Source organism: Polynucleobacter sp. UK-Mo-2m-Kol15 (assembly GCF_018881505.1).
GTDB lineage: Bacteria > Pseudomonadota > Gammaproteobacteria > Burkholderiales > Burkholderiaceae > Polynucleobacter.
This window is the reverse complement of record NZ_JACVQC010000001.1, coordinates 599598-830283: the sequence shown is the minus strand read 5'-3', so window position 1 is coordinate 830283 and position 230686 is coordinate 599598. Positions and strand designations below refer to the sequence as shown.

The window sequence follows — 230686 nt, the reverse complement described above, 5'->3', positions numbered from 1 at the left end:
ATATTTCGGTATAGACTGTTTGCGGGCAGGCATAGCCACAGAACAAGCGACCCGCAATAGCGGTAAATAAGAATAGTGCAAGCGCCGAAAGAATCAGCAAAAGCGTAAGATAAATCACATCCTGCGGCCAGAGCACCAAACCAAAGATATAAAACTTACGCTGGATTAAATCAAATAGAACTGCCTGACGATCATTCCAGCTAACCCATGGTAAACCGTAAAAGAGAACTTGTGTTGCAACAACTAGAATTATTCTCCATCGAGCAAATAACCCACTGACTGATCGCGGATAAATCTTTCGCCGAACCTCATATAGCGATTCCTCGATGATATCTATAGGAATAGGTTTCCCTATTGGCGATTTATCTGACACTGTTTATTTTGCTGTAGCAGTCTTGTTATTAGATAAACCCCAAACATATGCAGTCAAGAGATGAATCTTCTCTGGACTCAATACTTTGTCTTGAGAGGGCATCATTGCCATACGACCTTTCGTTAGAGTCTCAACGATAGTCGCCTCTGATCCGCCGTATAGCCAAGTTTTATCGGTCAAGTTAGGTGCCCCCAAAGCAATATTGCCCTTACCATCGCCACCATGGCAAGCAACGCAGTTGGAGTTAAATAATTCTGCACCACGTGTAACTTTTGCATCATCAGCAGGTAGGCCAGACAAACTGCGCACATAGTTAGCCAAATCTACAATCTGCGCACTTTCCAGATGTCCATACGCAGGCATTACTCCATTACGTCCGTTAATAAGCGTTGTCTTAATATTCTCAGGGGATCCGCTGTAGAGCCAGTCACCATCAGTTAGATTTGGAAAGCCTTTGGAGCCACCGGCATCCGAACCGTGACACTGAGCGCAAGAGTTTAAGAACAAGCGCTGACCCATTTCTCGGGCTTTTGGATCGGCTGCAACTTGTTCAATATCCATCTTCACGTACTTAGCGTATACGGGCTTTAATTCATCATTAGCTTCTGTCATTGAACTCATCAGAGCGCCTTCAGTTGTATAGCCAGCAATACCTGGAAATGATCCTAAACCAGGAAACAGTACTAAGTAAGCTAGAGCAAAGAGGCAAGAAAACAGGAACATCCAAGCCCACCAGCGTGGCAATGGATTATTAAGCTCACGCAAATCACCATCCCAAACATGCCCAGTATCAGCTACTGCGCCATCGGCTGTGTGAATGACCTTAGCCTTACGCTGAGAAAACAAGAGCCAGATACACCAAACAATACCGACTAATGAAACAAGCGCGATGTAATTACTCCAACCGCTACTAAAAAAATCACTCATGATTTGTCCTTACTAAATTCATCCGGAAGATCGAATGGAAGTTCAGCCGATTCTTCATTAGCCTTCTTCCTGCCTGGAGACCAAGCCCACCAAACAATCCCAATAAAAAAGGCGAGTCCGATGACCGATGAAAATGCGGAGAGATAGGGTGCAATCTGTTCCATTTGATTTATATTTTTTAAAATTAATAAGCCTGATGATTATTTCGCTACAACCTCATCCACGATGATGTAGCGACGGTTGACACCTAAACCTTGCAGGTAAGCAATTAATGCGTCCTCTTCCGTTTTTCCTTCCAGCTCTTTAGGGGCCTCGGCAATCATTTCATCCGTGTAAGGAACACCCAAACGACGCATAGCAACCATGTGAGACTGAATTGATGAGGCATCAGCAGCGCTCTTTTGCAACCAAGGATATCCAGGCATATTCGACTCAGGCACTACGTCACGCGGATTGCGAAGGTGAATACGATGCCAATCATCAGAATAGCGAGCACCTACACGAGCCAAATCAGGGCCTGTACGTTTACTACCCCAGAGAAATGGGCGATCAAATACTGACTCACCAGCCAAAGAATAAGGGCCGTAGCGCTCAACCTCTGATCGCAATGTTCGGATCTGCTGAGAATGACAACCAACACACCCTTCGCGCTGGTATACATCCCGGCCAGCTAAACGCAAGGCTGTGTATGGCGCTACACCGGGACTTGGTTCAGTTGTCGTGTGTTGAAAGAATAGCGGAACAATTTGCACTAAACCAGCAATCGAAACCACAATAATGGTTGCAATAATTAACCAGCCAACGTTTTTCTCAAGTGTTCCGTGGGAAAAGAATTTATTTTCATTAGACACTGTTCTTCTCCTTAGTGAGCACTTACTGATGATTGTGGAATTGGGGCATTCACGAACGTTTTACCAATTACTGTCTTGTAAACGTTATATGCCATCAAGAACATGCCGCCCAAGTAACAGAGGCCGCCCAATAAACGAATCACATAGAATGGATAAGTTGCTTTTACAGACTCAACAAAGCTGTAAGTCAATGTGCCATCTGGTTCAAATGCTCTCCACATCAAACCTTGCATTACACCGGCAATCCACATTGCAGCGATATATAAAACAACGCCGATCGTAGCAATCCAGAAATGCACTTCGATTAATCGAGTGCTGTACATGTCTTTTTGACCAACTAAACGTGGGATGAGATAGTACAAAGAACCAATCGTAATCATGGCAACCCAACCGAGAGCGCCCGAGTGAACGTGGCCAATAGTCCAGTCGGTGTAATGCGACAAGCTATTTACCGTCTTGATAGACATCATTGAGCCCTCGAATGTAGACATGCCGTAGAAAGACAATGCTACTACCAAGAACTTCAAGATTGGGTCGGTACGTAACTTATACCAAGCACCAGACAAAGTCATGATGCCGTTGATCATCCCACCCCATGATGGTGCTAACAAAATAATTGAGAATACAGTCCCCAGTGACTGAGTCCAGTCTGGTAAGGAGGTATGTTGTAAATGGTGCGGTCCTGCCCACATATAGGTAAAGTTCAAAGCCCAAAAGTGGACGATAGATAAACGATATGAGTAGATTGGACGCTCGGCTTGCTTAGGAATGAAGTAGTACATCATGCCCAAGAAGCTGGTTGTTAAAAAGAAACCAACCGCATTGTGGCCATACCACCACTGCACCATAGCGTCTTGGACACCAGCGTATGCAGAATAAGATTTCCACAGACTTGCTGGCATCTCTAAATTATTGAAAATGTGCAGAATAGCAATAGTTAGGATATACGCGCCGAAGAACCAATTGGAAACATAAATATGCTTTGTTTTGCGCTTCATGATGGTGCCGAAAAACACCACTGCGTATGCAACCCAAACTACAGTAATCAGGATATCTATGGGCCATTCAAGCTCAGCATATTCCTTAGAAGTAGAGATGCCTAAAGGCAAGGTCACCGCTGCCAATACGATCACTAATTGCCATCCCCAGAAGGTAAAGGCCGCCAGCTTGTCACAAAAAAGTCGCGCCTGACAGGTGCGCTGGACAATGTAATAAGACGTTGCAAACAATGCTGATCCACCAAAGGCAAAAATAACCGCATTGGTATGCAATGGCCGTAAGCGCCCATAGCTGAGCCATGGAATATTAAAAGTGATGTCTGGCCAAATAAGTTGCGCAGCGAGGATGACTCCTACGAGCATGCCCACAATTCCCCAAAGCACTGTAACGATGGCAAATTGGCTGACAACCTTGTAATTGAAGGTATCTTGATTGCTCCCCACGGTAAGTCCCATGGTTTCTCCTTTTTTGTGACCAAACAGCGACATAATCCAAATAGACTGAAGTCATTATCAAATTAAGCCTAAGGGGGAGTTTTGATCTATATCAAAAAGGAGGTGTGCATTTATGCTTTTTATGAGTCCATGTATTTTGATGAATTAGCTAAACGCTTAAAAAACATAACTATTTTTGATGGTGATCACTAATATTTTTGGGCTTAGGCGTGTCATCATCCATCAAAATTGCCTCGCCAGGACCCTCCAAATCATCAAACTGGCCTGCTTTCACAGACCAGTAAAAAATCCAAGCTAAAAAGCCAATTAGTAGCAGGGAAATGGGAATCAAGAGAAAAAGGCTTTCCATCCCTCTAGTCTAGGCCTTTCTAAGACGCCAGGCATTTAAAGTGACTACTAGAGAGGATAAGGACATGCCAATGCCAGCTACCCAGGGATTGACCCACCCCATCATTGCCGCTGGAATTGCCAGTAGGTTGTAGACCAGAGCCCAAATTAAGTTTTCTTTAATGATCCGCTGAGTTTTATCTGCTAACAATAAAGATTGGGCTAGAGGAGCTAGGGAGCTTGCTGTCAAAATCGCATCCGCACCCGCAGTAGCTAGGGGTGCACCTGCTCCAACCGCAATCGAGACATCTGCCCTTGCCAATAAAGGAGCATCATTAATGCCGTCGCCAATTGCCCAAACAAAGTGGCCCTCTTTCTGTAAATTCTCAATATAGTGATACTTATCTTCTGGCGAGCAAGCGCCTTTATAGCGTTTGATACCGACTTGATGAGCCCACCATGCTACCGTTTTTGGATCATCCCCAGAGACCAAATGTACAGTGATCTTTCGAGATTTTGCAGCAGTCAATAACTTTTCCAAACCCGCTCGCGGAGTATCTAAGAACAAAAAGCCCGCAATCAATCCTTTATCATCGGCCAAATGGACTTGCCCATATTGACCCTCTTGCACAATCTGTTGAGTATCTACCCATACAGAGCTTCCTAGTCGATACACACCTGAGCTCAGACCTTTGCCCAATTGATTGGTGACGGGCTCAGCTAAGTTTTTCAGTAGGCAATTTTCAGCTTCAGCAGCACGCAATAGGGAAAGTGCTAGAGGATGTTTTTGACCAAGCTCCATTGATGCGGCAATACTGAGTACATCCGCCCTAGAAAACTCTGGGCGGGCAATGTAGACTTCTTTTAACTCAGGTTGGCCCATTGTGAGCGTACCAGTTTTATCCAGGACCAAGTCAGTGGCTTTGACTAAACCCTCCAGAACATGGCCACGAATAATCAACAAACCCAGTTTTGTTACAGCACCTTGGGCTGCAGCCATCGCAGTTGGAACGGCTAAAGATAGAGCGCAAGGACAACTAGCAACTAGTACTGAAACTAAAACTGTCCAAGCTCTGCTGGGATCCACATACCACCAAATTGCTGAAGATAAAAATGCTACGACCAACAAAAAACCGACAAAATATCCGGCCCACTTTTCTGCAAGACTCAGCATTAAGGGTTTCGCTTGCAATGCCTGATCAAGCAATGAGGCAATACCAGCAATGCGAGTAGATTGGCCCACGGCATCAATTCTCATCAACATAGGATTGAGAATATTGTGCGTACCTGCATATACCCGATCACCAATCTTCTTATCAATCGGCTTGGATTCCCCAGTGAGTAGAGACTCATCTAAAGAGCTCTCACACTCAATCAAAATACCGTCGGCTGGCACAATATCACCCGGAGGAATAAGAAGAACTTCGCCGGGATTGCAATTAATCACTGGCACGATCTCTACCTGCCTAGATACAGGATAGTGCAACATTCTCTCGCAAGTAGCGGGCAACTGTTTTGCTAAAGCCTCAGCCCCACCCTGTGCATCTTGGCGCGCCAATAACTCAATATATCGTGCTGCCAAAATGAAAGCCACAAACATCGTGATGGAATCAAAGTAGCCTTGCCCTGATCCGGTGACAAGATTAACAGTACCTGCGGAGAAAGCTAAAGCTAAAGCTAAAGCAATTGGTACGTCCATTCCCAATATATGGGTCTGGCGAAATGACGCAACACTACGCCATGCTGCCTTGAAGATTGGGCCGGCCGAATAAATTATGACGGGAACAGTGAGAGCCCAACTAGTCCAGCCCAATAGCAAGTCATACTCTAGGGTGATATCGCTATCACCAACATAACTTGGCCATGCATACATCATGACTTGCATCATGCCAAGCAATGCAACACCAAGCCTTGTAAGTAGTTGACGACGTTCTATTTTTGACCTGTCTAGCGATAGCGAAGGCTCAAATGGCCAAGCCTCATATCCAATGCGCTCTATCTCAAATAACAAACGAGCTAAGCTAGTTTTCTCAGGTGAAAACGCTACCTTGACCTTTTGACTGACATAATTGATCTGAACATCATTGATACCAGGAATTCGCTGCAAATGTTGCTCGCATAACCATACACAAGCAGCACAGCGAATTTTTTCAAGTCGTAAAGTTGTTTCTAGATTTCCATCTTCACCAATAGGTCGAGTGTATCGACTGATTAAAGAAGGGTCGTCATAAGGAGCAAGACTATCTGGAATTTCATTAAAAGCGAGGTAAGCTGCCGGCTTATCACTTGACTGAACGCGGCGTGCATAAAATACCTCCAAACCTTCACCATGAATAGTTTGGGCAATCGCCAGACAACCAGCGCAACAAAATTTTCTGTTGATGCCACTTAACTCAAGCTCATAGGAGTGACCAGGAAGAATAAAGCTACCACAGTGATAGCAACTATTACCTGTGGCGTCAGAATGCATGGTTAGTTATTTATTGGATGGGAGAGTTTGATTAACCCAACCATTACGGCGCTCGTAAATCACAAATAGCACACCCCACATGACAATGGCTGTGTATGCCCAGACCCAAGAAATTTGCGAGCTTCTTGAGCCAGTTAAGTCCAGTACAAAACCAAAAATAGCTGGGCCTAGTAATCCGCCTCCAAAACCCATTAGAGAGTGCAAACCCATGGCGGCACCCTTAATATCTTCTTTTGCACTGATCACTAAGCCAGCAGTCAAAGTAGCTGAATCAGCCATGATAAAAATTGCATGCCCAACCGCTAAAGCAACGATTAGCCACCAGGATTGCCCTGTTGAAAAAGCGAGCGCTACCCCAAATACTGCACTTAAGGACATGGCAAGAAAAATCCATTTTTGACGTCCTATTCTAAGAGCGATCTCATTTCCGAGAATTGATGAGGGGACGCCAAAGAAATTAATTACACCTGCAAGAGCGGTAGCAGTTAGCAGAAAAGATTCGCCCGTAAGAATTGAACAGAAACCAAAAAAGGCTACTATCCAACTACGAGAAGCAAATAATTCAATCGAATGAGCGGTATAACCAAATATAAAACCTGAAGCTGTTTTATCTTGTAAGACTAAGCGCCATTTATCAACTGGAAAAATATCATGCAAGCGAATACGTATTGGGCCATGCCACTTTTCATGATCAAGCGCAGGTATCAATAAGAGAACTATTAGTAATGCAGTTAATGGGCCTAAAGCAATAATCCCAAAAACATAGCGCCAGCCCAATGCAGCCAAAATCCAACCAGAGCAAAGATATGAGAATCCGGTCCCGATACCAAAAAAGGCAGTATAGAAAGCAATGTGACGAGTGAGCTCCCCAGTTTTAATGCGATCTGACAGAATTTTTAAGCCAGGCATATAGGTTCCAGCTAAGCCCGCGCCATTTAGCATCATGAATATCAAGGCTGTCCAAAAGTTGTGAGCAAAAATACTCATGCCCAACAAACCGCAGGTAGCTAAGAACCCACCTACAAGGTAGACTTTTTTAGCATCAACCCGATCCGTTAGCGCAGTTGCTAATGGAACCATGAGCATATAACCAAAGAAAAAGGCGCTCGCAATCAAGCCTGACTCTAAATTACTAAGACGCCATTCATCTTGCAGAGTTGTTAGCACTACAGCATAGCAGGCGAACCCCAACAATGCGCAGGTTTGCGCCATCAGCATAAGGGGTGTACAGCCAGTAGTTTTAAAACGCATAAAAGCTTACCAAAATTGATCCCCTATTTTACTCGCCCTATAAAACCGCTACACTAGCAAAAAGTAAAGGGGAGCCACATGGATCATTTGCGTAATTTAATCAAACTCTTCACATTTTCAACAATTGCACTTGCTAGCTCTTTAGCTATTGCCAATACCTATCCCAATAAACCGATTAAAGCCATTGTTCCTTTTGCGCCAGGCAGTGCTACTGATCAAATTGGGCGAGCATTTGCGGCAAAAATGTCTGATGCGCTAGGTCAACCCGTGGTAGTCGAAAATCGCCCAGGCGCAAATGGCATGATTGGAGCGGATATTGTTGCAAAAGCACCCGCAGATGGCTATACCCTCTTATTTGGCACTAATAGTACAAATGCTGCATTAAAAAGCTTAGTAAAGACCCTTCCCTATAATCAGGACACTGCATTTACGCCTATTGGCTATTTTGGCTCAGTACCACTGATCGTTGCCATCAATAATGATGTGCCAGCCAAATCTCTCAATGGTTTAGTCTCCCTAGCTAGGGCTGAACCAGGAAAGATCACCTTTGCGTACGCAAGCACTTCACAGCGTGTTTCCTCAGAAATGCTTGCAAGTATGGAGGGCATCAAAATGACTGGGGTCTCCTATAAAAGCGGGCCCAATGCAATGACTGATCTCATTGGAGGTCAAGTCAATATGTTTACTGCAGACTTTGCAGTAACCTTACCGCAAGTACAAGCAGGAAAGATTCGAGGCTTAGCAGTCACCTCACTGAAGCGCTCGCCAGCTATTCCTGAATTACCCACCGTCAACGAAGCACTTGGTATCAAAAACTATGAGCTCATTGCCTTCTTTGCTGCATTTGGTCCAACTGGAATGCCAAAAGATATTATTTTGAAGTTAAACAAAGCTATCAATGAGGCGGCAAAATCTAAAGAGTTAACTGATCGCTTTTCCGCAATGGGATTTGAAAGTCAGCCGGGAAGCCCCGAAATGTTAGATAAAAAAATTAAGCTAGAAACAATGAAGTGGGCAAAAGCAATTAAGGAGGCCGGAATGCAGCCGGATTAGAAAAAACTATCTGCCGCTCACATTGGTCTCAATAAGATTTATTGTTGACTACGACTAGGGGAATCCTGGAAACCATTAGAGCGGAAGGTGATAACTAAAGTATCTCGATAGCCATGTGCTCCCAATGGCTGTATTGGAGTAGATTCATGAATCATACGTTCATCATTCATCAGCAATAAAGACCAGGGCTCAGTAAGCGTAAACCTCAAGCCAGCAGAACCACCCGCTTCAAAAATACGGGTCTCACCGCCCTTAATATTCACTCGATTCAGCAAAAAAACGGCAACGAAATCTACACCATCACGATGCGCACCCTCAGGAGTTGGGCGCCCAATCCCATCGGTTGTATCAATCCGAAATTGGTGGGCTTCAATAAACCAAGTAGTTACCGGCTTGAGGCCATTTAGCACTCGCACCAAACCTAGTAAGAGGGATTGCCAAGCAGGACTGGCAGTAAGCTGAACCTGCGAAGGCTCAAACCAACGCTCTATTCCACCATGTAGAGCGTTGTAATTTACAGACTGCCAATGGGCGCGATGCGGCACCATCGACAAAGACTCGCCCTTAACCTCAAAACTTGAATGACGGCGAAAACGATAGCGACCACCGTCCTTGAGGTATGGATCTCGTGGCAATGCCTCCCAAAACTGATTAAGATCCATTAATTGATTCAGCGGTACCCCAGCGATGTGCGCAACATCATTAGGAGCCAACACAGCGAACCCATCATTGCGAAGAGATCCCGCCAATTCCTTAATTGGTGTCAGTGGGGGTGATAGATTCGTAGTCGACATAGTTTTAGTAATGCTGAAATTGCATAGAGGCTAATCTAGCTGCGCACCTGATGCCTTCACAATTTTTGCCCATTTAACGATCTCCTCTTTAAGAAGGGTACTGAGTCTTGCTGGAGGCACGGGGCTAAGATCTAATCCTTGCGCAATCAACTTCTCCCGAACATCAGAACGAGAAAGCACCTTTCCCATTGCGGCTTGGATTTTTTTCGTAGCCTCAGAGTTAACATCACTAGGAGCAAAAAGGGCTACCCAAACCTCACCAATACAGTCTGGATAGGTTTCAGCAATCGTTGGAATTTCTGGGGCAGCACTTGCACGTTTTGCAGAACTAATTGCAATTGCCTGTAATTTTCCAGCTTTGATGTAATTCAATGCAGATGGTAGGCTTGCAAATGCAAAAGGAACCTGACCGCCGAGCACATCATTAATTGCTGGTGCAACACCTTTGTATGGAATATGCTGCATCTCAATGCCGGCACTAGTATTTAGCATTGCACCAAGCAAATGACTAATTGTTCCATTACCGGCAGATGCATAAGATAACTCACCCGGGCGCTTCTTTGCAGCAGATACAACATCCGCTAATGTTTTATAGGGTGATCCTGGGGGGGAGACCAACACATAAGGTGTCGCACCAATGTAATACAGCGGTATGAAATCATTTACCGGATCAAACCCGGGGTTTTTATATAAAGATGGATTAATAGCTTGGGCACTATTAATGGTTAACAACAGTGTATAACCATCTTTCGCAGAACGTGCAACACTTTGCGTTCCAATATTACCTCCAGCACCGGGTCTATTTTCAACTACGATAGATGCTCCAAGGGCTTCACTAAGGGCTGGAGCAATTAAACGAGCAACAATATCATTCGTCCCTCCTGCGGCCTGGGGAACAACCATAGTAACGGGTTTTGAAGGATAGGATTGCGCAAGTACTCCTGTGGATAAAAACCATGTACTTAATAATGCGCCAATTACAGCAATGCTTTTATGTTTCATCATTTCTCCTTAGATAGAGAGCTCAGTCTTCCACGAACCTCTCCGACATGCCCCTTCAAATCATACAACTCTTTCGCATCTAGTATCGAGACCTTGATGTTACCTACCCTCCGCTCAATATCTACTAAGTTCTCATAGTTCTTAACTCTTAATGCTGGATTTAAGGCATTTCTTTCTATCACCTTAAGCTCCTCATACACCTGAGATAACTTGAGTCGTAATAGCAGATTCTTAGCTGCAGGAATATAGGTGAATAAGGGAATGAAAATAACTAGCAGAGGAATCACAATTTTTGCAAAGCGTCCAATCCAAACAGCAGTCCAGAAAGGTAGGTGGCGATGCAGGAAGGAAGGACCATCTTTTAAATAGATTTCCGCATCAACATGCACAGGAAAATCAAGGCCAACGCCCGATGGAAATTCTCCGGGCTTTTGTAAATAGGAATAGTCCCTCAAAATATCATAGGTATCACCAAGTAATAGCGTTACTAGGGCAGGACTAACATCCTCCCTGCCTACCAAGGTGGCAGTTGCTGCCAATACCTGAATATCTTGACGTGGCAAGTCATAAGCAATACTGATAACGCCTCGAGGGACGCTTACTTTTGAGAGAAATGGAAATAAATGAGCATAGGCATCGGCCTGCTCAAAACTCATCAAGCGAATACCAGGGGTTTCATAAAAACTTTTCACCAAAGGCGCATCAGGGGCGCTCACCAAAAATACAGCATCTAATTCACCTTTTTTAAACTTAGCTAATGCATCAAGTGGCTTGAGTTTTTCAGGGCGAATATCGCTCATACTCATTCCACTTGCCTCTAGTAGCTTGGGGGCTAAGGACAGCGTGCCACTACCTTCATTGCCAATGGATATACGCTTACCTTTTAGCTGACTTAATAAACCTAAGCGTCCAGACTCGTTTGGGAAGCTAGACTCGCGATACCAAACCCATACTGGCTCATAAAATAATCCCGCAATAGAAACTAAATTAGGATGCTTGGATAAGTCCGCCACACCACCCTGCACAATTGCAAAATCAATACCTGAATTCGGATCGCCCAATAAGGCCAAGTTATCGCTTGTTCCGCCTGTAGTGCGCAACTTCAGAGAAACCCCCTCCTCAGCAAGCTCACTTTGGAGTTTTTCACCAAACTGCTGATAAAGGCCGGCTGGAAAACCCGTTGCCATCTCAATGGACCTCGGTGGAGGCGGAACCAATACCCATAGAGTAATAAAAAGTAAGGCGACTAGAATTAAAAAGGTGATGCCAACCGCAATGGGGTTATAGATATTTTTGCGTATGAAGTCCATAAGAATTCTTTCCGTTTGTGCCATTATGCCCCGACCTCAAGGATCGAGAGCGGAATGAATTCATTGGATTTATTTCAGGATAAGATGGAGGTTTTCAATTAACTATTAGGACAATAATGAACTCAGCCCCCAATAAGGTGGCCCTTGTCACGGGAGCGGGAACAGGCATCGGTAAAGCAGCCGCAAAAGCACTGCTGCAGGGTGGCTTTCGTGTTGTCCTCACTGGCAGGAGTCTTGAGAAACTCAATAAAGCTATTAGTGATATTGGCGGGAATAGACAAAACTGTCTCGCAATTACTTGCGATATTGGAAAACCAGAGCAAGTAAAAATCTTATTTTCAGAGATTCAAAAACAGTTTGGCCGCATTGATGTGCTCTTCAACAATGCCGGCATGGGGGCTCCATCAATCCCGATGGAAGAACTGAGTTACGAACAATGGATGAATGTTGTTAACACTAACCTCTGTGGAGCTTTCTTATGCTCCCAAGAGGCTATTCGCATGATGAAGGCGCAATCCCCACAAGGAGGAAGAATAATTAACAATGGGTCCATCTCTGCGCATGCCCCCCGCCCAATGTCTGCACCATATACAGCCACTAAACATGCCATCACTGGACTAACAAAATCCATTGCATTAGATGGTCGGGCATTTCATATTGCCTGCGGTCAGATTGATATTGGCAATGCGGGTACTGAAATGACGATACCTATGGCTGCCGGAATTTTGCAGCCAGATGGATCAAAAAAAGTTGAGCCACTAATGGATGTAGATCATATTGGTCAAGCTGTCCTACATATGGCTCAACTGCCCTTAGAAAGCAATATTCTGTCAATGACTATCATGGCAACAAATATGCCATTTGTAGGTAGAGGCTAATTAAGGCCTCACTTGATTAATCATCAGGCGGATGTTGTTTGTGCCTACCTTGATAGTTTTAGGAGTGGATATCAAGTCTCCAGATTCTGGCATTGCCATCCCCGTTTTGGAGATACGCACTTCAACTGATACCTCCGGTAATTGAGAAATCAATGCATTTGGGCTCATTGCCGATGCATCATTTAGAACAAAGTTCATTGGAAATGCAGTAACCGCAGTTCTGAGCACTGCAACTGGCATTCGCTCTCCTGGCTTACGGGCAATCACCATTAAGGTATCGCCTGCTTGAACTTTAGATTGCAGATCAGAAGATATCCCAACCTGCCCACTTATGCCTTGAGTGCTCATCGCCGACGTAACAGCTGATGGAAGACCACCCTTGCTACGTGCCTCAGCAATAGACGCCGCAATTGCACGAGCCTCATCAGTGTCGGGAGGTAATTGCTTTGCTAGCTTTTCCCAAGTCTGCACTGCAGCTCTATAGTTTTGCGCATTAAATGCTGCGGTACCAGAGAGCCAGAGAGCTAGTAAGTTATTGGGGTCTAATATCAATGCTTTATTAATTAACTCTTGAGGCTTACCCGCAAAACTACCATTTGCATTTGACGCCAACACATCAGCATAGTCTGCTAGTAATTGTGGATCACCATCGACAAAAGAGCCTGCACGAGCATAGGCATTAGCAGCATCAGTATTGCGACCCAAAATCCGATAGGAGCGCGCTAACATAGCCCAACCCTTGAGATTATCAGGATCTTTTTCCATCTTGGCGGCAAACTCAGCAACCATCTTCTCAACGGACTCTTGAGTCATGGACTGCTCTGCACTCTTATCGGAAATCCGATTGGCTTCGCCGAGATAATAATAAATTCCTGCTGAGAGTAATGCTACAAAAAGACAAATTCCAATGATGGTTTTCTTTGGGGAGCCCAACACTGCAAGATCATCTGCCTCATCCGTATCTTGAAAAAGTCGCTGACGCATTTCTGCATGCGTCTGATCATAATTAGCACTATCCACCCTCCCCGCCAAACGATCAGCCTCGAGCTTATCAAGCTCTTCTCGATAGATCGCCGCATTCATTTGACGACGCGAAGTTGCCGATTCTTTCGCAGGAAAAAATAAAGGGCGCAATAGTAGCACCAAGACTAAGATCAACAAAAGGACCGCAGGTATTAAAAAACTAGTCATATGTATTTTCTATTGAACTGGATTTTGCATCCTTAAGTAACGCATCAATTCGACGGTTATCTGCTTCAGATAGTCTTGTACTCGGTACATTCTGATTTCTGCGACGCAGATAAACTATTAAGCCAATAATTCCTGCAAGCAAAATTACAAAGGGGCCTATCCATAAGAACCAAGTAATCGGCTTGACCGGCGGTCGATAGAGAACAAAGTCTCCGTAACGCTCCACCATAAAACTTCGAATTTGATCGTCCGTCTTACCTTCTTTAATCAGATTGCGAATCTCTCGACGCAGGTCATTAGCCAAATCAGAGCGTGAGCCTGCAAGAGACTCATTCTGACAAACAAGGCAGCGCATTTCCTCAGAGATCACAATCAGGCGCTGCTCAATTAAAGGGTCATCGGCCAAGGGCACCGCGTCTTTAGCCAACACCATACTCCCCGAGCAAATCAAACCCAAAACAAGAACAAGAGATTGCAAAATCTGCCAGAACATTATTTGAGCTCACCTAATAAAGGAATAATCTTCTTATTAAGCAATTCCATTGTGATGGGGCCAATATGTTTAAACCGAATGACTCCAGCCTTATCAATGATGTACGTCTCCGGAACACCATACACGCCATAATCAATTCCAACGCGACCATTGGCATCAAACGCAGATAACAGATATGGATTGCCTTGGCGGGCGAGCATAGTCAAAGCATCATCACGCTTATCTTTGTAGTCCAAGCCAATAATTGGCGCTACATCTTGCTTGCCTAATTCAACCAGAACCGGGTGCTCTTCCCGACAGGCAACGCACCAGGAAGCCCATACATTCAAAATCCAGGGTTTACCTTTCATACTTTCCGGTGAAAAAGTTTTTTGAGGGTCTCCCAAATGAGGTAATTCAAAAGCAGGGGCTTGCTTACCAATCAGTGGAGACGGTATTTCCTGTGGATCACGGCTTAAACCTACAGCCAAAAATCCAACCAAAATTACAAACAAAATTAATGGAATTAAAAACTTGGCTTTCATGATGCAGATTTCTTCAGCTTCATGCGGTAACGCTTATCCGACATTGCCAATACGCCACCCAAAGCCATCAATAAGCAACCACCCCAAATCCAATCGACAAATGGCTTGTAATAGACTCGTACTGCCCATGCCTTATCTTCCAACTCTTCACCCAATGAAACGTAAATATCTCTTGTGAGGCCGGCATCTATCGCCGCCTCAGTCATTGGCATAGTTGAAGAAAAGTAGCTGCGCTTTTCTGGGTACATAGTAGCCTCCAGCTTCCCATTCCGGGTTAACAAGAAGGTGCCCTGCATGGCTCTGTAGTTAGGGCCAGGCACCGCAGCAACACCTTGTAGTTGGATTTGATATCCACCAACACTAACACTCTCACCAGCAAGCATGCGCACATCTTTTTCCTCTTGATATGCACCCACCATGGTGACCCCAATCACAAATACTGCTATCCCCAAGTGCGCAACTTGCATACCAATAAATGAACGTGTTGGCTTGCCTACTTTTGCCTGACGAATGATCTGCAAAATGCCAGAGGTAATGACCCAGAAAGCCAATAAGAAACCAAGGCTACTGAGCCAAGTAAATTCACCCATGGAAAACGGAATCAAAGCTGCAGCAATAATTGCAACCAATGCTGCAGTCCATAAGCGTTTGATCACATCCAATAGATTGGAGTTTTTCCAGCCAGTCCAAGGTCCAATACCCATTAAAACTAATAGTGGAATCATGATAGGTACAAAGACGCTATTGAAGTATGGGGGACCTACCGAGATCTTTCCCAAATGCAGGGCATCAATTAGCAAGGGGTAGAGAGTACCTAGTAGCACAGATGCGGCAGACACCACTAAGAAAACATTACCGAGCAAGATAAAAGTTTCGCGCGAAGTTAAGCTGAACTTACCGCCAAGCGTACTTTTAGGAGCGCGCCATGCGTAGAGAGCTAATGAAGAACCGACTACCAATACCAAGAAAATTAGAATAAATACGCCACGCGTAGGGTCGGTTGCAAATGCATGCACTGAAGTCAGCACTCCAGAACGCACTAAGAATGTCCCCAGCAGCGAAAGCGAGAAAGCAGTAATTGCCAACAATACTGTCCAACTCTTAAATCCACCACGCTTCTCAGTCACCGCAAGGGAATGAAGTAAAGCGGTACCCACCAGCCAAGGAATAAATGAAGCATTTTCTACAGGATCCCAGAACCACCAGCCGCCCCAACCCAATTCGTAATATGCCCACCAAGAACCTAGTGCAATACCGAGAGTTAAAAATACCCAAGCAGCAGTTGTCCAAGGACGCGACCAACGCGCCCAAGCAGCATCGAGTCGACCTGATAGTAAAGAGGCAATTGCAAATGCAAATGCCACTGAGAAACCAACGTAACCCATATACAACATTGGCGGATGAAACACCAAGCCCGGATCCTGCAAAAGCGGATTTAAGGAGCGTCCATCTTGCGCAGCTGGTAATAGTCGCTCAAAAGGATTGGAGGTAGCAATTACAAACAACAGTAGGCCAGTAGTCACCAAGCCCAGCACTCCGATTACGCGTGCCACCATAAACTCATCAAGCGATTTCGAGAGTTGAGCCACCAAAAAGGTCCAGGTAGAGAGCAAGAAGACCCATAGTAATAAAGATCCTTCATGACCACCCCATACCGCGCCCAAGCGATAGATGACGGGCATTTGCGAGTTTGAATGCTCCGCCACATAGAGGACGGAAAAATCATTCGAGTAAAAACTCCAAGCCAAAATCAAAAATGCAATACCAAGCAATAGGAAAGCAGTTTGCGCAGCAGGCCTTGCTAATAATATCCATTCACGGCGACCTTGGTGGGCGCCAACTAATGGAAGGATCCCTTGAATAATCGCAACGCATAGGGCCAGTATTAATGCGTAATGCCCAAACTCAGGAATCATTATTTACTTCCATTTTTTTGAGCTTGCTCTAAAGCATGCTTTGCCTCAGGAGGCATATAGTTTTCGTCATGCTTAGCCAACACCTCGCTTGCGATAAATTGCCCATCTGGATTAAGGCGCCCCTGAATGACGGCACCCTTACCTTCTTTAAATAAATCTGGAAGAATGCCGGTATACGCAACAGGGATATCTTTCGCCATATCGGTAATCACAAAGTTCACTGTTAAACCATCTCTCTTAACCGATCCCTCCTTCACCATACCGCCAATTCGAAAAACCTGGCCAGCTGGAGACTTGCCAGCAGCAACTTCACTTGGGGTGACATACAAAGCAATGTTGCTGTTTAGCGCGTTCAAAATCAATACTACTGCGATAGAAATTGCAATGAGTGCACCGACAATAATCGCGGCCCGTTTGTGTCTTGGTTTCACTTACCATCCTTTTTATCAAACTGTTCAGCCATCACTTCACGTTGAAGTCTGCGAACAATCGACTGATGACGAGCGCGAACGGCGATAGGTTCTAACAAGAGTACCAAAGCGCAAATACCAAAGCTACACCATACATAGAGAGCGTAACCCCCCATAGCAAAAAATTCAGCTGAACTATTCCACATTAACGCTTTACCTCGTTTAATTGCTTAACCCAATCAGTATGGGCCTCACGCTCCAAAATGATGGCGCGCACACGCATTAACCCTACTGCGATTGAGTACATCCAAAAGCATAAAGCCATTAACAACATACCCCAAAGCATTGTCTGAGCCATCGCCGGAGCCTTAGTTAATGAGACGGAAGCGCCTTGATGCAAAGTGTTCCACCACTTCACTGAAAAATAAATAATGGGCACATTCACAACGCCGACAAGAGCTAATATTGCCCCCGCTTTATCGGCTCGGCGGGTATTATCAATCGATGCTTTCAATGCGATAAATCCGAGATATAAAAAGAGTAGAATTAATTCAGATGTTAAGCGGGCATCCCACACCCACCAGGCGCCCCACATAGGCTTACCCCAAAAAGCACCCGTCCATAAAGATAGAAAAGCCATCCAAGCTCCGATTGGAGCCAATGCCTGAGCCATCATGGCAGATAGACGAGAATTAAAAATCAATCCCATTCCCGCCCAAGCCGCCATCACTAAATAGATGAACATCGACATCCAAGATGCAGGTACATGAACAAAAATAATACGGTAACCCTGACCCTGAACTGCATCTACTGGCGCTACAAAAAAACTGATCCACAAACCAGCTAGGCCAAAAATAATGGTCAGCGCCCAAAACCAGGGAATCATTTTTCCAGCAAGTGGATAAAAGGTGCTCGGGCTCGAGAATTTGAACCAGTTCATGACACGACTAGAGGATGGATTATTTACATTACTCATTCGATAGCAATCTTTACTGCATTGGCACTAACCCAAGGTATAAATGCTAATGCCAAAACCAATAACGCGCCCAATAATGAAAAATGCCCCCCAATATCAAGCCCTACACTACTGGCATACACGGCCCCAGCACCAAAAATCAATACGGGAATGTAAAGCGGCAAAATCAGAAGACTTACTAGGACGCTACCACCCCTAACCCCCAAGGTTAAAGCCGCCCCAATTGAACCCAACAAAGATAAAACAGGGGTTCCCATTAACAAGGCTACCATCAGAACCTTCAAAGACTGAACATCCAAATCAAATTGAATACCAATCATAGGTGCCAATAAGACCAAAGGTAGTCCGCAAACCAACCAATGAGCAACAATCTTTCCAAATACCAATACCGTAAATGAATTCGGGGATAAGACTAATTGCTCTAAGGTTCCATCTACATAATCAGCTGCGAACATCCGTTGTAAACCAAGCAAAGTAGAAAGTAAGGCGGCAACCCAAATGACGCCAGGCGCAATCTTTCGCAGCAGAGCAGTGTCCGCACCAATTCCCAAGGGAAAGAGACTAGTCACAATCACAAAGAAAAATAATGCAGTCAAAACCTCACTCTTGCGACGCATCACCAATAGTAAATCACGATGAACGATAGTAATAAAGGCGTTCATAGATCCAACACTCGCAAACCAGGAATAACTAGAGGCTGATGGCTTGTAAGAACTACCAAGCCATTGTGCTGGAGATGTTCTGCAATTAAGCCTTGCAACTCCTTTATCGCATGGGTATCCAAGGCATTGAAAGGCTCATCCAAAATCCAAATTTGTGCACGCCGCGTCAGCATACGCGCCATTAAGACACGTTTTTTTTGACCAGCCGATAAACAATTCACAGGCAGATCCTCGCGACCCTTTAGACCAAATCGCCACAAGGAATCGAAAGCATCTTGTTCAGAAAGCGTAATGCCGTCGATTGCTGCATACATACGCAAATTTTCAATCGCACTCAGATCTTCTTTCAGCGCATCGCGATGCCCTAAAAATAATAGCTGGCTATGATATTCCTGCACATCTTTTTTAATGGAATGGCCACTCCATAGGACCTCTCCAGACTCTGGAGAAGCTAGCCCAGTGAGTAATCGTAATAGACTCGTTTTTCCGACACCATTCTCACCGCGAATATGTAGGCACTGCCCGGGAAGTACCTCAAAATCGACCCCGGAGAAGAGCTCTCGCTCACCTCGCACGCAAGTGATGCTCCGTACCTCAAGAGCTGTGGTTGGAGATGCCGGGAAGGAGAAATTAATAACTGTCATCGGAAGAAATGGCTTGAATCAAACCACCTCAGGCATTGTCCAAGACCCACCCAGGACTGTCAAACTGCCCAAAACAGTATTTATAGAATAAATCTCTTTTAATTCAATTGCTTAGAGGATTATAGAGGGTCGTCAACTTACCCATCAAAAACAACCCGATTCTAAGAATCTAGTTCTAGGGCGTAATGACAATCGCGCCTGACACTTTCCTTCCTTCGGCCGCCTTATGTGCCTCAGCAGCCTGCTCAAGCGAGAACTTGGCAGCAATTTTCACCTTCACTCGACCTTGAGTGATTGCATCAAATACTGCGCGGGCGTTTTCTTGAAGCAGCTCAGGAGTGGCGTTATGCGGGAATACCGATGGTCTAGTTAAAAACAGGCAACCCTTTTTATTAAGAATCTCAGGCTGTATCTCTGGAGCTGGGCCCGAGGCGGCACCAAACAAGGCCACAGTCGCAAATGGTGCAGCACAATCGAGCGACCCCAAGAATGTGGTTTTAGCAACAGAGTCATAGACCACATTCGCCTTACGCCCGCCCGTTGCTTTGAGAAACTCCTCAACCCAGCCAGGCTTTGAGTAATCCACCACAGCGTCACATCCCGCTTCCTTTGCAACAGAAAACTTCGCTTCAGACCCTACGCTGCCTACAACAAAAGCGCCCAGAGACTTTGCCCAGCCGGCTAAGATTTGACCAACACCACCAGCAGCGGCATGAACTAAGACGACGTCACCAGACTTCACTTTATACGTTTTCTGGATCAGGTATTGCGCAGTCATTGCTTTGAAGAACACGGCGGCGGCAACCTCATCTGACACATTATCTGGCACTGACACCAACTTATCTACCGCAACATTACGAGCACTGGCATAAGCACCGATACCGGCATTCATATACATTACGCGATCTCCAATCTTAAATCGCGTAACGCCCTCACCAAGCGCTTCAACCACACCAACTGCTTCGTGACCTAAGCCTGTTGGCAAATCTAATGGGTAGACACCTGAGCGCTGGTATACATCAATAAAATTAAAGCCAATCGCAGTTTGGCACAGTTGAACTTCACCCTTGCCTGGGGCAGGCAGCTCTTTATTAATTAATTGGATTACATCGGCGTCACCGAGTTCTGAAAGACTAACAATTCGAGCAGTTGTCACAAGTCACCTTATTATTTTTTTATAGAAAAATTATCTTACTGCAAGGGCTGATGAACTAGGCTCTTCATCCTCAACAACAGCCCAAGTGCTATCTCCAAGCTTTTTGACTGCCATGGAATAGGTCCATGCATCAGGGATTCCACAACTCCACTGATCAGGGCCATTCTGAATCAACACATTCATACCGATGCGACTATCAAAATACAGGTGATAGGTTTTGCCATGGAGAGGGTTAAAACTAAATTTAGCACTGTGAACCATTTCTGTGGCGTCTAATCGCGCCTGAAGAGAACGTGCCTGCTTCATTAACACCTCTGCCTGCTCCATGATGCGATCATATTCGAGCTTTGCATTTTGGCGAGCAACGTTCACTGCCTTGTCTTTTTCCTCCAAAACCTTGATCGGAGCAAAGACGGGTGCACCCACTTCCATGGGATATTCAATGCCCGCATGCCGTGCTGGATCGGTATCTTCAATTCTCATGACTTTTTAACCTACTGATTTATTTAGCGAAAGTGTGACACAAATCCACAAAATGCGTTGTTCCCGCATACAAACTGGGGGACATATTACAAGGAGTTCAAATCCCCAAGTAGCCCCTTGGCATGAGTCTGAATTGCCTGCTGGTCAGCCTCACTAATTCGGGACAAATTAGCAGTCATCAGGCGGGTACGTGGGCTCGCCTCGAATTGGGTGCGGTGTTTAATTAAGAAGTTCCAATAGAGGGTGGTCATCGGGCAGGCGCCCTCACCGAACCGAATATCAGGCTTATATTGACAAGAACCACAATAGTTACTCATTCGCTTAATGTATGCGCCACTCGCAATATAAGGCTTACTAGTGAAGCGGCCGCCACTCGCAAATAAGGCCATTCCAGCCGTATTGGGTAACTCCACCCACTCAATGGCATCAACATAAATTGCCAGATACCAATCACAAACCTCTTTGGGCAATACTTCTGCAAGCAATGCAAAGTTACCAGTAACCATCAACCGCTGAATGTGATGAGCATAGCCATACTGCAACGTTTGCCCGATCGCCTCTTGCATGCATTTCATCTTTGTTTCACCAGTCCAATACCAAGCAGGTAATGCATTCTGATGATCATAAAAATTATCGAGCGCCATTTGTGGCATATCGAGGTAGTACATTCCTCGTACGAATTCTCGCCAACCCAAGATCTGACGAATGAATCCTTCTACAGTTGCTAGCTCCAAGTCATGCTTTTTCCATGCGACTAAAACGGCATCAATGACCTCTCGAGGATTAAGCAACTTCAGGTTCAATGAGCTCGATAGCAATGAGTGCCAACCAAAAGGGGTATCGGTCCACATCGCATCTTCATAGATTCCGAAAGTCGCTAAGCGGTACTCGATAAATCCTTCAAGAGCTAGAAGTGCTTGCTGGCGAGTTACTGGCCACTGAAAATGCTCCAACGATCCAGGATGATCTGAGTAATGCTCTTGCACCTCGGCTAATACCGCCTTAGTAAGCAGATCCGGTTCAAATAATTCAGGAGGAGGAATTAAACCAGGACCCTTCTTTGGAAAGGGCTTGCGATTATCTCGATCGAAGTTCCATTGCCCACCTTCAGGGTTGCCGTCCTGGTCAACCAGGATCCCGTGAGTTTTACGCATGAGCCTATAGAAGTACTCTAATCGCAGCTCTTTTTTATTGGCAACCCATCCTTTAAATTCTTCATGATTGCAATAAAAATGCTGATCCTGCAGTACCTCCAAAGTAATATTGAGCTCTAGAGCGAGAGCCTCAATCGATTGCTTCAGGCGCCACTCTCCTGGCTCTACACAAACCAGGTGAGCAAATTTTCCGCTAATGATTTTGCTTCTCAGTTCCTCAACAATCGTGAAAGGAGATCGTTCAATATAAGTTAAGGAGAATCCCTGACTCTTGAGATATTCCGCAAAGTGACGCATTGCTGATAAAAATAAAGCAATCCGAGCCTTGTGAGACCAAACATGTTTTGCCTCATTGACAGACTCCACCATCAAAACTTCATCCGTCTTAGGATTGATACCTCTTAAAGCGACACTATCCACATCCAGCTGATCACCTAAAATCAGTATGAGCTTTTTCAAACCATTCAACCCTGTTGATCAATGAATAGAGGCAAACGATGTATCAACCATTAGCGCTTATAAAAACTTAAGGTTACCTCGCCCAAGTCAATCCCAAACTTGCTCATCTTGGCTTTATTGAGCATGACTTTAGAGGTAACCAAATACATCCAATCATTAAATTGCACATGATAGATCGTGCCATCTACAGGCAAGGCCAAGGTATAAGCCCAATTAAGGGCATTGCCCGCTGATTCACCTAGCGCATCACCCACAACATCATCTGCCCTGCCAATATATTTACCAGGGGCAGTTTCTGTCAAAGTCCAAATACGCTTTTGCTTAGTACCATCAGAATATTCAAAACTTTCATCAAGAGTTCCCACTTTTTTACCGTCAACAACTTTCCACTGCGCAACCAACAGTACAGTAAATCGTTTTTTAACCTCGCCACTTCGGTCAGTAAAGATTCCGTAAGCATCTATCGTGCCATTGAAGTATTCGCTGAGATCTAGATTGGGTTTTTCATTGGCGTACTGCGTTACCAATGGTGATGAGCAAGCAAATAGACTTGCGACTACTAAACCTAAGACGATGTACTTTGCAGTGATATAAGCTCTACGCATTTAACATGCTCCTGAAATAAGCGGTGGCGGACAGTCTTGTCCCAATAGTTCTGCTCTGAGTTTGGGCGCACTCGTTTTTGAATCTAACCAAATACCAAAAAAGGCTTTTGCAAAATCAGCGCCCTGAATTTGGGATATTTTTTTGCCTTCGAAAAAGAAACTGGTTCCCTGCCTGGGAATATAGACAGCAGCAATAGTCTGACCAGGCTCAACATTGGGGAGGATGCTTGCAAGCTCTTTACCCCAAAATGCTGCTTGTGGATCAGCTACCCCTAAATTTTTCATTTCTTGAGCAGTGCGGCTAGCAATTGCTTCACCAGAGAATGATCGCTGATATTTCAACTCAAGGGCAAACTCTTGAGAATCTTTAGCGCTTCCACGGTAAAGACTGGCATCGTATACATGGAATCCCCAAAAATTTAATCTACCCAAGCCTTGCAGTTGGACTTGACCCATCATGCTTTTGATATGAGGAGGCTCCTTAGCCAAACCAATTGGAGTAATCGAACTCAGAATGAGAGTGATTGCAAGTGAGTAAATCAGCTTCATTTCTTCACGCTCTTTTATTCACTAGTCGCAGAGCCAAGGGGCCTAATAGCGCTGAAATAGTATGGCGATGCTTTGCAAAAAATCGATAGCCTACACTCCAAAGAGGCATCAGTGCCGGCCTAGAAAAAAGCCATGCGAGCTTAGGAAGATTTGCGCGACTATAGGCGGCCGAAAACACCTCAACTCCCTGAATCAGCTTGCCATCATCATATTGTGCATACATAGATGCAAGAGCTTGATTGCAGGATACACCCACACGATCAGGAAGATAATGATCTGAATTAATATCGATAAAACTCAATAGTCCCGCTTGATTACGCCCAGATAGAAATTGAATTTCTGCCTGACACAGAGGACAAAGGCCATCATAGAACATAGTTAGCTTTTTCATGGCGCTTATTTTTGCTTGTATTGAGTTGCGCAGTATGCGCGAGTCACCAACTTACTTCGTAGGGCAAGATGTTTGGTTGCTCTGCCCGTTACTCGTTTACGCCACAACTCAAAAGAGTTACGTTTGAGATTTTTTCTCATTAATGCTTTTACCTGGGGCTCGGAGTAGCCAAAGCTAGCTTCAATGGCATCAAAAGGAGTGCGATCCTCCCAAGCCATCTCAATTAACCTCGAGAGATCAGCTTCTGATAGTAATTGGGGTAAGCGCGTTGTCATCAAGCAAGTTTAAGACTTATTCAATAAACTGGCTGAGACCCCATTCATTTCCCCCCTTATTCATGCCATTAATCCCTCAACCATTTCGCGCACTTGTGATTGGCTCCTCAGGAACCATCGGCTCCGCCCTGGTGGAGCTGCTTAAAAGTAATCCAGCATGCTCAGCAGTAATAGGCATTCATCGTAACTCTATTAAGCCAATTGACTATCAAGATCTCAGCACGATTGAGGATGCAGCCAAGGCCTTTGTCGGGGAGGAGCCATTTCAGCTCATTATTAACACCATCGGGATCTTGCATTCTGCCCAGTGGATGCCCGAGAAAAAACTGGACGACCTGAACCCAGAACAACTGCAAACACTTATGCAGGTCAATGCAATAGGTCCCGGACTCACTATCAAGCATTTTTCTAAACTACTAGATCCAGCAGGTTCTGTCATGGCGACACTCTCTGCCAAAGTAGGAAGTATTGAGGATAATCGTTTAGGAGGTTGGTATAGCTACCGCGCTTCTAAAGCGGCACTCAATATGCTAATTAAGACGGCCGCTATTGAACTGACGCGGACTAAACCCCGTGTTGCGCTAATCGCACTGCATCCTGGAACCGTCAACTCTCGGCTCTCACAACCCTTTAAAGGACAACAAATTGGTCGACCTCCCCTCGATGCTGCTCAAGATATGCTTAATGTCCTTCTCTCGCTCAGCAAAGAAGATTCAGGAACCTTTATTAGCTATTCAGGAGAGCGCTTACCTTGGTAAGCCGCGCACATTATGAAACTACGCCTATCCTTTTTGATCATCATCTGCTCGCTACTTTTCACCCAGAGTAAATTTGCAACAGCCCAGAGTGACCTGGCCAGCAAATTAAAGGACGGCAATCATGTTCTATTGATGAGGCATGCCGATGCCCCCGGCTATGGCGATCCTCAGAACTATCAAATCAGTCAGTGCTCGACCCAGCGCAATCTTGGAGACCTTGGACGCAAGCAAGCCAAGAACACTGGTGACTGGCTATCTATTCAAGGAATTGAGCAGGCAAAAGTCTATAGCAGTCCCTGGTGTCGATGCATCGATACCGCCTCCCTACTGAATAAAGGGACAGTAAAAAAAGAGGCCGCCTTAGGCTCATTCTTTGATGATATGAGCCAGGCAAAAAGACAGACGGATGAGCTCGTAAAACTGATTGCGGTTGAAAGGAAGCAAAATCCAAATATGCCTATCATCATGGTGACCCACCATGTCAATATTCAATCCTATATGGGTATGGTGGTGAATTCAGGTGATATGGTCTTGGTTAAAGTGGATTCAACTGGAAAACCAATATCGTTCAAGCTATACCCTAGCCCTTAACCATTCTATTTTTTCTTTGAGAGTACAGAATTATCATGCAAGATGCCATCACCTTAAATGTATTGGGTCAACCTTTGGTCCCTTGCTCATTTGATCCTTTGACGGGATTCTTTCGAGATGGTTGCTGCAAAACCAATAAAGAGGATGCAGGCAGTCACCTAGTCTGCGCCATCGTTACAAATGACTTTCTTCAGTTCAGCCTAAAAAGAGGGAATGATCTCATCACGCCACGACCGGAATATCAATTTCCAGGCCTCATAGCAGGCGACCAATGGTGTCTTTGCATCAACCGTTGGATTGAAGCCTTAGAGGCTAACTGTGCCCCGACGATTCAATTGGAAAGCACCCACGCTAAGGCGCTAGAAAAAGTATCCATGGAAGTGCTATTGCAATACTCTCAAAGCCAAAGTCTTTGATAATCGCCTCGGGGGTCGTGATCTTGAGCCTGTTTGGCGACATTAAAATGCCTACCTCCCCTTGGATCAGTTCCCCGACCAGCCAGATATAGCCAATTACCTTGATTGCTATAGACGTCGTAGTCAATTAGTTGAGATTCAAACCAAGCTGCGCCAGAACGCCAATCTCCCTTTAAATCGTAGATCAGATAACTCGCAACGATTTGACGCATTCGGTTAGATAAATAACCGGTTTTGACTAACTCTCGCATTCCAGCATCCACAAAGGGTTCGCCAGTTTTTCCAGCGCACCAACGCTCAAATTGCACAGGATCACTTTTTACCAGCGGGGCATCACTTAAACCCTTTGCTCGATAAAGCTGTCTACCGTACTTAAAATGTAGGAAACGAAAATAATCGCGCCACAACAACTCAAACCAAAGCCAGTACGTACCCTCATTAGCACCATGACATTCCTCATATGCAGCTATATCAGCAGCAATTGTCCTTGCAGAGATGCAACCTAAAGCCAGCCAAGGAGAAAACTTGCTAGAGAAGTCTTTACCAATCAGCTGATTGCGGGTTTCTTTATAAGAATCTGGCAGCCGCCTTAACAAGTATTGTTTGAGGTGAGCGAGTGCACTTCTCTCGCCGCCCGTAAAGCGATCAGCTTGCACGACTGTTTGACCATCGAACTCTCTCGGCAGATTCGCCAAGCAAGTAGGCAGGGCGGGAATATTGGATGACATGGCTAATGGAGTTGTAAACCTTAAACCACTGCGCTCAATTTCCTTTCGAAACTGGGTAAATATATTAGGCATGTCTTGAGAGGGAAAGGGCAAACTCTCTACCGAGCACATACTGGACTGCCAGAACTCTTTGAGCAGAATGCCCTGCTCCTGGATTTGTTGACTCTGCTGCATTTCTTCTGGAGCTTCAATACGCTCGCAATAAATGGCATCAGCGCCAATAGTGCGAGCCAAGGTCGCCAGTACGTCTGCAGGCTCACCCTCATACTCCAATAAATCAGATCCTAATCCACGCAATTGTGCCTTCAAATCGTCTAGCGACTCTCTTACAAAAGTCTGGCGATAATGCCCTTCTCTCGGGAAGCCTAAGAAGTGATGAGTCTTTGATTGCGGAGGAAATATGTATACCGGAAGTAAGTGGTCAGCATGAAGACATGCCTCTACTAGAGCGGGATTGTCAGTCAATCTGAGGTCATTTCTGAACCAGTAAATCAGAGTAGTCACTATTTCACCTTGGGCGTGACTAGAGGCGACTGATTGCGTCGGCAGGCATCTGAACAGTACTTAACAGACTCCCAGTTTTTAGCCCAGGATTTGCGCCAAGTCATCTCTCTGCCGCAAGTCGCGCATAACTTGCTTGGCAAAAAGGATTTATTTCCCTTAAATCCGGATTTTTCTGACTTACTCATACCCACCCATTTAAAAACGAATAGACTGATCAACATACTCAAAAAATGAGATTTCATTGAAAGCCTTTTACGCAGATCATTATGTTTTACCACTTCCAATCGGACATCGCTTTCCGATGGAAAAGTATGGAAAATTACGCGACCTAGTTTCGCAGCTAGATGGTATTCAGCTTATGAATGCACCCACCGTCACTGACACTCAAATACTTTACGCACATGATCCTAGCTACCTTATCAAGGTGCTACAAGGTACCCTCACCCCAAAAGAGCAGCAAGAGATTGGATTTCCTTGGAGCATGCAAATGCTCGAGCGCTCCCGAAGATCTGCAGGAGCCACTCTAGCAGCCGCAAAGTTTGCACTCACAGAGGGGCTCGCTGCAAATCTAGCTGGAGGCACCCATCATGCCTATCGTAATAAAGGCAGTGGATTTTGCGTCTTCAATGATTCTGCAATTGCAGCTAGGGCCATCCAGAGAGAGCTTGATTCCCGATTGAAGATTGCCATCATTGACCTTGATGTTCACCAAGGCAATGGAACCGCCTCCATCTTAGAAAATGACCAATCTATATTTACGCTATCAATCCATGGGGAAAATAACTTTCCTTTTAGTAAAGAGGTTAGCGATCTAGATATTGGACTACCGGATGAAACAGGAGATGAGCTTTACCTAGCCGCCCTTTATCAAGCATTAGAAATCTTAGACACACGCTTTAAACCTGACTTGATTATTTATTTAGCTGGAGCAGATCCACATGAGGAAGATCGCCTAGGGAAACTTAGCATAAGCAAAGTGGGAATGCGCAAGCGAGATGAATGTGTTTTCCAGTATGGTTATGACCGTCAAATTCCAATCGCATTGAGTATGGCGGGCGGGTATGGCAAAGAAATTCAGTCAACAGTAGACATTCATTTTCAAACGATTAAAACCGCACTTGAATACCAAAAACAATTTTTTTAGATCAATTTTTCTATGCTGGCAAAGAGCATTTAAGATTTTCGTGTCATTAAGCTACCCATTGACCAAATGCGAAGTTCTACCATGGCCAGCCAGCATAACTTAGCCTTCTTAAATTACTTATTCTGGTTAGTCTTGGATAAACTCCAATATTTCTGCATCTCAATAAATAAGAATGAAGCAGACCAAGTAATGAGAATAAAACCGGTCAGAGCCTCTACCCCAGTTAAATATCTTAAGTAGCCCTGAGCCACAATCTCACCATAGCCTAAAGTAGTAAAGGTTACGAAAGACAAATAAGCGCAGTCCAGCAAAAAACCGTGGCCTGAAATATTGCCAACGAGACCCCCCATTGCCGGAAATTGCAAGGTAAAAAAGTAGCCTAATGCAAAAAGCCAAATCTCAAAAACATGTGCCACAAAGATTGCGCCAACCCCAATCAGAACTCTGAAGCGAGGCGCAATGTGTGCCACTTTGGGTAGAAATCTATCCAACTGGAAAAGTGCCTCATAGTGCAGCAATATAGCCACTACGGCGAGTGACCCGTTAATGACAAAGGCGGCAATCAGTAGCATGTAAAAATCATCCCCCCCCATTTTCAGGAGGATCTATCATCAACCAGTAATAACGGTATCGCCTTTAAGGGCATCAACTCTGGCAAAGTATTTTTTAGCATAAGCTAACAATTGCCCGTCAGTAGGGTGATCCACAGTTTCAATACCTACTATTTTTTCAGCAATCAAATGATCATCTTTTACAGCATGCTTCATGAGATCTAATTTTGCAGAGCCTGGCCCAACAATCAAAATCTCTTTAGATTCTTTTACGGCTTGAATTACTGCATGCAAATAATGCTGATCTGGAGCAGCTTGTGCACCACTAACGGAACCACTTTTGTGATGAATATTTTTATGGGTAGACCTTGTCTTGATCACTTCGCTCTCAATGGCGGTGGGATTGAAATAAATGACATGCGCTTCTTGATGATCAATCCAAATGACTGAGTGATTAAATGACATATTTTCTCTTTCTAATTAAAAACAGGCTGCTTAAAACAATAAGAATAGTTAATCCAAAATAAGGTCATGACTAAACAAGTGCACAGCACCGTCTACAGCATGACCATTCAGGATTTTTTGCTCAGCTATCGAGAGTAGCTTTAATTGATGATTTTTAAACAATTGCATGGCATTAGTCTCAATGCCGTCTGGATCAAGATCCTGTAGGGCCTCAAAACTAAAACTACACTTTAGGAGGCTGCCATCTAATAATGCTGGATAGGAAATATCACCATTTTCTAAAACAGCTGCAGGGCCAACAAATTCAAGCTTCATATTAGCTCACTTACCTTGGGAAGTTCAATAACCCTCCAAGTGTGCTCCGATTTAGCCCTAAAGACTTGATACACATCAAAATATAAGCACTTACCTTAATAATCTTGTTGGACAATTAAAGAAATGGGACTCTAAGAGTCAAGGTGAATTAATCTACGCTTACATTAGCACTTTTTACAAGCTGAACCCAAAACTTTTCGTCTTGAGCTAAAAAAGCTCCAAACTGTGCAGGTGAGCTAGATAATGCAACCTCGGTACCTTCCCGTGCCAGCGCTGCCTTCACAGTTGCCTGCTGCAGTGCAGTTTGTGTAGCTTCAAATATTTTTTGAATAATTGGAGCCGGGGTTCCAGTTGGTACAAAGAAGCCATACCAAAAATCAATTACAAATTCAGGCAATCCAGCCTCCCGCATCCCAGGTAAACCTGGCGCTAAAGATGAGCGCTCTTTGCTAGAAATACCCAAACCAGTGAGTCGACCAGCTTGAATCATTGGCAATGTCGAAGGAGGCGTACCAAAAGTTAACTGGGTATCGCCGGCAATTACGGACTGAATAGCAAGTGAGCCACCACGAAATGGAATATGGGTCATCTTGACATCGGCTACTTGCGAGAATAATGCCGCCCCCAAATGGGGTGCAGAGCCATTACCAGAAGTTGCATAATTCAGTGTGCCAGGACTCTTTTTCGCTCTAGCAATCAACTCTTTCACACTAGTAATGCCGAGATTTGGGTTAACCGCAATCACCAATGGCGAACTCGTTAACTGACTTACCGGCTGTAAATCGCTGGCTTTGTATCCGAGCTTTTGATTTAGGGCTGGATTCACCGAGATACTACTGGGGCTAGCAATTAATATCGTATAGCCATCAGGTGCAGACTTGGCAACCTGCTCAGCCGCAATACTAGATCCTGCGCCAGGTTTATTTTCAATCACGATTGACTGACCCAAGGCTTGGCCAAGGGCAACCCCAACATTACGGGCTACATAATCTGCTGCACCACCAGGGGCAAAGCCCACAATTAATTTGATTGGCTTATTTGGATAAGATGTAGTTTGCGCTGAAGCCGCTTGAATATTTAAAGCCAACAGAATGGCTGTTACAAAAATTTTGAGTAATGTCATGATCATCTCTTTAATGGTTGGTTATGGAGTCCCAGCTAAAACGATTTTTCCTAAATGCTGATTGCACTCCATAGCTGCTCTTGCCTCATCTAACTTCTCAAAAGGAAATACTTGATCCACCAATGGAATAATGGATCCATTTGCAATCAATGGCAAAATTTTCTCTCTGAATGCAGGTACTGATTCAGAGCGCTGCAGGGGGCTACGCAATTTGTTGGATACACCAAACAATGTAAGCCGCTTTGCGTGCAGGGCTGCAAGATCTATTTCGGCACTCAGGACACCATCAACATAGCCAACCATTGCAAGGCGTGCTTGGAAGGCCATTGCTCGAATACACTCCGCAAATACAGATCCGCCCACTGTGTTGATGACTAAATCAGCACCTCTTCCATCTGTTGCCTGCATTACCTGATCGTGAAAATGAGAGCTATGGGTACAAATTCCCAGATCTAAGCCCAAATCTACAAGGCGATCTAACTTTTCTTGCGAGCGGGACGTTCCAATCACTTTTGCTCCTAGAGCCTTAGCCATTAACATCGCAGAAACCCCAACGCCTGAGCTAACGCCAGGAATAAATACATACTCCCCAGCCTTCAACTGGCCCTGAGTCACCACCATATCAAACACAACATGAAAAGTTAGGGGTATGGCTGCCGCCTGTTCTGGAGTCAGCGATGCCGGCATCAACATCGCCTCCCGCTGATCCATGAGTGCAAACTCCGAAAAAGCACCAGAACATCTGCCAAAGATTCTATCCCCAACTTTTAAACCCTTAATTGCCGCACCACAAGCTACGATCTCTCCAGCAGCATCCATACCAATTTGCTTTGCATCGCCCGCCTTATGCAGACCATGTCCTAGAATAAATTCACCACGATTAAGTCCGGAGGCTCTCACACGAATGAGCACATGGTTTTCGCCAGGTTTTGGTTGATCAATCTCACGCAAATCAATTTCAGCGCTTTTACCATCACTCTTCATCCAATACGATTTCATATTCATTTCCCTAAATTAGCTACCGCAGAAGACTGGTTTGCGCTTTTCCATAAATGCTTTCCTGCTTACTTTTCTAAAAACGAAAAAATAAGTGTCTTCTATCTTAATTAAAGCGTCAACACTTTTAGATCAAAATTGCTATCCCAATACAAGGCGAAGTGTTACCATAAGCTCATCTGGAGCACATATGGTAAATATTGCTAAGTCATGGAATTTAATAAAGAAAATCGGGATAAAGGCCTATCTCCAGCCATTGCTGAAGAGTTAAAGCGACTGATTTATAGCGGGGAAATTACTCCGGGAGAGCGCCTAAATGAAGTGAATTTAGCCTCTCGTATGGGCACTAGTCGTGGCCCTATCCGTGAAGCAATACGGATACTAACTGGGCTTGGCCTAGTCACTGCAGTACCTAATCGAGGAGTGTTTGTACGCCAAACCTCAGTTCGAGACATGTTGGAAAACTATGAACTACGTACCCTATTATTTGGGTATGCCGCTGATCAAGCATGCGAACATATTGATGGGGAGTGGCAAGTAAAACTGAAGGCGCTTCTTGAAAAAATGGATATAGCCTGCGAAAGTGTGGATAGTACAAGCTATTACGAGCTGAATCTTCACTTTCATTCATTGATTCTGCAGCTCTCCGGAAATCAACGCCTACATCAAACTTATGACGAACTTGTAAAAGAGATGCACGTATTTAGAAGAAGTTTTTTTAATTCACCCAGTCATATGCGTCGCTCAAATGAAGAGCATCGGGCAATTTTTGAAGCTATTATTAAGGGTGATACACGTCGTGCAAAAACATTGGCTGAGCGCCATGTTCAGTCTGGACGCACTCGACTTCTAGCAAAATTGGAGCGCTAGAAGTGGCAATCCAATCTAGGTGGCAATGATATTTTTCAAGGCCTTGCCTTGATGAAGGCGAGTGAGGTTTTCAAGAAACAACTCCATGACTCTAGATTCATTACCCAAAGAGTGTCCTGCAGAGTGCGGAGTAACAATCACATTATCCAAATCCCACAGCGGCGAACTAATGTCAAGGGGCTCAGAGGCAAATACATCCAAATATGCGCCAGCTAATTTTTGACTGCGCAGCGCCTCTATCAAGGCATCCTCAGAAATAATTTCACCGCGCGCAATGTTCACAATACATGCAGATTGGGGTAAAAGATTGATGGCTTCGACATCAATTAATTGTCGAGTGAGTGAGGTTAAAGGACAGGCTAAAACTAACCAATTAGCCTCACCTAAAACAGACTTCAATTCCGAAATATGGCAACTTTCAGCGCCCTGCAGGGAGTCAACACCCAAGCTCTCACTAAAGCGAATCTGAATACATCTAACACCCATGGCCATCAAGATTTTAGCGATGCCGTTGCCAATTGGCCCCCGCCCAACAATGACAGCAGTTTGACCAAATAGATCTGCTGGCAAGGGATAATTAATTAAAGAGTCCCAACGCTTTTGTCTCTGAGCCTCTAGCATTTTGGGGAAATGGCGAGCTAGCATCAAAATGCCGGCAATTGTGGTTTGCATCACCACTTGCGCATTGACTCCTGATGAACCTGAAATCGTCACCCCACGATTCATTAAGTCTAAATAAATCTGACGATCAGCGCCGGCGGAATGGATTTGAACCCAGCGCAAATCTTTTGATCCTAAAAGCAAGTTATAAAATTCTTGCGTAGATGGCATGGTTATGCGCTTTGTAGAGAGCGCAGTAACATCCCTTGAAACTAGGGCCACATCAAATTCAGCACCAGGTGAAATACGATTACTCTCAAGTAATTCATATGGGAAATCCGCCCCATCTTTGAGCTTCAATGCCAATACTGGTATGGCATCTTGGCTAACTAAAATTCGAAGTGGGCGCTTCATTTCCATATAAATCAATCACCTTAGTCGCGAAAACTGGGGTCCATGCGGTCAAGCATTCTCAACAAAGCGGGCCATTCCATCAGACCATATGGGCGGCGTGTTTGCGGTTGATAGTTAAGATACGTTTCCTCCAACACCTTCTGAGGGACCTTTTGCAAAGGGGTGTTACATGCCATTGCAGCAAGCTGTGCACGACAAGATGTCTCCAATCTATGCATCCAATTAAATGCCTCACCGACACTCTTACCAAGGGTTAGGAGTCCATGGTTGCGCAAAATCATCGCTTCAGAGGTGCCTAAATCACGGACCAATACCTCCTGCTCAGCCATATCTAGCACCACACCCATGTAGTCGTGATAACTAATTTTCAAAAAACGCATAGAAGTTTGATTAATCGGAAGTAAACCGCACTCAAGAGAGGAGATTGCCATGCCAGCAGGGGTGTGCGTATGAATTACGCAACTTACTTCCGGTCGAGCCTTGTGAACTGCGCTATGGAGAATGTAACCAGGTTTATTAAAGCCATAATTTAAATCACCAAAATCAGGTTTATATAAAACCTCTCCATCATGACTAATTTTTACCAAGCATGATGCTGTCATTTCTTCATACATCATGCCGTAAGGATTTGTGAGAAAGGCATCCTCCTCATCAGGCACGCGAATCGTAATATGATTGGCCATCATGTCCGACATGCCGTAATGAGCGATCAAGCGATAGCAAGCGGCCAGGTCCACTCGAGCGTTCCATTCCCCTGAACTCACCTTGCTCTTTAAGGAAGGTAATTCCAATTTACCCTGGCTCATGCTTTTCTCCTCTTGAATTTCACTAGTTCACTGCTATAAGTTAACCAAAGTCATACTTAAGCCCAAATCTGAGAGAGACTAGAAATTGAGGCTGGGGATGTATTGAGCAATGCACTAGATAATGAGTGGGCGCTAGACAGACCAATTCTAGGCTCGGTAAGCTCAATAAATTTATCCAACAACTCCTGGTCCGTTAAAGGCTCATCAGGATCGCCGTGTCTTGTATGCTGATAGTGCGAGTATACCGACCCATCTTTCATCTCAATTTCAACCTTAGCTGAACGGTGAACTGGGAATTTATCAGTGCACTCTTGATCAACCGATAAAACTACCTTATCTTCTAGCGCATAAATCTCTGGGCTTGCTAAAGCATCCGCTAAAAATGCCTTCTCTCTCACTCGCCCCAAAACAATTCTTGCTGAAACAGTGTAAGTCAGACTGAATTTAGCTTCAAAAGGAGTTGTAGGGTGAACATACTTACAAACCTCACTGGTAGCCTTATATCCTCGAACGCGAACCTGGGCAATATTTTCCAAACTAATTGGATGGTCATTCAATAAGTGCGCTACCGCATCAATTGCCGGGAAGTTATGTCCGCAACATCCATGATTTTTGAAAGTAATTTGCTCGATATTCCAGCTTTCGCCGAGATTATTAAGCAACTCCCCCCAGCGAGGATTCTTACATAGCGCCGCACCAAAGCCAGCATCGCCTTCTAATAAATCTGGGGTGCCAGTCATGCCAGCCTGAGCAAGCAGCGCAGCATTTAAACCGATTTCAGCAGCATGTCCAGGATGCATTGGCTTGGTCATTGAGTCTGAACGAAATGCCTGTTGCAAGCCACTTGCAAAGGTGCCTGCAGTAGACATAGCATCACAGGACTGGGTAGCATTCAAACCCAAGAGATAGGAACAGGCTGCTGCTGCACCGAACACACCCACTGTTCCCGTCGTATGAAAAAACTCATAATGACTAGGCTGAATCACCTTACTAATGCGTGTTGAAACCTCATAACCCACAATGATGGCAGCCAATAAATGCTCGAGCGAATCATCTCGAGACTCTGCTAGCGCATAGGCCGCTGAAATTGTTGGGCATGCCGGATGGTATGCGCCATCGCGAAAAATATCATCAAACTCAGAAATATGCGAGATAGTGCCATTGATAAAAGCGGCGGCACGAGAAAATGTCTTTTGCGTAGTTCCAGCAATCGAGCACTTTCCAATACCTAACTCCTCAACATAAGCCTTTATCAGTCTTTCTGCTGCATCCGTATTGGATCCGGCAATCAATGCGCCATGCCAATCGAGCAAAGCTCGACGAGCATGATGCATTGTTGTAGCCGAAAATGACTGAGATTGACAGCCTTCAACAAACCTTCCGAATTCTTGCAAAAGAGTCATAATTTACTCAGGTTTTGCACCTGATGACTTTACAATCGGCGCCCATAAAGCAAAGTCATTTCGAATAAATCTGGTGAATTCCTGAACACTCATTGGTATCGGATCTGCGCCCAGACCAAGCAACTTTTGCTTAATGGCAGGCTCTTCCAGAATGCTGAGAGTAGTTTCATTTAACTTCTGGATGATTGCTGGATTAGTGCCCTCTGGAGCGAAGAAACCAAACCAAGCGCCTGTTGCAATATCAACGCCTAATTCATTGAGTGTTGGCAAATCAGGTAACGCACTAATCCGTTTTTTAGTTGAAACTGCGATGGCATTTAATTGGCCAGCCTTAATCAAAGGCACTACTGATGGTGCGGTAGCAAACATATACTGCAAGCGTCCAGCAACCAAATCACGAGTAGCCTCAGCTCCCTTATAGGGAATATGTAATGCCTCCACATTTAATTTTTGAGCAAATAGATAGCTAATCAAATGGGCCGTAGTACCAATACCAGTAGAGCCGTAATTAATAGCACCTGGATTTGCCTTTAGATAAGCGGTAAATTCTTTCCAGTTCTTAATACCACTAGAAGCTGGCACAACCAATATATTAGGTACATCTCCTAAAAGCGCTACTGGTTGCAAAGCCTTCTGAGGATTAACAGCCAAGTTTGCAAACAAACTTGGGTTAATGGAGATAGGCCCAATTGAACTGGCAAGCAAAGTATATCCATCAGGAGCCGCACGTCCAACAATCTCGGTTCCTAAGTTGCCTGCAGCACCCGGTTTATTTTCAACAACAACGGGCACCTTCCAACGAATACTTAGCTGGTTACCCACTTCACGCGCCAAAATATCAGTAGTGCCACCCGCAGTAAACGACACAATGATCTTAATAGGCTTATTTGGATAATCTCCGACTGACTGAGCAAAGACACCAGAATATAAGCCTAATACAGCAGCAATTAATAAAGCAATATTTTTAGTTAGTTTCATTTTATGAACTTATCTCCGTTTATATTTATTTTCACTATTTAATCAGAAAACTTACGCCCGCTGATTAAAGCGCCTTTCAAACACCTCTTCTGCAATTCTATTCTTTAAAATCTCAATGGATCCACCTGCAATCATCCAACCGCGCGTCCGCCTTACACAATACTCAACTAAGGTTTCTTGGCTATATCCAGTAGCACCCATCACCTGTAGCGCCTCATTAGCCACCTCAAATCCAGCGTTATTACACATTAATTTAGCTACGGTAGTTTCGTAAGCAGATGGCAGGCCTGCCTCAGCATTTACAGCGGCACGATAGAGCAATAATTGCGCAGCATCTAACTTCACCGCCATTTCAGCAAACTTCCATTGAATCCCTTGAAACTCGCAAATATCTTTACCAAATTGCTTACGAACTGAGGCGTATTCCTTGGCCTTATTAAAGGCATACCTCCCTAAGGCTAATGCACGCGAAGAATTGCCAATACGCTCAATATTAAATCCACTAATTTGCTTCTTAAAGCCGCCCGGCCCAAGCAAAACAGCATCATCAGAAATAAAGCAATCCTCAAAGTAGAGTTGTGACCACTCCTCACCACTCATAAAGCTATTGGGTTGGCCAATCGTCAAACCATCTGCGCCCCGCTCTACCAAGACGGATCCAATACCATCAAGCCCAGGACCAAATCTGAGATAAATTAAAAATACCCCCGCCTCAGGACTATGGGTTGAGAAGACTTTAGAGCCATTGATCAAATAGCCACCATCTACTTTTTTGGCCGAAGTTTGAAGCTCTGTTACAGCAGAGCCTGCACCCGGCTCACTCATTCCTAAACCCAGAATCTTTTTACCAGCCAGTAAATCAGGCAAAAACTTCTCTTTTTGCTGTTCACTAGCATATTCAGCAAAAGTTCTAATCGCCCCAAAGTTACCCGCCTGAACTACATCCGCAGACTTAGGGCAATGCATTGCAACCTCTTGAATTGCAATCACTGCATCCATTAAGGTGCCGCCCTGGCCGCCATCTTTTTCTGACAAGGCTATTCCAAGCAAACCTTGTGCACTGAGCTTTGAGGCAATTTCCCAAGGGTAATGAGGACTATGCGCGCGCTCAAGCGCACCAGGCGCCAGCTCATTGAGGGCAAATTTACCGACAGCATCAGCAAACGCTTGCTGCTCACTAGTTAGCTCAAAATTCATTATTTATCCTAAGAGAAAATTAAATGACACGATTTTGCATATTTCCATCAACAAACGCATTGATATTGTCAAAAGCTACTCCAAAGTAGGCCTCGTAGTTATCCATCTCTACAAAACCTAAATGTGGAGTGCAGAGACAATTTGGCAACTGTAGCAGTGGATCAGCCGCATTTAGAACGGGCTCACTTTCGTAAACATCAATTGCAGCAAAGCCTGGATGACCCTGCTTAAGTCCAGCATATAAAGCGCCCCGTTCAATTAACTCTGCCCGGCTGGTGTTAACCAAAAGAGAATCTGATTTCATCAAAGCCAAGTCAGATGAAGTAATCATTGCTGCAGTTTCGGGATTCAATCTCAGCTGCAAAGAAATGATGTCGCTTGTTGAAAAGAAATTCTCTTTTGAGGTAGCAACCTCAAGCCCCATCTCTTTTGCCTTAATGAGACTTGACTCTCGACCCCACACTAAAATACGGGCCCCAAATGCTTGACCAAGCTTACAGATCTGTTGACCAATTCTGCCAAAACCATAAACACCCAGTACTTTTCCAGAAAGCTGGCGACCTACTGTTCCCTGCCATTTCCCGGACTGAAGGCGATTCACCTCTGGAACAATATTGCGGAGGGAGGCCAGAATAAGCAAAAGATTCAATTCTGCAGTAGCACTGCCAGAGCCCCTGCCATCCATCACCACTATTCCCCGCTCCTTACAAGCAGTCAAATCAACGTGTGAGGCAATTTTTCCAGTCTGAGAAATAAGTTTTAGATTTGGGAGGCGCTCTAGTAGACCGCTGTCGATCACTGTTCTTTCGCGTGTCAAAACAATCACTTCGGCATCTTTAAATCGCTCTACTTTTGCATCCAATTCACTAACAGTGTCATTAAAAATTTGAACTTCATGATGCTTAATCTTATTAAAACAATTTAGGTGCCGCACACAATCTTGATAATCATCTGAAATTACTATCTTCATGATTTGTTAACCTTATAAACTCTTAAACAGCATATCTGTATTGGCAATAACAAAACCTGGACCGCTAGCTAAAGCCAGCTCCTGCAAGCCTTGATCCAATTTCTCTTGACCCATTTCACTAGCAATGAACGTGGGGCCACCCTGCCACCGAGGAAAACCATAACCATTTACCAAGGCAACATCACAATCGCTGGCCTGTGTAACTACATTTTCTGATAACAGGTGCGCAGTTTCATTGATCATTGTTAAGAGAACGCGTTCCACAATTTCGTCTGTACTGAGGCTACGTCTAGTAAGGCCTTTTGCCCTACTAGCAGAATCAATCATTTCATTCACTATTGGGTCAATCGACTTGCTATTTGAGCCCTCAGCATAGAGGTAATAACCGGCACCAGTTTTCCTGCCAAGTCGGCCAGCTAAGCATAATGAATCGGGGATGCCAACATATCGATGTGCAGGGTTTCGGCTGGCGGCTAGACTCTTACGCATCCCCCAGGCAATATCGAGACCAGATAAGTCGGCAACAGCGAAGGGGCCCATTGCAAAACCGTAATCCTCAAGTGCCTTATCTATCTGCTCAGGATAGGCACCCTCCTCCAACATAAATTCACATTGCCGGCGATAAGCGGCATATATTCGATTGCCAATAAAGCCAAATGAATTCGCGCTGATGATCGGCATCTTTCCTAAACGTTTAGCAAAGCCTAGCCCAGTAGCAATTGCAGCAGGGGATGTTTTTTTGCATCGAATAATCTCAATCAACTTCATGATCTGAGCAGGACTAAAAAAATGCAAGCCAAATACGCGCGATGGATTTTTAGTTTTTTCAGCAATTGCATCAATATCTAGGTAGGAGGTATTAGAAGCCAAAAGTGCGCCATCTTTGGCATACCTATCGATCTTCTTAAACACCTCATGCTTAACTTCAATATCCTCAAATACCGCCTCAATAATTAAGTCCGCGGAAGCAATTAATTCCCAATTCGAAGCATGTGAAAAGCGCTGTAGCAATTCACATATCTGGGCTGGACTTATCTTGCCACCCTGCACACGAGACTCGTAATATTGCTCAACCCGCTTTACGCCGTTAGATAATGCTGCCTCGTGTTGATCAAGCAAAATGACTGCATAACCTGCATTTAAGCAAGCCATCGCAATGCCAGATCCCATGGTCCCGGCACCAATGACGGCAATTTGACTTAGTTCTATAGCTTTAGTATCGCTTTCACTCAAGGCTTTAAAAAGCTTGCGCTCAGAAAAAAACTGATGTCTTAAAGCTTTCGCCTCGCTCGAAACTCGTAAACTCTGAAATACATTGCGCTCAATAGACAAACCCTCATCAATTGGTAACACTAAAGAGTTACAGACCATCTCAATCGCCTTTTGCACTTGTGGGCGATTTTTACCTGCCTTCAATGCTTTTTGCGAAGCACTCGCAATCGCCTCAGGCGCAGATATTGGCGTCGCAATATCCCGAATGCGATTTTTTGTACCAATCATAGATCTAGCAAGAACAAGTGCATTAGCCAGTAAATCTGTTTTTACAACCTGGCTCACGATTCCAAGCTGTAGAGCTAGATCGGCCTTAATACGCGCCCCAGTACAAATGAGTTCAATCGATTTTTCAACGCCAATTAATCTTGGTAAGCGCTGCGTTCCACCCGCACCTGGAATAATCCCAAGAGTGACCTCAGGCAAGCCAAGTACAGTCCCTTCCAATGCAATTCGGGCATCGCATCCCAAAGCTAATTCGAAACCTCCACCTAAAGCGGCACCATGCAAAGCACACACCACTGGTTTTGAGCAGCTTTCAATTGCAGCAATCACCAAAGGCAAATGTGGCTCCATTAAGGGCTGCGAGAACTCTTTGATATCCGATCCGGCTATAAACGTAGTTCCACCACCAATAATGACAGCTGCAGTTAGCTTACGATCTACATCAAGTGCATTGATCGCATCCAATAAACCCTGGCGTACCTCAGTCGATCCAGCATTGATTGGTGGATTGTCTACTGTAATAACCATCACATCAGCATCGTGATGAATTTTGATTTTGCTCATCTTTAATTAGCTTCTTTAAACCAGTCAACGAGAAGTTGATTTACTTGCTCTGCCTTCTCATATTGGACCCAATGGCCCGCATCTTTTACTACTACCTTCGCCCTATTCGAGTATCCATATACAAGCTTTTCTATTAAATACTCTGGATTACAGGTCACATCATGCTCGCCCCAGACAAGCAATGTCGGACCAAAATAAGTGACCAATTGCTCAGCTAGTCCTCCAGGTCTTGCAATCGGCCTACTTCTAAAACGTGTTCTAGTGCAGGCATCTTGGTGAACTCGAATAGCTAATTCATCAATCCGATCAGATTCACCAATCATGTGCTGATACAGATTCTCTCGCATGACTTCTTTAAGACCGCTCCAATTTTGACTTTGATACAAATCCCTCCAAGCCAAGAGCTCACCCCGAGGGCGTCTAGGTCCACCATGACCAGCACTTCCTAAGAGCGCAATTCGATTAATGCCATCTCGTTGATTTACCAAGTGAGCCGCAACAAATCCTCCGAATGAAAAGCCAGCAATATTCACTATAGTATTGACACCAAGCAACTCATCAAGTGAAGATCGTAGTGGGCTTAACATCCCCGATTGCAGATCACCCCCAAAAAAGGATGAGTCACCAAATCCCGGCATATCTGGAACAAGAATCTGAAAGTGCTCAGATAAAGATTCAATATTGTTGATCCAATGCTCCCAGCTGCCATGCCCACCATGCAACAAGATTAAAGGCAATGAACCTGATCTCGGCAATCCAAACTCACGCCAAGATACCTGTCCATCTTGATAGGTGATTTGATATGTTTTCATGGGCTTAATATAGAGGCAAACAGGTTAACTAAATACCGCGATACCATCAGCTGCCTTAACGCCCTTGCCATCCGCAAAAACAAAAATTGGGTTAATTTCGCATTCAATCAGACGATCATCAAGACAGGCGACTAATTCTGAAAATTGCACTACAGCCTTGACAACTTTGGGCACATCACACTTTGGGCGGCCACGATATCCATCCAGCAATGGCCAAGTCCTTAATGACTGGAGCATTTCTAAAGCTTCCTGCTCACTAAAAGCCCTACCAGGGGTAATCAAGCGCATGTGTGTATCTTTAAAAAGCTCGGCCGTGACACCGCCCATACCAACTAAAATAGCAGTTCCCAATGGATCACGGTGCATGCCTATCATCAACTCTACCCCACCAGAAACCATTTCTTGTACTAAGAATTCTTCAATAGTAGAGCCTGATCTTGCCTTTACCTCAGCAGTCATCGCGTGTATCTTTTGCGTAATTTCGCTAGCAGCTATATTTAAAGCGACGCCACCCACTTCAGTTTTGTGGGTAATTTGGTTAGACAAGATTTTCAGCACCACCTTATCGCCTAATTCTGAAGCAACTTTAAAATCTGGGTTTACAGCATCCACGACAAATTCTTTCACTCCAGCAATACCAAATGCAGCAAATAGATTCTTGGCCTGATGCTCGTTCAATGATCCATGCAAGCTATCCATATTCAAGTTTGATGGGAGTTTGACTAATTTCCCTTCAATAAAGTGATCACTCTTTAATGCGCTCGCATGTAACATGCTAGACAAGGCAACGCTACAGCTTTCTGGTTGAGAGAAAGCAGGTACACCAAGCTTAGTCATCAGCGCCCCCGCAATCGGCGCATGAGGACTCACATAAGCTATCACTGGCTTATCACTGGTTTGCATGCAATCACGTACAGCGCCAGCCATTAAATCCGGCATAGATAAACTAGATGATCCTAAGATCAAAATTAAAGCGTCATAAGTTGGACTATCCAATAAAGCCGCAATAGCGCCTCGCAATAGATCGGGCTGCAAACCCGCCAGCGTGACATCAATTGGATTGCGATCTAGTACCGCCTGATCCCCGGGCTGTAAAGCGCGCAAACGTGCAGCAGTGACCTCATCAGGAGCAGGAGTATCAAAACCCCACTCGCCCAAACTATCTGCTACCAAAGTGCCAGCACCGCCGGTTGAAGTCAAGATAGCAACACGCCTGCCCTTTAGAACCCTTCCAGAAGATAGGGCCGCAGGAATGTCTAAAAAATCAGAGAACTTATTTGCGCGAATAATACCTACTTGCTTAAAAAGTGCGTCATACATTTTGTCAGTACCAGCCAATGCACCAGTATGAGAAACTGCTGCCTTGATACCTGCCTCTGATTTACCAACCTTATAAACAACAATTGGTTTCCCAGTCTTTTTTGCCCTCAATGCTGCTGCACGAAATTTTTCTGGGTGACGGATACTTTCAATATAAAGAACAATCACTTTAGTGCTTGGATCATCGACTAAGTAATCAACAAAATCGGCTAGACCAAGATCTGCTTCATTGCTTGTTGACACTAATTTGGACAGGCCCAAACCACAAGCAGTTGCTCGCGACAATAGAGACCCCAATATACCGCCGCTTTGCGAAATAACGCTCACGGAACCCTTGGGAAATTCATCCATCTCCAAAGCACTACTGGGAGACAAAGGAATGTCATCGGTAATATTGACCATACCAATAGTATTGGGGCCAAGGATACGCATCGCACCCGCAGCTGCAATGAGCTCTTCTTGTTTTTTCAAACCTTCGGGACCATGTTCGGCAAAACCGCTGGTCAATACAATCGCGGCTGGAGTTCCCAGAGCAGCTAATTCTTTTACTGCGCTTAGAGCCTTGTCAGTTCCCACCATCACAATTGCTACATCAGGGGTTTCAGGCAGTGAATTGATGTCGGGAAAGCACTTTAAACCGGCAATCTCTTCCACGCGGGGATTTACGGGATAAATTTTTCCCTTGAAGTGATGTTTTTGCAAATAGGCGATCGGCCTACCAGCTGTCTTCTTAGGATCCGTTGAAGCACCGATCACCGCAATACTGCGTGGCTCCATTAACTTTTGAATTGCATTATTCATACTTATCTTGTTTCTTAGGTGTTAATTATTTCTGTTTGGCAGCAGCTGCTTTTTCTAAAAAAGCTAGTACAGACTCGCGATGTTCAGTGCTTGTATAACAAATACCTTGAGCTTGACTACCTTGCGAAAACACTTGCGCAGCAGTAGTTTCAAAGGTTTGATTCAGGATAGTTTTGCCTAGAGCTAATGCAGTGGGCGAGCCCTTGCTAAGCTCAACCGCCCATGCTTGGGCATCAGAAACTAAGGAGTCTAGCTTGGCTACCTTGTCCACAATACCAATCTGTTGCGCCTCCTCAAGATCCACTTTTCTGCCGGAGAAGATAAGCTCTTTTGCCCTCACCAAACCTATGCGTCTGGGTAAAAAATACATCCCGCCGCCATCGGGGATGATCCCGCGATGGATGTAAGACCAAGTAAAGCTTGCACTCTCAGATGCCATAATAAAATCACACGCCAAGGCGGTATCAGCCCCTAAACCAGACGCTGGGCCATTCACAGCTGCAATAGTTGGCTTTGGCATCGTATGCAATAAAGCAACAGCATGGTGCACGCGTTGCTGACGATGCCAACCATTAAAGGCAATTTCTCCACTGGGGGCCTGCATTCTTTTTTCCATCCCGGAAATATCACCGCCAGCACAAAAGCCCTTGCCGTTCCCTGTCAACACTAGCGCACGAATTGATTTATCAGCAGCAACTAACTCCAGAGCCTCAATAAATTCGCTACGCATTGCATCACTCATTGCATTACGTTTTTCTGGGCGGTTTAAGCGTAGGGTCGCAATACCATCGATCACACTTAACTCAATTAATTCAAACTTCATTTCAATTCCTTATACAAATCTTTTAGTTGATTTATTCGGGGGCAATATTTGCACTTTTAATTACTGCGCGCCAACGCAACTCTTCAGCCTTCACAAACTTGCCAAATTCCTCTGGAGTGCCCGTTCTAATTACCAAACCCTCCCCCTCTACCCGAGTTTTAAAGGCTGGAGATTGAGCGGATTTTTTAATCGCAGCATTTAACTTATTGATCACATCTGGCGGAGTGCCTGCTGGGGCAAAGTAACCGTACCAACTTCCAGCTGAATATCCCGGAACACCACTCTCTGCAACAGTGGGTAACTTTGCTAACTGCGGTGAAGGTGAGCGATTTGGTGTAGTTACTGCAAGCGCCCGTAGTTTTCCAGCATCTACCAAACTACCCACTGCCGATGCAGTTGCAAACATGACGTCGACCTGACCGCCAATGACATCAGTTAATGCTGGTCCGGCGCCTTTATAGGGAACATGAGTGAGTTTTGTGCCAGCGATTGAATTAAATAATTCACCAGCTAAATGAGCAGAAGTACCGCCACCTTGTGATGCGTACGAGAGTTTTTCTGGATTTGCCTTTGCCGCAGCAAGAAAATCCGCAAACGTTTTATAAGGACTATCTGCTGAAACCACCACCACATTAGGAGAGACCCCAACCAAGATGACAGGTGCAAAGTCCTTATCTTGCGAGTAGGGCAGCTTGGCTTTCAAGCTGGGATTTACTGCATGTGCCAATGTAGCAACGACCAAGGTGTAGCCATCGGGTGGACTTTTTGCTAAAGCATCGGTTCCAATAATTGTGCTACCACCCGGCTTGTTGTCAATCACAATAGATTGCTTTAAGTCATCAGCCATCGATAAACCCAAGGTTCTCGCCACCAAATCAGTACCCCCTCCCGGTGCAAAGGGCACAATGACTTTAATGGAGCGATCTGGGTACTGCGCCAAAACAGGCTTACTAACAACAGCACAAAAAATAAATGGCGTTAGAGCCCAAATAAAATGACGAATTGCCACCCTCAATTGATTAAGCATGTAGATCTCCCAATACTTTTATGAAATTGTTCAAAGATGAGTATGACCCAACTTAGTCAAGAATTTATGGTCTAATTCCACTAGATGGAATCAAATACCACCCCCAAAAAAATAAATCGGTCCCTAGTTAGGGGCTTGGAAATATTACGCTGCTTCAAGCCTGGCATGGATCTCCTGGGTAACGGCGAAATCTCAGAAAAGACTAAGCTACCGCCCTCAACTGTCAGCCGGCTCACCCAAACACTTGTCCTCTCAGGATTTCTCGAGCACAGTGAAGAGCATTCCGCCTACCGACTAGCCCCTACTGTTCTCAGCCTTGGTCATGCCTACAAGATGGGCTTACGAGAACTTAAGCTGGCCGAGCCCTTAATGAGAAAAGCCTCTGAAAAATACAAGCTCAATGTGGGGCTAGCAATCGCAGATCGAATGGAGATGGTTTACCTAGAGTCAGTTCGGTACACTAAAAACATCGCTTTACGCACCGTTGTTACAGGTCAACGCGTCCCAATAGAGCGAACATCGCTAGGAATGGCTTGGATTGCAACCCTCAAACCCGATATGAGGAAAAAATTGATGGCGGAGCTTAAAAGTCAAAAATTAAAAAATTGGACTCAAATTGAAGATGACATTCACACTGCGATAGAAAGCATTGTAAAGAATGGTTACTGTATTGCCAGCTGGCTTCCAGAGATTTTTGCCATCTCCACCCCGTTAACTTTACTAAACGGTCAGCAAGCTTCTTTAAATTTCAGCGCGCCAGCAGATAGCGATCTCAGTAAAGTCATCAACGACTACGCCCCTCATCTACTTCATTTAAAAGATATGATTGAGTCTGCATTCACCACTAATTTAAAAGCCACTTAATATTATGAAGAATAAAAATATTACCCCTGTATATATCTGTGACGCCATCAGAACTCCAATTGGCCGATATGGTGGATCGTTATCCAGCGTGCGCGCAGATGATCTAGGGGCTGTTCCAATTAAAGCATTGATGGAACGAAATCCTCAGGTTCAATGGGATCAAGTGGACGATGTTATTTATGGCTGCGCTAATCAAGCGGGTGAAGATAATCGCAATGTAGCGCGCATGAGCGCCTTATTAGCAGGGCTTTCACCAGCAGTGCCTGGCGCAACCATTAATCGCCTTTGCGGCTCAGGCATGGATGCTGTTGGCACGGCGGCTCGCGCCATCGCAGCAGGAGAGGCAGAACTGATGATTGCAGGCGGGGTGGAAAGCATGAGTCGCGCGCCCTTTGTTATGCCTAAGGCAGAATCTGCTTTTTCTCGTAACAATTCTGTACAAGATACCACCATCGGATGGCGCTTCATCAATCCGCTGATGAAAAAAGCATATGGCGTGGATTCCATGCCAGAGACAGCAGAAAATGTGGCTGATGACTTCAAGATTAGCCGCGATGATCAAGATCTCATGGCACTAGCCAGTCAAAATAAAGCCTCTGCTGCGCAAGCAAATGGTCGACTTGCGAAAGAAATTACCCCCGTGGTCATCCCACAGAAAAAAGGGGATCCAATTGTCGTGACACAGGATGAGCATCCCCGAGCAACCACCATTGATGTGCTTGCAAAATTAAAGCCGATTGTTCGACCTGATGGCACCATAACAGCTGGCAATGCATCAGGAGTAAATGATGGGGCCTGTGCTCTGCTATTGGCTAGTGAGGATGCAGTCAAAAAATATCAGCTCAAGCCTCGTGCCAAGATTATTGGAATGGCTACTGCAGGCGTAGCTCCACGGATTATGGGGATTGGTCCTGCGCCCGCTTCACAAAAACTACTCAAGCGTCTCGGCATGACTATCGACCAGATTGATGTTATCGAACTCAATGAGGCGTTCGCCGCTCAAGGTCTAGCAGTACTGCGTGAGTTGGGTGTGGCTGATAATGATATCCGGGTCAATCCAAATGGAGGTGCCATTGCTCTTGGTCATCCATTAGGAATGAGTGGTGCCCGCCTCATCACTAGCGCAGTATTCGAGCTAGAAGAACAAAAGAAGCGTTATGCCTTATGCACAATGTGCATTGGAGTAGGTCAAGGTATTGCGATGATTATTGAGCGAGTGACTTAAGACCGAATAATTCCCTCAGTAGTCCAACTTGAAATTTCCGCATCACTAAACCCAAGTGTGCGGAGAATTTCACGGGAATGCTCACCAGACTTAGGCGGCCCCTGTCGCACCCCAAGCCTCTCGCCACCCATCATAAGAGGCAATAAAGGTACCACCGTCTCTGACCCTGTATTAGGCCCATCCGTTACCTGAATGGGGGCAAGACCACCAGTTGCCCTCAAATGAGGATCATCAAATAGCTGTTCGGGTCTCGTAATTGGTGCAAATGGCAGTCCATGAGACTCAAATATTGAACTGATTTGAGCCGCAGAAAATCCTAAAAGTCTTTTTTTGATCTCTGGAATTAAGCTTGATCTAGCCTCTACACGTAAGTTATTAGTCGCCAAAGTAGCGTCTTGAAATAAATCATCGAATCCAAATGCATCACAAAATATTTTCCATTGCGTGTCAGACACCACAGCTAGAAAAATTTTCTCACCTTCTGCAACTTCAAATACATCATAGATTGCCCAGGCGGAGATTCGACTTGGCATTGGTTTAGGAGCCTTGCCAGTAACCGCATACTGCATCATATGCTGACCAACTAGAAAGATATTATTCTCAAATAAAGAGCTTTGAATTTCTTGCCCTTCACCCGTAACATCTCGCTGCTTCAAAGCTGCCATCACTCCAATTGCACCAAAGATCCCACCCATAATGTCATTCACCGAGGAGCCCGCTCGCAAAGGCCTATCTTCTGGTCCAGTCATATAGGCTAAGCCACCCATCATTTGAACAACCTCGTCTAAAGCTGTTCGATGATCATAGGGTCCGGGTAAAAATCCTTTATGCGATACATAAATCAATTCAGGGTGTGCTGGATGCAAAGTCTCATAGTCCAACCCCATTTTTGCCATTGTTCCAGGCTTAAAGTTTTCGCTCACTACATCTGCAGAGGCAACTAACTTTTTAATAATCTCCATGCCCTCGGGAGTTTTCATATCAATCGAAAGACTTTTTTTATTTCGATTAAACATCGGAAAAAATCCGGCGCCAGAGCCTAATAATCTTCGAGTTTTATCACCGTCTATTGGCTCAACCTTAATCACCTCAGCACCAAGGTCAGCAAGAATCATTCCACAAGTAGGCCCCATCACCATATGAGTGAATTCAACAACACGAATGCCAGAATATGGCAGCGACTTATTAGTATCCATTAACGTAGATTCTCTTTATATGCATCAAAGCCTTTTGGAAGACCTGCCTCCGGAACCATTCCATAAATAGCCTCATGCGGCAATCCAGCTTGAAGAACTTCTCTGGCTCTAAATAATTTATCGAGATCAACTCCTGTCCGAACCCCCATCGCCTCAAACATAAACACCAAGTCCTCTGTAACTACATTGCCCGAGGCGCCTGGCGCGTAAGGGCATCCACCCAAGCCACCCATTGATGAATCAAAGGAGGTAACCCCCTCTTCATAAGCTGCCAAACAGTTTGCTAGACCAAGCCCACGAGTATTGTGCAGGTGGGCAGCGCCCGCCTTATCTCCAATGGCGCCGCGTAAACGGCGAAATAATCTTTTAATTTGAGAGGGGTTGGCATAGCCAGTCGTATCTGATAAACCTACATCATCCACTCCAGCAAGTGCCGCCTGCTCTGCAAGCCCAATCACCTCATCCTCAGCAACCAAGCCTTGTAACGTGCAACCAAAAGCAGTGGCAATGCCGACCTCGATTTTTATAGATGGTGCATGGGCATTTCTAAATTCGACAATTCGCTTGAGCTCCTTAATCATCTCCTCTCGCGTCTTACGAACATTGGCCAAGGAATGCGCAGCACTGGCAGAAACTGGAATAGTAATCTTGTCTGCTCCAGCCAAAATAGCATGTTCAGCACCTTTTAAATTCGGCACTAGTGCCAAGACAGTTAAACCATTTAAGGTCTTTGCATGTTGCACAATTTCTGCAGCATCAGCCATCTGTGGCAACATCCTTGCGGGCACAAATGATGCTACTTCAATTTCACGAATACCCGCATTAAATAAAGCATCTACCCAAAGCTTTTTATTTAGTGTTGGCATGATGGTTTTAATTGATTGCAAACCGTCCCTAGGTCCAACCTCACTAATTAAGACTGCAGTTGACGCCACATGCATATTGTTCTATCCTATAGAATAACGTTCTAGATATTTAACCATATTTTATAGAATAGAGCATGCCCAGAAGATCTCGTAATGCGGATAAAGATAAGATCTCCCTATCAAATGATGGGGTTGCGTCTGTTGATAAAGCGCTAACCATTCTTCGACTCTTTACCCCGCTAAATCCAGAGCTCACCCTCTCTCAGATCTCTCTTGAAACCGGGCTTTACAAAAGCACTTCATTAAGAATGCTGGCATCTTTAGAAAATGCAGGCTTGGTAACTAAAAAAATGGATGGAAAATATATTCTTGGCCCATCGGTAGCGTCACTTCATGGCGCCTACCAGGCGAATACATCCCTAGAAAATATTGCCACACCCATCTTAAGACTACTAGTTGATTCAACCCAAGAAAGCGCTGCATTTTATGTACGGCAGGACGATAAGCGATTATGCTTATTCAGAGTAGACTCAAACCAAGCGTTACGTGATCATATTAAAACTGGCGATCTACTACCCCTAGATAAAGGTGCTGGCGGCAAAGTCTTAATGGCTTTTGAAGGCGCCACTGGTAAAGTTTTCTCAAAAATTCGCGAAGAGATGGTTCTTGCAATTTCTGGTGATAGAGTAAAAGAAATAGCAGGAATTTCAGCCCCCGTTTTTAATTCGCAAGGGTTAATTGGTGTAATTACCTTAACGATGCCAGCCTATCGAATGCTTGAGAAGCAGAAGAAAATAGTAAAAGATAGCGCCAAAAAATTAACTGAATTATTGGGTGGCACCTTTAAATAATAATGAAACTATGAAAACCTATCTACTTCGCCTAATCGGTCAAGATGGCTGGCTATCGCCACTTCGATTTGATGGCTTTCGGGCGCTCTGGTTTACCTGGCTCATTGCTAATATATGCATGTGGATGAATGATGTGGCCGCTGCATGGACGATGACTTCACTCACCACCTCAACTACCCTGATTGCTTTAGTACAAACAGCATCCAGCCTTCCAGTTCTTCTGCTTGGATTACCTAGTGGAGCGATGGCAGATATTGTGAATAGAAAACATTATTTTGTATTTACACAAATCTGGTTAGCAATCAATGCGACTGTGCTCATGCTATTTCTGGCGATTGGCACTCTAGGGCCCTACACTCTTCTATTGCTTACATTTACTAACGGAATTGGTCTTGCTATGCGCTGGCCTATTTTTGCAGCCGTCGTCCCTGAACTAGTTCCAAAAGACTCTCTACAACCAGCATTAGCACTCAACGCTATTGCCATGAATACCTCAAGAATTATTGGGCCTTTAGTGGCAGGGTTCATTATTGCGATTGCGGGAAGTCAGTATGTTTTTGGACTGAACATGGTCCTCTCTTTGATTACTACAGCTATTGTTTTACGTTGGCAATATCAAAATTATGTTCCAACCCTACCGGGTGAGCGCTTTATTGGGGCAATGCGAGTGGGGGTGCAACATGTTTGGCAATCCAATCGCATGCGTATCATCATTATTCGGGCATTTTTATTCTTCCTACAATCCACTGGACTGATTGCACTATTACCCGTCATTGCAAAAGATCACTTTGAAGGTGGGGCAGGCACCTTTACCCTACTGCTATCCTGCCTTGGGATTGGAGCAATAATTGCGGGAACACAAATTCCGCGCATCAGAAAACGTTTCAAATCTAGCAATCTAGTGAACTATGGAGTAATCATACTTTGCATTGCCTGCGCAGGAGTTGTACTTGCTCCAAATATATGGATTGCATCACCATTAATGATGGTTTGTGGAATGGCCTGGCTAGCAGCCGCTAATTCATTAACCACTGCAGCACAACTCACACTTCCCGGTTGGGTTAGAGCAAGAGGCATGTCTATCTACCAAATGAGTCTAATGGCTGGTAGTGCCTTAGGTGCTGCAGTATGGGGGAAAATAGCCAGTGAACTCGATGTGACCAGCAGTATTTTAATTAGCTCTGTTTTTGGTCTGATGACCCTATTCTTAATTCGAAATTATCGAATAGATAAACATGCTGTAGATGATATGACTCCAGTATGCCCACTAGAAAGGCCATATGCAACCAAAGACATTGATCTACAAGCAGGCCCAGTGGTTATCTCTATTGAATACCATGTTCATAAAGATCGCCTTGAGGAATTCCGAGAAGTGATGGCCCGTGCTCGCAAATCCAGACTGAGACAGGGTGCCTTGTCATGGAGCCTATTTGAGGATGCAGAACACATTGGGAACTTTATTGAAAACTTTGTCTTTGAAACTTGGGCTGACTATCTTCGAAGATTTGATCGTTTCACTGTACAAGATTTGGCAATGCAGGAAGAACGGCAAAAATATCATATGGATTCTCAGCCACCTCAAATTACTAGAAAAATTGCATCTCGACTAAAGGATTAGCGCCGGCAAAACAGAATCTTTTTTGAATTTAGTCCTGACTGATTCCGCAAGAATCAAATGAGTTCACTAATCTCGATTAAATTGTGATCGGGGTCTCGTACATAAATCGAGTTTATTTTTGAGGTGGCGCCAGTTCGAGTAATTGGGCCCTCAATAATGGGCCAGCCCTCTTGATTGAGTTTGGCAATCACTATATCTAAAGATCTATCAGCTATAAAACAAAGGTCTAGTGCACCAGGAGTTGGTAGGTCTGCTTTGGGCTCAAACTCTTTACCCTTGATATGCAAATTAATCTTCTGATTACCAAACTTAAATGCCTTACGCTCTACTGGTGGCGTTCCACCAATAAAACTTTCTAGCGTCATCCCGAGTACTCGGGTATAAAAATCAACACATTCAGTTTCGTGAGCAGTAGTGAGAACAAGATGGTCTAAATGATCAATCACGCCAATATTCACCTTACATTAGTCAGCAATATGTTTCCAGCTTATTGATTCCGCTCTATTGAACAGGTGCAGCATGCAAATCACATGTTCTGCCTGCTTTTGCTACTTGCCCTGGGACAGGATGCCCAACAATCAAGGGAAGTTTACGAGCTAAACCTAGTAATTTAGGGATATCGATTCCGGTGTCGTACCCCATAGCATCCAACATATGAATAGCATCCTCGCTCGAGATATTGCCACTGGCACCTGGTGCATAAGGGCACCCACCTAAACCACCAAGCGAGCCATCAAATCGGGTAATACCCGACTGCACAGCAGCAAGAACGTTAGCCAATCCCATTCCACGCGTGTTGTGAAAGTGGAAGGTCAGCTGCAAATTACCAAACTTTTTTTGTAAATTATTTGCCATGCTTGCAACCTGTGCAGGATGCGCCATTCCAGTTGTATCGCAAATAGTTACGCCGCGCACGCCTAAATCTGCAAAGCGCTGAACAAACCCCTCTACTTCACTTTGTGGCACATCGCCCTCCATAGGACATCCAAATGCAGTAGATAGAGATACGTTGATTGGCGTTCTACCGTTTACATACTGAATAACCTCGGCTAGTCCAGCGAAACTCTTTTCTCGGCTCATTCTTAAATTAGCCTGATTATGGGTTTCAGATGTTGACATGACAAGATTAAATTCATCAGCGCAAGATTCAAGGGCACGCTCTGCACCACGTAAATTAGGCACTAGGACTGTGTACTCAACACCTGGTACTCGCGCAATTCTACCCATTACCTCTTCAGCATCACGCAGCATTGGAATTGCTTTAGGTGATGTAAAAGAAGTGACCTCGATCTTGGCAAAGCCACATTGGCTTAATTCATCTACTAATTTGACCTTGTCATCCGTAGGAATAAAGTTAGGCTCAATTTGAAATCCATCCCGAGTCACAACATCATTAAAATAAATTCTATTCATAATATTTAATTACTTGAATTGATTGATGATTATTTAGTAAAGGCAATGCCACGCTCTTTTAAAGATGCTACTTGCCCCTCCGTTAAACCAATGCCGTACAGAATTTCATCGGTATTCTCTCCAATATCTGGGGCTAAAGATTTAATCGAGCCTGGTGTACGAGAAAGCTTAGGAAGCACACTTGGAACAGCTAGTGTCGTACCATCATGCATTTGGATATTTTCGATATTGCCTCGCGCTTTAAAATGTGGGTCATTTGCGATGTCAGCTACGGTATAAATTTTCCCCGCAGGGACTGCGACAGAATCCAATAGCTGCAAAGCCTCATCAGTCGTGATTGCTTTAGCCCATGCACCAATTGCTTGGTCTAATTCTGCAACACGGGCAACCCTACCATCATTATTTTCGAGCGCTGGGTCATTAGCCAAGTCCACTCGGCCTATCATATTCATGAGACGCTTAAAGATGCTATCGCCGTTACCCGCCACCAATACATAACCACCATCAGCACAAAGATAGGCATTACTTGGGGCAATACCTGGTAAAGCACTACCACCAGCCTGCCTGACTTCCCCGAACGCACTGTACTCAGGTAACAAGCTTTCCATACAATTAAAGACCGCCTCATACAAGGCAACATCAATTACCTGGCCTTTACCACTTCGGTGACGCTCTTGTAAAGCCAGTAAAATTCCAATTACCCCATGTAAGGAGGCCAAGGTGTCGCCGATACTGACCCCAACACGCACTGGGACTCTGCCTGGTTCCGCGGTTAAATGCCGCAAACCACCCATAGCCTCAGCCACTACACCAAATCCCGGCTTATCTCGATAAGGACCAGTTTGGCCATATCCACTAATTCTTAAAACAATCAGCTTAGGGTTAAGTTCCAGTAACCTCTCGGGATCAAGACCCCATCCTTCTAGAGTTCCAGGTCGAAAATTCTCGATTAATACATCCGCTTCGACTATGAGAGTTCGAACAATTTCTTGGGCTTCAAGTTGTCTGAGATCTAAGGATAGAGAGCGCTTGTTGCGTGACTGAACCTGCCACCACAATGAAGTACCATCTTTTAGCAGTCGCCATTTACGCAGGGCATCACCTACTTTTGGTGGCTCAATCTTAATAACATCAGCACCAAAATCCCCAAGCGTTTTAGCAGCAAAAGGACCAGCGATGAGCTGCCCCATTTCAATGACTTTTAATTTGGCTAGCGGCTCCATATTCACACTCAAAATAGTTTATTTTTCATAATGGATCAAAATACAGCGAAGAAATTAGTATTAATTTTATAGTTTTATTAGAAAAGCGTGGCTGATGCCGTAAGAAAAAACCACCCTAAGGTGGTTTTATATCTGCACAGACCAATCTTATTCGCTAGTAATTTTCTTCTCTCTAATGAGGCGACCCCAGGTTGCCGATTCCTTGGCCATGTATTTTGCAAGCTCGTCTCGTGTGTCAGGCATTGGTGTGAGTCCATGATCATTTAACTGCTTGACTACGTCAGGCGACTTCATCACCTTAACCAGCTCGACATTCCAGCGATCCAATATGGCGTCTGGAACCTTAGATGAAGCAACAAAGGCATACCAATTGGTTGCATTAAAACCAGGATAACCAGATTCTGCAATCGTTGGGACTTTAGGAAGTGCCTTTAATCGTTGCGGACCAGTTACCGCCAAAGCATTCAGCTTGCCATTTTCAATATAGGCTTGCGCTGTGCTGTAGGTTGAAAAATAAGCTGCTACACGCTCACCCAATAAATCTTGCATTGCAGGTGAACCACCTTTATATGGAATATGCACCGTATCAATACCCGCCATTTCATTAAGCAACTCTCCTGCAAGATGTGAGGCTGAACCAGGGCCAGTAGATGCATATTCTAGTTTTTTAGGATTCTTCTTGGCAAAGGCAACATATTCTGCAAACGTCTTGATACCTGTACCTGAATTGACCACTAGCACATTAGGAAAGTTAACGGCCATGGTGATTGGTGCAAGATCTTTAAAGGGGTCATAAGGCAGCTTCATCATATGCGGTGCAATGGTGAGTGGGCCAACCGAACCATACAAGATCGTACTACCATCCGTTGGGCCATTCGCAACATACTGATGTGCGATATTTCCACCGGCACCACCACGGTTATCTACCACTACATTGGCACCAATATTCTCACCCAACTTCTTGGCAATGATCCTAGCAGAGGTATCAGCAGCGCCACCTGCTGCAAAGCCAACAACTAGAGTAATTGTTTTTTTAGGAGGGAACTCTTGGGCGCAAACTGAATAACTCAAAAAACCAACGGCAATACCTAGGAATATATTCAGGATATTTTTCTTTTTCATCATCAACATTTAAATAATCTCCATTTAGATCACGTTTGATATTTAATCAATCGTGATCTTCGCTTTTTCAATTACCTTTGCCCAACGAATTTGTTCTGCCTTAATGAATGCACTAAATTGAGCCGGCGTATCCCCTACCAATATCGCCCCATCCTCTAACATCCTCTTGGAGTCTTCCTTCGATTTAAGGGTCTTCGCAATTTCTCTTTGTAATTTATCGATGATAGGCTGCGGTGTTCCAGCAGGGACGATAATTCCGTACCACTGAGATGTCTCAAATCCTTTGTAGCCTGACTCCGATAATGTAGGCACATTTGGCAAAACTCTTGATCTATCAGCGGACCCAACGGCTAGTGGGCGTAAAGTCCCACCTTTGATTTGCCCCATTAAGGAAGGCAAGCCATTGAATGTCGCCTGAATCTGGCCGCCAATCAAATCGGTCAGCATGGGTCCAGATCCTTTGTAGGGCACGTGCACTAAATCTATTCCAGCCTCAGAGGAAAAATACTCCATGGCCAAATGACCGGCACTTCCATTTCCTGCTGAGCCGTAGTTAATTTTTCCTGGATTTTTCTTAGCATCTGCAACGAAATCAGCAAGCGTTTTGTTCGGACTTTTCTCGCTAACTGCAATCACATTGGGAACTTTTGCGACTAGGGTTACCGGTGCAAAATCCTTATTAGGGTCATAGGGTAATTTCTTACCAAATAAGGCTGGGTTAACTGCGAGAGTACCAACGTGACCCAGCATTAAAGTATAGCCGTCAGGGTTCGCGCGCTTAACCTCTTCCATAGCAATATTACCTGCACCGCCTGGCTTATTATCAACATAAACGGATTGACCCAAACTAGCGCTCAAGCCGCTTGCAACAGATCTTGCAACAATCTCAGAAGTACCACCAGTGGCAAATGGCACGACCAAACGTATTGATTTTTCTGGGTAGTCGGCTAATGCTGCGCTCGATGAAATCATTACCGCAAAGGCTATTAAAAAATTTCTCACTCAAGGTCTCCAATTGTTTTTAAGGGCTAGCAGATAACTACTGCACTCCCCCTATAAACGCATTATTACCCACAATCAGCTGAGATTCAGTTGGAGATTTAATTCGGTGAGCGAAACCCTAAGGTGATATTCGGGATAACCCTAGATCCTGTTCGATACCAAAGCTAACCTAGCTTAGTTGCCACATATTTTGAAACAATCGGGCCAAAGGCTAAGATAAATAAGAATCGGAATATCTGTACAGACATCACAAAACCGGCATCTACAGCCGTTGTTGCAGCAATGACTGCAACAGAATCTGCTCCACCTGGAGAGGATGCCAAATATGCTGTGAATAAATCATAATCAGACAATTGCCATAAACCAATAGCAATCACACCGCTCAGTAATATTAAGGAGCCAATTGCCATCAAAACTTGAGGTAGAGCGTGCCATGCGTGCCTTAAGATCTGTGCATCAAAACGCAGTCCAATACTCCACCCAACGACGGCATAAGCTACTGTCAGCAATAAAAGTGGTAGCTCAATGACCATGAGACCAAAATACTGCAATGTTGCACCCAATATCAATGGCAAGATCATTGCTCCACCTGGAATACCAAGCTTATATGCAAGCGGGGACAGACCTAGCACTAAACCTAAAGTCATCAGCAGATTTGAGCTATCAAGCGCAAGCCAATGGGGCGCGATAGCTGTCTGCATCAAGCTCACTGAAGTACAAAAGTGTGCAATGGCTGCAGCAATAACGGTCACCGATGCAACTCGTAGATATTGCATAAAGGCCACCAATCGTACATCAGCTCCATAGGCCTCAGCCATTACCACCATTGCAGCTGAGGCTCCCGGAGCTAGACCCCATACTGCGGTACTCCCAGGGAAAATGCCGCGACGCATAAACACCCAACCTACGATAATGCTGGCAAAAAATACAGATAATGTGACACCCAGAATAATAGGCCAACTTTTTCCAACATTATTCAACGCTTGTGGCTGTAGACTTTGAGCCATCAAACAACCAAGAACACCCTGAGCCAGCGCAAAGCACCACTTTGGAATCCTTAAAGCTGCACCTCGGGTAGCCATCAGAATTGCAGCAAACATACACCCCAACAAAATAGCAGCAGGAAAATGCCCCAGATATAGCGCGACAGAAAGTAAAGCGCTCAATAAAAGTAATATCATCCAGCGGATCGGAATACTTAAATGGGCAAAATGAAAATTCATTAATGAGGTGAGATTTTTTAGATGGCAATAATTTTTACGGTTTTAGGAGGGCACCCCCTGTGCCATCGCCTATCTATCAAAGATAAGGGCAAAGTCGTATTCAACTAGTGCAGAGAAGTGTTCGGACAATTTATTCTGTCTTAAGCCTATTGAATTGAGTACAAATTAATTTCATCTTCATCTAACTGGGCAATGAGGCCAGTCTCCCACTCAAGGTAACGACGTGCTGCTTCCTTATTGCCATCATGGCGATCATGAACAAAAAATAAGAAATCAATACAGTCTGAATCCGGCGGAAATACTTTTGAAGAAGTCGTCTGAAGCTCTTTTGGAAACTGGGAACCCTCCACTTCATAAAGATGAGTACTTAAACCACTTCCCTCGAGCTCTAGTAGCGCTCCATAAGTAAGAGCAGGATCATCCGAAATGATCACAATCGACTTTGAAGTATCGCCAATCATTTCTTGCAGTCGAGGGCGAATTGCCCAAATTGAATTTAATAAATGAGCATGGCGGAATTGCATACTGCCGCGAATATCTAAAACAGAAGCAGAATTATCTCGAAGAATTTCTTGCAAGCTATCAATGCCAATAGGTGTCAAACCAAGCCGAGGATTAATTTGAGGTCTTTCAAGACTTGCCTTACTGTGAATACCGTCTTGTAAAACTGCAACATCATGACCCATCTGCTTTAACCAGCTGGCCACAGTAATCGCCCGTACACCATCAGAGTCATACAAGACAATTCGCGCATTTCGAACGCCAACAAATTGATCGGTAGCCTGAATCATTTGTCCGCCTGGAGTATTTTGCGCTCCAGGCAATCCATTCATTGCAAACTCTTCTGCAGTTCTCACATCACAGAGATACAAGGAGCGACTCTCGTCTTTTTTCCAAACAGAAAATTGCTCATCAGAAATTAATGAAATATCAAACTTACTTAATAGGGCCTCAGCAGCAGCCAGTATCTCACCATCAACTTTAGGCTGAGCGTACTGAGCAATTTTTCCATGATCCAATACAAAGTCATTTAAGTACCAACCTTGGGTACCATTCTCTAATGCATAAATTGGATTTTTAATTCCCAAATTAATCAAAGTTTGGGCGCCAATAATACTGCGTGTTCTACCAGCGCAGTTAATAATGATTTTGGTGTTCGTATTATTTACATGACTTTTAATGCGATAGGCTAGCTCTCCGTTTGGGCAGCATAAAGCCCCAGGAATGCTCATTTTTTTAAATTCGCTTTGCGGCCTACCGTCCAGGACGATGAAATCATCCTCATCGTTCATCATCTTGACTAAATCATGAGCGGTGACGCGAGGTGTATGGCACTGATGCTCTACCAGCTCGCCAAAGGTTTTAGATGGTAGATTGACACCAGCAAATAAATTGAATCCAGCATTCTTCCAGCCTAGAGCACCTTCGCTTAAAATATAAATATCTTGATAACCCTGCTTCACTAGTGCTTTGGCAGCTCTGATCGATACTCCAGAGCCGTTATCGTCATAGACAACCAGTCGCACAGACTTGCGGGGCGCCAATCGAGCAGCATCAAACTCCAATCGGCTATAAGGAACTGAAGTCGCCAAGAAAAGATGTGACTCACCATATTGACCATGCTCACGAACATCAAATAAAGCAATTTCAGAGCGATCATGAAGCCACTGCTTTAAGGTTTTTGCATCAACAGATTGAATCGACATTACAGCTCCTAGTGATTGGATGAACAATTACTCAGCCTTAATATTGAGACGCTTGATTACCTTATCCCACTTCGCCAAATCAGCATCTACCATGGCAGTAAATTGGGGTATTGTCATTGGCTTAACCTCGAGACCCTGTCCAGCAAGCTTTACCTGGTTCTCAGGATTCTTTAAGGCATCATTAACTGCTGTATTAATCTGCTCCAATGTTTTTTGCGGTGTCTTCGCAGGCGCAAACACACCATACCATGGCTCAAAACTAAACCCTTTCAGACCGCTTTCATTTAGAGTGGGGAGCGTTGGCAAGGAAGGAGTCCTGGCCAATCCAGACGTGGCTAACGCCCTTACTTGGCCAGAGTCAATATAAGGTTTAATAGATGCAATCGTCATCAGCATCGCCTGAATTTGACCGCTAATTAAATCCGTAATTGCAGGTCCAGAGCCCTTGTATGGAACATGGGTTGCCTGAAAATTGCCGGCATCTTCAAACATCTCCATTGCAAGATGCCCCGCACTACCAACTCCACCGGAACCATAATTAATCTTGCCAGGATTCTTCCTAGCGTACGCCAAAAACTCTGTAATATTTTTTGCAGGCAAGGAGTTAGTAACCACCAGTACATTTGGTGTCACACCAATATCCGCGACGGGAATAATATCCTTGCGTGTATCAAATGGCAGCTTATCGTATAGTGCTGGATTAAATACAAAGCCCATATGGTGAAACATAATTGTTTTTCCATCTGGACTCGAAGTGGCTAGCTTTGCAGTTGCAATAGTACCGCCTGCACCGCCTTTGTTATCAACAATAATATTGTCACCCAAAGACTTACCCAAATCTGGCGCGAGTTGTCTAGCAACTATATCCACTGTTCCACCGGTAGCAAACGGGACAATGATAGTTGTCGTTTTGCTAGTCTGAGCGCTTGATAAGCACGCAAAAGATAACAGGAAAATACTGACGATATTTTTGAGGTGCATTACATTGTCTCCAGGTATAAAAGAGTAGAAGAGTGTTTTAGACAAAATCGTATTTCTTCATTTTTGCTTCATCCAGCGTAACGCCTAAACCAGGGCCATGAGGAAGGCTCAAAGATCCACTAGAGATATCCAACTTCTGAGTCACAATATCGTCAACTGTTTTTAATGGGCCAACGCATTCCAAGCCTGGCAAGACATCTGGACTAGTGCAGGCAAACATAATTTCTGCAACCGTATTCACGCCTAAGCCAAAACCATGCCCAATGACGACCTTCAGACCTGCTGCACTTGCCGTCTCTAACATCCTGCGGGCCTTTAAAAATCCCCCCTGCTTCATGACCTTTAACTTCACAATATCAGCAGCATCGGCCTTAATAACCGCAATTAAGCTTTCGTGATCAACAATAGATTCATCAGCCATAATTGGAATACCAACAGCCTGCCTCACCTTAGCCATGCCAGATAGATCATCAGCATGGACTGGCTGCTCTAGAAGCTGTAAGTCAAATGGCTCCAGCAATTTACCGAGTGCAATTGCCTCATCTACCTGATACCCAGCGTTTGCATCAGCACGTAATTTCATACTTGGACCTACAGCCGCACGAATTGCGGCTATACGATCTCTATCGGCATGAATATTTCCACCCACTTTAACCTTGGCCGACTTAAACCCCTTATCAAACCATTTTTTTGCTTCAGCAGCAGCCTCATCGGGCGGTAAAATTCCTATCCATGCATTGAATTGCAGGGCATCAACAACTTGGCCGCCAAGATAGGTATAGACGGGTATATCTAATTTTCCACAAATAAGATCCGTACAAGCCATTTCAATTGCAGCTTTTGCATCATAAAAGTGATCGACCTTTTTATTCATTGCAATGAGTAATTCATGAATATTGAAAGCATCTACTCCAATCATCGATGGTGCCAACACCTCCTTAAGCACCTTTAATGAATCCTCAATCGTCTCAACAGAGTAACCCGGAGAGGGATCTATATTCCCCAGGCCTATCCGACCATCGTTATCGGTAATACGAATAACAGCGCTCTTTTGCACTGTTTTAGTGGCATATGCATTCTTAAACCCGCCGCCTACTAGCGGCATTGCAACGCCAAAAACCTCTACCTTATTAATGATTGACCTCATATTGCCTGCCTTATTCAAATGGAATGACGGGACTGCCTTTAATTTGGGTACGATGCATTAAGCGCCTAGATTGAGGATCAAAACTATCTCGACGATGTAATGTACAGCGGTTATCCCAAAGTATTAAATCATGCAATTGCCAAACTTGTGTAAATGTAAATTCTGGATTATCAATGTGTGCCCACAACTCATCTAGCAGTTGATTGCTGGCATCTAAGTCCATCCCCAGGATGTAGCTATTGCGGCGTCTGCCCAAAAATAAACAGGGTAAACCTGATTCAGGATGCTTTGACACCAAGGGTTGATGTGCTCCGGGCGCTTCTCTTGGATCAGTTACATCCTTCATCCCTTTGCGAATCATGCCTGCACTATTGTAAGTGGCATCATGAATAGCTTTGCGACCTTTAATCTCTTGCTTTAAGTGGGCTGGTAAAGCTTGATAAGCCAAATACATATTGCCCCATGCAGTATCCCCACCAGTCGGCGGTATTTCAAGTGCATGCAAAAAGGAGGCTTTAGGTGGGGTGTCGATGTAAGTCATATCCGCGTGCCATACCGCCTCCCCATCCCCTAATCCTCCAACCGGTTGTTCGCCAACCTTAATATTAGAGATCACATTAATATCCGGAAAATCTGCGATGAAAGGTTTTCCATAAGAATTAGGTCCTGGCGGATCTATCTCACCGAAATTACGACTGATCTCAAGTAGCTGAGGATCGGTTAACTCCTGCCCCCTAAATCTCAACACTAAATGCTCTTTCCAAGCGGCCAATATTTCACCAAGATCTTCCTTAGAAAGTGGCTTAGAAATATCTACACCTGAAACCTCAGCACCCAGCGCATCAGCTAATTTTTGAATTTTTAATTTAGCCATCTCTCACACCCTCAGATTTAATAAAGAATTTAAAACTTTTTTGAAAAAACAGCATTGCAGATATATGGCAACGCTCCAAAAGTCTATTGAAGTCGGTAACTTATTCTGAATTGCAACAGCATTAGGCAAATCCTAGCGCTTACCCCTGATCCTCAATGCTATTTCTTAAGATGCCAATATTTTCGATTTCGATTTCACAGATATCACCCGGTTTCATAAAAACGGGTGGCGTTCTTGCATAGCCCACTCCCGCAGGTGTGCCAGTAATTACCACATCACCAGGCTCCAAAGTCATACATTCAGTGATTAAGACAATTGTCTCTGCAACATCCCATAAAAAATCTTTCGTATTGGCATTTTGCATTACCGCTCCATTTAAGCGGGATTGAATCTGAAGGCCATGAGCTCCCTTAGGCAACTCATCTGGCGTTACCAGCCATGGGCCAAATCCACCAGTCTGATCAAAGTTTTTGCCAATAGTCCATTGGGTGGTTTTACGTTGATAGTCACGCATGCTTCCATCATTAAAAATACTGTAGCCAGCAATGCAGTCAAGCGCATTTTGTCTATTTAAATTACGGGCTCTTTTACCCACTACAAATGCTAGCTCTGCCTCGTAATCTAATTTATCAGAAACCTGAGGTCGGATTAGTGGAGCCCCATGAGCAGCAAGCGAGCTAGGGACACGCATGAAGAAGCTGGGATACTCAGGCCGCGCATTACCCCCCTCCTTGGCATGATCAGCATAGTTCAGCCCCATACAAACAATCTTTCCAGGTCGATCAATCAAAATATCAAACTGAATATCGGAGAGATTTCTGATAATTGCATTGGGGTTTGCAAGCGCCTTTTTAGCTATTGCTAGTTCGGGATCCATTGCAATCAAACTACCTAAATCTGCTGGGATGCTGGTATCGGTTGCGCATAAATCAACAAATTCATTTGAGTCTTTTTTGCAAAGAACTCCAATACTTTTTTTATTGCTCTGATCACGGTAACTAAAAAGTCTCATACAGTCTTTCTAAATAATTTCTTTAATGCTAATAGATTAAATAAGTGGGTAAGATAACTATCTATTAGTTCACACTCATCTTGGATTCCTTAACCAAAATAGCAGAAGACTCCATCTCAGTCCTTACCATTTGATCAAATTTTTGAGGGCTCATCAGGATGGGCTCCGCCCCAAGCTTATTAATTTGAGCAACTATTTGTGGCTCTTTCATGATCTTAATAATGCCCTCATTCATACGATCAATAATTTTGCTTGGAGTTTTTGATGGCGCAAAGACACCTACCCAGAATACATAAGAGGAGTTCGGCACGCCTGCCTCATTTGTTGTTGGCACGTTAGGCAGAACGGGAGACCGCTTATCGGTACCAACAGCTAGGGCTTGTAACTTGCCATCCTTAATCAGTGGCAGCGCAGAGACAATGGGTGAAAAGAACCAATCCACTCTACCTGCAATGGTATCGGTAATTGCGTCTGGCGTTCCTTTATATGGAATGTGATTGGCATTAATTTTTGCAGCTAATTTAAATTTCTCTGCATTCATATGGGTAGCGGAACCATTACCTGCAGAAGCATAGTTTTTGGTGCCTGGCGCAGCTTGTGCTTTATTAATTAAGTCCTTTACTGACGTATAACCAGAATCTGAGGCGGTAACCATCACATTAGGCAACTCAACCAAGGAAGTAACGCCAGAAAAATCCTTCAGAGTATCGTAAGGAAGGTTGCTATACAACGATGGATTTACAACGTGTCCTGAGGATGTGATTAAAAATGTATACCCATTTGGATCTGACTTGGCAACAATAGCCGCCCCGATTGTTCCTCCGGCACCTGGCTTATTCTCTACAAATATGGAGGTTTCTAGCGTCTCGGCTAAGCGATTCGCGATTAATCGAGCAATAACGTCGGTTCCACTTCCAGGCGTAAAGGGAACAATAAATTTGATCGTTTTTGCTTTCGGCCACGGAACCTGAGAGTAAGCAGTGCCAGCACCAAATACTGAGATCGCAAAGATCAAAGTAAAGCATTGGATGGGGTATTTTAAAAAGCTCTGTAGTTGCCTCATGATTTATATCCTTCGCATTGAATTTAAAATAGGATTTAGGGAGATGCCATTATTAAAACTACTTTTGCAACTTGATTGCTGAGATTTTTTAACTGCCTTTTTTCACCAACTAAAAAAACACATGAATCATTTAGACCTAGCACGGCTTCCGATTGTTGGCCATCAGTTGATTCACAAAGAACTGTTATCTCACCCTCAACAACGAAATAAATTTTTTCTACATTTGACCCATCAAATCCAGTTTGACCTCCTGGCTCAAATATACTCATACCCATCCACATCTGATTACAGGGGCTAGCCTCCTTACCCTGTAGACGTAAACAAGTCATATCATCATGGTTGGGAGCTTCATAGGTTTTAGCTTCTTTAAAGCGCGTAATGTGCATCTATTTTCTCTGCAATTTATTAATATCTACAACTTAAATACAACTCTATCTTGCGCACCGCCTAAAACAAGTTGATAAGCCTCTAAAGCTTTATCAAGACTAAAAACCCGATCAACCTTGAATGGCTTTAATTTTCCGGATTCAAATCCAGCGCGTAGCAAATTTAGTAGCTTGGTAGATTCAATACAGTCCAATGCGAGGGTATCGATGCCAACATAAGTATGCATACCACGATAGAAGGTAAAAATATCGAATGGAATTGCTCGATCCTGTGTTGAGATTAATATCTGTGTTCCGCCCTTGGCGAGTGATTTATTGGTCGCCTCAAAGTAGGCACTTCCTACGGTGTTATAAATAATATCTGCGCCTTTACCATCACTTAATTGCAATATTTTTTGAGCGATTGCATCAGGACTTAATTCTTTTGAATTCACAACATGCACTCGACCGCAAGCAAAGGTGTCATATTTTTCTGAGCGCTGAACGGCAATCACATTTGCACCTTGCATTGCCGCTATTTGGACAGCAGCTTGCCCAACTTTACCGTTCGCACCCATAACGACCACTGTTTGACCTACCGTAGGCAAACCGCTGCGACGAAAACCTTCATAAGCAGTAACAAAAGGAACGCCTACTGAGCCCGCCTCCTCAAAACCCAAATTATTTGGCTTTTCAAATAAAGCCAAGATGGGCAAAACTAGCAATCCTGCGTGAGAACCATTGCGTGTGATACCAATATCACCACCCGAACCCCAAACTTCTTTTCCCACCCACTCACTAGGCCCATCAATAACCACTCCTGAAAAATCTCGCCCTGGGGTACGAGGAAAAATTGCCTTAGGCATGATGCCCAATGCAGCCTTAACATCGCTAGGATTTACCCCTGCGTAATAGACTCTCACCAAGGCCTCACCATTCTTTAATACTGGCGGCACCTGAATCTCGATAGCAGGTAGCAAATCCTCAATAGAGGAAACCTTGCTATTTAGTCGTAAAGCGTGGAGATCTGGCTTACTCATTGTCATCATGCTTTTATCTCAATCAAATTCTTTCAGTCTTTAGAGGTGTCGACCACCATCCACGACAATCCGTGTTCCTGTTGAAAAGCGCAAACGGGTTGCGCAAGCTTCAATTGCGGAAGCCACATCATCAGGACTTCCAATACGCCTTAATGGAGTTGTAGCAGCAGTTTTGTCATTGAAGTCACTTCCGCGCCCTGGTACAAATGCAGAATCCACTACGCCAGGAGAAACGCATAGCACACGTATCGATGGAGCAAGAACCTTTGCTAAGGATTCACTCACAATATCGAGACTAGCTTTGGCAGCAACGTAAGCCAGGTTACTACCTACCCCAGTAAATCCTGCAATTGAAGAGACATTCACAATCAAGCCATCACCACTAGCCTTTAGTAGGCCTTGAAATGCGCGGATAGAAGCAAACACTCCACGAAAGTTAGCTTTGAGAACTTCATCAATCAAATCATCGGTAAGATCATCCAAATTGGCAGCCGGCACAGGCTTTGTGAAGCCGGCGGAATTAATGAGAATATCGCATCGACCCAGACGACTTTCCACCTCTTTTGCAGCGGCAATTAATGTTTGAGAATCCGTAATGGATGCATTTAAGCAAAAATGATTTCCAGGGGGTAGTTGACTAATTTGGTCTTGCCCTTTTTCTAGGGCATTACGTCCAATCAATACACAAGTTGCTCCCAATTTGGCAAAGCGTTTTGCCGTAGCAAAACCAACAGCACCAGTGCCGCCAATAATGACGGCCACTTTATTGCTTAATTCATCTACAGATTGAAAAGTACTCATAAAACTCCTAAGGGATTGGTGGGGCTGGAAATTCCATCTCGCCAGCCTGCAATACAAATGAATGATTTAGTTGGCAAATTCCAGACTTACTATCTGTTAGGTATTTACCAACCAACTGTCTAGAGACGCCGAATACTGGATCACTCTCTAGATTGCTGTCTGTCGAATCAAAAACCTGAGTTATTAATACCTTATAGCCCAGCTTAGAAATCATGAAATGAATATGGGCTGGCCGATTAGGATGTCTACTTTGTGCACGCAACAATTCTCCGCAGGGACCATTGGTTGGCACAGGATATCCAGCAGGGCGAATCGTTCTGAAGAAAAACGCTCCATTTTCATTTGTTTCAAACCTACCCCGTAGATTCATATCCTCTTGAAGTTCATCTTGATTTTCATAAAATCCAACCGGGGAGGAATGCCACACATCCACTATTGCAGAGTCAATTGGTTTTTTTGACTCATCCAGAACAAACCCGTGAACTTCCATCGCCTGACCACCCAGGTCTGTTCTAGAAATGCTCTCACCCCAAGCACATAGAGGGGCATTCTTACGCCAGAATGGGCCTAATAATGCAGCGTAGGACCCGCCATCCTGATCTAAATTATTGATTGTCGCTACTAGGGATGAGATGCCGAGGATATCGGCCGCAAGAACTACCTCATTGGTATTCTTCCCAGTAGCCTGACCAATGCCAACAATGAATTGAAGCGCCCTCTCAAACTCAGAATCTGTTAATTGATTCTCCAAGACAAACTGATGTAAATGCTGAGTTAATGAGGCGACTAAAGTTTTTAGTCGCTGATCTTGCGTGCCCTGCATAGCAGCAAGCGCAATATCTAAAATTGATTCAGGACTTGTTATGAGGGCCATATTGAAACCCTAACACTTTTTCAAAAGTAACATTAAACAATCTTTCTCATCACATCATAGAGTGCGTTTTGCCCCTCGAAACCAATCCCAGGCCTTTCAGAGAGATTAATTTTTCCATCAGTAACTTGAGAATCATCTGCAAAACCAGCAAAGACACCAAATGTATCTGGGTATGCCTCACACCCGCCTAAACCAAATCCAGCCACGATTGCCAAGGTCATTAAATTTCCGCCATGAGGAAAAATAGAATGACGGCCCCAGCCTCGGTCTTCTAGCATCTTTACAGTTCTACTAAATTGAACAATCCCATAGGACTGAGGAACATCAATTTGAATAATGTCTCGGTCCTTGCGAAGACCACCAAAATGAACCAAATTATGTATATCTTGCGTTGAAAAAAGATTTTCACCAGTACCTATAGGCGACGAATATATATCCGTAATTTCTGCAAGTAAGGCAAAGTCCAAAGGATCAGTAGGCTCTTCAAACCAGCGCAGTTTATAGGACTGTAAAGCCTTAGCATATGCCAGCGCACGCTCTGGAGAGAGCCCCGCATTCGCATCTACAGCCAGATTCTGACCGCCCCCAACAACCTTTAGGGAGGCCTCCAAACGAGCAATGTCTTCTGCTACAGAGGCGCCACCAACCTTGATTTTCATGGTGGTGTAACCCTGGTCTAGTCGAGTTCTGATTTCATCCAATAACTCAGGAATCCCTTTATTTGGAGCATACCAACCACCACCCACGTAACAAGGAATCTCCTTGCGCACTTCGCCTGCAGAAAACTGATTTGCCAACACAACATGCAATGGAAGATCTTCAATCTTTGCAACAGCATCCCAAATTGCAAGCTCAATTGTTCCTACAGCTACAGATCTTTCTGTATGTCCACCTGGCTTTTCTCGCTGCATCATACAAGCGAGTATTTTTTCAGGATCCAGATTATTACCTGCCGCATTGAGAAGTGTTTCAGGCTGAGCCTTCATAATGCGGGGAATTAAGCGATCTCGCATTTGAGCGCCACAGGCATATCGTCCGGTGGAGTTAAATGCAAACCCAACTACTGGCTTTCCATTTCGAATCACATCCGTTACCACGGCTACAACCGATGTTGTCATCTCACTAAAATCAAAAACCGCATTGCGGATACTTGAATTTAGGGGTACTGCAATCTCTCGAATATCTGTGATTCTCACAATCTACCTTTATAAATTCTTAATCAATTCGGATATTCGCAAGCTTAATGACTTGAGCCCACTTGGGAATCTCTGAGCTTAAGATTTTTTCGTACCGTGCGCCTGTAGCAAAACTTGGATCTATACCCAAGCTAACCAATCTTTGATTTATGTCTGGACGTTTCACAACATCACTTACTGCCTTCATGAGTTTTTCAGTAACATCGCCCGGGGTTCCTGTAGGAGCCATCATCCCCCAATAGCCAATTACAGTAGCTTGCGCAAGACCTAACTCGGATAGAGTGGGGACGTTAGGTAAGGCAGGCGAGCGATTCTCTCCAGTCACTGCCAAAGCAATTAATTGACCAGATTTAATATATTGCGCCACTGGACCAATGCTACTAAACATCATTGGAACCTGACCCCCCAATAAATCAACTACAGCTGGGCCAGTACCCTTATAAGGAACATGCACAATATCAACGCGGGCAACTTGCTTAAATAGCTCGCCAGCCAAATGGGTCATGGTGCCATTACCACCAGAAGCATAGTTCAAGGTACCAGGCTTACTTTTAGCCAATGCGATCAGTGCCTTTAAGTCTCGAACTGGCAATGTTGAGTTAACAACGATGACTGAGGCTGCAGTTCCAACTAGAGCTACAGGCTGAAGATCCTTGAGCGTGTCATAAGGTAAAGTTGAAAATAAACTAGGGTTACTGATGAGCGCCTGATCCGCCATTAGGAGTGTGTAGCCATCTGCCGGTGATTTAGCAACGACATCTGTTGCAATTGAACTTCCCCCGCCGCCACGATTTTCAACTACCACTTGCTTTCCCAATAACTCCGACAATTGTGGCGACAAAGTGCGCGCAACCCCGTCAGTTAAGCCCCCGGGGGCATAGCCAACCATTAAGCGAATCGTCTTTTCTGGGTAGCCTTGGGCGCTAACACTGTGCACTGAACCTAGAAAAATACAGGCACAAATTGAAAATACTTTTTTAAAAAATGAATTCATGGCCCACCTTAAAAGTGTTTTTTTATTTCAGGATCAAACTTGCCATCAATCAACACAAAAAGCATCTTGCAGGGCTTGCCTGATCGATTACTCCAAGCATGATTTGTTCCCCTCTCGACCAAAAAATCGCCCTGTTTCATTAGGCGCTCTTCTTTATCGAGGACCAAGTAAATTTCTCCTTCCAGTACAACCGCATAATCTACTGTTTCAGTACGGTGCATTAAGGGGTGCGTCCCTGACTGGTAAGTTGAGGCCTTGTTGGTACCCATGGCCCCAAAGACATCCTTCGCGTCATCTTGGGCCAACTTTTGAAGCCACTCCCCTTCCGGTCCAAATTCAATAATTCGCACTACAGTGCCATTTGTAGGGGGCTCCAATTGCAGTGGGCGAGAAGTTGTATCAGACGTATTATCAACCGGTACTGGCATGGCATCGGTGTGCCATAGATCAGTCAGATAAAACCCAACTCTTTTTGGATTGGTATGCACAGAAGGGGCAGGTCCATCGTGTGTAACGATGGCCTTACCTTCTGCATCATGTCCGGTGACAATGCGTCGAACGTAGCCCTTTGGATGGTTCATCAGAGCCTCTTAAGAATTGGTTTTCTTAAGACCAAGCATGTCACGTGCCTCATTAGCTGTAGCTAACTCACCACCCAGATCCTTCACAATACGATGGGCACGCTCAACTAGCTGCGCATTGCTCTCACAAAGAACGCCTTTTTCAAGATAGATATTATCTTCCATGCCAACCCGGATATGGCCGCCATATAACCAAGCTTGAGCAACCATCGGAAACTCTGCGCGGCTAATACCAAAAGCTGCCCACTTCGCACCATGAGGCAATTGATCTCGCATGTATAGCAATGTTGCTGGATCTGTATTTAATCCATACTTCACACCCATCACAAAGGTGTATAAACCCGGGCCCTCAAGGGTTCCATCTTTAATTAAGTCTTTTGCTAAATTCAGATCCCCAGTATCAAAAATCTCTAACTCAGGCATCACGCCAGCATCCCGAATGACCTTTGCCATCTTGCGTACATTGCTAGGTGTATTCATGACTACATCAGGACCAGAATTCATCGTATTTAAGTCCAGTGAGCAAATATCAGGTCTGAGCTTTGCAACATGCTCCACGCGCTTTAATGGGTCACATAAGGTAGTGCCGGGAGCAAATAACTTAGGGTCTCCTTCGGTTGGCACATATCTACCGCCTGGGCCAGTGGTCAAATTGATGATGAGCTCTTTATTGTGTTTTTGTATTAACTGAATTACCTCTGCATAATGGTCAATCTCCATAGATGGCTTACCAGTATCTGGGTGACGTACATGGATATGTGCCACTGCCGCCCCTGCATCAGCAGCACCTAAACAAGCATCAGCAATTTGCTGTGGAGTTATAGGAAGATAGGGGGTCATCTCTGGTTTTGTTAAATTACCTGTAACTGCACAAGTCAAAATTGTTTTGCTCATCGCGTTTCCTTTTAGTAAAGTGATTTGAAATTAATTAAAAAAATAATGATTAAAAAAATACGTCCGCATTCAAAAAACACAACCGCCATGCGTTTGCTCGACATTGCAGAGGTTTTGTTTTCTGAGCATGGCTATGCCATGACCACTGTGCGAGATATTGCAACTCGCGCAAAAGTAAACCAGGCATTGATCAACTACCACTTTCAAAATAAAAAAGGGTTGTTTAATGCCGTCTTTGAACGCCGTGCCAGCATCATTCTTGCCGAGCGTAATATGCTGCTGAATGAAGCCAAAGTCAAAGCGAAAAACAAAGCTATTCCATTGCGAAACTTGATATATGCCTTCATTTATCCACCGTTGCGCATGGCTAGTGAAGATAAAGGCGGTAAAAGCTTTGTGAAGCTGCAGGCTCGACTTCATAATGAACCAAAAAACATTGAAAGCGTATTGCGATCCAAGCTATATGACGCAACCAGCTTACGCTTTGTGGAGGAGTTAAAGATTACACTCCCTAAATTAAGTGAAGAGTCCATAGCTTGGCGTTTGATTTTTGTTATGGGTTTATATCTATACGTGGCTTCAAATACAGGTCGCATTGAAGTAATCTCGAAAGGTCGATGCAAAGGTGGAAACCTTGCACAAGCAATCCCTGAAATTCTGGATTTTTGTGAACAAGGCTTCCTAGCTCCACCTACTCAACCTTAGCGCCCACTTCTTTCACTACTTTTTCCCAGCGATTGACCTCTTCAGTCATATACGTATTGGCCTGCTGAACATCCCCACTCATCACCACCAATCCAGCTTTATCCATCTGCTCCTTAACTTCAGGTAACTGCAATACGAAATTCACAGCTCCATTCATTTTTTGCACGATGTCATTTGGCGTTTTAATTGGCGCCATCATGGCGGACCAGGTGTAATCCTTAATCTGTGGATAACCCAATTCAACTAAAGTCGGAACATCAGGCAAGTTTGGTGAGCGTTTATCACTGGAGATCCCCAGAATGCGAACCTTACCCTGCTTAGAGAACTGATAAACACCTGCAACTGCCGTACAAGCAATTGGCGTTTCACCGCCAACAACTGCCATTGAAGCTGGGCCTGCACCCTTGTAAGGAATGTGATTGATATCAGCCTTCCATTGAACTCGGAATAGATTTTCGCAAGTCAAATGTGGTGTAGTGCCATATCCCGGACTTGAATATGACAGCTTATTCTTGCTTGCATATGCTTTGAGCTCAGCTAAAGTTTTTACCGGAACAGCATCATTGACACTAATGACATTGGCCTGAGTAGAGATAAAGGCAACTGTAGAAAAATTTATCTTTGGGCTGTAACCAGCTGCTGCACCATATAGCGCTGGGTTTACTGCAAATGCAGCAGAGTTTACTAGGAAGGTATAGCCATCTGGAGGAGCGTTGGCAACGATCTGAGCTGCAACGTTTCCTCCAGCGCCCGCCTTATTTTCAACAAAAACGGATTGCTTCAAGATCTCTGCAAGCTTAGGCGCAATAATGCGGGCAGACATATCGGTTGGGCCGCCAGGCGGGAAGCCAACTACTAACTTAATCGACTTATCGGGGTAGGCAGCTAAAGCCGACCCAGCCATCAAACTAACGCTTGCTAACAAGCTCAGTTGAAACAGCTTCCTAAAAGTATTTTGAATACTGCAAGTGGAATGGCGCATTCTACCTCCTAGATTTTCGGTATAAAAATGGATACTTAATTCGAACTGATTACTCTTATTTAATTGCGAGAGGATTGGTTGGAGAACCAACCGCCCCGGTAATAGGAATTGCAGGGGCTACAAACATAAACTCATAGATACCGTCTGCTGCACAGTCATCAGCAATATCTTTTAAATAGAAAATTTCGCCCATGGTCATGCCCATAATCGGGATAGTAATCCAATGCCATGGTTGATTAATGCCAGGCTCAGACTCATTTGGGCGAACTTCGCAGCCCCAAGTATCACTGGCTAAGGCAGCTAATTCAGTACGCTGAATCCATTCCAAAGTCTCAAATGCAAACCCCGGAGCATCACCACCTGGATAGCCATCCCAGCTTCCGGCTTTAATTTTTTCTTCCATTTGGCCTGTGCGCACAATGATGTAGTCGCCACGCTTAATTTCAATCCCTTGTTTCTTCGCAGTGTCATCCAAGTCCTTACAGGTAATTCCATACCCTTCAGGCAAGCATTCCATACCTTTGGCTCTCGCTACATCCAGCAAAATACCGCGGCCAACCATTTTTGATTTCGTCTTTTCGATTCCGCATTTTGCCGCGCCCGCTGAAGACACTTCCCTACAGTCATAACCGTTATACATGTAATTCTCATAGAAAACATGTCCTAAGCCGTCCCATTGGGTGCCGCACTGAAGTGGCATTACAACCATGTCGTCCGCAGCCCGAATGCCCCTCTTATCCAACACTCCCGCATAGGCATCAGTCCCCGTCCGCAACATGGTGTGCACTGGATTGATGCGCCCCATAGATGGATACTTTGTTTTAGCCCCTTGAGGACCGCTACTATCAAAATTGAGCGCCAAAGAAATAACCTTCCCTTTTCGCACCAATTGTGCAGCTGCAACAATATCTTCTGGAGAGGTGAAATTCAATGTTCCAATCTCATCCTCAGGACCCCATTTGCCCCAATTTTTATATTTTTCGGATGCCGCAGTTAAATCAGCGCGAGTAATTTTTTTCATTGTCTCCATTGCCTTATTTAAATATTATTAAACAGTTGTTTAAATTATCAGCGAAAATGATCCCTGTCAATAGCCCAAATCAATGCCCTTAAATTTCGGTGAATTATTTAGCCTAAAAAGATAGGCTAGCAACTGGGGTCATTGCTAAATGATGATGATTCAAGCTCAGGAAATGGCATACCCGCCCATCTGGGACTTTACCGCCGCCTTCACAATTCTAGATACCTCTCTAACGGCAGGAAGATGAGCATTGTCAATTCTAGAAGCTAGAACTAAATCTCTACGCAAATCTTTAATTTCAATTGTCATAGCCTGAAGCTCATCGCGATTTAACTCCTCATGAAATGCACTAGCAGGGGCAATCGTAATTGCCTCACCCGCTTTTACTAAGCTACGGATGGTCTCAATAGACTCTATTTCAGCAATGACATGTAATGCAGATTTTTTGCCCGATCCGGCCTTGTGAGTCAATGCCAACATACCGGGAGTCAGAATGAGGGGGAGTGAATTCAAGCCTCCCAAGGCAATAGGGCTCTGCTTAGGCAGCATTCCAGCAATCCCTACTAAACATAGCGGCTCTGATATGAGTGGAGTCAAGTGGAATTTATAAGATGGCAATGGGTTGGTCAGGATTGCGATATCCAAGAGTCCAGTTAACAAGAAGTCATTTAATCTAATACTTCTCCCCTCGATCAGTCGCATGTGAATTCCAGGAAATTCTTGCAGGGTATCGGATACAACTTTTGGCATCAAAATTGAGGATATAGTTGGACTAGCACCAAATACAATCGAGCCCTTTGGTTTTGAGCGAAGTCCCGATATCTCGTGTTTTGCCTGTGCAACCTCACTCACTATACGATTGGCGTATTCTAGGAGCTCCCTCCCGGACGCTGTCAACTGGACCCCCCTTGCCAAACGATTGAAGAGAATAGTGTTGAGCTCACCCTCTAGCTGCTTAATATGGCGAGTTAATGCAGGTTGTGCAATCCCTAATTTGACTGCTGCTGCTGAAATATTTCCAAGCTCTGCAATAGCAACAAAGTAATTAATACTTCTTAACTCCATAATGTAAAGCCTCCATGCCACCCATATCAATTTGTTATATCTTAAGCTACAAAAAAGGTATTTGTGGATATTTGGGTTTTACTCTCAAATGGGGCAATAAAAAGATAAATAGTGGAGGAGATCATGAAAAGAAAATTCAAGTTATCGGTGCTTGCTTTGATGGTATTAGCCGTTCCTGCTGCAGTATCGGCGCAAGGGGCAAACAACTACCCAAGTAGACCTATCAATATTATTGTTCCAATGTCACCCGGCGGCACAGCCGACCTGCTAGCCCGCAACCTGGCTCCACTGCTAACAGAAAAGCTTGGTCAAAGCGTTGTCGTAGATAACCGTGTTGGTGCAAATGGGGCAATCGGAGAGGAGATATTTTCAAGAGCTAAGCCAGACGGGTATACCTTGATGATTGAATCCACGTCCATTGCAACCAATCCGTGGATGAGCACTTTAAGCTATGACCCTAGAAAAGCATTCATCCCCACCATCCAAATTGCAGCAGTCCCACTGGTCCTAGTTGTTAATAACAATGTCAACGCAAAAACTGCCAAAGAGTTTATTGCCCTAGCTAAGGACAATCCTGGAAAAATAAACTATGCCTCGTGGGGAAATGGCAGCATTGGGCAGTTTGCTGGAGAAATTTTCAAAATTTCCACCAAAACCAACATTGCTCATGTACCTTACAAATCGACTGCGCAAGCTCTAAGTGACACCCTGGCTGGTCAGGTAGACGCGATGTTTCCAACCTTACCTCTAGTGCTACAGCAACTGGGCGCAGGAAAGATTAGAGCCCTGGCACTTGCCTCCCCAACTCGATCACCTCTAGCCCCTAATATTCCAACTATGGCCGAGGTTGGTGTACCCGGTGTTGAAGTGGAAACATGGTTTGGGATATTTTTGCCAGCAGGTACGCCGGAAAGTATTGTGAACAAAATAAATCAAACCACAGATGCGATTCTCAATACGCCAAGCTTTAGGGCGCATCTAGAGAAACAAGGCTTCAGGGTCATTGGCGGTAGCCAAGCTGATTTTAATAAATACTATCTAGCTGAAATTAATCGCTATGGAAGCATTGTTAAAGAAGCCAATCTAAAGGCGAACGACTAAATGAATCCACAGCAAATTGGCGCAAACGACAGCGTCGAAGAAGTCATTGCTAAAACTTCTTGCTCACGCGCATGGCTTGACACTTCAGAGGAAGATCTGATTGTTAAGCCTGATGCAATTACATTAAGAATTAGCGCCCACATACCAGGCGATTCACCAGCAGTAAAAGATGTTTTTGAGCCCGCATTCAAACGATTACAAATCATGACTAAGGGCGCAATTCAAGTAAAGGGTTACTGGGGTGGCAGCCTTCATAAAGAACGCGAAGGAATTGATGCGCTTATTAACAATGTGACTGATATGTGCCCTGTTTACTCGGCATGGGATTCTAAGATATTTCCAGCAGCACAAAGTCTCAGCTTGCCATTTATATTTCCGAGCGCTGAGGTTGCTACTGCAGTATCAGAAGCGCTCTATCACGATTATTTCAAAAAAGATTTTGAGGCCAATCAAATTCTCATGGGTCGCCTGGTTGCTACTAGTGAATACAACCTTTTCAGCCGAGAACCGATTGAGTGCCTCGATGATTTAATTGGTAAAAAAGTTGCCTGTAGTGATGGCATGGAATTCGATATTTATAAAACGCTAGGCGCTATTCCAATAGGATGTAGTACGCCAGAGGCTAAGGCAAAGTTTGCCAGTAATGAGACTGACGCTGTATCAATATCGGATAGCGCAGCCTATACGGCAGGAATTTTTCAGTTCGCCCGCTATAGAACCTCAGCAAATTTAGTCCGCGTCAATCTTGAGTATGGACTCTCACATCATTTTTGGAACAAACTGTCTCCAGACTTAAAAATAATTGTAAATCAATGGCTAAGGGCATTAGCGCAAGCTGGAGCACAGTTATTTTATGGGCTAGCAGGCGCTAGAGCACGGGTAGCCTTTCAAGAGTCAGGCATGCAATTTATCGACATCAATGCAGAAGAAATTCAGCGATGGAAACATCAATTAGCAGGAGTAGCAAATAAATATTCCAAGGAAATGGCAAGCTTAGGATACCCCTCGGAAAAAATGATTGGCGCCATACATGAATCAACTAAACACTTTAGTCAGTATTCTGCAGATGAATTATTTGAGAGCGCCCTTAAAAATCCTCTAACTAATATTACGCCACTGGAATAATTCGCTATGAGAGAAAAAGTGGTTGGCATCATCGGTCTTGGCTTAATGGGTCAAGCCTTTTCAACAAGATTACAAAGTCAGGGATATGAAACTCTAGGCTATGACATTAATCATGATCGCTGCCATGAGTTTGGTAGCGCAAGAGTGGCTTCATCGGCAATAGCGTTGGCTGAAAAAACAGATGCTTTGATCCTGTGCCTCTTTGATACAAAGCAAATCCAAGAAACCCTTCTTGGTCCACAGGGTTTGCTTTTGAGCCCCCGAGCTTCAGCCCTAAATATTATCTGCACCAGTACTTGTGAACCGGAGGCTATTTGCGAAATTGCCGCTGCCACGCACAAACATTCTGCGCACTTTATAGAGATGCCTATTTCCGGTACAAGTAAACAAGTAGCGAATGGAGACTGCCTTGGCCTCATAGGTGGTGATAAAAAAGCTATCGATAATTTATCGCCGATACTAGATGCTATGTGTGCAAAAAGAATGTATGTTGGCGAGATTGGCAGTGCCAGCAAGGCTAAACTGGCGATCAATCTCGTTTTAGGACTTCATCGAGCCGCACTTGCAGAGGGTTTAGTATTCGGACAACGAATTGGATTAGATACAGACACCTTATTAAGCCTACTTCAAAATTCAGCCGCTGAATCTAGCGTCATGCGCGTTAAGGGCCCTTTCATGACAAAGCGAAAGTATGATGAACCTCAAAGCCGTGTTGATCAAAGTCTCAAAGATTTTGGCCTCATTCATAAACTAGCAGCGCAAAATAATCAACCGCTCCCCCTGGCAACTCAATACACCGAGCTATTGGAAGCCTGCCTTGAGCGAGGGGAAGGAAAGCAAGATAACGCAATCATATTCGAGGCAATTCACCGCCGAGGGGACTCCAATTGAAACCATCCACTATTCGCTACGCAACAGCTTTTACCTTAAAAATTCCCCTCATCAAGCCGATGCTGATGGCTGGGGTTCAGATTACGCATGCAGAGACATTTATTGTCCGACTAGAAACGCATCACGGTATTGTCGGTTGGGGTGAAAATACAGCTGCCCCAAGTCATGGCGGCCAATCCCTCGATCAAATGAAGAATGTATTTCATCATCATATTCACGCCCTACTCATTGGCCAAGACTCACATTGTTTATCGGGCATCAGCAACTTGATCACCCAAAAATTTCCACAAGGAAATGGGGCAGCAGCAGCGATTGACATGGCTTTATATGATCTTCTAGGAAAAGAGTTGGGAGTTAGTGCCTGTACTTTGATGGGCGGAAGACAAAGAGATCAAATTCCCCCGCTATGGTTAATCGGAACCAAGTCGGTAGACTCAGATATCAGGGAGACTGAAAAATGCCTGACTCTTGGTTATCGGTTTTTTAAGCTCAAGCTTGGCGTGAAATCGCTTGCAGAGGATATTCAATCATTCCTAGGTATGCGCAAGGTCCTAGGAGATGGAATACAAATTTGTGCTGATGCCAATATGGGCTACACAACCGAACAGGCCGTGGAATTTTTAGAGGGCTGCAAGAATGCTAATCTTGCTTTTTTAGAGCAGCCCCTTAAAAAAGACAATATTTCAGGATTGAAACAGATCTGCGATCTTCATCTTGCGCCGATTGGGCTTGATGAATCAATTACCAGTACCGCAGATATGATTAGCGCTAAAGGGCATGGCGTCTCTGGCGTTTCCCTTAAAACACTTAAATTAGGCGGGATCAGTGGTGTTCTCCAGAGTGCGGCGGTATGTAATGCATTAAACCTAGAGATTAATCTTGCCGGAAAGATTGCAGAGACATCGATTGCCTCGGCGGCAGTATTGCAACTGAGCGCCGCATTAAATAATGTGAACTGGGGGGTTAGCCCGAGCCACTTATATTTAGCCGAAGATATTGTTGACAAGCCTATTCAGCCAATCAATGGCATGTACTCTATCCCGACTGCTGCAGGCCTAGGAATAGAAGTGAATGAAGATCAACTGAAGCGTTTTCTCGTGTAATTTTTGGTAAAGGTAGCTAGCATATGGTCAACGTTGCTTTAATTGGATTTGGTTGGTGGGGAAAAAATTTAGCGAAAGCAATGGAGGGGGAAGACTCCAAAATTCGACTCGCCATGATCGTGACCAAAGAAATGGCTGAAGCATCTGAATACTGCAAAGCTCATCAAATTACCTTGAGTAATGAACTGAGTGATGCGTTATCCAACCCCCTGATTGAGGCAATTGTTTTAGCTACACCCCATTCCATGCATTCAGACCAAATTGTGGCTTCGGCACAAGCAGGAAAGCATGTATTTTGTGAGAAGCCATTGGCACTCAGACATGAGGATGCAGTAACCGCCATCAAAGCATGCAAAGACAATCATGTCATTCTTGCAGTGGGACAAAATAAACGATTTTGGCCTTCCATGGCCAAACTCCGAGAGGTTGTGGCCAGCGGCACCCTAGGCACTTTAATGCATATTGAAGGCCACTACAGCAATGAGCATTCGACAAAATTTTTCTCAGATTGGCGCGATAAACCAACCGAATCACCCGCCGGTGGATTAACTGGTACGGGTATTCATATTATTGATGCCATGGTTAACCTTGCGGGAAAAGCAAGTCAAGTTTCTGCTCATGTTGCCAGCTTCAGGTCAGGCAAAGATCCTCGTGATGCCACCTCAGTCAATGTCCAATTTGAAAATGGGGTGAGCGCTTATTTTGCGATGGTTAGAGCCACCCCTCTATTTTGGCGAATGCATGCCTTTGGAGATGCTGGTTCAGTAGAGGCGATTGGCGAAACTGAGTGCATTGTTCGCAGAAATGGTTATGTAGTTGAGCGCTTTACCTACCCAGCAATTGACTCTATTAAGGCAGAACTCGATGCATTTGCCACCTCCATTGCGTCAGGCGGAGAAATACCCTACCCAATTAGCACAGAAGAAATGGGACAAACAATCAACCTTTTTGAAGCCATTGTGCAATCAGTGAACAAACAATCCACTATAAAGGTACATCCATAAAACTCTTTCATCTTGCGATCTCATTGCTCTCAGCGCCCCTTTTTTTAGCGATATCAAATAGACCAGCAATTATCCGAATGAGATTGAAATTCACTGGTTCGTATTGTGGAGATCATTGGCCATCAAATACCCTCCTCTTCAGAGGGATTATTTTTGAATTAAAAATGCTGAATACACCTAGAGTATTTTTAGGGAAATTATGATAAAAATTGGGAGTTCAAGCCGACATTGCCGGCCAAAATTAATCAGGTTTTGTAATACCCATAAGAACGATATTTAAATCAGATTCGGAGACAATTATGCAACGCAAGCTCAGCTTCATCGCCTTAAGAAGTTCATTGATAGCGCTACTTTTCATTCCCCTGGTTGCGATAGCTCAACAAAACTATCCAAATCATGCAATGAAAATTATTGCGCCTTTTCCACCCGGAGGAACCAGTGATTTGCTAAGCAGAATCATTGCACAAAAACTGGGTGATGCTTTGGGGCAAAGCGTTATCGTTGAAAACAAACCGGGTGCAAATGGCACCATCGGCCTTGACGCAGCGGCTAAATCTCCAGCTGATGGATATACGCTTTTACTATCAACCAGCAGCATCATTTTAAATAATCAATTTCTTTATAAAAAACTAAGTTATGACTGGTATAAAGATTTTTCACCTATTACCATGGTGGGCATTGCAGGCCAGGTGCTGGTTGTAAATCCAAACTCACCTGCAAAGACAGTGAGTGAACTAGTCGCACTTGCAAAAGCTAAGCCAGGTGAGATTAATTACGGTGCAGGCGCGAAAGGTAATACAGCACACTTAGCTGGTGAGAAGTTTGCATCCGCAGCCAATATAGACATTACCCATATTCCATACAAGGGAAATGGTCAGGCAACCGCAGCCTTGGTCGCAGGTGAAGTGCAATTAGTTTTCTCAGATATGGCGCCAGCACTTCCATTCATCAATACGAAAAAATTAACTCCTTTGGCAGTTACAACAGCACAACGCTCCACCTCCCTTCCTGATGTACCCACAATGGTAGAGCTTGGATATCCTAATTTTGAGTCAGTTGTTTGGTGGACCCTTGTCACTCAAAAAGGAGTTCCTGAACCTATCATTCAAAAACTCAACACCACACTTGAAAAAATTATGAGCTCATCCGATGTTAAGGATAGCTTCCTGAGATTAGGTGTCACACCGCTTTTCAGTGCACCAAGCAGAGTCAATGAGATTGCCAGAAAAGATTCTATAGCTGCGGGGGAGCAAATTAAGAAATTAAACATACCGAAGGAATAAGCAAAATTCCATCTTTTCGGAAATTATTTTTATACAACCTATAGCACCTAACATGAGGTAGAGCATGAAATCTTTTTTACTGAGAAAAATTTTCATTACGATGGGGGCATTTGCAAGCTTAGCATGTCTCCATAATGCAGTAAACGCGCAACCATACCCAAATCGGCCAATTAAGGTTATCGTGCCGGCCTCTGCTGGGGGTGGAGCCGACTTTATTACTCGCACCATCAGTAATCAGCTGGGAGATTACATGGGACAAAGCATTGTGGTCGAAAATAAATCAGGCGCATCTGGCACGATTGCGGCTGAGTTTGTCTCAAAATCACAGCCAAATGGTTATACGATTTTAATGGCGCAATCAACTAGCACCGTGATTGCTCCACATCTCTATAAAAATTTAAATTACGATACGCTTAAAGATCTAGTGCCGGTAACCCAGGTAGCGCAAATGCCTTTTGTAGTGGTGATTAACCCAAAAGTTCCCGCGAACAATGTCAAAGAATTTATTGCGTATGCTAAAGCTAACCCTGGAAAGTTAAACTATTCAACCTCAGGTAATGGCGCTGGTAGTCATTTGGCTGGAGAGATGTTTAATTCCGCTACTGGAGCATCTATGGTCCATGTGCCTTACAAGGGCGCTGGCCCCGCACTGAATGCTGTTGTTGCGGGTGAGGTAGAGGTTGCATTTATTCCAATTGTGAATGCCCTCCCTTTGGTGAAGGATGGTCGTTTAAAGGCGATGGCGGTGACTACAATTACACGCTCATTAGCTGCGAAAGATATCCCAACCTTGGCTGAAGCCGGATTAACTGGTTACGATATCAATACTTGGTTTGGAATGTTTGTTGCTACTAATACGCCGCCACAGATCGTAGACCAGATCTATAAGGAAACAGCGCGAGCAATTAAACAGCCTGAGATTCGTGATCGCTTTCTTCGCGAGGGTGCTGACCCTATTGGAAGTACTCCTGCAGAATTCAGCGCACTTGTTAAAACCGAATTTAATAAATTTGCAAAAGTGGTTAAGGATTCTGGAATTAAGATTGACTAGATTGTGTTGTATAAATAAAAACACCAACTTTCGAGTTGGTGTTTTTATTTTATGACAGGGGGAAATCAGCTTAACAAAGCGCAAAGAGTGAGAACTAAATAACTTACAGAAACTCTAATAAATTGAGTTTTCTTAGTAAATATCGTCACTAGGCTCTATTGGCAATGAAATCGGCTTTTTCAATCTTGCAGATAAGTCGAATGCCTTGGTTAGCATCAAATTGCGATGCGCCTCAGCAGCTGTAGCAGCAGGAGTAGGCAAGCCCAATGCCACGCGATTTAACCAAGATTCTGTCTCCTCACGCATTGGACCACGAAGCTCTCCCAAGGCCATATCTCCTGGAGGATAGCTTCCCATGAAATCAACACGTCGAGCAGAATCAGGCGCATAACCTTCACCCTGAGACTTGCTAGTTGCCAGCACAATATCGCGATGAGTATCATCAATAGTTAATACACCCTCAGTTCCAACAATACCAACATCCAGGCTATAAACCGCTCCAGGCCAAACTACTGGCAATGCCCAAGAAATAGTTGATTGATAAATAGTTCCATCGGAGAACGTAATCACCCCAGAGGTTGCATCAATCCCCTTCCACTCAGGCCCCAGGGCCTTATCAATGGAGCGCGCATAAATCTCCACTGGAGTTTTACCCTCCATCATCCACATCACAATATCCAAAGCATGTGTTCCGGATATCACCATCGGAGAAATTTTTTCAGGGTGATCAGTTCTCTTATAGTTATCAATTGCAACCAATCGATTCATAAAGGCACGAGAAGAGACTAGCGTGACATCACCCAGTTGACCTGTACTCACCTTCTCCTTTGCAGCCAACCAGCGACGACGAAATCGCTGGGTATAGCCCACAACGGCATCGACACCAGCTGCTTGGATCGCAGCTAAAACTCTTGCTGAATCACCTAGATCAGTAGCTAAGGGCTTTTCAATCATTAAGGAGTGTTTACGCTCTGCCGCTAGCAAAATCGGATCAACGTGCAAGTGCTCATCTGTTGAAATAATGGTCGCATTGACTTCGGGCCTGTTTAATAGCTCCCGATAGTCAGATGTTACAAAATCTGCCTTCAATTTTTCAGCTATGAGCTTGGCTCGTTCTGGATTTTTTTCTGCAATCCCGATCCAACCAACTTGAGCATGGCGAGCCGCTACTTCACCTCGAAATAAGCCGACTCGACCAGCGCCAACAATAGCTAAGCCGATATTTTTTGCTTGGCGATCTCTCATCAATTACCCCGCGACTACTTTAAGTTTTTCTTCGGGCAAAGGCAGATAGACTGGGTTACCAGTCTCAGCAGAGAGATCTGCGGCCATGTAGACCTCCATCACAGTACGAGCCTGCTCACCAGTGACGAGTACGGGCCTATCAAAAACTACTGCCTCAATAAAATGAATGGTTTCTGCAGCCATTGGGCCAGCAAACACGTGATCCACTTTCTCACCAGGCATGGTAGACATTGGCAACTGCATACCCTTTTCCATGGTGTTAATCACCACATCTTTGTGACTATCATCGACCATTACTGCACCTTCGGTACCAAGAAACTCAATCCAAGTTGTGGAAAAGTTTGGATAACCGAGTGGCAAGCTCCAGCCACCACCGACCACAAATGAAAGTCCGCTATCCATTGTGACTGTGATCCATTGGGTATCTGGAATCTCAGCGCCGGTCGATTCACGCATTGCCCCGAAATTCAATTGGGAATAGACCTTGACAGGCTTTGCTGGCTCTAGACACCAAAATACAAAATCCAAATCGTGGGTTGACTCCATTGCAGCCGGAGACAGCTTACCGCGTCCAGTAATCTTTTTACCCAAACTACGGGTAATGTGGCGGCTAACCAAGACGCTTACTGGACGACCAATGGTGCCATTGGTAATTGATTTTTTAACGTAAGCAAATTTAGGATTAAATCGCTGTGAGTAACCAATACTGAACTTTAAATTTGATTTTTTAGCTAAAGCAATTAACTCATCAGCTTCTGAAAGCTCTATTGCAATCGGCTTTTCCATGAACACATGTTTACCTGCCAATAACGCATCTCGCGCGATTGGATAATGGGTAGTTTCTGGAGTGGCTGAAATCATGACCGCATCAATATCTTGTATTTTTAATAGTTCGCGATAATCTGTCGTAGCTGTTTTAGCTTCTACTAAATTCGCCATTTCTTTAAGACGCAGTTCATTAGTCTCTGCAATATGAATATCCTTAATCAGTGCGCTTCCGCGAGCAGTCTCTGCACGAATTCCACCACACCAACCAGTACCAATAATTCCAAGATTAATTTGTTTCATGTCTTTCACCCTCTTAACATTAAATATATAAAAATACTGCTTAATTTATCGAACTGTTTTACGTGCAATCACTACATTATCAAATACTAAATTCTGAGTCCAGATCCAACGCGCGCCCGAGAATAATTCTGGGTAACGAGTATAGGCCGGCAAATTATTAACTCCAATATCCTCATCGGTATACTCCCAGGCTCTTGGCCAACTCAAATCATTAAAACGCTTGGTTTGCCACTTTTCTGGAATAGGGTAATGAACCGCAAAGCATTGATCTTTGCAATCTGGTTTCTTTGCAAACGGATGAACTCGCCCCTTTTGCGGTGTGTCATGAACATTGCCTTTTTCAACAACTTCAGATGGATCATTTAATGGGGCGATATAAAACGTTTGCGCCTTCCATGAGCTATCTGTAACCGTGCCATCACTAAACTTCGCAATTAAGCCACCGTCGCCTGGGTACCATTGACTTGTTTTTTCAGTGACCGGGACTGGAAATTGCTCCATCCCCAAACCTAATTGCTCATCCCAATCCACCAATAAAAATGCCATCGTGTAAGGCCGCTTGACTTTGAATTTGACGATCGCTGAATTAAATGGAGTGTATGGAGTATTGTCAACGGAGACTAATTTCCCATTGACCCACATCTCATAGTAATTATCTGCAACGATATATCCAGTAATGATTTCACCGTCAGGATCAACAACTACCAAGGGCACATCCCCGGTGGAGACCTCTGAAGCATTTTTAGGCGTAATTTGCGCACACTCACTATAGAGATTGGCGCTACTCGGTCCAAGCCCTTTTTGTAATGCAGTTTCAGCAGGCATCGTAATGACCGTTCCATCAGTTGCAGTGATTTTTCCCACTGCACTTAAACGATGATTCCTAACAGTCACCGGACACTTATACAGCGTCTCAATGATTCGCGTAGCTGGCCCTTGGGTCACCATTCTTTTATAAACAGTGTTATCTGGATCTAATGGCAAATCTTTTGCTGCTGATGAATACTGTGAGCCCATTACCCCAAAAATAAGTAATGCTGAATTTACTAGCAAGCGCTTTAAATTCATGATGCCTCCTTAGTTAAAGACTGACTACATTAGGACTTAATTGCAGCATTCACCCGCGGCATGACTTCAGTGGCAAATAATTCCATTGAACGTCTGGCCAGCTTTGGATCCATCCAATCATGACAGGCATAAAGTAGCTGACCAAAGTCACCTATCACATCTCTAAAAGCTAAAATCTGGTCTACTACAGAATCTACTGTGCCAGCAATCACCAGACGCTTGGTCACATAATCAATTGTGATTTCAGAGTCAGGCATGTTTTGATCTAGCTTAAATAAGTTACCGCGCCCACCACCACCTACTAGCTTACGAACTAGTTGCTTAAAGTAAAAATGATAGGGACCGCCCTCCTCCAATGCATAGCGTCTTGCTGTAGCCTCATCATCCGCCACAAAAATACTTTTGGCAACACGCCATTCATCAGGGTGAGCTACAGCTCCGACAGCTTCGCGCCCCTCAACATACTTTGGCCAGTGCGTTTTGACCCACTCAGGAAGTAAAAATGGGGCAGAAATTGGTTGCCATCCACGTTTAGCCATTTCCGTAACTCCCTTCGAAAACGGAGCTACTGCCGTACCAACAATTAATGGATGTGGTTTTTGAAAAGGCTTCATGATGAAACCCTGTCCAATTTCCGTTGCCATTGTTTTTTCAACGGAGATATTCCAGTAGTCCCCTTTGATGTTGTAGGGTGGCTCAGATTCCCATATCTTTAGTACCGTATTAATTCCTTCAACAAACATCGCATTTCTATCTTTGTCAAAGTTTCCAAATACCTCAGCATCAGACATTAATCCACCTGGGCTAACACCCATAATGAATCTACCTTGAAGTAGGTGATCCATCATCGCTGCCTGTGCTGCCACATTTGCCGGATGAGAATTTGGCACATTGATCGTGCCAGTACCCAGCATAATATTTTTGGTTTGATGAATTAGCGTTGCCAAAAAAATCATTGAGGAGGTGACTGTCTCTGCAGCATCGGTTACGTGCTCACCAACATACGCTTCAGAAAAACCCAATTGATCAGCCAAAATAATGGCTTCTTGATCCTCCCTTAAAGTCTCAACAATATTTCTTCCTGGGGGATGCAAGGGCATCATAAAGGTACTATATTTCATCATCTCTCCGATTAGTTTTAATATCTCACTACTTAGGCTATATCAAACCTCTGTAGCCTTTGCATAGGCCCCATTACAAAACAGGAGCGTATCTTTTTTCAAATAGGAATAACGAACAATTTTTCCCAAAAATAGAATGTGATCACCAACCTCTTGTGCGCTTAATGTTTCGCATTCAATATTGGCCGCGCAATCATGAATCACTGGCAGGCCCCCGAGGCCTGGACCATGCTTTACTCCCGCGAATCGATCAGCAACTGGTTTTGCAAACTGATTAGATAAATGGAGTTGATCTGCTCCCAAAACGTTGACCACGAATCTTCCTGAATCTTGAAAGACTGAAAGATTCTGAGATTTCTTTCCCAGGCTCCACAAGACAATGGGGGGATCTAAAGATACTGAGCTAAATGAATTAGCAGTTAATCCGACCCGCTCGCCAGAGTCAGTTAGCGTTGTAACAACGGTGACACCCGTTCCAAAGCAACCCAGGACATTCCTTAATTCCCTTGAGTCAAACTGATCGCCGCACACTTCAATGTTCATCTCGTAACCCCATTAGCTTACAAATTTAGTGAATTAAGTAATCACTTGATCACTTTATAAGTGATCATTTGATCTATATCAATAAGGGAAAACCCTTGATAGCTTAGGAGGTGCTTTGGGATTTTGTTAGGGAGCGCTTTACCAAGTCAGGAACTATCTCCCTAGAACCGGCTAAAAAGGAGCTAATCGTTTGATCAATAATTTGATCAATATCGAGGGATAGAGGAGCATTAAAGACCCAAAGACGCTGCCCTAGATAGAACACTCGGGCATTAATACCCCAAATTAGCTCTACCTCTTCTTCAGTAACAGGGATTTCATCGACCCCTGCGAGCCCTAGCTCCGCACGCAATTCTTTGGCAATCGGCTCCAGCACTCTGCTGCGCAGAAAATCAAGATACCGAGCATTAATGTTTTCACCCCTCAGTCCAGAGAACATGAAAATGCGGACCCAATCATAAGTCAATGCAATACGAGCGTAATCCTTATAAAAACGCAGTAATCTGGCCTCAAGCGACACAGAGCGGTCGGCAATAATGGACTCCCAATAGGGGTTCCACCTTCCAACATAAACCTCTTGGTAAACACGTTCAATTAGCGCAGCTTTAGATGGGAAATATCGAAATATTAAAGATTGAGTAACGCCCAATCGCCGAGCAAGCTCACGTGTGTCCCCATCAAATCCAACTTCAGCAAAAAAAGCAACTGCTTCCTGTGCAATTTCTCGATCTCGATCTTCACGCTTCAACCTACGCCTTGGCGTAGGGCTTGAAGATGTAGATGATAGTTTTTTGCTAGTAGTCGTAAGCATATATCAGGCGATAGAGGGGACCTTTTCGATTAAACCACTCTCAGCCGATTTCATAATCGATTCGAGAGCAGCTACATTTGCCAGCATTTCATCGGTAGTTACAGGATAAGGGCTGATACCAAGCACGCCTTTCGCAAAGGCTTCAAGGTTAGATCGCACCGTTGGATGGGGATCATTGAAGTGGGCCACTTTTTCTTTGCCACTAAAAACCATGCTGATATCCCAACCAGTAGGATTTTCAGGATGGGTTCTATCGCGCACTTCAACCCAACCTTTTGAGCCATAGACAGTAAATCGACCATCAAATGGTGTAGCAAGAATTGCACTAATCAATGCAGTTGGACCACCCTTAAAGCCAAGCATAATTGCAAGGGAATCGCCATTTGCAAAATTACTTGCTAATGTATTTAACCTCGCTAAAACAGATTCTGCTGGCCCCAATATTGCAATCGCCAAATCCACTAAATGAATACCTGTAGCCGACAGTGGACCGCATGGAGCCAGCTCTTTGGACAGGCGCCAATTGTCTGGCGGTAAAGCAAAGAACTTATCTTGACTAAAGTTACCCTCGATCTGCAGAATCGTGCCCAACTCACCATCGGCAATCCGCTGACGTAAATCGATAATGGCAGGTTCAAATCGCCTTTCATGGCCAATGCCCAGCATGACACCAGCAGCCTTACAAGCAGAGACAGCGGCGACAGCATCATTGAGAGTTAAACATAAGGGCTTTTCACAAAATACATGCTTGCTAGCTTTTGCGGCGGCGGTAATCTGCGCTGAATGTAATTTATGGGGCGTACATAAAATCACCGCGTCCACATTTGTATTATTAATGGCATCTTCATAAGAATCTGAAACAATAAAGCCAGTCTTTTCTCCGAGCACTTTAGCTGCGTCACGAGCTGCAGCTTCTTGCTCAACTACCATCTCTACCTTAATGAACTTACTCTCTTGCAGTGTGGCAACAATTGTCTTGCCCCACCAACCATAACCAATCACTGCAACGCGAAGTTGTGTCTGACTCATACTTTCTATCTCCTCATATTTTATTTTTATATTTAAACCGAATGTAAAAAATTTACGACAGCACCCGTGAATTCACTCTCACACTCTACGTTTGAAATATGTGCGGCATCTAATTGCAAATATTGACAATTCTTAATAGAGGCTTGGACTGCAGGGAATTCGCTAATAGGCGCGGCAATATCTATAGACCCTGAAATCAGCAGCACTGGACATTGAATTTCACCTAAAAAGGGGCGGGCATCATAATCGCGCACAGCCTTTGCGCACGACATAAAACCATCGGATGATGTCCCCCGAATCATTTGGCGAATCCCCTGATCAATCTCTGGATGCGCCTTGCGAAAATCTTCAGATAACCAACGGTCGGCAGTTCCATCTACAATTGCCCCGATACCATTTTGCCCTACAGACTCAATACGCTGATTCCATTGCTCTCTTGAGACATCAGTCTGAAATGGGCGAAAATTAGCAGCTATCAATGAGGTAACTCTATTCGGATTCTTGGCCGCAAGGTAAAGACCCAACATGGCACCAAGTGACAAGCCAATAAAAGAAAATTTCTCGATATTCAGATAATCCAGTAAGCCCAATAAGTCTTGCTGCAAATCTTCCATATTGGCTTCATTGCCTTGAGGGGCTGTATCACCATGACCTCGGTAGCTATAACGCAAGATCTGATAATGCTGTGACAAAACTTTCACCTGGGCATCCCACATTTGCGGGGTAGCAGCTAAAGAATTAGCAAATACCAGCACTGGTGCGCCTAACTTACCCTCAAAAACGAATGCTGTCTTAGTATTCAATTGCATTTCATTTACCTCTTCCACAAGAATGAACCTCGCCATGCAATTTCTTGCATTGGTCATATTATTCCATTAAATTGATCACTTGATCATTAATATAGTAGCAAATTCCTAAGTCGATACTCAAGGTTTTATTTAGCAATCAATACAATCAGCTGACTCAAAGCATATTAAGCAACCTTTTAAATCATCAGTAGGAGTAGCCCATGAAATTCAAAATGATTAGCCGCCCGTTCTTTTTAATGCTGACTATTTTTATGCTGCCCTCCTTAACGTTGGCGGTCGAGCTGAAAATCATGAGTGCTGGGGCAGTTGAACCTGGCCTAGAAATCGCAATCCATCAATTTGAAAAAAGTACAGCTCATCGAGCAAAAATTCAGTTTGGCACTGGCCCCCAGCTAAGAGAGCGCTTATCCGCCAATCAAGAGTTCGACATCTTGATAGCGCCCAATGCATTAATTAATGACCAGCTTAAGCAAGGAAAACTGCAGGCAGGCGCTAATGTTTATGTGGGTAAAGTTGGCGCAGGCATCACAGTTAGATCCGGCATGACCAAGCCCCTTATTCAAAATGTAGAGGACTTAAAAAAATCCGTATTGCTAGCTGACAGGATTATCTACAACAAAGCTTCTACTGGACTCTATCTAGATAAGTTATTTTCCAAACTTGGAGTAATGGATGCCATTCAATCGAAAATAATCCGTTACGACAATGGCGAATCTGTCTTAATGCACATCATAAAAGGCAGTGGGAACGAAATTGGCTTTGGAGCAATCACTGAAATTATGTTATTTGAACCCAAGGGTTTACAGTATGCAGGCCCCCTACCCTCAGAAGTTCAAAACTACACCAGCTATGACGCAGGGGTTAGTATCTCCTCTCCTAATGCCGAACTTGCAAAAACTTTTTTAAACAATATAAATACTGCACGCTCTAATGGGCAGTTTCAGAAAGTAGGGATTGAGTAAATCTAGCAGTAAGGCAGCTAATTCCGAACTATCCAGAATGCAAAGACTAGCTGCCTGAGTTTTTCCTGATGTCATCACCTGCATGGTTTGGTAATTTCAGCAAGCTAAATAGGCCTGTAAAGCTAATGAGGGCTATCAATACAAGACTCATTTGAAAATCCGCCAAACTCAACACAGTAGATTGGGGGTCTCGAAGATTTTGTGCAAGAACTAAACCTAGAGACGCTAAAGCAACTCCAAGGGCATTAGCCAGCTGCATAGAAGTGCTTGTAATAGCAGAGGCAGAACCAATCTGCTTACCCAAGAGATCTGCAAAACCTATAGTATTAATAGAGGTAAATTGCATTGATCTAAAAATGCCATTCAAAAATAATATGAGCAAGATGATGGGGAGTGCCATACTCGGGCTAATGAAGGCGCAAGCAATAATCGATAGTATCGATAAAACCCCATTGATGATCATCACTCGTTTAAAGCCGAAGCGGTGCAGGATAGGCGATGTGACTGCCTTCATTGCTAAATTGCCAACAAAAATACTCAGCACCATTAGCCCGGCGGTAAAAGCGTCCATTCCAAACGCCAACTGGAAAAGTAATGGCATGAGAAACGGAACTGCAGATAAAGTTGTCCTAAAAATAATACCCGCTTGAATGCTGACAGCAAAACTGGGAATATCCAATAACTTCAAATCCATCAAGGGATATTCACATATGCGTAAATGGCGATAAGCGAGATAGGCACTGATGATACAAATACTCAAAGTGATTAGCAGAAGCCAGAGATTTCTTTCGAAATGATGGGATAGCTCAAGACAATATATAAATGTTGCTAAAGCGAGTCCGCTAAAAATAAACCCAAAATAATCAAATGGCTTTTGCTGGATCTCTTGGCTTTGCTCCAATAGAGATAGGCTCATGAAAATTCCAATGAGACCCAATGGCACATTAATAAAAAAAATCCAGTGCCAACTTGCGTAGGTGGTAATGAATCCGCCAATAGCCGGACCAACAACTGGAGCAATTAAACCAGGCCAAGTAATTAGCGCTACGGCACGGATGACTCCTTCTTTTGGGGTTCCGCGCAACACTACTGCTCGACCAACGGGAACCATCAAGGCTCCACCCACTCCCTGCAACACTCTGGCAAGGATGAACATAGATAGCGAATCACTCAAGCCACAGAGAATGGATGCCCCAGTAAAAATTGCAATCGCTAGAGTAAATATACGTCGCGCCCCAAAACGATCAGAAAACCATCCGCTTACCGGTATTAAGACTGCCAATGTGAGTAAATAGCTAGTCATGCCTGATGCAACATCAATTTCACTGCTGCCAAAATCGCTAGCCATCGACGGCAATGATGTGGCAATAATGGTGCCATCCAAATTCTCCATAAAGAAGGTGGCAGCCACTAAATAAATTACGAGATCAAAGTTTTTGGAATTCATTTTGAGTAATCATAAAGCTTAATTGAATTGCGATTGACTACCCATCAAAAGAATTGCACTGAAAAAATTGAGTAGCAATTTATTAAGAATATGCTCCATAATGCTGATAATAAGAACCCATTCATCAGGGTCGCAGCGACTAATTACAATTAATATTTATTCTTATGTAAGGGGAAGTTATGTTTTTTACCTGCAGCCCATCTTGTAGCGATCCAGCCCACCAACACTCAGCAGATAATTTCCACAGTGCAACTGCACAAGAAAACTTGGCAGATAGGACTATTGCTGCATTGCAAAGAGATTCTAAATCTCGAGCAAGCAAAATATTAAAAAAAGAGGGCTCTGCTGCTGCAAAAAAAGCTTCAAAGCCTAGCGAGAAGACTCGAGTCCTCAGCAAGGACCGAAAAGGTAAATTAAAAGTTGTTGATATTCACTGTCACTACCTCAATCCTGAGGTTGCCAAAAAAACTGAGTACTTAGAGGCAGGAAAATACGATACGTCCATTATTTTTGCTAACGACTTAACGCGACAAACTAACGTAAAGCAAATGGCTGATAGAGCGTCTAAGCTCACCGGCATTACCGAGCGCATCCGCGATATGGACAAAATGGGTGTTGATATTCAGGCAGTATGCCCTGCCCCGTTCCAATATTTTTACTTCACAGAACCAGATTTAGGTGCCAGTATTGCTCGAGAAGTGAACGAAGGTATAGCCAAGATTGTGGCCGATCATCCAGATCGGTTTGTCGGCCTCGGATCCGTTCCACTGCAAAATGCCGAGCTGGCTGTACGTGAATTAGAGTATGCGGTCAAAAAATTAGGCCTACGTGGCGTAGAGATTAATACCAATGTAAATGGAATGGACCTGACAGATCCACGCTTAAAGCTCGATAAATTCTTTGCTAAGGCAAATGAACTTGGGGTTGTGATTTTTATGCACCCCTTAGGCACTACTCAGGCAGATCGCCTTGTAAATCATTACTTTAATAATGTTATTGGCAATCCTTTGGATACAACGCTAGCGGTAAGCCATCTCATTTTTGATGGCGTCATTGCCAAGAACCCAAAAATTAAATTTATTGCAGCACATGGTGGTGGATATCTAGCCCACTACTGGGCCCGCATGGATCATGCTTGGCGCGCACGACCAGACTGCCGTACCGTCATCAAATCGAAGCCGTCAAATTACCTAAAGAAAATTTACTTTGACACGATTACATTTGATCCCACCATGCTCAGACATCTAATTGATGTCTATGGTGCCGATCATGTTCTGCTGGGTACAGATTATCCATACGATATGGGAGAAGTAGACCCCCTTGGATTAATTAACTCAGTCAAAAAACTAACAAAAGATGATCGTCAAAAAATCCAAGGGTTAAATGCAATGAAGCTTCTAAAAATTAAAGCTTAACTTATTAAGGCATTCTAGAAAATTAGTCTGCCTTAATTTTGTTCTCTACAATAAGTTTGGAATAACGCGCATTTTCTGCTGCTAGGTAAGCCTTAAACTCCTCAGGAGTAGTTGCTTGCGCCTGTACTCCCATTGCAGCAAATCGCTCTTTGATTTCAGGATCCCCCATCACTTTTACCAAAGAGGTGTAGTACTTATCCTGAATATCTTTAGGAGTCGCGGCTGGCAAAAAGACACCCCACCAAGTGAGGGCAACAAAGCCTGGTAAGCCACCTTCAGAGAAAGTAGGAACACCAGGAACCAGGGGAGTCCTTGATCCACTGGTAATCGCCAGCGGGCGTAGCTTTCCTGACTTAATATGCTCGGCAGCAGGCAAGGCATCCGAAACAATAAAATCAATCTGTCCTGCCATTAAATCAACTAAGGCCAAGCCACCACCTTTATAAGGGACATTAGTCATTTGAACACCAGACTGACGCATGATCATCTCAGTAGCAATATGCGACATACTTCCTGGACCACTAGTGCCGAAATTCAAAGCATTCGGTTTTGCTTTAGCCGCATCTAATAACTCTTGCAAGCTCTTGTATGGCGAATTTGCTGGCACAACTAAAACATTGGGGCCTGAGGCTGTTAAGGAAATCGGAATGAAATCCTTTTCCATGTTGTAGCTCACCTTACTCATCAGGGGATTAACTAAAGCAGGACCAAAGTTGCCCAAAACAAATGAATAGCCATCTGGAGCTTGTCGTGCAGCAAAATCCATACCAATAGATCCAGCAGCACCGCCCTTATTTTCGACAATCACTGGCTGCCCCCAAAGCTCACTGAGCTTCTTCGCCATTAGGCGGCCCATTAAGTCTGAGCTACCTCCCGGAGGGTAAGTCACGATTAAGCGCACCGGCTTATTAGGAAATGCTTGCGCCAAAACATTCGAAGTAGTAAATGCGCACAAGCTAGTAAGAACAACTAAAGATAGCTTTGCTAAATGCGATCGACATCTGTTAATCATAGATTTGCCTCCAGTTATTTCGCCCTTCTAATTGAGGACGCTAAATCTCATTATGCATAAAAATTACAATAAAAAATGTTGCGATGCGGTAAGCAAAAAACCATCATTCCTAGTTAAATAACAACCTATCAACAAAGCAATGACATCATTTTTTTGCTATTGCCAGCCAAGAAGTGACTAACTCAGATCCATCGCAGGCACCATAACCCGCCTCTGAGGATCTATCGTATGAAGCTAATGCAGCCTGAGTTACCGGCAATGTGTAGCCTAGGCTTTTGCCCTCTTCAACCATAGTCCGCAAATCTTTACGTACTGAATCAATGTTGAAAAAAGTAGCTCCGGGCTTCCCACTCTTGAGGGCTGCAGCAATTTTTGGACCGCGTGCCTTTAACGCGTTAGGGGCTCCAGAAGTATCAGCCAATATATCTAACAGACGCTCTGGATCTAAACCAATTGGCTGCGTCAGTGCAATCGCCTCCGCGAGTGCCTCCCAGTAAACTAGTAAAGGTAGATTAATCGCTAACTTCAAGCTGGATCCAGAACCAACTGCACCCACATGCTCTATGCGACGACACATTTGTTGCAACAGTGGCATTACCTTCTCTACCGAGAGGGCGTCTCCACCAACAAGGCCAAATAAAGTCCCCTCTTTTGCAGGCATTACCGTACCGCTAACCGGACACTCCACAAACCCACCCCCAGCAGCAATTACCTTGGCAGCCAAAGCAATTTGTGTTTCAGGTCGCACTGTACTCATCTCAATGCAAACCTTATCCTTCAAATTTACCGACAAGATTCCATTGGGACCAGAGTAAGTAGCATCAATTGCATCGGCATCGGTTAATACAGATAAGATAATTTCAGATGCATCCACTACTTTGGCAGGCGAGGCCATTAAGATTGCGCCCAACTCAACTAGGTGATGCGCTTTCTCTGGCGAGCGGTTCCAAATAAAAACCTCATGACCTACGCTTAGGAGGCGCTCAACTATCCCTCCACCAAGTCTTCCAGTCCCAACTAGACCTATCTTCATCATATCTCCAAGTTTTTTATTATTCAGGGTGCAAACAGTCGCCCCACTCAAGTGCATTTCAATAAATGTTTACTATAACAATTTATGATTAAATACTATAAAAGCTGAATTGATAATAAAAATAGTCATTCATGCTCTAACTAAATTCAACTTAACTGCATCTAATTATTGATTTTCACCCATAAGAGACAACCATGACCACAATAAAAAAAGTTACTAAAAAATCTACCCCTAAAAATTCATCACCAGCACTCGAAACTGTTGGGGTGCTAGGCCTGGGGATCATGGGATCAGCTATTTCAGGGAACCTTTTAAAGGCCGGATTTGATGTTATTGGATTTGACCCAAACCCTACCTGTCAAAAAAGATTAACCAAAGCTGGCGGTAGAGTCGTCAAATCTGCAGGTGAGTTAGGTAAGCAGGCAAAATTTATCATCTCATCCCTTCCGAGCGCCAATGCACTCATCGATAGCGCTAAAGCAATTGCAGCGAGCGGGAAAAAAGGGCTTGTTATTGCCGAGGCAAGTACGCTTGATTTGGATGATAAAGCAGCTGCAAAGAAAATTTTAGATGCAAAGGGGATTACTCTTCTGGATTGCCCTCTCTCGGGAACCGGCGCCCAAGCTAAAACAAAAGATCTCTCCATTTACTCCAGTGGCCAAGCTGCAGCGGTCAAAAAAATGGAGCATGTCTTTTCTGGATTTGCAAAAGCAAATTACTATGTAGGCAGTTTTGGAAATGGCATGAAGCTAAAGCTCATGGCTAATTTATTGGTAGCAATTCATAACGTCTCCACTGCAGAAGCAATTTTGCTAGGGAAAAATTGGGGTATTGATCCCGAAACCACAGTTAAAGTATTGGCAGATGGTGCCGGCGGCTCCCGCATGTTTAGCGTGCGCGGCCCTGTGATGGTGAAGGAAAACTGGGATGAAGCTACGATGAAAGTTTCAATCTGGCAAAAGGATATGAAACTGATTACTGCAGCCCTTGCACAAACCAATACACCAGCACCCCTATTTGCCGCGTCTCAAGCTATTTACAACGCAGCCATGGGTGCAGGTCATGCAGAAAATGATACAGCAGCTGTTTATGATGTCCTACGCAGAATGAGCGCACTCAAATAAATCGACTTGGTGATAAATACTAAATCGGACGCATGTTGTCCGGTTTAGTTCGACTCATCTCCACGATAGGCAATAAGACTGAAATACAGCATAGCCTAAGCATCGATGCCTCATTATGTATCGGCTAGATTGATGATGCACACTGTTGATTTTCTGTTAAATTAAACTTAGGTCTAGCAAAAAACACTGTAGCTTCCTTAATTTAAAAAATGTTGTTTACCTTCAATACAGAGTCATCATGAATAAACTTAGCTTAAATCACTTCTCGATTCGAACTTTAGAGCTTGAAAAAACAACAACATTTTTTACTCAATTATTAGGTCTCACGATGGGTCCAAGACCAGACTTCCCCTTTCCAGGTGTCTGGCTATATAACGGTTCGCATGACGATTGGTCAAATTCAGTACTACATTTAATTGCCATCGATAAGACTAACCCCAAAGGATTGCAGCAATATTTAGGCGATCGTGATCCCTCGACTCTAAAGGGCTCTGGTGCTGTTGATCATATTGCTTTTTTTGCAACAGGATTAGAGGAAAAATTAAAGCAATTAAAAGTGCTGGGCCTTCACTACCAAGAGAGAACTGTGCCGGTAATTCAGTTGCATCAAATTTTTCTTGAAGACCCCAATGGAATAGTCATTGAGCTGAACTACCCTGCTCATGAAAAGCTAGCTCTAGATGAAAAATTTAAGGCGCTCTGATTAATAATGGCAAAAATCATCGTCGTTGGCGGCTCTCTTGGTGGACTATTTGCAGCAAATATGTTGCTTAAACAAGGGCATGACGTAATCCTACTAGAGAAAGCTACTGGCCTACTTAATGGACGTGGCGCAGGAATTGTCACTCATAGCGCCCTTGCTGATGCGCTTTGCGAAGCAGGTATTCAAGTCGATGACTCGCTTGGAGTGTTAGTAAAAAAGCGAGTAACACTTGGTCATGATGGCCAGTGTCTCGCCGACATGGATCTTCCGCAAATACTCACCTCATGGAGTCGGCTGTATCAACTCCTTAAAACAAACTTTCCAGAGGATCGCTATCTACAAGGAAAAAATGTTCATTTTGTGAATCAAGATAGTGACCAAGTATATGTAAGCTGTGCGGATGGTAGTAAATTTACTGCAGATCTGTTAATTGCTTCGGATGGCATTCGCTCAACAATTCGAGCCCAATTAGCGCCCGAGATTAAACCAAAATACGCTGGTTATATCGCATGGCGCGGGGTCTGCGATGAAAATCGCCTCTCAAAATTAACCTTAGATACTTTGTTTGATTATTTCGGATTTTGTCTACCAAAAGGCGAGCAAATGCTGGGCTATCCAGTGGCAGGCCAAAACAATGACTTAAGACCCGGAATGCGGGGGTATAACTTTGTCTGGTATCGAGGAGCTACCGAATCAGATGAACTGATTAAACTTCTGACGGATGATGAAGGCGTTTTTTATCCAACCGGCATCCCTCCACTAAAAGTCTCCAAGAAAAATATTGAGGATATTCGTCAAATAGCTAAAACTCATTTAGCGCCACAATTTTCTGAAATTCTGGAAAAAACTTCTGCCCCATTTCTGCAGCCTATCTATGATCTTCGATCTGAACAAGTCGTCTTTGGCAGAATTGCATTAATGGGAGACGCAGCCTTTGTAGGGCGTCCTCATGTCGGAATGGGAGTAACGAAGGCCGGAGATGAAGCTATTGCGATTGCGAAACAGATCAAAAATCTAGGCGCCACCCCAGTGGCCCTTCAAGCCTATAGCAATGAGCGCCTTAAGATCGGTCAAGATGTTGTGGCAAGAGCTCAATATCTAGGGCTCTACATGCAATCTCAAGGCCAAAAAAATTCTCTTGAGCATGATCATGTGAAAAGAAATGCAAATACCGTAATGGCAGAAACGGCTGTCGATATTAGTGGATTGCTAGCTACAGGAAAAGCAGTACCAGACGGATTTGCTAATACTAGCGTTAAAAACTGATGCTATACATTTCCTTGGGCACAATGCCTATTCATAATGTGGCGCCGCAACTTGAGTGCGATACCAATCAGAAATCCATTCGCCCGTCTTGATTAAAACGCCTTCTTTTTGCTGGATATGATCTAGTAATTTTTCAAAGTAGCCAATGCGATGTGGTGCACCAGTAATATAGGGATGAATACTCAAAGCCATTACCCTTGGAATTGTTGCACTTTCAGACCATAAGCGCTCAAACTGATCAACACCACGCAAGAACATCTCTTCACCACGATTGCTTTGCAACAACATCATTGGGATATCGTTTAGTTCAACGGTGTAAGGAACTGATAGCACAGGTTTTGGCTTTGCATTAATCCACACAGGCTGATCATCTAAAACCCAATCAGCAACATACTCAATCCCAGCCTTGGATAAACAATCAATCGTCGCATCATTTTCGGTCAAACCAGGACTTTCCCAACCAACAGGGGCTTTGCCACTAAACTGCTTAATTGCATCCACCGTCTGCTCAATGGCCTCTTGCTGATTCAGTAACTTATGCATTGGGCCTTGAATATAGCCATGGCCCATCATCTCCCATCCCTTATTTAAACCTGCCTCAGCTACCCTTGGATAAGATGAACAAACAATTCCATTGGTCGCTAATGTCGGAATAATATTGCGCTGATTGAGCGCTTCAAAAATACGCCAAAAACCAACACGCATTCCATATTCATGCCAAGCCCAATTTGGTAAATCAGGCTGCAGAGGTTGGCCCATTGGTGGCGAGAGAACAGTCCTTGGCATGGGTCTTTCCATAGACCAATGTTCGATATTCACAATCAACCAAACTACCATCCGCGCAGAATCTGGCAATATTAATTTTGGCCTGTCCACGATCGCGGAAAAAGGTACACGAGAGCTAAGTAATTCATTCATATATTTATCTTTGAATATGGTTTAATAATCTGAGTAATCTTTATTGCTAAGATCTTACCCCTCCACTTTATAAATGTAAATCGTGAAAATACAAGGCTCTTCAAATATTTTTGAGTTAGATACAGTAGCTGCATTTTGTCGACATGCGCCAGTTAGTATTGCTGCTAGTCACGAGGGGCCCTTAAGCGGATTGTCTTATGGCATAAAAGATATATACGATATTGCCGGGATCCCTACAGCATTTGGTAGCCCTGCATGGCTTAACTCTCATTCGATTCCAACATCGACTGCGGCCTTTGTTGAAACGCTCTCAAATGCAGGTGCTAATCTGCTTGGCAAAACTCATACTGATGAACTAACCTATAGCATCCTCGGAATGAATGCACACTATGGCACGCCTATAAATAGCCACTCACCGCTACGCGTTCCCGGCGGTTCCTCGAGCGGCTCTGCCGCTGCAGTTGCAGCCGGCCTAGTCGACTTTGCAATCGGCTCCGACACTGGTGGATCAGTACGAGCACCAGCAAGCTTCTGTGGCATTTATGGCATTAGAACAACACATGGTCGCATCTCACTAAAACATGCGCGCGGTCTAGCAAAGAGCTTTGATGCGCTTGGTTGGTTTGCAAAAGATCCCAATGTTCTTCTGCAAGTAGGCGAAATTCTATTGAATGAAAAGGTCTCAACTGTTCACAAAAAACCAAAATACTTCCTACTAAAAGAGGCATTTCAATTAGCCCCGGAACCTATTGCAGAAATACTAAAAAAAGAGATTTTGACTCTGCTATCTAAAGAGGTAATCGAAGATATATCAATCGCACCTGAAGCATTGTCTCAATGGGCTGAGAACTTTCGGATTATTCAGGCCTCAGAGATTTGGGAAGAGCATGGACAATGGGCTGAACAGCATCTGAATGAATTTGGCCCTGGTATTAAAGAACGCTTTGAGATTGCAAGATCTTTGGATCCCAATGTTATTGCCGCGGCAAAATTAGAGAAAATCCGCATAGAAAAATATCTCAAGCAATTACTCAATAATCTAGGCGATGAGAATACTGAAGTCATCCTCGTAATGCCAAGCACTGGATGTATCGCTCCATTACTGACATCCTCCCCTCTTGAATTAGAGCAAGTCAGAAAGCAATTATTTCAACTTCTATGCATTGCGGGACTTGGCGGCCTACCTCAAGTCAATATACCAATTTGCCAATATGAAAATGCACCACTCGGTGTATCGCTAATAGCAAACTCTCAACAAGACCTTTTCTTGTTGCATGCCATCAAGAAATTCTCAATTCAGCAAATTTAATGAGGCATTAGAGACCCATTGAAATTCTATCGGCACTAAGCATAGTTCTTTCATCCATCCAATTCAGTCATGCTTAATTGCGCTTATTTCAATAGAATCGCTTTAATTCACACCAATATCCTCAGGTTAATCGGGCATCGAGTCTAGCGTTAACTACCCCCTGATCTGAGACTATTAAAAATAATTAAGTGGAATCCCAGATTGCCAAAAATTAAACAAGCATTTAATATTTAGCAAGGTAGAAATAATTACAACAACCACTGGCAATCAGGGCTCTGTTTGCTAAGGATATTTCAAGGAGACACCATGCGACGCAGAACGTTTATTCATTCCTTAGGTGCCATTGCCGGCTATGGTATAGCTAGTAAGGCAGGATTTGTAATGGCAAATGAGACTAAGCTCAAAGTAAAAGTTTTTCCGGGTGCGCAAAACCTAGCACTTTGGGCTGGCTTAGAAAACGGTTTTTTTGCGAATGCCGGCTTAAATCTTGACGTCTCCTACACTATGAACTCTAGTGAGTTAAGGGGGGATCTTGCGAGTGGAAAAGTCGATATTGCCCATTCCGCCGTTGATAACTCAGTAGCGATTCAAAGGATGACTGGACAACCTTCAATCATCTTGATGGGTGGTGACTCTAGCATGAATCAACTCATGGCTCAACCTGACATTACATCAATCAGCGACTTGAGAGGAAAGACTCTCATCGTTGATGCGCCTAATACGGCATATGCTCTTCAGGCCATGAAAGCCCTCGATGTTGCAGGAATCAAGCCAGGGGAATATAAGGTTCAAGTGATTGGTAGTACTGCGATGCGCTTTAAAGCCATGCAAGGCAATAAAGAATATTCTGTCTCAACCCTAAATCCCCCTTTCTCAATTCAGGCCTCAGATTTGGGCATGAAAAGTCTTGGTTGGCTGATTGACTTAGCAGGCCCTTACCAAGCATCTGGTATGTTTGCTATGAAGCCATTCATAGAGGCTAATGGTCAGGTCATAGAAAAATATATTGCCGCTTGGATACGCTCAGTTCGTTGGGGTCTAAACCCAAGCAATCGATCGGCAGTGCTCGCTCTTCTGGAAAAACGATTGGGCCTAAGCCCAGATATCATCGAAAAAAGTTACAGCATTTTGACCAACCCAAGAATTGGACTTGCTGTTGATGCCCAGTTCTCCATGGTGGGATTCAAAAATTTACTAGCGATACGTCAGGAATTTGAAAAATCATCTCCCATCAACCCCGACCAGTTCGTTGATCTAAGTTATTACAACAAAGCCATTGCATCACTCAAGACCTAAAATAATTTCCTAATAATGCTTGGTTAATCCCCCAATATTAACCAAAGCATCGCCCGAACCTTTAGGTATTTGGCCTAAAACCGAATGGCAAGCCTCCTTTATTGTGAGGCTTTTTTTATCTCTGCTTTATAGATAGCCCAGCCCACCACAAACTTCAATCACATACCTGTCAATTTGACATTCATGATGAAGTCATTATATTTTGGATGTCATTAAATCTTAAATCCAGCAAAAGTTTCTTTTGCAAAAATCTCTTCCATGCTGAGCGGTCTCTTTAACAGCCCATGCTCACATGAATACCGCATCAATGTCTCAATATTATGTTTCGTTCCAGAAATATTCCAAGGCCAATAATCCTCACCCATTTCAGCCCTGACCTGATCTAAATAATAGTTCATCCAAGGGAACATGGTTTTTGATACTACCGTTTCTTTCATATCCTGATAAACCAATTTTTGCGACGCTATAAATGCTTTATATAAAGACATGGCAATCCATGGGTTAGCTTCATAAACGCTGCGTTTAAGCGCTATCACGTGCATGATTGGAAAGATCTTGGATCTTAAATAATAAGCGCGCTCGACTTCCCCGTACTCGGGGAATAATCTTTTGATATGCGGATTACTCCCCTGAAAACAAGAGGGTGTGCGGGCTGTATAAAGCGCATCTATCTCGCCATCTTTCAGCATTTGCGATAAAGTCTGATCCTGCCCAATTGGCTCTACTTTAATGTTGGGAGGTAACTGCAATTTAATTTTTTCACTTCGTCCTGGCTGCTCAGCTCCGCCCGTCAAATAATGAACTTGATCAAATGCTACGCCATAGTCATCTTGCAATATCCCGCGTATCCATACAGCAGCTGTCATTTGATATTCAGGAATACCGACACGCCGACCAATTAAATCTTTGGGCTCTTTAATTCCTGAGTTGGTATTTATGAATATTCCGGAATGACGAAATGCGCATGATGGAAATACTGGAATAGCAATAAATGGTTTTTCAGGTTTTTGCAATGAAAGTAAATAAGACGAAAGAGATAATTCCGCCACATCAAACTCTTGATGATTTAGAGTCCGAAAAAAAATCTCCTCTACTGGCAAACTTAAATAATTGAGGTCAATACCTTCCGGGACAATGCTCCCCTCCATTAATGCACGTGTTCGGTCGTAGTTCCAACAAGCAAGGGTTAAGGGGAGCTTAGACATAAAAAATATTAAGCCTTATATCCAGTTTTTTCATAGAAATACACTAGCGCCGCTTCAGCAACCACCTGATCCTCTGCTGCTGTACCGGAACTGATTCCTACACCACCAATAATTTGGCCATCAACCGTTACCGGAAATCCACCACCAATGATGCTGAAGTGACCATTATTTGTTACATGAATCCCGAAGGTAGATTTTCCAGGCTGGCATAGTTCGTTATAAACATGTGTTGGCTTACGTGCAACAGCGCCTGTGAAAGCTTTATCAATCGCAATTGGGCTACTACTTACTTTGCCACCATCCATGCGATCAAACGCCACCAAATGTCCAGACTCATCGGTCACTGCGATACACATTGGTATATTCATTTCCACCGACTTTTGAGTTGCTCCCGCTATCAATATTTTTGCTTCGGCAAGGGATATTCTTTTAATATTTAACATGGGGTTTCTCCTTGAGTAATCTTTTTATTCTTTGACAATATTTTGGGTTGCTAATATTTTTTGATATTTAGCAAACTCAGATTGAAGGCTCTTATTAAAGGCCTCTCTCGTGATATTTTTTGGCTCCAATCCATCGTCAATTAACCTGTCACGAATTGCAGGATCTTTGACAATTTCATTAAATTCTTTATTTAGCAAATCCAGGATGGCGGGCGGGGTTCCCTTTGGGGCGACAAAACCAAACCAACCCGATGCTTGAAATCCAGGCAAGGTATCAGAAATTAATGGGAACTCTGGATATTTAGTCATTCTCTGAGTTCCAGCGACGCCCAATATTCTGATCCTCCCACTTCGTTCATGCTGAATGATCGATGGCATTGGATTGAACATAAACTGGACACTACCGCCCAGCAAATCATTTAAACCTTGCGAACTCCCTTTGTACTGCACTTGGGTAGTTTGTATACCAGCAGTCATGCTAAATAATAGGCCTGCAAGTCCTTGCGTAGATGCAGTTCCTCCGGAAGCCCAGTTCAATTCATTGGGACGAGCCTTGCCATACTCAATTAAATCTTTTACGGTTTTAATTGGCAGCTTTGAATTGACCGCTAAAACTAATGGCGCATCTGCAGCTACCGCAATTCCCGTAAAGTCTCCTAGCGGATCATAGGGGTGATTTTTCAGAATCGATGGCGTCATTAAAAATGTCGGCGTAGCAAGTCCTAATGTATAACCATCTGGCGCCGCTTTAGCTACAAGGTTCATTCCAATCGTGTTGCTGCCACCCCCCCGATTTTCAATCACAACTGATTGTTTCAATCGAAGACTTAATTGCTGCCCAAGTAAGCGAGCTACCTGATCAGCGCCACCTCCCACTGCATAAGGAACAATGATGGTAATTGGCCTTTTAGGATAATCCGTTTGTGCGATTGACCAAGAGGATATCAACACCAAACCCAAGGCAATTAATTTCTTTTTCGAAAAAATCATCACAAACTACTCCTTACTTAATAAGAAAATCAGTTGTTTTTAAGTAAGCCTCTAAGGCTTTTAAATCATCGCCGCCAATGGGTGGATGCGGAGGATAAGGATCACCTGCCGACATTCCCAAGATCTTTAATGAAGCCTTCATTGTCGGCGTAAGCCCATGACCCATCCATCGATTTGGATAGCTAGCAAACTGTAATTGCAAGCGGGTTGCCTCTTTTAAGTCCCCTTTGGTAAATGCCTTAACTACCTTGTTAGCTAAATATGCTGCAGGCGGCGGTAATGTCACTCCGGATCCGCCCAATTGCAAGGTAATCAATAACATTTGCATGGTTGTGAAATATTTTGCATGTCCAGCCAATTCAATTTCAGCAATGAGACGAGATACGCGCGATAGGTCTCTTGAGCTTTCTTTGACGTAATCTACCCCTTTGAGCTTGGCAAGCGCAACCGTTGTTGGGATCGAAACATTTGCTCCAGGCCCCGGGTTGAGATACAGCACCATGGGAACCTTAATATCACTCAAGATGGCACTAAAGTAATCTAAGGTTTCTTGATGAGAGGGCTCGCCTCCAAAAGCCCTCAGTGGTGCAAGCAACTGCACAGCCTGCGCACCCAAATCCTGCGCATAGTGGGCAAGCTCAAGCGCTATCTTATAAGAAGGATGAGAAATCCCAACTGCTACGGGACATCTATTATCGACAAACTCGATTGTTCGCTTGATAAGCTCTTTGCGCTCTTCAAACTTTAAGTAGTGATACTCCTGGGCTTCTACACCGGCAGCAATAACCATTGCCGCATTACAGTCATCAACGACATAGTTAACGCCGTTTTCTAATAATTGATAGTCAACCTGTTGCTGATCATTGAACGGCGTCAGGGGCGGAACGATTAGCCCCGGTAGCTTAAGCTCTAAACTCATTTTGTCTCCTCCAAATACTGAAATATTACTTATACGTATGCTGGTTTATTTTCTAATTGCTTTACCTGAAATCCAGCAACATTTTTATAGTCATTAAGTATAGCTTCCAGCTCCGATTGACTAATGACATCTTCAATCTTGTTAAAACGCTTGCCACCTGTGCGCTCATAAACCACTTTTAAGATGGTATCTGGCGGATTAGCACGATTCATCAAGACAACTTTACCAGTTGCAGCAACACGTTCTTTATCGTATTCCTGTAAGGCCGCTTCACAAACCCCGTGACGTTTAAATGCTCCCGTTAGAAATCTTGCATCAAGTATGGTCTGCCCTGCCCCATTAGATCCTCTTGGATACATCGGGTGAGCCGCATCCCCCATTAATGTCACACGCTTATTAGTCCATGTTGGTAATGGATCACGATCTACCATGGGATAAACCATGAATTTTTCAGTTTTTTGGAGCAGCCCTTTGATGTCAAGCCAATCAAAGTCCCATTTTTCATAAGCCTCATAGAAATCTTCTAATTTAGCAGCGCCATGAAAATTCCATTTTTCAGGCTTGGGGCGAATTTGGGTGGCCACAAAATTCATGAGCTGATTACCCTCGTCATCAATGTTATTTCTGATGGGATAAATCATAATTTTTCCTACTGGCATCCACCCTGCGCGAATGGTGTCGGCGCCACTCAGGAATGGTTTAAATGGCGTTACGCCACGCCAAATGGTGTAGCCTGAATACTTGGGCTCTCCTTCGTCTGGATATAACAGACCTCTTAGTACGGAATATATCCCGTCACACCCAATCATCACTGATGAGCGAACAGAAGGTAAGGGCTCCCCATCACGATTCACAAAGTGTGTCGTCACACCATGATCATCCTGCTCATAACCAACAAATTTGTGATTCGTGGCGATCACGTCATCCCCCATGCGAGCTTTTGCTGCATCGAGTAAAAGCATTTGCAAATCACCGCGATGGATAGAGAATTGCGGCCATTGGTATCCAGCAGCCTGACCTACAATCTCTCGATAAATCAACTGACCGTGCTGGTTATAGTAAGAGGCATCTTTAGTGCGAATGCCAACTCGGTCAAGCGCCTCTAATAATCCCAATTCATCTAGCTCACGAACAGCATGGGGCAGTAAATTGATACCAGCGCCGAGGGGTTGCAATTCAGTAACCGCCTCATATACCCGACTTTTAACTCCGATTTGATGCAAGCTGATTGCCAAAAATAATCCAGCAATACCCCCACCAACAATGGCTACTTCAGTGTCTTTTTCCATGATCCGCCTCCTAAATAATGTTTCTCAATCTAATTGATATTTATTTTTTTGTCTAATACCATAAAAGTGTTAAATTAATACTTTATAAATATCAAAAAGGCATTTTTGATGGAGTTAAGACACTTACGCTATTTTGTTGCAGTTGCCCAAGAGGAGCACATGACTCGCGCGGCGGCCAACTTAGGCATTAAGCAACCCCCCTTAAGCCATCAAATTAAATTGCTAGAGCAAGAGCTTGGGGTGCAGTTGTTTATTCGTGAGTCGCGGCTAATTCGACTGAGCCCAGCCGGCAAAGTCTTTTTAGGAGATGCTAGAGAAATTCTTGCCAGCGTTGATAAAGCCACCCAACGCATTCAAGGCTTTAATATGGGAGAAGAAGGTAGCATCCGCCTCGGCTTTACAAGCTCCGCATTGATGCATCAAATGACGCCGGACTTAGTGCGCGTATTTCGAGAAACTTACCCTCTCATTGCCGTGGAAATTGAAGAAGGGGCGGCCCATGATCTCATTAATGATCTAGAACAAGAGCGTATTGATATTGCATTTTCTAGATCTTCCGTAAAACCATATCCCAGCATTATCAGCATGGAGCTATTAAAAGAGGATATGGTCATTGCGATCCCAGTGAACCATCCCTTGGCTCAGGTGCAAAATGAAACCATTCACCTCAAAGATCTCCGTGATGAACATTTTATTTTTTATCAACAAGTGAATGGCTCGGGCATTAAAGAATTTTTGATTGAGGAGTGCACTAAAGCAGGCTTTGAACCAAAATCAGCCCAACTTGTTTACCGGATTATCGGCGCACTAAATCTCGTTGCCTCAGGATTAGGCATTGCTATCGTACCTAAGTCTATGCAAGGAATTCAACCCAATAGTATTGTCTATAAAACATTTCATCCAAATTCTGTGATGACGGTTCCCCTAAGTATTGCGTATCGCAACCACTCTTCAAAGCTCACCGTAAAAAGATTTCTGGATCTTGCAAGCGAATTTACAACTCAATGGCTGAAATCACATTAGTTGCTATGAAATACGGGTGGTTTTTTGATTAAGACTTGATCACGCTCACCAATGCATTAAATTCTTCAATTCTTGCCGTAGATAGTCTTGCGACTAAGGCAATGATTCTTTTAGGAGCGGGAGCAGTTAGCGGTCTAGCAATTAACTTGGTTTGCTTCAGCAATCCAGACTTAACAGCCATTTCTGGCAATAATGCGATTCCTAGATCTGATTCGACCATTTGCACCAGAGTTAATAGACTTGTAGCTTCAATGCTTTCATGGTCAGTCAAGGCGCTCTTTTTGCAGGCCTTTAGAGTATGGTCACGCAAGCAGTGCCCCTCTTCCAATAATAAAAGTCTGTCGGTCAATTTATGAGACAACTGAATCTCTTTATTTTTTAGATCTGGATCATTCTGATTTCCTATCAACCAAAACTCATCATCAAATAACTCCTTAACCAAAAAACCGGTAGTGTCATAAGGAAGCGCTATTAAAGCGAAGTCTAATTCGTGACGATTCAGTTTATCGATCAGCTTGTCCGACAAATCTTCCCTGAGTATCACTTTCAAATCAGGGTAGCGCTCCCTCATCTTAGACAATAGCGAAGGGAGCAGGAACGGAGCGATTGTCGGGATGACACCCAACTTGATCGAACCTAGCATGGTTCCAGCTGCGCTCTCTACGAACTCAACTAAATCATCTACCTGTGCAATTAATTGCAGTGCGCGATCAACAACGCCTTTCCCAATCGGAGTCATTGAGACGGAATGCTTATCTCGCTCAACTAATTGCACTCCGAGCGCATCTTCCAATTCCTTTAGCCCAGCACTTAATGTGGACTGCCCAACAAAACACATTTCAGCAGCTTTAGTAAAGTTCAAAGTTTTACTCAAAGCAAGCAGATATCGCAATTGTTTAATAGTCGGCAAGGAAGCCATCATTTGCTCTTTTTTAATTGTTGTGGCAATGTAAATTATCTCATTAGCCTAAACAAATCCATAATGCAGGATTGATTCTGATCTACTACCAGATTACTTAAAATATTGTTTATGAGCTCTATGCACAAAATCTCTAATCACATCATAATGATTCACTATGACACTAACTGAATTACGCTATATCGTCGCTGTTGCTCGTGAGCGCCATTTTGGAAGAGCGGCAGATGCATGCTTTGTCTCGCAGCCAACCTTATCTGTTGCCATCAGAAAATTAGAGGAAGAGCTCAATACGCAAATCTTTGAGCGTACAAATACCGAAGTCGCGATGACTAGTTTAGGCGCCCTAATAGTAGATCAAGCCCAAAGAGTTCTTGAGGAGGCAAATGCTTTAAAGCATCTAGCCAAGCATGGGCAAGATCCCCTCTCCGGACCACTGCGCTTAGGCGCTATCTATACGATTGCCCCCTATTTATTACCAAGCTTGGTCAGAATTGCAAGAGAACGACTACCTAATGCACCACTATTTCTAGAGGAGAACTTTACAGTTCGACTGCTCGAGGTCTTGCGTCAAGGCGCTCTAGATTGCGTGGTCATTGCCGAGCCTTTTGCAAGTGCCGGACTCAATCAGATTGATTTGTATGACGAACCATTTTTAGTTGCCGTTCCAAAAGGGCACCCCTGGGAGGATCGTAAATCAATACCGCATCGCGAACTTAAAGAGCAAAATACTTTATTACTTGGAACGGGCCACTGCTTTCGAGATCATGTTCTGGGCGTATGTCCAGAATTAAATCGCTTAGGATCGGGCTCAACTATTGGTGAGCAGCGTAGTTTTGAAGGATCATCTCTTGAGACGATTCGACAGATGGTAGCAAGTGGTATTGGAATTTCAGTATTGCCACGAACCTCTGCACCTGATGTAGCCACACCAGATCAACTAATTCGCTACATTCCTTTTGATGACCCCATTCCAACAAGAAGGGTTTGCCTTGTTTGGAGAAAGAACTTTCCCCGAGCAGCGGCAATGAATGAACTCGCTGAAGTCATTCGTCAATGCGCCCTGCCCGGAGTGAAATACATCTAAAGCCAGTAAACCCAATTAGTTTAAGTCTGAGACCAAAGAAGCTAAGGTTTCGTGGGGAAGTGTTTGTACGTGCATTGGGTAACCCTTATGGTCACAACCAACCATCATCTGCGCCCCCGCCTTTAATGCCTTTTTCATATCAGCCGTAAGATCAAAGCGCATGAAATGAACTGCGGATGTTTTATCAGCAGTCGAGCGCTCTAAGTCCTCATCAGCAACTGCATAAACACGTGGCTGACCTTCTACTTCAATAAACATTTGGTGCTCGATGCCAACTAATTTTGCAAGTGCAACCTTACGGTCCGCTTCATTAGGGTACTCAATCATCATCGTTGCTTTGAAGTCTGAACCACTTGGCACCAAGGGATTGTAGGCATTCAGCTCATCTTCAATACCCTCTTCTTCAAATGTTTTTTCAACACGCAACATTTCTTGAATCTGGTAGCGCATCAAAAATTCATTCTCAAAAATCATGGTTACATGATCTCCAAGATGCACTGTTCGCATGCGTCGTTCTTTAATTGCCTTCTCACGAAAAGCTGGACGCTCTTTATGATAAGCCTCGAGACTTAAAAGGCTATCACGTGTAATTGTTCCCATACTGTAATCTTTCTATATCAATAAATTAGAGGCCATAGGCCTTAGCAAGCAAAGTCAAGGGATGAGCCATTTCAGATTTTGGCAAACCCAATTCCTCCATACCCTGCTCAATGTGATGTCCGGCAAGCTGGCAGTCAGAGCTAATGTAATTTGGCTCTTCCTCCGCCATTCTTCTGAAAACCGGTTTACCAATCTTCATCGCTGTTTCATGAAACTCCTTCTTCACACCCCAAGTTCCAGAATGTCCTGAGCAGCGCTCAACAACATTGACTTCGGTGCCCGGAACAAGCTTAAGGGTTTCAGCTGTCTTCTGGCCAACGTTTTGCACTCGAGAATGGCAAGCCATGTGATAACTCACATGCCCAAGCTCTTTACTAAAATCTTTTTTAAGCAAACCATCCGAATTACGTGCCATAAAGTACTCAAATGGATCCCACATTGCTTCTTTGACTAGCTGAGTATCAGTACAGTCAGGGAACATCAGGGGCAACTCTTGCTTAAACATCAAAGTGCATGATGGAATTGGGGTAAGAATTGCATACCCCTCACGTGCCAACTTTGCTAGCTTAGGAATATTTTTTTCCTTATTCTGCGCAACGGACTCTAAATCACCCAACTCTAGTTTTGGCATGCCACAACAGGCTTCTTTATCCACCAACTCATAAGGGATGGCATTATGTTTCAAAATCTTAATGAGGTCTTGGCCAATGCCTGGTTCGTTGTAGTTAATGTAGCAAGTAGCATAAATAGCCACTTTTCCAGGGGTCTTTGCACCATCAACCACTGGTAGATTTTCAGACTTTGCGGCAAGCTGCGGGAATGTCTTCGGCGCATACTCTGGAATCCAGGCATTCTTATCCACACCTAAAGCACCCTCCATCACCAAGCGGGCAAGGCCTGTACTGTTCACTGCATTTACAGCTTGAGTCACGATTGGAATACCCGCAAAATGCCCGAGCTTGTCTGTAGAAGAGAGGAGTTTGTCGCGGAAAGTCGCCTTGTCATCCTTAAAGTTCACTGCCTTGGCACGTAACATGAGGTGAGGGAAATCAATATTCCAAGGATGAGGTGGAACATAAGGGCACTTGGTCATATAGCAAACATCACACAGGTAGCATTGGTCGACCACCTTCTGGTAATCCGCCTTATCAACCTGTTCCATCTCCAGATCTTCAGTGGCATCCACTAGATCAAAGAGGGTTGGGAACGATCCACAAAGGCTCACGCATCGTCGGCAGCCATGACAAAGATCAAAGACGCGCTCCATCTCCGCTTCCAAATCAGCCTTGTCATAGAACTTCGGATTTTGCCAATCCAAGGGATGTCTGGTTGGAGCCTCTAAACTACCTTCGCGAGTTGTCATGTTTGTCCTCTACTGTGTGAACGACTGCAATGTCTAAATTGAATAAGAATTAGTGTAGGACTCTCTAGGTCGATAGTAAAATTGTATTAATTAACGATCTTCATAGAAAATACCTAATTAAGTACTTTGAAATACCCAGAATACTCACTGGAGATTGATTAAATCGATAGTAATTACTAACTTTTATCGCTATATCTCTATTTTTATAGCTAAGGTAGCCAGAAATTACCGCCTCCAAGGACTTAATTAGCGTTATATTTTATTAATTGATATTTGCTTATCAGTTGTTTTTAGCTATCAAGTCAATACAAAAATATGATTATTCAAATCCTCAGATTTGTTCATAATCTCACGCAGGTGAACTTTTATTGAGCTAGTAACTTAGCGAATCACCCAATTTCAACTAACCGTTTTTAGGAGTCAATCATGGCTAAAACCGTAAAAGGTACAAAGACTGAGCAGTCTTTGAAAGAAGCATTTGCTGGTGAATCACAGGCAAACCGTCGTTATTTATATTTCGCGAACCAAGCTGATATCGCTGGTGCAAATGATGTTGCAGCAGTATTCCGCTCAACAGCTGAAGGCGAAACAGGCCACGCCCATGGTCACATGGAGTATTTGATCGAAGGCGGCGCAGGCGAGCCAGGTACTGGTATGCCAGCCAAGACAGTTGCTGAAGCATTGCAAGCAGCTATCGCTGGTGAAACACATGAGTACACAGACATGTACCCAGGCATGGCTAAGACAGCACGCGATGAAGGCTTTGACGAAATCGCTGACTGGTTTGAAACATTAGCAAAGGCTGAGCGCAGCCACGCTAACAAGTTCACTAAGACTTTAGAAGCACACTTGGCAAACGCTTAATTAGCTAAGTCATTTATTTAAAAGCCCTCGAATGAAAATTCGGGGGCTTTTTTAATTCAATCAATTGGCGCTAGAGTGATACCCAATTACTTATCTTCCAGCACCATCACTTTGCGCAAATGATTTACCTCACTGAGCACTGACGGACCTTTGAGACTAATGCGGCAACATTTTCAGGGGGCGTAAATTGGCTAATGCCATGACCCAGATTAAAAATATGGCCATCCAATGGACTCCTATCTGCCAATTTGACAGAAGATAAATCATCAAAGCATTGCTGTACTCTCTTTTCAATCTCTTCTGGATTGGATAGAAGAATCGATGGATCTAAATTGCCTTGTATGGCTATTTGCTTGCCTGTTGCTTGATTAATCACCTCGCGTGCTTTAGATAGATTAATAGTCCAGTCAAGGCCCAACACATCAGCCCCTGATTTAGCAATATCACTTAACCAAATGCCACCACCCTTGGTAAACAAGATGATCGGTACTGCATCGTATGTTGGATGGCTGCGTATGTCTTGAATAATCTTTGACATAGGCTGTAGTGAGTATTGCAAATAATCTGCTGAGGTTAATAAACCGCCCCAGGTATCAAAGATCATCACAGCCTGCGCACCTGCATCTATTTGTAAGCGTAAATATTCACTCACTGATTGAATGTTGATATCTAGAATTTTTTGCAATAGATCGGGCCGCTCATACAGCATCTTCTTAGCCAAGGAAAAATCGCGCGAGCCTGAGCCTTCAATCATGTAGCAAGCTAAGGTCCAAGGACTTCCAGAAAATCCAATTAAGGGTACTTGCTGCTTGCCATTAGAAGTAAGTGCCTTTGCTATTGAGCTAACTGCATCAAAGACATAATGCAATTCTTCCATATTAGCCGCACGTAATTGGTTCACCTCACGCTCAGATCTTAAGGGCTTGGCAAACCGTGGCCCATCACCATTTTCAAAAGATAGCTCTAAACCCATTGCATCGGGAATAGTTAAGATATCGGAAAATAAAATGGCCGCATCCAATCCAAAACGATCAATTGGCTGCAACGTTACCTCAGTAGCGAAATCGGGATTTTTAGCCAGCTCCAAGAAACTTCCTGCCTTAGATCTGGTATTTTTATACTCAGGCAAATATCTCCCAGCCTGACGCATTAGCCAGACAGGTGTTCTGTCAGTCTGGCGACAAAAACAAGCCTTTATAAATAAATCATTTTCTAACTGGACTGCCATAGACTGATGTTGATAATTTAGCGCAATTGCTCTACATAAAAAGTGGCTTTTTCAAGCGCATCCTCAGCATTCATGCCAACCATGTCTGCCCCTAGATCATCTTTAAGTTCGGGGGATTGATTAAAAACAGGACTGCCAATGATGACACCCACATTAGGATTCTTCGACTTAGCTTTAATGCTCTTAATTAATTCCTTTAATTGCGGAAATTGCTCTCGAACGCTAGCTGATAAACCAACAATGTCGAACCATTCGTTGGCAGCCATTGAAACAATCTCTTCTTCAGTAGCGGCCAATTCTCCCCATATACGCCATCCAGCTTTTGCAAAAAACTCGGAGACCATAAAGAGACCTAAGTTATGTTGAGATCCAGGCAATGGTACCAACATAATGCTGGAGCCGGATTTACCCTGCTCAGCATACTGTTGAAAAATAGGGCTTAGGTCATACATCAGTTGTTTGATACGCCAAAGAGCGATAGTGACCTCTGTAAAACTAGACTCATCTTCTTCCCACATTTCTCCTAATTTTCTAGCCACTGGAGTCAGTAGGAGTAGATAGATATCTTCTAAAGCGGTGCCAGAACCATGCATCTTTTTTACGTAGTCAACGGAAATGCGAGCATCTTCTTGCAAGACTAATTTAGTCAAATCCTCCACAGCTTTCTGGTCAATGATTTGCTTGGCTGGGAATTGCGCAGGGATGGATGAATCTAAATGTTGCTCAATAATGAGCGGAAGAATATTTCCCTCAATCGTTTTTACAAGAGACTCAAGATACTCACCCTCTGTGCAGGCTTTTTCTATTGGATGAGTTTTTTTATCTTGCTCGAAAGTGGATTTTGACGGTGCATTAGATACCAAGCAGTCATCCCACATATCATTCGACGCTTTGGTCGTCTGCTGTTGATTCACTTCGAAATCGTCACGAGCAGATTTCTTTCTGAACCCCGCAATGCTCACTAGCTTGGATAAATTCATGAACATCACTTGATCAAGACACGGTCTCAAAATAGTTTTTGAAATAAACCGTGGCTGCCTAAGAGCCTCTTTATTGGAATCTTTACTTTATAAATTGATTTGGATCAAATAACAAAGACTTAATGCTAGGTGCTTTCCCTAGAACTCTTGATTTCATCAAATTGAGGCTTTAATCCATATGTCCGTACAAGTTTCCAAATATGTGGCGGAACCATATTTTTCATTTTGTGCGGCGCAACCTGACGCAAATGAATCACCGACTCTATGGCCTTCATCTCAATCCTTGCTTTAGCGAATTCAAGGCCCCTTGGACCAAACCGAGGCATTACCCAAGCAAATATTCCTCTTAAAAAATTTGGCATTCTTTGCAGTGGCAAGCCGCCCGCAGCTAGTTCCACATTCTTCATAAAACCTTTTACAGGACTTAGACGATTACCAGCAGAGGAAACGGGCTCCAAAATAAGCTCTTGAGCAAGCAATCTCGCTAGACCTTGGCCTTTAGTATTACGAACAATGATCCACTGCTCACCTGTGCCTGCCATATATCCAACTGTGATATCAGATAGTGCATTGACATAGTCAACGCAAGTTTTGCAGGTGGTAGGGAAAAAATCGGCAGGCAAATTAGATAGAGGCAATTTCAAAAAAGGTATTTCTTGCTTTTGGCCATTTTCAAAGCGAATTTCAACGTGATAGTCAGCCCTAAATTCTAGATAAGAAATAGTTTCCGGCTTTTCGGAAAGCAGGCCTAAGAATTGATGAAAATTTTCGGTAGAAGTGTTATCGGAACAAGGCGAACCAATAATGAGCAATTTCTCAAAGCCAAATTCTTGTTCAAGCGCTCTAGCAGCATAGACCTGACATGGAATACCCACCATAGCCACTTTTTTATACCCCATCTCTTTTGCCTGCTCGAGATATTGAATGATTGGGGCGTAACCCATCTTCATTCCCCTGCATTGCGCCATATCTTCAGATCTTGTCACAATCACCGGCACAGGCTTCCAACGATCGTCAGGATCAGAGCTCATGGTAATGACTGCTTCAACAAGCCCTTGCTCTAGTAGCACCTCGCAAAGTCTCGTGATAATTCCGGTCCATTGAGCACCTTTTAATGGCGTCTTTAGCCTGGCCCTAAACATTTCCAAATAGGGGCCAAAGAAGATCTCGTCAGAACTATCCTCAATACGCTCCCTGCCGTGAGCTAATGCCTCAAATTTAGGGTAGTTAGGCTGAATAAACTGACAGGCAGTTGCGCAACGTTTGGGTTGCGTAGTTCGAGATACACCGCAATCGGTACATAAATCCCGAAATGGGGCAACTTCAATTGACTCCACTCTTCATCAGACCTTATAAGAAACGCGCCATAACTCTTTGTTTAATCTTTTCCTTGGATAGTCCGTAGCTATCTAACAGCAAGTTAACTTCACCATGCTCTACATACTCATCAGGTAGCCCTAGCAATAAAGATTGAATATGGACATTGTTATCTGACAAAACTTCTAAGCAAGCACTACCAGCACCACCCTTAGTAGCACTGTCCTCTACAAAAACTAGTCCATCATGACCATCAGCGATTTCTAATAATAATTTCTCATCCAAAGGCTTCACAAAGCGCATATCTATAACGGTGGCATTGATTTCTTCAGCCACTGAGAGTGCGCTATACAGCAAAGGGCCAAAACATATGAAAGCAATCCTTTTCTTTGGAGATAATGATTTATCAATTGAGCGAACTACAAGTCCCTTGCCGATTGGTAGTGCCTCTAAAGGCTGATCTGCTGTTTCTAATCCAGCTCCAGAACCGCGTGGATAACGCACCGCTGCAGGACCATCATGTTTAAAGGCAGTTGTCAGCATTGCTCGACATTCCTGTTCGTTTGATGGTGTCATCAATACTAAATTTGGTAAGCAGCGTAAAAAGGCAATATCAAAAACACCAGCATGAGTTGCACCATCAGCCCCCACCATTCCCGCTCGATCAATTGCAAAAACCATCGGCAAGTTTTGCAATGTCACATCGTGTATCAGCTGGTCATAGCCACGCTGTAAGAATGTCGAATAAATCGCAACTACTGGTTTTAGTCCTTCACAGGAAATTCCAGCGGCAAATGTAACGGCATGTTGCTCAGCGATACCTACGTCGTAATAACGATCAGGAAAACGCTTTTCAAACTCGACTAACCCTGAGCCCTCACGCATAGCAGGAGTAATTGCGATTAAGCGCTCATCTGCCTGCGCCATATCACATAACCACTCACCAAATACTTGAGTGTAGGTTTTCTTAACTACTGGCTTTGACACAATCCCCGCTATTGGATCAAATGCACTGGGGCCATGATAGGCAATGGGATCTTGCTCTGCTAATGAATAGCCTTTACCTTTTTTAGTAATGATATGAAGGAACTGGGGCCCCTCAGTTTGAGCCAGTGTTTTCACATTTTCTAGGGTTGAAATTAATACCTCTAAGTTATGGCCATCTATTGGGCCGTAATAGTCAAAACCAAACTCTTCAAAAATAGTTGCAGGGCCCACCATCCCTTTTGCATGTCCTTCTAACCTTTTTGCAAATTCACGAATGGGCGGTGCTACAGAGAGCACTTTATCGATACCGCGCTTAGTAGCGGCGTACATGGAACCAGAAATCAACTTTACTAAATAGCGGTTCAGCGCACCTACTGCTGGTGAAATGGACATCTCGTTGTCATTCAGAATCACAATGAGTGGAACTTTTTTATTTACGCCAGCATTATTCATTGCCTCAAATGCCATTCCAGCACTCATTGCACCATCACCAATAATCGCCACTACATTACGCTTCTCATTTTTTGTTTTAGCCGCTACTGCCATTCCCAAAGCTGCTGAGATACTGGTAGATGAATGGGCTGTGCCAAAAGCATCATATTTACTCTCGCTACGCTTAGGAAAACCGGAGATGCCGCCGTACTGTCGCAAACCAGACATTGCCTCCCTGCGACCTGTCAGCACCTTATGGGCATAGCTTTGATGACCCACATCCCAGATCAGACGATCATGTGGCGTATCAAAAACATAATGCAGGGCCAAAGCAAGCTCAACAGTACCCAAATTGGATGAGAGATGTCCTCCAGTACTTGATACAGAGCTTAAGATGAAATGACGTAATTCTTGAGCAATCTGAGGAAGCTGAGATACATCATAAGCTCTCAATTCCTCTGGATTGGATATAGTTTCAAGGAGGTTAGTCATTTTGAGCATAGCTACCTCATTTCGATGAATAGATTTTTGAAATAATTTGCTTATATTCTTCTAAATTTTCATCAGAAGACTGCTTTAACGCATGAATTGGGGCATGCATAAACTTGTTAGCAAGCGCGATGGCCATATGGGATAGAACCAGCATGGGGTCATCGCCATTTGCAATTCTTCTGCTTGCTTTTTCAAGCTCAATCTTTTGATATTGCTCACCAACATCTTGGATTGACTTAATAATAGGAACAACTGCTCTCTTGCTGAGGGTTTCGTAAAACTCCACCACTCCTTTTTCAATAATTTTCTCTGCTTCGCCAATAGATTCAAGGCGATTTGCTTTTCCAGCATTGACTATTTCACCTAGATCATCAATAGAGTAAAGATAAGCATTTTTTAAACTCTTAATTTCTGGTTCAAAATCTCTAGGTACCGCTAAGTCAATCAAAACCATGGGGCGAGACTGACGAGCCTTCAGCGCCGTTTTAACCATTCCCATACCTACAATCGGCAAAGAACTTGCTGTGCAGGAAACAATCACGTCATATTGATTTAAGTGATGGGGTAGATCCGCCAAAGGAAAGACTTCTGTCTGCAGATTTTGGCTAGCAAATGTTTGAAGTAATTCACTACCTCGATCAATAGTGCGATTCGAGATAGCAATTTTTTTGGGATTCTTACTGGCAAAATGATTTGCGCAAAGACCAATCATCTCGCCGGCACCAATAAATAAAACATTGCAATCGTTAATTTTGCCAAAGATACGTTCAACTAACTTGATTGAAGCACCTGCCATTGAGACAGAATGGACTCCAATCTGCGTATTGCCTCGAACCACTTTTGCTACTGAAAAAGTTTTGTCAAACAAAGGTTTTAAGTAGGTGCCTAAGGTTCCTACTTGATTAGCATTTTCGACTGCCTTTTTTAATTGCCCTAGGATTTGAGTTTCTCCTAGAACCATCGAATCTAAGCCGCTACCAACCCTGAATGCATGCTTGACCGCATCACTTTCCTTGGCCGAGTAGATATAAGGGCGTAGCTCATTCTTATGAACATTGTTTTGGGCAGCGAGCCAATCAAAGGCGCGGCTTTCTAAATGATGATCTTCATATTCAACATCATTGGCAGCGCAATAGATCTCCATCCGATTGCAGGTGGACAGAATAGCAACCTCTGGTTGATTTTCCGAATCTTCTATTTGCAAATACTTACGCAAATCTATCAAAGAGTCATGCAAAATCTCAGGAGCAACCGCCACACTCTCCCGAATATCTATCGGAGCAGTATGGTGATTAACACCGAGGTTGAGCAATTTCATACTTGACATATGTCTAGTAAGCCCCTGGATTCAAAATAAGCGTATCCCAATTCAGGCACATCGCAATCGTGACCCAAATCAGATATGGAAGCATGAGGTACGCTGCCACTCTATGTATCGGCCACATCACTAAAATAATGGCGAGCACTGAAGCCCAAAGGAAAAATGCCTCTATAAATGCCCAATCAGGATGCTGCATCCGGAAATAAAACACACTCCAGAGCACATTCAAAAAACCATTCAGCACAAACAAAAAGGTAATCTTATTTTTCTGAGATTGTGTTGGGTTGCTATTGAAAGCCACCATCCACCCCAATGCAGACAAAATAAAAATAATGGTCCAAATGACTCCAAATGACCAATCAGGCGGTTTCCAAGGTGGCTGAATGAGGGAGAAGTACCAAGGACCTAGCTTTGTAGCCATACCGCCCAAGATGGATGTCGCAACCATCCATGCTGCAATCATCCAGATATACTTATGTTGAAAAAAGAACTTCATACCTTAGCTAATCCTAGTAAATGCCCCATATCCTTAATAAAGATTTTGAGATGAGCCATAGGCTTTTTGCGGACTAGCTTTTTATTCATATAAGACTCAAATGTGAGCTTTTGAACGTCTTTGTCTTCGCACATCTTGACAAAGCTCTCACGTCTTTTATCGGTTGAATACCAAAAATATTGCATGATGCCTAAGACCAAAAAGGTCATGCGGTGCTCTTTCATAAAGCGCTTACGGGCCAACTTGAGTTTTGCGGGATCCTTACTATCGACAAACTCAGCAACGGCTTCACCAGCCAATTGACCACCGAGCATGGCGTAATAAATACCCTCACCTGAAGCTGGAGCAACAACGCCTGCAGCATCGCCAGCCAAAACCACTTGCTGTCCATCGTCCCATTTCTTCAACGGCTTCATTGGTAGTGGCGCTCCTTCGTGACGAATGAGTTCTGCACTATCTAAGCCGACATCTGCACGAAGTTTTGCGACTGCATTTCTCAGAGAGAAGCCTTTATCTGCGCTTCCCGTACCAATGCTAATAGTGTCGCCGTGAGGAAATACCCAGCCATAAAAATCTGGGGACACCGGCTTTTGATACAAGACATCGCATCGACTAGCATCAAATGAAAGAGGTTTGTCAGATGGGGTTTTAATAATTTCGTGATAAGCAAAAACATAATTTGCTTCAGCACATCCCTGTACACCGGCGCTTCTACCAACCTGTGATTTAGCGCCATCAGCACCAACCACCGCCTTTGCTAGAACACTCTTCACCGCACCCTGGTCACCATCAAGAGCACCTCGTGTGCGATAGTAAATGCGGACATTAGCACCCTCTCGTTGAAGGGATTCAAATAACCCATCCTCACGAACTGCCCCTGCTGTAACTGCACGCTTTCTTAGCCATTCATCAAACTGGGCTCGATCAACCATTCCCACAAAGCCGTTTTCAATAGGGATATCTACCGTTTTTCCAAGAGGAGAAACCATGCGAGCTGATTTTGCTTTAGCAACTAACAACTCATCAGGAATCTGAAAATCTTTGATTAACCGTGGGGGGATAGCCCCACCGCACGGCTTAATGCGTCCGCGCTTATCTAATAGCAAGACATGCTTACCCTTTTGGGCAAGCGTTTGAGCCGCAGTTGCACCCGCAGGTCCACCGCCAACAACTACCGCATCATAGATAAATTCTGTTGTCATGTTTTACCTCGCTCCACTAGCGCTACTTTGTTTACTTTCAACCAGAGATGCCATATATGCAGCAGCAATAAATAGAATTGCTTCAATGAAAAAGACTGACGCATATGCAGATGCTGGATTGGTAAAAATGGAACGCGCAAGATCACTTGCTCCAGCTCCCAAAAGACCACCAAGACCAAATGCAATCGCTTGCGCTCCCCCCCATAGACCTATGCGGACGCCCTCTTTGCCACCTCCACCAACAACCGCTAAGCGCATCATGGATGCGATTGCTGCAATAGAGAATGCGCCGTTAGCAAGGCCCAAAATAAAGACATTCTGTTTTAGCGGCCAATCGCCTTCTAAGATTCCAGCGATCACCAAACCAAACATTGCCAAAGCTGAAGCTAGGCAACCATAAATCATCCAGGATCTGAGTGAACCAAAATATCGTCTTAATCTGCTAGAACCACAAACCGCTACTAAAAGCATGCCAGTGAGCACTCCTGAGTGCTGAATCCCCGATAGGCTCGTTGTTTCACCCAGAGAGTATTTGAAAATCATTCCAGCAAATGGTTCCAAAATTAAATCTTGCGCGCTAAACGCAAACATCGACAGAAAAATAAAGATGGTGAATTTTCTAGTATCTGGATCGGCCAGAATATCGGTTAAGGCTGCTCTAAAAGAAATTTTTTGAGCAGTACTAGCACGTTTATTTACAAGCTCATGACCCTCGAGCCTATATAAAGCCAAGACGGCAATCACGCAGGCAACAGATGAAATAATTCCTGAGATCAGAATGACCTTCTCTGGCGAATATGGGTCTAAAAATTTTCCTGCAATACCGCTGGTCAGCGCAAATCCAAAAATCATCATGAGCCAAACTGTTGTGGCTGCAGCCGCTCTTCTCTCGTCACTAACACCCTTTGCCAGCAGAGCGAGTAAAGAAGTGCCGCTCATGCTGACGCCAATACCAATGAAGAAGAAGGCGACGATTGCTGCTGCAATGCCAAATATGAGATGAAAGCCCATGAGAGTTGTAGCAATTGCAGCACCAAAGCCACCTAAGGCAAGCAAGCTGATGCCACCAATAATCCATGGCGTTCTCTTGCCGCCAATATCAGACTCAAATCCCATCCGAGGTCTAATGACCTGAACAAAATAATGCATTGCTACCAATAAGCCAGGAAGGCTTGCTGGCAAAGCCAACTCAACAACCATAATACGATTTAAAGTTGAGGTAGTCATCACCACAATCGCACCGATTGCTGCCTGTACCAAGCCCAGACGCGCAATACTGATCCATCCAAAGGTAGATGACTGAAAGAGCGGTTGGGTTAAGGTGATACTCATGACTCTATGCCCATGCTATTGACTGCAAATGCAGCCGCCATCATTCCAGAAACTAAGAGCGGCACTCCAAAGCCGCTGTAAAAGAGCGCTTTCTCAATCGGTCTTTTTAAAAAATCACGCAATAAAAAAATTTGCCCAATCATCAACGCACCAATCGCTGCGGCATAAGCAGGTTTATCCCATAACAGCAGTAAAGCCAATACGATCACTTGCGGTACCAACATCATTAATGCAGATACTTGAGCCGCTCTCTTTGCTCCCAGTTGAACAGGTAGGGATCTCACTCCCATTTGTCGATCACCTTCAATTGCCTTGAAATCATTTAAAGTCATGATGCCGTGAGCGCTTGCGCTATATAAACCCGCAAGCAGAAGAGATGGCTTACTAGGCATTGCACCAGCAGATAACAAAGTAGCGCCAGTGACCCAAGCCAAGCCTTCGTAACTCACACCACAAGCAAGATTGCCAAGCCAGCCATTATTTTTAAAGCGGATGGGTGGCATGCTATAGAACCATGCCAGCACCAGAGCGAGTGTGGTTGCCAGAAATCCAATCGGGCCCAAGAAACTTCCGACCCATAAAGAAATCAATGACCAAATCACTGCGATATAAAGACCCCATCTCCCAGGAATACGGCCTGAAGGAATAGGTCTATTTGGCTCGTTAATAGCATCCACATGCCTGTCATACCAATCATTGACTGCTTGGCTCGAGGCACATACAAGAGGACCTGTCAGCAATAGACCCAGGGAAAATATAGGCAGATTCTCAAAGATTTTTTCGCTGCCAGTAATCGTTCCACAAGCAAATGCCCACATTGGCGGAAACCATGTAATAGGCTTTAAAAGCGTCAAAATTGCTCTTGGTTCTGGCAGATTCATGTAAATGATTTTGTCATTGACATATTAAAGTGTCAATTAAATTTGACACTTTTTTAAGTTGTTTTTACCAGTGAAAACCCTTAGATATCAAGGGAAAAGGGGGGTTAGCCCTAGGCTGCCTGCAATAAACCTTTTGGCAGGGAAAAGCTAATGGTTTCTTCAATTCCCGGCATCGGGACAACAGAGCCCCTGTAACGAGAATTGATCGCATCAATGATTTTGCTGGTTAAAGACTCTGGAGCGGAAGCACCAGCTGTAACCCCAATATTCTTCACTGACTTAAACCACTCGGACTTAATCTGGCTAGGATCATCCACTAAGAATGCTGGCACCTGCAAGCTACTTGCCAATTCTTGTAGTCGCTTTGAATTAGAACTATTTTGACTACCAACCACAATGACAATATCAACGTGAGGAATCATTGCTTTGACTGCATCTTGGCGATTTTGAGTGGCATAACAAATATCCTGCCTCTTAGGTGCGTGAATCTGTGGATATTTTTTGATCAGTACGGCAGTAATTTCTTGCGTCTCATCAACCGACAAAGTGGTTTGGGTAACATAAGCAAGTAATTCATCTTTATCAAACGTTAGATGATCAACATCTGCTACATGCTCAATTAAATGGATAGATGAATCCACTTGCCCCATGGTGCCCTCTACCTCAGGGTGCCCGCGATGACCGATCATAATAATTTGATAACCGCGCTCTTTTAGACTGACTACTTCCGCATGCACTTTAGCAACTAAGGGACAGGTAGCATCAAATACCTGGAATTGACGTTCATCAGCTTCATAACGGACCGCCTTGGACACGCCATGTGCGCTAAAAATCAGAATAGCCCCCTTAGGCACTGCATCTAGCTGATTAACAAATACCACGCCGCGTGACTCAAAATCTTTCACTACATAAGCATTGTGAATAATTTCATGTCTTACATAAATTGGTGCGCCGTATTTCTTTAAAGCTTCTTCCACTATGAGAATAGCCCTTTCCACTCCGGCACAAAAGCCTCGTGGTTGAGCTAAATAGATAGTTTTTTTAGAAAGCATATTTACTGTCGCTTAACGATGATTTTTATAGCCCCACTTCCACAACAACTCACTAGGAAATGGCATAACAAGAAATAAATGCTCTAACAATCCAAGCGCTAAGAGCGTACCCAATAATGCTGATGATGTGATTTCATAAGCAGATGAATCGGATGCCGCATGCGACCAAATAGACACTAAAAAGAGTACGGAAACCAAAATCGAGAAAGGCATTAAAAGATTCATTGCCTTACGCCTAAAGTAAGTAATGAGATATTTCAAATGCTGCGGCAAAAAGGCCTCATTGAAGTTGAGCACTCCCAAAAAAATATTAATCTTGGTACTTTGGCGCATACCCCAGAGGATGATGTAGGTCCAAAAACCAGTCTGGTTAACAGCTTCTAGATTCATCAGAAATAAAACAATACCCAGACCGAGTAAAGTCATCTCATGATAGTTAATGGTTTGGAATGCATACCAAGCGCGACGAACACTACTAAGCCCTTGAGGACAATCCGAGCGGCGCGACCCGGTAATGTAGCCCAATAAAAAAGCAAGCTCTTGCCAACCCCAGATAATGATTGCACAGGTAAAAGAACAATATGCCCCAGCTACTGTGGCCTGCTTGCTAGAGATTTCTAATCCCCAGAATGCCATCATCAATATCACAATAGAAAGCGCAAAGATAGTCTTAAAAAAGCGTTTTGGTAGACCATTAATTTTCAGAATAAGGCCCGTGCTGAACCACCATACAAAGATGGTAAAGATTAGAGGGCTTATCCAAAAATACATAATGACTTACCAAACAGGCGCTAAGCGAATATCGGCTGGCAGCTCATTCGGAACTACTGGCAATAGATAAATGTGCACAAAGGTTGCGGCAGCACTAAGCGCTAAAGCACCACGCTTCATCGTAGAGAAGAGTCCACCTTTTTGCTTGAGCTCCTCAACCTCATCAGAAATCTTCCTCAGCTTTTCGAACCCCTTCCATACCCGTGCATCATCCAAGTTAATAGTGAAAGGGAAAACTTGCTTAGAAATATCGGAGGTAATCTTCAGAACCTGACGATCATAGTCTGTGGGTGACACTCCTAACGCCTTATGAAATTCAGGTCTTGAATGATCTCTTACATACATGGTTGCATAGACCGCAATGAGGAAAAAGCGTATCCACAGACGATTCACACCACTAAGCAATTTCGGATTTGAGCGCATCAATAATGCAAATGCCTCGCCATGACGGAATTCATCGTTACACCATTTCTCAAACCAAAGGAAGATTGGATGAAAACGTAGCTCAGGTTTTTTCTGGATGATACGGAAAATCATGATGTAACGGGCATAGCCTATCTTTTCCGACAGATAGGTTGCATAAAAAATAAACTTTGGTTTAAAGAAGGTATATTTTTTGGTTCTTGCCAAAAATCCTAAATCAACCCCGATACCAAAATCCTTTAGCCACTGATTAATAAAGCCAGCATGCCTACTTTCATCGCGGGCCATATAAGAAAACAGATTTTTTAGCTCGGGATTGTTGATAGATTTTTTAATTTCAGAATAGAGCACACAACCAGAAAATTCAGAAGTAATTGAGCTAATCAAAAAGTCTAAGAACTCTTGGTATAAGCCCTCGGGAAGATGTGAATAATCCTTGGACATATCCTCAGGACGTTGAAAATGGGCCTGATTAATGTCCTGGTCAAATTCTTGCATTAATCGATCCCACTCTGGCTTCACAGATGAAATATCGAAACGATCCATCTCGTCAAAGTCAGTAGTATAAAAACGTGGGCTTAGGATGGTGTTCTCAAGGGCACGATCAGTTGACTCATTTACTGGACGCCCCATTGGCATTGTTGGCGCATTCGCACTCATGCTTTTACTCCTTCACGCAAAATAATAGGGCTAGCCTCTTGAATAGGAGCTGGCCTAGGGTATTTCTTGGCTTTACTAAATCGAGTGGTTGAAAAGCTCACTTCATATAGCATCGTCACTTCTAGTCTTGCTGTCAAATAAACCCACAGCCGCGAAACAATACCCGCCTTAGAAACGGTAGCAGTACGGTCATAACTAAGAACTTCACCAAAGTTGATGTCCACGATAGGGTCATGAACCAGCACTTGATCTCCAGGCCCGACCTGCACTCCGCTTAAATCAACATGAGCATACAGAAACTCAGAGGTGTTGGACATGTCTACGTGACAAGGCACTATCTGTTTTGACATAGTTATCTCGCAATATTTAAAAATGCAGCAAATTCAGCAGCGTTATCTTTTCCAAACGACTCTAAATCAATTCGGCTATTGGTTGCTAAATCAATCAAAGTTAGCCTGCCATCTGCGCGACTGATTAATTCAAAGGCATCATCACTAGAAATTTGACGAATACGGCGATCGCGCGCCAGAGCCCTCAAAATTCCCCTTACAAAACCTGCTTGACCTTCAACCTGGGTAATCATTTGCCCGTTATCTGCAGAAATTACCCCTACCGCGCCACTTGGTAGATCTCTAAAGTGAAGCGTTTTTTTAGCGACGACATCAGCATCTGCTTGATGCTCTAATTTACCGGACTGAACAAAGTTTCCAACAAGCAGAATCACCACTGTGAGCAATGAAACAATAAACAATGCAATATAGTTTTGCATCTGAATCGTGTTCATACGTAAAATCATGCTGCTTCAGCCTCTGAATAAGGGCTTTTTGCATCAATTGTCTTGCGCTCAGCTGCTTGAACAGTTCGTGCAATGACGTTATTTTGCACTGCCCATGCATCTACCAAAATTTGCGCAACTTCAGCACAATTTTTGATTCCCCTTAAAGTCGGCTGGGGGGTAGCCCACCTACCAGGTCTTGCATGTGGCCATAAATGAAATATTGCAATTTTGGTTCCCTTGCTCAACTTCAAATAAATATCACCAGCACCATCTTTACTAAATCCACAATCTGCTGACTCAATCATTTTCAATGGAAAATTGAAGGTCATATTGAGCACAATGCCAATTCGCATCACCACACGCTTATTAGTGATGGTGTAAACAGCTGTTGAAGCAATCAAATAAGCCATAAGTCCAACCAAACCAAGACCTAAGCTTGATAAAGCCAGAATAGTGAGAGCTGAATACAAGATGGCTGTTACAGGTTCACCATCACTAAAGCCACTCACTAAACGATAAGCCAAAAGCAATCCAAAATAAATACTCAATAGTTTGATATGAAAGACCTTCAATAGGATGGTCTTTGTGTCAGGTGATCCCTGCCACAAAATATACTCACCTTTAGGCAATTTCTCAGGAAGGCCAAATTCAGCCTCAAACTCATGTTCTGGACTGCTATGGATATCGAGACTCATGCTAATGGCTCCTGACGCTCAGGCGTTGCGTATAGAGTACCCGCACCGAAGTACGCCATAATTTTTTCCTCTTCTAGCAAGGTCACTTCTTCTGGGTGCTTTGTTTTTGGCACCTGAGAAAATTGATCTGCCAAGATGGATTGCACTTGAATACTATGCTTCCCAATGCGAGAGAAGTTAATTGGCAATAACACCTTATTACCATTCGTATCTACCTCAAGGTAACGAATCATCATTTCCATATGGTCTACCCATACATCTGTTACCTGGCCGCCTTTATTGCCATCTGCAGCAATAACTTCCAATCCAATTGGATTGATATCAATTTCTGAAATAGAAATTTTTGGCAGATTTCTTAATGGGCGAATACGCGCATGTCCCTCTAGATCGTAATCGACATGATCGGCACGATTTGCATAAGAGCCTGGGCCAACACCTGCTAAGAGCGGATTACCAACTGGCGCTAAAGGTGCCCCATTCCAGGGGTGAATCGGTACAGCCGAAACATTTTCTGGCTCGGGAGGAGTTTGGAGTGGCGCGTAATAGGTTTTGCCAAACTCTGTTACATATTTTTTCACTCTTGGCATCCCGAGGATGCCATCCTCACGGCGCACCTGCCCAAAGCGCTCAGTTTCCAATGGAAATCCCTCGCGCTTACTTTCCAATGTGAGATAGATGACTAACCCAACAAAGAAAAGTAAAAATATATAAAACACGACTTGAGCTACGTCGATATATTGTGTAATTGCACCTGTACCCATATTTCTCTCCTTCTTTAAAAACTAGCCTGGAAAATCAGCTAGGCCAAACTTACTTGTTTTTGAAACACTCAAAATGGTCCTTTTAGCTACTAAAGGACCTAATGCAACCAAAGTAATAAACAATAAATAAATTTCAATGTGATAAACGAAGCTATACCCAGTAGCTGGATTCATTAGTGCAGAGCCAATTACTCCACTCGTAGCCAATTGGCCGACGAGATCCCGAATTGCACCGCCCAATAACATGCCAATTCCAGAGCAAGTAGCAGTCACTGCTCCCCAAGCTCCGATAACCATGCCACTCATATTTTCCTGGTCCATACTCATTGCAATGGTCAAAGTGCTGACAGCAAACAAGCCGCCGCTAAAGCCTATCAAGAGCGCACCCAATCTGAATAAATTTGGAGAGCCCATTGGTTCTGAGAAGATGACCAAGGTAAATGCAATTAAACCCAGCAATAATCCTAGTGCAGCTATTCTGTGGGCATTAAATCCACGACTAAGCCATCTTGCTGACAGCGAAAACGCTAATAAAGAACCAAAAGCAATTAAAGCAGTTAAGAAGCTTGTTGCAGAAACATCAAGCTGCAAAATCTCGCCACCATAAGGCTCCAAAATAATATCTTGCATACTAAAACCAGTAGTACCAAGTCCAAGCATGATTAAAAAACGACGTACGTTTGGCTTTTTAATGAATTGATGCCAACTCTGGGTAAATTTTGGCTGCGAAATATCTGGGGAAGTATTTCTAGGCTGTCGAACTTCTTGTTTCCATAGGGCAAAAAAGTTTAGGAACAAAGTCAGGATGGCAACGCCCTGTACTACTCTAATTAATTGCATTGGGCTAAAGGGATCCAAAAACAGACTAAAGATAATCCCGCTTAACACCATACCAACTAGCAACATGACATACATCATCGCGACAACACGTGGCCTATTTTTTTCATCTGCCAAGTCTGTAGCAAGAGCTAAGCCGGCAGTTTGAGTGGTTTGCATACCCGCGCCCACCAATAGAAATGCCAAGGTACTGCCAACATAGCTAAACCAAATAGGCCAGTGAGTGTCGCCAGATAATAAGATTAGGGCGAACGGCATGATGGCCAAGCCGCCAAACTGTAACCAAGTACCCAGCCAGATATAAGGAACTCTTCTCCAGCCCAAGATAGAACGATGCGTATCCGACTTATGACCAATCAATGCTCTAAACGGGGCAAACACTAAAGGCAAAGCCACCATTAAGGCCACTAACCATGCGTCTATGCTCATCTCCACAATCATCACGCGATTGAGAGTGCCAACTAGCAATGAAGTAGCCATACCAACAGAAACTTGAAACAAAGATAATCTGAGGAGTCTTCCTAAGGGCAAATCTGGTGTTGCCACGTCTGCAAATGGCAAAAAGCGAGGATGAATCCTCGTCCAAGCTTTTGCCAGTTTAGACATGCTCATCATGATTGTTTCTTTAGCTCCATCAGCTGAGATTTATAAAATCCACTGGATACTAAATGTGTGAATGGGGTCTCCCAATCAACGAACCAAGGTGACTGATTAATCGACTTATGTAACTTTGCGTAACTTATTGGCTCAATAAATGGCGCCCTATCTTTTCTTGGGAATAGGCGACCAACCCGAATCATTACCTCCAGGGGTAATGTGCTAGGAGCAAAAGTAAATAGTATTTTTTCAGATACCCTGGGAGCCAGCTTCTCCAATACCACCAACATATCTTTTGCACAGTAGTGAATCATCGAGTCCATGCCGATGACATAATCGAAGTCACCATAAGCCTCATCTAGCATATCGCCAGAATGGAACTGAATATTTTGACGCTCACTCTCAGGAATTCTGCTTTTAGCAAGCTCGATTAAATTTGGCGATAGATCCACGGCAGTAACCAAGGCTCCTTTATTAGCCAATTCAAGTGCAACGGCACCGGTTCCACAGCCTGCATCTAGAATTCTTTTACCAGTCAGATTTTCAGGTAAGCGACTAATGATGCTATTACGCATTTGGTCGCGCCCCGCTCTCACAGTTGCGCGAATACCGCTCACCGGGGCATCTGAAGTCAGTTTTGCCCAAGCATCGTTAGCCGTACGATCAAAATAGTCCTGCAACTTGCCGCGTCTATCTAAATATGAAATGGCGTCCATAATCAATCAAATCCTAGCAAGTCAAAGATTTCACGATCTTTTAGAGATTCCATCAGCAATGGGTCATCATCCAAAAGTAAGCTCGCTGCCAAACGGAGATATTCCTCTTTCACCGCCTCAATTTCAGGCGTAGATTCCATCTCAAAAATAGTGCATTTCTTTAAACGACTTTTACGAATAGCATCTAGATCAGGAAAATGAGCCATTTTCTTCAGACCAACTCGATCGTTGAATTTATCGATTTGATCAGTATCTTTACTACGGTTAGCAATCACGCCACCTAAGCGAACGTTGTAATTTTTAGCCTTGGCACTAATTGCTTGAACAATACGATTCATTGCAAAGATAGAATCGAAATCATTTGCAGCGACAATGAGAGCACGATCAGCATGTTGCAGTGGAGCCGCAAAACCACCACATACCACGTCACCCAACACATCAAAAATAACAATGTCGGTATCTTCTAGTAAATGATGTTCTTTTAAGAGCTTTACTGTTTGCCCGACGACGTATCCACCACAGCCAGTTCCAGCTGGAGGGCCACCTGCTTCGACACACATCACGCCGTTGAAGCCCTCATAGACAAAATCTTCTACACGCAATTCTTCAGAGTGAAAATCTACTGACTCCAAAATATCAATTACAGTAGGAACCAGCTTTTTAGTTAAGGTAAAAGTAGAGTCATGCTTTGGATCACATCCAATCTGAATTACACGCTTACCTAATAATGAAAAAGCTGCGGAAAGATTAGAAGATGTGGTGCTTTTTCCAATTCCACCCTTTCCGTAAATTGCAAAAACTTTGGCATTCCCAATTTTTTCATTTGGGTCTAGATGCACTTGCAAGCTGCCCTCGCCATCTAGCGGCTTCGTTTTAGTATTAATTGAAGAAATTGGTATGTTTACCGTTTCCATTAAATAGGTACTCCCTCGTATACACCTTCAAGTCGATCTTCAAAGTCATTGGCAACGCGACGTAATGTCTCAAGTACCGATGGCTCTGGCTTCCAGTAATTTCTTTCTGATGCTTCTAATAAGCGACTTGCTACTTTCGCCGATGATGCAGGGTTCAAACTCATTAAACGCTCGCGCATTTCTGGGTCTAATATGAATGTCTGAGTAAGGTGCTGGTAAACCCAAGGCTCAACTTGGCCCGTAGTGGCTGACCAACCTACAGTATTGGTGAGATGGCTTTCTAATTGACGCACACCCTCGTAGCCATGCTTAAGCATGCCTTCGTACCACTTTGGATTAAGCATGCGTGAGCGAGTTTCTAGAGAAACTTGCTCATTCAAAGATCTCACGACTGCATCACCCTTAGTTTGATCGCCAATATATACCGGTGCCGCTTTACCACCTTTGGCTCTGCGAACAGCTCTACTGACGCCACCCAAGGTATCAAAGTAGGTATCAATCGTAGTTACCCCCAATTCAATGGAATCGAGATTTTGGTAGGTCAGCTCTACATCTGCAAGAATGCAGTTGAGCAAATCACTTTGCAGTACCGGTCTACCTGATCTGCCGTAAGCAAAACTTTTACGACGGGTATAAGTTTCTGCTAATTCGTTTTCGTCCTGCCACAGGCCGTTATCAATCATCATATTGACGTTGGCACCGTAAGCGCTCTCAGCATTGCCAAATACACGTAACGCTGCAGTCTCCAAATCGCAGCCATTTTTCTCTTGATAAGCAAGCGCATGTTTGCGAATGAAATTTTGCTCTACTGGTTCATCAGCTGCTGCTGCCAAGAAAGCTGCTTCTGCCAAAATCTTAATTTGTAAAGGCATCAAGTCTCTAAAGATTCCTGAGATAGAGACCATCACATCAATGCGTGGGCGTCCCAACTCTTCTAGCGACACTAGTTGAGCACCAGCCAATCTGCCAAAGCTATCAAAACGGGGTAAAGCACCCATTAAGGCAAAGATTTGGGCGATTGGGCCGCCTTCAGTTTTGAGGTTATCAGTACCCCAAAGTACCATCGCTATCGATTCTGGCAATGGATTACCATCCGCCTGATATCTCTCCAGAATTTTGTTGGCTTGATATTGACCATCCTTCATAGCAAACTTACTTGGGATACGGAATGGATCAAAGCCGTGAACATTTCTACCAGTAGGAAGCACTTGAGGATTTCTTAAAACATCACCACCTGGTGCTGGGCGGATATAACGACCTTCCAAAGCTTTCAAAATACCTTGCATTTCGCTATCGGACTGCATATCACGATGCATATTTAATACCTGATTCAACTCTTCTCTTAAGCTAGGTGTTAAAGCCAGCGCTTGGTCTTTGGCAAATTTCTCAAGACTTTGGCTATGAATCAATTCATTCATCGCCTCTCTAGAGAAATCCTGAATCTCACCCTCTTGCACTGATGCGTAACTCATCAGCATATCTAGGCTTTGTTCTGTACTGATTGGACTACCTAATATATGCAAACCATAAGGAATCAATGTGTACTCGAGTTCCAGTATTTGTTCGCTTAAATGCATTACAGCTTTATTGACTGTATCTACATCGAGTGTTTTTAAAGCTGGCTCTGTGGATAGAAACTCCAATTCCACAGCCTGTGCCTGGAGAGAATCTAAAAGCTCCTGTGCATTTGTGTCCCAGGCATGAGCAACTTCTTGATTAGCTTCTTGAGGCGTCGCTTTACGCCAATGCTCCACAGACTCTTTTAATTCGGATAAGCCCTGATACAAGCCTGCCTGAGATACTGGTGGAGTTAAGTAGCTAATGAGTGTTGCTCCGGCACGTCTCTTGGCGATTGCTCCCTCTGAGGGATTGTTGGACGCATAAATATAGAGATTAGGCAAATCATTGATTAAGCGATCAGGCCAGCATGAGCCCGACATACCTGATTGTTTTCCAGGCATAAATTCAAGTGCGCCATGAGTACCAAAATGCAGCACTGCTGAGGCAGCAAAATCTTCACGTAAATAGCGATAAAACGCCGAGAATGCATGAGTTGGTGCAAATCCTTTTTCATGCAGCAAACGCATTGGATCACCTTCGTATCCAAATCCTGGCTGAAGCGCTACGAATACATTGCCGAACTGTTTACCCAATACAAATAGAGAAGAACCATTAGTCAGCAGCTTTCCAGGTGCAGGCCCCCATTGAGCCTCTATCTCTTTTAGCCAAGGCTCACGCTTAATGTGATCTTCTGTGCTGATTTGCGCATGCACATTGGCATCAGTGCCAAACTGCTTGGCATTACCAGCCAGGATCTGATCTCTAAATTCATCTACAGAATTTGGCACCTCTACTGTGTAGCCTTCTGCCTTCAAACTCTTTAGAGTATTGAAGACTGACTCGAAAACACTCAAATGAGCAGCAGTACCTACTCTTCCGGCATTGGGCGGGAAGTTAAACATGACTAAAGCGACTTTACGATTAGCCTGCCCTACTTTACGAAGTGCGATCAGTTTGCTGACTCGTGCAGCCAACATTGCAGTCCGCTCGACACAGGTATGCATGTCGTGACGATTAATGCTGGCTTCAAATACGCATGCCTTGTGACAACCAGTACATTGGACATCTGCTTCACCAGCACGACCGCCAAACACCATTGGGACAATCGCACCATCTAACTCAGGAATAGCGATCATCAGAGTGTTTTCAACCGGCAATAAGCCGCGATCGGAACCACCCCAATCGTTCAAAGTTTGAAACTCTAATGGTTGCGCTGCCAGATAAGGCACATCTAGCGAAGCCAAAACCTCTTCCGCTGCCTTGGCATCATTGTAAGCAGGACCTCCCACGAGAGAAAAACCAGTCAATGACACTACGGCATCGACCATATTTTTTCCATCTTGAAAAAAGAATTGCTCAATTGCAGGTCTAGCATCTAGGCCAACCGCAAATATCGGCAATACCTGTAAACCCTGCGCTTCTAAAGCAGCAATTGCAGAATCGTAATGCAATGTATTACCAGCCAATATATAAGATCTGAGTAATAGCAGACCTACCCTACCTTTAGACTTTTTGTCACTCACTAACTTCGGTAAATCGCTTAAGGACTCGCTCATGCGACCCTGAAGACGCGGATGATAGATACCGTTATCTGGATAAATAACTGGCTCTACTAATTTTTCTTTCGTTTTTAATACTTCACGCTCACCGGCAGCATACCGATTGACCAAATTTTTGACCATATGGTAAAGGTTCTCTTCGGAGCCCCCTAACCAATATTGCAGGGTTAAAAAATAGGCTCTCACATCCTGAGCGCCGCCAGGAATAAAACGTAGAATCTTTGGCAAACGACGTAACATGCGCATCTGAGCAGCGCCACCAGTTTGTGATTTTTCTTTATTACCTCTGAGGCGCTTGAGCAAACCAAGTAAACCACTTGCAGGTTTACCCATATCAAATGCACCCATACGTGTCAGGCTCACTACTTCTCCAGCAGACATGGCACATACCATCGCGTCGCAATGATCTCGCCTTGCTTTAAGGGCTTCAATCACTGGCTTAAAGTGATCTTCCATAAAGAGCATGGTCACAATCAAAATGTCGGCCGACTGAATATCTGCAAGACAGTTTTCTAGCGCCTTGCTATCTACTGTCCAACTTGAAGCTGCATGAATAGTCAATTCCAAACTAGGCATCTTCTTTTTTAGAGCATGACGAGCCCTCTCAGTCGCACTAGCCAAGTGCGTATCCATCGTTACGATGGTTACCCTCATTGACGGACGCTTATCTGCCATAGTGGGCCTTAGCATCGTAAAGGGTTTCAATCGTAATTTGGCTGATGCCATGCTCTACAGCAAACTTTTCCGTATTACGCCGCGCTTTACCTCGCACAAAGAACGGGATTTTTCCTAATTCTTTTTCAGCGGCAGCGTCCCAAAGATTGGCTGGTTTATTCCCACTAAAGACTTCAGCATTGACTTGAACTGCTTTAGCAACAACAGCATCTTCAGCAGAAGTCGGAACCGGAGCATGTTCTTTTACACTTGGGCTGCCATGACCTAGATGAGATGACGTTGCATCAGCACTAAATTCAAAGTCATCACGGAACATCATGATGAGATGCTCCTCAAGACCCATCATTAGAGGATGAATCCAGGTATCAAATAAAACATTGGCACCTTCAAAGCCCATTTGAGGGGAATAGCGTGCAGGAAAATCTTGCACATGCACTGGCGCTGAAATAACTGCGCAAGGAATACCTAATCTCTTGGCAATATGACGTTCCATTTGAGTACCTAGAACCAGATCTGGAGCTAATTCAGATACCTTTTGCTCGACCTCTAAATAATCATCAGTAATCAGCGCTTCGACACCATACAATTTTGCTGCCTCGCGCACTTCGCGAGCAAACTCACGACTATAAGTTCCTAAACCCACTACCTTAAAACCAATCTCTTCTGCGGCAACTTTAGCTGCAGCAATAGCATGGCTTGCATCGCCAAAAATAAATACCCGCTTATCAGTGAGATAGGTTGAGTCAACTGATTTTGCATACCAGCGCGCCCGCTCCTCTTGACTGGCTAAAGTAGCTTCAGGATCGAGATTAGCAAGCTGTGCCACCTCTTCAATAAATGCTTTAGTTGCTTTAGTACCAATCGGAATGGTCTTTGTAAAAGGCTGGCCAAAAGTTTTGTTCAACCAAGTACATGTCAGTTGGCTGATTTCTGGATAAAGCGATATGTTGAAATCAGCCCCTGAAATCTGACTTAAATCCAATACAGATGCGTTTAGCGGCGCAATGACCTTCACCTCGATACCCATCGACTCCAATAAGCCTTTGATCTCCTGGACATCATCACGATTCCTAAAGCCCAAGGCTGTTGGGCCCAAGATATTACAGCTAGGTTTTTGTCCTGCCTGCTTATTGGCCGCTCGCCTCTCTTGATACTGCTGCGCTGATATTGTTTTATCTGCAGGCACTAAGGCACGAACAATATGATAGAAAGTTTCTGAAGCGCCCCAGTTTTCTTTTTTCTGATACGAAGGTAACTCCAGTGGAATCACTGGAATAGGCAAACTAAGAGCTCTAGCTAAACCGCCTGGATCATCTTGAATCAATTCAGCGGTACATGAAGCGCCAACAATCATTGCTTTTGGTTGAAAGCGTTGATAAGCATCGTTTACTGAATCCTGAAATAACTGCGCAGTATCACCGCCCAAATCTCTTGCTTGAAATGTTGTGTAAGTTACTGGAGGACGTTTACGTGCACGCCCGATCATCGTAAATAACAGATCTGCGTAGGTATCACCCTGTGGAGAATGCAGCACATAATGCAAGTCCGTCATTGAAGTAGCAATACGCATTGCTCCAATGTGTGGAGGGCCTTCATATGTCCATAGAGTTAATTGCATCTTTTTTCCCTTAGGCCGCTAATCTCATACTTCGATTTAAAGGTCGCGCAAAGAGCTCTGCTAAATCTGCAGCCTGCTCATAGCCGTGCACAGGACTAAATACCAACTCAATTGACCACTTGGTTGTAATACCTTCTGCTTCTAATGGATTTGCCAATCCCAATCCACAAACAACGATGTCTGGCTTATCTGCGCGACATCTATCTAGTTGCTTTTCAACATCCTGGCCCTCTACGATCCGGGAGTTTTCAGGAAGTAAATCTAACTCCGCCTCAAGATGCTGCTTATGAAGGTAAGGCGTGCCAATTTCTAGGACCTTCATGCCGCACTCCTGAGAAAGAAAACGCGCCAATGGGATCTCCAGTTGAGAGTCTGGGAAAAACGAGATACGCTTGCTTTCTAGCATTGGTATGTAACGTGCCAAAGCCTTTTGAGCACGCTCAATTTTGGGCTGTGTTACCTCATCAAAATGCTGAGCACTCACTCCCCATTGATTGGCTGCTGCTTTAAGCCAAGAGCTTGTTCCTTCAATTCCAAATGGGAATGGTGCTGAGATTCTTTTTGCACCACGCTCCTCGATCAATCTGGCTGTCTCAGCCAAAAAGGGTTGCGCAAGCAGGTATTGTGTATTGCTGTGAATTTCAATCTTTTGCTGTGAATTTTTGGGCGGGAAAAAAGATACCCGAGAAATTCCCAGTTCATTAAATAGACGCTGAAATTGATCTTCAACGACATCCGGCAAGCAACCCACAATCAGCAGATTCTTTTCTTGTGCTACCACTGCCTTAGGAATTTCATTTACTAGTGATGCGAGACAAGCATCCTCACCTTGGGTGAATGTCGTTTCAATGCCGCTACCTGAATAACTCAAGATGCGGCAATGATTTAAAAATTCCTTGCTTAATCTTTGCGCAGCCCTTGAAAGATCAAGCTTGATGACCTCAGATGGGCATGAACCAACTAAAAATAGCATTTTGATATCAGGGCGGCGCGTGAGAAGGGATTTCACGACACGATCTAACTCCTCATGCGCATCAGCAATTCCAGCCAGATCACGATCATCAATAATGGCAGTGGCAAAGCGTGGCTCCGCAAAGATCATCACTCCAGCCGCTGATTGCACAAGGTGGGCACAGGTGCGGGAGCCTACTACCAAGAAGAAGGCATCTTGAATCTTGCGGTGTAGCCAAATAATTCCTGTTAATCCACAAAATACCTCTCTTTGGCCGCGCTCTTTATAGATAGGAATATTTTTTCCCACACTACTGAGTTGATCTTTAGGCAAGTCTACGATGGCATTCATGCAGTGACCCCCTTATTCATTTGCAAGCGGGCGATACGAAGCTTGTATATAAATTGACCAGCATTGATAAAGTAAGACGCGTAGGCAGCCAAGGCCAGATACATTAGTCCACGTTGACTCATGCCACCTTCATAGAGAAAGTAGAGATAAAGGGTATGCAGTAAAATGACCAACATACTAAATACGTCTTCCCAAAAAAAACTCTCTGCGAAAAGGTATTTACCAAAAACAACTTTCTCCCAAATACATCCTGTCAGCATGATTAAATAGAGAAATACTGTTTTAATGACGACTGAGATAGTCGCTAATGCGTATCCATCTCCAGTAAGGAGATAGCGCAGCACTAAAGAGAGGCTGATGAGGCACACCAAGAATTGAATTGGGGCCAAAATACCCTGAACCAAAGTCCAAACAGTGGCGTCTCGTCTTGCGCGCTGTTCTTGGTTATATAGGGGCTTATTCATCTTCATTTTTGACGCTGCCTTATTGGCTATGTGTAAACAAAACTTTACGCCAAATCTTCTCCACAAAAACTAGTATTTTCCCTAATATAAAGGGATAAATATAAGTGTAAACCCTAGTTTAAACAAATTTATTGCTTTAAATTGATCATAGGTGTAATAATTATTTTACATTTAATTGTCATTTATGTAGCAGGCACTACCTTAGGGGCTGTTTAGTGAATTCATTAGCTAAAAAAGAACTCATCAGAGAAGTAGTCAGCACTCAATTACCAGACTTAATTGGGGAGATTGAACGCAAAGTAGATGTATCAGCATCTAGGACCTCCTCTAATCAAAATTGGATTCAATCGCCCCAAACCAAGCAAAATCAATATCGCAATAAGCTAGATGAAGAGGAGGTCAACAAACTCACCAATCTTTTGCTTGATAGCCAAGAGGGGTCCTTTGAGTTTGCCATCACCATACTGAAAACCCATGGTGCCTCAATTAATTACATTGTTTTAGAGCTCATCCCAGAAATTGCCAGGAGATTTGGCAAGCAATGGGAGGATGATAGTCTTAGCTTTGCGGACGTATCAATGGGAGTAAGCAAACTTGAAAGAGCGATACACAAGCTTGATTATCTCTTTCAGGCCAATCAACTAGATCGACAGCAAAATAAGGCTATTTTTATTTCTGGATTCCCTGGCTCTCAACATAGTTTAGGCAGCCTTATTTTTGGTAATTTTCTAACATTTTGCGGCTGGCAAGTACATCGTCCAAATCAAACCAATCTTGACTCCATTGTCTATGGAGTGTCTTCAAAAATACTCCAAGCAATCGCTATTTCAGTCTCAACTAATCAGCAGCTTGAGCAACTTCCAAGCTTGATTGATTTACTCAGACAAAAATCTCAGAACCCCAAAATTATTGTTCTTATAGGTGGCCCGCTTTATAATAAGGCGCCTGAAGCTTTTGATCATATTCAGGCGGAAGTCAAAGCGTTTAGCCCTGAGGAATCTGTTCAAAAACTTGAACAACATCTCAGCCAATTAGAAAAATAATACTTAGATAAATAAGTAGAAAATAAAACGTGACCAAAATTTATAATTTAGATACTTCTGAATTAAATAACTTAGATGTGAATTTGGCAGCTGAGCTGCTAGCGCTGTCTGTAGATTTAACGATGATTCTAAATGAATCTGGCGTCATTGAAAAAGTAGTTGATGGTTCAAAACCTGTTGCAGCAAATACCTCATCGCTAGTTGGCAAAAAATGGCTAGATAGTGTGGCTATTGATAGTCAACCAAAAGTAAATGCACTACTCAAAACGCGCGAAGATCAGGATGAGCAAAAATGGCGTCAAGTAAATCAAGAGATTGATGGAGCAAACTCACTTCCAATTCAATTTAGCACCATCTTTTTTGCTAAACAAAATAAGTTAGTCGCAATTGGCAAAGATCTCAGTAGCATTTCTATGCTGCAGCAAAAATTAGTTGAGTCTCAACAAGAAATTGAGCGTGATTATGCAAATCTGCACGCCATTCAAAATCGCTACTTACAACTCTTCAATAGCATTGATCAAGCCTATCTGATTGTGGATAGTCAGACTTTAAAGATGATTGAAGTAAATAAATCAGCTGGTTTTCTAGTTGGGGATCTGAAAAAAATTCAAGGCAAGCTCTTTGTCAACTTATTCCCCACCAAAGACCATGAGGCAATTCAAAGTTACCTTTTGGAATCCAAAGCGGGAATACTGCAATCCTCCTTTCAAACGACTCTCGAAGATTTGAAAGAAAACGTAGAAATTTCGAGCTCGCTATTACGCGAAGGAAATCAGAATATATGTTTGGTCTCCATTAAGTCAAAGTCTCAAACTACGAATCTCGGCACAGTTAATGAGCAAGCTGCCCTACTCTCACAAGCCATGGAAGATTTTCAGGATGGCTTTATTGTTTGCAGTACAAATGGGGTCATCCTCACAAGTAACAATACATTTGTCACGATGTCTCAATCAACTCAAAAAGAGAGTGTCTTAGGCAAGTCTCTAGAGCTATGGCTTGGAAGAGCTAGTGTTGATCTCAAAATTATCTTAGGCACCGTTCGTGAGCATGGATCTATTAAGGACTACGCAAGTACGATCACTGCGGATGATGGTAGCTCATCTGTGCCCGTACAAATCTCTGCTGTAAGCTTTAATAGCGGCAAGCTATCTTTAGTCGCGATTGGCATTCATCAACTCTCTAAAGCCCTCAATAAGCCAACAGATAAGCCTGATAATCTCGGCAAGAATGCCAAAGAACTGACCCAATTGGTAGGCAAGGTGCCACTCAAACAAATTGTTACCGAGACTACTGACATTATTGAAAAATTGTGTATTTTGGCAGCACTTGATCTCACCATGACCAATAGAGCATCTGCCGCAGAACTGCTCGGCCTATCAAGACAAGGTCTCTATATCAAAATGAGACGCTTTGGCATTGTGGACAGCAATGCTCCCGATGATATTGACGCCTAAGTACGCATGAATGATCAGACAGCAGTATTAGGATTAATTGATATTGCGTCTAATTCTAGAGGGTGGGGGTTTTTAAGATACATCCTTGGTACAACTCCTTTTAAAAATAGTCCAGGCCTGCAGTTTTGCAAAGTGCTAGGCTCTGGTTTTAACGGCGGGTTTAGCACTAAACCCAGCCTCACCAAACAAGGCTTCTTTTGTGTTTTCGATAGTGCAGATAATGCCGCCCGATTTGGAGAGTCTTCCTCCATTCTTAAAGCCTATCAAGACCATGCCCATGAATTCTTTTTGGCGAGCGTGCAGGCATACTCCAGTCGAGGCTCTTGGTCTAGGTTCTCTATGTCTTGCGCAAACCCTAACCCACCTGTGAATGGTCCTATTGCATCCCTAACAAGGGCATCTATAAGACCAAGTAAAGCTAGTCAATTTTGGGCGAAAGCAAAACCTGCAGAAGATGCAATTACATTAGCAGCAGGAAAAATTCTGACAGCGGGAGTTGGGGAGGCCCCCTACTTACGTCAAGCAACCTTCACCATCTGGGATAACGCTCAATCCCTTGAGCAATATGCCCAGCAAGGCGCTCATCTATCGGCAATTAAGGCCGCATATGGTCAAGATTACTTCTCTGAATCTATGTTTACGCGTTTCAGGGTCATCAAGGCACAGGGAATCTGGCAGGGCAAGCATGTCCAAATCTCCTAAGATTCTGATCGTTGGTGCGGGTATTGGTGGACTCACTGCAGCCCTTGAGCTTGCTCATCATGGGCTAGATGTCACTGTATTAGAAAAAAGTCAGGATCCAGGAGGAAAGATACGTCAAATCAACGTTGATAATGCGCTGATTGATTCTGGCCCAACGGTGTTTACAATGCGCTGGATATTTGAAAAACTCTTTGCGGATTGCGATGAAAGCTTTGATGCAGAGTTTGAGCTTGAAGCCTTAGATATTCTTGCGCGCCATAGCTGGGGAGAGGCGCCACTCGACTTATACGCAGACACTCAGAAAAGTGCCGATGCCATTGGTCAATTTAGCAGTTCTAAACAAGCGCAATTATTTTTAGAGTTTTGTAGAACCGCCAAAAAAGTATACGGCGTACTGAAGGGTCCGTTTATCGAATCCCCTCGCCCAAACATGTTAGGAATGATGTCGGCATTGGGCGTACAAAAGAGTAAAGTGCTATGGGATATTGGTCCATTTAGCAGCCTCTGGTCTTCTCTTGAAAGCTATTTTCCAGATCCGCGCTTACATCAATTATTTGGACGCTACGCTACGTATTGTGGTTCCTCCCCTTATTTGGCACCAGCTACTTTAATGCTCATTGCTGAAGTGGAAATGGAAGGCGTATGGTCTATTAAAGGGGGCATGGCCAAAATCCCCGGAGTGATTTCACGCTTGGCACAAAAAAAGGGTTGCCAGTTCCAGTATGGATCTGAAGTTCAATCACTTCGATTTGCTGGGACCCAGGTTAGCGGCGTTCAACTGAGTTCTGGCGAAGTGATTGAATGCGATTACCTGATTTTTAATGGTGATATTAATGCTTTACAAAAAGGCTTACTTGGTAAACAGGCAAACACAGCGATTCCAAAAAACCTGAAACAAACAGATTCTCTTTCTGCACTTACTTGGTCCATGCGGGTCAAAGCTTCCGGCTTTCCACTGGTAAGACATAACGTATTTTTTAATCAACCGTATAAAAGCGAATTTACAGATATATTCGAAAACAAAAAATTACCAATCAATCCTACTGTCTATATTTGTGCCCAAGACAGAACGGATCTAGCCAGTAACAATAATGATTATGAAAGACTGCTTTGCTTAGTCAATGCACCTGCTGATGGTGATAATCAATTCTATGATTTTGAGGAAATAGAACGATGCGAACAAAAAGCATTTTCACTCATGGGCCAGTATGGTCTGCAACTTCAGGATGCGAAGATTACTCGCACATCACCTCAAGAGTTTGCCAAACTATTTCCGGGTCGAGGTGGAGCCCTTTATGGTCAAGCGACTCACGGTTGGATGAGCTCCTTTCAACGACTCGGTTCTCAGTCTCAAATCAGCAATCTTCTCTTGGCGGGGGGCAGCACTCATCCGGGACCGGGAGTTCCCATGGCAGCTATGTCAGGTCGACTGGCGGCCGCGACTCTAATGGAGCACCTCGGTTTAACCAAGTAGTTGATCCTGGTAACTATTTATGGTGGTACATCGATGGTCTCAGCGATGATGGGCTCTATGGCTTTAGCATCATTGCCTTTGTTGGTAGCGTCTTCTCCCCCTATTACGCTTGGGCTAATAAAAGTAAGCCGGCGCTCGCTGATGATTACTGCGCAATCAATGTAGCACTCTATACCCCCACAAAGAAATATTGGACGATGACTGAGCGCGGTCAAAATGCGATTGAAAGAACAGCTCATCAATTTACTATTGGGCCGAGTCATCTGCGCTGGGAAAATGGCGCGCTCACGATTCAAATCAATGAACGAGTCCCGTTACTGGGCAATAAAGTTCAGGGGAGTATTAAAGTATTTCCTGAGCAACTCTTTAAGCAAGTTGTAGAACTTGATGATCTTGGAAAACATCGCTGGGGACCTATTGCACCCTCAGCAAGAGTAGAGGTCAACTTTACAAACCCCTCACTTCAATGGCATGGCAATGCCTATTTTGACTCCAATGAAGGTGATGAAGCGATCAGCAAACCCTTTAGTGAATGGGATTGGTCACGAGCACACCTCAAAGATGGTAGTACCGCAGTCATCTATGACGTTCGGCAAAAAAATGGTTGCGAGCGGATTATTGCCAGTAAATTTAATCTGGATGGAACTATAGAGTCCTTTGTCCCACCAGAAAGAGTATTGCTAAATAAAACAGGCTGGCGCATCGATCGAAATATGCGCTCTGAGGAGCACGGAGGAAAGCCTAGTGTGACCCTACTCAACACTTTCGAAGATACACCCTTTTATGCGCGTTCAATGCTCCAATCGCGTCTGCTTGGCGAAGAAGTCACTTCAATGCATGAAACCCTCAACGTCAAACGCCTAGAGTCCAATATTGTGCAGTTTATGTTGCCCTGGAGAATGCCTAGAAACCCAACTCGCTTCTTCTAAATTGAAAGCGCTAAGCCTAGCTTAATGTTGCGCTAGAGAATTGAAAGACTGTACTTTTCTACGCTCAATCTTTTCCATTAAGCCAACCACCCAGATCAATCTATCTTCTACTGAGCCTGTGTAATGAGCATAAGGAGCCTCGGGCTCGACAGCATCGACTAAAAATTGAATGGATGGAATTTTAGTCAGGCTATGATTCAACTTACTACTGTAGATCGTCGATTGCAGAGACTTTAGTAAGAGCAATATTTTTTTCTTCTTAGAAACCACCGCTCTCTGGCTGATGCTATCTAAACCTTGTCGCTCGATTTGCCGACTGATTTCAGAATAAATAAGGCCTGCAGCAGCAATTGCAGAACGACAGTTGCGAGGTAAACCTACAATGCCATAAGAAGCACGCTCATACATTTCATCTGCATGCGATATCAATCTCTGAATCACCCTGGATATAGCGTCATTGAAGATGGGTTTTTCCAACCAGTCATCTGGATCAATACCCTCAGCTACCAGCCAGTCTCTTGGTAAATATAAACGCTGATTTCTGGCATCCTCACCCACATCTCTAGCAATATTAGTAAGTTGCATTGCTAAACCTAGCTCGCAAGCACGCTCTAATATATCGCGGTCACGAACACCCATAATTAAGGTCATCATGGCACCTACTGTCGAAGCTACTCTTGCTGCGTAGTCACATAATTCATCAATGGTTTGATACTGTCTTCCATTGCGATCCCATCTAAAGCCTTCAACTAAAGCTTCTAAAATCTCGCGTGGAATTAAGAAACGGGAAACGACAAGAGCAAGCGCCCTATCCGCCGGAATATCTGCTGGGTTTTGTGCATAAATACGATCAAGGCGATATTCAATTTGCTTGATCACATCTTCAGGAGCATGCTGATCATCCACCATGTCATCAAGTAAGCGACAAAATGCATATAAAGCTATAGCTGAATCTCGTATCTTGGCCGGCAGTATTTTGGCGGCAGCAAAGAATGATTTTGAACCGTCGCGCATCAGATTCTCGCAAGACTCTAGATCTATCTGAAACCCATATTCTGAGGTAATAGCCCTATCAAGCATGATGAACCACCATTTTTGCGGGAGCAATGAGTGAATCCAACGCTTTGGCTGAAGAGAGCACTCCTGGTATGCCAGCGCCCGGGTGCGTACTAGCACCAACCATATAAAGACCTTCAATTTCTTCGCTACGATTATGGGGTCTAAACCAAGCGCTCTGCGTTAAAAGCGGCTCAAGACCAAACGCAGCACCTTTATAGGACAACAAACGATCTTGAAAATCTTGAGGCGTCATTACAAACGATTCCACTAGATTCTCTTCTAGCCCAGGCAAAACTGTTTCACCTAGCATCTTGGCAATAGACTGCCGGTAGGATTCTGCAACCTCACTCCAATTGGTGCCACTATCTAAGTGGGGTACGGGCGATAGCACATAAAAGGTATCGCAACTATCTGGGGCAAGACTTGGATCAGTAGCAGTCGGTCGATGCAAATAAAGACTAAAGTCTTTAGCTAGGTGATGGTGTTTAAAAATGTCTTCTAACAATGCTTTATAGCGCTCACCCAAGAGCATCATGTGATGTGGCACTTGTGGGTACTGTTTTTTAGTACCAAAATACCAGACAAATAGACTCATAGAATATTTACCATTTTCTATTTTTTTATCTGTCCAGACTTTGCGGTATTTCGAGTCAATGAGATTTTTGTAAGTCCAAGCAGTATCAGCATTGGAGATCACTTTATTGGCATACAGAACGTCGCCATTTTCTAAAGTTACTCCAGTGACTTTATGGTCAACAATATTAATTTTCTTGACAGTACTAGCGTACCGTATAGAAACACCTAAGCCGCCTAATAAACCGACAAGCCCTTTGATAATCGAGCCAGTACCGCCCATTGCAGAATGAACACCCCATTTGCGCTCTAGCGAGTTAATCAGTGCATATGCAGAACTAACCGAAAACGGATTGCCTCCAATAAGCAGGGGATGAAAGCTCATCACCTCTCTTAATTGAGGATCCTTAATATATTTCGCCACCAGGCTATACAGATTATTCCAGGCACGCATCTTGATTAAATTAGGCATTGCCTTGACTAAATCTCCAATGCTCTCAAATGCAACATCGCCTAGATCTTCAAATGCAAGTTTGTAGCAGCTTTCCGCTTCATCTAAAAACCGTAAATAACCAGGTAGATCTTTAGGGCTAAATTTAGCAACTTCCACCTTCATGCGGTCTAAATCGCCGGTGTAATTAAAAATACGCCCATCAGCAAAACGGATTTGATAAAAAGGATCCATTGCACGAAGATCTACATCATCAGACATCTTCTTGCCGCATAACTCCCATAACTCTTCTAGAAGAAATGGGGCTGTAATAATAGTTGGGCCAGCATCGAATGTAAAACCATTGCGACGATGCACATACGCTCTACCGCCAGCGCTACCCAGTCTCTCGAGAATCTGTACATCGTAACCTTTAACGGCTAAGCGAATGGCAGCTGCTAGCCCCCCAAATCCAGAGCCGATAACAATGGCCCTTTCAGCATGCTTGCCATCGTTATAGGCTGCGTCCTTTTCAGGAATCTTAAATTGATCGACCTTTTGGTCCATCAGATCACCTCTAATTTACATCCTTGCTGATTAACTCCATCAACAAGGATTTGGAAATTAGTTTTTGGCAATTTGATTACCCTCTTTTGGCTTGCCATTATTAGGGGCAAGGAAAGGGTAATCCTGCAACATACTCTTACCTAAAAGCGGTTTGTTTACGCCCTGATGGCAAGTAGCACAATTTGCCTTTCCAACATCTCCATCTGGACCCTTGCGGTTAGGAGGCGATATGCCAGCTAAAGGTGAGATAAATGTAGTGTTGACATCCTTAAGCATCTGAATGCCATGCCAAGCTTGGACACGCTGTGGAGTGCTTTCTTCCCAACTTGAGAATGCACGACTGTTATGACAGAAAGTACAGTTCGCTCCAAGCGAATGAGACATATGGGACATCACACCATACACATTTTCAGTCGTTTGTAGAGTGGCTTTATGACCTGTGGGAAGCGCTGTATCGCCAATCACCCTAGCAGCAGAAGCATTCGCTACGAAATAGCTACTAAAGGAGTTATTTGGCAAAGAGGCATAGGCACTTCCTACTGTAGGATCATTTTGACCATTCTTATTACCCAGCATATTTCCGCCACGTTTCTCAACTGTGTTGAACCACACATTTTGCGGAACATTATTACCACGGTGACAGGTATAACAAGTCACACCCGTTGTCTTCACGTGATCACTCCAGTTGCCATTAATACTTTGATTCATCTGAATCATTCTTCTAGCAACTGTCTTGGTATACAAAGAATCATCTGCAAAATTTTGTACGTTATGGCAGTATGCACATCCCTGATTTGGAGCTACCCAGGAAGTCATCGAAACCATGAAGGTACTAAACTGTGCAGCACTGAGGTTACCCAAAACCTTGACGTTTTTATATACAGCACTCGCCTTTGGACCATCCGCAGAAGATGGAATTGGGGGTGGTAATTCATTTAACTTAGCTAGTTGCTCATCGGTACGTGGATTACTAATTTGATCCATACCAGTTCCGCGAAAACCTGTTTGCTTAGAGTCGACTGGTGGTCGTTCACATGCCGTCAAGAACATCATGGCGAAGATGCTCAAGACAAGGGCAATTTTTTGAGTCCAATTTTTCATTATTTCTCCCCTTTGGCCACTGGAGCTACCGGTGCTTTTAAGGCAGGGTCAGCTACAGTTCCGTAAATCGCTGGGTAAGCTGGAGCAATATTGTGTTTCACTCCCCATAAATACCAGTTATCTACTACAGTACCGGTTAACAAAATGCCAATACCGCCTGTCAACGGAGTTAACACTGCAAACCACCAAGCCCAACGGTGAATGGATTCCATCGTTGCATTAAAGCCCATAGTCCATCTCCAGAACAAGGCAGCGCGCTCAGAAGCAGTTCCTCGATCAACAATCTGTTCAATTTCTCGCTCGCCACCAAAACGACTCACAGCAAGAATAGTGGCACCGTGCATTGCAAATAAGAGCACTGAGCCATAAAGGAAAACAATGGAAAGCATATGGAATGGGTTGTAAAACAAATTTCCATAGCGAATCGAAAAGGCAGCTGTCCAATCTAAATGAGAGAAGATGCCGAAAGGAACGCCTTCACTCCAGCTACCCATTAATACAGGGCGAATTAAACCTAAGACTAGGAATAACCAAATTGCTGATGCAAACGCCCAAGGCACATGAGTGCCCATACCGAGCGCTTGCGCTCTACGGAATGTGCGTAACCACCACAACATGATGGAGATAGTGGTAAATAAGCCGACAATTAACCACCAACCTCCTTCATTCATTGGGGGGAATGTTAGACCATATTTAGGTGATGGTGCATCGAGTGATAACCAAAAGAGTTTTCTCACAAACTGCAATGGATTCCAATCTACTTGGGCCAGCATATTCATGCCAATGATAAAAAAGGCGGTCATACCAAACATCAATGACGCAACTCCAAGACGGCCAAGATATACCGGACCTAGCTGTGCATTACCCAGTCGCCCCATGAGATGACTAAAACCAATCGTTTTAGTTCTCTCACGCATATCGTAGTCGTTAATTGGAACACCATGACTAGCGGGTCCAGTGACTTGCGTTTGTGTAAATAGATTTTGATATTCCATCATGCTCTCCGCATTTTCAATTGAGCTAAAACTATCCCCAGATTGGTAAATTCAACCACCATGTCCACCACTCAGGCCAACCTTTAGTCCAAAATGGTCCGCTGATCACAATACAAACAGCACTCCAAAATACTGCTGCTAGCGCTAAAAATAGACCTAATCGGTGGATACCTAAGGTACCAACTGAGTAACCAACAATGTCTCTAAAGAAGGTGTCTTCATGCTCTGGTGTTCTAACGGTATGACCTGGCTGAGGATTAGTGGAAGACAAAATTAATGCGCCATGAAGTGCAAGCGCTAATGTTGTTGTGAAAAATAATGTCACTGCAATCATATGTGCAGGGTTGTAGTGAAAGTGTAGGTACTGATATCCCGTATTCGATACCCAATCTAAGTGACTCAGGATGCCGTAAGGAAAACCATAATGCCAAGCACCCATCAGAACCGGTCTGATAACCACTAAAGTAAAGTAAGCAAAGATCGCCATACTAAAAGCAGCTGGAACATGCAATCCCATGCCCAGCTTGCGAGAGATCTCAACCTCTCGCATAGCCCATGATCCAAAAGCTCCTAAGGCGCAAATAGTAATGATTTGCCATAAGCCGCCCTCCATCATTGGAGCCACCCCTAGACCGTATTTCAGATCTGGTGGTGCAATATTAATTAGCCAAGGATTGAAAACCCCTGCCTGTGAAGTTCCCCAAAAAATCATTGCAGTTCCTAAGAATGCAAAAAAGATGGTTGTAACCCCAAAAAAACCGACGTAGAACGGGCCTACCCAGAAATCAAAAAGATCTCCTCCCACCAGAGTCCCACCGCGTACGCGGTATTTTTTTTCAAAATTGAGCATGGCCATATAGCGCTCCTAACATAATGAGAATATTTCTCAAAACTAATTAATCGTACGTAGACGAATACCTATTGCTAGAAATTCGTCTACGATTTGTACATCTAATTACTTCTTCGCTGCTGCGATTGCTGCTTTGTACTGCTCTTGACTCATTCCATCCAACCATTTGTACTGAGCAGTGCTCAATAAAATGAGATGAATCATGGCCGCCAAAGCAAATAGAAAAACGCCCTGTGCAACCATCGCACGTAACGGGTCGTATAGTTTCCATACTCTCCACATAATATTTCTCCTAATTTAAGTAAGACATAAAGCTGTAAACACCTGACTCAACTGACTTTAAAAAAGATGCTCCGTCAGATTCAGAAAATAACCAACTTTTCTGCGAGGAAGGCAACACAACCAAAATGAGGGCAACTATAAAGATCACCACATAACTAACTAAGAAAATAAACTTAAAGGACATTGTGTCCTTAAGATCATTTTTATTGATTAAATCTGTATTGGTCTTCATATTCATTACTCCTTTTAGCTGCGCTATTTACTATGTACTTACTACTGCATCAAAAGAACCATGGACGCCAAGCCCATACAAGTATGTGCGCGACGACTGCGATAGCAACGAACCCTAAAAGACCTTGCACATAAAATGCATGGAATTCTTGAGCCTCTGCATCGGTAAGCCCAGATATAGATCTGTTTTCACTCATGATGACAACTCCTTGAAACTGACCTTACGGTCTTTTCTACATCACCCCTGTAGATTTGAGGATATGACCTGGAAAAGTCATATTGGTTTAACCCTTGATTAGGGTAATTTTTTTGTACTAGCTTCATACAACCTCTCCCGCTGTAATGGAGAAGGATGACTTCTGTACACAATCTACTGTGACTCTTTCAATATTTTGTTTGCGAGCCTCAAACTCTGCCTCATCGCGCATTCTTTTGGCGGCCGATATTTGGGTAAGTACAGGTTGATTACTAATTAATTTATTCAGAAGCTCTTGCGCTTCTTGCTCCCAAGGCATTGTCTTAATTGAGCTTTGAACCCTGGCAGGTGTGCGATCAACCTTATCCATCTCAGTACCTAGCGGCAGAATATTGAACAAGGCATCAAATAGAGAGTTGCAAACTTCTTGAATTAAATACACTGAGCCCGCATACCCCATGAATGGAGTGCCGGTATGTCTACGAATAATCGCTCCTGGAAAAGATGCGGGGATATAAGAAAAACGAGTACCGATCTCACTGCCATACATCCGTTCGTTATAACTACCGAACATGACTAGTGGTGTTTTCTTCTGAACCAATTCTCGTATTTCAATATTGTTTGTCTTATTGCCTGGAATTCTAGGAATGGCGAAATTGCAAGGAAGACCCATCTCCTCTTCTAAGAAATTTCTAATTCCTCGGGTATAGGTTTCATTTGCAACAATGGCAAAACTCGCTGTACCAAAAAAGTCTTGGGTAACAGAACGCCATAAATCCCAAATTGGTTTCAGAGTAGTGTGTTTTTCTTGCTCAATAAAGCCTTCCACATCGAGCTCACAGAGCTCCCCAAGCTTTCTCAAAAATGCTGTTGTTGACTGCATTCCGATTGGGGCTTGTAAATATGGGCGCTCTAATGTCTCACACAGTAAACGTCCATACTCCCGATACATACAGACATTGACGTCAGCATCAGCTAACTTTGGAATGTCAGCTAGGTGTGATCCAAGTGGGAACACCATATTGACTTCTGCACCAATACCTTCGATTAATCTTCTAATTTCAGCTAAATCGCTATATAGGTTAAAGCTGCCATATGAAGGGCCAATAATATTGACTCTAGGCTTTTCACCTACAACCCTCTTACGCTCTGGAATTTTTTTCAGACCATACTCGGTCCATAACCAATTCATTGCACGGTTGGCACACTGCCACTGATCTTCATCAATTGTTCTAGGCAAGAAACGCTTGATACCAGTGCCTTCCGGAGTAACGCCACCACCAATCATTTCAGCAATCGATCCAGTTACCACTACTGCCGGTAAATCAGGATCCAATACTTTATGAGCACGCTTCATGGATTCTTCGGTACCCTCTCGGCCTAACTGCTCTTCAGCTAAACCAGTAACTACGATAGGCAGCTCATGAGGGGGTAAAGCATCCGTGTAATGTAATACTGATGTCACCGGCAAATTTTCACAGCCAACTGGACCGTCAATCACTACCTGCAAACCCTTCACAGCAGTGAAAACGTAGACGGCGCCCCAATAGCCACCAGCACGATCGTGATCCAGGACTAGCATTAGCCCATCTCCTCAGCTTTTTGTTTGGCTCGCGCTTTTTCCATGCGACGCCTTACCTCAGCTTTAAATTCAGGACGATCAACTGGCACTGATTCCCAAACACCAGTTGCATGATCTTTACCCACACCTTCAAAGAATGAATTCATAGCATCAAAGCGATCTTGATTTGCTAAAGCAGCATTGATCACTTGAGCTAATGAACCAGCTCCAGCTGCACCCATTAATGGTCGTGCTGAAATTAAGTTCGTGAAATACAGGGATGGAATAGCTAATTCTTTGGCTTTTTGAACCACTGGCGTTGTGCCAATCACTAAATCTGGCTCAAACTCCTTCATCGCCGCGAGATCTTGCTCAAGAGAAGCGCGATACTCAACATGCACACCATGCTGCTCGAGCCAATCTAAGTCGCCACTACTCCAGATTGTCTTTGGACAAGCGCTACCGACATAACGCACGTCTGCACCACTCTCTACTAATAAACGTGCTACTAGTAACTCTGAACCCTCATATCCGCTAAGCGTGATTCTTCCTTTGATCGGTTTTGCTTTGAGTGCAGCTTGAATCATTGGCAAGAACTTGGCTTTAGCATTACCAATTTTTTCTGCGCTAACGCCAGATGCCGCTCCGATGTTTTCTAGCCATTGAGCTGTACCCTCGTAGCCAATTGGGGCTGAACCCACAACGGTTCTGCCGGCACTTTCAAACTCACGAATACTCGCCGTATAAAAAGGATGTATCGCAGCGACTACTTTAGAATCCATTGCCTGATAGAGCTCGCGCCATTCTCTAGTAGGTACCACAGGACCTACTGCCAAATCCATAGGCTCGAGCATCATGCCAATACTAATAGGGTCTACTGGGAACATTTCGCCCAGTAGAGTAATAGTCGGCTTATCGGAGATTCCATTGCGTGGCGCTGAAACAGGACCGCTTTCGATTTCTGTGCGAGCATAGCGCAACATGGCGCTTGCTAAAACATCTTTTGCTTCCGCATGGGTTGGAACACCGAAGCCAGGAACATCAATACCAATAATGCGTACGCCATTAATTTCTTTTGGCAACAGCTGCAATGGAACACCACTAGCAGTCGGAACACATAAGTTAATGATGACGATTGCATCATAGAGTTCAGGATTCGCTTCTTTATATACGGCGTCTCGAATATCTTCGAAGAGCTTTCCAGTAACCAATGACTCTGAGTTAAATGGTACATAACCAACACTACGGCGAGCACCATAAAAATGTGAAGTAAAGGTCAAGCCATATACGCAACAAGCTGAGCCCGACAAAATAGTCGCTGTGCGACGCATTCTCAATCCAACTCGCAAAGATCCAAATGCAGGACACATACTCTGCGGCTGGTCATGCGGCCCCTTAGGATAGTCTTTTGCGTATTGCCCCAAAATCTCACTCTTATTGGCTGATTTAGCAGCAGCTAATAAATCCTCCGCCCCTGAATGACAAGAAATTCCAGACGTATTATTAGTCTGGTCTTGTATTGGAATGACTTTATTGGATTTCACGATGGATTCGCTCTTTACGCTTTGTCGTAAATTACTTCGAGAGTGGGCTTGATCACCTCATTCTTGCCAACCATGTCAAAAATCGTTGCAGGCTCGAGCACTACATCTCTACCCACTTGATTAGCTGCAAACAATCCCAGTAAATCATCTGGAGTCATTGGTTTAGGTCTCACTGGAGGGGCCGCAGCAACATTACTTGCTAGACCCTCGAATAGTGGACCCCATTGTGAATCGGGCTTACCAATAATTTCGTAGCTAGCACTCTTTCTGCGAATGTCATCATTGGCAGGGATAACAGATAAGATTGGTATACCAACATTCTCAGCAAATGCAGTTGCCTCACCGGTGCCATCATCACGATTAATCACCATGCCTGCTACACCAACATTGCCGCCTAGCTTACGGAAGTATTCGACAGCTGAACAAACGTTGTTAGCAACGTATAAAGATTGCAGATCGTTACTTGCAACCACGATCACTTTTTGGCACATATCTCTAGCAATCGGCAGACCAAATCCACCGCAAACTACGTCACCTAAGAAGTCGAGTAAGACGTAATCAAAGCCCCAATCATGGAAGCCTAATTTTTCTAGGGTCTCAAAGCCGTGAATAATTCCGCGGCCGCCACAACCGCGTCCAACCTCTGGACCACCAAGTTCCATGGCATAAACCCCATCACGCTTGAAGCAAACATCTCCAATCTTGACCTCTTCGCCTGCTAATTTCTTTTTAGAGGAAGTCTCAATGATGGTTGGGCATGCTTTTCCACCAAATAACAATGAAGTGGTATCACTTTTAGGGTCACAACCAATAAGTAATACTTTTTTGCCCTGTTGGGCCATCATGTATGACAGGTTAGCCAGAGTAAAGCTCTTGCCAATGCCACCTTTACCGTAGATCGCAATGATCTGGGTCTCTTTTTTGATTTCGCCAGTATGAACTTGGTCTGGTTCAATGGCGGCCTCTTTTTTCAGATTCGTAAATTGAATCGTAATTTCTTTTGGGACATTTGGCGCGTTCATAATGCTTCTCTCCAATCAACAACCATTTTGAGACAGCTAGGATCTTCAAATGCAGTGCGATAGACTTCATCAATTGAAGATGGCTTGCGATGATGGGTTATCAAACCACCGAGGTTTAACTTTCCGTTTGCAATCAGTTGCTTTACATCCATTAAATCTTGAGGCATCCACTGTGCAGCAATCCGGAACTTAGCTTCCTTCATAAATGCTTTGGGGAAATTAAACTGAATATCTTTTTCGTAAAAGCCAGCGAGAGTGATCTCGCCACCAACTTGTAATTGGCCAATCAATTTATTGAGTACGCTGACTTGTCCACTAGCATCACAAATATTTTTATATTTGTTTTCTTGATCATCGTCAGGGTGAAGAACTGTATAGCCTTCTGCGCCACCCATGCGGTCTGCATCAATTTCCCAAACTATTGGCCGATGACCCAATAGCACAGCAATTCTGGCAATCAGCCTTCCTAAAACTCCATGCCCAACGATGAGATCTGGTTGTAATGATTTTTTACCTTGAGTGACATGGTAGGCAGTAGCTGCGAGTGCTAGCAATACACCCTCTTCACCAATTCCTTCAGGAAGCGCAACCGCTCTATCACTAGGTACTACAACATGAGATGCAGCTCCACCAAAGAGGCCCTTGACATCTCCAAAACATTTGGCACCAGGCACAAATACTCTTTGATGAAGATCTAGTTTGGAATTTTTTCCTACACGAGTGACTCTTCCAACAGATTCATATCCAGGCACTAATGGGTAGCCCATACCTGGAAAATCTGGCATCGTTCCATTCCACAGTAACTTTTCAGTTCCTGTGCTGATGCCACTCCACTCAATTTGGATAACAACATCTGAATCTGTAGGCTCATCCAACAAAAGACGTTTCAGCCTGAGTTCCCTGGGGCTCTCAAGCAAAACAGCTGTTGAATGGAGTTGACTTAGCATGTGTATATTTTATTTTACTTTCTATATGTAAACTAATTTATACACTTATTAGACTGTAGTCATTAGTAATTACCCTGATTTATTTACTAATTAGTAAAACTTGGGCATTAATTGGCATGCTGCAGGGCAGCACTTCTACCCCCTTAAATCCAGCATATGAGGCTAAATGACTGATTTCTTGAATAGTTCTGGGTCTACCTCTACCCATGGCGAGCAAATAAAACCCAAAGTAGGCATGTCCCATCGCCGGATGGTCAGGGGTATCTGCCATAGGCTCTGCGACTAATAACTTGCCGCCAGCTGGTAATGCTTCAAATATTGACCTTAAAAGAATTTTGACGCGCTCATCGTCGTGATCAAAAATCACCCGTATTAAGGTGATGAGATCTGCGCCCTTAGGTAGTGGGTCCTGAAAGAAGTCACCACCATACACTTCAATATCTTGATGAATTGGAGCCAGTGCAAAACTATCTTTGGCAAGATTGGCAACGCCTGGCAAATCAAATAATTTTCTTTTGAGTTGCGGCGTATTGAGAAAAACGCGCTTTAAAAAAGTACCCTGCCCTCCACCAACATCCAACAAACATTCATGCTGAGAAAAGTCATAAGCATCGACTACCTGGTCCGCCACTAGAGGCAATGAAGCTGACATCAAGTCAGAATAATTTTTGACGCGCTCTTTGTCTTTCAACGCATCTTGATCTTGTTGATCAGGAGAAACGTAGGGCCAAAATTTCTCCATCTTTTTGATTTCAACATCACCAGATAGAAGACGTAATGGATCACGAAGATCATCATATAAAACAGTATGGTGCTCGATCATAGAAGACAGAGCAGTATTTCCGACCATTGGCGCGCCCAATGTACCTAGACCATATCTGTTTTTAGAGCGTATCTCTAAAAGATGGGTAGAGACTGCTGCATCTAATAATTTTTTTAAAGGAATTGCATCAAGGCTACAACTTTTTTTAATCGCATCTAAATCCAAAGGGCCGTCTTTTAGTAGATTAAAAAGATTTAATCGAACACATGAAAGCAGTATCTGGGTATAAACAAATCCAGCCATCACATCAAATAATTGATTTGCTCTTTTCTTAGCTATATTTTTTAGAAATGGAATTTTAGCAACGCGATTCTGGAAGCGAGTATCTGCAATCAGCTGATCTTTAAAAATGCAGAGCCTATCCCAGAAACTATAGTCTTGATGACTATGATCGACAGCTAGAGATTGAGTTTGCGCCATTACTCTTCGACTTTACTTAGCTTACTTACGCTACTTGTCTTTGTGTTGCAATGGCAAGTTGTCTCTCACCACGCTCAAACCAAGAGGAAGGCAATAGTCTTTCAGCTTCAAACGCAACTAACTTTTTCAGATAGCCATCTCCTGGGCAGTTTGGAATTGAAGCAATCGCTCTCCCAACCAAAAGATCAAAATGCTCTACTGCACCATTCAGGCCAAGCTCTCTTGCCGAACTAGGGCGTTGATGCTCCTCATCTTGACCAGCAGGCTTACCAAGAAACTGGGAATCACCCAATACATCACGAATATCATCCGCAACTTGATACGCCTCTCCTAGCCACTCACCCAAACCTTTCCAGGTCTCCGCATCAGATCCAGCTGCTTGAGCACCAGCTGCAGTAGCTGCTGAAAAAAGTGCGCCGGTCTTTGCTCTCTGATAATCACTTAATGCTGCTTGAGGCTCACACTCCCAAGCTTGACCAGCAATAATTCCACAGGGTGCGCCAACGCCTTGCGAAACTGTTTTGATAATCGGCGCTAGTCTTTGTGCAGATCTCCGCGATGCACAAGCAATTGTTTGATATGCCATAACGATCAGTGCATCACCTGTCAGCACAGCCAACCTCTCTCCAAATTCTTTATGGACTGAAGCTTGACCACGGCGCATATCTGCATCATCAAAGCAGGGCAAATCATCATGTACTAGCGATGCGCAATGAATCATCTCAATTGCGATGGCACTGGCCATCGATAATTGCGGGTCATCATTGCCGCAAGCATGGGCTACCGCCAAGGTAAGCTGCGGTCTAATGCGCGCACCGCCTGGAAAAACTGCATGTCTGATAGCCTTACTCAGCAAAGCTGGGCCTTTAGCCGACTCGTTCGACTTCAGAGCGTGTTCAAGTGCTCTTTCCAAATGCTTGATTGGTGACATGACTTTTGCCCCTTAAAAAGAATTCAATCTTTTGTCTAATTTAAAATACAATTTACTATGTAAAAAAATATAGACACTATTTCAGTCGATGTCAAACCAAAATTTAAGGGTTTACCCTGATAAAGAGTATGTTTAAGAGTATTCCAGAAGACTGGCCCAATCGATCTTTCAGTCGCAGCATTCAAACGGGAGATTTAACTTGGCATGTGCAAGTAGCCGGCACCTCCCCTATTCATGTACTTCTTTTGCATGGCACTGGCTCTTCGGCGCATACCTGGGGAAATCTATTTACAGAATTAGCGAAAAAATACACCGTCATTGCACCAGATCTACCGGGTCATGGATTTACTAAAAATCTTGGGAGAAAAAATCTCAATTTAGATGCGTTAGCCGATAAGCTCTCAGAACTTCGAGAGGCCTTGAATATTGAATATTTTGACCACATCATTGGACACTCAGCAGGTGCCACGCTTGCTTTAAGTTACACACTGAAAAATAAACAAGCGGAAACGATTGTCGGCCTTAATCCCTCTCTCATCAGCTTACCAAGTTTTTACAATAAATTTGTTGCCCCATTTTTAAATCCGATAGTGACATCATCATTTTTTACAGCAGTACTTGCCGATCTTTTACCGCACACCAAGATGATTGATGGCCTCATTGATTCAACCAATACCAAACTCGATGCCGATAAACGCGCTAGATATAAGACCTTATTTAAAAATGCGGATCATCTCAATGGCTCTGTGAGCTTTATGGCAGGGACTGATATACCAAGCCTTCTAGAGCAGTGCAATCAGATTAGATCCTCACTCACCTTTGTTCTAACTGAGGATGACGGCTGGATCCCAGCCCAAGAACTTCGCAAAGTGATTGATCAATATTTCAATCACGCAAAGATCATTGAAATTAAAGGAGGACATATGTTTCATGAAGCAAACGAAACACTGGCCCTTCAATTTATTGAAACAGCATTAAGTCAAGAAGGAGAGAGTCATGTCTCTACTAGTTAGTATTTTATTAGGCCTGAGTATTCTGGTTGGTCTAGGATTATTTGCTAATGCCTATTTCAGAGGCCAACAGGTATTAAAAAAATTATCGAAAAAGAAGATGCATTAAGAATTTGCTAATTGCATCGCTGCTTGCGATATCTTTTTTCCAGAACTAGTAGAGCTAGCAAAGGGTAATGGAAAATATTGTGCAGCCATAGCGCTTGATAATTCCTGAGCCAAGATCTCAGGCTTAGGAGAAGTATCTACAAATAAGAGTCGGTGATTTTTAATGCGCAACTCTTTAGCTGCCATTAATGCATCGCTATGAGCACTCTCTCTGCCACCAACACCCTTGAGATTCACATTTGCTTTGCCATCACTCATGACCACAATGATGGGAGTTAGACCCTTACGCTCAAGAGAGATGGCCATTTCGTTGGCAACCCGAAAGCCTGCCGCCAAGGGGGTACCACCACCGCCAGGCAAGGCCGCTAAGTTTCTTTTCGCTCTCACGAGCGAACGTGTGGGCGGTAAAACAATCTCTGCCTTAGCGCCGCGCATTGAAACCATAGCCACTTCGTCGCGCCGAATGTAGCATTGAGCCAATAATTCCTCTAAGGCTCCTTTTGCCTCAGCTAAACGTTGTGTTGCAGATGAACCAGAAGCATCTACCAAGAAGATAGTCACTGTCCCTCTTCTTCGTAAATACTGCTTAATGTGGAGATCTTCAGTCCTAAAGTCGATTCTGATGCGCGCAGCTTTCTGTTGATCATCACTCGACATCATCCCCCGTAGTCGCTGCCATGGTATTGCCGCTCTAATACTTTTGAGAATATCCAAACGTCTTCCATCTTGGGGCCTACCCTTGCGGGAAGTCAGGGGTCTACCGCTTAAAAAGTTTTTCTGTATGGCACCTGACTTGCCTGAAACATGTGCAGCAGACTTACCGGCAGGCAAATTCCTCTTCGACTGATGTAAAAACTGGGGTGGAATCGAAGATTTAACAGCCTCAACAATAATGTCCTCTAAATCCTCACTGGATGGCTGTTCTTGATTTGGCTGATCTGATGATTCTGAATCGTTTTGTGAATTCTCGGCTTGATTCTCCGCATCTTGGTCTTGATCTTGATCATCGCGATTTTCTTCAGACTCTTGATCGGCTTGATCCATATCTGAATTGATATGCATCCGCTTGGAGGGCGTATATACCAAACGTGCAGCATCAATTACCTCGTCCCGACCAACCTCAGCTAGACCCCTTAAGGCAGCTAAAGTTTTTGCTACCTCTAAAGCAAATTGATTTGCCCTAAAAGAGCTAACACCAAGACTAAGACCAGCTTTTGTCATGACCTCTAAATACTCATTGCTACACTTGACTGAGGGTATGCACTTCCTTGCCTTGACAATATCTTCTGCATCAACTTCAAGAGATTCATTAATATCAGCAATAGAGAATTGATCCAAGTAAAGTTCAAATGCCAATCTATCCAAGAGTCGAGCACTAATAGCTTCATCAGCATTTTCAGACTCATCAAACGCAACTACTCCAAAATGAGTGGAAGCATCAATAGTATTTTTTTCATCTAGAGCTTGAGAAATTAGTGCAATCACCTGTAAATCCATGCGCTCCACCATGGGGAGCAAAAGAAGATTGCATTCTGCTCGCTCCAATAGCCCCTTGCTCATGACTAATGAGGCCCTCTGCAAACTTGCCTCTATGTCCAATGCGCCTTTTAACTGGTCTGCAGAGATATTGGCTGGCGCTTTCAGTAATTGCGAGCCACAGGATAAAGTTAAGTCTTTTAAGTATTTAAGCCATGCATCCCTGACGGGGCCAAATTGACTTTTGACCGCAACCCCTTTGAGCCCTCTTGGATTAATTGCCAGCAGAATAGCAACTAAGTTGGCATCAAACCATGCTGTTCGATCTGATTTCACTTTGATGAAGTTGCAAAAAACTCTTGCATAGCACGATCAATTCGTGCGCCTGAAGAACTATCATCAAGCGGATTACGTCTCAGCCTATGACCTAGGGCGAGTGGTGCAATTTTTTTCAAATGATTGAGGTTTGCTTTCTTCTTACCCTCAAATGCTGCTAAGGCTCTGACACCCCGAAGTAGCGTTAGCTCCCCCCTCAGGCCATCCGTTCCCAAATGGGCACAGAGCTTGGTAGCAAGTTCAAGCAATTCATCCTCTACCTCAACTTTATCTAGAAGCTTTTGAGACTTGCTAATTTTTTTCTTAAATTCTTCTTCTGGCTTTATCCATGCAGCAATGAATTTCTCTGGGTTTCTCTCAAACTCATCACGTCTTTTGATAATCTCAACGCGCTCCTTGAAGTCAGATGGGGTTCTCACCTCAGTTGATAAACCAAAGCGGTCTAACATCTGCGGACGCAATTCGCCTTCCTCTGGATTGCCGCTACCAATTAATACAAAACGGGCTGGATGGCGAATACTCAAACCTTCGCGCTCAATGATATTTTCACCTGAGGCAGCAACGTCAATCAATAGATCTACCAAATGATCTTCCAAGAGATTCACTTCATCAATATAGAGATAGCCACGATTTGCTTTGGCCAGCAATCCAGGCTCAAATGATTTAATGCCTTGGGTCAATGCCTTTTCAATATCTAAAGCGCCGACCACCCTATCCTCTGTAGCGCCTAAAGGTAAGTCCACTACAGGTACAGCAATATTCTCAACTTTTAATTGAATGCCCTGTGCTTTTTTAGCCTCACATTCACTGCAGAGAATTTTTGCATCTGGATTACAGTGGTACTGGCATCCAGCAATCGATTTCATAGAGGGCAATAAGCCAGCTAATGAGCGAATGGTGGTAGATTTTCCGGTTCCCCGATCTCCAAAGATCAGAACGCCACCAATCAAGGGGTCAATAGTGCATAGCGTGATCGCCAGCTTCATTTCTGCTTGCGAAACAATTGCAGTAAAAGGAAAGTTAAGGGCCATTGCCATTCCAAAGCAAAATAGTATTGAAAATGGAATTTAGTTTAGTCTAACTAAATATCAATCTTGCGTTTAATTATTAGGAATATCCTCTAGATTTTGAAAATTTATCGGTATTTATTCAATGTTATGTCCCAAACCCTAAATTCTTGACCTAAGCTCACCCCTGTCTAGACTCCCGAGCGCCCGGTCATTGCTTCCCGAGCAAGTCACCTTGCCATGTGGCAGGCGCTCCATGCCCAAGATTGCCTTAAAAAGCCCTATCCAGGCTGCGATGTCCAGATTTGGGGGATGACTACCTAATTCCAACGCTGCCTAAGTCTGCATAAAGATAGCCAGATTTCATCATATATGTTAATTTTGATCCTATCTAACTATAAGAGGTAAACATGTTCGCCAAAACCATTATTAGCCTAGGCTTCCTATTCATCATGCTGTTTGGTTTGCTTTTAGCAATTCGAGATCAGCAATACGTCATGTTTGCCATTGGCATTGGCGGCTATTTCCTGGTCGCAATTTCATCGGACCTATGCAAGTCCTTCAAAAAATTAATGTGATCTAAGAAGTAATGTGCTGGTATGGGTAATACCAAAAAGCAGTTTAATTTGTGGCGCCTCATCCCTTACTTCCTTGCCAGCATCGCTGGCTTTGGATTTGGCTTTAAGTTTGGTTATGAAATAAGCGGAACAAGTCTTGCCGTGTTGACTGGCTTCGTGTTGGCGCTGATTTGCAACTTCATGATGGAGTACGTGGTGCTCAAAATATTTGGCCCACGATAATTACCTCATATTTCAATATGAGGTAATTCATGTGAATCCGTTTACTTGTATTTGCTGGTAAGTCTTGCTGCCATTTTTGAAAGCGTGATAACGCATACAACTACCCAAGCGGTTAATAAAATTCCTGTTAGATTCATCTCAGTCTCCTTAATTCCAATTTATACAACTACATATCAAGTGCTTATTTCTTCTTTGACAACAGGGTTGTCATGGAAAAAATTGTAGCAACCAATAAACAGATTTCCAAGCAATAAACAAAAGAATATCCAGTAGCAGGCCCTATTAGCCCTTCAGGAAGCCAATTTGTTGCATCCAATGCCACAATCAGATCGCGAATGACCCCGCCCAGGCCAATCGCAATCCCCGCTGCGGTAGCCTGAACAGCACCCCATGCACCTAATGCGAGACCCCTTTGGTCAGAAGGCGCTAACTGCATGGTTGCAGTTAATGTCCCATGACTAAATAGGCCGCCCCCAAAACCAATTAAAAAGGTGCCTAAGAAGAAGATCTCTCTTAAGGCTAATGGAGCAGAAAGCGTAATCAATATAAAAGCAGGGATGCCAACAAGCGCTCCCATGCTGGCCATAAAGAATGGATCAGTACCCTTGCTAAGTACGCGTGATGCCCAACTAAAACCAATTAATCCACCAGTTGCCAGAATTGCGGTCAGCATCGTCGTATCACTCACACTCATACCCAAAATCTGACCGCCATAAGGCTCAAGCAAAACTTCATTCATACTAAAGGCCATCGTTCCAAAACCCAGAGCAACCAATCTCCTCATGGCATTGCCACCCTGAGCAAAGTTACGCCACGAGTCTATGAACGATGGTTCGCTAGAAGATTTTTGATTCGCCTGACTTCTGGGTTCTTGCTTCCACAAAGAGATCACATTGAGAACTATGGTGATGAGAGCGGAGGCCTGAATTACTTGGATTAATTTTGCAGGGCTAAATTCATTCAAAGCCCAGCCAAATACTAAAGAACTAACAATCATCCCTAAGAGTTGCATGACATACATCAGGCCAACCACTTTAGGCTGATCAGCTTCTGGAGCTAAATCTGTTGCCAAAGCCAAACCCACGGTCTGAGTAATGTGTATGCCAGCGCCAACCAATAAAAAAGCAAGTCCTGAAGCTACCCATCCAATCCAAACTGGCGCTTGATGTGATTGTCCGCCACCTGATAAAACGAGCAATGCAAAAGGCATGATCGACAAACCGCCAAATTGGACTAAGGTTCCCATCCAGATGTAAGGAACCCTACGCCAACCAAGAGCAGATTTATGGTTATCGGAACGAAAGCCGATCAGAGCGCGAAAAGGCGCAAAAATGATAGGCAAAGAGATCATGATTGAGACGATTGAAGCTGGCACATGCAGCTCAACAATCATGACGCGATTGAGAGTGCCAACCAACAGAACTAATGCCATTCCGGCAGAGGCTTGAAACAGAGAAAGTCTGAGCAACCTTGACAAAGGCAAATCATCTGAGGCCGCGTCTGCAAAAGGCAGATATCTAGGGCCAAGATTTGTCCAAGATTGCATGAGCTTTTTAGTCACTCGATTCATCTTATAAATTCTACCCTAGCACATTCCATCTCTAGATGAAGTAACACAAATTGGTATTGATAGGCCATACAAACTAAAAAGGCTGGGTATTACCCAGCCTTTAAAGAAGCATTAAAGTTTTACTTCTTCATAGGCGCCGTCGGTGCCGCTGCTGTTGCTGCTGTTGCTGTCTTAGCGCCACCTTCTAAGAAAGCACTAACCCAAGTTGTATGAGTCAAGATTGAGTAATGCACACTAAAAGATCCAACTGCTACTGCTCCAATAATGAGCGGGATCCCAACAGTAGGCTTAACCACTGTCCACATTTTTCCGTAAATCATATTGATCTCCCTATTCCTTATTTAAGCCAAGGCGAATAAATATAAGCAAGCAAATGCGCTAGCGCTGCAATCATCCCAAAAAACTGGGTCCCTTGAATCAGATTACGGTGCAACTCCTCTGATTGTTCGTCATTAAGCCCCGTAAGGCTAACTTTTCCATCTGACATAGTTTGCGTCCCCCCAAAGAAAAGACTTGATAAACGTGCAACCCCGCACGCAAGGTAGTGACCAAAATCACTGAATCCTACTACCACATATGTAATTTAATAAATACATATTGTGATGTCAAGGTTAATATACATTTTTATTCTAAAATTCAATTTTATTCCTTTATTTACAATGGTTTATAGCTATATATATTTTATTTATAAAATAAAGTTTGTTGCGAAAATGACGTAAATTAAGTATTAACCCTAATATCATTAGCCCAGTTAAGATTACCCCAATGTCTAGCCAAATTCGAGTTAATAATGGATGGCCAAGCAAAAAGGCTTCGCCTTACTCAAGAGCAATCATCAAGACAAATAAAATCATCTCCAATGAACGAAAAAGCAACCCGCAACACTCAGAAGCTGAAGTCTATTGCCTCATTTCTACCGTTCTTAAAACCTTATAAGAAGCAGTTGCTAGTTGCCACAATCAGCCTGGTACTTGCCGCTTGCGCAACTTTAGTGGTGCCACTCTGTTTTCGGAAAATCATTGATCTAGGGTTTAGCGATATAAGCCATGAACAAATTAACCTCACCTTTATCAATCTTTTTATAGCTGCGTTTGTTCTTGCATTTGCGAGTGCCCTGCGTTACTACATGGTCTCTTGGCTAGGAGAAAGGGTGACTTCTGATATTCGGAAGGCAGTCTACTCGCACATCATCGTACAAAGTCCAGAGTTCTTTGAAACTCAGCAAAGCGGCGAGCTTCTCTCTCGAATTAATAACGACACTTCAATAGTTCAAATCCTAGTAGGTACAAGCATTTCGATGGCAGTGAGAAATGTGTTTCTCTTGCTAGGCGGAATGACAATGATGTTTATTACTAGCATCAAATTGTCTTTACTCATTCTTGCAACACTATTATTAACCGTAATACCCATCATGATTATGGGCAAAAAGGTTCGGCAGCTCTCTAGAAATTCTCAAGATAAGATTGCGCTTGCTTCAGCAATTGCAGGTGAAAAAATTAATGCCATTCTGACTGTTCAGTCATTTGCAAATGAACAAAAAGAAATTAAGGCATTTAATACATCGATTGAAGCTTCATTCTTGGCCTCAAAAATTAGAAGCGCAGCTAGAGGTAAACTTACCTTTGTTGCCATACTGTTGGGCTTTACAAGTATTATCACTGTACTTTGGCTTGGCGCCTATGCTGTTAGCAACAAAGAAATATCTAGCGGCGAATTAACGCAGTTCTTTTTATATGCAGTGATCGTCGCTGGCTCAATAGCTGCCCTATCAGAGGTTCTTGGCGACGTACAAAGAGCAATTGGCGCCAGCGATCGACTTTTAGAATTACTGGGTATTCAATCAAAAGTTCAAAGCCCTAAAATACCCTTTAGTTCACCCCCCGAAATGAATAAAGCAATAAGCATCAAGATTCAAGGGTTGAATTTTCACTATCCATCCATTTCTACAAATGTACTTTCGGATATCTTCTTAAATGTCCAGGCTGGAGAAAAACTTGCCATTGTCGGTCCATCGGGTTCAGGCAAAACAAGCTTATTCAAATTAATACAGAGATTTTATGATCCTCAGTCAGGAATCATATCTTTTGATGGGGTTGATATTAAAAGATACCAATTAGATGATTTAAGAAAGCTTATTGGAGTGGTGCCCCAGGATATCAGCATCTTTTCTGAAAATGCTTTAGAAAATATCCGATACGGCGATGAAAATGCAAGCGATGATGAGGTAGTGACAGTATCTAAGATTGCCTTTGTAGATGAATTCATATCTAAGCTACCTGATGGATACAGTACATTCTTAGGTGATCGGGGCGTAAGGCTATCAGGCGGTCAAAAACAACGTATAGCCATAGCGAGGGCTTTACTAAAAAATCCACCATTACTGCTATTAGATGAAGCTACTAGCTCTCTGGATGCAGAGTCAGAAAGGCTGGTACAGCAAGCGCTTGAAGAAGCAATGAAAGGTCGCACAACCATAGTAATTGCTCATAGACTAGCGACAGTCAAAAAAGCTGACCGGATTGTTGTGATGGAAAATGGTCGCATTGTAGAAATAGGAGACCACTCCTCCTTAGTGAACAATGGGGGTCTTTACTCTCATCTAGCTCAGCTTCAATTTACGGATGCCTAAACGTCAAGACAAGATACTCAAGTTAATATCAACGCCTTAAGGGATTATTCTTTAGCACTATAGGGTCATATCACCGCCTAGATAAATCTGCGCTATCTTATTGCACAAGCGCCTGAAAGAGAGCCAGTCGCCCTTAGCTTAAACGGCCAATACCCACTTCAAATGAAAAATCTTGCTACGGTAAATGCCATCATTCCTAAAAAGATAGTTCCCAACATACTCTTGGTTACTATAAAACCAAAAATGGCAAGCAATCCACCAAAGAGCTGCGGGGAATAAAGATCCAACTCAAAAAGTTGAGATGTTGGTTCTTTGATGAATAGGATTTCAGGAAGGACGATAGCAATCAAAGCTGCTGTTGGGGCATATCGCAAGAATTTATGAACAGTTTGAGGAATATCAAACCTAGATCCACCCAATAAGAAGAAGCCTCTGGTGATGACGGTAACCAACATTAATCCAAAGAAGGCGATCCATAAATACGTCACACTCATACGCCACCCTTTTTATATTTTTTATCCATCAATACTGCTGCACCTACACCTGCAATTACAGAGCAAACAATAGTCAGGCGGTACGGAAGATTAATAGTTAATGCACAAGTAATAGCTGCAGCAAGCGCTGATACTAGAGCTGTTCTATTCTTAACAGCAGGAACAATGAGCGCAATCAAAGCCAAAGTTCCCGCAAACCCTATCCCCCAATCCTGTGGAATATACGATCCAAAAATAATTGCAATCAAGACCCCCAGCTGCCATACAGTCCAATTAGTAAAGGCCATTCCTAAAAAATATAGTAATTCAGTATGATTGCTATGTGAGTCGGACTGTGGAAATCGATGAACAAACTTCGCAAATGCAATGTCGCCATTGAGATAGCCAATTCCAAGTCTTTGCCAAAAAGTATATTTTTTGAAATGCGGCTGAATTCCAGCGCTAAAGATGACAAATCTCAAGTTCACGATCAGCGCGGTTAGCCATATTGTCCACAAGGGATAATCTCCGGCAATCAGAGGCATAACAGCCAACTGCGCGGAACCGGCATAGACCAATATATTGAACCAAAAAGTTTGTAAGGGCTGTAGTCCAGCGCTTAATATGGCGATATTGGTAACAATCGACCATGCCAAGATAGCCATAGCTGGCTCAGACATTGACTTCAAGCCCTCAAGGAAGGCGCTAGTTTTATAAAACTTCAAAATATTGAATACTTCACTAGTGGGTTTTATTCAGATTGCAACCCTTATCTTAAATGACCTGTGAGTAGAATTACTCATTAAGCTCATAATCTTATAATCACCACCTTAAACTGAATTGATATCTTTTATGGCTACACCTTATAACGGCCGTCTTACCTCTTTATCGCATGGTGGAGGCTGTGGCTGCAAGATTGCACCTGGCATCTTAAGTGACATCTTAAAAGCCTCACCGATGCGCAATCTACCGACTGCACTATTGGCGGGTAACGATAACAATGAAGATGCTGCCGTATATCAAATTAATGAGCATCAGGCGATTGTTGCAACAACGGATTTCTTCATGCCAATCGTAGATGATCCATTTGAGTTCGGTCGCATTGCTGCAACGAATGCAATATCTGACATTTATGCAATGGGTGCTCAACCTCTTTTTGCACTTGCGTTGTTAGGGATGCCGATTCAGGTTTTACCTTTAGAGGTCATTCAGCAAGTGACTGCTGGCGGTGAATCTGTCTGCAATGATGCCGGCATCATGATTGCTGGTGGCCACTCGATTGATACTGTCGAACCAATTTATGGCTTAGTAGCCATTGGCATCGTCGATCCAAAAAAACTCAAGCGCAATAATGGCGCGCAAGTAGGTGACAGCATTATTCTCAGTAAACCGTTAGGTGTGGGCATACTTTCTGCAGCACTCAAGAAAGGGGTTCTCTCCGATGCTGGCTATCAAGAGATGATTGATCTCACCACCAAGCTGAACAGGCCTGGTATTACACTCTCGAAATTAGAGGGTGTGCACGCCCTCACCGATGTTACGGGCTTTGGCTTGGCAGGGCATTTACTAGAGATGGCAAGAGGCTCCAATTTAAAGGCGCAGATCCAGTGGGATGCCATTCCCATGTTGCAAGAAGCAGTTGAACATGTCAAAGCTGATATTTTTACTGGCGCATCTACGCGCAATTGGGCTGGCTACGGTAATGAGATTGCACTCGCTAAGAATATAGAACTGTGGCAACAAAACCTATTAACCGACCCGCAAACTAGCGGCGGCTTACTGATATCTTGCGCACCAGAGCAAGAGGCTGAGGTTCTTTCTATACTGAAGCTCGGTGACTTTTCTAATGCTCAAAAAATAGGTCAATTTGAAGCAGGCTCGGGTGTTTCTATTAATTAAATAGCTACTTCCCTTCAATTTGACTTCACCCATATAGCAAAATATTTTTATAAAATCATTCCGCGAACATCACCCCTCACCATCATCGCTTATTACTTGATATTGAGGGCACCTTAAGCTGAATTTTTGATAATTCATTGCTACATCAGTAGCTGAAGATAGTGATTAGCCAACTCCAAGGTGATGTAACTTAAAGCAAGTGTTTTAGAAAATCTATTTCATCCAAGGTATCACCTCTAGGTAAGCGAACTAGCATAGCTAGACGGTTTTGATCTTCTAGCCTAAATTGATATTAAGGCGGACTTCATCTATATTGAAATCTACTTGAATATCCCAAATCTCCACGCTAGACTGTTAGCAAGTAATAATCCAAAGAGTATTAACATCCTTCAAATATTGAACCCTTTAGCCATTAATAACTATGCAATTTCCAATCTTAAGATTTCTACTAGACTCTTCCGACTACATGCTACGGATACAGATCACTTTTATAGTTTTATCGTTTTGCTTTCTTGCATTTTATTTTTTTCAAAAGATTTCACCTAAATACTTATTTGGTGATGATGGTCCGTATGCTGGATATATCTATAATGCGATGGGCGTGGTTTTTAGTATTGTGTTTGCCTTTATCACCGTGCTGGTCTGGCAAAACTACAACAATGTAAGTGATGCAGTCAACAAAGAAGCGGGTCATCTAAACAATATGTATCGACTGTATTCGGCATTTCCTCCAGAGGAAGCCAAATCTGGCAAAGAATCTTTGCGCGCTTATACAAAAATCGTTATCGAAGATGAGTGGCCCCTCTTGAAAAAAGACCAATTTAGTACCGAAGCCTATAAAAAATTATTGAGCATAGAAGAAAAAATGATTCAATATCAACCCCAAAATATCAGTCAGTCCAATGCTCATCAGCATATGCTTAGGTTGATGACTGAGTACACAGAACTTCGTCGTAGCAGAATTTATAGCGCTCAGTTTGCTCTGGCACACCCAGCTTGGATTGGCCTCATTAGCAGCTCATTTATCTTTTTATTTTTTTCTTGCCTATTCAAGATGCAATCTACTCGAACGCATTTGATCTTGATCGCCTTTTTAGGCCTAACTATTGTCGGGGTGGTGTACTTTTTGGCTTTATATATCCACCCATTTCTGGGTCCAATGGCAATTGGACCAGAGCCTTTTCAGAAGCTACTTACCTTCGCTTGGACTTTCTAAATCTTCGACTTGTTCGTATCTATAGACACCTCGATAACTTAGCCTAGCAAATACTTAATTTTCTCGAACAATCAGGGATCTTAGCGACGTTAGAAATTAATATAAAGTTTAAGATTGCTTTAATTGATCTAGGAATAGCCATGGTTTTGCCCATTTATGCTCTCAAGTAATGATATTTTATTTATTCTATGGATTCTAGCTTGCCTATCCATAATCCTCTTTACCCCAGGGAAGATAGGCAAGATTGCATATAGCCGTCTTATGGTGGGTATTTTTATCTGCTCATGCCTCGTGACTACTTGGTTTCATGAAACCGTGATTGACGTATCTAAGACAAGCCCTCTTCATGGAGCCATTTTGGCATTGGCACAGGTTGGAACATTAACACTCTCTTCCAAGTTATGGCTTAGCCTCAACTACAAAAAATTTAGCGCAAGTATTCGGACTTTACTCTGCACCATTCTTTATGGCACTCTTCTGATCATGACGATCTGCGCTTACTGGATTAGCACAATCATTCCCGAGTTGCTCTTAGTCCTTTACCCAATATCCAGCCTTGCAATCTCCATTAGCGCTGAAATGCTTGAGAATCGATGGAAATCAGAAGTTCCTTGTAATCAGAAATGATCCACATGCATCACCATCAATAACTCATATAAAGAAACGCCTCTCAAAGCCTCGCCATTGATTTACAAACTAGGCTGAGAGCTGGTTTCCAGATTTATGGGGCCACTACAGGCCTAGTGGTAGCAGCATTAAGCTAGATTAATCAGCTCTATTGATGCTTTGGTTGGATGTTCAAAAACAAAGAGTTCGGTATAACCAGCCCTTTAATCCCACCTCCACTGGTTAGATAGGATAGTATTTGTAAAGCTGTCAATATTGAGCTAAATTCAAGTTTATTACCAAGCAAACACTTCTACATTAGTATTCTGATGTGCAATCTTAAAAAGCATTTATTAAACAAATGAACAGGGACTTTAATGAATATATCGTTTATTAGTCGGGCTAGCTGGATCTTCGTATTACTTCTTTTATCCTTTTCGAGCGAATTAAGAGCCGCTGGTTATCCAGAAAGGCCTGTGAAGATCGTGGTTCCATTTGCTGCAGGTGGGCCAGCCGATAACTATGCGCGCTTCCTCGCAAAGAAGTTGCAAGATGAATTCAACACCCCATTTATTGTTGAGGATAAGCCTGGTGCAGGATCCATCATTGGCACAGATTTTGTCGCCAAGTCCCCTGCGGATGGTTATACCCTTTTACTGATGTCCAATACACAAACAGTTAATGAGTCTTTGGTGTCAAACAAGCCTTATAACCTCATGAGGGATTTTGTTGCGATTGCGCCGATCAACTATTCTGATTTAGTTTTAGTCGTTAATCCTAGCTCTCCTTTCAAAAATTTAGAGGAGCTCATTGTTTACGCAAAAGCAAACCCAGACAAATTAACTTATGCGTCTTCCGGCACAGGTACACCGTACCACTTTGCCGGAGAACTCTTTAATGCGATGGCAGGAGTTAAGATATTGCACGTACCTTATAAAGGGAGTTCTGGTGCAAGAACAGATGTCATTGGCGGTCAAGTAAATATGATGTTTGATGCAATCACCACAATGGCTTCCATTGCCGCGTCTGGGAAAGTGGTCTCGCTTGGAACTACCGGATTATCCAGGTCAACAATTTTGCCAAATGTTCCAACAATTTCTGAGGCTGGCGTTCCGGATTATCAAACCTCTATTTGGCTTGGAATCCTCGCCCCTGCTGGCACACCCAAGGATGTTGTCGCAAAGCTGAATAAAGCAATCGTAAAAATTGAGTCTAGTGATGAGGTTAAAACTCTATGGGCAAAACAAGGCGCTATTCCATTACTCATGAACCCCACTGAATTTACTAACTATATAAATACTGATATCAATAAGTGGAAAAATTTAATGATCAAAAACGGAATTAAACCCCAATAATGAGTGAACCTATGTTGAAATTATCTATTCTTAGTGGTGGTGCAGCAGCTGGTGTTGTCAAAGGACTACAGCAGCTTTTTGAAAGTTCATCCTCTTGTAAGGTAGATGCTACATTTAGTGCAGTTGGGGCAATGCGCGAGGAGCTACTTTCCGGCAAACCATGTGACCTTATTATTCTGACTAAAGCCATGATTGATGGATTGATCGCAAGTGGCCACGTGGTAAAGGGATCAAATAAATCCCTTGGCATTGTCAGAACTGGAGTGGCGATCAAGAGTGGGCATAAGCCTCCAGCAATTATCACTAGGGATAATTTATTCGACGCCTTTAAGAGTGCTCAAGGGATTTATTTTCCTGACCCAGACAAGGCCACAGCCGGTATTCACGTTCTGAGTGTATTAAAACAATTGGGATTAGAGAAAGAAAAAAGTGCAGCATTAAGAATATTTCCAAATGGGGCCACTGCTATGGCAGAGATGGCTCAATGCCAAGAAGATCATCTCATCGGAAGTACTCAGGTTACTGAAATTAATATTACCCCCGGTGTTGAGTTGATTGGCATGCTACCCAAAGAGTTTGAACTTGCAACTGATTATTGTCTTGGAATTTGCACTAATGCAAAGGAACCGGGGCTAGCAAAGACTTTTGCCGATATGCTGACTAGCTCTGATGCAGCTAATCTGCGCAAAAAAATAGGATTTGAAGAAGCTTAATACTTTGAATTACACACAATCTCTGATTAATCAGCATCAACCACATATTAAAAGTTGATGCTGATTCAAACTACTTACTAATCTAATTGTAGATTAAGTGTTTTAGCAACCGCAGCCCATTTCTTATTTTCGACCTGCATAAATGAGATAAATGAAGCCTGCGTTAGCGGATCTGGAATGACGCCTAATTTTTCAAATCTGGAAATGACTTCCGGATCACGTAGCGCTGCAGTTGTCGCCTTATTCAAAGCATCCTCAATTGCTGGCGGAAGATTTGCAGGCCCAAACAATCCAAACCATCCTTGTGCGCTAAAGTTTGGATAACCAGATTCCGCAATTGTTGGCACATTAGGTGCTGCTGCTGCTCTTTGGGGACCAGTGGTTGCAATAATCTTTACTCGTCCGCTAGACATATTTCCCATAGCAGAAACTAAGGATGTTTCAAACGAAAGATTAATAATATTTGCAAGCAAGTCTTGCAGTGCGGGTGCTGCACCCTTGTAGGGAACATGCAGAAGACTGATACCCGCCTGCTGAGCAAACATTTCTGCAGTTAAATGGGGAATAGATCCGTTACCAACACTTGCATAACTTACTTTACCTGGATTCTCTTTTGCATAAACAACTAACTCTTTAACAGTATTGTAGGGAGTGCTAGAGTTTGCTAGGATTGCGCCATCTGTTCTCACCACGTTAGTGATCGGTGTGAAGTCTTTTTCTGGGTTAAAACCTAGATTCTTGGTGATATGTGGTGCTATTGACATTGCACTCACCGTCAAAATGCCTAAGGTGTAGCCATCCGGCTTTGAGCGAGCCAGAGCAAGCGTTCCAATATTACCGCCAGCACCAGCTTTATTTTCAACTACAACCGGTTGCTTAAGGTATTTTGTTAAATTTTTTGCAACCTCACGACCCACCACATCAGTGACACCTCCAGCTGGGAAAGGAATAATTAAAGTGATGGGTTTATTTGGATAATCAGATTGAGCAAAGACGGCTCCCGTCATACCAATCAGACCAATGAGGAAAAAAATACTGCGGCGCTTAAAGTTCATGATGTCTCCTATTTATTATCTATTTTGAATTAACAGCTTGATGGAATCAGGATAATCTTTCCAAAGTTTTTAGCTTCTTGCATATATTCATGTGCTAGGGCTGCTTCAGCCAAAGGAAATGACTTATCAATTACTGGGACAATTTTTTTACTTTCAAGATCACTCAACCAGCGAGCTTGAAATCGATTTGTCATATTACGTTTTTCCTGAAGTGAGACCGATTTCATAACCGTTCCCTCAATGCGTAATCGTCTCTGCAATAACAGATCCATTGGTAGGGTACCTGATCTCTCTCCCTGCATACCAATTTGGATAATTCTTCCACCAATATTGAGAGAGCGAATATTACGTTCAAGATAGTCTCCGCCCATAATATCGATGATTACATCAACACCTCCACCAGGTACTTTTCCAGCAATGATTTCACGAAAATCTTCACTCGCATAATCAATTGCAAGATGAACCCCCAGATTACGTAGTCGATCTATTTTTGCGCCACTACTTGTTGTGATTACCATGCCCGCACCTGATTGCAGAGCCATCTGTACGAGCGCGCAGCCAACACCACCACCAGCCCCATGGATTAAAACTGTTTCACCCTCAGAAAAACTTCCCAGATGAAGCAAGGCTTGATGTGCCGTGACAAAGGACTCGGTCACACCCGCAGCTTCAATATCTGACATATTCGAGGGTATGAGAGTAGCCATACCCGCATCGATTCTGGCATATTGTGCATAGGCCCCACCCCCAACAATCCCCATAACCCGATCACCAATCTTAAAGCCCGATACTTCTGTTCCAAGATCAACTACCACGCCAGCTATTTCGAGTCCTAGCAAAGGTGAATCCCCAAATGTTGGATTCTTGCCGTACTTTCCTTGGCGTTGATTGAGATCTGCTCGATTAACTCCCAGAGCTTTGACCTGAACAAGCAAGTCCGCCTCTCTCAGTTTGGGTAACTCAATTTGCACACTAGATAAGACTGATGGTGGACCAAAATCTTGATAGTCAATCGCCTGCATAGTTGATGGAAGCATATCTAAATCAGACCTGACTTATAAACTTAGTGGTAAGGTAACTTTGAATGCCCTCTGCACCACCCTCAGATCCCTGGCCGCTATCCTTAATTCCACCGAAGGGTAATTCACAGACAATCATTTGAGTATGGTTAATGCCAATCATCCCTGCCTCTAATTCATTACCCAATCTAACGGCTGTACGCGCCGATTCAGTAAATGCATAGGCAGCCAAACCGTAAGGCAATCGGTTAGCTTCAGCAATAGCCTGCTCAATCGAGTCAAATGGCAAAACTACCGCTATGGGACCAAAGGGCTCCTCATGCATCACTAGTGATTGTGGTTCAACATCAGCAAGAATGGTCGGCTCCCAAAATAATCCTGGTCGCGAGATCCGCTCGCCACCAGCCATAATGCGAGCTCCCCTCAGCTTTGCATCTGCAATCATTTCTTCGATTGCTTTAATACGACGTTCATTTGATAGCGGCCCCACTTGAGTCTGTGAATCCATTCCATCCCCCACCTTGAGGGCGCGGGTAGCCTGAACAAACTTCTCCAAAAATACCTCATAGACACTACGTTGCACCAAGATACGAGTCGGAGATAAACAGATCTGCCCCGTTCCTCTAAATTTACCTGCCGCTAAAATTTGCGCAGTTTTTTCTAAGTCCGCATCAGCACAGACAATCACAGGGGCGTGGCCACCCAGCTCAAGCGTAATAGGCTTCAGGGCCTCTCCGGCCATCGCGGAAAGGTGTCGACCGACAGGTACTGAACCAGTAAATGAAACTTTACGAATCACTGGGGACTTAATTAGAAATTCTGAGATTTCAGCTGGATTACCAAAGAGTACATTTAAAACGCCGGCCGGTAATCCCGCATCTTGTAGAGCGCGAGCAATCTCGACAGCGGTTGCAGGACACTCTTCCCCAGGCTTAATAATGATTGAGCAGCCTGCAGCAAGTGCAGCACCAATTTTACGAGAAGGGGTAATCGCTGGAAAGTTCCATGGCGCAAATGCAGCCACCGGTCCAATGGGCTCTTTCTTAACCAACTGCTGAACTGCCAAGTTTCTCGAGGGAATAATGCGCCCATAGACCCGACGCCCCTCCTCAGCAAACCACTCAAAGTAGTCAGCAGAACTTCCTAATTCATACCTTGCTTCAAACAGTGGCTTACCTTGCTCTAAAGTCAAAGTTTGAGCAATTTTCTCAGTACGCTCACGCAAAATAGCTGCAGCCTTACGCAAGACCTTGGCTCTCTCATAGGCCGGTGTATTACGCCAGACATGAAACCCTTTTTGCGTTGATTCAATCGCGCGATCCAAATCTGCAGTGGTGGCATGGGGAACTTGTCCGATGACCTCGCCTGTTGCCGGGTTAATTACTGGAGAGGAGGTTCGATCTTTTGCCGAAATCCATTCACCATCAATCAGCAGGGAGATTTCAGAATAACTTACTTTTAAAGTCACGTTTTGGCCTTGAATACTAGATTAAAAATACTATGTTTTTTTAAATAATAAAACCTAATAATAGCTAGATTTTGCCAAGTAGTTTTTATTTTTCAATGAATCGTCACATTTTCTAGCGCCATATTCCCAGACTCTAAAAGAGGCCTTAGCAGACTCCACCTCCTCTTTAATTAGCAAAACGATGGAGCCCTGTACTCAAGGTCAAATAAAGGCTAATATTTACCAATCCAAAACAAGGAATAACAGACATCATGAGAATTTTAATTTATGGTTCCGGGGCGATTGGCAGCAATATAGGCGGCTTACTGACTGAGTCTGGAGAAGATGTCACTTTGCTGGCCAGGGGTCCACAATTAGCGGCATTACGTAACCATGGATTAATTATTGAAGCGGCTAATCAGCCGCCACACATCATTCCAGTGAAAGCGCTTCCCGCTAATGAAATTCAGGGGCAATTCGATGTCATATTCGTCACCCTGAAATCGATGCAAATTGAAGCTGCAGCCAAAGATATTATGGCTCGCCTTACCAAAGGCGGTGCCCTAGTGATGATACAAAATGGTTTACCTTGGTGGTATTTCGATGGAATTCCCTCAACATATCAAGATGTCAATATCCCGTGTCTTGACCCTAGCGGAAACCTTAAGAAACTGATTCCACTTGACTGCATTATTGGAGGCGTCATATTCAAACCCGTTGTGCAGTTAGAGCCAGGTCGCATCCTCATCAGCGATGCTGTACCCTCAAAACTCTTCCTCGGCGAGGTAAATAATACCGTTACACCGCGAATTGAAAAAATTGTAGCAATGGTGAACAAGGCTGGATTACCTACATTTGCCTCCAATGATATTCGCCTAGATAAGTGGCGAAAGCTCATGATTAATATGGTCTGGAATTCCCTCTGTGGGATAACTCAATCTGCGCCTGGCTTTATTGCGGCTAGTCCACTTGCTGCCGATATGGTACGGAAATTAATTAATGAAGGAAATGCAGTGCTATCAAGCCTTGGAATTGATGTCAAAGTCGATCCTGATGCAGATCTAAAGCGGGTGAAGGATCTTCTTACCCAACAACCATCGATGCTGCAAGACATTCGATCCGGCAGATCAATTGAAGTCGATGCGATTGTGAACTCAGTGATTGAAATTGCTGATATTACAGGTGTTCAAGTTCCAACTCTCAGAACAATTGCTGGCATCTTAGATGTGATTAATCAAACCCTCATACGCGAACAGAAAGCAATTGGTCCGATAGCTAGAAACTAAGCATCAACAGATTTAAATTCACTTTTTACTAATTAAAAGCGGTATCAGGCAAATAACTTACGCTGGTCAATTCCAAATATATCAGCCAACCAATCAATCATGATCTCTTGACCTAAGGTTGGGTTGTCATGTTGACAATGCTCTGCACCAGTCTCTTCTGCAGAAGTAAGACGCAAGGTCACATTAACCCCTTTTGATTTAGCATAATCATGAACCAACTGCACTGTCTCGACACCCAAGACATCATGTCCACCATGCAAGACTAGGTATGGGCATTTCATGTGATCTAAGACGCCTTCTAATTTAAAGTTCTTTGCCTTGACTACTGCTTCAGCCATATTATTAGCGCCAATCACCCATTTCATATGTCCTGCAAGGGCGTGACCTTCACCACGATCAGCAAACCGTTTTTCTATATCCCAAATGGCACCGTGAGAAATACAGGCAGCTAAGCGGTGCTCCATTGAACCAGCCCTAGCAGCATAGTAACCACCCATACTTGAGCCACTAACTGCAATCCGCTTAGGGTCTACATCAGGGCGCTTTTCTAACCAATCAATGCATTTTCCAACGGGAACTTCATAGTCGTACCTCGAAACTATGCCTTGGCGTCTTAATGCACCACCTTGACCAGGACCATCAACCAAAAGAACGGCAATGCCTCGTTGAACAGCGCCTCGACCCGTCATAAACCATAACTCATCCTTAAATGAATCTAACCCACCAAAGGAAATTAATACTGGCTGCTGCTCTCCGCCCACAGGAGATTTGATGAAATATGCTGGCAATGTTTTTCCATCCTCGTATGGAATTTCTACAACTTCGCCTGGCAAATACTTCAACCACTTGTGGGAGGCATTTTCGCATTTTGTAAAAGTGGGTAGCCTTCTTGGATCGTTAGCATCCAACCAAAACTCTGCTGAACGGTAGTATTCAGTAGCCCTTAGCCAACAATTCATGGCAGTCTGAATATGACCCTGCTTCTCAGCCTCATCACCTTTTAGATCATTTCGGTCTGCAACCTTTAACCACTCTTCATGCCAGCTATTCAAATCCCCTGGAATCATCCTGCTGGCAGCTTGAAAACATTCACTGACTGCGCCGCCACCCTCTTGAGTTTCGCCCAGGGTTCGCCTGAACTGATAAGACATAAAAAAATGATCAGGCCAATGATGCCAACCAAAGGGTTCGTACTTTCCAGGTGTTCCAGTAGTCATAAAAATTCACTTATATTGAGGTTCAAAACTGCAAGCAATGCAAATCTAATTCATAAAGCCCATACAGATTGCATTTAAATTTTTGGGAATCGTCTTGCAGCCCAGTACACCGTTCCTTCTGGGCCATACTTCTCAGAGTGAGGCGTATCTGAATCCATCGTAAAAGTATCGCCAACTCGCAAATGCTGAGTTCCGTCAGCACGGGTAAGCCACATCTCACCTTGCATCACAACAGCATGGACAGCAAATTCATGTGTATGTGTGTGGCTTATTGAGTTTGCTATCCACTCACGAATGACAACACCCTCATATCCATCAGCTTTTGTTTTCTCCGTAAACTCTTCCAATGTATATAAGGGCATTTGCACTCCACCATCCTTCATAAAAGAAACTTTTACCAAATTAACGAGGCTCGTAGCCAATCTCTTTAACTAACTTACCATAGCGCTCATAATCCGCCTTCAGTACTCGATCATAGTATTCTGGCGGTTCTGAAATGACTTCCAATCCGTAAGACTTAAGCTTCTCGAGCACTTCGGGAGAATTCATTGCTCGATTAATCTCAACGTTAAGCTTTTGTACGACATCCTTACTCATCCCTGCAGGCCCTGAATATCCAAACCAACCATTCGAAGTCCAGCTTGGAACAGTCTCCGATACTGTTGGAGTATTTGGCCACTCGGGAACTTTTGTTTTATTTGTGATCGCGAGTAAACGGATTGCTCCAGAGCGAATATGCGGCGCGGGACCGCTCACTCCATCGACAGAAGCCATCACCTGACCACCAATCATATCCGTCACAATCTGCGCAGTGCCTTTATAGGGTACGTGCGTAAATGTAAAGCCTGCATTTTTAGCGAGGCTTTCAAAAACAAGATGCGGAAATCCTCCCTCACCATTTGAAGCCACCGTCATCTTCCCTGGATTAGCCTTAGCCCACTCAACCATTTGAGGAAAGGTTTTAAATGGCGCTTGATTGCCTGCCGTGATGACCTGATAATTTAAGGTAGACAGGGCAATGGAACTGAAGTCAGTGAGGGGGTTATAAGATACGTTTTTATTAGTATGCGGTAACACCACCATATTGCCGCCCTGCGAAGCAACGATCGTGTATCCATCAGGCTTAGATTTAGCCACAAAATCCATCCCTACTATGCCTGACCCACCAGGCTTGTTCTCAACAACAATCGCTTGGCCCAAAGTTTCCTGCAATTTAGGAGCAATCAAACGCGTCATGATGTCTGTAGTATTACCAGGTGGAAACGGAATGATAATTTTGATTGGCCGATTGGGATATGGCCCAGTTTGCGCGCAGGCAAATTGACTAAACAGGCCAATAAATAAGGCCAACACTGTAACCGATGAATACTTTTTCAAACAATAGTTCATAAAGCCTCCCTCACCTTGTTAAAAATTATTTTTTCTTTGGAATAACCGGCACTAACAATCTTGCCTGATGCTTTGGACCCATGTGTAAAGTTACCTTGCCTCCAAAAATAGCTGGTGGTCGATCTTGCTCATCATCATGCGTGAACGGTCCGCAACCTTTCATAGGGTGCTTCATGTTGGATAACACAGCTGCTGCGTCATCATGCTCATAATCACGACCTCGGATCGAGAGGGCAATACTGTAGCCTTTGGGAACAACAATACAAGTAGGCCAAATCTCAACATCTAATTCATAAATCTCACCTGGGGTTAAGGGTTGTTTTTCGTCATGACTGTGCCAAGGACGATAAGGCAAGCTTTTCTTCTTGTCCAACTTGCGATGGGATGCTCTAAGCCAACCCTGCGCAATTGGAGTCTTTGGATCCAGCGCCCCATGAAATAAGACTTCCTTACCCTTGGGATCAAACACGCGCACGATAGCAAATATATCGGCATCGACAGTTGATGAAGAGATAAATAACTTCAGAGCCATTGGGCCAGTTAACTCAACCTCTTGAGTCTGTGGTGGGAAGGCAAATGTAACGCCATTACCCATCATGTCATATTGAATTTTTGCCTCTTGTTTTAAAGGCAATTGAGAAAATGTTTTCTGGTTGGGATCAAGATATAAAGGGGTCCATTGAGTCCTCTTCAGCGGCCATTCATTTTCATTACGCAGGGTAAATTTCTCCCCAGGGCTTCTAACCAATAGAGAAACTGGCGGAGTTTTATTCCAGCCATTCTTTTTGCCTTTGAGATAAAAGTCAAAAAATTTCTTCTGCAAAGCAACGCCATAATCCGTATAAAAAGGCGCCCAATGTGAACCACCATGAACCTCCAACCACTTATTCTTAGACTTTGAACGCACAAAACCCTCAAAGTTGCCACGCGTATGAAGCCCCTGACCTCCCCAATTTGCAGCACTTAAAACCGGTATATCCACTTTATCCAAATTCGCGGTACGCTCCTCATACCAGTCACCGATCATCTCATTGTCCATGACGCGCTTCCAGACATCATCTACATTCTTACGCAGCTCAGCTTCAGGCAGAGTTTCTGGTCCGCAGACAGTTTCTCCAGTAACAGCACTTTTCTTGCCCCTGTCACCCACACCATGTTGAACTGTTTTGACTTGCATCTCCATCCAATTTTTTCTGAAGGAGCAGGCAATTCCACCATGACGACTTGATTCTCGGTAGTTATCATTCCAGCCTTCCCATACACAGATAGCTGCCAAATGTTTTGGTTTGCTTGCTGCAGCTCGCCATTGGTTACTTCCATAATAAGAAATACCATTCATACCAACGCGCCCGTTACTCCATTTTTGCTTAGCCGCCCATTCAATACACAAATGAATATCTTGAGTCTCGCGTGCATTGTTATGATCCATAAAACCTGGCGATCTCCCTGCTCCACGTGAGTCAATTCGGATACATACATAATCATCGGGAACCCATTTCTCCGGATCAACAACCTCCCAATTTTGGTATTTGTTGCTTGACCCCCGAATCACATCAGGATTTTCACGCTCCATAATTTCCCATGCAGTTTTATAGCCCTCCTGAAAGGCGAGGCCTTTTCCGTATGGGCCATAAGACAGAATTACAGGGAACTTGCCAGCTCTAGTGGGGCGGAAAATATCAGCCCGCAAAACAAGGCCATCGTCCATCACGATAGGCATATCCCAATCAATATGCATACCATCCCTAATTTCTGATTTTAGTGCGTCCATCTTTGTCTCCTGCAGGTGGGTTTTTATTATGAAATAAATATATATGTTTTTAAGAAAGTTGCATAGCAAAATTTGATGCTAACCTAATAAACTTAAAAACAGTAACTTATCCCTACAACAGGAGTCTTTGCAGATGGACTTATTGATAGAAGAATTAAGCACTCAAGAGCGGTATAAATTTTTATCAGCTGTAGTTATTCCAAGGCCTGTAGCGCTTGTAACCAGCAAAGATCAAAGTGGTTTATGTAATGCTGCCCCCTTCAGTTTTTTTAATGTCTTCTCCGAGGATCCTGCGATTGCAATATTAGGAATTGGAGCAAAGTCAAACGGAGGGTCTAAGGACACACTTCAAAACATAAGGGATACAAAAGAATTCGTTATCAATATGGTTGATTCTTCAATTATTGGCGCAATGCATATTGCCTCCGCTGAACTTCCATCAAATGAAAGTGAAATTGATTACGCTGGCGTTACCCTGGTGGATAGCAAGACTGTTGGTGTACAAAGAATTGCTGAAGCACCTGCCTGTCTAGAGTGCGAACTATTTCAGATTATTGATTTAACTGAAAGAAGAGCGCTAGTTCTTGGAAGAATAAAATCGATTCATATTAAAGATGAGCTCCTAGACCCAATTACCAAGCGGATCATTCCAGAAAAATACTCTCCGATAGCTCGCCTTTTTGGCGATCATTATGCTTGGCTAGGTGAGCGATATACCAAAGCGATACCCAGTGTGGAAGAGATCCATAGCTTGGGTCTAAGGGCCGGAGAAATCAAAACTGACTCCTAATGAATGACCGATTAACTCAAAGCAATATATCTCTACCCACTTTCCTGCACTTGCTAAACCTCTCCCCCACCATGGATCTGACTTTGGAGCACACTCCTGCAGATTCGGTGGGCATGCAAAAATCCGGAATAGATAAAAAGAGTTTTAATTCATTTACTTAGGAGGGAATAATCGGCAAAAGAATGTAGGAATTCATTGCTCCACCCGCATAAAAGGTATGAATCGCCTCTTCATTATAGTCAGCGTGAAAATGAGTAAAGTTTCCACTGCCGGCGCTATCTTGAGCATGAATGTCAACTCGCAATTGGTGGCCTTTTTTCAAAACAATACAGGTAGAAATAATTTCAATCTGACATTCCACGGGAACATCAGGTTCTAGCCATAATCTTTCATTGTGAGCATGGTAAGGGCGATACGGCAATGATTTCTGTGGGTCTAGCTTACGATGTGAAGCTCGTAGCCATCCCTTGGTGAGCACAACTGGTTGTCCCTGTTGCCCAAGCTCAAACACCTCTTTTCCATCTGGATCAATGTTGCGCAAAGTAACCATTACATCCATGTCTTCGGCTGTACTCGAGACCCAAAGATTAGCCATGAGCGGGCCTGTAATTTCAGTATCGTATGCCATTGGATCGGTAACAAAGGAAATTCCGGATCTTCCAATTCCAGGCGCAGAAGATCCAGAACCAATACCAGCCTTATTTGGATTACTGCCGCTATAACTAATTTGACGAGCGGTTGTTACTTGCTCGGTGACTAAGCGACCCTCCGCATGCTCCTCATCAGGAGAGCGCTCATTCTCAATGCTGAAATACATCTTCGTCCATTGCGTTCTAGCTAAAGGCCACTCATTTTCAAAACGGAATGCATAGGGCTTTTTACTGCCACCAGTTCGAATCTCCAATTTAATCGGGGGTTCATCCATGATGCCGTTCTGCATCCCTTTGAGCCAATAATCAAAGAAACGCAATTGATCCACTTTTCCCTCATTCGAGTGAAATGGGCGGAAATGATCTCCAGTATGAATGCGTAATTTTTTATGTTTAGAGGCTGCACATAAGTAGGCTTCGGTATTACCTCGCAAATGTAATCCCCATCCACCCCAATTTCCCACTGTATAGACGGGTACCTTAATTTGATCCCAGCGGGCACTACACATACGCCACCATTCCGAGTCTAAATCATGGCTTAAATATTGCCAAAGCATATCTGGAGAGAATGAATCTGGATTGTATTTTCTGGTACGTCCAAGCAAATGGCGTGCCATATGCTGATTAATCCAGTTACCCAAAAATCCCATTGAAAAAATGCCGCCATGATAGGCCTGATCACGATACTGATCTGCGCGACCCTCCCAAGGAATGATGGCTTTTAGAGATGGAGGGTTCAGATTGGCTAAGCGCCATTGGCAGGCAGCATGATAAGAGATGCCCAATGTACCAAGATTTCCGGAGCACCACTCTTGCTTTGCCAACCACTCAATACAGTCATAAAAATCTACACTTTCTTGATACGAACTAGGCTCACATCGACCCGGAGACTTGCCAGTACCACGCGAATCAATACGCACACAAACATAGCCACGTGGAACCCACCACATCGGATTGGCGGCCTCCCAGTTCATATAAGGATTAGCTTCTTCCTCCAGATCGCTTGGTGGAATCCATAGCTTATCTTTGTTATAGACAGTGATGTTAGCAATAGCGGGAAATTTTTCCGTTGCTGAATCTGGACGAAAAATATCTGCATACAAATAGCCGCCATCGCGTAAAGGAATTTTTACATCCTTCTCAACGATCATGCCGTGATCTATCGGCTGCGAGATGGCAGCTGTAGTTGTACTCATATTGTCTCCAGAACTTTTTTTGTTATTGGCTATTTAAATTAATTGAGCTACTTTTATAGGTTCGCTCTACTTTAGATTTTTAATAAGTCTATCTTCAAACCAATTCCACATATCCGCTACTACCAAAGTTAAGTAGTCGCGTTGACAATGTTGCGAGCCACCCTCCTCCGCGGTATAAACCCTCAGAGTTTTATCTTTTGATCCACAGGCGTCATATTGTTTTTGGGCATCACTCAATGGAATTTGCTCATCCTCAGCACCGTGTACCAACAGGAAAGGACATTCCATTTTTTGCATCACGCCATCAAGATTGAATGGCTTGAGTGTTTCAAGTGCTTGATCTAAGGTATCAACCCCAAGAATCCAATTGATGTGATGTCCAGGCACAGATAAAGAAAGCTTAAATTGAGCGTCAATACGCTTCTTCCACGTTTCGTAATAATCCCATTGTGCGCCCCACGCAATACAGGCAGCCCAGCGATGATCCATTGCAGCACAACGTGGCGCATAGTAGCCACCTAGACTAATGGCCACAATGCCTATTCTCTTGGGATCAACGTCTTTGCGAGTTTCTAGATAATCTAAACAAGCACTTCCAGCAACTTCATAGTCATGACGCAAATAATGATTACGGAAACGAATGGCCTCACCTGTTCCAGGACCATCCATAACCAATACTGAAAATCCACGTTTAATTAAATCTGGAACGCCGCGCATAAACTGGATTTCTTTGGTTACATCTAAACCATCAAAGTACACGACACAAGGAGATTTTTCAGCAATTTTTTTCTGAGGATGTACAAAGTATCCAGGCAAACTACCATCGACAAAAGGAATTTCGACAATCTCAATCTCGTAATCGCTTAGCTTGATAAATTGATGGAATGCATCGATACCACGCTGGTATACATCAAGTGCCTTTTTATCTTTAGGAGTACGAAATCGCTCAGCCATATGATAGTAATTTGCTGCTCGCTGGTAAGCATGGGCAGCTGAAGTATTGTTGCCCTCCTTAGCCCAGCGGTCTGCGTATTCAGAAACACCATCTGCAACTTCAGTGCAAGCATTAAACCAAGCCTCATCGTCATCCCCGGCTTTGCCTTTTAGCTTGACACCAATCTTGTGTAGTTCACCAATTTCTGATCCGCCATAAGGGGCGGCACTCAACATATTGATAAATGCCGCTGACCAGCGATAGTTATCCGGGAAGTACATAAAATATGGGGGATCTTTTTTCTCTGCCATGATGATTTCCTTATATTTTGATTTTGACAATCAGCAAATAACTATGCTCTATTCTTTAATATCAGCCTGCTTAGCGATTTTGGCCCACTTTTCAGTCTCTAAAAGAATGAAGTTAGCAAACTCTTCTGGGGTGAAATTGCTAGGCTCAAATCCTTGTGAGATAAAAAGCTGTTGATTCTCCTTGGATGCCAATTGCTTACTCAAAACAGAATGAAGTTTGTCAATAATGGCACTTGGAGTGCCTGCAGGTGCAAGCAATCCATTCCAGTTATAACTCTGGAACCCGGGTAATCCTTGCTCAGCAATTGTTGGAATTTCTGGGGCCAAAGCATTACGCTTATCTGCAGTAAGGCCAATCGTCTTAATCTTGCCTTGCTTTAACAAGGGAATGCAGTTTGCGAGCTGTATTTGGGCCAATTGGATATGACCGGCAATTAAATCATTTTGAAATTGCGCCGCCCCTTTGTAGGGGATGTGGTTAATCTTAATACCTGCTTGTGTAGCAAATAATTCAATGGATAAATGCCCAACTGTTCCAACTCCGGGAGAACCATAGTTCACCTTACCGGGATTAGCATTCACATATGCAACGAATTCTTTTACATTGTTAGCGGGGACACTCGGATGAACACTTAGGCAGCTTGCAGTGCGCGCAATCAACATAATGGGAGCGAGATCCTTGCTGGTTTGATAAGGCATATTGGCTTTCACACCAGGCGCTACAGTAAGTGGTCCTGGATTACCTGCAAGCAAGGTATAGCCATCGGCCGGACTTTTCACAACTGACTCAACTCCAGGAACACCTCCACCGCCTACTCGATTTTCAACAATGTAGGTTTGCCCAAGCACCATATTTAATTGCTGGGCTGCCCAGCGCGCCTGCACATCAGTTGGGCCACCCGCAACAAAAGGAACAATAATTTTGGTTGTGCGATTCGGATAATTTTGCGCAACACATAATGAACTCCACGCATATAACGCAATAAAAAAGTTGAACACAAAGAATCTATTTTTGATATTCATATTCTTACCCTCTTTTTTAGTAGCTACTGTTGAGAAATATTCGCTGTTTTAAACAATTGCGCTTGTAATTCAATATCCTGAGTTACAAACTTTGAAAATTCGGCTGAACTTGATCCAACCGGCATAATGCCTAAATCATCAAATTGTTTTTTCATGTCAGGTTCACTAAGCACTCTAGCTAAGGCTTGTTGTACTTTATCTACAATTAGCTTTGGGGTGCCAGCTGGATAAAATAATCCAGACCAGCCAAAAACTTGATCAACCCCCTTGACGCCAGCCTCTGTGAAGGTTGGCACATTAGGAATCGCTGGTGACCTGGCAGTACCGCTAATAGCAATCCCTTTCACAATATTCTCTTTAATTCCGTTTGCTGCAGTCGCTGTCGAGATATAAGTCATATCCACCTGGCGAGCAACCACCTCATTAAATGCGGGGCCCAGACCCTTATATGGCACATGCAAAATGGAAAGGCCTGTTTGTACATTCAAAAGCTCGCCCACTAAATGCGAGGCATTACCATACCCACCTGAGCCATAACTAAGCTTGCCTGGATTGGCATTGCCATAAGCAATCAAATCTTTAAGAGAGTTTACCGGCAGGTCATTATTGACGACGAGCACCATCCCATAAGTACGATATACCTGACTAATAGGTGCAAAATCTTTGATCGGATCAAAAGGTAATTTTTTGTACAGCGCTGCATTAGCCGAAAAAGAGCCTGTCATGATTAACATGGTGTAGCCATCTGGGGCAGCCTTAGCCACATAGTCTGCACCAATTAAGCCATTTGCACCGGCCTTGTAATCAATAACAACTGGTGTTTTGAGTGCATCACTCAACTTCTGCCCCACTCGACGCGCAACGATATCAATTGGACCGCCAGCAGAAAATGGAACGATCATCCGGATCGGACGATCTGGCCATTGGCTCTGCTTATTTTGCGCATAGGCAACCTGAGCAATCAACAGCGCACTTAAAATGAACAAAGTTTTTCTACAAATAGCATATCTAAAAAATGAATTCATTTATCTCGCCACCATTCTAAATTTAAGACTTTTGTGGGATGACTGGCAGTAGTAAATACGATTCCATGTCCCCGCCAGAATAAATGGTATTAACAGCGCCAGCGTTGTAATCACAATGGAAGTGTGTGTATGGCGCACTACCAACACCATCACGAGGCTGAATATCAACCCTCAAGGAATGGCCTTTTTGAAGCACAATACAGGTTGGCCAAATTTCGATCTGACACTCTACTGGAACATCAGGCTCCAGCCATAACCTCTGATTGTGCGAATGGTAAGGGCGATATGGCAGTGTTTTTTGTGGGTCTAACTTGCGATGTGAGGCACGCAGCCATCCCTTAGTCAATGGAATGGGTTGACCATGCTGACCTACCTCATTGACGTCCTTACCATCAGGCCCAATATTACGCAAAGTAATCATGATGTCCATATCCTCTGAGGTACTGGATACCCACAGATTACACATTAAGGGGCCGGTAATTTCAAAATCTTCAGTCATAGGAGCGGTTTTAAAAGACACGCCCGTTCTAGCACTACTACCGTGAGTTGTTGCTAGTGAAGAGCTTGAAGCCACACCGGCTTTAGTGGCACCACTGGTTGAGTAGCTTAATTTACCCAGCTTTGCTGGAGGTGTCTTTACCAAAGAACCTTCAACGTTAGCCTCAATCTCTGAAGGCTCGCGCTCTATTTGTAGATACATCTTCGTCCACTCGGTTCTTGCTAGCGGCCACTCATGTTCATAGCGGAAAGGATAAGACTTGGTACTGCCACCAGTTCTGATTTCTAACTTAATCGGTGGCTCTTTCATGATTCCGTTATCAATATCCTTGAGCCAATAATCTAAGAAGCGAAGCTGATCAAGCTTTCCTTCTTCTGAGTGGAACGGATGAAAATGCGTACCCGTATGAATACGCAATTTTTTGTTCTTAGAGGCAGCATTGGTATACCCTTCGGTATTACCGCGAAGATGAAGAGCCCATCCACCCCAATTACCAACGCTGTATAGCGGAACAGTAATTTGATCCCAACGGGCGCTATTCAGTCGCCACCACTCCGAATCCAAATCATGGCTGAGATATTGCCACAGCATATCTTGAGTAAATGCATCTGGATTATTTTTTCTAGCGCGCCCCAAAAGGTGGTGGGCGGTATGCGTAGCAATCCAATTCACCACAAAGCCGCTGGAGAATATGCCGCCATGATAGGCTTGATCGCGATATTGATCAGCCCTTCCCTCCCAAGGGATGATGGCCTTTAGCGAAGGCGGTTGCAAATTAGCCACCCTCCATTGGCAACTAGCGTGATATGAAATACCCATCGTACCCACTTTACCGGAGCACCATTTCTGCTCAGCTATCCACTCTATACAGTCATAAAAATCCACTCCCTCTTGATAAGAGCTTGGCTCACATTTTCCAGGGGATTTTCCAGTACCACGAGAATCTACACGAACACAAGCATAACCTCTGGGGACCCACCATAGTGGATTAACCGTTTCCCAATTCATGTATGGGTTAGCATCCTCCTCCAAATCATCCGGGGGGATCCACAGTTTGTCTTTTTGATAGACACTGATATTCATTAATGCCGGAAATGTTTCTGCAGATGTATCTGGGCGGAAGATATCTGCGTACAAAATACCGCCATCTCGCAATGGGATTGCCACATCGCGCTCAATAATCATTCCCCAATCTTGGGGTTTAGAAATGGGGCCTTCATAAGTATCGGCTGAGACTGCTTTAGTGATATTTGTCATATTTCTTTCCATGTATCAAATCAGTTTTTAAACTTCTTTTTTGAAAGCTTAGGACTAATGGGCTAATATGTATACCAATAATATAAATAGTTACTATTTAAAATATGAATAAAAATGTTGATTTGCAACAACTGAGCTGCTACGTAGCGCTCATCAAGCATCAAAATGTCTCTAAGGCAGCGAATGATTTAGGACTCAGTCAGCCCACAGTAAGCTTGGCACTCAAGAAGCTACGGGAAACATTCAAGGATCCCTTGCTTATTCGATCGAATGGGCGCATGACTCCAACCAGCCGCGCAATAGCCCTAGACATTGAAATCCAGGAAATCCTTCATCGAGTCGATGCCCTAAATAGATCAGAAGCTTCTTTTAATCCATTGACCTCAGAAGCAACATTTTCAATAATGTGCCCGGAGTTTGTGGAGTACTATCTTGCGCCAAGAATTGCGGCACGCTTAGAGCAGGAGGCCCCTAATATTAAAGTTCGATTTAAAACTTCTAATCCAAACGAGGCATTCAATATGCTGGATAAAGGAGAATTGGACTTTCGCCTTGGCTGGTGGCCAAAACCCAATTTAATGCTGCGGACTAAAATTTTGTTTAGAGATGAGCTTGTTTGTCTATCAAAAAAAAATAAGCATCCAAATCAAAAGCTTTCCATAAGTGAATTTATTAATTCACGTCACATACGTTTGGAAGCACCTCGAAATGGGGTATCAACGATGGTGATTGATCAGGCCGCATTAAAAATCGGCGAGAAAATTAATATTGCCCTAGAAGTACAAACAATTTTTAACCTTTTAAAAACAGTATCAGAAACAAACTTTTTAGCCTGTATCGGCAATAAGATAGCGCAAGATATTAAAAATAAATTTATGATTGAAATCCGCCCTATCCCTCTAAATGTTCCAGAGATCAGAATTGCACTTTACTGGCACGAAAGAACACATCGACAGGCCTCCCATATTTGGCTAAAAAATATCATTGAGGCTGAGATGTTAGAAATTAATAACATCTAAAAAATCAATAAAAACTGAGTTCAAGGAATACTTATTTATTTAGCTCCACTCTATTTATTACTCAGCGCTAGCTAATACTTTTCCCCAGCGTGGATCCGGCTTGGGTGCAAATTCCTTCAGATTTGGTGGACATGCTCGCAATGCGCTGCAAGTAGTACTAAGGATATTTAGAAGTACGGGCTTTCCAAACTCAGCCTCCAAGATGGGAACCGCGTGAATAGCAAACCATAATCCGCCAGGCATTAATAAAGCCTCTGCCTGTGGTGCCTGCGTGAGCGCCTCACGCCCTAATTTCAGGGCTAACTCATGATCGGCTAAAGCACTTGCCGACTTATTTTGAGACAGTGATCGACCTTGAGACTTGCAGGCCAATACTTCAATACCAGCATCAGCTAAATAGGCAATCAGACCTGCGTTAACAGCATCAGACCAACGGGATGCAATTGCAATTTTCTTGACACCTAAATGGTTTAAGGTGGATATGTGCGCTTCTGCATCGGTATCGCATTCTAACCCCGTCCTAGCTCTAGCTTCATCTAGCAAAGCTAACATCCGCTTTCTACCCAGGGCTGCTGCAACGGGAACGCCGCTTAAGGAAATTCGATCTACTGGTTTCTTAGCCAATAAGTCTAAGGCTGAATAAAAAGCAGGCATTTGCGACTCTACAGATTCAAGCGTGTACTCGGCTAAATTAAGTCCTGTGGTGACCAGCATCATACCTTCTGGCGCAACACGATAAAACTGGTAAGAATCTAAATCGGTATAACGATGCGGAATGATGTACCCCAACTGAAACCATGGGGTAATAGGAGTTAGTCCGCCTTGATGCCTGCGCTCTTGATGACCTTCGACCATTTAATTGTCTCCTTATTGATATAGCTAGTTAATCCCTCTGGTGAACTACCAATAGGCTCAATTCCATTTAAGCTCATCATGGATTTAAAGGATGGGTCCTTTAATATTTGCAATAGCTCAGCATTGATACGTGCCACCACTTCACGTGGCGTATTCGCAGGAGCAAGCATGGCATACCAAACCGTTGAGTCATATCCAGGAACCCCTGACTCCGCAATAGTAGGTACGTTTGGCAAACTAGACAAACGCTTATCACCCGTAATCGCCAATGCCTTCAAACGGCCAGTTTGGATATATTGCAAAGAGCTCACTGCTGGGGCAAATAAAACCTTCACATGACCAGCCAACACATCTGATAATGCCGGACCACCGCCCTTATAAGGAACATGGGTCATTGGAATTCCCGTCATACTAATGAGTAATTCTGCAGCCATATGTGCGCCACTTCCGCTCCCAGAGCTCGCATAGGTTAACTTTCCATTTTCTGCTTTAGCCAAAGTCAATAGCTCCTTGGTTGTATTGACTGGCAAAGTAGGATTTACCAATAATAAATATGGTGCCTCCGCAATCAGTGAAACTGGTGAAAAGCTTTTTATTGGGTCATACGGAATTTTGTCGTAGAGCGCACCATTGACAGCGAGCTGAGGTGTAAGTGCTAACAGTAAGGTATATCCATCAGCCGGCGCCCTGGATACAGACTCCATTCCTATACTGCCTCCAGCGCCACCACGATTCTCAACGACAACTGACTGACCAAGCCGCGTAGAGAGCTGCAAAGCAAGCGGTCTTGCAAAAGAATCTGTTCCGCCTCCAGCTGGGTAAGGAATCACTAATTTAATGGGTCTATTTGGGTATGGGTCGGCAGCTACAGCTTGCGTGATTTGACATAGCGTAAACAATGTCAAAAAAAATCGGAATATGTTCTTAAGCATCGGATCCCCAGGTAATAAACAAACATCGTCACTACATTTGGCTAAATGGTAGCAAGCTTTTAAGTGGCTAGTATTTACCCTGTAACAATTCGTATCTCACTGACTATTGTTTTGTCATTGCTTAGCTTACTAAAATGAGATGTTTTTATAGGCGCGCAATACAGGATCCACTGCAGAGTTAACGCTTGTTTTTTACTCTTAAAAAAATAAGGGCTGCTATACCTACCAGCATGACATAAAGCGAAATATATACAGCCCCTTTGCTATGAGCATAGGCAAAGCTGGAATAACTGAGATAGGCACAAGATGCGCAAAATAATAAAGGTGTTATCGGATAGAGTGGAATACTAAAATCCCGCTTCACGTCACCATGCTTAAATCGTAATATAAAAACAGCGACACCAACTAAGAATAAAAATAACCAAAAGACTGGAGCTGTAAATTCGACCATGGCATCAAAGCCATCGGCCTGTAAAGCACCAAAGCCAACCAAGGCTAAGCAAATAGCAGACTGAACAAGTAAGGCCAAATGGGGCGAGCCACGTGCAGTTTCCCATTGCCCCATAAAACGAAGACCTTCCCAGTCTTCACCAATGGCATAGTTTGTGCGAGCACCAACAATCATCGTTGCATTGATACTGGTAAGTGCTGCAATAGCAACAAAAAGACCAAGTAACTTTTCGCCCAAAGGCCCGAAAGCCAGTGCTAAAAGATCTGCAGGCGCCGTCTTGCTATTGGCCAGCTTTTCCATGCCCAAACCAGAGATCAGAGCCCAGTTCACCAGCAGATAAATAATCGTAATAAGGATGATGCTAAAGACAATTACAAAGACCACATCTTTATTACCCCCTTTTACTTCTGCCGAAATATAAGCAGATTCATTCCACCCACCAAAGGTAAGCAATACAAAAACAAGAGCGAGACCCAAAAGGCCTAAGGGAGGCGTACTTGAAAAAGCAGGCTCATGCACAACAGGCGGCAAAGGGAATCCAAGCCAGCCAAATCCTGCGGCAATAATCACTAGCAAGCCAGTCACTTCAAAAAAGGTAAGCAAGGTTTGAAGGCTGACACTAAGGTGGATGCCAACTAAATTCACTAAAGTAAGCGCAACAATAATCGAAACCGCCCAAATAACGGAAGAGTATTGACCCAGTGGCAGAACCTTAGTCATGTAGTCGCCAAAAACAAAAGCGAGCAAGGCAATCGAGCCAGTGTTGATAACGGTGGCCTTAGCCCAACCATATAAAAAAGCAATATTTTTTCCGTATGCCTTATTGAGAAAATGATAATCTCCTCCCGCATGCGGATACATAGTAGCTAACTCAGCATAGCAAAGAGCTCCAGCTAAAGAGATCAGGGAGCCAGCCAGCCATACCGCCATCATCCATCCAAGGTCAGATGTAATGCCAGCGATCATGGAGGGCGTCTTAAAAATCCCCGCCCCGATGACGATACCAATGATGATTGCGATCGCACCTGATCGCGATAAAAGTCGTCCCGGCGTTTTTTGAGCGTGGCTATTCATGCACTAAAGCAATTGGGCGCTTTTAAAATAATGCTTTACTGCAGATAGCCGGAAAATTCACGAGCCATGTAACCAGAATTTTCCACGCCCTTTACCTTGGACTCATTAAATGTCAGGCTTACTGAAGTCAAATTACCGTTACGATCAACGTAACTAAACTGCAATTGATCACCTCTGAGTTTCGCATTCAAAATCGGCTGAGTTCTGCCGCCAAAAGTCAGATTACCACCAACGAATTGAAACTTTTGTTGCAAACTTAAGATTGCGCTATTTTGCAAGTCAAAATTAGCTAACACCCACTCTCCCGCTACGGAGGCGGGTACTACCCAAAAATATCCCCTAGCAGGGTTATCAATCTCACCATCGGGTTGCCAGTCAGCCATATTAAATGCATGAGAAACCACGCGTGTACCAGGCTTCATTTTAAGAATAGTCGGCCTTAATTGAAAATTGAGCTCAGGCAGCAGATAGAGAGTTACTACGCTTGCCTTAGAAAAATCCTCTTTGAAGATATCACCCTGAATTATTTTGACTTTATTTGCTACGCCTGCACGTTCAGCATTTCTCTGTCCTAGCGCGGCCATATCAGCGTTATATTCAATTCCAACTGCTCGTGCGCCAAAATCTTTTGCAGCAGCAATCGCAATCTTACCGTCGCCAGCACCAAGGTCATACACAAGATCGGTGGGTCCAACATTCGCAATTGTTAACATCTTGGTTACAAGCTCATTGCCTGTTGGAATCCAGATTACATCTTTACCACTTTGACCAAGACTGGGTTGGTATTTTTGATCACCAAGATCATAGGCATTTTGGGAAAAAGCACTTCCACAGACTAAGACGGTAAGAATAAAGGTAAGTTTTTTTATCATAGGTATCTGGCACCAAAAGAACTGAATTACAAATGTGAAGAATTGTGATTTTTTTTAATTACAGCATAAATAATATGAATTCATATTTAAAAAGGAGATTCCGGCAGGATAAATAGTAAGAGTCTAATGTTTTCAATGGCTTAGCTCTAAAAAACACGTCTTATATTTACTACACTAGGGTGCTAAAAGTCTGCTTACATTCAAGGCGCAACCGAAGCCCCTTCAATGCAATGCCGCTCTAGGGATTGCGCTACAAAACCACTGGATTTCATTGCCTCAACATATTCACTCAAAAGTTCTGCCGCCTCAGAGCCATAAGATTTTGGTAAGCCCATGGCCTGCTGAATCACCATAAAGCGACCTGGCAATAGTCTAAAACCAGTAAATCGCTTCATATCTGCTTCAAGTTGCTGCCTCACGCCAGCAGCAACGTCATGAGCATCTCTCACAAATACATCAACGACCGTAGGCGATGTAGGCGCTCGGACGATCTCAGCATGTTTTAATTCCCTGCTTAAAAATAAATCGTATGCACTCCCCTTACCTACTACCACCTTATTTTTTGCATCATCTACTTCTTGATTTACCTGTATGGAAGAATCATTCTTTACAAGATAGGCGCCTTCAATTAAGACGTAAGGAGCAGTAAAGCTAATACCCTCGCCACGGAGTGGATCAACTGCAAAAAAGCCAATGTCCGCTTTTTCTGCCGTGACAGCCTCAACTGATTTTCCAGCTGAATCAAAGACAACTAGTTCAAGCTCAACACCCAATAACTTGGCAAAATTCTTCGCCAAATCAACCGAAACCCCAAATGGAAGACCGCTTTGAGGATCTTTATTAGCAAGAATAGGGTTACCCAGATTAATAGACGCTCTTAATTTTTTTGTAGGGGTAAACGTCTGAATGAGTTGTTGAGTTACGTTCATAAATGGAAACACCAATCGTAGTTAAAGGATAAAAGGTAAATCAAAGTAAGTTGGGTGAAGAATCTTTTTAAGTATCCGCATATTGCTTCAATAGCTGTAATGTTTCAGTGCTGATCTCAATACCCGCTTTACGTTGCTGCTCGAGCTTAGCCAACTCAATCATGCCAGGAACAATCACTGGTTTATCTGAATCAGCTGGAGGGCTATCCATCAATATATTTGCAAAATCAATCATCCGCTCACTTAACCACTGACTTGATCCAAGTCGTTTGGTATCAATCAAAATAAAAAAGTGGCCAAGATTCTGGGGCTCATCAGGTTCATCTTGCCAAGATTGAATATGGGTTAAATATCCAGCGTTTGATAAAAGCCCTGCAAATAAATCTACCATCAGCGCAAGTCCATAACCTTTATGACCGCCAATAGGTAGCAGAAATCCATCTAAAGCAGTTTTTGGATCCGTAGTTGGGTTGCCCTTTGCATCAGTACCCCACGTATCGGGAATCTGTTCACCACGCTTGAAAGCATTTCGAATTTTGGCACGTGCCACCACACTCATTGCCATATCCAATAGAAAGTGCTTTCCACCCGGATTGGGAACACCAAATCCCAAGGGGCTATTACCAAGGCGCGCATCGGAGCCACCCCAAGGCGCAATGGTTGTTGTAGCATTGCTGCCGATGATGCTTGCAAAGCCTTGATCTGCAGCAATTAATGAGTAAGGTGATATCGGACCAAAGTGATTGCTACCCCTAGCAAATGCAACTGCAATGCCAAACTGACTTGCTGCTTCCATTGCAGCTTCTAAAGTACGCATACCCACTACAGGGCCAACACCATTATCACCATCGACTTTAATCATGGCTGGAGCTACTTGGTCAATAGTGATATTGGGCCGCGGATTAATGCCACCAACCTTCAAACGGGCACCATATGATTCAATTCGACTAAAACCGTGGGTCGATAAACCAAAAAGATCTGCTATGACCAAAATATCGACTACATCTTTAACATCCTTATCGCTTAAGCCCAGACTCTGAAAAGCGCGCTTGCCTAGATCCCGTAGCTCTGATTCTGAAATTAAAGTATTGCCATTCTTGCCAGTAGTCATGTTATTCAGTCATTTTTATTTATTAAATAAGTCTGCCGTAAGATTTACACTTTTCATCAATACCAAGCTTAAATCATTGACCTAGATAGGGGTTTCTAATTCTATTGCAATATTAGTAGAAAGCTTGGAGCTCACGAAAATCGCGAGACAAAGAATGAGGCTGACTCATACTCAATCACTCCACGTTGAATATTTATCCATCACAGAATGAAATAACTCAGATTCAAGATGATGATTGAGCCAGCTCTGGAGTGATGCCAATGCTAGCTCATCAAACCAGATTTGATTAACTGCGGCAAACTGTCTTATGAAAGGGAAAATGGCAATGTCAACCCAGGACATCCGATTACCCAATAAGTAATGACTAGAATTCAGTCTCGTTTCCATGGGTTGCAGCATCAGCTCTATGGCGGCGCTCACTACATCTTCCCGCCTCAAATCTGGGAACCGATTGAGATATTTGTATTGGTCTAAAAGTGCTTTAAAGGGGCCATCATTTTTTTCAATCCATATCCTAGATTCGACCTCATCAACATTACTCCAATCATCTGGGTCGCATTGCTCTAATGCCCAACGCATAATGTCCAGACTCTGATCCAAAACAAGTTCATCAATACATAAGACCGGAACAGTTCCCTTGGGTGAGGCAAGCAACATCGATTTCGGCTTGTTTCTTAATGCTATCTCTCGATACTCAACCTGAATGCCGGCATATTTCAATGCCATACGTGCCCTCATTGCATAGGGGCATCTTCGGTAGGTATACAAAATTGGTGACATGCTGTTAGTTTATAACCCAGCTCAAACCCTCTACAAGTAACCCCTTATTATCTTGGGCGAAGGTACTACAGCCTCTCATTGTGTTTCATTATTTGTTTCGCCCATAAGTTCAGCGGGGTAAAACAGACTTGGAATATGATTTAGGATCACAAGTCTATTTTCTGTTTCCCTAGAATAATTTGAAGAGGTTATAAATATGTTGCGTTCACTTTCGGCTGTCTTGACGTTGCTGGCGGCTCTCTGCAGTACTTCTGTACAAGCCCAAAGTAATTGGCCCTCTTCTCCTATCACCTTAATCGTTCCCTACGCTCCGGGTGGATATTCAGACACACGTATGCGTCTTCTGGGACGTAAGCTCACTGAAAAGCTAGGGCAACCTGTAGTGATTGAGAATAAAGCGGGTGCGGGAGGCGTGATCGGGACTAACATCATTGCAAAAGCGAACCCTGATGGCTACACCATTGGCTGCGGCAGCTTTGCACCATTGGCAATCAACCCTATTCTCATGAAGAGCATTCCTTATGATGCCGCTACAGATCTAGCTCCTGTTATTTTGCTGGAGATAAGCCCTCTCGTCCTCAGCGTATCCTCACAATTACCCGTTAAAAATTTAGCTGAGTTAATCGCTCTCGCAAAAGCAGATCCAAATAAATTAACCTATGGATCCTCAGGGCAAGGAGGTGCACATCACCTTTCAGGCGAAATGCTAGAAGCTGAAGCCAAGATTGAACTAACCCATGTTCCCTACAAGGGAGGTGCGCCTGCAGCCACAGATTTGATGGCAGGGCATCTAGCCATGATGTTTGAGATGGGTTATGCAGCCCTCCCAGCCATTAGGTCAGAGAAGATTAAACCGATTGCAGTAACCTCAATGAAGCGCTTGGCAGCACTACCCAATGTTCCTACGATGAGCGAGGCCGGTCTTCCTAGCTTTGAGTCATATAACTGGCAAGGGATTGTGGTGCCAGCAAAAACTCCTAACGCAATTGTGCTTCGTTTGAATAAAGCAATTAATGAAATTCTGCAAGACCCAGACATGGCAAAAGCGATTGCAGATGGGTTAAGCCAACCCGTCGGAGGAAGCCCAGAAAACTTCGGTAGATTCATTAAATCAGAACGTGAAAAATGGGGCAAGGTCATTAAAACCGCAAACATTACTGCGGAATAATTCTCCCTTACATCTCGGGTACCCAGATTTCGCCCGTCATTAGGCGGCGGGCGCTTCTACTCATCAATGCTTTAGTAATTACCCATTCACCAGATTCATTATTTGCCTCAGCACCAACCCCCAGGGTTCCTGATGGGTGACCAAACCTTACTCTTGCTTGAGATTTACCCCCTAGAACAGTATTAATAATGGTGCCAGGTATTGCACTAGCAACCGCTATTGCAATAGCGCCTGTACCAGTCATCGCATGATGAAGTTTGCCCATCGACATAATTCTGGCGAGCACATCAATATCTTGTTCATTTACTGCTTTACCGCTTGAAGCGGTATAGGCACTTGCGTTCGCAACAAAAGCGAGTTTAGGGGTATGGGGACGCTTCTCAGTTGCCTCGGATGGAGTCGTAGCTAGACCCATAGCAACAGTTGCCTGAGCACGAATCGTTTCTAACTTTTTAAGTAATTCAGGGTTGCCGTTCACATCTTCTTGTAACTCAATCCCAGACAAACCCAACGATTTAGCATTTACAAATATTGTAGGATTGCCAGCATTAATTAATGTAGCCTCGATTTTTCCTATTCCTGGAATATCCAGTACATCTACAAAGTTACCAGTTGGGAACATTGCACCACCATCGGAATCCTCATCAGCCCCTGGATCTACAAATTCCAATAGAACCTCAGCCGCTGGAAATGTGACCCCATCAAGCTCAAAGTCACCGAGCTCTACTACTTGACCATTTTTTACAGGGACATGAGCGATGATTTTTTTACCTAAGTTTTCCTGCCAGATGCGAACCGTTTTAAATCCGTCTGGACCGGCATCTACTAAGCCCTCCTGAATGGCGAAAGGACCAACAGCAGATGTGAGGTTGCCGCAATTGCCGCTCCAATCTACCACCGGAGCATCAATCGCTACCGCTCCAAATAGATAATTCACATCACAGTCCTCGCGATTGCTTGGGCCAATGATTACCACCTTACTCGTACTTGATGTGCCATTCCCCATGCCATCAATTTGCTTCCCATAGGGATCTGGACTACCGATGACCCGTAGCATGATTTTGTCACGCTCGAGCCCTCGATTTTGTGCGCAAAGGGGTAAATCCTTCTGATTAAAAAAAACACCTTTACTAGTACCGCCACGCATATAAATCGCGCGAATCGGGATTTGTTTTGGGGAACTCATATCCGCATTAATCTATCTTGAGATTATTGTCTTTTGCAAATTTCTGCCAATAAACGATCTCTTGCTTAAACGCTTTATCAAATCGATCTGGTGGAACGGCTACGATATCAAATCCTTCCTCGGTAAATTTTTTGCTCAATTCTGGAATAGCTAAGGCTTTAGTAATTGACTGATAAATACGATCAACAATCGGCTTAGGAGTTTGTGGGGGAGCAAAAATACCGAACCAATTATTAATGTCATAACCAGGTAAAACCTCCGAGACACTTGGTGTATTGGGAAGTGCTGACATTCTTTGAGCGCTAGAGACGGCAATTGGAATAACCTTACCATTTCGGATGTGCTGCATTAATCCCGGCGCGGTTCCAAATGACATATTAATTTGACCACCGATTAAATCAGTCAAGGCGCCACCACTACCCTTGTAGTGCACCATAGTCATTTCAGTGCCACTAGATTTTTCAAGCAGCTCAGCTGCTAAATGAGAAATCTGTCCAGCTCCTGCAGTTCCAATAGTTACCTTACCAGGATTTGCTTTTGCATATGCCAGCAACTCCTTCAAATTTTTAAAAGGAGCATTTGGATTAGCTACCAATAGCTGTGGTGCATTAGCCACCTTGCTAATGGCCACTAAACTTTGGGTATCAAAGGGCAGCTTAAAAAATGTTGGATTACTAGTGATGGCGCTATTCGTCAGCAGTATGGTGTAGCCATCTGGAGCAGCCTTCGCTACAGCTTCTGTACCAATAATGCTGGAAGCTCCAGGTTTATTTTCAACAATGATTGAAACACCCAAGTCACCAGACATCTTATCCGCCAAGGCACGCCCCAATACATCTGAGCCACCTCCCGGAGCGAAGGGAATCACCATACGAATAGTTCGAGTAGGATATTCTGCAGCTTGTACGGTAGAAGTGAGTTGCATTAGCAATGCAAAACAAAAGGTCATCAGTAGTCTCATGGTGGTCTCCTTAACTTGTTTTATAAAAGTCTGGCAAGTAATATGATTGTTCTGTACTTACTATAAATTAAAAATCAATTGAGATAGAAAAATCTATTCTCAGCACCGCAATGACACAAGATCTGAGCCAATATCACCAGACTATGACAAACCCATCCAAGCATATCAAACCAGAAGACCTCATTCAATTTGCGCAAGCGGTCTATGAAAGCACAGGCGTCCCAAGCGAAGATGCCTATTTAGCAGCAGATACCCTAGTGCAGGCAGACTTATGGGGTCATCAATCGCATGGCTTATTGAGATTAGCCTGGTACTTCGCTCGCCTCAGATCCGGCGCGATGAAAGCACAAACTAAAGCCAATCTAGTTGTAGACTCCAGCGCCATTGCTGTTCTCGACGGTGGCGATGGAGTAGGTCAAGTGATCGCCAAGCAGGCCATTGAAGAGTCTATTAAGCGCGCTAAGAATCATAGCGTTGGCATTGTCTCCGTGAGGAACTCCAATCACTTTGGCACCTGCATGTACTTCACCAGAATGGGTGCAAAAAATGGTTGCATCACGATACTAATGAGTAATGCAGGACCCAATATGGCGCCATGGGGAGGTCGCAAAAAAAAGATTGGCACCAATCCATGGTCAATTGCTGTTCCAGGCGGAAAGCATGGTGCAGTAGTCATGGATATGGCGAACTCAGGAGTCGCTAGAGGAAAAATTTATCTTGCCCAGAAACGTCGCCAACCTATTCCAAATGATTGGGCAATTGATAAAGATGGGCGCCCTACTACTGATCCTCAGGCCGCAATTGAGGGTTTTATTCTTCCGATGGCGGGCCATAAGGGATATGTCATGGGCGTGATGGTCGACATTCTTTCTGGCGTTCTTTCTGGGAGCTCATTCTTAGATCAGGTGCATGGGCCCTATGACCCAGTAAACCGAAGTGGCGCTGGCCATCTGGCCATATCGCTGAACGTTGCAGCATTCCAGCCTATTGCAGAATTTGAGCAGCGCATGGATGACTATATTCACTCACTCAAAGATGTACCTTTAGCAGAGGGGCATAAGCAGGTGTACTTCCCAGGGGAAATGGAAACTCAGGCAGATCTTGAAAATCGTCGGCAAGGACTACTACTTCCAGAAGATACGCTGCAGAGCTTAAAACAAGTTGCGATTGAATCTGGTCAGGAAAGATTTCTTCCAAAGCAAATTATTTAAGTAAGCTCCCCACTATTTTTTAAATACTAGCCCATTATGTTGACCTAAGGTGGGTGCAGTAAAAGGCTCCGGCGCTGGTGTACGACCAAACTTAATGGGGTGCTTAAAGCCTTGATACTCGCCAACCACTGGATGCTCAAAAGAAGCAAGCATATCCTCGGCTAGAACCTGTGGGAAGCTAAACATATCCTCAACCTGACGTACGGCAGAACAAGGTACTTCCTCCCCAAAAATACTCTCCCACTGCAAAGCTGTTTTTTTACTTAAGGCTTCACGTAGTAAGGGTACGATAATCAATACTTCTGCAGCTCGCTTCTTCACTGAATCAAAGCGCTCATCACCGACTAAGTGATTCAAGCCCACTTTCTCACATAAGGCTCGCCAAAAATGGGGAGTATTAGCAGAAATATAAATATGACCCTCTTGGGTGGGATGAATGCCAGTGATACCTCCAGAGCGCATATCTCGGCTGACTTCTCTAGGCTCATCTTTTGCCCAAACCATGCGCGCCGACTGCATAGTAAGCGCAGTGCGCAGAAGAGAAACTCCAACATACTGACCCTTGCCACTTTTTTCTCGCTCATAGAGTGCCGAGGAAACCCCCGCAGCTATCAAGGATGCAGCGTAGTAGTCAACGATAGAGCCATATAAAATTTCTGGAGGACCCCCCTTCTTTCCCTGCTCTACGCACATACCCGTCATCGACTGCAATACTTGATCGTAGCCAGCCTTATCTTTTAATGGACCCACCTCTCCAAATCCCGTGATAGCGCAGTAAATTAATCGGGGGTTGAGTGACTCTAATTGCTCATATGCAATACCTAACCTAGCAGGAACATTGGGCCTAAAGTTGTGCACCAATACATCGGCTTCCTGAATCAGATCCAGAAGCGTGCCGATTCCATCAGCAGCTTTTAAATCCAAAACGATACCCAACTTACTGCGATTCACTCCTAAAAAAGCCCTGCTTTCAGAAACTAGTGTCGAAGGGTAGTTGCGTAAGTTGTCTCCAGTTGGAGGTTCTACCTTAATGACTTGAGCACCTTGGTCAGCCAACAGAGAGCATCCGTAAGGACCTGCAATATATGCACTTAAATCCAATACCTTGACGCCACTTAGCGGGCCAAGGTTGCCATCCGCAGGAAATGGATTGGAAAAATACTCCATTACTCCGCCGTAATATTTTGACGTTTAGCGACTGACCTCCAGCGCGCAATATCGCCACTCAATCTATTTGCAAATTGCGCGGGAGATTCTGGACTAGCCTCAGCACCTTCGCGCAATAAAGTCGCTTTAATTTCAGGGGAAGCCAAGATCTTATTAATCTCACGATTTAGGAGATTCACAATATCAGTAGGCATGCCAGCCGGCCCTAAGATGCCCCACCACAACTCGAATTCATACCCTGGAATGACTGTAGAAACCGGGATTAACTCTGGTGCGATTGGACTGGGATTGAGACTAGTAATACCAATTGCACGAATACGGCCATTGCGCACCTGAGGTAATAAGGAAGGTCCACTGGCTAACAAAATTTGGGTTTGACCGCCAATTAAATCAGTAGTCGCTGGCCCCATCCCGCGATAGGGAATATGCACAGCAAAAGTTCCAGACATGGCCTTCAATAACTCTGTAGCAAATTGATTGCTACTTCCAGTGCCTGAAGATGCGTAATTAAACTTGCCGGGATTCGCTTTTAGTAAGGCAATTAACTCAGCAGGATTTTTAGCTGGGAAATCATTATTTACTGCAACGATAAAAGGTCCCTTTGCTAACATTGCAATTGCCGTCAATCCCGTTACCGGATCAAAACTAGACTTAGTTTGAATAGCAACGTTGGTTGTCATGCTAGATGAAACTGCTAATAAGGTGTAGCCATCTGGCGCAGACTTGGAAACCTGTATGGTTCCAGTGCTACCGCTAGCTCCTGGTCGATTATCAACCACTACTGACACCTTGAGCGCCTCCCCCAGATTTTTTGCAATCAGTCTTGCAAAGACATCATTCGAGCCGCCAACAGGATATGGCACCACCAAAGTAATTGGCTTATTAGGGAAAGTAGATTGCGCATGTACAACTGTAGATATAGCGAAAACAGTCAGTAATAAAAATAATTTTTTCATTGGTTTTCTCTTTAATTTAATAAGCCAAGTTGTTGAGCCATTTTTAAGATTGAGCGAGCCCGATTAGCGAAGGGGGGATCAATCATTTTTCCATCCACAACAAATGCACCGACTGAATTTAATTGCGCATGATGTTCGGCCTCAATCACCTTTACAGAAAATGCAATCTCTTCGTCGCTGGGTCGAAACACTGAGTTAGCAATTTCAATTTGGCTCGGGTGTATACAACTCTTACCAAGGTAGCCCAGACTATGAGATAGTCGAGCCTCTTGTTCGTAGCCAGCTTGATCGGCAATATTGGCATAGGCCCCATCAAAAGCAGCAATACCCGCCTCATGGGCTGCCATTGCAACCTGGAACATCGCCTGCTGAACAGCAACCACCTGAGTTCGATCAATTGCATAGGGCTCAAATAGATCGCCAAGGCCTAGTTGCAAACCCATGACACGGGAATCAGCGCCCGCTAATTCGTGTGCCAAGCGAAGTGATTTAGGAGTCTCAATATTAATTAAGAGGCGGGCATCTAAATCGCCACTTGGATTCAGATTGTGCTCTTTCTCAACAGTCTCTATGGCTCGAGCTGCAATCGATACTGCTTGACCACTCTCCGCCTTTGGAAGATTGATGATTTTTACCCCGCTTGCAACTACAGCTGCAATGTCATCCAAAAAATAAGGTGTATCCATTGGATTGACTCGAACAATAATGATTTTCTTACTGGTGATGACCTGGTCAGATCTCAAAAATTGTACAAGCGTATTTCTAGCCTCAATTTTCTTGTCTTCACGAACTGAGTCTTCGAGATCAAAAGATAAACCGTCGGCTTGACTATTTAAGGCTTTAACAAAAAGCTCTGGCCTAGATGCGGGAACAAATAACTTACTTCTCATGAATCTCCAATATCTTTATATTCACTCTAATTTATTTTCATACTAAACGCATTTCATTTACAAACTCATGGATGCCAAGTCGCAATCGAGTCTGGTAGCTTTAACTTGGCTAATTTAGCGTTTCCAGCCAAGGAATATGAAAGTTGATTTGCAGCCTGCATAATCACTTGCGCCAACTCCATCAAGCGCTCCTTTGCCAGCCGAGAGGTGGGCCCTGAAATGCAGATTGAGCCCAATAATTTCCAATCCAAGCCGAAGATTGGGGCGGATACGCTAGAAACTTCAGGCTCACGCTCTCCCATGGATAAGTGAAAGCCCCTCTTTCGGATTGCTTCATAAGGCTCACCTTTCTCACCAGAAAATGCCAAGATCACCCTGCCCGGCGCGCCCAAATCCAGCGGCAAACCAATGCCAACGCGAACATGATGACGAATAGTTTGTGGCCCATCAACACGAGCCAAGCAGGTGCGCTGATTTCCTTCGCGCACATAAAAAGATGCACTTTCACCAGTCTGAATGGTGAGCTCGCGAAGCACTGGCTCGACAATATCGTGCACATCAAATGTTGCTTGATAGCAGGCGCCGAGCCAACCAGCGGCCCTACCCAGGCGCCAATCCCCGTCATCTCTTTGAACCAAATAGTGCTTTTTTGCTAATGTTCTCGCAATACGCAATGCAGTGGTTTTATTCATGCCAGTGCGCTTACTTAACTCCACAAGCGGTAAATGCACATCGCTACCGCCAAATGCCTCGAGAATACTAAGCGCTCGCAAAACTGCAGTGACGTATTCCGTAGAGCAATCACTAATGTCTTCTAAGGGCAAGATTGGAGCCGGCTGATTTTGCTTCATATGCTGTATTTTGTTTCACCTGGTGAAACGATATTGTCTTATTTGAAACCTCATCATACAGTCTGAAAACACATCCATCAGTAAAACAAGTTCTACAACCCATAGGGAAATAATGAAATCCATTGCCTACGTTTTTTCTGCACTAATACTGCTACTAGCCAGCGCAATCACGGTTGCTCAACCATACCCAAATCGCCCAATCAAAGTCATCATCCCCTTCCCCGCTGGCGGTGGAACCGATATTTTTGCCAGAACCGTTGGACAAAAGCTTACCGAAAACTACAAATGGACTGTTGTGCCAGAAAATAGACCGGGTGCGGGTGGAAACCTTGGAATTGAGGCGGTATCGAACTCACCAGCAGATGGCTACACTATTGGCTTGGGTCAAACTAGCAACCTAGCAATCAACCCGACCTTGTATCCTAAGTTACCTTATGAGCCAGCAAAAGATTTAACGCCCATTGCTTTAGTGGCCTCCTCCCCATTAGTCATTGTTGTAGCAGCCAACTCCCCGTTTAAAACATTTGCAGATATCGCAGCTGCGGCAAAGGCAAAACCAGATCAAATTACTTATGGTTCACCAGGGAATGGGACTGTGGCACATCTTGGTATGGAGCTACTACAAAAAACTGCCGGGATTAATCTCCAACACATCCCCTACAAAGGTTCTGCACAAGCATTAACCGATATTGTGGGCGGTCAAATTCAAATTTATGCATCTTCTGTTCCAACCGCCATGGGGCAAATTAAAGATGGTCGCCTACGTGCTATTGCGGTCACATCGTTAAAGCGGTCTGCCTCGCTACCAGAAACACCCACCATCGCCGAATCCGGATGGCCTGGATTTGAGGCAATCACTTGGTTTGGCTTTGTAGCACCAGCCAAAACTCCAGCGCCCATCATCAAGGAGTTAAATGCCAACATTAACTCCATTCTCAAGATGCCTGAAGTGCGTAGTAAGTTGATGGGCGAGGGTGGTGAAATACTTGGCGGAACTCCTGAACAATTTTCTACCCTACTCAACAAAGATACAGCTCGTTGGGCACGCGTGATTCAAGATGCAAACGTAAAAATTGATTAACTTAAATCAGAGCAAAAAATGACAACACAAAACATTATTAAAGATTTCCCACGCGTTAGTAGCGAGATAGTTGCCAAGGCATCCCATTTTCAGCCGGCTATTCTGGCGGACGTTGCAGACCGCCGCGGTGCGCTACATGGACGAATTGCAGCCTTGAGACCTCATATGAAAGTAGCGGGACCTGCCTTTACTGTTGAAGTTCGTGCAGGAGATAACCTCATGATTCATGCAGCCATGTCTTTAGCTAAACCAGGTGATGTTCTGGTAATTGATGGCAAGGGTGACTTAACTGCGGCCCTGATGGGTGCGATCATGATTAACGCTTGCAAGAAACTCGGTATCGCTGGTGTAGTCATTGACGGCGCAATTCGTGACACCTTGGAGTTAGAGGAATTGGATTTTCCAGTGTTCTCAGTAGGTGCAAATCCAAATGGCCCTACCAAGCAAGTTAGTGGACGTATTGGACACCCCGTCTCTGTTGGTGATGTTGCAATTAATCCAGGCGACTTCATTATTGGTGATGCTGATGGGGTTGTTTCGGTAGAGCGAGAAAAAATTGAATCTCTCCTGCCACTTGCCAAAGAAAAAGTTGAGGCAGAAGCAAAGCGTATTACTTCAATCAAGCAAGGTAATACGGCCGCTCCTTGGCTTAATACTGCGCTCATTAATGCTGGAGTGATTAAGGCCGGCGAAACGCTATGAATAGACCAGTAGTTTTAGTTACTGGTGCCGATTTAGCAAAAGAAGCTACTGAGGTCCTCAATGAGTTTGAGATTATTTATACTGGCAAAGCACCTCAGCCTGAGAATGTACTAGCACTTTGCCAACTCCATAACCCAATTGCAATCATTCTTCGTTATGGCGGCATTAGTGCCGAGATGATGGATGCAGCGCCCAATCTTCGAGTGATTTCAAAACATGGCAGCGGTACAGACTCTATAGATAAATTAGGCGCCAAAGAAAGAGGTATTGAAGTTAAAGCAGCTATTGGAGCAAATGCGGCTGCCGTTGCAGAGCATGCGCTTGCCTTAATGTTAGCCTGTGCAAAATCTACGATCCATCTTAATGAGCGAATGCATGCTGGATATTGGGACAAATCAACATTCAAAACATTAGAGCTGAATGGTAAAACGGTAGGGATTATTGGGCTAGGCGCGATCGGTCAACGATTTGCAAAGATGTGTGATGCTATGGAAATGAAGGTGATCGGCTTTGATCCATTTGCAAATAATATTGCTGCCTATATCGCTCCAGTCGATCTAGACACCATTTGGAAAGATGCAGATGTCATCTCATTTCACTGTCCCTTAACATCTGAAAATTCACAGATGTTAAATGCAAAAACACTCGCACTATGTAAGCCTGGTGTCATCATCGTCAATACGGCTCGGGGTGGCTTAATTGATGAATTAGCACTCCTAGATGCAATTGCTCAAGGCAGGGTTGCAATGGCTGCTTTGGATAGCTTCGCTACTGAGCCCATGACAGTACCGCATCCCTTTCAAGATAATCCAAAAATTATTCTGAGCCCTCATATAGGCGGGGTAAGTAGCGCTGCCTACATTAATATGGGTGTAGGCGCAGCAAGCAATATATTAAGCACTCTCTCAGCTAAAAACTAACTCTTTCAGCTTGATGTGCCATCTGCAATAACTCTGCAAGATGTTTTACCTTGCGACCTGTCTCTTGCTCAATCTGCTCTCTGCAGCTAAAGCCATTGGTAAGAATGATGGTTTCTTGAGTAGCAGCTCGTACAGCCGGCAGTAACACCAACTCGCCAACCGCTTTAGATATTTCCACATGCTCAGGATTAAATCCAAACGAACCCGCCATGCCACAGCATCCACTATCAATGTAATTGGCTTTAGCGCCCAATGCAGCTAATAAAGCTACATCGCCTTTAGTTCCAAACAGAGACTTTTGATGGCAATGCGAGTGCACCAAGATATCGCATTCAAGCGGTGGCGGGACATAACCTTGCTCATGTAAGAAGTCCCCAAGCAGATAGGTGCTTGATGCCAAGAGGGTTGCCCTTGGATCATTCGGAAAGAATTTTAATAACTCATCCTTAAACACAGACATACAGCCAGGCTCAAGACCTACGACTGCGATCGGTGCGGTTGGATTTGCTTGAATTTCACTACCGATAGCATCTAGAATTTTCTCGAGTTTTTTCTTGGCAAGATCTAAGTATCCAAAGTCATACAAGGGACGACCGCAACACAAAGGCATCTTTGGTAATGTGGCCTCAAAGCCTGCATGCGCCAAGACCTCAACTGCTGCATTCGCAACCTCAGGATGAAAATGCTCACAAAAAGTATCGACCCAAAGAATGACTTTCTTCTGACCTACTTTGCCGGGGATAGATTTTTTGAACTGCTTTCTAAATGATTGACTTGCGAACTTAGGCAACGTTCTTTCTTGTGCCACTCCACCAATCCACTTTGCAATATTAGATATTACTGGCGCTTGCATTACCCCATTAACCAACCAAGAGAAATTGCTGGCTAGGGGAGCCCAATCACCAATGCGCCCCATAGTCAGAGCTTGCCGCGGTCTGCTATTGGTCTCGTGATAGTGAGATAAAAATTCTGCCTTGTATGAGGCCATATCAACGTGAGCGGGACAGTCGCTCTTGCAACCCTTGCAAGATAAGCAGGTATCAAGAGCCTCCTTCAGCTCATTACTTTCCCAACCATCTTTGATCACTTCGCCCTGAAGCATTTCCCAGAAGAGGCGTGAGCGCCCACGAGTCGAGAAACGCTCTTCTTTGGTAGCGCGATAGCTTGGACACATCGTGCCCACTTTTTCACTACGGCACTTACCCATGCCAACACAACGCTCTACCGCCCTTTGAAAACCATCACCCTCTTGGCTCAAGAAATTCAGGCGAGTTTTGATATTAACCACTTTGTATTCTGGGCCCATGCGCAAGTTTTCGTCTACGCGGTAAGGGTGAACCACCTTGCCAGGATTGAGTTTGTTCTGCGGATCCCAGATGCGTTTGAACTCATGCATCGCGCCCATGAGCTCTTCCCCAAACATAATGGGCAGGAATTCTGCTCTGGCTTGGCCGTCGCCATGCTCACCAGTCAGTGAACCCCCAAACTCAACTACTAGAGTTGCCGCATCCCGAATAAAGGATCTAAATTTGGCAACTCCCTCTGCAGAGCGCAAGTTAAAAGTAATGCGCGCATGAATACATCCGTCACCAAAGTGGCCATAGAGCGAAGTTTCATACTCATAAGAATCAACCAATGCCTGGAAGGCTCGCAGATACTCACCCAAACGAGCTGGATCTACTGCAGCATCCTCCCAACCCACAACTGGATCAGGTGAATTAGGGTCAATTGATAAATGGGTAGCAGATGCACCATTCTCTCGAATCGACCAAATACGTTTTTGTAAAAGTGGATCGGGTACAAGCCAGGTTGATGGCTGAGGACCCTGAGTTCTTGTATTGAAATACTGTTCCGCTTTTTCAGCTTGAGCAACAGCGCCCTCAAGGGTATCATCACCAAACTCAAGAACTACCCACGCGTTTCCAGGTGGCAATAAATCAATTTCTGCTTTAGCCAAATTACGCTGCTGTAAGCCATGGATAATTTTGTAATCCAGCCCTTCAATTGCAATTGGATTAAAGGATTGGTATTCAAGAACTGCATCACCTGCTATGTAAATATTTTCAAAGCCCAACACCAACACTACACGCTTAGCAGGACTCTTCACCAATCTCACTTTGGCAGCCAAGGTGAGAGCGCAAGTTCCCTCAGTGCCCACTAATGCACGCGCAACATTAAATCCATTCTCAGGCAATAGTTGGTCTAAGTTATATCCAGAAACACGGCGCTTAATATTGGGGAAGCGTGCACGAATCAAATCTGCATAACGATCACGTAAGGTCAGTAGATCTTGGTAAATCTGACCTTTACGCCCACCAGCAGCAATGATTTCTTGCAATTCTTGATCGGATGTTGGACCCACCCAGAAACGCTCGCCATCATAAGTGAGAATCTCCAAAGCTTCGGTGTTTTCCAATGTCTTGCCTGCCATCACTGAATGAGCGCCGCAAGAATTATTAGCAACCATACCACCCAAGGTGCAGCGACTATGCGTAGCAGGATCTGGTGCAAAAGTTAAACCGTGGATCTCAGCGGCATCGCGCAAGGAGTCGCAAATTACTCCAGGCTCAACAACTGCATTACCGGTGGTGGGATCTAAAGCGAGAATGTGATTACAGTATTTTGAGATATCGAATACGACTGCATGATTCACAGTCTGGCCATTCATAGAAGTACCAGCGCCACGCATCAGCACCGGCGCTTTATTACGATGGCAGATCTCAATTCCCTTTACAAATTCCTCAGTATTTTTGGGGGTGACAACTCCGATCGGAATTTGGCGGTAATTAGAAGCCTCAGAGGCGTATACCGCCTGATGGGCTATATCGAAATGAACGGAGCTTCCAAGAGCTGCTGTCAGCTCAATATTGAGCTGCTCCCACTGAGAAATACCACCCATATTCAATCCTTGTTAGATACAAATACCCGTCCTAGGCACCGTACATTCTAACAATTTCTGCTAATTTGTGATTCTTAGCAGATTATTTAAGGTGTCGATTTTGAGATAAAGAAGGCCTTGGGAACTTCTGTACACCAAACTACACCATCACCCACTTGACCCGTCTGGCAAATTGTCACGATGCGATCCATAAAAGTCTCGGCAACTTCATCGTTACATACAATTTCAATTTTGACTTTTGCAGAGTAGTCAGTCAGCTCATCTTTAATGTTGAACTTACCAGTTCGATTAGGCGCACTGCATCCCTCAACTTTAGTGACCGTCATTCCCGGAAACCCAGGAGTCTCAAGTAATGCCGTTCTTAATGCAGCCAATTTATTTGGGCGAATAACCGCCTTCACTTCCATCATGCTTCCACCTCTTTATCTTCAAACCATCTATATAAGACGGGGAGTACTAACAATGTTAATGCGGTTGAGGTAATTAATCCCGATATCACTACCGCAGCTAATGGACGGGTAACCTCAGAACCTGGGCCACCAGAAAACAGCATTGGCACTAAGGCCAGCATAGCGACTGAAGCCGTCATCATAACTGGCCTAAAGCGATGTCCACAACCATGCAATAAAGCTTCCTCCATAGAGTAGCCATCCTCGCGCAACTGTTTAATAAATGAAATCAACACTACGCCATTGAGCACGGCGATACCCCAAAGATTAATAAATCCTACCGCAGCTGGAACGGATAGATATTCTCCAGATATGAACAAGCCAAATACGCCACCGATCGATGCGAATGGCAAGACCAAAATAATGAGCCCTGCTAGGCGTAGCGACTTAAAGAGCATAAAGAGCAAAAAGTAAATCGCTAGAATCGTTAATGGGATGATGATCATCAAACGTGCCATCGCCCGTTGCATGTTTTCAAACTGACCGCCCCACTCCAGGGTATAACCTTGCGGCAACTCTACATCTTTTTCTATGCGTGATTGTGCCTCCTCTACAAAGCCACCAAGATCTCGACCCTCCACATTCACACCTACAACTAAGCGTCGCTTGCCAGACTCACGAGAAATCTGTGCCGGTCCATCAACTAGAGAAATTTGTGCCAAGTCACGCATCAGGACTTGTGCGCCATTGGGAGAGTGCAAGATGATATTTTCAATCGCGTCTACATTATTTCTGTAAGGCCCAGGGTAGCGAAGTACCAAAGGAAAACGTCTTTCACCCTCATAGATGGTGCTTGCTTGCTTCCCTCCTATAGCCGTTTCAATCACTTCATTCACATCTGAAACGTTAATGCCATAGCGAGCAATAGCATCTCTATTAATTACAATATTGAGATAGTTCTGTCCCGAGGCTTGTTCAATACGCAAGTCAGTGCTGCCTTTCATTTTGACCAGCACTTGACTAATCTGAGCTCCCAGCTTTTGTAAAACGGCTAAATCATCTCCAAAAATCTTGATAGCAACTTGTGAGCGCACACCAGACACCATTTCATCTACGCGCGCAGCAATTGGCTGTGAAATAGATAGCTCAATGCCTGGTAAAGTTTTTAACTTCTCACGAATCTCTTGTGCAATCTCTTCTTGGCTGAGCTTACGATCACCCAAGGGCTTCAGAGTAACAATAGGATCAGATTCATTGGGCTGACCAGGATCAGCTGGCGACTCCCCTTTACCCAAACGCGATACCGCCATCTTCACATCCGGAATCGTCATGATGCGCTTGATCGCCTCAAACTCTAGCTTAATTGACTCATCCAAGGAGATGTTGGGTGCACGCACGATCACAGGAGTAATCGAACCCTCCTGCATCACTGGAATAAAAGCCTTACCCAGGAGAATAAATCCAACTAAGCTAATTACCAAAGCAATCAAAGAGCGTTGCACTAACAACTTGGGATTAGCCAAACTCCAATGCAACCAACGCTCGTAAGGTGCGCGCATACGACCCACTAACTTGGTGTCATCCTCACTGCCGCCCTTCAGGATATAGGAGCATAAGACTGGTGACAGGGTAAAAGAGAGAACGAGGGAGATCGTTAGCGCAATAGCAATCGTTATGGCCATCGGCGCAAACATCTTACCCTCCATACCTTCAAGCGAAAGCAGGGGCATGAATACCAAAATAATGATGCCAACACCAAACAGTACTGGCTTACCAACCTCGGATGCAGCCTCCAAAATAATCCGGTTCTTGGACTCTCCAGACCTTAGTCGTTCGCCTAATTTAGCAAAGGTATTTTCAACCACCACTACCGAACCATCCACCATGATGCCAATTGCAATTGCCAGACCACCAAGCGACATGAGGTTGGCTGAGATACCGTAGCGGTTCATCACTAAGAAGGTCAGTAGCGGCGTCAGGATCAGTGTTGCAACCACAATGAGGGAGGACCGAACATCGCCCAAGAATAAAAATAACAGGATGACAACGAGAATCACACCTTCAATCAATACCTTAGCTACATTGAACATCGCAGCATTCACTAAGTCTGTGCGATCGTAAAAAGGCACAATCTGAAGACCATCCGGCAATAACTTGCCCTCATTAATCTCGGCCACTTTGAGCTTGATACGATTAACTACCTCTCGGGCATTACCGCCACGAATCATCTGAATAATGCCGGCAACACTCTCGGTATAACCATTTTTAATTGCAGCACCCTGCCGAATTTCACTACCAATAGTGACTTCCGCCACGTTCCTCACATAAACTGGAATGCCCTTAACTTCCTTGAGAATAATTTTTCCAATGTCCTCGGGCTTAGTAATCAGCCCTACGCCTCGAATCAAATAACGCTCTGCATAAGAAGGCAGTTGGCCACCGCCAGAGTTCGCATTGTTTCTGGCGAGAGCTTCATAGACCTCACGAAGACTAATTTGATAATGGCGCAGTCTCTCTGGGTTGACTAACACTTGATACTCGCGCGCATAACCACCCTGGGTATTAATTTCAGCTACACCCGGAATGGATCTCAACATGGGTCGCACAATCCAATCCTGAATTGCACGACGATCCTCAAGCTCATCAACCGTTAGCTGTTTATTGCCATCAGATGGGTGATCTAGGGTGTATTGATAAACCTCACCCAAGCCAGTTGAGGGTGGAGCCAAAACGGGCGTTATACCGATAGGCATTTTTGAGGCGACCTCAATCAAGCGCTCTGTAACAATCTGTCTTGCAAAATACAAATCTGTTTTTTCAGTAAAGACCAAGGTGATCACTGAAATACCATTACGATTCAAAGAGCGCATTTCAGTGAGGCCAGGCAAGCCTGTCATTCCCAACTCAATTGGCACCGTGACGAATCGCTCAACCTCTTCCGGGGATCGACCTGGAGCTTCCGAGGCAATCTGTACTTGCACATTAGTTACATCCGGAAAAGCATCAACCGATAAACGCTTAGTAGCCAATAGACCAGCTACCATCAAAACGATTGCAATGATGACTACTAGTAATCTCTGCTGTAATGAGAGGCGGACAATTTTCTCAATCATGAGCTCTAGCCGCCACTAAGTTGTCGCTTGCGCTCAGCGTTTAAATGAAAGGCACCATTGACGGCAATCTCTTGACCCTCTTTCAGGCCAGAAATAACAGGGCGATAACCCTTTCCTTCCGGACCCAATTTGACAGCAACCATACGATAAGTGTCTTCATCCTCACGGACAAAAACATGGTCATGATTGTCTTCGCGAATAACCGCACTAGCCGGAACCAATAAACGCTGGGTAGGCTGACTTTCAATCATCATAGTTGCTAACATTCCGGGCTTAATTAGACCCTCCTTATTGGGTACTTCCATTCGAACTACCACTGTACGAGTTTGAGGATTTACGATCGAGTCCACGTGAGCAACCACACCCTCAACCTCAGTATTCCTCAGGGCAGGAATAATCAAATTTACTTTTTGCCCTTTATGAATCAAATAGGAATTACTCTCTGGAATTTCGGAGACAGCCCACAAGGACTTCAAGTCAGCTACAGTAAAAAGCGCATCTGACGGCTGAACAACCTGTCCCTTATTAATCTTGCGCTCGACAATTTCACCGGGAATAGTGGCAATGACATTATTAATGGACTCAATTACACCGGACTTTGCTAAGCGATCAATACTCGCTTGATCCATTCCCTGCACTCTTAGCTGATCATTTGCTGCACGGAAATCAGCCCTTGCACTGCTTGACTCTGCCTCACGCTTTTGGAGCTCTGCTAACGCAATAACATCTTCCTTGTATAGAATTCTGGCGCGATTAGCGGCTTGATCGGCAAGTTGACTAGCGCTCTTAGCCTTTAAATAGGACAGCTGTGATTGCGTCAATTCTGTAGAGGTAATCTTCGCTAAAACGTCACCCTGCTTCACCACCTGACCAGGAATAGCAAGAATTTCAGAAACGCGCCCTGTCACATTCGCACCAATACGTGACAAAAATTGCTCATTGAAATCAATCCTTCCAGATGCACGCAGCTCCTCTACGAAGGAGTCTGTATCTGCACGTCCGTCGGTGATCATATTTCGCAAATCCTCATTCACAATCACCACATTAGGGTCTTGCACTGATTTGATGGTCGGACTCCGATCAAACACATTAAAGTAATTGAGAATGATTAGAAATAGGCAAAACCAAGGGAAGTAAAACAGCCCCTTCTGAGCCCATGGTGGACTTTTATCGTAGCGCTGAGCAACGCGAGGTAAGTGCGCACTAAACCACTCGTGAGTCAGTGCATACCAATCATTCTGGGTTTTAATAACAATCGCAATCCATTCCTGAATAAGAACCTTCGCCACCGCTCTATAGCGAGCATATAGCTCTTTTAGCTTATCGATTGCTGCTATGAATTCTTGCTTCATTACTGTCCACTCTCAAGTTTTGCAATCCATTCCGGGGTTGCCCTTAAACGCTGAATCTCTGTCACAACTGAGGCCAAATCAAATCGAGCCTTAATTAAGTCATTACGCGCCACTCTAAATGTTCTTTGCGCATCTAAATACTCGAGCATGCCTCGCTCTCCGTAACGGTAAGAAACTTCTGCAATTCGTCGCGCGCTCGAGGCAAGCTGAACAACGTCTTGATCCAATATCTTCACTTGATAACTCGTCATCTGATATAGCTTATAAGCTGTCTCTAACTGCTGCTCAAGACTCTGGTTCTGTGCATTGAGTTGGTTCCTAGCTTTGGATGCATTAGCCTCTGCCTCAGCAATCTGTCCACCCTTAAAGTCCCAGATCGGAATACTCACCACCAAGCCATAGAGGCGGTCGATAAAGTTGGGGTCGTTATATTGCTGCGCCTTTATAGAAAGCTTAGGTAAACGAGAGTTCTGCTCAAAACTAAGCTTGGATTCAGTAGCTTCAACTTCTGCTTTTGCTCGCAGTAACTCAGGACTTTGCGTACGCAATTCGCTAAGTAAGATTGGCAATGATGGTAATGGCTCAATTTTGAAGGGCTGTGAAACAACCTCATAGTCAGCTGGCAATTGATGTCCGACCACTTGTCTGAGTTGGCTCTTGGCCTGCTCTAACCTCAACTTGCTAGATTCAGCATTAATTTGTGCATTCAGAAATTCGGTCTGCGCACGAATCAATTCAAATCGAGCGGTATCTCCAACGTCATAACGGATTTGCATACGATCACGAATTTGCTTGGTCAGACTCAAATCCTCTTCAGCGGCTTTTAATTCTGCATCGCGACGCATTAATTCATAAAATCGCTGTTGAACCCTTGAAATCATTTCAATTTCAAAGGCAATACGCGCTGCATCAGCAGCACGTACATTTGCTTCAGCAGCATTTACTCTTGGATAGCGGGTGTATGGCATATCCAGTGGCTGAGTTACTACCCACGATGAAACATTACCTGTAGTCAATGGACCCGATACCGACCTCTGTTGTCCTGTATTTAGCTCAAACTCAGGATTCGGAATCGCGCGAGCTGAAGACAGTTGCCCTTTGATCGCCTTGGCTTGATCTCGTGCCGCTAATACCTGGGGACTAGACTCCAATGCAATCGCGATAAGCTCATTAATCGTTAGCGGCTTTTGAGCTTGTGCGTTTACTCCACCCGCAAACAGGATGCAGAGAGTCAAGACTAAGGAAGGCGTTGAGTAATTCATTAAGACAATTTTAGAGAATAAATCAGATTTCTTATTATCCGACCCTGAAGAGGTAAAAGGGGGACAAATTCCCCAAATCAGGGATTTGGGCATACTTTTGAGAAGATTAATCAAAGATTGGGGCTACAAATTCAAATGGCCCGCCTTGATATGGAATTAACCTAGCACTGAGCCTAAGGACCGAATTGATAATACAAGGGCTTATTAGCTCATACATAGACACGCCTTGAAAAGCGGCCATATTTTTGCGTTTTATGTAAAGCCTTCTGCACCAGCTTATAGATTTTCTTAAGGCATATTTCTAAAGCCACCCGCTTATCTCTAGCTGTCATGCTCACTTCAATTTGCCGGTGGTCAAATGTCTCCAGACTAATCATGCAATTTTGATTGCAAGCTGTCTTTGACGACGAGACTGCAGAATATCGAATCTTGATTTTGCGCACCATCCAAAAAAGTCGCTTCAATGAGAACTTCACACGATTCTCTGTGAAGACTTTTAATTCAGACTCCAGCTCATCCCTAGTTTCTAAGATCACATTCATTGATATCTCCCTTGTTCGGTAGAGGTTCAGAATAGGCCAAACTTTAATCCTAATAAAGATGAATTTTATTGATCATAGTTCTGTATTTAACTGAGTATCAATAGTGAAAAAAATGCCCTCAGGACGAGGGCATAAAAGACAACAGCAGGATTAAAACGAATCGATTGCTACAGCCATTCGTGAAGTTGCTGCCTTATTACCCAAGGCAGCATCACAATGCAAGCGCACGTCTGCTTTTAATAAAACCACCGGTTAATACACCTAATACAACAACTACTTGAATTACGTATTCCAAAGCTGGATTCTGGGAGCTAAGCCATTCTTTAGAGAAGGGTTCTGAAATCATCATTTTTGCGGCTGTCCATGCAAGCACAGCAGCGCCTACATAAATCACCGAGGGAAAACGCTCAACCAACTTGAGTATTTGTGTAGAACCCCAAATAACAATAGGAATGCTGATTAATAAGCCCAGGACAACGAGCACATAACTGCCATGCGATGCACCTGCCACAGCAAGAACATTGTCTAGACCCATGACGGCATCTGCAATCACAATCGTTTTCATTGCACCCCAAAAGGTTGTCGAAGCCTGGCCGTGCTCGTCGGCACCCTCTGAAGAATTCAGCAAGCGGTAGGCAATCCAAACCAACAACAATCCGCCTATCAACATCAGACCAGGGATCTTTAGCAAATACACCACCACGAGTGTCATGGCGCTTCTAACAGCAATCGCACCTACGGCACCCCATACGATTGCTTTTTTCTGCAGGTGTGCCGGCAGGTTTCTAGCAGCCATCGCAATCACAATGGCGTTATCACCTGCAAGAACTAAGTCAATCACAATAATTGCCAGTAATGCCGAAAAAAATTCCGGGCTAAATAGCTCCAATTTCATCCCCTCATTCAATTACCCATGAATTCCATGGATTTCTATGGGGTTAATCTAGAGCGGTTTGTGCTTAAGTAAAAGCAGAGATATATTGATAATAATTTCGTAAAAACCTGATAATTAGATGCTCTACAACTACCGTCACCTTTACTACTTCTGGGTAGTGGCCAAAGAAGGTAGCATGTCCAAGGCGGCTGAACGTCTCAATATTGCAATACAGACGATTAGCGTCCAAGTGCACGAACTAGAAAAATCACTTGGCTATCTGCTCTTCAAACCAGCTGGTCGGGGGATTGCTCTAACCGAGTCTGGTTTTGCAGCCCTAGAAATTGCCGATCAAATTTTTCTTCTAGGGGAACAACTTCCCGAAGCAGTAAGAGAGGCTGCGAGCTCCCCTAAAACGAAAATTACGGTCGGTGTATCCGATGGCCTTCCAAAGTTAGTAACTAAGCAGCTACTTGCACCCATTCTCGAAAAAAATGATGTGCAACTGATTGCGCATGAAGGTGAATTTGAGGATCTCTTAGCGGACCTAGCCTTGCATAGATTGGACATTGTGCTCGCTGATCGGCCAGCACCAATCAATAAAAATCTTCATGTCTACAGTGAAGAACTGATCAAGTCATCGATTGCTTGGTTTGGCCCCAAGAAGCTACTGAAGCAATCTAAGAAAGCATTTCCTGCATGCCTCAATGACTTGCCAATTTTACTGCCTACCCCCCACTCAAAGGTTCGCCATTTGATCGATCAATGGTTTGCAGAAAATGGCATAAACCCCAATATTGCTGGAGAGTTTGAGGATAGCGCGCTACTAAAAACCTTTGCAGCCAGCGGCCTAGGAGTCTTTCCGGCAGGGGAAAGCATCAAGAAAGATTTACAAGAAACCTATCATATTGAAATGATTGGCAGTTGTGGAGAGATTTACGAATACTTTTATGCTATTCGCTCAGAGAAAAAAATTCAGCATCCACTAGTGCAAGCAATTATTAAGCGTTAGCTGATGGCAAATTTTTTATCTTTGAAGCCCCCGCCTGACCCTGAGCTTCCCTATGCGGGCACTGCAACCCATAGTCATGACATTAATAAATAGCCTTATTTCTTTTTTGACTTTGTTGTAGCACTATTTTTTTGTGTTGACGAAAACTGACTCACACCCTCCACACTCCTCTCAAAATTTACAAACGAGTCTGCCATTGCCGCACGAATCATTTCAAAATTCTGAAGCGCAGTATGAAATGAGGTTTTGAATGCAGAGGTATATGGCTCGGTTCCTGCCGGAGCATTCTGAGTAGCCTCATTTACAAAATGAATTAAGTCATGCTGTGATTCCTTAATCATCGATTCCGCAATCTTTTTAAGCTCCTTATTTCCGCTAGCCAAGGCTTGAAAAAGTTGAGCTTGGTAATTTGCCACTTCTTTTGCGGCATCTTGTAAGACCTCAGCGTGGACAGAATCAAAGGCCATCTTTGGATCCTGAGTTTTCATGAGGTCTGCCACCTTGGCCTGAAATCGAGAAGAAAGTTCTTGTGCGGCGCGCTGATTTAGTTCGGCAATCTCCTGGGCACTTGTCAGTGCTGCCTGTCCTACTGCTTGGGCAGCCTTCATACCCCTGGTCTGATTTGCCATTGCACCTAAATCAAATGGATTCTTACTCATTTATATTCCCTTATTCAATCAGCGATTATTTCAATCTACTCCCGAATGATGGGTATGAAGATAGAGAAATACCACTAGAGCCCTACAGAAATGCAAAAGAGCGCCCTCGGACGCTCTTTTATGCTGTTAACTGATTTGAGCTGCTTTAACGTACAACAATATTCGAGCTTTGACGCAACTGAGACAAAAACTCATATTGCTTTTTTTGCAGCAAGCCATTGCGAATTGCCGCCTTAGCCTGTTCAAAAGTAGGCGGCTTACTCGACTTTTTATCCTCTAGCTTAATGAGGTACCAACCCTGGGGCATCTGAATTGGCGCCGGAGAAACCTGGCCTTTAGAGAGGGTAACAAGAACATTTGCAATTTGCGGCAAAGTCTGCCCCGCTTGCACCCAACCTACAGCTCCACCCTGAACTTTATTTGGCGCCAAGGAAATGCTTTTGACAACCTTATCAAATGACTCACCCTTTTTAGTTCTAGCCAAAGCGGCTAGTGCCTCAAGCTCAGTAGCCACAACAAGATCGCTAACCTTGTATTCAATGATCATGCCCTGTGGCCCTAATGAAGCAATCTCGCGGTTGTACTCCGCCTGGACGTCAGCATCAGTCACCGGGTTTTTCGACATAAACGTCGATAACTCTAAGTCAGCTAAATAGTTTTGACGGATAAAAGCTAACTGAGTATTGGCTTTATCAGAATCAGCTAAGCCATTTTTCTCTGCTTGCTGCGATAAAAGTGAAATTTCAATTATCTTTCCAAGGACGGCATTACGAAGCTCAGGAGAATCTTTTTGACCTTGAGACAATGCCGCCTGAATGCCCTGCTCGACCATATCGTTAGAGATGATCACCCCATTCACTGAGGCGGCAGCGTTAATCGGCAATGAATTCTGAGAGTGGGCAATTGTCACAAAACTTAAGGTAATTGCAGTACTTAAAAGAAAACGGATGTAATGTAATTTCATGAGTAACTCTTTCTAAAAAGTAATAGTTGCTGGAATTGGTTCAAATGGTGCAACCGAATCCGTACTCTGCGCTTCAGCCTGTGCCTCTCCATCCGGCCTTTGGAGGTAGCGCGCATCGAAGGGTATATTTGGCTTCTGAGTTACAGGCGGAGGCTCTAAGTAAACTGGGCCGGCTGGAGTCTCTATCGGCGCAATGGGCTGGCTATTGAATTCCTTTATTTGAGCCGGAGTGTAAGGGGAGAATGTTTGTGCAATAGCGGTAATGGGGAGAATAAAGCCGAAGACTATCCCTGAAATAGCAGCGGATCTGTTTTGGGTGGAAATAGACATAAGTCTTTCTAGTTAAAAACTGATTTTAGAGCTAAAAGGCTTTAAGCTATCATGCAAAAAAGGTATCCTGAAATATCGAGTCCTACTCATTTCATTTCGATGACGATACCAACCCCATGTGCCGAGAGTGCTAATGAGCCTAGTAATGGCATTGATTATCTCATTCGCCCAATCCAAATAAATGACAGAGAGCGCATTATTGGACTATTCAAGCATCTCTCACCTGAGAACCGTTACCTCAGATTTGCTCATGCAATCACCAAGCTTCCAGATGACTTTCTAGATGACATCTTGCATTTAGACTACAAAAAAGAAATGGCTTTGGTAGCGGTAATTCAAGCCCAAACTGAGTCAGAAGAAATTATCGGCATTTCTCGTTATGTAACCCCACCTAATCGAGGTCTTTGTGAATTCTCTCTGAGCGTAAGTGATGCTTATACCGCCCATGGTATTGGCACTCATTTGATGCTTGACCTCATTGCGCATGCAAAAGAAAATGGATTGCAAGCTATGGTTGGATATGTCTTAAGTAAGAACCTAAAAATGTTACATCTGGTCTCTGATTTGGGGTTTCGAATTACCAATCCCGACGATGATCCTGAGTTCAAAATTGTCACCCTAGATCTAGAAGAAAAATCATCATGAGTAAATCTAATCAAATTCATTCGGAATCATCAATCCTAATCTTGATTGATTTACAGGGACGTCTGATGCCCGTAATTCATGAAAGTGAATCGGTACTCACTCAATGCATCCGCACTGCCAAGATCGCCCAATTACTGGAGATTCCGATTATTGGAACAGAGCAAAGTCCAAAAAGTCTAGGCAGCAATCTCGAATCCATTAAATCCTTTTGTAGCAAAACAATTAGCAAAGAACATTTCAATGCTTGCGCCGATGGCCTAGTTCAGGCGATACCCACTAGCCGTAAGCAATGCATTTTAATGGGGTGCGAAGCGCACGTTTGCCTAATGCAAACGGCACTCAAACTGATTGATGAAGGTTACGATGTGTCGATCGTAGTTGATGGTGTTGGCTCACGTCGAGACCTTGACAAGCAAATTGCGCTTAATCGACTACAAATTACAGGAGCACGACTCATTACAGCAGAGATGCTCGGATTTGAGTGGTTAAAGACAGCCCAAAATCCCGTATTTAAAGAAGCTATTGCGCTTCTAAAATAATAGGACTGTGCGAGCGAGACTTTATTTGCTATTCTGCAGCATCACCTAAAGGATTCTCATGACGAATGACACGCAAACCCAAAACGACGAAGATTTTGACTATGGGTGCGAATGCGCCATGACCCTCTTAAATGAGCCCACGGAAGATTGTTTAAATGATCTGATTGATGAGCTTGATGAAGATGGCATGATCGCAACTGAGGTTGTCTATGGTCTATTAGCAACCATCCTCATGAGCCTTACTTCCGAAGATGAAGAGGATGAGGAAGCTTAATAAATAATCTAGCCTGAGATTTGAAGGGCAAATTGATCCATTGCGTTTGCCATGGCGAGATCTAAATCAGTCAAAGCCTTCATCGAATGGGTGCTTAAGCGCACTGATACTGTGTTCCAAGAATTAGACCAATCTGGATGGTGATCTAGCTCCTCGGCTTTATTTGCACATAGAGTCATAAACTCAAATGCGCCTTTGAAATCCTTAAATACAAAAATCCGTTCCAACTCTTGAGTAGCCCGATTTACATGCCAATCAGGCAATATTGTTGCAAAGTCAAAATCATTTGCAAGGGGATTAGGTTTATACAACTGGAGCCTCCACACTTTTTGATAGCTTCAGTAAATCTTCAGGGTACAGCCAGCGCCACTCACCTTCTGCCAAATCAGCAGGCATAGAGTATTGCCCAATTTCAGTACGGTGAAGCTTGGCAACATGGTTACCCACGGCAGCCATCATTCGCTTCACCTGGTGGTAACGACCCTCAACAATAGTCATTGCTAATACATTCTCGCTGAGCTGCTTGCAAGCTGTCGCAAAACAGGGTTTTGGATCATCATCCAGAATGACGCCATTTAGCAAGTGGTCAATCTCTTGTTGAGTAATCGGCTCAGAGGTAGTGATCTCATATATCTTGCCAATATTTTTCTTGGGTGTAGTCATCTTATGAATAAACTGACCATCATCAGAAATTAAAATTAAACCAGTGGTATCAAAGTCCAGACGGCCAACACATTGCAAACCCCGCTCTACGAAAGGTTTTGGTAGCAAACTATAGATACTCGGATGATGCGTAGTCTTATGAGAGCACTCATAGTTGGGAGGCTTGTTAAAAGCGATATAAGCCTTTTCATGAAACTCCCAATCCTTACCCTCTACGTTCAGCATCAGTCCTTCAATGGAAATTCGCTCTTCTGGATCCTCTGCCAGAACACCGTTCACCTTGACAAGGTCGGCATAGACTAAATCGCTGCAATAGCGTCTAGTGCCAAAGCCCTGACTAAACAATATTTTTTCTAAAGAGATTGGTTTGGCCATATGCTGCCGAGAATACTACAAAGCCAGCCTACTATGCGACTGTAAAATGAAGTCATTATTATTAGCATGACTCCATACTTCGATCCCCACTAACACCAATATGCTCTCAAGCCCAGTCCCTCGAAAACCCCTCCATACCCGTGAAATTACTTTTCAAGGCTACGCTCGAGACGATGGCTTATGGGATATTGAAGGGCATTTACGCGATTTCAAATCTCAAGCCTTTACTACCAGCGGTAAAACTTGGGATCCAGGTCAAGCCTTTCATGATATGCGGGTTCGTCTTACCGTAAACACGGAGCTAGTCATTCAAGCTATTGAAGTGGCAATGGATAGCCATCCCCATCCAGAGTGCCCACAAGTCATTCCGCCGATGGAATCCCTGATTGGAGCGCGTCTTGGTCAGGGTTGGCGTAAAACTATCAACGAACACCTAGGGGGTATCAAGGGCTGTACCCACTTACGAGAGCTGCTCAACAATATTGCTACAGCTGCTTTTCAATCTATCCCTGGAGCGCTATTTGACCCAGATGAAAACAAGCCACCACTCTATTTAGGAACCTGTAAATCTTGGGATTTTGACGGGCCTGTAGTGATGCGCGCTTTTCCCAAGTTTTACAAGTGGAGGGGCTAATTTTTTATGCTAGGTCGGTGAATCACTGTCCCGGCAAAGGATTGCTGTACAGGCATTATTTCTAAGACATTAATATTCACATGACTGGGCAATGTTACCGTCCAATAAATTGCCTCAGCAATATCATGAGGACTTAATGCCTGGACGCCTTCATAGACTTTTGCTGCCTTAGCATCATCACCTTTGAAGCGAATATTAGAATATTCCGTACCGGAGCTCAAGCCTGGCTCAATACAGGTAACACGGAGAGGGGTTGCCGCTAAATCAGCACGTAAATTTAAGCTGAATTGATTTACAAATGCTTTTGTTGAGCCATATACATTGCTACCAGGGTAAGCATAGGATCCAGCAACAGAGCCAATGTTAATAATGTGTCCGCACTTACGCTCCACCATTCCAGGCAAAAAGGCGCGAGTCATATGCACCAGCCCCTTGATATTAGTATCAATCATGCGATCCCAGTCCGAAAGAATAGCTTGATGTGCTGGCTCTAACCCTAAAGCTAGTCCTGCATTATTTACCAGCACCGTCACCTTAGCAAACTCAGTTGGCAAGATCGCAGCCAACCCGTCAACCTGAGCGCTATCGCAAATATCAACAGCTAGAACTAGTAATTTTTTCTGGTGCTCCATAGGGAGTGAGGCCTTTAAAGCCTCCAAGCGCTCCACCCTTCTACCCACAGCAATTACTTGATGGCCATTGGCTAGAAACCGTTTTGCAGTGGCCTCTCCAAAACCGGCAGTGGCCCCAGTTACTAATACGGTATGTTTCATAATTTTTCTGCTTATTTTTGTCATTGACTAAGTCATTTAATATTAACGCTTATATGTCATTCTGGCGAAATCTTACCCATCCACTGATTCCACTAATTCTAGTGGGGCTAGTGGGCAATGCTGTAGGTGACGAAAGCAAGTTCTCAGGGGGATTTTTAAATCTAGAGAAAACCGCTGATCAGTATTCAAGTCAACGAGTACTAGAGTTTTGGGGATATCACAATACTACTGGCGAGCAAGTCCAGAATGACACGCTAAAGCTGCGCTATTACCAACCCCTTGCCTTTGATCAATGGCGCGGCACTATGCGACTCGATACCTCCTACGTCTCCACCTATGGCCCCACAGTTCCAGCGCAATCATCTGGTACCTATAACGCCGGCAATACGATGCTGACCGTCTGGGGAAATCACCCTAGCATTCTAAAAAATTGGGAAGGTACACTGGGTGGTCGAATTATTTTTCCGTTTGGCAATAACGGTCAATGGGCTGCCGGCCCTCAAATAGGTACGGTATATGTGCCAAAACAGGGGGATAACTCGCGTCTCTCAGACTTTTCACCACTAGTGAGATACATGTACGGATTTGTAAGTAAGGGCAACTCTTTAACCAATACCCCAAATCAACCGCCCTTAGTTCGTAATCTCAATATTTTCCCGACACTAGGATTTAATCTTTCCCCTGATACTCAAATTCGATTTTGGGATGAGAACGCTATTACCTGGAATACTGGTGGGGGTGGAGGCTGGTTTGTTCCGATTGACGCCATGATCACCCATCGCCTCAATAAAAGTTTTTTATTTGCGGTCGGAGCTAGCAAGCAAGTTGTACAAAGCTACCCTGTTTATGACTGGTCTTTTTACGGCAAGCTATCGTTTAATTTTTGATCAACAACTGATCAATAACTTAGTCTTGATTCACTAGAAAATTGTTGTCGATAGTTGCCGCCTTTGACTTCAGCAAAGCCCCTACCAACCAACTCTGAAAATCTTCGGTATGCAGATTCATATTCTTACGAATATTTTCAAGTGCTGGCGTAGCTGCGATCCACTGATTTACCTTAAACATCTCCTGGCTGCGCCACTCCAACAACTTGTACTTTAGAAGGACCTTGGCGCCATGGCGGGCATTGCGTTCCGGATCACTTGAGAGGTAATCGAGACGGGATTTTGCAATCCCAATTGACTTCTGTACATCAGTAAATGGCTTGCCATGCCCTGGAATAACTAAGCGAACTGGGAGTCCTTCAATCAGCTCCAGCGTCTGTGCCACCTCTTCGAAGCCACCTTCACCCCAAAGCTCGGGAAAGATAACCCCAAAACCTTCTTCCCATAGAGCATCAGCAGAAATTAAAATTTGATACTCCTCCTGGTAAAGCATGACCGAACGATTGTCATGACCAGGAGCAGCAAGAATTTGCCAGCGATAAGGGCCTAAGACAACTTCTTCACCGGAGACAAGTAAGGCTTGATGACTGAAACGCGGGCAGTCTTGTCCCAACTGCCGGAAGCTGAGTAAATTTTCATCCCAATCTTGCACTGCAATTGCCTCAGCTTCTGGTATCGATATCTCACAATCAAATACTTCTGATAAAGCTGCGTTACCGCCACAATGATCCGAATGCAGGTGGGTATTCAGCACTTTATTGAGATTTTTTAAGCCATACTGTTGAATCGCATTAGAGACTAAATCAACCGTCATTTGCTGATGAGCACAGTATCCAGTATCAACCAAAGAAACATCATCATCGCCGAATAGAAAAATATTATTTGCCGACAACCACCCACGTTCGAAGATATCGATCCCAGGTGGCAGTAAGTAATTTCCGATTCGCTTTTGAGGCACGTCAGTTTTTCTGTGAAGTAAGCTCAAGCTTTTGAATATCAAAGTGCTGTTGTTGCAAGCGCTGCAATAAATCAGCGTAGACCTTAGGATCCAGTTGAGGTGTTCTTGATAAAACCCATAGATACTCTCTACTCGGATCACTGACGACGGCTAATTGATATTGTGGATCTAAATCAATCACCCAGTAATCGCCCCACACCATTGGCAAAAATGAAAGCCATTCTGGAGCAAAGCGCACCTCGAGCTTTGGTGAATCCTTAGCACCAATTTGACGAGCTAAGCCCTCTGCCTCGGAAGTCTCTCCGCCCACAGTTTTGCAGCTATTGAGCACTCGCAGATTACCATCAGGCTTAGCGGTATATGCGGCCTTGGTATTCGAAATACACTTTTTCTGGAACCAGTTCGGAAACTTTGCAATCTCGTACCAAGTGCCTAGATAGCGAGGGACATCTAGAGAGGGGATGGTTTTCACAGCCTGATTATCCTGCTGAGCTAATGCCTGAAAAGAGGCAAGACTAATCAGCAATAAACCCAATGTAGAAATGAATGAAGTTCGAAGATACAAAAACAGAGTCATAGAAGA

General features: G+C 43.9%; 231 protein-coding genes (1 of these 231 running past the window's edge). 57 read left to right on the top strand and 174 right to left on the bottom strand.

Annotated elements, in window-relative coordinates; genetic code table 11:
* The 8 genes from ccoG to ICN43_RS04350 form a co-directional block, all read right to left on the bottom strand.
* Positions 1 to 373: the 5' end (the start) of a cytochrome c oxidase accessory protein CcoG gene (gene ccoG, locus ICN43_RS04385; protein ID WP_216197386.1), read on the bottom strand. The gene continues 1085 nt to the left of window position 1, outside the view; 373 of the gene's 1458 nt are visible here — the first part of the coding sequence; its start codon is at positions 371 to 373; its stop codon lies beyond the left edge, outside the window.
* A gap of 3 nt (positions 374 to 376) precedes the next feature.
* Positions 377 to 1300: a cytochrome-c oxidase, cbb3-type subunit III gene (ccoP, locus tag ICN43_RS04380; protein WP_216197385.1), complete on the bottom strand. Its 924-nt coding sequence runs from the start codon at positions 1298 to 1300 to the stop codon at positions 377 to 379.
* Positions 1297 to 1464 (bottom strand): cbb3-type cytochrome c oxidase subunit 3, encoded by a 168-nt coding sequence (locus ICN43_RS04375; RefSeq protein ID WP_216859726.1) that lies wholly within the window; start codon positions 1462 to 1464, stop codon positions 1297 to 1299. The genes ccoP and ICN43_RS04375 overlap by 4 nt, the downstream gene beginning before the upstream one ends.
* A 36-nt stretch (positions 1465 to 1500) precedes the next feature.
* Positions 1501 to 2151 carry a cytochrome-c oxidase, cbb3-type subunit II gene (ccoO, locus tag ICN43_RS04370; protein WP_216197384.1) on the bottom strand — a complete coding sequence of 217 codons (651 nt, stop codon included), beginning with the start codon at positions 2149 to 2151 and terminating at the stop codon, positions 1501 to 1503.
* Between the two features lie 11 nt (positions 2152 to 2162).
* Positions 2163 to 3605, bottom strand: coding sequence for a cytochrome-c oxidase, cbb3-type subunit I (gene ccoN / locus ICN43_RS04365; protein WP_216197383.1), 1443 nt, complete (start codon positions 3603 to 3605; stop codon positions 2163 to 2165).
* 169 nt (positions 3606 to 3774) lie between these two features.
* Positions 3775 to 3954: a cbb3-type cytochrome oxidase assembly protein CcoS gene (gene ccoS / locus ICN43_RS04360; RefSeq protein ID WP_216197382.1), complete on the bottom strand. Its 180-nt coding sequence runs from the start codon at positions 3952 to 3954 to the stop codon at positions 3775 to 3777.
* Positions 3955 to 3963: 9 nt separating this feature from the next.
* A complete protein-coding gene (locus ICN43_RS04355; RefSeq protein WP_216197381.1) occupies positions 3964 to 6402 on the bottom strand; it encodes a heavy metal translocating P-type ATPase in 2439 nt (812 codons plus the stop codon).
* A 6-nt stretch (positions 6403 to 6408) separates the two neighbouring features.
* A complete protein-coding gene (locus ICN43_RS04350; RefSeq protein ID WP_216197380.1) occupies positions 6409 to 7653 on the bottom strand; it encodes an MFS transporter in 1245 nt (414 codons plus the stop codon).
* A 78-nt stretch (positions 7654 to 7731) separates the two neighbouring features.
* Between ICN43_RS04350 and ICN43_RS04345 the strand changes: the two genes are divergently transcribed.
* Positions 7732 to 8706, top strand: coding sequence for a tripartite tricarboxylate transporter substrate binding protein (locus ICN43_RS04345; protein WP_216197379.1), 975 nt, complete (start codon positions 7732 to 7734; stop codon positions 8704 to 8706).
* Between the two features lie 38 nt (positions 8707 to 8744).
* Here ICN43_RS04345 and ICN43_RS04340 read toward each other — a convergent pair whose 3' ends face one another.
* The 3 genes from ICN43_RS04340 to ICN43_RS04330 are packed head-to-tail and all read right to left on the bottom strand — an operon-like array spanning position 8745 to position 11812.
* Entirely contained in the window at positions 8745 to 9500 is a 756-nt protein-coding gene (locus tag ICN43_RS04340; protein ID WP_216197378.1) for a 2OG-Fe dioxygenase family protein, read from the bottom strand.
* Positions 9501 to 9530: 30 nt separating this feature from the next.
* Positions 9531 to 10502, bottom strand: a complete 972-nt coding sequence (locus tag ICN43_RS04335; protein ID WP_216197377.1) for a tripartite tricarboxylate transporter substrate binding protein — start codon at positions 10500 to 10502, stop codon at positions 9531 to 9533.
* Positions 10502 to 11812: a TAXI family TRAP transporter solute-binding subunit gene (locus ICN43_RS04330; protein WP_216197376.1), complete on the bottom strand. Its 1311-nt coding sequence runs from the start codon at positions 11810 to 11812 to the stop codon at positions 10502 to 10504. Before ICN43_RS04330 ends, ICN43_RS04335 begins: the two co-directional genes overlap by 1 nt.
* A 116-nt stretch (positions 11813 to 11928) precedes the next feature.
* Here ICN43_RS04330 and ICN43_RS04325 point away from each other — a divergent pair, with 116 nt between their 5' ends.
* Positions 11929 to 12690, top strand: coding sequence for an SDR family oxidoreductase (locus ICN43_RS04325; protein WP_216197375.1), 762 nt, complete (start codon positions 11929 to 11931; stop codon positions 12688 to 12690).
* Here the strand turns inward: ICN43_RS04325 and ccmI are convergent, their stop codons facing one another.
* The 16 genes from ccmI to ICN43_RS04245 form a co-directional block, all read right to left on the bottom strand.
* Complete coding sequence (ccmI, locus tag ICN43_RS04320) at positions 12691 to 13881, bottom strand: c-type cytochrome biogenesis protein CcmI (protein WP_216197374.1); 1191 nt, start codon at positions 13879 to 13881, stop codon at positions 12691 to 12693.
* Complete coding sequence (locus tag ICN43_RS04315) at positions 13874 to 14374, bottom strand: cytochrome c-type biogenesis protein (protein WP_255533417.1); 501 nt, start codon at positions 14372 to 14374, stop codon at positions 13874 to 13876. Before ICN43_RS04315 ends, ccmI begins: the two co-directional genes overlap by 8 nt.
* Positions 14374 to 14898 carry a DsbE family thiol:disulfide interchange protein gene (locus tag ICN43_RS04310; RefSeq protein WP_216197373.1) on the bottom strand — a complete coding sequence of 175 codons (525 nt, stop codon included), beginning with the start codon at positions 14896 to 14898 and terminating at the stop codon, positions 14374 to 14376. The genes ICN43_RS04315 and ICN43_RS04310 overlap by 1 nt, the downstream gene beginning before the upstream one ends.
* Positions 14895 to 16814, bottom strand: a complete 1920-nt coding sequence (locus ICN43_RS04305; RefSeq protein ID WP_216197372.1) for a heme lyase CcmF/NrfE family subunit — start codon at positions 16812 to 16814, stop codon at positions 14895 to 14897. Before ICN43_RS04305 ends, ICN43_RS04310 begins: the two co-directional genes overlap by 4 nt.
* Entirely contained in the window at positions 16814 to 17245 is a 432-nt protein-coding gene (ccmE, locus tag ICN43_RS04300) for a cytochrome c maturation protein CcmE (protein WP_216197371.1), read from the bottom strand. The genes ICN43_RS04305 and ccmE overlap by 1 nt, the downstream gene beginning before the upstream one ends.
* Entirely contained in the window at positions 17242 to 17430 is a 189-nt protein-coding gene (ccmD, locus tag ICN43_RS04295) for a heme exporter protein CcmD (RefSeq protein ID WP_216197370.1), read from the bottom strand. Before ccmD ends, ccmE begins: the two co-directional genes overlap by 4 nt.
* On the bottom strand, positions 17430 to 18200 hold the full coding sequence (gene ccmC, locus ICN43_RS04290; protein WP_216197369.1) for a heme ABC transporter permease CcmC: 771 nt from the start codon (positions 18198 to 18200) through the stop codon (positions 17430 to 17432). Before ccmC ends, ccmD begins: the two co-directional genes overlap by 1 nt.
* Entirely contained in the window at positions 18197 to 18862 is a 666-nt protein-coding gene (gene ccmB / locus ICN43_RS04285) for a heme exporter protein CcmB (protein WP_216197368.1), read from the bottom strand. Before ccmB ends, ccmC begins: the two co-directional genes overlap by 4 nt.
* Positions 18859 to 19506, bottom strand: a complete 648-nt coding sequence (gene ccmA / locus ICN43_RS04280) for a cytochrome c biogenesis heme-transporting ATPase CcmA (RefSeq protein ID WP_216197367.1) — start codon at positions 19504 to 19506, stop codon at positions 18859 to 18861. The genes ccmB and ccmA overlap by 4 nt, the downstream gene beginning before the upstream one ends.
* 175 nt (positions 19507 to 19681) lie before the next feature.
* Positions 19682 to 20662 carry a zinc-binding dehydrogenase gene (locus tag ICN43_RS04275; protein ID WP_216197366.1) on the bottom strand — a complete coding sequence of 327 codons (981 nt, stop codon included), beginning with the start codon at positions 20660 to 20662 and terminating at the stop codon, positions 19682 to 19684.
* A gap of 30 nt (positions 20663 to 20692) precedes the next feature.
* Entirely contained in the window at positions 20693 to 21145 is a 453-nt protein-coding gene (locus tag ICN43_RS04270; protein ID WP_216197365.1) for a DUF2452 domain-containing protein, read from the bottom strand.
* Positions 21146 to 21231: 86 nt separating this feature from the next.
* Positions 21232 to 22758: a cryptochrome/photolyase family protein gene (locus ICN43_RS04265; protein WP_370623152.1), complete on the bottom strand. Its 1527-nt coding sequence runs from the start codon at positions 22756 to 22758 to the stop codon at positions 21232 to 21234.
* Between the two features lie 50 nt (positions 22759 to 22808).
* Positions 22809 to 23363 (bottom strand): DUF3833 domain-containing protein, encoded by a 555-nt coding sequence (locus ICN43_RS04260; RefSeq protein ID WP_216197363.1) that lies wholly within the window; start codon positions 23361 to 23363, stop codon positions 22809 to 22811.
* Entirely contained in the window at positions 23364 to 23912 is a 549-nt protein-coding gene (locus ICN43_RS04255) for a chalcone isomerase family protein (protein WP_216197362.1), read from the bottom strand.
* A 4-nt stretch (positions 23913 to 23916) separates the two neighbouring features.
* Entirely contained in the window at positions 23917 to 24303 is a 387-nt protein-coding gene (locus ICN43_RS04250; protein ID WP_216197361.1) for a thiol-disulfide oxidoreductase DCC family protein, read from the bottom strand.
* 5 nt (positions 24304 to 24308) lie between these two features.
* Complete coding sequence (locus tag ICN43_RS04245; RefSeq protein ID WP_216197360.1) at positions 24309 to 24578, bottom strand: TIGR03643 family protein; 270 nt, start codon at positions 24576 to 24578, stop codon at positions 24309 to 24311.
* 62 nt (positions 24579 to 24640) lie between these two features.
* On the opposite strand from ICN43_RS04245, the gene ICN43_RS04240 reads away from it, so the two are divergent.
* From ICN43_RS04240 to ICN43_RS04230, 3 genes are read left to right on the top strand one after another with little or no spacing between them, the layout of a single operon-like run.
* On the top strand, positions 24641 to 25336 hold the full coding sequence (locus ICN43_RS04240; protein WP_216197359.1) for an SDR family NAD(P)-dependent oxidoreductase: 696 nt from the start codon (positions 24641 to 24643) through the stop codon (positions 25334 to 25336).
* Positions 25337 to 25348: 12 nt separating this feature from the next.
* Positions 25349 to 25927, top strand: a complete 579-nt coding sequence (locus tag ICN43_RS04235; protein ID WP_216197358.1) for a histidine phosphatase family protein — start codon at positions 25349 to 25351, stop codon at positions 25925 to 25927.
* A gap of 35 nt (positions 25928 to 25962) precedes the next feature.
* Positions 25963 to 26343 carry a DUF2237 family protein gene (locus ICN43_RS04230; protein ID WP_216197357.1) on the top strand — a complete coding sequence of 127 codons (381 nt, stop codon included), beginning with the start codon at positions 25963 to 25965 and terminating at the stop codon, positions 26341 to 26343.
* On the opposite strand, the gene ICN43_RS04225 is transcribed toward ICN43_RS04230, so the two are convergent.
* Both ICN43_RS04225 and ICN43_RS04220 read right to left on the bottom strand, forming a co-directional pair.
* Positions 26325 to 27575 (bottom strand): DASH family cryptochrome, encoded by a 1251-nt coding sequence (locus ICN43_RS04225; RefSeq protein WP_216197356.1) that lies wholly within the window; start codon positions 27573 to 27575, stop codon positions 26325 to 26327. The genes ICN43_RS04230 and ICN43_RS04225 overlap by 19 nt on opposite strands.
* The gene (locus ICN43_RS04220; protein ID WP_216197355.1) at positions 27575 to 27760 is read right to left on the bottom strand and encodes a DUF2256 domain-containing protein; all 186 of its coding nucleotides are present in this window, start codon (positions 27758 to 27760) and stop codon (positions 27575 to 27577) included. The genes ICN43_RS04225 and ICN43_RS04220 overlap by 1 nt, the downstream gene beginning before the upstream one ends.
* Before the next feature lie 56 nt (positions 27761 to 27816).
* On the opposite strand from ICN43_RS04220, the gene ICN43_RS04215 reads away from it, so the two are divergent.
* The gene (locus ICN43_RS04215) at positions 27817 to 28719 is read left to right on the top strand and encodes a histone deacetylase (RefSeq protein ID WP_216197354.1); all 903 of its coding nucleotides are present in this window, start codon (positions 27817 to 27819) and stop codon (positions 28717 to 28719) included.
* Between the two features lie 113 nt (positions 28720 to 28832).
* Here the strand turns inward: ICN43_RS04215 and ICN43_RS04210 are convergent, their stop codons facing one another.
* From ICN43_RS04210 to ICN43_RS04190, 5 genes are all read right to left on the bottom strand, one after another.
* Positions 28833 to 29291, bottom strand: a complete 459-nt coding sequence (locus ICN43_RS04210) for an ion channel (protein WP_216197353.1) — start codon at positions 29289 to 29291, stop codon at positions 28833 to 28835.
* A gap of 39 nt (positions 29292 to 29330) precedes the next feature.
* Complete coding sequence (locus ICN43_RS04205; RefSeq protein WP_216197352.1) at positions 29331 to 29735, bottom strand: translational machinery protein; 405 nt, start codon at positions 29733 to 29735, stop codon at positions 29331 to 29333.
* Positions 29736 to 29783: 48 nt separating this feature from the next.
* Entirely contained in the window at positions 29784 to 30050 is a 267-nt protein-coding gene (locus ICN43_RS04200) for a DUF1488 family protein (RefSeq protein WP_216197351.1), read from the bottom strand.
* Between the two features lie 148 nt (positions 30051 to 30198).
* On the bottom strand, positions 30199 to 31173 hold the full coding sequence (locus ICN43_RS04195) for a tripartite tricarboxylate transporter substrate binding protein (protein WP_216197350.1): 975 nt from the start codon (positions 31171 to 31173) through the stop codon (positions 30199 to 30201).
* Positions 31174 to 31194: 21 nt separating this feature from the next.
* Positions 31195 to 32172 carry a zinc-binding dehydrogenase gene (locus ICN43_RS04190; RefSeq protein ID WP_216197349.1) on the bottom strand — a complete coding sequence of 326 codons (978 nt, stop codon included), beginning with the start codon at positions 32170 to 32172 and terminating at the stop codon, positions 31195 to 31197.
* 207 nt (positions 32173 to 32379) lie between these two features.
* Here ICN43_RS04190 and ICN43_RS04185 point away from each other — a divergent pair, with 207 nt between their 5' ends.
* The gene (locus tag ICN43_RS04185) at positions 32380 to 33039 is read left to right on the top strand and encodes a GntR family transcriptional regulator (RefSeq protein WP_216197348.1); all 660 of its coding nucleotides are present in this window, start codon (positions 32380 to 32382) and stop codon (positions 33037 to 33039) included.
* Between the two features lie 15 nt (positions 33040 to 33054).
* On the opposite strand, the gene ICN43_RS04180 is transcribed toward ICN43_RS04185, so the two are convergent.
* Genes ICN43_RS04180 through ICN43_RS04130 form a run of 11 tightly spaced genes read right to left on the bottom strand, consistent with a single transcriptional unit; the run spans position 33055 to position 46251 of the window.
* On the bottom strand, positions 33055 to 34059 hold the full coding sequence (locus ICN43_RS04180) for a D-2-hydroxyacid dehydrogenase (protein ID WP_216197347.1): 1005 nt from the start codon (positions 34057 to 34059) through the stop codon (positions 33055 to 33057).
* A gap of 14 nt (positions 34060 to 34073) precedes the next feature.
* On the bottom strand, positions 34074 to 34859 hold the full coding sequence (locus tag ICN43_RS04175; RefSeq protein ID WP_216197346.1) for a class II aldolase/adducin family protein: 786 nt from the start codon (positions 34857 to 34859) through the stop codon (positions 34074 to 34076).
* Between the two features lie 56 nt (positions 34860 to 34915).
* The gene (locus ICN43_RS04170) at positions 34916 to 36262 is read right to left on the bottom strand and encodes an MmgE/PrpD family protein (protein WP_216197345.1); all 1347 of its coding nucleotides are present in this window, start codon (positions 36260 to 36262) and stop codon (positions 34916 to 34918) included.
* Positions 36263 to 36265: 3 nt separating this feature from the next.
* A complete protein-coding gene (locus tag ICN43_RS04165) occupies positions 36266 to 37240 on the bottom strand; it encodes a tripartite tricarboxylate transporter substrate binding protein (protein ID WP_216197344.1) in 975 nt (324 codons plus the stop codon).
* A 51-nt stretch (positions 37241 to 37291) separates the two neighbouring features.
* A complete protein-coding gene (locus ICN43_RS04160; protein ID WP_216197343.1) occupies positions 37292 to 38437 on the bottom strand; it encodes an acyl-CoA dehydrogenase family protein in 1146 nt (381 codons plus the stop codon).
* 19 nt (positions 38438 to 38456) lie between these two features.
* Positions 38457 to 39407 (bottom strand): D-2-hydroxyacid dehydrogenase family protein, encoded by a 951-nt coding sequence (locus ICN43_RS04155; RefSeq protein WP_216197342.1) that lies wholly within the window; start codon positions 39405 to 39407, stop codon positions 38457 to 38459.
* Positions 39408 to 39419: 12 nt separating this feature from the next.
* Positions 39420 to 41468, bottom strand: a complete 2049-nt coding sequence (locus ICN43_RS04150) for a 3-hydroxyacyl-CoA dehydrogenase NAD-binding domain-containing protein (RefSeq protein ID WP_216197341.1) — start codon at positions 41466 to 41468, stop codon at positions 39420 to 39422.
* A 2-nt stretch (positions 41469 to 41470) separates the two neighbouring features.
* The gene (locus ICN43_RS04145; RefSeq protein WP_216197340.1) at positions 41471 to 42280 is read right to left on the bottom strand and encodes an alpha/beta fold hydrolase; all 810 of its coding nucleotides are present in this window, start codon (positions 42278 to 42280) and stop codon (positions 41471 to 41473) included.
* 24 nt (positions 42281 to 42304) lie between these two features.
* A complete protein-coding gene (locus ICN43_RS04140; protein ID WP_216197339.1) occupies positions 42305 to 44401 on the bottom strand; it encodes an acetate--CoA ligase family protein in 2097 nt (698 codons plus the stop codon).
* Positions 44402 to 44426: 25 nt separating this feature from the next.
* The gene (locus tag ICN43_RS04135; RefSeq protein WP_216197338.1) at positions 44427 to 45224 is read right to left on the bottom strand and encodes an enoyl-CoA hydratase/isomerase family protein; all 798 of its coding nucleotides are present in this window, start codon (positions 45222 to 45224) and stop codon (positions 44427 to 44429) included.
* A 31-nt stretch (positions 45225 to 45255) separates the two neighbouring features.
* Positions 45256 to 46251 carry a tripartite tricarboxylate transporter substrate binding protein gene (locus tag ICN43_RS04130; RefSeq protein ID WP_216197337.1) on the bottom strand — a complete coding sequence of 332 codons (996 nt, stop codon included), beginning with the start codon at positions 46249 to 46251 and terminating at the stop codon, positions 45256 to 45258.
* Between the two features lie 84 nt (positions 46252 to 46335).
* Between ICN43_RS04130 and ICN43_RS04125 the strand changes: the two genes are divergently transcribed.
* On the top strand, positions 46336 to 47115 hold the full coding sequence (locus ICN43_RS04125) for an IclR family transcriptional regulator (RefSeq protein WP_255533415.1): 780 nt from the start codon (positions 46336 to 46338) through the stop codon (positions 47113 to 47115).
* Between the two features lie 19 nt (positions 47116 to 47134).
* Positions 47135 to 48340 (top strand): 3-oxoadipyl-CoA thiolase, encoded by a 1206-nt coding sequence (gene pcaF / locus ICN43_RS04120; RefSeq protein WP_216199895.1) that lies wholly within the window; start codon positions 47135 to 47137, stop codon positions 48338 to 48340.
* Here the strand turns inward: pcaF and ICN43_RS04115 are convergent.
* On the bottom strand, positions 48337 to 49536 hold the full coding sequence (locus ICN43_RS04115; RefSeq protein WP_216197335.1) for a CaiB/BaiF CoA-transferase family protein: 1200 nt from the start codon (positions 49534 to 49536) through the stop codon (positions 48337 to 48339). The genes pcaF and ICN43_RS04115 overlap by 4 nt on opposite strands.
* Positions 49536 to 50477, bottom strand: a complete 942-nt coding sequence (locus tag ICN43_RS04110) for a hydroxymethylglutaryl-CoA lyase (protein ID WP_216197334.1) — start codon at positions 50475 to 50477, stop codon at positions 49536 to 49538. The genes ICN43_RS04115 and ICN43_RS04110 overlap by 1 nt, the downstream gene beginning before the upstream one ends.
* Positions 50478 to 50536: 59 nt before the next feature.
* Here ICN43_RS04110 and ICN43_RS04105 point away from each other — a divergent pair, with 59 nt between their 5' ends.
* The gene (locus ICN43_RS04105) at positions 50537 to 51253 is read left to right on the top strand and encodes an IclR family transcriptional regulator (RefSeq protein ID WP_216197333.1); all 717 of its coding nucleotides are present in this window, start codon (positions 50537 to 50539) and stop codon (positions 51251 to 51253) included.
* Between the two features lie 10 nt (positions 51254 to 51263).
* Entirely contained in the window at positions 51264 to 52871 is a 1608-nt protein-coding gene (locus tag ICN43_RS04100) for an MFS transporter (RefSeq protein ID WP_216197332.1), read from the top strand.
* A 53-nt stretch (positions 52872 to 52924) separates the two neighbouring features.
* On the opposite strand, the gene ICN43_RS04095 is transcribed toward ICN43_RS04100, so the two are convergent.
* The 20 genes from ICN43_RS04095 to ICN43_RS04000 all read right to left on the bottom strand — a co-directional run bounded on the left by ICN43_RS04095 (position 52925) and on the right by ICN43_RS04000 (position 72382).
* On the bottom strand, positions 52925 to 53317 hold the full coding sequence (locus ICN43_RS04095; protein WP_216197331.1) for a VOC family protein: 393 nt from the start codon (positions 53315 to 53317) through the stop codon (positions 52925 to 52927).
* A 55-nt stretch (positions 53318 to 53372) separates the two neighbouring features.
* Positions 53373 to 54284, bottom strand: coding sequence for a hydroxymethylglutaryl-CoA lyase (locus ICN43_RS04090; RefSeq protein ID WP_216197330.1), 912 nt, complete (start codon positions 54282 to 54284; stop codon positions 53373 to 53375).
* Between the two features lie 29 nt (positions 54285 to 54313).
* Positions 54314 to 55507 carry a CaiB/BaiF CoA-transferase family protein gene (locus tag ICN43_RS04085; RefSeq protein WP_216199893.1) on the bottom strand — a complete coding sequence of 398 codons (1194 nt, stop codon included), beginning with the start codon at positions 55505 to 55507 and terminating at the stop codon, positions 54314 to 54316.
* Positions 55508 to 55654: 147 nt separating this feature from the next.
* Positions 55655 to 56629: a Bug family tripartite tricarboxylate transporter substrate binding protein gene (locus tag ICN43_RS04080; RefSeq protein ID WP_370623196.1), complete on the bottom strand. Its 975-nt coding sequence runs from the start codon at positions 56627 to 56629 to the stop codon at positions 55655 to 55657.
* A 42-nt stretch (positions 56630 to 56671) separates the two neighbouring features.
* Positions 56672 to 57631 (bottom strand): Bug family tripartite tricarboxylate transporter substrate binding protein, encoded by a 960-nt coding sequence (locus tag ICN43_RS04075; protein ID WP_370623151.1) that lies wholly within the window; start codon positions 57629 to 57631, stop codon positions 56672 to 56674.
* Between the two features lie 164 nt (positions 57632 to 57795).
* Complete coding sequence (locus tag ICN43_RS04070) at positions 57796 to 58854, bottom strand: AbrB family transcriptional regulator (protein ID WP_216197329.1); 1059 nt, start codon at positions 58852 to 58854, stop codon at positions 57796 to 57798.
* A 146-nt stretch (positions 58855 to 59000) separates the two neighbouring features.
* Positions 59001 to 60560, bottom strand: coding sequence for a rhodanese-like domain-containing protein (locus tag ICN43_RS04065; RefSeq protein WP_216197328.1), 1560 nt, complete (start codon positions 60558 to 60560; stop codon positions 59001 to 59003).
* Between the two features lie 27 nt (positions 60561 to 60587).
* Positions 60588 to 61541, bottom strand: a complete 954-nt coding sequence (locus ICN43_RS04060; RefSeq protein ID WP_216197327.1) for a tripartite tricarboxylate transporter substrate binding protein — start codon at positions 61539 to 61541, stop codon at positions 60588 to 60590.
* Positions 61542 to 61578: 37 nt separating this feature from the next.
* A complete protein-coding gene (locus tag ICN43_RS04055) occupies positions 61579 to 62688 on the bottom strand; it encodes a mandelate racemase/muconate lactonizing enzyme family protein (protein WP_216197326.1) in 1110 nt (369 codons plus the stop codon).
* A gap of 10 nt (positions 62689 to 62698) precedes the next feature.
* Entirely contained in the window at positions 62699 to 63562 is an 864-nt protein-coding gene (locus ICN43_RS04050; protein ID WP_216197325.1) for a TauD/TfdA family dioxygenase, read from the bottom strand.
* Positions 63563 to 63701: 139 nt separating this feature from the next.
* On the bottom strand, positions 63702 to 64574 hold the full coding sequence (locus tag ICN43_RS04045; protein WP_216197324.1) for a fumarylacetoacetate hydrolase family protein: 873 nt from the start codon (positions 64572 to 64574) through the stop codon (positions 63702 to 63704).
* A 64-nt stretch (positions 64575 to 64638) separates the two neighbouring features.
* Complete coding sequence (locus ICN43_RS04040; RefSeq protein ID WP_216197323.1) at positions 64639 to 65637, bottom strand: tripartite tricarboxylate transporter substrate binding protein; 999 nt, start codon at positions 65635 to 65637, stop codon at positions 64639 to 64641.
* A 35-nt stretch (positions 65638 to 65672) separates the two neighbouring features.
* Positions 65673 to 66023, bottom strand: a complete 351-nt coding sequence (locus ICN43_RS04035) for a cupin domain-containing protein (protein ID WP_216197322.1) — start codon at positions 66021 to 66023, stop codon at positions 65673 to 65675.
* A gap of 26 nt (positions 66024 to 66049) precedes the next feature.
* Entirely contained in the window at positions 66050 to 67051 is a 1002-nt protein-coding gene (locus ICN43_RS04030; protein ID WP_216197321.1) for a zinc-binding alcohol dehydrogenase family protein, read from the bottom strand.
* 30 nt (positions 67052 to 67081) lie between these two features.
* The gene (locus tag ICN43_RS04025; protein WP_216197320.1) at positions 67082 to 67843 is read right to left on the bottom strand and encodes an SDR family NAD(P)-dependent oxidoreductase; all 762 of its coding nucleotides are present in this window, start codon (positions 67841 to 67843) and stop codon (positions 67082 to 67084) included.
* Between the two features lie 7 nt (positions 67844 to 67850).
* Positions 67851 to 68717 (bottom strand): dioxygenase, encoded by an 867-nt coding sequence (locus tag ICN43_RS04020; protein ID WP_216197319.1) that lies wholly within the window; start codon positions 68715 to 68717, stop codon positions 67851 to 67853.
* 32 nt (positions 68718 to 68749) lie between these two features.
* Complete coding sequence (locus ICN43_RS04015; protein ID WP_370623150.1) at positions 68750 to 69913, bottom strand: enolase C-terminal domain-like protein; 1164 nt, start codon at positions 69911 to 69913, stop codon at positions 68750 to 68752.
* A gap of 19 nt (positions 69914 to 69932) precedes the next feature.
* On the bottom strand, positions 69933 to 70907 hold the full coding sequence (locus ICN43_RS04010) for a tripartite tricarboxylate transporter substrate binding protein (protein ID WP_216197318.1): 975 nt from the start codon (positions 70905 to 70907) through the stop codon (positions 69933 to 69935).
* 8 nt (positions 70908 to 70915) lie between these two features.
* Positions 70916 to 71488, bottom strand: a complete 573-nt coding sequence (locus tag ICN43_RS04005; RefSeq protein WP_216197317.1) for a cupin domain-containing protein — start codon at positions 71486 to 71488, stop codon at positions 70916 to 70918.
* A gap of 9 nt (positions 71489 to 71497) precedes the next feature.
* The gene (locus tag ICN43_RS04000) at positions 71498 to 72382 is read right to left on the bottom strand and encodes a 3-keto-5-aminohexanoate cleavage protein (RefSeq protein ID WP_216197316.1); all 885 of its coding nucleotides are present in this window, start codon (positions 72380 to 72382) and stop codon (positions 71498 to 71500) included.
* A 45-nt stretch (positions 72383 to 72427) separates the two neighbouring features.
* On the opposite strand from ICN43_RS04000, the gene ICN43_RS03995 reads away from it, so the two are divergent.
* Positions 72428 to 73087 (top strand): TetR/AcrR family transcriptional regulator, encoded by a 660-nt coding sequence (locus ICN43_RS03995; protein ID WP_216197315.1) that lies wholly within the window; start codon positions 72428 to 72430, stop codon positions 73085 to 73087.
* Here the strand turns inward: ICN43_RS03995 and ICN43_RS03990 are convergent.
* From ICN43_RS03990 to ICN43_RS03980, 3 genes are all read right to left on the bottom strand, one after another.
* Positions 73074 to 74069: a tripartite tricarboxylate transporter substrate binding protein gene (locus ICN43_RS03990; protein ID WP_216197314.1), complete on the bottom strand. Its 996-nt coding sequence runs from the start codon at positions 74067 to 74069 to the stop codon at positions 73074 to 73076. The two genes, ICN43_RS03995 and ICN43_RS03990, sit on opposite strands and share 14 nt — an antisense overlap.
* Before the next feature lie 55 nt (positions 74070 to 74124).
* A complete protein-coding gene (locus ICN43_RS03985) occupies positions 74125 to 75090 on the bottom strand; it encodes a cyclase family protein (RefSeq protein ID WP_255533414.1) in 966 nt (321 codons plus the stop codon).
* Between the two features lie 165 nt (positions 75091 to 75255).
* Positions 75256 to 76155: a LysR family transcriptional regulator gene (locus ICN43_RS03980; protein WP_216197312.1), complete on the bottom strand. Its 900-nt coding sequence runs from the start codon at positions 76153 to 76155 to the stop codon at positions 75256 to 75258.
* A gap of 123 nt (positions 76156 to 76278) precedes the next feature.
* Between ICN43_RS03980 and ICN43_RS03975 the strand changes: the two genes are divergently transcribed.
* The 7 genes from ICN43_RS03975 to ICN43_RS03945 all read left to right on the top strand — a co-directional run bounded on the left by ICN43_RS03975 (position 76279) and on the right by ICN43_RS03945 (position 83713).
* Positions 76279 to 77256 carry a tripartite tricarboxylate transporter substrate binding protein gene (locus ICN43_RS03975; protein WP_216197311.1) on the top strand — a complete coding sequence of 326 codons (978 nt, stop codon included), beginning with the start codon at positions 76279 to 76281 and terminating at the stop codon, positions 77254 to 77256.
* Entirely contained in the window at positions 77257 to 78381 is a 1125-nt protein-coding gene (locus ICN43_RS03970; RefSeq protein ID WP_216197310.1) for a TRAP transporter substrate-binding protein, read from the top strand.
* 6 nt (positions 78382 to 78387) lie between these two features.
* On the top strand, positions 78388 to 79272 hold the full coding sequence (locus tag ICN43_RS03965) for an NAD(P)-dependent oxidoreductase (RefSeq protein ID WP_216197309.1): 885 nt from the start codon (positions 78388 to 78390) through the stop codon (positions 79270 to 79272).
* Positions 79269 to 80375 (top strand): mandelate racemase/muconate lactonizing enzyme family protein, encoded by a 1107-nt coding sequence (locus tag ICN43_RS03960; protein WP_216197308.1) that lies wholly within the window; start codon positions 79269 to 79271, stop codon positions 80373 to 80375. The genes ICN43_RS03965 and ICN43_RS03960 overlap by 4 nt, the downstream gene beginning before the upstream one ends.
* A gap of 23 nt (positions 80376 to 80398) precedes the next feature.
* Positions 80399 to 81379, top strand: a complete 981-nt coding sequence (locus ICN43_RS03955; protein WP_216197307.1) for a Gfo/Idh/MocA family protein — start codon at positions 80399 to 80401, stop codon at positions 81377 to 81379.
* A gap of 299 nt (positions 81380 to 81678) precedes the next feature.
* The gene (locus ICN43_RS03950; protein WP_216197306.1) at positions 81679 to 82662 is read left to right on the top strand and encodes a tripartite tricarboxylate transporter substrate binding protein; all 984 of its coding nucleotides are present in this window, start codon (positions 81679 to 81681) and stop codon (positions 82660 to 82662) included.
* A 64-nt stretch (positions 82663 to 82726) separates the two neighbouring features.
* Complete coding sequence (locus ICN43_RS03945; RefSeq protein WP_216197305.1) at positions 82727 to 83713, top strand: tripartite tricarboxylate transporter substrate binding protein; 987 nt, start codon at positions 82727 to 82729, stop codon at positions 83711 to 83713.
* Between the two features lie 132 nt (positions 83714 to 83845).
* Here the strand turns inward: ICN43_RS03945 and ICN43_RS03940 are convergent, their stop codons facing one another.
* The 8 genes from ICN43_RS03940 to ICN43_RS03905 all read right to left on the bottom strand — a co-directional run bounded on the left by ICN43_RS03940 (position 83846) and on the right by ICN43_RS03905 (position 91407).
* On the bottom strand, positions 83846 to 84958 hold the full coding sequence (locus tag ICN43_RS03940; protein ID WP_216197304.1) for a Gfo/Idh/MocA family protein: 1113 nt from the start codon (positions 84956 to 84958) through the stop codon (positions 83846 to 83848).
* Between the two features lie 3 nt (positions 84959 to 84961).
* Positions 84962 to 86026, bottom strand: coding sequence for a Gfo/Idh/MocA family protein (locus ICN43_RS03935; RefSeq protein WP_216197303.1), 1065 nt, complete (start codon positions 86024 to 86026; stop codon positions 84962 to 84964).
* Positions 86027 to 86071: 45 nt separating this feature from the next.
* Positions 86072 to 87094 (bottom strand): hypothetical protein, encoded by a 1023-nt coding sequence (locus ICN43_RS03930; RefSeq protein WP_216197302.1) that lies wholly within the window; start codon positions 87092 to 87094, stop codon positions 86072 to 86074.
* Positions 87095 to 87123: 29 nt separating this feature from the next.
* A complete protein-coding gene (locus ICN43_RS03925) occupies positions 87124 to 88215 on the bottom strand; it encodes an LLM class flavin-dependent oxidoreductase (protein WP_216197301.1) in 1092 nt (363 codons plus the stop codon).
* 42 nt (positions 88216 to 88257) lie between these two features.
* Positions 88258 to 88758 carry a flavin reductase family protein gene (locus ICN43_RS03920; protein ID WP_216197300.1) on the bottom strand — a complete coding sequence of 167 codons (501 nt, stop codon included), beginning with the start codon at positions 88756 to 88758 and terminating at the stop codon, positions 88258 to 88260.
* A gap of 103 nt (positions 88759 to 88861) precedes the next feature.
* Complete coding sequence (locus ICN43_RS03915) at positions 88862 to 89569, bottom strand: TetR/AcrR family transcriptional regulator (protein ID WP_216197299.1); 708 nt, start codon at positions 89567 to 89569, stop codon at positions 88862 to 88864.
* Positions 89570 to 89572: 3 nt separating this feature from the next.
* The gene (locus ICN43_RS03910) at positions 89573 to 90598 is read right to left on the bottom strand and encodes a Gfo/Idh/MocA family protein (protein ID WP_216197298.1); all 1026 of its coding nucleotides are present in this window, start codon (positions 90596 to 90598) and stop codon (positions 89573 to 89575) included.
* 32 nt (positions 90599 to 90630) lie between these two features.
* A complete protein-coding gene (locus ICN43_RS03905) occupies positions 90631 to 91407 on the bottom strand; it encodes an alpha/beta fold hydrolase (RefSeq protein ID WP_216197297.1) in 777 nt (258 codons plus the stop codon).
* A 200-nt stretch (positions 91408 to 91607) separates the two neighbouring features.
* Between ICN43_RS03905 and ICN43_RS03900 the strand changes: the two genes are divergently transcribed.
* Positions 91608 to 92369 carry a substrate-binding domain-containing protein gene (locus ICN43_RS03900; RefSeq protein WP_216197296.1) on the top strand — a complete coding sequence of 254 codons (762 nt, stop codon included), beginning with the start codon at positions 91608 to 91610 and terminating at the stop codon, positions 92367 to 92369.
* A gap of 46 nt (positions 92370 to 92415) precedes the next feature.
* Here ICN43_RS03900 and ICN43_RS03895 read toward each other — a convergent pair whose 3' ends face one another.
* Positions 92416 to 93816, bottom strand: coding sequence for a DHA2 family efflux MFS transporter permease subunit (locus ICN43_RS03895; protein ID WP_216197295.1), 1401 nt, complete (start codon positions 93814 to 93816; stop codon positions 92416 to 92418).
* Between the two features lie 179 nt (positions 93817 to 93995).
* On the opposite strand from ICN43_RS03895, the gene ICN43_RS03890 reads away from it, so the two are divergent.
* Positions 93996 to 95231 (top strand): amidohydrolase family protein, encoded by a 1236-nt coding sequence (locus tag ICN43_RS03890; RefSeq protein WP_216197294.1) that lies wholly within the window; start codon positions 93996 to 93998, stop codon positions 95229 to 95231.
* A gap of 22 nt (positions 95232 to 95253) precedes the next feature.
* On the opposite strand, the gene ICN43_RS03885 is transcribed toward ICN43_RS03890, so the two are convergent.
* Both ICN43_RS03885 and ICN43_RS03880 read right to left on the bottom strand, forming a co-directional pair.
* Entirely contained in the window at positions 95254 to 96243 is a 990-nt protein-coding gene (locus ICN43_RS03885; protein ID WP_216197293.1) for a tripartite tricarboxylate transporter substrate binding protein, read from the bottom strand.
* 145 nt (positions 96244 to 96388) lie between these two features.
* The gene (locus ICN43_RS03880; protein WP_216197292.1) at positions 96389 to 97276 is read right to left on the bottom strand and encodes an NAD(P)-dependent oxidoreductase; all 888 of its coding nucleotides are present in this window, start codon (positions 97274 to 97276) and stop codon (positions 96389 to 96391) included.
* 194 nt (positions 97277 to 97470) lie between these two features.
* Here ICN43_RS03880 and ICN43_RS03875 point away from each other — a divergent pair, with 194 nt between their 5' ends.
* From ICN43_RS03875 to ICN43_RS03865, 3 genes are all read left to right on the top strand, one after another.
* A complete protein-coding gene (locus tag ICN43_RS03875) occupies positions 97471 to 98400 on the top strand; it encodes an NAD(P)-dependent oxidoreductase (protein WP_216197291.1) in 930 nt (309 codons plus the stop codon).
* A gap of 238 nt (positions 98401 to 98638) precedes the next feature.
* Positions 98639 to 99103, top strand: a complete 465-nt coding sequence (locus ICN43_RS03870; protein ID WP_216197290.1) for a VOC family protein — start codon at positions 98639 to 98641, stop codon at positions 99101 to 99103.
* Between the two features lie 6 nt (positions 99104 to 99109).
* The gene (locus ICN43_RS03865) at positions 99110 to 100369 is read left to right on the top strand and encodes an FAD binding domain-containing protein (RefSeq protein ID WP_216197289.1); all 1260 of its coding nucleotides are present in this window, start codon (positions 99110 to 99112) and stop codon (positions 100367 to 100369) included.
* Between the two features lie 27 nt (positions 100370 to 100396).
* Here ICN43_RS03865 and ICN43_RS03860 read toward each other — a convergent pair whose 3' ends face one another.
* On the bottom strand, positions 100397 to 101287 hold the full coding sequence (locus tag ICN43_RS03860; protein WP_216197288.1) for a polysaccharide deacetylase family protein: 891 nt from the start codon (positions 101285 to 101287) through the stop codon (positions 100397 to 100399).
* 82 nt (positions 101288 to 101369) lie between these two features.
* Between ICN43_RS03860 and ICN43_RS03855 the strand changes: the two genes are divergently transcribed.
* Both ICN43_RS03855 and ICN43_RS03850 read left to right on the top strand, forming a co-directional pair.
* Positions 101370 to 102596 carry an amidase gene (locus ICN43_RS03855; RefSeq protein WP_216197287.1) on the top strand — a complete coding sequence of 409 codons (1227 nt, stop codon included), beginning with the start codon at positions 101370 to 101372 and terminating at the stop codon, positions 102594 to 102596.
* Between the two features lie 306 nt (positions 102597 to 102902).
* Positions 102903 to 103892: an ABC transporter substrate-binding protein gene (locus ICN43_RS03850; RefSeq protein WP_216197286.1), complete on the top strand. Its 990-nt coding sequence runs from the start codon at positions 102903 to 102905 to the stop codon at positions 103890 to 103892.
* Between the two features lie 212 nt (positions 103893 to 104104).
* Here the strand turns inward: ICN43_RS03850 and ICN43_RS03845 are convergent, their stop codons facing one another.
* From ICN43_RS03845 to ICN43_RS03825, 5 genes are read right to left on the bottom strand one after another with little or no spacing between them, the layout of a single operon-like run.
* Positions 104105 to 105097 (bottom strand): ABC transporter substrate-binding protein, encoded by a 993-nt coding sequence (locus tag ICN43_RS03845; protein ID WP_216197285.1) that lies wholly within the window; start codon positions 105095 to 105097, stop codon positions 104105 to 104107.
* Between the two features lie 8 nt (positions 105098 to 105105).
* Positions 105106 to 105540 carry a heme-binding protein gene (locus ICN43_RS03840; RefSeq protein ID WP_216197284.1) on the bottom strand — a complete coding sequence of 145 codons (435 nt, stop codon included), beginning with the start codon at positions 105538 to 105540 and terminating at the stop codon, positions 105106 to 105108.
* Between the two features lie 24 nt (positions 105541 to 105564).
* Complete coding sequence (locus tag ICN43_RS03835; protein ID WP_255533510.1) at positions 105565 to 106530, bottom strand: tripartite tricarboxylate transporter substrate binding protein; 966 nt, start codon at positions 106528 to 106530, stop codon at positions 105565 to 105567.
* A 13-nt stretch (positions 106531 to 106543) separates the two neighbouring features.
* The gene (locus ICN43_RS03830; protein WP_216197282.1) at positions 106544 to 107449 is read right to left on the bottom strand and encodes a dihydrodipicolinate synthase family protein; all 906 of its coding nucleotides are present in this window, start codon (positions 107447 to 107449) and stop codon (positions 106544 to 106546) included.
* 29 nt (positions 107450 to 107478) lie between these two features.
* Complete coding sequence (locus ICN43_RS03825; RefSeq protein WP_216197281.1) at positions 107479 to 108738, bottom strand: flavin-dependent oxidoreductase; 1260 nt, start codon at positions 108736 to 108738, stop codon at positions 107479 to 107481.
* A 108-nt stretch (positions 108739 to 108846) separates the two neighbouring features.
* Between ICN43_RS03825 and ICN43_RS03820 the strand changes: the two genes are divergently transcribed.
* Complete coding sequence (locus tag ICN43_RS03820) at positions 108847 to 109761, top strand: LysR family transcriptional regulator (RefSeq protein ID WP_216197280.1); 915 nt, start codon at positions 108847 to 108849, stop codon at positions 109759 to 109761.
* A 28-nt stretch (positions 109762 to 109789) separates the two neighbouring features.
* Here ICN43_RS03820 and ICN43_RS03815 read toward each other — a convergent pair whose 3' ends face one another.
* Positions 109790 to 110683: a hydrogen peroxide-inducible genes activator gene (locus ICN43_RS03815; protein ID WP_255533413.1), complete on the bottom strand. Its 894-nt coding sequence runs from the start codon at positions 110681 to 110683 to the stop codon at positions 109790 to 109792.
* A gap of 154 nt (positions 110684 to 110837) precedes the next feature.
* On the opposite strand from ICN43_RS03815, the gene ICN43_RS03810 reads away from it, so the two are divergent.
* Positions 110838 to 111764 (top strand): LysR substrate-binding domain-containing protein, encoded by a 927-nt coding sequence (locus ICN43_RS03810; RefSeq protein ID WP_216197279.1) that lies wholly within the window; start codon positions 110838 to 110840, stop codon positions 111762 to 111764.
* 15 nt (positions 111765 to 111779) lie between these two features.
* Here ICN43_RS03810 and ICN43_RS03805 read toward each other — a convergent pair whose 3' ends face one another.
* On the bottom strand, positions 111780 to 112364 hold the full coding sequence (locus ICN43_RS03805; RefSeq protein ID WP_216197278.1) for a DUF3501 family protein: 585 nt from the start codon (positions 112362 to 112364) through the stop codon (positions 111780 to 111782).
* 25 nt (positions 112365 to 112389) lie between these two features.
* Positions 112390 to 113727, bottom strand: a complete 1338-nt coding sequence (locus ICN43_RS03800; RefSeq protein WP_216197277.1) for a heterodisulfide reductase-related iron-sulfur binding cluster — start codon at positions 113725 to 113727, stop codon at positions 112390 to 112392.
* A 426-nt stretch (positions 113728 to 114153) separates the two neighbouring features.
* On the opposite strand from ICN43_RS03800, the gene ICN43_RS03795 reads away from it, so the two are divergent.
* Positions 114154 to 114591, top strand: coding sequence for a rubrerythrin family protein (locus ICN43_RS03795; protein ID WP_046329724.1), 438 nt, complete (start codon positions 114154 to 114156; stop codon positions 114589 to 114591).
* Positions 114592 to 114715: 124 nt separating this feature from the next.
* Here ICN43_RS03795 and hemE read toward each other — a convergent pair whose 3' ends face one another.
* From hemE to bchF, 23 genes are all read right to left on the bottom strand, one after another.
* Positions 114716 to 115819 carry a uroporphyrinogen decarboxylase gene (gene hemE / locus ICN43_RS03790; RefSeq protein WP_216197276.1) on the bottom strand — a complete coding sequence of 368 codons (1104 nt, stop codon included), beginning with the start codon at positions 115817 to 115819 and terminating at the stop codon, positions 114716 to 114718.
* A 17-nt stretch (positions 115820 to 115836) separates the two neighbouring features.
* Positions 115837 to 116805 carry a B12-binding domain-containing protein gene (locus ICN43_RS03785; protein WP_216197275.1) on the bottom strand — a complete coding sequence of 323 codons (969 nt, stop codon included), beginning with the start codon at positions 116803 to 116805 and terminating at the stop codon, positions 115837 to 115839.
* A gap of 119 nt (positions 116806 to 116924) precedes the next feature.
* Positions 116925 to 118136 carry a Coenzyme F420 hydrogenase/dehydrogenase, beta subunit C-terminal domain gene (locus tag ICN43_RS03780; protein ID WP_216197274.1) on the bottom strand — a complete coding sequence of 404 codons (1212 nt, stop codon included), beginning with the start codon at positions 118134 to 118136 and terminating at the stop codon, positions 116925 to 116927.
* A gap of 13 nt (positions 118137 to 118149) precedes the next feature.
* The gene (gene dxs, locus ICN43_RS03775) at positions 118150 to 120027 is read right to left on the bottom strand and encodes a 1-deoxy-D-xylulose-5-phosphate synthase (protein ID WP_216199883.1); all 1878 of its coding nucleotides are present in this window, start codon (positions 120025 to 120027) and stop codon (positions 118150 to 118152) included.
* A 16-nt stretch (positions 120028 to 120043) separates the two neighbouring features.
* On the bottom strand, positions 120044 to 121345 hold the full coding sequence (hemA, locus tag ICN43_RS03770; protein WP_216199881.1) for a glutamyl-tRNA reductase: 1302 nt from the start codon (positions 121343 to 121345) through the stop codon (positions 120044 to 120046).
* A 13-nt stretch (positions 121346 to 121358) separates the two neighbouring features.
* Positions 121359 to 121844: a TspO/MBR family protein gene (locus ICN43_RS03765; protein WP_216197273.1), complete on the bottom strand. Its 486-nt coding sequence runs from the start codon at positions 121842 to 121844 to the stop codon at positions 121359 to 121361.
* Positions 121841 to 123046 (bottom strand): geranylgeranyl diphosphate reductase, encoded by a 1206-nt coding sequence (locus tag ICN43_RS03760; protein WP_216197272.1) that lies wholly within the window; start codon positions 123044 to 123046, stop codon positions 121841 to 121843. The genes ICN43_RS03765 and ICN43_RS03760 overlap by 4 nt, the downstream gene beginning before the upstream one ends.
* A 3-nt stretch (positions 123047 to 123049) precedes the next feature.
* A complete protein-coding gene (locus tag ICN43_RS03755) occupies positions 123050 to 124378 on the bottom strand; it encodes a BCD family MFS transporter (RefSeq protein ID WP_216197271.1) in 1329 nt (442 codons plus the stop codon).
* Positions 124375 to 125259 (bottom strand): chlorophyll synthase ChlG, encoded by an 885-nt coding sequence (chlG, locus tag ICN43_RS03750; protein WP_216197270.1) that lies wholly within the window; start codon positions 125257 to 125259, stop codon positions 124375 to 124377. Before chlG ends, ICN43_RS03755 begins: the two co-directional genes overlap by 4 nt.
* A gap of 110 nt (positions 125260 to 125369) precedes the next feature.
* Positions 125370 to 126311, bottom strand: coding sequence for a 4-hydroxy-3-methylbut-2-enyl diphosphate reductase (ispH, locus tag ICN43_RS03745; RefSeq protein ID WP_216197269.1), 942 nt, complete (start codon positions 126309 to 126311; stop codon positions 125370 to 125372).
* Positions 126312 to 126323: 12 nt separating this feature from the next.
* Entirely contained in the window at positions 126324 to 127082 is a 759-nt protein-coding gene (gene puhE / locus ICN43_RS03740; RefSeq protein ID WP_216197268.1) for a putative photosynthetic complex assembly protein PuhE, read from the bottom strand.
* 6 nt (positions 127083 to 127088) lie between these two features.
* Positions 127089 to 128165 carry a magnesium-protoporphyrin IX monomethyl ester (oxidative) cyclase gene (gene acsF, locus ICN43_RS03735; protein ID WP_216197267.1) on the bottom strand — a complete coding sequence of 359 codons (1077 nt, stop codon included), beginning with the start codon at positions 128163 to 128165 and terminating at the stop codon, positions 127089 to 127091.
* A complete protein-coding gene (locus ICN43_RS03730) occupies positions 128162 to 128515 on the bottom strand; it encodes a hypothetical protein (RefSeq protein WP_216197266.1) in 354 nt (117 codons plus the stop codon). Before ICN43_RS03730 ends, acsF begins: the two co-directional genes overlap by 4 nt.
* Positions 128516 to 128517: 2 nt before the next feature.
* A complete protein-coding gene (gene puhC / locus ICN43_RS03725) occupies positions 128518 to 128961 on the bottom strand; it encodes a photosynthetic complex assembly protein PuhC (protein WP_216197265.1) in 444 nt (147 codons plus the stop codon).
* Positions 128958 to 129638, bottom strand: coding sequence for a photosynthetic complex putative assembly protein PuhB (puhB, locus tag ICN43_RS03720; RefSeq protein ID WP_216197264.1), 681 nt, complete (start codon positions 129636 to 129638; stop codon positions 128958 to 128960). The genes puhC and puhB overlap by 4 nt, the downstream gene beginning before the upstream one ends.
* Positions 129635 to 130399, bottom strand: coding sequence for a photosynthetic reaction center subunit H (gene puhA / locus ICN43_RS03715; RefSeq protein WP_216197263.1), 765 nt, complete (start codon positions 130397 to 130399; stop codon positions 129635 to 129637). Before puhA ends, puhB begins: the two co-directional genes overlap by 4 nt.
* A 21-nt stretch (positions 130400 to 130420) precedes the next feature.
* Positions 130421 to 131851, bottom strand: coding sequence for a BCD family MFS transporter (locus tag ICN43_RS03710; RefSeq protein ID WP_255533411.1), 1431 nt, complete (start codon positions 131849 to 131851; stop codon positions 130421 to 130423).
* The gene (bchM, locus tag ICN43_RS03705; RefSeq protein WP_216197262.1) at positions 131848 to 132549 is read right to left on the bottom strand and encodes a magnesium protoporphyrin IX methyltransferase; all 702 of its coding nucleotides are present in this window, start codon (positions 132547 to 132549) and stop codon (positions 131848 to 131850) included. Before bchM ends, ICN43_RS03710 begins: the two co-directional genes overlap by 4 nt.
* Positions 132550 to 132551: 2 nt before the next feature.
* A complete protein-coding gene (gene bchL, locus ICN43_RS03700; protein WP_216197261.1) occupies positions 132552 to 133463 on the bottom strand; it encodes a ferredoxin:protochlorophyllide reductase (ATP-dependent) iron-sulfur ATP-binding protein in 912 nt (303 codons plus the stop codon).
* The gene (locus tag ICN43_RS03695; protein WP_216197260.1) at positions 133463 to 137257 is read right to left on the bottom strand and encodes a magnesium chelatase subunit H; all 3795 of its coding nucleotides are present in this window, start codon (positions 137255 to 137257) and stop codon (positions 133463 to 133465) included. Before ICN43_RS03695 ends, bchL begins: the two co-directional genes overlap by 1 nt.
* Positions 137247 to 138875, bottom strand: coding sequence for a ferredoxin:protochlorophyllide reductase (ATP-dependent) subunit B (bchB, locus tag ICN43_RS03690; RefSeq protein WP_216197259.1), 1629 nt, complete (start codon positions 138873 to 138875; stop codon positions 137247 to 137249). The genes ICN43_RS03695 and bchB overlap by 11 nt, the downstream gene beginning before the upstream one ends.
* Before the next feature lie 10 nt (positions 138876 to 138885).
* The gene (locus ICN43_RS03685) at positions 138886 to 140178 is read right to left on the bottom strand and encodes a ferredoxin:protochlorophyllide reductase (ATP-dependent) subunit N (RefSeq protein WP_216197258.1); all 1293 of its coding nucleotides are present in this window, start codon (positions 140176 to 140178) and stop codon (positions 138886 to 138888) included.
* Complete coding sequence (bchF, locus tag ICN43_RS03680; RefSeq protein WP_255533410.1) at positions 140175 to 140642, bottom strand: 2-vinyl bacteriochlorophyllide hydratase; 468 nt, start codon at positions 140640 to 140642, stop codon at positions 140175 to 140177. Before bchF ends, ICN43_RS03685 begins: the two co-directional genes overlap by 4 nt.
* A gap of 215 nt (positions 140643 to 140857) precedes the next feature.
* Between bchF and ICN43_RS03675 the strand changes: the two genes are divergently transcribed.
* From ICN43_RS03675 to ICN43_RS03655, 5 genes are read left to right on the top strand one after another with little or no spacing between them, the layout of a single operon-like run.
* Complete coding sequence (locus ICN43_RS03675; protein ID WP_216197256.1) at positions 140858 to 141685, top strand: B12-binding domain-containing protein; 828 nt, start codon at positions 140858 to 140860, stop codon at positions 141683 to 141685.
* Between the two features lie 29 nt (positions 141686 to 141714).
* Positions 141715 to 143139 (top strand): transcriptional regulator PpsR, encoded by a 1425-nt coding sequence (gene ppsR / locus ICN43_RS03670; protein ID WP_216197254.1) that lies wholly within the window; start codon positions 141715 to 141717, stop codon positions 143137 to 143139.
* 6 nt (positions 143140 to 143145) lie between these two features.
* Complete coding sequence (locus ICN43_RS03665; protein WP_216197253.1) at positions 143146 to 143841, top strand: spheroidene monooxygenase; 696 nt, start codon at positions 143146 to 143148, stop codon at positions 143839 to 143841.
* Entirely contained in the window at positions 143825 to 145315 is a 1491-nt protein-coding gene (crtD, locus tag ICN43_RS03660; protein ID WP_370623149.1) for a 1-hydroxycarotenoid 3,4-desaturase CrtD, read from the top strand. Before ICN43_RS03665 ends, crtD begins: the two co-directional genes overlap by 17 nt.
* A 29-nt stretch (positions 145316 to 145344) precedes the next feature.
* The gene (locus ICN43_RS03655) at positions 145345 to 146244 is read left to right on the top strand and encodes a carotenoid 1,2-hydratase (protein ID WP_370623195.1); all 900 of its coding nucleotides are present in this window, start codon (positions 145345 to 145347) and stop codon (positions 146242 to 146244) included.
* A gap of 21 nt (positions 146245 to 146265) precedes the next feature.
* Here ICN43_RS03655 and ICN43_RS03650 read toward each other — a convergent pair whose 3' ends face one another.
* The 14 genes from ICN43_RS03650 to ICN43_RS03585 all read right to left on the bottom strand — a co-directional run bounded on the left by ICN43_RS03650 (position 146266) and on the right by ICN43_RS03585 (position 159776).
* Complete coding sequence (locus tag ICN43_RS03650) at positions 146266 to 147324, bottom strand: phytoene/squalene synthase family protein (RefSeq protein ID WP_216197251.1); 1059 nt, start codon at positions 147322 to 147324, stop codon at positions 146266 to 146268.
* A complete protein-coding gene (locus tag ICN43_RS03645) occupies positions 147317 to 148873 on the bottom strand; it encodes a phytoene desaturase (protein ID WP_216197250.1) in 1557 nt (518 codons plus the stop codon). Before ICN43_RS03645 ends, ICN43_RS03650 begins: the two co-directional genes overlap by 8 nt.
* A gap of 57 nt (positions 148874 to 148930) precedes the next feature.
* The gene (pufC, locus tag ICN43_RS03640; protein ID WP_216197249.1) at positions 148931 to 149974 is read right to left on the bottom strand and encodes a photosynthetic reaction center cytochrome PufC; all 1044 of its coding nucleotides are present in this window, start codon (positions 149972 to 149974) and stop codon (positions 148931 to 148933) included.
* Positions 149974 to 150969, bottom strand: a complete 996-nt coding sequence (gene pufM, locus ICN43_RS03635; RefSeq protein WP_255533408.1) for a photosynthetic reaction center subunit M — start codon at positions 150967 to 150969, stop codon at positions 149974 to 149976. Before pufM ends, pufC begins: the two co-directional genes overlap by 1 nt.
* 31 nt (positions 150970 to 151000) lie before the next feature.
* Entirely contained in the window at positions 151001 to 151825 is an 825-nt protein-coding gene (pufL, locus tag ICN43_RS03630) for a photosynthetic reaction center subunit L (RefSeq protein WP_216197247.1), read from the bottom strand.
* A 99-nt stretch (positions 151826 to 151924) separates the two neighbouring features.
* Positions 151925 to 152101, bottom strand: coding sequence for a light-harvesting antenna LH1, alpha subunit (pufA, locus tag ICN43_RS03625; RefSeq protein WP_215272648.1), 177 nt, complete (start codon positions 152099 to 152101; stop codon positions 151925 to 151927).
* A gap of 10 nt (positions 152102 to 152111) precedes the next feature.
* Positions 152112 to 152333: a hypothetical protein gene (locus ICN43_RS03620; RefSeq protein WP_216197246.1), complete on the bottom strand. Its 222-nt coding sequence runs from the start codon at positions 152331 to 152333 to the stop codon at positions 152112 to 152114.
* A gap of 49 nt (positions 152334 to 152382) precedes the next feature.
* Entirely contained in the window at positions 152383 to 152529 is a 147-nt protein-coding gene (gene pufB, locus ICN43_RS03615; protein ID WP_087909627.1) for a light-harvesting antenna LH1, beta subunit, read from the bottom strand.
* A 123-nt stretch (positions 152530 to 152652) separates the two neighbouring features.
* Positions 152653 to 154110: a chlorophyllide a reductase subunit Z gene (gene bchZ, locus ICN43_RS03610; protein ID WP_216197245.1), complete on the bottom strand. Its 1458-nt coding sequence runs from the start codon at positions 154108 to 154110 to the stop codon at positions 152653 to 152655.
* Entirely contained in the window at positions 154110 to 155633 is a 1524-nt protein-coding gene (gene bchY / locus ICN43_RS03605) for a chlorophyllide a reductase subunit Y (RefSeq protein ID WP_370623148.1), read from the bottom strand. The genes bchZ and bchY overlap by 1 nt, the downstream gene beginning before the upstream one ends.
* 14 nt (positions 155634 to 155647) lie before the next feature.
* Positions 155648 to 156655, bottom strand: a complete 1008-nt coding sequence (locus ICN43_RS03600; RefSeq protein ID WP_216197244.1) for a chlorophyllide a reductase iron protein subunit X — start codon at positions 156653 to 156655, stop codon at positions 155648 to 155650.
* A complete protein-coding gene (gene bchC / locus ICN43_RS03595) occupies positions 156652 to 157602 on the bottom strand; it encodes a chlorophyll synthesis pathway protein BchC (protein WP_216197243.1) in 951 nt (316 codons plus the stop codon). Before bchC ends, ICN43_RS03600 begins: the two co-directional genes overlap by 4 nt.
* A 79-nt stretch (positions 157603 to 157681) precedes the next feature.
* Positions 157682 to 158845, bottom strand: a complete 1164-nt coding sequence (locus tag ICN43_RS03590) for a methyltransferase (protein WP_216197242.1) — start codon at positions 158843 to 158845, stop codon at positions 157682 to 157684.
* Positions 158846 to 158870: 25 nt separating this feature from the next.
* The gene (locus ICN43_RS03585; protein WP_216197241.1) at positions 158871 to 159776 is read right to left on the bottom strand and encodes a polyprenyl synthetase family protein; all 906 of its coding nucleotides are present in this window, start codon (positions 159774 to 159776) and stop codon (positions 158871 to 158873) included.
* Between the two features lie 128 nt (positions 159777 to 159904).
* Between ICN43_RS03585 and ICN43_RS03580 the strand changes: the two genes are divergently transcribed.
* Positions 159905 to 160789, top strand: coding sequence for an alpha/beta fold hydrolase (locus tag ICN43_RS03580; protein WP_216197239.1), 885 nt, complete (start codon positions 159905 to 159907; stop codon positions 160787 to 160789).
* A 102-nt stretch (positions 160790 to 160891) separates the two neighbouring features.
* On the opposite strand, the gene ICN43_RS03575 is transcribed toward ICN43_RS03580, so the two are convergent.
* On the bottom strand, positions 160892 to 162706 hold the full coding sequence (locus tag ICN43_RS03575; RefSeq protein ID WP_216197237.1) for a VWA domain-containing protein: 1815 nt from the start codon (positions 162704 to 162706) through the stop codon (positions 160892 to 160894).
* The gene (bchI, locus tag ICN43_RS03570; protein ID WP_216197236.1) at positions 162703 to 163737 is read right to left on the bottom strand and encodes a magnesium chelatase ATPase subunit I; all 1035 of its coding nucleotides are present in this window, start codon (positions 163735 to 163737) and stop codon (positions 162703 to 162705) included. The genes ICN43_RS03575 and bchI overlap by 4 nt, the downstream gene beginning before the upstream one ends.
* 386 nt (positions 163738 to 164123) lie before the next feature.
* Here bchI and ICN43_RS03565 point away from each other — a divergent pair, with 386 nt between their 5' ends.
* Both ICN43_RS03565 and ICN43_RS03560 read left to right on the top strand, forming a co-directional pair.
* Complete coding sequence (locus ICN43_RS03565; protein ID WP_216197235.1) at positions 164124 to 164291, top strand: hypothetical protein; 168 nt, start codon at positions 164124 to 164126, stop codon at positions 164289 to 164291.
* A gap of 21 nt (positions 164292 to 164312) precedes the next feature.
* Positions 164313 to 164513, top strand: a complete 201-nt coding sequence (locus tag ICN43_RS03560; protein ID WP_216197234.1) for a hypothetical protein — start codon at positions 164313 to 164315, stop codon at positions 164511 to 164513.
* 181 nt (positions 164514 to 164694) lie between these two features.
* Here ICN43_RS03560 and ICN43_RS03555 read toward each other — a convergent pair whose 3' ends face one another.
* From ICN43_RS03555 to pufB (ICN43_RS03545), 3 genes are all read right to left on the bottom strand, one after another.
* A complete protein-coding gene (locus ICN43_RS03555; protein ID WP_216197233.1) occupies positions 164695 to 166083 on the bottom strand; it encodes a PucC family protein in 1389 nt (462 codons plus the stop codon).
* Between the two features lie 119 nt (positions 166084 to 166202).
* Entirely contained in the window at positions 166203 to 166403 is a 201-nt protein-coding gene (locus ICN43_RS03550) for a light-harvesting protein (RefSeq protein WP_216197231.1), read from the bottom strand.
* Positions 166404 to 166420: 17 nt separating this feature from the next.
* Positions 166421 to 166570, bottom strand: coding sequence for a light-harvesting antenna LH1, beta subunit (gene pufB / locus ICN43_RS03545; RefSeq protein WP_216197230.1), 150 nt, complete (start codon positions 166568 to 166570; stop codon positions 166421 to 166423).
* A gap of 372 nt (positions 166571 to 166942) precedes the next feature.
* Here pufB (ICN43_RS03545) and ICN43_RS03540 point away from each other — a divergent pair, with 372 nt between their 5' ends.
* Entirely contained in the window at positions 166943 to 168712 is a 1770-nt protein-coding gene (locus ICN43_RS03540) for an ABC transporter transmembrane domain-containing protein (RefSeq protein WP_216197229.1), read from the top strand.
* A 158-nt stretch (positions 168713 to 168870) separates the two neighbouring features.
* On the opposite strand, the gene ICN43_RS03535 is transcribed toward ICN43_RS03540, so the two are convergent.
* A complete protein-coding gene (locus ICN43_RS03535; RefSeq protein ID WP_216197228.1) occupies positions 168871 to 169206 on the bottom strand; it encodes an AzlD domain-containing protein in 336 nt (111 codons plus the stop codon).
* Positions 169203 to 169865 carry an AzlC family ABC transporter permease gene (locus ICN43_RS03530; protein ID WP_216197227.1) on the bottom strand — a complete coding sequence of 221 codons (663 nt, stop codon included), beginning with the start codon at positions 169863 to 169865 and terminating at the stop codon, positions 169203 to 169205. Before ICN43_RS03530 ends, ICN43_RS03535 begins: the two co-directional genes overlap by 4 nt.
* Positions 169866 to 170037: 172 nt before the next feature.
* Between ICN43_RS03530 and selD the strand changes: the two genes are divergently transcribed.
* From selD to ICN43_RS03505, 5 genes are all read left to right on the top strand, one after another.
* The gene (selD, locus tag ICN43_RS03525) at positions 170038 to 171084 is read left to right on the top strand and encodes a selenide, water dikinase SelD (RefSeq protein ID WP_216197226.1); all 1047 of its coding nucleotides are present in this window, start codon (positions 170038 to 170040) and stop codon (positions 171082 to 171084) included.
* Between the two features lie 595 nt (positions 171085 to 171679).
* Complete coding sequence (locus ICN43_RS03520; protein ID WP_216197225.1) at positions 171680 to 172300, top strand: DUF4239 domain-containing protein; 621 nt, start codon at positions 171680 to 171682, stop codon at positions 172298 to 172300.
* Positions 172301 to 172615: 315 nt separating this feature from the next.
* Entirely contained in the window at positions 172616 to 172927 is a 312-nt protein-coding gene (locus ICN43_RS03515; RefSeq protein WP_216197224.1) for a hypothetical protein, read from the top strand.
* A gap of 356 nt (positions 172928 to 173283) precedes the next feature.
* Positions 173284 to 174261, top strand: a complete 978-nt coding sequence (locus ICN43_RS03510) for a tripartite tricarboxylate transporter substrate binding protein (protein ID WP_216197223.1) — start codon at positions 173284 to 173286, stop codon at positions 174259 to 174261.
* An 11-nt stretch (positions 174262 to 174272) separates the two neighbouring features.
* Positions 174273 to 174974: a substrate-binding domain-containing protein gene (locus ICN43_RS03505; RefSeq protein WP_216197222.1), complete on the top strand. Its 702-nt coding sequence runs from the start codon at positions 174273 to 174275 to the stop codon at positions 174972 to 174974.
* A 77-nt stretch (positions 174975 to 175051) separates the two neighbouring features.
* On the opposite strand, the gene ICN43_RS03500 is transcribed toward ICN43_RS03505, so the two are convergent.
* The 3 genes from ICN43_RS03500 to ICN43_RS03490 are packed head-to-tail and all read right to left on the bottom strand — an operon-like array spanning position 175052 to position 178516.
* Complete coding sequence (locus ICN43_RS03500) at positions 175052 to 176029, bottom strand: tripartite tricarboxylate transporter substrate binding protein (protein ID WP_216197221.1); 978 nt, start codon at positions 176027 to 176029, stop codon at positions 175052 to 175054.
* A gap of 29 nt (positions 176030 to 176058) precedes the next feature.
* A complete protein-coding gene (locus ICN43_RS03495; protein ID WP_255533407.1) occupies positions 176059 to 177066 on the bottom strand; it encodes an NAD(P)H-quinone oxidoreductase in 1008 nt (335 codons plus the stop codon).
* A 7-nt stretch (positions 177067 to 177073) separates the two neighbouring features.
* Entirely contained in the window at positions 177074 to 178516 is a 1443-nt protein-coding gene (locus ICN43_RS03490) for an aldehyde dehydrogenase family protein (protein ID WP_216197220.1), read from the bottom strand.
* A 251-nt stretch (positions 178517 to 178767) separates the two neighbouring features.
* Here ICN43_RS03490 and ICN43_RS03485 point away from each other — a divergent pair, with 251 nt between their 5' ends.
* The gene (locus ICN43_RS03485) at positions 178768 to 179781 is read left to right on the top strand and encodes a ketopantoate reductase family protein (protein ID WP_216197219.1); all 1014 of its coding nucleotides are present in this window, start codon (positions 178768 to 178770) and stop codon (positions 179779 to 179781) included.
* 44 nt (positions 179782 to 179825) lie between these two features.
* On the opposite strand, the gene ICN43_RS03480 is transcribed toward ICN43_RS03485, so the two are convergent.
* The 4 genes from ICN43_RS03480 to ICN43_RS03465 form a co-directional block, all read right to left on the bottom strand.
* A complete protein-coding gene (locus ICN43_RS03480; RefSeq protein WP_216197218.1) occupies positions 179826 to 180998 on the bottom strand; it encodes a S9 family peptidase in 1173 nt (390 codons plus the stop codon).
* Between the two features lie 74 nt (positions 180999 to 181072).
* Positions 181073 to 181360: a cupin domain-containing protein gene (locus ICN43_RS03475; RefSeq protein ID WP_216197217.1), complete on the bottom strand. Its 288-nt coding sequence runs from the start codon at positions 181358 to 181360 to the stop codon at positions 181073 to 181075.
* 40 nt (positions 181361 to 181400) lie between these two features.
* Positions 181401 to 182387: a tripartite tricarboxylate transporter substrate binding protein gene (locus ICN43_RS03470; protein ID WP_216197216.1), complete on the bottom strand. Its 987-nt coding sequence runs from the start codon at positions 182385 to 182387 to the stop codon at positions 181401 to 181403.
* Between the two features lie 25 nt (positions 182388 to 182412).
* Positions 182413 to 184158: a CocE/NonD family hydrolase gene (locus ICN43_RS03465; RefSeq protein WP_255533404.1), complete on the bottom strand. Its 1746-nt coding sequence runs from the start codon at positions 184156 to 184158 to the stop codon at positions 182413 to 182415.
* Between the two features lie 133 nt (positions 184159 to 184291).
* Between ICN43_RS03465 and ICN43_RS03460 the strand changes: the two genes are divergently transcribed.
* Positions 184292 to 184948 (top strand): flavin reductase family protein, encoded by a 657-nt coding sequence (locus ICN43_RS03460; RefSeq protein ID WP_216197215.1) that lies wholly within the window; start codon positions 184292 to 184294, stop codon positions 184946 to 184948.
* Positions 184949 to 185105: 157 nt separating this feature from the next.
* On the opposite strand, the gene ICN43_RS03455 is transcribed toward ICN43_RS03460, so the two are convergent.
* From ICN43_RS03455 to ICN43_RS03435, 5 genes are all read right to left on the bottom strand, one after another.
* A complete protein-coding gene (locus ICN43_RS03455; protein WP_216197214.1) occupies positions 185106 to 186794 on the bottom strand; it encodes a CocE/NonD family hydrolase in 1689 nt (562 codons plus the stop codon).
* Positions 186795 to 186860: 66 nt separating this feature from the next.
* Positions 186861 to 188039, bottom strand: coding sequence for a S9 family peptidase (locus tag ICN43_RS03450; RefSeq protein ID WP_216197213.1), 1179 nt, complete (start codon positions 188037 to 188039; stop codon positions 186861 to 186863).
* A gap of 48 nt (positions 188040 to 188087) precedes the next feature.
* Positions 188088 to 189062 carry a tripartite tricarboxylate transporter substrate binding protein gene (locus tag ICN43_RS03445; RefSeq protein WP_216197212.1) on the bottom strand — a complete coding sequence of 325 codons (975 nt, stop codon included), beginning with the start codon at positions 189060 to 189062 and terminating at the stop codon, positions 188088 to 188090.
* 23 nt (positions 189063 to 189085) lie between these two features.
* Positions 189086 to 190048, bottom strand: coding sequence for a tripartite tricarboxylate transporter substrate binding protein (locus ICN43_RS03440; protein WP_216197211.1), 963 nt, complete (start codon positions 190046 to 190048; stop codon positions 189086 to 189088).
* A gap of 61 nt (positions 190049 to 190109) precedes the next feature.
* A complete protein-coding gene (locus ICN43_RS03435) occupies positions 190110 to 191843 on the bottom strand; it encodes a CocE/NonD family hydrolase (RefSeq protein WP_216197210.1) in 1734 nt (577 codons plus the stop codon).
* A 104-nt stretch (positions 191844 to 191947) separates the two neighbouring features.
* On the opposite strand from ICN43_RS03435, the gene ICN43_RS03430 reads away from it, so the two are divergent.
* Positions 191948 to 192862: a LysR family transcriptional regulator gene (locus tag ICN43_RS03430; protein WP_216197209.1), complete on the top strand. Its 915-nt coding sequence runs from the start codon at positions 191948 to 191950 to the stop codon at positions 192860 to 192862.
* Positions 192863 to 192919: 57 nt separating this feature from the next.
* Here the strand turns inward: ICN43_RS03430 and ICN43_RS03425 are convergent, their stop codons facing one another.
* The 7 genes from ICN43_RS03425 to ICN43_RS03395 form a co-directional block, all read right to left on the bottom strand.
* Entirely contained in the window at positions 192920 to 193717 is a 798-nt protein-coding gene (locus tag ICN43_RS03425; protein ID WP_216197208.1) for a hypothetical protein, read from the bottom strand.
* Entirely contained in the window at positions 193675 to 194649 is a 975-nt protein-coding gene (locus ICN43_RS03420) for a tripartite tricarboxylate transporter substrate binding protein (protein ID WP_216197207.1), read from the bottom strand. The genes ICN43_RS03425 and ICN43_RS03420 overlap by 43 nt, the downstream gene beginning before the upstream one ends.
* 178 nt (positions 194650 to 194827) lie before the next feature.
* Positions 194828 to 196174, bottom strand: coding sequence for an APC family permease (locus tag ICN43_RS03415; protein WP_216197206.1), 1347 nt, complete (start codon positions 196172 to 196174; stop codon positions 194828 to 194830).
* 35 nt (positions 196175 to 196209) lie between these two features.
* Positions 196210 to 197046 (bottom strand): class I SAM-dependent methyltransferase, encoded by an 837-nt coding sequence (locus ICN43_RS03410; protein WP_216197205.1) that lies wholly within the window; start codon positions 197044 to 197046, stop codon positions 196210 to 196212.
* Between the two features lie 200 nt (positions 197047 to 197246).
* Positions 197247 to 197975 (bottom strand): ABC transporter substrate-binding protein, encoded by a 729-nt coding sequence (locus ICN43_RS03405; protein WP_216197204.1) that lies wholly within the window; start codon positions 197973 to 197975, stop codon positions 197247 to 197249.
* A 67-nt stretch (positions 197976 to 198042) separates the two neighbouring features.
* Positions 198043 to 199086, bottom strand: a complete 1044-nt coding sequence (locus ICN43_RS03400; RefSeq protein WP_216197203.1) for an Ldh family oxidoreductase — start codon at positions 199084 to 199086, stop codon at positions 198043 to 198045.
* A 171-nt stretch (positions 199087 to 199257) separates the two neighbouring features.
* Entirely contained in the window at positions 199258 to 199866 is a 609-nt protein-coding gene (locus ICN43_RS03395) for a glutathione S-transferase (protein ID WP_216197202.1), read from the bottom strand.
* Between the two features lie 190 nt (positions 199867 to 200056).
* On the opposite strand from ICN43_RS03395, the gene ICN43_RS03390 reads away from it, so the two are divergent.
* On the top strand, positions 200057 to 201034 hold the full coding sequence (locus tag ICN43_RS03390) for a Bug family tripartite tricarboxylate transporter substrate binding protein (protein WP_370623194.1): 978 nt from the start codon (positions 200057 to 200059) through the stop codon (positions 201032 to 201034).
* Between the two features lie 7 nt (positions 201035 to 201041).
* On the opposite strand, the gene prpF is transcribed toward ICN43_RS03390, so the two are convergent.
* Complete coding sequence (gene prpF, locus ICN43_RS03385; RefSeq protein ID WP_216197200.1) at positions 201042 to 202220, bottom strand: 2-methylaconitate cis-trans isomerase PrpF; 1179 nt, start codon at positions 202218 to 202220, stop codon at positions 201042 to 201044.
* A gap of 7 nt (positions 202221 to 202227) precedes the next feature.
* Positions 202228 to 203181 (bottom strand): tripartite tricarboxylate transporter substrate binding protein, encoded by a 954-nt coding sequence (locus ICN43_RS03380; protein WP_216197199.1) that lies wholly within the window; start codon positions 203179 to 203181, stop codon positions 202228 to 202230.
* A 143-nt stretch (positions 203182 to 203324) separates the two neighbouring features.
* Here ICN43_RS03380 and ICN43_RS03375 point away from each other — a divergent pair, with 143 nt between their 5' ends.
* The gene (locus tag ICN43_RS03375; RefSeq protein WP_216197198.1) at positions 203325 to 204392 is read left to right on the top strand and encodes an Ldh family oxidoreductase; all 1068 of its coding nucleotides are present in this window, start codon (positions 203325 to 203327) and stop codon (positions 204390 to 204392) included.
* 12 nt (positions 204393 to 204404) lie between these two features.
* Here ICN43_RS03375 and ICN43_RS03370 read toward each other — a convergent pair whose 3' ends face one another.
* From ICN43_RS03370 to ICN43_RS03355, 4 genes are all read right to left on the bottom strand, one after another.
* Positions 204405 to 205559, bottom strand: a complete 1155-nt coding sequence (locus ICN43_RS03370; RefSeq protein WP_216197197.1) for a CoA transferase — start codon at positions 205557 to 205559, stop codon at positions 204405 to 204407.
* Positions 205559 to 206515 carry a tripartite tricarboxylate transporter substrate binding protein gene (locus ICN43_RS03365; RefSeq protein ID WP_216197196.1) on the bottom strand — a complete coding sequence of 319 codons (957 nt, stop codon included), beginning with the start codon at positions 206513 to 206515 and terminating at the stop codon, positions 205559 to 205561. Before ICN43_RS03365 ends, ICN43_RS03370 begins: the two co-directional genes overlap by 1 nt.
* 11 nt (positions 206516 to 206526) lie before the next feature.
* The gene (locus ICN43_RS03360; protein WP_216197195.1) at positions 206527 to 207405 is read right to left on the bottom strand and encodes a CoA ester lyase; all 879 of its coding nucleotides are present in this window, start codon (positions 207403 to 207405) and stop codon (positions 206527 to 206529) included.
* 65 nt (positions 207406 to 207470) lie between these two features.
* A complete protein-coding gene (locus ICN43_RS03355; protein WP_216197194.1) occupies positions 207471 to 208256 on the bottom strand; it encodes an IclR family transcriptional regulator in 786 nt (261 codons plus the stop codon).
* 112 nt (positions 208257 to 208368) lie between these two features.
* Here ICN43_RS03355 and ICN43_RS03350 point away from each other — a divergent pair, with 112 nt between their 5' ends.
* From ICN43_RS03350 to ICN43_RS03340, 3 genes are read left to right on the top strand one after another with little or no spacing between them, the layout of a single operon-like run.
* Entirely contained in the window at positions 208369 to 209337 is a 969-nt protein-coding gene (locus ICN43_RS03350) for a tripartite tricarboxylate transporter substrate binding protein (protein ID WP_216197193.1), read from the top strand.
* Between the two features lie 18 nt (positions 209338 to 209355).
* Positions 209356 to 210039 (top strand): RraA family protein, encoded by a 684-nt coding sequence (locus tag ICN43_RS03345; protein ID WP_216197192.1) that lies wholly within the window; start codon positions 209356 to 209358, stop codon positions 210037 to 210039.
* On the top strand, positions 210036 to 210959 hold the full coding sequence (locus ICN43_RS03340; RefSeq protein ID WP_216197191.1) for an NAD(P)-dependent oxidoreductase: 924 nt from the start codon (positions 210036 to 210038) through the stop codon (positions 210957 to 210959). The genes ICN43_RS03345 and ICN43_RS03340 overlap by 4 nt, the downstream gene beginning before the upstream one ends.
* Here the strand turns inward: ICN43_RS03340 and ICN43_RS03335 are convergent.
* From ICN43_RS03335 to ICN43_RS03305, 7 genes are all read right to left on the bottom strand, one after another.
* Complete coding sequence (locus tag ICN43_RS03335; protein ID WP_216197190.1) at positions 210949 to 213858, bottom strand: FAD-binding and (Fe-S)-binding domain-containing protein; 2910 nt, start codon at positions 213856 to 213858, stop codon at positions 210949 to 210951. The genes ICN43_RS03340 and ICN43_RS03335 overlap by 11 nt on opposite strands.
* Positions 213859 to 213944: 86 nt before the next feature.
* Positions 213945 to 214265 carry a P-II family nitrogen regulator gene (locus ICN43_RS03330; protein WP_255533403.1) on the bottom strand — a complete coding sequence of 107 codons (321 nt, stop codon included), beginning with the start codon at positions 214263 to 214265 and terminating at the stop codon, positions 213945 to 213947.
* A complete protein-coding gene (locus ICN43_RS03325; protein ID WP_216197188.1) occupies positions 214265 to 217360 on the bottom strand; it encodes an efflux RND transporter permease subunit in 3096 nt (1031 codons plus the stop codon). Before ICN43_RS03325 ends, ICN43_RS03330 begins: the two co-directional genes overlap by 1 nt.
* A 5-nt stretch (positions 217361 to 217365) precedes the next feature.
* The gene (locus tag ICN43_RS03320; protein ID WP_216197187.1) at positions 217366 to 218712 is read right to left on the bottom strand and encodes an efflux RND transporter periplasmic adaptor subunit; all 1347 of its coding nucleotides are present in this window, start codon (positions 218710 to 218712) and stop codon (positions 217366 to 217368) included.
* A complete protein-coding gene (locus ICN43_RS03315; protein WP_216197186.1) occupies positions 218712 to 219974 on the bottom strand; it encodes a TolC family protein in 1263 nt (420 codons plus the stop codon). Before ICN43_RS03315 ends, ICN43_RS03320 begins: the two co-directional genes overlap by 1 nt.
* Before the next feature lie 209 nt (positions 219975 to 220183).
* Complete coding sequence (locus ICN43_RS03310) at positions 220184 to 220516, bottom strand: hypothetical protein (RefSeq protein WP_216197185.1); 333 nt, start codon at positions 220514 to 220516, stop codon at positions 220184 to 220186.
* A 211-nt stretch (positions 220517 to 220727) separates the two neighbouring features.
* The gene (locus tag ICN43_RS03305) at positions 220728 to 221411 is read right to left on the bottom strand and encodes a TerC family protein (RefSeq protein ID WP_216197184.1); all 684 of its coding nucleotides are present in this window, start codon (positions 221409 to 221411) and stop codon (positions 220728 to 220730) included.
* Positions 221412 to 221529: 118 nt separating this feature from the next.
* Here ICN43_RS03305 and ICN43_RS03300 point away from each other — a divergent pair, with 118 nt between their 5' ends.
* The gene (locus tag ICN43_RS03300; RefSeq protein WP_216197183.1) at positions 221530 to 222402 is read left to right on the top strand and encodes a LysR family transcriptional regulator; all 873 of its coding nucleotides are present in this window, start codon (positions 221530 to 221532) and stop codon (positions 222400 to 222402) included.
* Between the two features lie 95 nt (positions 222403 to 222497).
* Here ICN43_RS03300 and ICN43_RS03295 read toward each other — a convergent pair whose 3' ends face one another.
* The 3 genes from ICN43_RS03295 to ICN43_RS03285 all read right to left on the bottom strand — a co-directional run bounded on the left by ICN43_RS03295 (position 222498) and on the right by ICN43_RS03285 (position 224355).
* Positions 222498 to 223061 carry a phasin family protein gene (locus ICN43_RS03295; RefSeq protein WP_216197182.1) on the bottom strand — a complete coding sequence of 188 codons (564 nt, stop codon included), beginning with the start codon at positions 223059 to 223061 and terminating at the stop codon, positions 222498 to 222500.
* A 145-nt stretch (positions 223062 to 223206) separates the two neighbouring features.
* Positions 223207 to 224025, bottom strand: a complete 819-nt coding sequence (locus tag ICN43_RS03290; RefSeq protein WP_216197181.1) for a peptidylprolyl isomerase — start codon at positions 224023 to 224025, stop codon at positions 223207 to 223209.
* Between the two features lie 12 nt (positions 224026 to 224037).
* Complete coding sequence (locus ICN43_RS03285) at positions 224038 to 224355, bottom strand: hypothetical protein (protein WP_216197180.1); 318 nt, start codon at positions 224353 to 224355, stop codon at positions 224038 to 224040.
* Between the two features lie 51 nt (positions 224356 to 224406).
* On the opposite strand from ICN43_RS03285, the gene ICN43_RS03280 reads away from it, so the two are divergent.
* The 3 genes from ICN43_RS03280 to ICN43_RS03270 are packed head-to-tail and all read left to right on the top strand — an operon-like array spanning position 224407 to position 225813.
* Positions 224407 to 225000 (top strand): GNAT family N-acetyltransferase, encoded by a 594-nt coding sequence (locus ICN43_RS03280; RefSeq protein WP_216197179.1) that lies wholly within the window; start codon positions 224407 to 224409, stop codon positions 224998 to 225000.
* The gene (locus ICN43_RS03275) at positions 224997 to 225539 is read left to right on the top strand and encodes an isochorismatase family protein (protein WP_216197178.1); all 543 of its coding nucleotides are present in this window, start codon (positions 224997 to 224999) and stop codon (positions 225537 to 225539) included. Before ICN43_RS03280 ends, ICN43_RS03275 begins: the two co-directional genes overlap by 4 nt.
* A 58-nt stretch (positions 225540 to 225597) precedes the next feature.
* Positions 225598 to 225813, top strand: coding sequence for a hypothetical protein (locus ICN43_RS03270; protein WP_216197177.1), 216 nt, complete (start codon positions 225598 to 225600; stop codon positions 225811 to 225813).
* Between the two features lie 8 nt (positions 225814 to 225821).
* Here ICN43_RS03270 and ICN43_RS03265 read toward each other — a convergent pair whose 3' ends face one another.
* Both ICN43_RS03265 and ICN43_RS03260 read right to left on the bottom strand, forming a co-directional pair.
* Positions 225822 to 226124 (bottom strand): 4a-hydroxytetrahydrobiopterin dehydratase, encoded by a 303-nt coding sequence (locus ICN43_RS03265; RefSeq protein ID WP_216197176.1) that lies wholly within the window; start codon positions 226122 to 226124, stop codon positions 225822 to 225824.
* Entirely contained in the window at positions 226117 to 226851 is a 735-nt protein-coding gene (locus tag ICN43_RS03260; RefSeq protein ID WP_216197175.1) for a pseudouridine synthase, read from the bottom strand. The genes ICN43_RS03265 and ICN43_RS03260 overlap by 8 nt, the downstream gene beginning before the upstream one ends.
* A gap of 100 nt (positions 226852 to 226951) precedes the next feature.
* Here ICN43_RS03260 and ICN43_RS03255 point away from each other — a divergent pair, with 100 nt between their 5' ends.
* On the top strand, positions 226952 to 227485 hold the full coding sequence (locus ICN43_RS03255; RefSeq protein ID WP_216197174.1) for a DUF2889 domain-containing protein: 534 nt from the start codon (positions 226952 to 226954) through the stop codon (positions 227483 to 227485).
* On the opposite strand, the gene ICN43_RS03250 is transcribed toward ICN43_RS03255, so the two are convergent.
* Positions 227482 to 228258: an SDR family NAD(P)-dependent oxidoreductase gene (locus ICN43_RS03250; RefSeq protein ID WP_216197173.1), complete on the bottom strand. Its 777-nt coding sequence runs from the start codon at positions 228256 to 228258 to the stop codon at positions 227482 to 227484. The two genes, ICN43_RS03255 and ICN43_RS03250, sit on opposite strands and share 4 nt — an antisense overlap.
* Before the next feature lie 53 nt (positions 228259 to 228311).
* Between ICN43_RS03250 and ICN43_RS03245 the strand changes: the two genes are divergently transcribed.
* A complete protein-coding gene (locus ICN43_RS03245) occupies positions 228312 to 229145 on the top strand; it encodes a hypothetical protein (RefSeq protein ID WP_255533402.1) in 834 nt (277 codons plus the stop codon).
* A gap of 19 nt (positions 229146 to 229164) precedes the next feature.
* On the opposite strand, the gene ICN43_RS03240 is transcribed toward ICN43_RS03245, so the two are convergent.
* Together ICN43_RS03240 and ICN43_RS03235 are read right to left on the bottom strand one after the other, a co-directional pair.
* Positions 229165 to 230103 (bottom strand): MBL fold metallo-hydrolase, encoded by a 939-nt coding sequence (locus ICN43_RS03240; protein ID WP_216197172.1) that lies wholly within the window; start codon positions 230101 to 230103, stop codon positions 229165 to 229167.
* A gap of 1 nt (position 230104) precedes the next feature.
* Positions 230105 to 230680, bottom strand: coding sequence for a lipocalin family protein (locus ICN43_RS03235; RefSeq protein WP_216197171.1), 576 nt, complete (start codon positions 230678 to 230680; stop codon positions 230105 to 230107).
* Positions 230681 to 230686: the final 6 nt, after the last annotated feature.

Excerpts from the sequence above, each read along its gene's own strand:
- pufC (WP_216197249.1), bottom strand. The coding sequence starts at position 149,974 with ATGAAAAATTGGACTCAAAAAATTGCCCTTGTCTTGAGCATCTTCGCC.
- ICN43_RS03465 (WP_255533404.1), bottom strand. The coding sequence starts at position 184,158 with ATGGACGCACTAAAATCAGAAATTAGGGATGGTATGCATATTGATTGG.
- ICN43_RS04155 (WP_216197342.1), bottom strand. The coding sequence starts at position 39,407 with ATGAAGATAGTAATTTCAGATGATTATCAAGATTGTGTGCGGCACCTA.
- ICN43_RS03935 (WP_216197303.1), bottom strand. The coding sequence starts at position 86,026 with ATGAAACAAATTAATCTTGGAATTATTGGTACTGGTTGGTGTGGTGGA.
- ICN43_RS03820 (WP_216197280.1), top strand. The coding sequence starts at position 108,847 with ATGGAGTTAAGACACTTACGCTATTTTGTTGCAGTTGCCCAAGAGGAG.
- ICN43_RS04005 (WP_216197317.1), bottom strand. The coding sequence starts at position 71,488 with ATGAACCATCCAAAGGGCTACGTTCGACGCATTGTCACCGGACATGAT.
- ICN43_RS03975 (WP_216197311.1), top strand. The coding sequence starts at position 76,279 with ATGAAAAGAAAATTCAAGTTATCGGTGCTTGCTTTGATGGTATTAGCC.
- ICN43_RS03955 (WP_216197307.1), top strand. The coding sequence starts at position 80,399 with ATGGTCAACGTTGCTTTAATTGGATTTGGTTGGTGGGGAAAAAATTTA.
- ICN43_RS04230 (WP_216197357.1), top strand. The coding sequence starts at position 25,963 with ATGCAAGATGCCATCACCTTAAATGTATTGGGTCAACCTTTGGTCCCT.
- ICN43_RS04335 (WP_216197377.1), bottom strand. The coding sequence starts at position 10,502 with ATGAAACATAAAAGCATTGCTGTAATTGGCGCATTATTAAGTACATGG.
- ICN43_RS04020 (WP_216197319.1), bottom strand. The coding sequence starts at position 68,717 with ATGGCCCTCATAACAAGTCCTGAATCAATTTTAGATATTGCGCTTGCT.
- bchM (WP_216197262.1), bottom strand. The coding sequence starts at position 132,549 with ATGGACGCCATTTCATATTTAGATAGACGCGGCAAGTTGCAGGACTAT.
- ICN43_RS04085 (WP_216199893.1), bottom strand. The coding sequence starts at position 55,507 with ATGGAGCCGCTAGCCAAATTAAAAGTCATTGAAATGGGGCAGCTCATC.
- ICN43_RS03375 (WP_216197198.1), top strand. The coding sequence starts at position 203,325 with ATGACAAACCCATCCAAGCATATCAAACCAGAAGACCTCATTCAATTT.
- ICN43_RS03930 (WP_216197302.1), bottom strand. The coding sequence starts at position 87,094 with ATGAATTTAAAGCGCTTGCTAGTAAATTCAGCATTACTTATTTTTGGG.
- ICN43_RS03500 (WP_216197221.1), bottom strand. The coding sequence starts at position 176,029 with ATGAACTTTAAGCGCCGCAGTATTTTTTTCCTCATTGGTCTGATTGGT.
- ICN43_RS03290 (WP_216197181.1), bottom strand. The coding sequence starts at position 224,025 with ATGAAATTACATTACATCCGTTTTCTTTTAAGTACTGCAATTACCTTA.
- ICN43_RS03765 (WP_216197273.1), bottom strand. The coding sequence starts at position 121,844 with ATGAAGTTCTTTTTTCAACATAAGTATATCTGGATGATTGCAGCATGG.
- ICN43_RS04350 (WP_216197380.1), bottom strand. The coding sequence starts at position 7,653 with ATGCGTTTTAAAACTACTGGCTGTACACCCCTTATGCTGATGGCGCAA.
- ICN43_RS03600 (WP_216197244.1), bottom strand. The coding sequence starts at position 156,655 with ATGAACGCGCCAAATGTCCCAAAAGAAATTACGATTCAATTTACGAAT.
- ICN43_RS03275 (WP_216197178.1), top strand. The coding sequence starts at position 224,997 with ATGAGTAAATCTAATCAAATTCATTCGGAATCATCAATCCTAATCTTG.
- ICN43_RS03730 (WP_216197266.1), bottom strand. The coding sequence starts at position 128,515 with ATGTCAAAACAGATAGTGCCTTGTCACGTAGACATGTCCAACACCTCT.
- bchB (WP_216197259.1), bottom strand. The coding sequence starts at position 138,875 with ATGCAATTAACTCTATGGACATATGAAGGCCCTCCACACATTGGAGCA.
- ICN43_RS04165 (WP_216197344.1), bottom strand. The coding sequence starts at position 37,240 with ATGAAACTAACTAAAAATATTGCTTTATTAATTGCTGCTGTATTAGGC.
- ICN43_RS03470 (WP_216197216.1), bottom strand. The coding sequence starts at position 182,387 with ATGAACTATTGTTTGAAAAAGTATTCATCGGTTACAGTGTTGGCCTTA.
- ICN43_RS03305 (WP_216197184.1), bottom strand. The coding sequence starts at position 221,411 with ATGAAATTGGAGCTATTTAGCCCGGAATTTTTTTCGGCATTACTGGCA.
- acsF (WP_216197267.1), bottom strand. The coding sequence starts at position 128,165 with ATGAGTGCGAATGCGCCAACAATGCCAATGGGGCGTCCAGTAAATGAG.
- ICN43_RS03835 (WP_255533510.1), bottom strand. The coding sequence starts at position 106,530 with ATGATTTTTTCGAAAAAGAAATTAATTGCCTTGGGTTTGGTGTTGATA.
- ICN43_RS03360 (WP_216197195.1), bottom strand. The coding sequence starts at position 207,405 with ATGAGAAGTAAGTTATTTGTTCCCGCATCTAGGCCAGAGCTTTTTGTT.
- ICN43_RS03890 (WP_216197294.1), top strand. The coding sequence starts at position 93,996 with ATGTTTTTTACCTGCAGCCCATCTTGTAGCGATCCAGCCCACCAACAC.
- ICN43_RS04240 (WP_216197359.1), top strand. The coding sequence starts at position 24,641 with ATGCCATTAATCCCTCAACCATTTCGCGCACTTGTGATTGGCTCCTCA.
- ICN43_RS04060 (WP_216197327.1), bottom strand. The coding sequence starts at position 61,541 with ATGCACCTCAAAAATATCGTCAGTATTTTCCTGTTATCTTTTGCGTGC.
- ccoP (WP_216197385.1), bottom strand. The coding sequence starts at position 1,300 with ATGAGTGATTTTTTTAGTAGCGGTTGGAGTAATTACATCGCGCTTGTT.
- ICN43_RS04185 (WP_216197348.1), top strand. The coding sequence starts at position 32,380 with ATGGAATTTAATAAAGAAAATCGGGATAAAGGCCTATCTCCAGCCATT.
- ICN43_RS03915 (WP_216197299.1), bottom strand. The coding sequence starts at position 89,569 with ATGCTTACGACTACTAGCAAAAAACTATCATCTACATCTTCAAGCCCT.
- ICN43_RS03895 (WP_216197295.1), bottom strand. The coding sequence starts at position 93,816 with ATGAATTCCAAAAACTTTGATCTCGTAATTTATTTAGTGGCTGCCACC.
- ICN43_RS04195 (WP_216197350.1), bottom strand. The coding sequence starts at position 31,173 with ATGACATTACTCAAAATTTTTGTAACAGCCATTCTGTTGGCTTTAAAT.
- ICN43_RS03840 (WP_216197284.1), bottom strand. The coding sequence starts at position 105,540 with ATGTTAAATATTAAAAGAATATCCCTTGCCGAAGCAAAAATATTGATA.
- ICN43_RS03885 (WP_216197293.1), bottom strand. The coding sequence starts at position 96,243 with ATGATTAACAGATGTCGATCGCATTTAGCAAAGCTATCTTTAGTTGTT.
- ICN43_RS04325 (WP_216197375.1), top strand. The coding sequence starts at position 11,929 with ATGAACTCAGCCCCCAATAAGGTGGCCCTTGTCACGGGAGCGGGAACA.
- ICN43_RS04090 (WP_216197330.1), bottom strand. The coding sequence starts at position 54,284 with ATGAATAGAATTTATTTTAATGATGTTGTGACTCGGGATGGATTTCAA.
- ICN43_RS04010 (WP_216197318.1), bottom strand. The coding sequence starts at position 70,907 with ATGAATTCATTTTTTAAAAAAGTATTTTCAATTTGTGCCTGTATTTTT.
- ICN43_RS03475 (WP_216197217.1), bottom strand. The coding sequence starts at position 181,360 with ATGCCCTTATATACATTGGAAGAGTTTACGGAGAAAACAAAAGCTGAT.
- ICN43_RS04150 (WP_216197341.1), bottom strand. The coding sequence starts at position 41,468 with ATGAGCAAAATCAAAATTCATCACGATGCTGATGTGATGGTTATTACA.
- ICN43_RS03755 (WP_216197271.1), bottom strand. The coding sequence starts at position 124,378 with ATGAGTATCACCTTAACCCAACCGCTCTTTCAGTCATCTACCTTTGGA.
- ICN43_RS04170 (WP_216197345.1), bottom strand. The coding sequence starts at position 36,262 with ATGACTCTTTTGCAAGAATTCGGAAGGTTTGTTGAAGGCTGTCAATCT.
- ICN43_RS03260 (WP_216197175.1), bottom strand. The coding sequence starts at position 226,851 with ATGGCCAAACCAATCTCTTTAGAAAAAATATTGTTTAGTCAGGGCTTT.
- ICN43_RS03365 (WP_216197196.1), bottom strand. The coding sequence starts at position 206,515 with ATGAAAAAATTATTTTTATTACTGACTGTTTTCGCTATATCTACAGTT.
- ICN43_RS03710 (WP_255533411.1), bottom strand. The coding sequence starts at position 131,851 with ATGATGAGCATGTCTAAACTGGCAAAAGCTTGGACGAGGATTCATCCT.
- ICN43_RS03540 (WP_216197229.1), top strand. The coding sequence starts at position 166,943 with ATGAACGAAAAAGCAACCCGCAACACTCAGAAGCTGAAGTCTATTGCC.
- ICN43_RS03280 (WP_216197179.1), top strand. The coding sequence starts at position 224,407 with ATGCAAAAAAGGTATCCTGAAATATCGAGTCCTACTCATTTCATTTCG.
- ICN43_RS03580 (WP_216197239.1), top strand. The coding sequence starts at position 159,905 with ATGTTTAAGAGTATTCCAGAAGACTGGCCCAATCGATCTTTCAGTCGC.
- ICN43_RS03505 (WP_216197222.1), top strand. The coding sequence starts at position 174,273 with ATGTTGAAATTATCTATTCTTAGTGGTGGTGCAGCAGCTGGTGTTGTC.
- ICN43_RS03330 (WP_255533403.1), bottom strand. The coding sequence starts at position 214,265 with ATGGAAGTGAAGGCGGTTATTCGCCCAAATAAATTGGCTGCATTAAGA.
- ICN43_RS03405 (WP_216197204.1), bottom strand. The coding sequence starts at position 197,975 with ATGAACGTAACTCAACAACTCATTCAGACGTTTACCCCTACAAAAAAA.
- ICN43_RS04270 (WP_216197365.1), bottom strand. The coding sequence starts at position 21,145 with ATGAGAATTGAAGATACCGATCCAGCACGGCATGCGGGCATTGAATAT.
- ICN43_RS03485 (WP_216197219.1), top strand. The coding sequence starts at position 178,768 with ATGAGAATTTTAATTTATGGTTCCGGGGCGATTGGCAGCAATATAGGC.
- ICN43_RS04065 (WP_216197328.1), bottom strand. The coding sequence starts at position 60,560 with ATGTCGATTCAATCTGTTGATGCAAAAACCTTAAAGCAGTGGCTTCAT.
- ICN43_RS03510 (WP_216197223.1), top strand. The coding sequence starts at position 173,284 with ATGAATATATCGTTTATTAGTCGGGCTAGCTGGATCTTCGTATTACTT.
- ICN43_RS03415 (WP_216197206.1), bottom strand. The coding sequence starts at position 196,174 with ATGAATAGCCACGCTCAAAAAACGCCGGGACGACTTTTATCGCGATCA.
- ICN43_RS04305 (WP_216197372.1), bottom strand. The coding sequence starts at position 16,814 with ATGATTCCTGAGTTTGGGCATTACGCATTAATACTGGCCCTATGCGTT.
- ICN43_RS04205 (WP_216197352.1), bottom strand. The coding sequence starts at position 29,735 with ATGTCATTTAATCACTCAGTCATTTGGATTGATCATCAAGAAGCGCAT.
- ICN43_RS03410 (WP_216197205.1), bottom strand. The coding sequence starts at position 197,046 with ATGATAAAAAAACTTACCTTTATTCTTACCGTCTTAGTCTGTGGAAGT.
- ICN43_RS04125 (WP_255533415.1), top strand. The coding sequence starts at position 46,336 with ATGGAATCAAATACCACCCCCAAAAAAATAAATCGGTCCCTAGTTAGG.
- ICN43_RS04140 (WP_216197339.1), bottom strand. The coding sequence starts at position 44,401 with ATGAATAATGCAATTCAAAAGTTAATGGAGCCACGCAGTATTGCGGTG.
- ICN43_RS03800 (WP_216197277.1), bottom strand. The coding sequence starts at position 113,727 with ATGACAACTCGCGAAGGTAGTTTAGAGGCTCCAACCAGACATCCCTTG.
- ICN43_RS03940 (WP_216197304.1), bottom strand. The coding sequence starts at position 84,958 with ATGAGAGATCGCCAAGCAAAAAATATCGGCTTAGCTATTGTTGGCGCT.
- ICN43_RS04045 (WP_216197324.1), bottom strand. The coding sequence starts at position 64,574 with ATGAGACTTTTTAGTTACCGTGATCAGAGCAATAAAAAAAGTATTGGA.
- ICN43_RS04050 (WP_216197325.1), bottom strand. The coding sequence starts at position 63,562 with ATGGCTAAATTAAAAATTCAAAAATTAGCTGATGCGCTGGGTGCTGAG.
- ICN43_RS04375 (WP_216859726.1), bottom strand. The coding sequence starts at position 1,464 with ATGGAACAGATTGCACCCTATCTCTCCGCATTTTCATCGGTCATCGGA.
- ICN43_RS03315 (WP_216197186.1), bottom strand. The coding sequence starts at position 219,974 with ATGAATTACTCAACGCCTTCCTTAGTCTTGACTCTCTGCATCCTGTTT.
- ICN43_RS04220 (WP_216197355.1), bottom strand. The coding sequence starts at position 27,760 with ATGAGTAAGTCAGAAAAATCCGGATTTAAGGGAAATAAATCCTTTTTG.
- ICN43_RS03980 (WP_216197312.1), bottom strand. The coding sequence starts at position 76,155 with ATGGAGTTAAGAAGTATTAATTACTTTGTTGCTATTGCAGAGCTTGGA.
- ICN43_RS03645 (WP_216197250.1), bottom strand. The coding sequence starts at position 148,873 with ATGGACCAAAAGGTCGATCAATTTAAGATTCCTGAAAAGGACGCAGCC.
- dxs (WP_216199883.1), bottom strand. The coding sequence starts at position 120,027 with ATGACTAACCTCCTTGAAACTATATCCAATCCAGAGGAATTGAGAGCT.
- ICN43_RS03590 (WP_216197242.1), bottom strand. The coding sequence starts at position 158,845 with ATGGCGCAAACTCAATCTCTAGCTGTCGATCATAGTCATCAAGACTAT.
- ccoN (WP_216197383.1), bottom strand. The coding sequence starts at position 3,605 with ATGGGACTTACCGTGGGGAGCAATCAAGATACCTTCAATTACAAGGTT.
- ICN43_RS03865 (WP_216197289.1), top strand. The coding sequence starts at position 99,110 with ATGGCAAAAATCATCGTCGTTGGCGGCTCTCTTGGTGGACTATTTGCA.
- ICN43_RS03965 (WP_216197309.1), top strand. The coding sequence starts at position 78,388 with ATGAGAGAAAAAGTGGTTGGCATCATCGGTCTTGGCTTAATGGGTCAA.
- ICN43_RS03845 (WP_216197285.1), bottom strand. The coding sequence starts at position 105,097 with ATGTCTAAGCTCCCCTTAACCCTTGCTTGTTGGAACTACGACCGAACA.
- ICN43_RS04040 (WP_216197323.1), bottom strand. The coding sequence starts at position 65,637 with ATGAGGCAACTACAGAGCTTTTTAAAATACCCCATCCAATGCTTTACT.
- ICN43_RS03555 (WP_216197233.1), bottom strand. The coding sequence starts at position 166,083 with ATGAATCGAGTGACTAAAAAGCTCATGCAATCTTGGACAAATCTTGGC.
- ICN43_RS04160 (WP_216197343.1), bottom strand. The coding sequence starts at position 38,437 with ATGAATTTTGAGCTAACTAGTGAGCAGCAAGCGTTTGCTGATGCTGTC.
- ccmC (WP_216197369.1), bottom strand. The coding sequence starts at position 18,200 with ATGAGTAATGTAAATAATCCATCCTCTAGTCGTGTCATGAACTGGTTC.
- ICN43_RS03430 (WP_216197209.1), top strand. The coding sequence starts at position 191,948 with ATGAATAAAAATGTTGATTTGCAACAACTGAGCTGCTACGTAGCGCTC.
- pufM (WP_255533408.1), bottom strand. The coding sequence starts at position 150,969 with ATGGAATATCAAAATCTATTTACACAAACGCAAGTCACTGGACCCGCT.
- ICN43_RS04345 (WP_216197379.1), top strand. The coding sequence starts at position 7,732 with ATGGATCATTTGCGTAATTTAATCAAACTCTTCACATTTTCAACAATT.
- ICN43_RS03875 (WP_216197291.1), top strand. The coding sequence starts at position 97,471 with ATGACCACAATAAAAAAAGTTACTAAAAAATCTACCCCTAAAAATTCA.
- chlG (WP_216197270.1), bottom strand. The coding sequence starts at position 125,259 with ATGAATCTGCCAGAACCAAGAGCAATTTTGACGCTTTTAAAGCCTATT.
- ICN43_RS03550 (WP_216197231.1), bottom strand. The coding sequence starts at position 166,403 with ATGATTTACGGAAAAATGTGGACAGTGGTTAAGCCTACTGTTGGGATC.
- ICN43_RS03480 (WP_216197218.1), bottom strand. The coding sequence starts at position 180,998 with ATGACTACTGGAACACCTGGAAAGTACGAACCCTTTGGTTGGCATCAT.
- ICN43_RS03420 (WP_216197207.1), bottom strand. The coding sequence starts at position 194,649 with ATGCTTAAGAACATATTCCGATTTTTTTTGACATTGTTTACGCTATGT.
- ICN43_RS03255 (WP_216197174.1), top strand. The coding sequence starts at position 226,952 with ATGCTCTCAAGCCCAGTCCCTCGAAAACCCCTCCATACCCGTGAAATT.
- ICN43_RS04025 (WP_216197320.1), bottom strand. The coding sequence starts at position 67,843 with ATGAGTACTTTTCAATCTGTAGATGAATTAAGCAATAAAGTGGCCGTC.
- ICN43_RS04110 (WP_216197334.1), bottom strand. The coding sequence starts at position 50,477 with ATGCATGTGGCGTCAACTGCAGTCTTAATTAGTGAGGTTGGACCTAGG.
- bchF (WP_255533410.1), bottom strand. The coding sequence starts at position 140,642 with ATGAATAAGCCCCTATATAACCAAGAACAGCGCGCAAGACGAGACGCC.
- bchL (WP_216197261.1), bottom strand. The coding sequence starts at position 133,463 with ATGGAAACGGTAAACATACCAATTTCTTCAATTAATACTAAAACGAAG.
- ccmB (WP_216197368.1), bottom strand. The coding sequence starts at position 18,862 with ATGAACGCCTTTATTACTATCGTTCATCGTGATTTACTATTGGTGATG.
- crtD (WP_370623149.1), top strand. The coding sequence starts at position 143,825 with ATGTCCAAATCTCCTAAGATTCTGATCGTTGGTGCGGGTATTGGTGGA.
- ICN43_RS03535 (WP_216197228.1), bottom strand. The coding sequence starts at position 169,206 with ATGAGTGTGACGTATTTATGGATCGCCTTCTTTGGATTAATGTTGGTT.
- ICN43_RS04145 (WP_216197340.1), bottom strand. The coding sequence starts at position 42,280 with ATGAAAACATATCAAATCACCTATCAAGATGGACAGGTATCTTGGCGT.
- ICN43_RS03355 (WP_216197194.1), bottom strand. The coding sequence starts at position 208,256 with ATGAAGCAAAATCAGCCGGCTCCAATCTTGCCCTTAGAAGACATTAGT.
- puhB (WP_216197264.1), bottom strand. The coding sequence starts at position 129,638 with ATGAGTCTCGATATCCATAGCAGTCCAGAACATGAGTTTGAGGCTGAA.
- ICN43_RS03805 (WP_216197278.1), bottom strand. The coding sequence starts at position 112,364 with ATGGGAACAATTACACGTGATAGCCTTTTAAGTCTCGAGGCTTATCAT.
- ccoS (WP_216197382.1), bottom strand. The coding sequence starts at position 3,954 with ATGGAAAGCCTTTTTCTCTTGATTCCCATTTCCCTGCTACTAATTGGC.
- ICN43_RS03995 (WP_216197315.1), top strand. The coding sequence starts at position 72,428 with ATGATTAAAAAAATACGTCCGCATTCAAAAAACACAACCGCCATGCGT.
- ICN43_RS04235 (WP_216197358.1), top strand. The coding sequence starts at position 25,349 with ATGAAACTACGCCTATCCTTTTTGATCATCATCTGCTCGCTACTTTTC.
- ICN43_RS04175 (WP_216197346.1), bottom strand. The coding sequence starts at position 34,859 with ATGAGCCAGGGTAAATTGGAATTACCTTCCTTAAAGAGCAAGGTGAGT.
- prpF (WP_216197200.1), bottom strand. The coding sequence starts at position 202,220 with ATGAGTTCCCCAAAACAAATCCCGATTCGCGCGATTTATATGCGTGGC.
- ICN43_RS04080 (WP_370623196.1), bottom strand. The coding sequence starts at position 56,629 with ATGAAAAAGAAAAATATCCTGAATATATTCCTAGGTATTGCCGTTGGT.
- ICN43_RS04260 (WP_216197363.1), bottom strand. The coding sequence starts at position 23,363 with ATGCGTAGAGCTTATATCACTGCAAAGTACATCGTCTTAGGTTTAGTA.
- ICN43_RS04330 (WP_216197376.1), bottom strand. The coding sequence starts at position 11,812 with ATGGACTTCATACGCAAAAATATCTATAACCCCATTGCGGTTGGCATC.
- ICN43_RS03310 (WP_216197185.1), bottom strand. The coding sequence starts at position 220,516 with ATGAATGTGATCTTAGAAACTAGGGATGAGCTGGAGTCTGAATTAAAA.
- ICN43_RS04115 (WP_216197335.1), bottom strand. The coding sequence starts at position 49,536 with ATGGATACTAATAAGTCGCTGCCATATTCTGGCATTCGTGTTGTTGAA.
- ICN43_RS03270 (WP_216197177.1), top strand. The coding sequence starts at position 225,598 with ATGACGAATGACACGCAAACCCAAAACGACGAAGATTTTGACTATGGG.
- ICN43_RS03815 (WP_255533413.1), bottom strand. The coding sequence starts at position 110,683 with ATGATGGCTTCCTTGCCGACTATTAAACAATTGCGATATCTGCTTGCT.
- ICN43_RS03520 (WP_216197225.1), top strand. The coding sequence starts at position 171,680 with ATGGGCGTGGTTTTTAGTATTGTGTTTGCCTTTATCACCGTGCTGGTC.
- bchC (WP_216197243.1), bottom strand. The coding sequence starts at position 157,602 with ATGCTAAGTCAACTCCATTCAACAGCTGTTTTGCTTGAGAGCCCCAGG.
- puhE (WP_216197268.1), bottom strand. The coding sequence starts at position 127,082 with ATGTATTTTTGGATAAGCCCTCTAATCTTTACCATCTTTGTATGGTGG.
- ICN43_RS03380 (WP_216197199.1), bottom strand. The coding sequence starts at position 203,181 with ATGAGACTACTGATGACCTTTTGTTTTGCATTGCTAATGCAACTCACT.
- ccmD (WP_216197370.1), bottom strand. The coding sequence starts at position 17,430 with ATGTGGAATAGTTCAGCTGAATTTTTTGCTATGGGGGGTTACGCTCTC.
- ICN43_RS03950 (WP_216197306.1), top strand. The coding sequence starts at position 81,679 with ATGCAACGCAAGCTCAGCTTCATCGCCTTAAGAAGTTCATTGATAGCG.
- ICN43_RS03285 (WP_216197180.1), bottom strand. The coding sequence starts at position 224,355 with ATGTCTATTTCCACCCAAAACAGATCCGCTGCTATTTCAGGGATAGTC.
- ICN43_RS03350 (WP_216197193.1), top strand. The coding sequence starts at position 208,369 with ATGAAATCCATTGCCTACGTTTTTTCTGCACTAATACTGCTACTAGCC.
- ICN43_RS04250 (WP_216197361.1), bottom strand. The coding sequence starts at position 24,303 with ATGAAAAAGCTAACTATGTTCTATGATGGCCTTTGTCCTCTGTGTCAG.
- ICN43_RS03620 (WP_216197246.1), bottom strand. The coding sequence starts at position 152,333 with ATGAAGACCAATACAGATTTAATCAATAAAAATGATCTTAAGGACACA.
- ICN43_RS04070 (WP_216197329.1), bottom strand. The coding sequence starts at position 58,854 with ATGAATTTTCATTTTGCCCATTTAAGTATTCCGATCCGCTGGATGATA.
- ICN43_RS03860 (WP_216197288.1), bottom strand. The coding sequence starts at position 101,287 with ATGAATGAATTACTTAGCTCTCGTGTACCTTTTTCCGCGATCGTGGAC.
- puhA (WP_216197263.1), bottom strand. The coding sequence starts at position 130,399 with ATGGGTACAGGTGCAATTACACAATATATCGACGTAGCTCAAGTCGTG.
- ICN43_RS03685 (WP_216197258.1), bottom strand. The coding sequence starts at position 140,178 with ATGAATGCCATCGTAGACTTGCCTAAAGATCAACTCAGTAGTGTGGGA.
- ICN43_RS03990 (WP_216197314.1), bottom strand. The coding sequence starts at position 74,069 with ATGCGCCATTCCACTTGCAGTATTCAAAATACTTTTAGGAAGCTGTTT.
- ICN43_RS03785 (WP_216197275.1), bottom strand. The coding sequence starts at position 116,805 with ATGTTCATGAATTTATCCAAGCTAGTGAGCATTGCGGGGTTCAGAAAG.
- ICN43_RS04210 (WP_216197353.1), bottom strand. The coding sequence starts at position 29,291 with ATGCTACTGATTGCCGCCTTTGTCATTAACGGGTCACTCGCCGTAGTG.
- pufB (WP_216197230.1), bottom strand. The coding sequence starts at position 166,570 with ATGTCAGATGGAAAAGTTAGCCTTACGGGGCTTAATGACGAACAATCA.
- ICN43_RS03295 (WP_216197182.1), bottom strand. The coding sequence starts at position 223,061 with ATGAGTAAGAATCCATTTGATTTAGGTGCAATGGCAAATCAGACCAGG.
- bchZ (WP_216197245.1), bottom strand. The coding sequence starts at position 154,110 with ATGCTAGTCCTGGATCACGATCGTGCTGGTGGCTATTGGGGCGCCGTC.
- ICN43_RS04000 (WP_216197316.1), bottom strand. The coding sequence starts at position 72,382 with ATGAGCAAAACAATTTTGACTTGTGCAGTTACAGGTAATTTAACAAAA.
- ICN43_RS03450 (WP_216197213.1), bottom strand. The coding sequence starts at position 188,039 with ATGGCAGAGAAAAAAGATCCCCCATATTTTATGTACTTCCCGGATAAC.
- ICN43_RS03900 (WP_216197296.1), top strand. The coding sequence starts at position 91,608 with ATGAAATTCAAAATGATTAGCCGCCCGTTCTTTTTAATGCTGACTATT.
- pufB (WP_087909627.1), bottom strand. The coding sequence starts at position 152,529 with ATGAGTGAAAACAGATCTATATCTGGGCTTACCGATGCAGAGGCTCAA.
- ICN43_RS03530 (WP_216197227.1), bottom strand. The coding sequence starts at position 169,865 with ATGTCTGAGCCAGCTATGGCTATCTTGGCATGGTCGATTGTTACCAAT.
- ccmI (WP_216197374.1), bottom strand. The coding sequence starts at position 13,881 with ATGACTAGTTTTTTAATACCTGCGGTCCTTTTGTTGATCTTAGTCTTG.
- hemE (WP_216197276.1), bottom strand. The coding sequence starts at position 115,819 with ATGGCAGTCCAGTTAGAAAATGATTTATTTATAAAGGCTTGTTTTTGT.
- ICN43_RS03825 (WP_216197281.1), bottom strand. The coding sequence starts at position 108,738 with ATGGAAAAAGACACTGAAGTAGCCATTGTTGGTGGGGGTATTGCTGGA.
- ICN43_RS03425 (WP_216197208.1), bottom strand. The coding sequence starts at position 193,717 with ATGGTCGAAGGTCATCAAGAGCGCAGGCATCAAGGCGGACTAACTCCT.
- ICN43_RS03585 (WP_216197241.1), bottom strand. The coding sequence starts at position 159,776 with ATGTCACCAATCAAGCATTTGGAAAGAGCACTTGAACACGCTCTGAAG.
- ICN43_RS03245 (WP_255533402.1), top strand. The coding sequence starts at position 228,312 with ATGTCATTCTGGCGAAATCTTACCCATCCACTGATTCCACTAATTCTA.
- ICN43_RS04190 (WP_216197349.1), bottom strand. The coding sequence starts at position 32,172 with ATGAAATCGTATTGGATGAAGAGTGATGGTAAAAGCGCTGAAATTGAT.
- ICN43_RS03905 (WP_216197297.1), bottom strand. The coding sequence starts at position 91,407 with ATGCAATTGAATACTAAGACAGCATTCGTTTTTGAGGGTAAGTTAGGC.
- ICN43_RS03910 (WP_216197298.1), bottom strand. The coding sequence starts at position 90,598 with ATGAGTCAGACACAACTTCGCGTTGCAGTGATTGGTTATGGTTGGTGG.
- ICN43_RS03495 (WP_255533407.1), bottom strand. The coding sequence starts at position 177,066 with ATGCTTCCATCAACTATGCAGGCGATTGACTATCAAGATTTTGGTCCA.
- ICN43_RS03455 (WP_216197214.1), bottom strand. The coding sequence starts at position 186,794 with ATGAGTACAACTACAGCTGCCATCTCGCAGCCGATAGATCACGGCATG.
- ICN43_RS04245 (WP_216197360.1), bottom strand. The coding sequence starts at position 24,578 with ATGACAACGCGCTTACCCCAATTACTATCAGAAGCTGATCTCTCGAGG.
- ICN43_RS03650 (WP_216197251.1), bottom strand. The coding sequence starts at position 147,324 with ATGCTTGATAGGGCTATTACCTCAGAATATGGGTTTCAGATAGATCTA.
- ICN43_RS03760 (WP_216197272.1), bottom strand. The coding sequence starts at position 123,046 with ATGACAACAGAATTTATCTATGATGCGGTAGTTGTTGGCGGTGGACCT.
- ICN43_RS04135 (WP_216197338.1), bottom strand. The coding sequence starts at position 45,224 with ATGAAGTTTGAATTAATTGAGTTAAGTGTGATCGATGGTATTGCGACC.
- ICN43_RS03810 (WP_216197279.1), top strand. The coding sequence starts at position 110,838 with ATGACACTAACTGAATTACGCTATATCGTCGCTGTTGCTCGTGAGCGC.
- ICN43_RS03795 (WP_046329724.1), top strand. The coding sequence starts at position 114,154 with ATGGCTAAAACCGTAAAAGGTACAAAGACTGAGCAGTCTTTGAAAGAA.
- ICN43_RS03320 (WP_216197187.1), bottom strand. The coding sequence starts at position 218,712 with ATGAAGCAAGAATTCATAGCAGCAATCGATAAGCTAAAAGAGCTATAT.
- ICN43_RS03340 (WP_216197191.1), top strand. The coding sequence starts at position 210,036 with ATGAATAGACCAGTAGTTTTAGTTACTGGTGCCGATTTAGCAAAAGAA.
- ICN43_RS04355 (WP_216197381.1), bottom strand. The coding sequence starts at position 6,402 with ATGCATTCTGACGCCACAGGTAATAGTTGCTATCACTGTGGTAGCTTT.
- ICN43_RS04035 (WP_216197322.1), bottom strand. The coding sequence starts at position 66,023 with ATGCACATTACGCGCTTTAAAGAAGCTAAAACCTATGAAGCTCCCAAC.
- ICN43_RS03945 (WP_216197305.1), top strand. The coding sequence starts at position 82,727 with ATGAAATCTTTTTTACTGAGAAAAATTTTCATTACGATGGGGGCATTT.
- ICN43_RS03665 (WP_216197253.1), top strand. The coding sequence starts at position 143,146 with ATGAATGATCAGACAGCAGTATTAGGATTAATTGATATTGCGTCTAAT.
- ICN43_RS04100 (WP_216197332.1), top strand. The coding sequence starts at position 51,264 with ATGAAAACCTATCTACTTCGCCTAATCGGTCAAGATGGCTGGCTATCG.
- ICN43_RS03560 (WP_216197234.1), top strand. The coding sequence starts at position 164,313 with ATGGGTAATACCAAAAAGCAGTTTAATTTGTGGCGCCTCATCCCTTAC.
- ICN43_RS03250 (WP_216197173.1), bottom strand. The coding sequence starts at position 228,258 with ATGAAACATACCGTATTAGTAACTGGGGCCACTGCCGGTTTTGGAGAG.
- ICN43_RS04310 (WP_216197373.1), bottom strand. The coding sequence starts at position 14,898 with ATGAAAGCCAAGTTTTTAATTCCATTAATTTTGTTTGTAATTTTGGTT.
- ICN43_RS03395 (WP_216197202.1), bottom strand. The coding sequence starts at position 199,866 with ATGTCACCAATTTTGTATACCTACCGAAGATGCCCCTATGCAATGAGG.
- ICN43_RS03985 (WP_255533414.1), bottom strand. The coding sequence starts at position 75,090 with ATGAAAAAAATTACTCGCGCTGATTTAACTGCGGCATCCGAAAAATAT.
- ICN43_RS03830 (WP_216197282.1), bottom strand. The coding sequence starts at position 107,449 with ATGAGTTTAGAGCTTAAGCTACCGGGGCTAATCGTTCCGCCCCTGACG.
- ICN43_RS03695 (WP_216197260.1), bottom strand. The coding sequence starts at position 137,257 with ATGGCAGATAAGCGTCCGTCAATGAGGGTAACCATCGTAACGATGGAT.
- ICN43_RS04180 (WP_216197347.1), bottom strand. The coding sequence starts at position 34,059 with ATGGAAATGAAGCGCCCACTTCGAATTTTAGTTAGCCAAGATGCCATA.
- ICN43_RS04255 (WP_216197362.1), bottom strand. The coding sequence starts at position 23,912 with ATGAAGCTGATTTACTCACTTGCAATCACTCTCATTCTGAGTTCGATT.
- ccmA (WP_216197367.1), bottom strand. The coding sequence starts at position 19,506 with ATGACAGTTATTAATTTCTCCTTCCCGGCATCTCCAACCACAGCTCTT.
- bchI (WP_216197236.1), bottom strand. The coding sequence starts at position 163,737 with ATGGCCCTTAACTTTCCTTTTACTGCAATTGTTTCGCAAGCAGAAATG.
- ICN43_RS03325 (WP_216197188.1), bottom strand. The coding sequence starts at position 217,360 with ATGATTGAGAAAATTGTCCGCCTCTCATTACAGCAGAGATTACTAGTA.
- ICN43_RS04315 (WP_255533417.1), bottom strand. The coding sequence starts at position 14,374 with ATGTTCTGGCAGATTTTGCAATCTCTTGTTCTTGTTTTGGGTTTGATT.
- ICN43_RS04055 (WP_216197326.1), bottom strand. The coding sequence starts at position 62,688 with ATGAGGTCAATCATTAATAAGGTAGAGGTTTTTGGCGTTGCAATGCCG.
- hemA (WP_216199881.1), bottom strand. The coding sequence starts at position 121,345 with ATGAAATTGCTCAACCTCGGTGTTAATCACCATACTGCTCCGATAGAT.
- ICN43_RS03970 (WP_216197310.1), top strand. The coding sequence starts at position 77,257 with ATGAATCCACAGCAAATTGGCGCAAACGACAGCGTCGAAGAAGTCATT.
- pufA (WP_215272648.1), bottom strand. The coding sequence starts at position 152,101 with ATGTGGAGAGTATGGAAACTATACGACCCGTTACGTGCGATGGTTGCA.
- ICN43_RS03870 (WP_216197290.1), top strand. The coding sequence starts at position 98,639 with ATGAATAAACTTAGCTTAAATCACTTCTCGATTCGAACTTTAGAGCTT.
- ICN43_RS03435 (WP_216197210.1), bottom strand. The coding sequence starts at position 191,843 with ATGACAAATATCACTAAAGCAGTCTCAGCCGATACTTATGAAGGCCCC.
- ICN43_RS03335 (WP_216197190.1), bottom strand. The coding sequence starts at position 213,858 with ATGGGTGGTATTTCTCAGTGGGAGCAGCTCAATATTGAGCTGACAGCA.
- ICN43_RS03880 (WP_216197292.1), bottom strand. The coding sequence starts at position 97,276 with ATGAAGATAGGTCTAGTTGGGACTGGAAGACTTGGTGGAGGGATAGTT.
- selD (WP_216197226.1), top strand. The coding sequence starts at position 170,038 with ATGGCTACACCTTATAACGGCCGTCTTACCTCTTTATCGCATGGTGGA.
- ICN43_RS03460 (WP_216197215.1), top strand. The coding sequence starts at position 184,292 with ATGGACTTATTGATAGAAGAATTAAGCACTCAAGAGCGGTATAAATTT.
- ICN43_RS03445 (WP_216197212.1), bottom strand. The coding sequence starts at position 189,062 with ATGAATATCAAAAATAGATTCTTTGTGTTCAACTTTTTTATTGCGTTA.
- ICN43_RS04105 (WP_216197333.1), top strand. The coding sequence starts at position 50,537 with ATGCCCAGAAGATCTCGTAATGCGGATAAAGATAAGATCTCCCTATCA.
- ispH (WP_216197269.1), bottom strand. The coding sequence starts at position 126,311 with ATGCTTTCTAAAAAAACTATCTATTTAGCTCAACCACGAGGCTTTTGT.
- ICN43_RS03925 (WP_216197301.1), bottom strand. The coding sequence starts at position 88,215 with ATGAAATATAGTACCTTTATGATGCCCTTGCATCCCCCAGGAAGAAAT.
- ICN43_RS03300 (WP_216197183.1), top strand. The coding sequence starts at position 221,530 with ATGCTCTACAACTACCGTCACCTTTACTACTTCTGGGTAGTGGCCAAA.
- ICN43_RS03235 (WP_216197171.1), bottom strand. The coding sequence starts at position 230,680 with ATGACTCTGTTTTTGTATCTTCGAACTTCATTCATTTCTACATTGGGT.
- pufL (WP_216197247.1), bottom strand. The coding sequence starts at position 151,825 with ATGGCCATGCTCAATTTTGAAAAAAAATACCGCGTACGCGGTGGGACT.
- ICN43_RS03370 (WP_216197197.1), bottom strand. The coding sequence starts at position 205,559 with ATGGAGTATTTTTCCAATCCATTTCCTGCGGATGGCAACCTTGGCCCG.
- ICN43_RS04200 (WP_216197351.1), bottom strand. The coding sequence starts at position 30,050 with ATGAAGCTTGAATTTGTTGGCCCTGCAGCTGTTTTAGAAAATGGTGAT.
- ICN43_RS04340 (WP_216197378.1), bottom strand. The coding sequence starts at position 9,500 with ATGTCGACTACGAATCTATCACCCCCACTGACACCAATTAAGGAATTG.
- ICN43_RS03920 (WP_216197300.1), bottom strand. The coding sequence starts at position 88,758 with ATGAACATTGAAGTGTGCGGCGATCAGTTTGACTCAAGGGAATTAAGG.
- ICN43_RS04030 (WP_216197321.1), bottom strand. The coding sequence starts at position 67,051 with ATGATGACAATGAGTAAGCCAGATCTCCACGCTTTACGACTAAATAGC.
- ICN43_RS03565 (WP_216197235.1), top strand. The coding sequence starts at position 164,124 with ATGTTCGCCAAAACCATTATTAGCCTAGGCTTCCTATTCATCATGCTG.
- ICN43_RS03345 (WP_216197192.1), top strand. The coding sequence starts at position 209,356 with ATGACAACACAAAACATTATTAAAGATTTCCCACGCGTTAGTAGCGAG.
- ICN43_RS03850 (WP_216197286.1), top strand. The coding sequence starts at position 102,903 with ATGCGACGCAGAACGTTTATTCATTCCTTAGGTGCCATTGCCGGCTAT.
- ICN43_RS04130 (WP_216197337.1), bottom strand. The coding sequence starts at position 46,251 with ATGCTTAATCAATTGAGGGTGGCAATTCGTCATTTTATTTGGGCTCTA.
- ICN43_RS03400 (WP_216197203.1), bottom strand. The coding sequence starts at position 199,086 with ATGACTACTGGCAAGAATGGCAATACTTTAATTTCAGAATCAGAGCTA.
- puhC (WP_216197265.1), bottom strand. The coding sequence starts at position 128,961 with ATGATTTTACGTATGAACACGATTCAGATGCAAAACTATATTGCATTG.